This window comes from Stenotrophomonas sp. SMYL89 (genome assembly GCF_036319985.1).
GTDB lineage: Bacteria > Pseudomonadota > Gammaproteobacteria > Xanthomonadales > Xanthomonadaceae > Stenotrophomonas > Stenotrophomonas maltophilia_Q.
This window is the reverse complement of the sequence record NZ_JAWIRW010000002.1, coordinates 1-226,896: the sequence shown is the minus strand read 5'-3', so window position 1 is coordinate 226,896 and position 226,896 is coordinate 1. Positions and strand designations below refer to the sequence as shown.

201 protein-coding genes, 3 tRNA genes and 3 pseudogenes (1 of these 207 only partly in view) are annotated in these 226,896 nt (G+C 67.2%); 84 read left to right on the top strand and 123 right to left on the bottom strand.

All coding sequences use genetic code 11. The features are described from left to right. Both V3B41_RS03755 and V3B41_RS03750 read right to left on the bottom strand, forming a co-directional pair. Positions 1-1,099, bottom strand: the 5' portion of a protein-coding gene (locus V3B41_RS03755; RefSeq protein WP_049426715.1) for a TolC family protein. Its footprint begins 308 nt before the window's first position; the window shows 1,099 of its 1,407 coding nt (coding positions 1-1,099); its start codon is at positions 1,097-1,099; the stop codon falls past the left edge of the window. Positions 1,100-1,177: 78 nt separating this feature from the next. Further along, positions 1,178-2,071 (bottom strand): LysR family transcriptional regulator ArgP, encoded by an 894-nt coding sequence (locus V3B41_RS03750; RefSeq protein ID WP_100443647.1) that lies wholly within the window; start codon positions 2,069-2,071, stop codon positions 1,178-1,180. A 107-nt stretch (positions 2,072-2,178) separates the two neighbouring features. Here V3B41_RS03750 and V3B41_RS03745 point away from each other — a divergent pair, with 107 nt between their 5' ends. Beyond that, positions 2,179-2,793, top strand: a complete 615-nt coding sequence (locus tag V3B41_RS03745) for a LysE/ArgO family amino acid transporter (RefSeq protein ID WP_049429603.1) — start codon at positions 2,179-2,181, stop codon at positions 2,791-2,793. Here the strand turns inward: V3B41_RS03745 and map (V3B41_RS03740) are convergent. The 15 genes from map (V3B41_RS03740) to V3B41_RS03670 all read right to left on the bottom strand — a co-directional run bounded on the left by map (V3B41_RS03740) (position 2,790) and on the right by V3B41_RS03670 (position 15,451). Then, positions 2,790-3,572, bottom strand: coding sequence for a type I methionyl aminopeptidase (gene map, locus V3B41_RS03740; RefSeq protein WP_049429604.1), 783 nt, complete (start codon positions 3,570-3,572; stop codon positions 2,790-2,792). The two genes, V3B41_RS03745 and map (V3B41_RS03740), sit on opposite strands and share 4 nt — an antisense overlap. 7 nt (positions 3,573-3,579) lie before the next feature. Continuing rightward, entirely contained in the window at positions 3,580-3,786 is a 207-nt protein-coding gene (locus tag V3B41_RS03735; RefSeq protein ID WP_049429582.1) for a ParD-like family protein, read from the bottom strand. Positions 3,787-3,854: 68 nt separating this feature from the next. Further along, on the bottom strand, positions 3,855-4,214 hold the full coding sequence (locus V3B41_RS03730) for a VOC family protein (protein WP_049429583.1): 360 nt from the start codon (positions 4,212-4,214) through the stop codon (positions 3,855-3,857). A 171-nt stretch (positions 4,215-4,385) separates the two neighbouring features. Further along, positions 4,386-5,270, bottom strand: coding sequence for a hypothetical protein (locus V3B41_RS03725; RefSeq protein WP_049429584.1), 885 nt, complete (start codon positions 5,268-5,270; stop codon positions 4,386-4,388). Between the two features lie 3 nt (positions 5,271-5,273). Continuing rightward, the gene (locus V3B41_RS03720; RefSeq protein ID WP_049429585.1) at positions 5,274-6,338 is read right to left on the bottom strand and encodes a GNAT family N-acetyltransferase; all 1,065 of its coding nucleotides are present in this window, start codon (positions 6,336-6,338) and stop codon (positions 5,274-5,276) included. 29 nt (positions 6,339-6,367) lie between these two features. Next, positions 6,368-7,768 (bottom strand): aminotransferase class III-fold pyridoxal phosphate-dependent enzyme, encoded by a 1,401-nt coding sequence (locus V3B41_RS03715; RefSeq protein ID WP_005408663.1) that lies wholly within the window; start codon positions 7,766-7,768, stop codon positions 6,368-6,370. 65 nt (positions 7,769-7,833) lie between these two features. Further along, a complete protein-coding gene (locus V3B41_RS03710; protein WP_049429586.1) occupies positions 7,834-8,550 on the bottom strand; it encodes an MtnX-like HAD-IB family phosphatase in 717 nt (238 codons plus the stop codon). 174 nt (positions 8,551-8,724) lie between these two features. Beyond that, on the bottom strand, positions 8,725-9,927 hold the full coding sequence (locus tag V3B41_RS03705) for a DegT/DnrJ/EryC1/StrS family aminotransferase (protein ID WP_049429587.1): 1,203 nt from the start codon (positions 9,925-9,927) through the stop codon (positions 8,725-8,727). A gap of 10 nt (positions 9,928-9,937) precedes the next feature. Continuing rightward, entirely contained in the window at positions 9,938-10,336 is a 399-nt protein-coding gene (locus tag V3B41_RS03700) for a DMT family transporter (RefSeq protein WP_049429588.1), read from the bottom strand. Beyond that, positions 10,333-10,692: an EamA family transporter gene (locus V3B41_RS03695; protein ID WP_006425769.1), complete on the bottom strand. Its 360-nt coding sequence runs from the start codon at positions 10,690-10,692 to the stop codon at positions 10,333-10,335. Before V3B41_RS03695 ends, V3B41_RS03700 begins: the two co-directional genes overlap by 4 nt. A 1-nt stretch (position 10,693) precedes the next feature. Continuing rightward, entirely contained in the window at positions 10,694-11,530 is an 837-nt protein-coding gene (locus V3B41_RS03690) for an alpha/beta fold hydrolase (RefSeq protein ID WP_049429589.1), read from the bottom strand. Positions 11,531-11,609: 79 nt separating this feature from the next. Beyond that, the gene (locus tag V3B41_RS03685; RefSeq protein ID WP_049429590.1) at positions 11,610-12,989 is read right to left on the bottom strand and encodes an ATP-binding protein; all 1,380 of its coding nucleotides are present in this window, start codon (positions 12,987-12,989) and stop codon (positions 11,610-11,612) included. Next, on the bottom strand, positions 12,986-13,669 hold the full coding sequence (locus tag V3B41_RS03680; RefSeq protein WP_088025290.1) for a response regulator: 684 nt from the start codon (positions 13,667-13,669) through the stop codon (positions 12,986-12,988). The genes V3B41_RS03685 and V3B41_RS03680 overlap by 4 nt, the downstream gene beginning before the upstream one ends. A gap of 131 nt (positions 13,670-13,800) precedes the next feature. Further along, complete coding sequence (locus V3B41_RS03675; protein WP_197619963.1) at positions 13,801-14,928, bottom strand: metallophosphoesterase; 1,128 nt, start codon at positions 14,926-14,928, stop codon at positions 13,801-13,803. Positions 14,929-15,001: 73 nt separating this feature from the next. Beyond that, entirely contained in the window at positions 15,002-15,451 is a 450-nt protein-coding gene (locus V3B41_RS03670; RefSeq protein ID WP_049429593.1) for a helix-turn-helix domain-containing protein, read from the bottom strand. A gap of 77 nt (positions 15,452-15,528) precedes the next feature. Between V3B41_RS03670 and V3B41_RS03665 the strand changes: the two genes are divergently transcribed. Beyond that, positions 15,529-16,743, top strand: a complete 1,215-nt coding sequence (locus V3B41_RS03665) for an MFS transporter (protein ID WP_329860128.1) — start codon at positions 15,529-15,531, stop codon at positions 16,741-16,743. Positions 16,744-16,844: 101 nt separating this feature from the next. Here the strand turns inward: V3B41_RS03665 and V3B41_RS03660 are convergent, their stop codons facing one another. Further along, positions 16,845-18,260, bottom strand: a complete 1,416-nt coding sequence (locus V3B41_RS03660) for a GGDEF domain-containing protein (RefSeq protein WP_329860126.1) — start codon at positions 18,258-18,260, stop codon at positions 16,845-16,847. Positions 18,261-18,548: 288 nt separating this feature from the next. Between V3B41_RS03660 and V3B41_RS03655 the strand changes: the two genes are divergently transcribed. Continuing rightward, positions 18,549-20,798: a TonB-dependent siderophore receptor gene (locus V3B41_RS03655; protein ID WP_329860124.1), complete on the top strand. Its 2,250-nt coding sequence runs from the start codon at positions 18,549-18,551 to the stop codon at positions 20,796-20,798. A gap of 45 nt (positions 20,799-20,843) precedes the next feature. Here V3B41_RS03655 and V3B41_RS03650 read toward each other — a convergent pair whose 3' ends face one another. Next, positions 20,844-21,770: a hypothetical protein gene (locus tag V3B41_RS03650; RefSeq protein WP_049429597.1), complete on the bottom strand. Its 927-nt coding sequence runs from the start codon at positions 21,768-21,770 to the stop codon at positions 20,844-20,846. A gap of 221 nt (positions 21,771-21,991) precedes the next feature. Here V3B41_RS03650 and V3B41_RS03645 point away from each other — a divergent pair, with 221 nt between their 5' ends. Continuing rightward, the gene (locus V3B41_RS03645) at positions 21,992-22,972 is read left to right on the top strand and encodes a cation diffusion facilitator family transporter (RefSeq protein ID WP_049429598.1); all 981 of its coding nucleotides are present in this window, start codon (positions 21,992-21,994) and stop codon (positions 22,970-22,972) included. A gap of 38 nt (positions 22,973-23,010) precedes the next feature. On the opposite strand, the gene nfi is transcribed toward V3B41_RS03645, so the two are convergent. Continuing rightward, positions 23,011-23,685 (bottom strand): deoxyribonuclease V, encoded by a 675-nt coding sequence (gene nfi, locus V3B41_RS03640; protein WP_049429599.1) that lies wholly within the window; start codon positions 23,683-23,685, stop codon positions 23,011-23,013. 94 nt (positions 23,686-23,779) lie between these two features. On the opposite strand from nfi, the gene gpmA reads away from it, so the two are divergent. Together gpmA and V3B41_RS03630 are read left to right on the top strand one after the other, a co-directional pair. Continuing rightward, positions 23,780-24,529, top strand: a complete 750-nt coding sequence (gene gpmA, locus V3B41_RS03635; RefSeq protein ID WP_004150217.1) for a 2,3-diphosphoglycerate-dependent phosphoglycerate mutase — start codon at positions 23,780-23,782, stop codon at positions 24,527-24,529. 212 nt (positions 24,530-24,741) lie between these two features. After that, on the top strand, positions 24,742-26,835 hold the full coding sequence (locus V3B41_RS03630; protein WP_329860121.1) for a M13 family metallopeptidase: 2,094 nt from the start codon (positions 24,742-24,744) through the stop codon (positions 26,833-26,835). Positions 26,836-26,930: 95 nt separating this feature from the next. On the opposite strand, the gene V3B41_RS03625 is transcribed toward V3B41_RS03630, so the two are convergent. From V3B41_RS03625 to rlmJ, 4 genes are all read right to left on the bottom strand, one after another. Then, on the bottom strand, positions 26,931-27,548 hold the full coding sequence (locus V3B41_RS03625; RefSeq protein ID WP_049429601.1) for an HD domain-containing phosphohydrolase: 618 nt from the start codon (positions 27,546-27,548) through the stop codon (positions 26,931-26,933). A 44-nt stretch (positions 27,549-27,592) separates the two neighbouring features. Continuing rightward, positions 27,593-31,057 carry a transcription-repair coupling factor gene (mfd, locus tag V3B41_RS03620; RefSeq protein WP_329860119.1) on the bottom strand — a complete coding sequence of 1,155 codons (3,465 nt, stop codon included), beginning with the start codon at positions 31,055-31,057 and terminating at the stop codon, positions 27,593-27,595. Between the two features lie 127 nt (positions 31,058-31,184). Further along, positions 31,185-31,730 carry a GNAT family N-acetyltransferase gene (locus V3B41_RS03615; protein ID WP_004150340.1) on the bottom strand — a complete coding sequence of 182 codons (546 nt, stop codon included), beginning with the start codon at positions 31,728-31,730 and terminating at the stop codon, positions 31,185-31,187. A 95-nt stretch (positions 31,731-31,825) separates the two neighbouring features. Beyond that, entirely contained in the window at positions 31,826-32,683 is an 858-nt protein-coding gene (gene rlmJ, locus V3B41_RS03610) for a 23S rRNA (adenine(2030)-N(6))-methyltransferase RlmJ (RefSeq protein ID WP_197619956.1), read from the bottom strand. 35 nt (positions 32,684-32,718) lie between these two features. Between rlmJ and creB the strand changes: the two genes are divergently transcribed. The 7 genes from creB (at position 32,719) to V3B41_RS03575 (ending at position 40,531) form a co-directional block, all read left to right on the top strand. Continuing rightward, positions 32,719-33,444: a two-component system response regulator CreB gene (gene creB / locus V3B41_RS03605; protein WP_329860116.1), complete on the top strand. Its 726-nt coding sequence runs from the start codon at positions 32,719-32,721 to the stop codon at positions 33,442-33,444. 3 nt (positions 33,445-33,447) lie between these two features. Beyond that, on the top strand, positions 33,448-34,908 hold the full coding sequence (gene creC, locus V3B41_RS03600; RefSeq protein ID WP_197619954.1) for a two-component system sensor histidine kinase CreC: 1,461 nt from the start codon (positions 33,448-33,450) through the stop codon (positions 34,906-34,908). A gap of 81 nt (positions 34,909-34,989) precedes the next feature. Next, a complete protein-coding gene (gene creD, locus V3B41_RS03595; protein WP_295549439.1) occupies positions 34,990-36,309 on the top strand; it encodes a cell envelope integrity protein CreD in 1,320 nt (439 codons plus the stop codon). Positions 36,310-36,319: 10 nt separating this feature from the next. After that, positions 36,320-36,730, top strand: a complete 411-nt coding sequence (locus tag V3B41_RS03590; protein WP_295549435.1) for a hypothetical protein — start codon at positions 36,320-36,322, stop codon at positions 36,728-36,730. A 124-nt stretch (positions 36,731-36,854) separates the two neighbouring features. Next, positions 36,855-38,447, top strand: a complete 1,593-nt coding sequence (locus tag V3B41_RS03585) for a M20/M25/M40 family metallo-hydrolase (protein WP_329860113.1) — start codon at positions 36,855-36,857, stop codon at positions 38,445-38,447. Positions 38,448-38,601: 154 nt separating this feature from the next. Continuing rightward, positions 38,602-40,005: a glutamate--tRNA ligase gene (gltX, locus tag V3B41_RS03580; RefSeq protein WP_049433881.1), complete on the top strand. Its 1,404-nt coding sequence runs from the start codon at positions 38,602-38,604 to the stop codon at positions 40,003-40,005. 34 nt (positions 40,006-40,039) lie between these two features. Next, a complete protein-coding gene (locus V3B41_RS03575; RefSeq protein ID WP_004150412.1) occupies positions 40,040-40,531 on the top strand; it encodes a Fur family transcriptional regulator in 492 nt (163 codons plus the stop codon). Between the two features lie 153 nt (positions 40,532-40,684). On the opposite strand, the gene V3B41_RS03570 is transcribed toward V3B41_RS03575, so the two are convergent. The 5 genes from V3B41_RS03570 to V3B41_RS03550 form a co-directional block, all read right to left on the bottom strand. Further along, positions 40,685-41,836: an HlyD family secretion protein gene (locus V3B41_RS03570; RefSeq protein ID WP_197619949.1), complete on the bottom strand. Its 1,152-nt coding sequence runs from the start codon at positions 41,834-41,836 to the stop codon at positions 40,685-40,687. Positions 41,837-41,846: 10 nt separating this feature from the next. Continuing rightward, complete coding sequence (locus V3B41_RS03565) at positions 41,847-43,520, bottom strand: MFS transporter (protein ID WP_197619948.1); 1,674 nt, start codon at positions 43,518-43,520, stop codon at positions 41,847-41,849. After that, the gene (locus tag V3B41_RS03560; protein ID WP_197619947.1) at positions 43,520-44,086 is read right to left on the bottom strand and encodes a TetR/AcrR family transcriptional regulator; all 567 of its coding nucleotides are present in this window, start codon (positions 44,084-44,086) and stop codon (positions 43,520-43,522) included. Before V3B41_RS03560 ends, V3B41_RS03565 begins: the two co-directional genes overlap by 1 nt. A gap of 201 nt (positions 44,087-44,287) precedes the next feature. Next, on the bottom strand, positions 44,288-44,737 hold the full coding sequence (locus tag V3B41_RS03555) for a hypothetical protein (protein WP_049411306.1): 450 nt from the start codon (positions 44,735-44,737) through the stop codon (positions 44,288-44,290). Between the two features lie 168 nt (positions 44,738-44,905). After that, positions 44,906-47,107, bottom strand: a complete 2,202-nt coding sequence (locus V3B41_RS03550) for a TonB-dependent receptor (RefSeq protein ID WP_329860109.1) — start codon at positions 47,105-47,107, stop codon at positions 44,906-44,908. A gap of 135 nt (positions 47,108-47,242) precedes the next feature. Here V3B41_RS03550 and V3B41_RS03545 point away from each other — a divergent pair, with 135 nt between their 5' ends. After that, complete coding sequence (locus tag V3B41_RS03545; RefSeq protein WP_008264835.1) at positions 47,243-47,656, top strand: MerC domain-containing protein; 414 nt, start codon at positions 47,243-47,245, stop codon at positions 47,654-47,656. Between the two features lie 110 nt (positions 47,657-47,766). Continuing rightward, positions 47,767-47,946: a 30S ribosomal protein THX gene (locus V3B41_RS03540; RefSeq protein WP_004150462.1), complete on the top strand. Its 180-nt coding sequence runs from the start codon at positions 47,767-47,769 to the stop codon at positions 47,944-47,946. Positions 47,947-48,095: 149 nt separating this feature from the next. Here V3B41_RS03540 and V3B41_RS03535 read toward each other — a convergent pair whose 3' ends face one another. The 3 genes from V3B41_RS03535 to V3B41_RS03525 form a co-directional block, all read right to left on the bottom strand. Beyond that, a complete protein-coding gene (locus V3B41_RS03535) occupies positions 48,096-49,346 on the bottom strand; it encodes an ectonucleotide pyrophosphatase/phosphodiesterase (protein WP_329860107.1) in 1,251 nt (416 codons plus the stop codon). Between the two features lie 427 nt (positions 49,347-49,773). Further along, positions 49,774-50,265, bottom strand: a complete 492-nt coding sequence (locus V3B41_RS03530; protein ID WP_049432187.1) for a methylated-DNA--[protein]-cysteine S-methyltransferase — start codon at positions 50,263-50,265, stop codon at positions 49,774-49,776. Further along, on the bottom strand, positions 50,262-51,740 hold the full coding sequence (locus tag V3B41_RS03525) for a DNA-3-methyladenine glycosylase 2 (protein WP_100443643.1): 1,479 nt from the start codon (positions 51,738-51,740) through the stop codon (positions 50,262-50,264). The genes V3B41_RS03530 and V3B41_RS03525 overlap by 4 nt, the downstream gene beginning before the upstream one ends. A gap of 398 nt (positions 51,741-52,138) precedes the next feature. Between V3B41_RS03525 and V3B41_RS03520 the strand changes: the two genes are divergently transcribed. The 4 genes from V3B41_RS03520 (at position 52,139) to ubiM (ending at position 55,566) form a co-directional block, all read left to right on the top strand. Next, positions 52,139-53,302, top strand: a complete 1,164-nt coding sequence (locus V3B41_RS03520) for a hypothetical protein (RefSeq protein WP_049432186.1) — start codon at positions 52,139-52,141, stop codon at positions 53,300-53,302. Positions 53,303-53,360: 58 nt separating this feature from the next. Next, positions 53,361-53,906 (top strand): DUF4019 domain-containing protein, encoded by a 546-nt coding sequence (locus V3B41_RS03515; protein ID WP_329860104.1) that lies wholly within the window; start codon positions 53,361-53,363, stop codon positions 53,904-53,906. A gap of 11 nt (positions 53,907-53,917) precedes the next feature. Then, positions 53,918-54,307, top strand: coding sequence for an MAPEG family protein (locus V3B41_RS03510; protein WP_049432181.1), 390 nt, complete (start codon positions 53,918-53,920; stop codon positions 54,305-54,307). Between the two features lie 80 nt (positions 54,308-54,387). Beyond that, positions 54,388-55,566, top strand: coding sequence for a 5-demethoxyubiquinol-8 5-hydroxylase UbiM (ubiM, locus tag V3B41_RS03505; RefSeq protein WP_049432178.1), 1,179 nt, complete (start codon positions 54,388-54,390; stop codon positions 55,564-55,566). 11 nt (positions 55,567-55,577) lie between these two features. Here ubiM and V3B41_RS03500 read toward each other — a convergent pair whose 3' ends face one another. Continuing rightward, a complete protein-coding gene (locus V3B41_RS03500) occupies positions 55,578-55,799 on the bottom strand; it encodes an RNA-binding S4 domain-containing protein (protein WP_010486399.1) in 222 nt (73 codons plus the stop codon). A 266-nt stretch (positions 55,800-56,065) separates the two neighbouring features. Between V3B41_RS03500 and V3B41_RS03495 the strand changes: the two genes are divergently transcribed. The 6 genes from V3B41_RS03495 to V3B41_RS03470 all read left to right on the top strand — a co-directional run bounded on the left by V3B41_RS03495 (position 56,066) and on the right by V3B41_RS03470 (position 65,646). Then, positions 56,066-58,003 (top strand): DEAD/DEAH box helicase, encoded by a 1,938-nt coding sequence (locus V3B41_RS03495; protein WP_329860100.1) that lies wholly within the window; start codon positions 56,066-56,068, stop codon positions 58,001-58,003. Positions 58,004-58,229: 226 nt separating this feature from the next. Next, entirely contained in the window at positions 58,230-60,653 is a 2,424-nt protein-coding gene (locus V3B41_RS03490) for an EAL domain-containing protein (protein ID WP_197620377.1), read from the top strand. 109 nt (positions 60,654-60,762) lie between these two features. Continuing rightward, positions 60,763-62,427 carry a diguanylate cyclase gene (locus V3B41_RS03485; protein ID WP_329860098.1) on the top strand — a complete coding sequence of 555 codons (1,665 nt, stop codon included), beginning with the start codon at positions 60,763-60,765 and terminating at the stop codon, positions 62,425-62,427. 34 nt (positions 62,428-62,461) lie between these two features. Next, positions 62,462-63,184: a pseudouridine synthase gene (locus V3B41_RS03480; RefSeq protein ID WP_012510490.1), complete on the top strand. Its 723-nt coding sequence runs from the start codon at positions 62,462-62,464 to the stop codon at positions 63,182-63,184. Between the two features lie 114 nt (positions 63,185-63,298). Then, positions 63,299-64,363, top strand: a complete 1,065-nt coding sequence (locus V3B41_RS03475; RefSeq protein WP_049426649.1) for a sensor domain-containing diguanylate cyclase — start codon at positions 63,299-63,301, stop codon at positions 64,361-64,363. Between the two features lie 122 nt (positions 64,364-64,485). Beyond that, positions 64,486-65,646 (top strand): AAA family ATPase, encoded by a 1,161-nt coding sequence (locus V3B41_RS03470; protein WP_197633223.1) that lies wholly within the window; start codon positions 64,486-64,488, stop codon positions 65,644-65,646. A gap of 70 nt (positions 65,647-65,716) precedes the next feature. Here V3B41_RS03470 and V3B41_RS03465 read toward each other — a convergent pair whose 3' ends face one another. Continuing rightward, the gene (locus V3B41_RS03465; protein WP_049426647.1) at positions 65,717-66,664 is read right to left on the bottom strand and encodes a DMT family transporter; all 948 of its coding nucleotides are present in this window, start codon (positions 66,662-66,664) and stop codon (positions 65,717-65,719) included. Between the two features lie 79 nt (positions 66,665-66,743). Between V3B41_RS03465 and V3B41_RS03460 the strand changes: the two genes are divergently transcribed. Then, positions 66,744-67,358: a Pr6Pr family membrane protein gene (locus V3B41_RS03460; protein WP_049426646.1), complete on the top strand. Its 615-nt coding sequence runs from the start codon at positions 66,744-66,746 to the stop codon at positions 67,356-67,358. Here the strand turns inward: V3B41_RS03460 and V3B41_RS03455 are convergent. Together V3B41_RS03455 and V3B41_RS03450 are read right to left on the bottom strand one after the other, a co-directional pair. Next, positions 67,279-68,142, bottom strand: coding sequence for a DUF72 domain-containing protein (locus V3B41_RS03455; protein ID WP_100443641.1), 864 nt, complete (start codon positions 68,140-68,142; stop codon positions 67,279-67,281). The genes V3B41_RS03460 and V3B41_RS03455 overlap by 80 nt on opposite strands. Then, positions 68,139-68,582 (bottom strand): VOC family protein, encoded by a 444-nt coding sequence (locus V3B41_RS03450; RefSeq protein ID WP_049427701.1) that lies wholly within the window; start codon positions 68,580-68,582, stop codon positions 68,139-68,141. Before V3B41_RS03450 ends, V3B41_RS03455 begins: the two co-directional genes overlap by 4 nt. Positions 68,583-68,692: 110 nt before the next feature. Here V3B41_RS03450 and V3B41_RS03445 point away from each other — a divergent pair, with 110 nt between their 5' ends. The 3 genes from V3B41_RS03445 (at position 68,693) to agp (ending at position 73,565) form a co-directional block, all read left to right on the top strand. After that, positions 68,693-70,255 carry a serine hydrolase gene (locus V3B41_RS03445; protein ID WP_197620374.1) on the top strand — a complete coding sequence of 521 codons (1,563 nt, stop codon included), beginning with the start codon at positions 68,693-68,695 and terminating at the stop codon, positions 70,253-70,255. A 133-nt stretch (positions 70,256-70,388) separates the two neighbouring features. Further along, on the top strand, positions 70,389-72,221 hold the full coding sequence (smrA, locus tag V3B41_RS03440; RefSeq protein WP_049427698.1) for a multidrug efflux ABC transporter SmrA: 1,833 nt from the start codon (positions 70,389-70,391) through the stop codon (positions 72,219-72,221). A 120-nt stretch (positions 72,222-72,341) separates the two neighbouring features. Further along, the gene (agp, locus tag V3B41_RS03435; protein ID WP_329860092.1) at positions 72,342-73,565 is read left to right on the top strand and encodes a bifunctional glucose-1-phosphatase/inositol phosphatase; all 1,224 of its coding nucleotides are present in this window, start codon (positions 72,342-72,344) and stop codon (positions 73,563-73,565) included. Positions 73,566-73,613: 48 nt separating this feature from the next. Here the strand turns inward: agp and V3B41_RS03430 are convergent. After that, positions 73,614-74,573 (bottom strand): annotated as a pseudogene (locus tag V3B41_RS03430) (polysaccharide lyase); the annotation flags it as partial. A gap of 211 nt (positions 74,574-74,784) precedes the next feature. On the opposite strand from V3B41_RS03430, the gene V3B41_RS03425 reads away from it, so the two are divergent. Next, positions 74,785-75,021, top strand: a complete 237-nt coding sequence (locus V3B41_RS03425; protein ID WP_295547946.1) for a hypothetical protein — start codon at positions 74,785-74,787, stop codon at positions 75,019-75,021. A gap of 89 nt (positions 75,022-75,110) precedes the next feature. Here the strand turns inward: V3B41_RS03425 and V3B41_RS03420 are convergent, their stop codons facing one another. Beyond that, positions 75,111-76,919 carry a DUF885 domain-containing protein gene (locus tag V3B41_RS03420; RefSeq protein WP_014036483.1) on the bottom strand — a complete coding sequence of 603 codons (1,809 nt, stop codon included), beginning with the start codon at positions 76,917-76,919 and terminating at the stop codon, positions 75,111-75,113. Between the two features lie 112 nt (positions 76,920-77,031). Between V3B41_RS03420 and V3B41_RS03415 the strand changes: the two genes are divergently transcribed. Both V3B41_RS03415 and V3B41_RS03410 read left to right on the top strand, forming a co-directional pair. Further along, complete coding sequence (locus tag V3B41_RS03415; RefSeq protein WP_329860088.1) at positions 77,032-77,388, top strand: GFA family protein; 357 nt, start codon at positions 77,032-77,034, stop codon at positions 77,386-77,388. 23 nt (positions 77,389-77,411) lie between these two features. After that, on the top strand, positions 77,412-78,197 hold the full coding sequence (locus tag V3B41_RS03410; RefSeq protein WP_049427692.1) for a DUF4349 domain-containing protein: 786 nt from the start codon (positions 77,412-77,414) through the stop codon (positions 78,195-78,197). 31 nt (positions 78,198-78,228) lie between these two features. Here V3B41_RS03410 and V3B41_RS03405 read toward each other — a convergent pair whose 3' ends face one another. Further along, a complete protein-coding gene (locus V3B41_RS03405; protein WP_005408721.1) occupies positions 78,229-78,522 on the bottom strand; it encodes a hypothetical protein in 294 nt (97 codons plus the stop codon). A gap of 68 nt (positions 78,523-78,590) precedes the next feature. Then, on the bottom strand, positions 78,591-79,535 hold the full coding sequence (locus tag V3B41_RS03400; protein ID WP_049427690.1) for a LysR substrate-binding domain-containing protein: 945 nt from the start codon (positions 79,533-79,535) through the stop codon (positions 78,591-78,593). Positions 79,536-79,650: 115 nt separating this feature from the next. Between V3B41_RS03400 and V3B41_RS03395 the strand changes: the two genes are divergently transcribed. After that, a complete protein-coding gene (locus tag V3B41_RS03395) occupies positions 79,651-80,523 on the top strand; it encodes a DMT family transporter (RefSeq protein WP_099560113.1) in 873 nt (290 codons plus the stop codon). 609 nt (positions 80,524-81,132) lie between these two features. On the opposite strand, the gene V3B41_RS03390 is transcribed toward V3B41_RS03395, so the two are convergent. Both V3B41_RS03390 and V3B41_RS03385 read right to left on the bottom strand, forming a co-directional pair. After that, on the bottom strand, positions 81,133-82,035 hold the full coding sequence (locus tag V3B41_RS03390) for a peptidylprolyl isomerase (RefSeq protein WP_329860085.1): 903 nt from the start codon (positions 82,033-82,035) through the stop codon (positions 81,133-81,135). Positions 82,036-82,165: 130 nt separating this feature from the next. Then, positions 82,166-82,639: a hypothetical protein gene (locus tag V3B41_RS03385; protein ID WP_197601176.1), complete on the bottom strand. Its 474-nt coding sequence runs from the start codon at positions 82,637-82,639 to the stop codon at positions 82,166-82,168. A 220-nt stretch (positions 82,640-82,859) separates the two neighbouring features. On the opposite strand from V3B41_RS03385, the gene V3B41_RS03380 reads away from it, so the two are divergent. Continuing rightward, a complete protein-coding gene (locus tag V3B41_RS03380) occupies positions 82,860-83,225 on the top strand; it encodes a PadR family transcriptional regulator (protein ID WP_004150914.1) in 366 nt (121 codons plus the stop codon). After that, on the top strand, positions 83,222-84,211 hold the full coding sequence (locus tag V3B41_RS03375; RefSeq protein ID WP_329860083.1) for a sensor domain-containing protein: 990 nt from the start codon (positions 83,222-83,224) through the stop codon (positions 84,209-84,211). The genes V3B41_RS03380 and V3B41_RS03375 overlap by 4 nt, the downstream gene beginning before the upstream one ends. 120 nt (positions 84,212-84,331) lie before the next feature. On the opposite strand, the gene phaZ is transcribed toward V3B41_RS03375, so the two are convergent. Then, positions 84,332-85,639, bottom strand: coding sequence for a polyhydroxyalkanoate depolymerase (gene phaZ, locus V3B41_RS03370; RefSeq protein ID WP_049426665.1), 1,308 nt, complete (start codon positions 85,637-85,639; stop codon positions 84,332-84,334). A 93-nt stretch (positions 85,640-85,732) separates the two neighbouring features. After that, the gene (locus tag V3B41_RS03365; RefSeq protein ID WP_329860080.1) at positions 85,733-86,323 is read right to left on the bottom strand and encodes a class I SAM-dependent methyltransferase; all 591 of its coding nucleotides are present in this window, start codon (positions 86,321-86,323) and stop codon (positions 85,733-85,735) included. Positions 86,324-86,472: 149 nt separating this feature from the next. Between V3B41_RS03365 and V3B41_RS03360 the strand changes: the two genes are divergently transcribed. Beyond that, entirely contained in the window at positions 86,473-86,928 is a 456-nt protein-coding gene (locus V3B41_RS03360; RefSeq protein WP_049426663.1) for a CopD family protein, read from the top strand. Between the two features lie 313 nt (positions 86,929-87,241). Here V3B41_RS03360 and V3B41_RS03355 read toward each other — a convergent pair whose 3' ends face one another. From V3B41_RS03355 to V3B41_RS03240, 24 genes and pseudogenes are all read right to left on the bottom strand, one after another. Continuing rightward, positions 87,242-88,201, bottom strand: a complete 960-nt coding sequence (locus V3B41_RS03355; protein WP_049429544.1) for an acetyl-CoA carboxylase carboxyltransferase subunit alpha — start codon at positions 88,199-88,201, stop codon at positions 87,242-87,244. A gap of 113 nt (positions 88,202-88,314) precedes the next feature. Continuing rightward, positions 88,315-89,184 carry a hypothetical protein gene (locus V3B41_RS03350; protein ID WP_100443640.1) on the bottom strand — a complete coding sequence of 290 codons (870 nt, stop codon included), beginning with the start codon at positions 89,182-89,184 and terminating at the stop codon, positions 88,315-88,317. A 64-nt stretch (positions 89,185-89,248) separates the two neighbouring features. Continuing rightward, entirely contained in the window at positions 89,249-92,839 is a 3,591-nt protein-coding gene (gene dnaE / locus V3B41_RS03345) for a DNA polymerase III subunit alpha (RefSeq protein WP_329860076.1), read from the bottom strand. A gap of 277 nt (positions 92,840-93,116) precedes the next feature. Continuing rightward, positions 93,117-93,788: a ribonuclease HII gene (locus V3B41_RS03340; RefSeq protein WP_049426781.1), complete on the bottom strand. Its 672-nt coding sequence runs from the start codon at positions 93,786-93,788 to the stop codon at positions 93,117-93,119. Next, positions 93,785-94,948: pseudogene (gene lpxB, locus V3B41_RS03335) on the bottom strand (lipid-A-disaccharide synthase); the annotation flags it as partial. The gene V3B41_RS03340 and the pseudogene lpxB, both read right to left, overlap by 4 nt. Positions 94,949-95,040: 92 nt before the next feature. Further along, positions 95,041-95,832: an acyl-ACP--UDP-N-acetylglucosamine O-acyltransferase gene (lpxA, locus tag V3B41_RS03330; protein ID WP_049426783.1), complete on the bottom strand. Its 792-nt coding sequence runs from the start codon at positions 95,830-95,832 to the stop codon at positions 95,041-95,043. A gap of 16 nt (positions 95,833-95,848) precedes the next feature. Continuing rightward, the gene (fabZ, locus tag V3B41_RS03325; RefSeq protein ID WP_005408737.1) at positions 95,849-96,307 is read right to left on the bottom strand and encodes a 3-hydroxyacyl-ACP dehydratase FabZ; all 459 of its coding nucleotides are present in this window, start codon (positions 96,305-96,307) and stop codon (positions 95,849-95,851) included. Then, entirely contained in the window at positions 96,304-97,326 is a 1,023-nt protein-coding gene (gene lpxD / locus V3B41_RS03320) for a UDP-3-O-(3-hydroxymyristoyl)glucosamine N-acyltransferase (protein ID WP_197620367.1), read from the bottom strand. The genes fabZ and lpxD overlap by 4 nt, the downstream gene beginning before the upstream one ends. 318 nt (positions 97,327-97,644) lie before the next feature. Next, positions 97,645-100,008 (bottom strand): outer membrane protein assembly factor BamA, encoded by a 2,364-nt coding sequence (gene bamA / locus V3B41_RS03315; RefSeq protein ID WP_329860072.1) that lies wholly within the window; start codon positions 100,006-100,008, stop codon positions 97,645-97,647. A gap of 74 nt (positions 100,009-100,082) precedes the next feature. Continuing rightward, entirely contained in the window at positions 100,083-101,441 is a 1,359-nt protein-coding gene (gene rseP / locus V3B41_RS03310) for an RIP metalloprotease RseP (RefSeq protein ID WP_049432376.1), read from the bottom strand. 55 nt (positions 101,442-101,496) lie between these two features. Then, positions 101,497-102,687, bottom strand: coding sequence for a 1-deoxy-D-xylulose-5-phosphate reductoisomerase (locus tag V3B41_RS03305; protein ID WP_049432378.1), 1,191 nt, complete (start codon positions 102,685-102,687; stop codon positions 101,497-101,499). Positions 102,688-102,689: 2 nt separating this feature from the next. Next, on the bottom strand, positions 102,690-103,526 hold the full coding sequence (locus V3B41_RS03300) for a phosphatidate cytidylyltransferase (protein WP_100443637.1): 837 nt from the start codon (positions 103,524-103,526) through the stop codon (positions 102,690-102,692). Further along, positions 103,523-104,290 carry a polyprenyl diphosphate synthase gene (gene uppS, locus V3B41_RS03295; protein ID WP_049427360.1) on the bottom strand — a complete coding sequence of 256 codons (768 nt, stop codon included), beginning with the start codon at positions 104,288-104,290 and terminating at the stop codon, positions 103,523-103,525. The genes V3B41_RS03300 and uppS overlap by 4 nt, the downstream gene beginning before the upstream one ends. Before the next feature lie 5 nt (positions 104,291-104,295). Continuing rightward, entirely contained in the window at positions 104,296-104,850 is a 555-nt protein-coding gene (frr, locus tag V3B41_RS03290; RefSeq protein ID WP_049427358.1) for a ribosome recycling factor, read from the bottom strand. A gap of 96 nt (positions 104,851-104,946) precedes the next feature. After that, positions 104,947-105,675, bottom strand: a complete 729-nt coding sequence (pyrH, locus tag V3B41_RS03285; protein ID WP_005408745.1) for a UMP kinase — start codon at positions 105,673-105,675, stop codon at positions 104,947-104,949. Positions 105,676-105,796: 121 nt separating this feature from the next. Continuing rightward, the gene (locus V3B41_RS03280) at positions 105,797-107,335 is read right to left on the bottom strand and encodes a GGDEF domain-containing protein (RefSeq protein WP_049427356.1); all 1,539 of its coding nucleotides are present in this window, start codon (positions 107,333-107,335) and stop codon (positions 105,797-105,799) included. A gap of 275 nt (positions 107,336-107,610) precedes the next feature. After that, positions 107,611-108,486 (bottom strand): translation elongation factor Ts, encoded by an 876-nt coding sequence (gene tsf / locus V3B41_RS03275; RefSeq protein ID WP_005408747.1) that lies wholly within the window; start codon positions 108,484-108,486, stop codon positions 107,611-107,613. Positions 108,487-108,613: 127 nt separating this feature from the next. Beyond that, complete coding sequence (gene rpsB / locus V3B41_RS03270) at positions 108,614-109,420, bottom strand: 30S ribosomal protein S2 (RefSeq protein WP_005408748.1); 807 nt, start codon at positions 109,418-109,420, stop codon at positions 108,614-108,616. A 220-nt stretch (positions 109,421-109,640) separates the two neighbouring features. Further along, positions 109,641-110,339, bottom strand: coding sequence for a molecular chaperone (locus V3B41_RS03265; RefSeq protein WP_329860068.1), 699 nt, complete (start codon positions 110,337-110,339; stop codon positions 109,641-109,643). Then, positions 110,339-110,659, bottom strand: coding sequence for a hypothetical protein (locus tag V3B41_RS03260; RefSeq protein ID WP_295547991.1), 321 nt, complete (start codon positions 110,657-110,659; stop codon positions 110,339-110,341). Before V3B41_RS03260 ends, V3B41_RS03265 begins: the two co-directional genes overlap by 1 nt. Positions 110,660-110,718: 59 nt before the next feature. Beyond that, entirely contained in the window at positions 110,719-111,756 is a 1,038-nt protein-coding gene (locus V3B41_RS03255) for a spore coat U domain-containing protein (RefSeq protein ID WP_329860065.1), read from the bottom strand. Further along, a complete protein-coding gene (locus V3B41_RS03250) occupies positions 111,753-114,131 on the bottom strand; it encodes a fimbria/pilus outer membrane usher protein (protein ID WP_329860063.1) in 2,379 nt (792 codons plus the stop codon). The genes V3B41_RS03255 and V3B41_RS03250 overlap by 4 nt, the downstream gene beginning before the upstream one ends. A 7-nt stretch (positions 114,132-114,138) precedes the next feature. Continuing rightward, complete coding sequence (locus V3B41_RS03245; protein ID WP_049427399.1) at positions 114,139-114,888, bottom strand: molecular chaperone; 750 nt, start codon at positions 114,886-114,888, stop codon at positions 114,139-114,141. Further along, positions 114,888-115,418, bottom strand: coding sequence for a spore coat U domain-containing protein (locus V3B41_RS03240; protein ID WP_049427402.1), 531 nt, complete (start codon positions 115,416-115,418; stop codon positions 114,888-114,890). Before V3B41_RS03240 ends, V3B41_RS03245 begins: the two co-directional genes overlap by 1 nt. A gap of 230 nt (positions 115,419-115,648) precedes the next feature. Here V3B41_RS03240 and map (V3B41_RS03235) point away from each other — a divergent pair, with 230 nt between their 5' ends. From map (V3B41_RS03235) to dapE, 6 genes are read left to right on the top strand one after another with little or no spacing between them, the layout of a single operon-like run. Further along, a complete protein-coding gene (map, locus tag V3B41_RS03235) occupies positions 115,649-116,434 on the top strand; it encodes a type I methionyl aminopeptidase (RefSeq protein WP_005412748.1) in 786 nt (261 codons plus the stop codon). Positions 116,435-116,436: 2 nt separating this feature from the next. Continuing rightward, positions 116,437-119,064: a [protein-PII] uridylyltransferase gene (locus V3B41_RS03230; protein WP_295548000.1), complete on the top strand. Its 2,628-nt coding sequence runs from the start codon at positions 116,437-116,439 to the stop codon at positions 119,062-119,064. Continuing rightward, positions 119,064-120,125, top strand: a complete 1,062-nt coding sequence (gene dapD / locus V3B41_RS03225) for a 2,3,4,5-tetrahydropyridine-2,6-dicarboxylate N-succinyltransferase (RefSeq protein ID WP_197619995.1) — start codon at positions 119,064-119,066, stop codon at positions 120,123-120,125. Before V3B41_RS03230 ends, dapD begins: the two co-directional genes overlap by 1 nt. A 2-nt stretch (positions 120,126-120,127) precedes the next feature. Beyond that, entirely contained in the window at positions 120,128-120,994 is an 867-nt protein-coding gene (locus tag V3B41_RS03220) for a hypothetical protein (RefSeq protein ID WP_329860058.1), read from the top strand. Between the two features lie 31 nt (positions 120,995-121,025). Further along, positions 121,026-121,397 (top strand): arsenate reductase, encoded by a 372-nt coding sequence (locus V3B41_RS03215; protein ID WP_180849163.1) that lies wholly within the window; start codon positions 121,026-121,028, stop codon positions 121,395-121,397. After that, entirely contained in the window at positions 121,394-122,521 is a 1,128-nt protein-coding gene (gene dapE, locus V3B41_RS03210; RefSeq protein WP_329860055.1) for a succinyl-diaminopimelate desuccinylase, read from the top strand. Before V3B41_RS03215 ends, dapE begins: the two co-directional genes overlap by 4 nt. 132 nt (positions 122,522-122,653) lie before the next feature. Here the strand turns inward: dapE and V3B41_RS03205 are convergent, their stop codons facing one another. Continuing rightward, positions 122,654-123,538, bottom strand: coding sequence for a tetratricopeptide repeat protein (locus V3B41_RS03205; RefSeq protein ID WP_100443633.1), 885 nt, complete (start codon positions 123,536-123,538; stop codon positions 122,654-122,656). Positions 123,539-123,868: 330 nt separating this feature from the next. Here V3B41_RS03205 and asnB point away from each other — a divergent pair, with 330 nt between their 5' ends. Beyond that, the gene (asnB, locus tag V3B41_RS03200) at positions 123,869-125,560 is read left to right on the top strand and encodes an asparagine synthase B (protein ID WP_049427311.1); all 1,692 of its coding nucleotides are present in this window, start codon (positions 123,869-123,871) and stop codon (positions 125,558-125,560) included. A gap of 131 nt (positions 125,561-125,691) precedes the next feature. Further along, on the top strand, positions 125,692-127,083 hold the full coding sequence (locus V3B41_RS03195; RefSeq protein ID WP_329860052.1) for a cation:proton antiporter: 1,392 nt from the start codon (positions 125,692-125,694) through the stop codon (positions 127,081-127,083). A 75-nt stretch (positions 127,084-127,158) separates the two neighbouring features. Here the strand turns inward: V3B41_RS03195 and V3B41_RS03190 are convergent, their stop codons facing one another. After that, positions 127,159-129,486 (bottom strand): penicillin acylase family protein, encoded by a 2,328-nt coding sequence (locus V3B41_RS03190; RefSeq protein ID WP_329860050.1) that lies wholly within the window; start codon positions 129,484-129,486, stop codon positions 127,159-127,161. Positions 129,487-129,610: 124 nt separating this feature from the next. On the opposite strand from V3B41_RS03190, the gene bfr reads away from it, so the two are divergent. Beyond that, positions 129,611-130,099: a bacterioferritin gene (bfr, locus tag V3B41_RS03185; RefSeq protein WP_049429558.1), complete on the top strand. Its 489-nt coding sequence runs from the start codon at positions 129,611-129,613 to the stop codon at positions 130,097-130,099. 251 nt (positions 130,100-130,350) lie between these two features. Here bfr and parC read toward each other — a convergent pair whose 3' ends face one another. Beyond that, positions 130,351-132,594 (bottom strand): DNA topoisomerase IV subunit A, encoded by a 2,244-nt coding sequence (gene parC / locus V3B41_RS03180; protein ID WP_049429559.1) that lies wholly within the window; start codon positions 132,592-132,594, stop codon positions 130,351-130,353. A 60-nt stretch (positions 132,595-132,654) separates the two neighbouring features. Continuing rightward, the gene (locus V3B41_RS03175; RefSeq protein WP_180849161.1) at positions 132,655-133,536 is read right to left on the bottom strand and encodes a helix-turn-helix transcriptional regulator; all 882 of its coding nucleotides are present in this window, start codon (positions 133,534-133,536) and stop codon (positions 132,655-132,657) included. Between the two features lie 172 nt (positions 133,537-133,708). Here V3B41_RS03175 and emrR point away from each other — a divergent pair, with 172 nt between their 5' ends. The 4 genes and pseudogenes from emrR (at position 133,709) to emrB (ending at position 138,429) form a co-directional block, all read left to right on the top strand. Beyond that, complete coding sequence (emrR, locus tag V3B41_RS03170; RefSeq protein ID WP_049429561.1) at positions 133,709-134,152, top strand: multidrug efflux system transcriptional regulator EmrR; 444 nt, start codon at positions 133,709-133,711, stop codon at positions 134,150-134,152. Continuing rightward, positions 134,149-135,642, top strand: a complete 1,494-nt coding sequence (gene emrC, locus V3B41_RS03165; protein ID WP_197633202.1) for a multidrug efflux transporter outer membrane subunit EmrC — start codon at positions 134,149-134,151, stop codon at positions 135,640-135,642. The genes emrR and emrC overlap by 4 nt, the downstream gene beginning before the upstream one ends. Then, positions 135,624-136,835 (top strand): annotated as a pseudogene (locus tag V3B41_RS03160) (biotin/lipoyl-binding protein); the annotation flags it as partial. The gene emrC and the pseudogene V3B41_RS03160, both read left to right, overlap by 19 nt. Before the next feature lie 7 nt (positions 136,836-136,842). Continuing rightward, positions 136,843-138,429 (top strand): multidrug efflux MFS transporter permease subunit EmrB, encoded by a 1,587-nt coding sequence (gene emrB / locus V3B41_RS03155; RefSeq protein WP_329860044.1) that lies wholly within the window; start codon positions 136,843-136,845, stop codon positions 138,427-138,429. Positions 138,430-138,528: 99 nt separating this feature from the next. Here emrB and V3B41_RS03150 read toward each other — a convergent pair whose 3' ends face one another. The 3 genes from V3B41_RS03150 to V3B41_RS03140 all read right to left on the bottom strand — a co-directional run bounded on the left by V3B41_RS03150 (position 138,529) and on the right by V3B41_RS03140 (position 140,506). After that, positions 138,529-139,314 carry a hypothetical protein gene (locus tag V3B41_RS03150; RefSeq protein ID WP_329860042.1) on the bottom strand — a complete coding sequence of 262 codons (786 nt, stop codon included), beginning with the start codon at positions 139,312-139,314 and terminating at the stop codon, positions 138,529-138,531. Between the two features lie 157 nt (positions 139,315-139,471). Next, positions 139,472-139,556 (bottom strand) — tRNA-Leu (locus tag V3B41_RS03145). A gap of 56 nt (positions 139,557-139,612) precedes the next feature. Beyond that, positions 139,613-140,506: a LysR family transcriptional regulator gene (locus tag V3B41_RS03140; RefSeq protein WP_329860040.1), complete on the bottom strand. Its 894-nt coding sequence runs from the start codon at positions 140,504-140,506 to the stop codon at positions 139,613-139,615. Between the two features lie 98 nt (positions 140,507-140,604). Between V3B41_RS03140 and V3B41_RS03135 the strand changes: the two genes are divergently transcribed. Further along, entirely contained in the window at positions 140,605-141,351 is a 747-nt protein-coding gene (locus V3B41_RS03135; RefSeq protein ID WP_197633199.1) for a TSUP family transporter, read from the top strand. Positions 141,352-141,407: 56 nt separating this feature from the next. On the opposite strand, the gene V3B41_RS03130 is transcribed toward V3B41_RS03135, so the two are convergent. Both V3B41_RS03130 and V3B41_RS03125 read right to left on the bottom strand, forming a co-directional pair. Beyond that, positions 141,408-141,492 (bottom strand) — tRNA-Leu (locus V3B41_RS03130). A 208-nt stretch (positions 141,493-141,700) separates the two neighbouring features. Then, positions 141,701-141,785 (bottom strand) — tRNA-Leu (locus V3B41_RS03125). A gap of 23 nt (positions 141,786-141,808) precedes the next feature. Between V3B41_RS03125 and rnr the strand changes: the two genes are divergently transcribed. The 3 genes from rnr to rlmB all read left to right on the top strand — a co-directional run bounded on the left by rnr (position 141,809) and on the right by rlmB (position 145,841). After that, complete coding sequence (rnr, locus tag V3B41_RS03120; protein ID WP_308306887.1) at positions 141,809-144,379, top strand: ribonuclease R; 2,571 nt, start codon at positions 141,809-141,811, stop codon at positions 144,377-144,379. A 130-nt stretch (positions 144,380-144,509) separates the two neighbouring features. Next, positions 144,510-145,004, top strand: a complete 495-nt coding sequence (locus tag V3B41_RS03115; RefSeq protein WP_197620002.1) for a GFA family protein — start codon at positions 144,510-144,512, stop codon at positions 145,002-145,004. 93 nt (positions 145,005-145,097) lie between these two features. After that, positions 145,098-145,841, top strand: a complete 744-nt coding sequence (gene rlmB, locus V3B41_RS03110; protein ID WP_049430104.1) for a 23S rRNA (guanosine(2251)-2'-O)-methyltransferase RlmB — start codon at positions 145,098-145,100, stop codon at positions 145,839-145,841. A gap of 172 nt (positions 145,842-146,013) precedes the next feature. Here the strand turns inward: rlmB and V3B41_RS03105 are convergent, their stop codons facing one another. Genes V3B41_RS03105 through V3B41_RS03095 form a run of 3 tightly spaced genes read right to left on the bottom strand, consistent with a single transcriptional unit; the run spans position 146,014 to position 150,643 of the window. Beyond that, positions 146,014-147,453 carry a TolC family protein gene (locus V3B41_RS03105; RefSeq protein WP_049430103.1) on the bottom strand — a complete coding sequence of 480 codons (1,440 nt, stop codon included), beginning with the start codon at positions 147,451-147,453 and terminating at the stop codon, positions 146,014-146,016. After that, positions 147,450-149,408, bottom strand: a complete 1,959-nt coding sequence (locus V3B41_RS03100; protein ID WP_049430102.1) for a MacB family efflux pump subunit — start codon at positions 149,406-149,408, stop codon at positions 147,450-147,452. The genes V3B41_RS03105 and V3B41_RS03100 overlap by 4 nt, the downstream gene beginning before the upstream one ends. Further along, positions 149,405-150,643: an efflux RND transporter periplasmic adaptor subunit gene (locus V3B41_RS03095; protein WP_049430101.1), complete on the bottom strand. Its 1,239-nt coding sequence runs from the start codon at positions 150,641-150,643 to the stop codon at positions 149,405-149,407. The genes V3B41_RS03100 and V3B41_RS03095 overlap by 4 nt, the downstream gene beginning before the upstream one ends. 203 nt (positions 150,644-150,846) lie before the next feature. Here V3B41_RS03095 and V3B41_RS03090 point away from each other — a divergent pair, with 203 nt between their 5' ends. The 3 genes from V3B41_RS03090 to V3B41_RS03080 all read left to right on the top strand — a co-directional run bounded on the left by V3B41_RS03090 (position 150,847) and on the right by V3B41_RS03080 (position 156,195). Then, entirely contained in the window at positions 150,847-151,575 is a 729-nt protein-coding gene (locus V3B41_RS03090) for a response regulator (protein WP_005408779.1), read from the top strand. Between the two features lie 6 nt (positions 151,576-151,581). Continuing rightward, positions 151,582-152,991: an ATP-binding protein gene (locus V3B41_RS03085; RefSeq protein WP_049428723.1), complete on the top strand. Its 1,410-nt coding sequence runs from the start codon at positions 151,582-151,584 to the stop codon at positions 152,989-152,991. 177 nt (positions 152,992-153,168) lie between these two features. Beyond that, positions 153,169-156,195 (top strand): two-component regulator propeller domain-containing protein, encoded by a 3,027-nt coding sequence (locus V3B41_RS03080; RefSeq protein ID WP_329860032.1) that lies wholly within the window; start codon positions 153,169-153,171, stop codon positions 156,193-156,195. A 141-nt stretch (positions 156,196-156,336) separates the two neighbouring features. On the opposite strand, the gene rnt is transcribed toward V3B41_RS03080, so the two are convergent. The 11 genes from rnt to pstS (V3B41_RS03025) form a co-directional block, all read right to left on the bottom strand. Next, entirely contained in the window at positions 156,337-156,921 is a 585-nt protein-coding gene (gene rnt, locus V3B41_RS03075) for a ribonuclease T (protein ID WP_005408782.1), read from the bottom strand. 235 nt (positions 156,922-157,156) lie between these two features. Further along, positions 157,157-157,678, bottom strand: coding sequence for a DoxX family protein (locus V3B41_RS03070; RefSeq protein WP_049428729.1), 522 nt, complete (start codon positions 157,676-157,678; stop codon positions 157,157-157,159). Positions 157,679-157,704: 26 nt separating this feature from the next. Beyond that, positions 157,705-158,460: a putative DNA-binding domain-containing protein gene (locus V3B41_RS03065; RefSeq protein WP_049428732.1), complete on the bottom strand. Its 756-nt coding sequence runs from the start codon at positions 158,458-158,460 to the stop codon at positions 157,705-157,707. Continuing rightward, a complete protein-coding gene (locus V3B41_RS03060; protein WP_049428734.1) occupies positions 158,453-159,328 on the bottom strand; it encodes a DUF692 domain-containing protein in 876 nt (291 codons plus the stop codon). The genes V3B41_RS03065 and V3B41_RS03060 overlap by 8 nt, the downstream gene beginning before the upstream one ends. Further along, entirely contained in the window at positions 159,315-159,671 is a 357-nt protein-coding gene (locus V3B41_RS03055) for a hypothetical protein (RefSeq protein WP_049428737.1), read from the bottom strand. Before V3B41_RS03055 ends, V3B41_RS03060 begins: the two co-directional genes overlap by 14 nt. A 257-nt stretch (positions 159,672-159,928) precedes the next feature. Then, positions 159,929-160,636, bottom strand: coding sequence for a phosphate signaling complex protein PhoU (gene phoU, locus V3B41_RS03050; RefSeq protein ID WP_049444209.1), 708 nt, complete (start codon positions 160,634-160,636; stop codon positions 159,929-159,931). Positions 160,637-160,701: 65 nt separating this feature from the next. Then, the gene (gene pstB, locus V3B41_RS03045) at positions 160,702-161,532 is read right to left on the bottom strand and encodes a phosphate ABC transporter ATP-binding protein PstB (protein WP_005408788.1); all 831 of its coding nucleotides are present in this window, start codon (positions 161,530-161,532) and stop codon (positions 160,702-160,704) included. A 19-nt stretch (positions 161,533-161,551) separates the two neighbouring features. Continuing rightward, positions 161,552-162,415: a phosphate ABC transporter permease PstA gene (pstA, locus tag V3B41_RS03040; RefSeq protein ID WP_032127902.1), complete on the bottom strand. Its 864-nt coding sequence runs from the start codon at positions 162,413-162,415 to the stop codon at positions 161,552-161,554. After that, positions 162,415-163,383, bottom strand: coding sequence for a phosphate ABC transporter permease subunit PstC (gene pstC, locus V3B41_RS03035; RefSeq protein ID WP_329860028.1), 969 nt, complete (start codon positions 163,381-163,383; stop codon positions 162,415-162,417). The genes pstA and pstC overlap by 1 nt, the downstream gene beginning before the upstream one ends. Before the next feature lie 82 nt (positions 163,384-163,465). Further along, a complete protein-coding gene (gene pstS / locus V3B41_RS03030) occupies positions 163,466-164,554 on the bottom strand; it encodes a phosphate ABC transporter substrate-binding protein PstS (protein WP_049428038.1) in 1,089 nt (362 codons plus the stop codon). A gap of 651 nt (positions 164,555-165,205) precedes the next feature. Continuing rightward, positions 165,206-166,222: a phosphate ABC transporter substrate-binding protein PstS gene (gene pstS / locus V3B41_RS03025; RefSeq protein WP_049431219.1), complete on the bottom strand. Its 1,017-nt coding sequence runs from the start codon at positions 166,220-166,222 to the stop codon at positions 165,206-165,208. A 509-nt stretch (positions 166,223-166,731) separates the two neighbouring features. Here pstS (V3B41_RS03025) and V3B41_RS03020 point away from each other — a divergent pair. Next, on the top strand, positions 166,732-167,964 hold the full coding sequence (locus V3B41_RS03020) for a porin (RefSeq protein ID WP_049431224.1): 1,233 nt from the start codon (positions 166,732-166,734) through the stop codon (positions 167,962-167,964). Positions 167,965-168,045: 81 nt separating this feature from the next. Here the strand turns inward: V3B41_RS03020 and nth are convergent, their stop codons facing one another. Genes nth through V3B41_RS03005 form a run of 3 tightly spaced genes read right to left on the bottom strand, consistent with a single transcriptional unit; the run spans position 168,046 to position 169,878 of the window. After that, entirely contained in the window at positions 168,046-168,738 is a 693-nt protein-coding gene (gene nth, locus V3B41_RS03015; RefSeq protein ID WP_049431226.1) for an endonuclease III, read from the bottom strand. Further along, positions 168,738-169,091 carry a hypothetical protein gene (locus V3B41_RS03010; RefSeq protein ID WP_049431229.1) on the bottom strand — a complete coding sequence of 118 codons (354 nt, stop codon included), beginning with the start codon at positions 169,089-169,091 and terminating at the stop codon, positions 168,738-168,740. The genes nth and V3B41_RS03010 overlap by 1 nt, the downstream gene beginning before the upstream one ends. Before the next feature lie 4 nt (positions 169,092-169,095). Beyond that, positions 169,096-169,878, bottom strand: a complete 783-nt coding sequence (locus V3B41_RS03005) for an enoyl-CoA hydratase-related protein (protein ID WP_049431232.1) — start codon at positions 169,876-169,878, stop codon at positions 169,096-169,098. A gap of 167 nt (positions 169,879-170,045) precedes the next feature. On the opposite strand from V3B41_RS03005, the gene V3B41_RS03000 reads away from it, so the two are divergent. From V3B41_RS03000 to V3B41_RS02990, 3 genes are all read left to right on the top strand, one after another. After that, on the top strand, positions 170,046-170,747 hold the full coding sequence (locus tag V3B41_RS03000; RefSeq protein WP_005408797.1) for an FKBP-type peptidyl-prolyl cis-trans isomerase N-terminal domain-containing protein: 702 nt from the start codon (positions 170,046-170,048) through the stop codon (positions 170,745-170,747). A 177-nt stretch (positions 170,748-170,924) separates the two neighbouring features. Further along, positions 170,925-171,728, top strand: a complete 804-nt coding sequence (locus tag V3B41_RS02995) for a CoA pyrophosphatase (protein WP_049431235.1) — start codon at positions 170,925-170,927, stop codon at positions 171,726-171,728. Next, a complete protein-coding gene (locus V3B41_RS02990) occupies positions 171,725-172,627 on the top strand; it encodes a sulfurtransferase (RefSeq protein ID WP_049431238.1) in 903 nt (300 codons plus the stop codon). The genes V3B41_RS02995 and V3B41_RS02990 overlap by 4 nt, the downstream gene beginning before the upstream one ends. 326 nt (positions 172,628-172,953) lie before the next feature. Here V3B41_RS02990 and V3B41_RS02985 read toward each other — a convergent pair whose 3' ends face one another. Next, positions 172,954-173,520, bottom strand: coding sequence for an N-acetylmuramoyl-L-alanine amidase (locus V3B41_RS02985; RefSeq protein ID WP_197633767.1), 567 nt, complete (start codon positions 173,518-173,520; stop codon positions 172,954-172,956). Between the two features lie 72 nt (positions 173,521-173,592). Between V3B41_RS02985 and V3B41_RS02980 the strand changes: the two genes are divergently transcribed. After that, on the top strand, positions 173,593-174,120 hold the full coding sequence (locus V3B41_RS02980) for an alpha/beta hydrolase (RefSeq protein WP_049431244.1): 528 nt from the start codon (positions 173,593-173,595) through the stop codon (positions 174,118-174,120). A 145-nt stretch (positions 174,121-174,265) separates the two neighbouring features. Further along, on the top strand, positions 174,266-176,404 hold the full coding sequence (gene rlmKL / locus V3B41_RS02975) for a bifunctional 23S rRNA (guanine(2069)-N(7))-methyltransferase RlmK/23S rRNA (guanine(2445)-N(2))-methyltransferase RlmL (RefSeq protein ID WP_197620297.1): 2,139 nt from the start codon (positions 174,266-174,268) through the stop codon (positions 176,402-176,404). A 119-nt stretch (positions 176,405-176,523) separates the two neighbouring features. Here the strand turns inward: rlmKL and V3B41_RS02970 are convergent, their stop codons facing one another. The 7 genes from V3B41_RS02970 to V3B41_RS02940 form a co-directional block, all read right to left on the bottom strand. Further along, positions 176,524-176,997 (bottom strand): hypothetical protein, encoded by a 474-nt coding sequence (locus tag V3B41_RS02970; RefSeq protein ID WP_049431248.1) that lies wholly within the window; start codon positions 176,995-176,997, stop codon positions 176,524-176,526. Positions 176,998-177,026: 29 nt separating this feature from the next. Continuing rightward, entirely contained in the window at positions 177,027-177,356 is a 330-nt protein-coding gene (locus V3B41_RS02965; protein WP_049431251.1) for a DUF3325 domain-containing protein, read from the bottom strand. Beyond that, positions 177,353-178,981 (bottom strand): PepSY-associated TM helix domain-containing protein, encoded by a 1,629-nt coding sequence (locus tag V3B41_RS02960; protein ID WP_329860020.1) that lies wholly within the window; start codon positions 178,979-178,981, stop codon positions 177,353-177,355. The genes V3B41_RS02965 and V3B41_RS02960 overlap by 4 nt, the downstream gene beginning before the upstream one ends. After that, a complete protein-coding gene (locus V3B41_RS02955) occupies positions 178,978-179,292 on the bottom strand; it encodes a DUF3649 domain-containing protein (protein ID WP_329860018.1) in 315 nt (104 codons plus the stop codon). The genes V3B41_RS02960 and V3B41_RS02955 overlap by 4 nt, the downstream gene beginning before the upstream one ends. 250 nt (positions 179,293-179,542) lie before the next feature. Next, positions 179,543-180,829, bottom strand: coding sequence for a DUF445 family protein (locus V3B41_RS02950; protein ID WP_049431259.1), 1,287 nt, complete (start codon positions 180,827-180,829; stop codon positions 179,543-179,545). Positions 180,830-180,953: 124 nt separating this feature from the next. After that, entirely contained in the window at positions 180,954-181,832 is an 879-nt protein-coding gene (locus tag V3B41_RS02945) for a plasmid replication/partition related protein (RefSeq protein ID WP_197633511.1), read from the bottom strand. 63 nt (positions 181,833-181,895) lie between these two features. Further along, positions 181,896-183,248 (bottom strand): aspartate aminotransferase family protein, encoded by a 1,353-nt coding sequence (locus tag V3B41_RS02940; protein ID WP_049431265.1) that lies wholly within the window; start codon positions 183,246-183,248, stop codon positions 181,896-181,898. A gap of 103 nt (positions 183,249-183,351) precedes the next feature. On the opposite strand from V3B41_RS02940, the gene V3B41_RS02935 reads away from it, so the two are divergent. Next, positions 183,352-184,848: an aldehyde dehydrogenase gene (locus V3B41_RS02935; protein WP_049431269.1), complete on the top strand. Its 1,497-nt coding sequence runs from the start codon at positions 183,352-183,354 to the stop codon at positions 184,846-184,848. Here V3B41_RS02935 and V3B41_RS02930 read toward each other — a convergent pair. Beyond that, on the bottom strand, positions 184,823-185,362 hold the full coding sequence (locus tag V3B41_RS02930) for a hypothetical protein (RefSeq protein ID WP_238378632.1): 540 nt from the start codon (positions 185,360-185,362) through the stop codon (positions 184,823-184,825). The two genes, V3B41_RS02935 and V3B41_RS02930, sit on opposite strands and share 26 nt — an antisense overlap. A 132-nt stretch (positions 185,363-185,494) precedes the next feature. On the opposite strand from V3B41_RS02930, the gene V3B41_RS02925 reads away from it, so the two are divergent. After that, positions 185,495-186,796: an MFS transporter gene (locus V3B41_RS02925; protein WP_049431326.1), complete on the top strand. Its 1,302-nt coding sequence runs from the start codon at positions 185,495-185,497 to the stop codon at positions 186,794-186,796. Here the strand turns inward: V3B41_RS02925 and V3B41_RS02920 are convergent. The 5 genes from V3B41_RS02920 to V3B41_RS02900 form a co-directional block, all read right to left on the bottom strand. Beyond that, positions 186,777-187,238 (bottom strand): bacteriohemerythrin, encoded by a 462-nt coding sequence (locus V3B41_RS02920; protein WP_004151683.1) that lies wholly within the window; start codon positions 187,236-187,238, stop codon positions 186,777-186,779. The two genes, V3B41_RS02925 and V3B41_RS02920, sit on opposite strands and share 20 nt — an antisense overlap. A gap of 85 nt (positions 187,239-187,323) precedes the next feature. Further along, entirely contained in the window at positions 187,324-188,667 is a 1,344-nt protein-coding gene (locus V3B41_RS02915; protein WP_197620292.1) for a diguanylate cyclase, read from the bottom strand. A gap of 96 nt (positions 188,668-188,763) precedes the next feature. Then, positions 188,764-190,317, bottom strand: a complete 1,554-nt coding sequence (locus tag V3B41_RS02910; RefSeq protein ID WP_049431275.1) for an MASE1 domain-containing protein — start codon at positions 190,315-190,317, stop codon at positions 188,764-188,766. Between the two features lie 198 nt (positions 190,318-190,515). Continuing rightward, positions 190,516-192,120, bottom strand: coding sequence for an MASE1 domain-containing protein (locus V3B41_RS02905; RefSeq protein ID WP_049431278.1), 1,605 nt, complete (start codon positions 192,118-192,120; stop codon positions 190,516-190,518). A 50-nt stretch (positions 192,121-192,170) separates the two neighbouring features. Further along, positions 192,171-193,448, bottom strand: a complete 1,278-nt coding sequence (locus V3B41_RS02900; RefSeq protein ID WP_197620291.1) for an FAD-dependent oxidoreductase — start codon at positions 193,446-193,448, stop codon at positions 192,171-192,173. A 160-nt stretch (positions 193,449-193,608) separates the two neighbouring features. On the opposite strand from V3B41_RS02900, the gene V3B41_RS02895 reads away from it, so the two are divergent. From V3B41_RS02895 to V3B41_RS02885, 3 genes are all read left to right on the top strand, one after another. Beyond that, positions 193,609-194,370, top strand: a complete 762-nt coding sequence (locus V3B41_RS02895) for a gamma-glutamyl-gamma-aminobutyrate hydrolase family protein (protein WP_049431284.1) — start codon at positions 193,609-193,611, stop codon at positions 194,368-194,370. Continuing rightward, positions 194,367-195,764 carry a glutamine synthetase family protein gene (locus V3B41_RS02890; protein ID WP_005408818.1) on the top strand — a complete coding sequence of 466 codons (1,398 nt, stop codon included), beginning with the start codon at positions 194,367-194,369 and terminating at the stop codon, positions 195,762-195,764. Before V3B41_RS02895 ends, V3B41_RS02890 begins: the two co-directional genes overlap by 4 nt. 92 nt (positions 195,765-195,856) lie before the next feature. Next, a complete protein-coding gene (locus V3B41_RS02885; RefSeq protein ID WP_106550350.1) occupies positions 195,857-196,966 on the top strand; it encodes a polyamine ABC transporter substrate-binding protein in 1,110 nt (369 codons plus the stop codon). 38 nt (positions 196,967-197,004) lie between these two features. Here V3B41_RS02885 and V3B41_RS02880 read toward each other — a convergent pair whose 3' ends face one another. Beyond that, the gene (locus V3B41_RS02880; RefSeq protein ID WP_197620288.1) at positions 197,005-198,405 is read right to left on the bottom strand and encodes an NAD(P)-binding domain-containing protein; all 1,401 of its coding nucleotides are present in this window, start codon (positions 198,403-198,405) and stop codon (positions 197,005-197,007) included. 272 nt (positions 198,406-198,677) lie between these two features. Between V3B41_RS02880 and potA the strand changes: the two genes are divergently transcribed. The 4 genes from potA to V3B41_RS02860 all read left to right on the top strand — a co-directional run bounded on the left by potA (position 198,678) and on the right by V3B41_RS02860 (position 203,013). Further along, positions 198,678-199,814, top strand: coding sequence for a polyamine ABC transporter ATP-binding protein (gene potA, locus V3B41_RS02875; protein WP_010486163.1), 1,137 nt, complete (start codon positions 198,678-198,680; stop codon positions 199,812-199,814). Further along, positions 199,811-200,743, top strand: a complete 933-nt coding sequence (locus V3B41_RS02870) for an ABC transporter permease subunit (protein ID WP_329860008.1) — start codon at positions 199,811-199,813, stop codon at positions 200,741-200,743. Before potA ends, V3B41_RS02870 begins: the two co-directional genes overlap by 4 nt. Beyond that, positions 200,740-201,582, top strand: a complete 843-nt coding sequence (locus V3B41_RS02865) for an ABC transporter permease subunit (protein ID WP_049431292.1) — start codon at positions 200,740-200,742, stop codon at positions 201,580-201,582. The genes V3B41_RS02870 and V3B41_RS02865 overlap by 4 nt, the downstream gene beginning before the upstream one ends. A 66-nt stretch (positions 201,583-201,648) precedes the next feature. After that, a complete protein-coding gene (locus tag V3B41_RS02860) occupies positions 201,649-203,013 on the top strand; it encodes an aldehyde dehydrogenase family protein (RefSeq protein WP_197620287.1) in 1,365 nt (454 codons plus the stop codon). 84 nt (positions 203,014-203,097) lie between these two features. Here the strand turns inward: V3B41_RS02860 and V3B41_RS02855 are convergent, their stop codons facing one another. The 8 genes from V3B41_RS02855 to V3B41_RS02820 all read right to left on the bottom strand — a co-directional run bounded on the left by V3B41_RS02855 (position 203,098) and on the right by V3B41_RS02820 (position 209,728). Continuing rightward, the gene (locus tag V3B41_RS02855) at positions 203,098-204,120 is read right to left on the bottom strand and encodes a magnesium and cobalt transport protein CorA (RefSeq protein ID WP_049431296.1); all 1,023 of its coding nucleotides are present in this window, start codon (positions 204,118-204,120) and stop codon (positions 203,098-203,100) included. 6 nt (positions 204,121-204,126) lie between these two features. Next, positions 204,127-205,389 carry a DUF4105 domain-containing protein gene (locus V3B41_RS02850; RefSeq protein ID WP_049431299.1) on the bottom strand — a complete coding sequence of 421 codons (1,263 nt, stop codon included), beginning with the start codon at positions 205,387-205,389 and terminating at the stop codon, positions 204,127-204,129. Beyond that, positions 205,386-206,267, bottom strand: coding sequence for a transporter associated domain-containing protein (locus tag V3B41_RS02845; RefSeq protein ID WP_005408827.1), 882 nt, complete (start codon positions 206,265-206,267; stop codon positions 205,386-205,388). Before V3B41_RS02845 ends, V3B41_RS02850 begins: the two co-directional genes overlap by 4 nt. A 64-nt stretch (positions 206,268-206,331) precedes the next feature. Next, positions 206,332-206,919 carry a hypothetical protein gene (locus V3B41_RS02840; RefSeq protein ID WP_329860003.1) on the bottom strand — a complete coding sequence of 196 codons (588 nt, stop codon included), beginning with the start codon at positions 206,917-206,919 and terminating at the stop codon, positions 206,332-206,334. Next, the gene (locus tag V3B41_RS02835) at positions 206,919-207,527 is read right to left on the bottom strand and encodes a hypothetical protein (protein WP_100443628.1); all 609 of its coding nucleotides are present in this window, start codon (positions 207,525-207,527) and stop codon (positions 206,919-206,921) included. Before V3B41_RS02835 ends, V3B41_RS02840 begins: the two co-directional genes overlap by 1 nt. A gap of 75 nt (positions 207,528-207,602) precedes the next feature. Next, positions 207,603-208,211 (bottom strand): hypothetical protein, encoded by a 609-nt coding sequence (locus V3B41_RS02830; RefSeq protein WP_049431310.1) that lies wholly within the window; start codon positions 208,209-208,211, stop codon positions 207,603-207,605. Between the two features lie 48 nt (positions 208,212-208,259). Continuing rightward, entirely contained in the window at positions 208,260-208,745 is a 486-nt protein-coding gene (ybeY, locus tag V3B41_RS02825) for an rRNA maturation RNase YbeY (RefSeq protein WP_005408831.1), read from the bottom strand. Beyond that, the gene (locus tag V3B41_RS02820; RefSeq protein WP_033834734.1) at positions 208,742-209,728 is read right to left on the bottom strand and encodes a PhoH family protein; all 987 of its coding nucleotides are present in this window, start codon (positions 209,726-209,728) and stop codon (positions 208,742-208,744) included. The genes ybeY and V3B41_RS02820 overlap by 4 nt, the downstream gene beginning before the upstream one ends. Positions 209,729-210,169: 441 nt before the next feature. Between V3B41_RS02820 and V3B41_RS02815 the strand changes: the two genes are divergently transcribed. Genes V3B41_RS02815 through V3B41_RS02805 form a run of 3 tightly spaced genes read left to right on the top strand, consistent with a single transcriptional unit; the run spans position 210,170 to position 213,179 of the window. Then, positions 210,170-211,126 carry an HlyD family efflux transporter periplasmic adaptor subunit gene (locus tag V3B41_RS02815; protein ID WP_049431315.1) on the top strand — a complete coding sequence of 319 codons (957 nt, stop codon included), beginning with the start codon at positions 210,170-210,172 and terminating at the stop codon, positions 211,124-211,126. Between the two features lie 20 nt (positions 211,127-211,146). Further along, positions 211,147-212,070 carry an ABC transporter ATP-binding protein gene (locus tag V3B41_RS02810; RefSeq protein WP_049431317.1) on the top strand — a complete coding sequence of 308 codons (924 nt, stop codon included), beginning with the start codon at positions 211,147-211,149 and terminating at the stop codon, positions 212,068-212,070. Further along, positions 212,067-213,179 (top strand): ABC transporter permease, encoded by a 1,113-nt coding sequence (locus V3B41_RS02805; protein ID WP_049431320.1) that lies wholly within the window; start codon positions 212,067-212,069, stop codon positions 213,177-213,179. Before V3B41_RS02810 ends, V3B41_RS02805 begins: the two co-directional genes overlap by 4 nt. Before the next feature lie 87 nt (positions 213,180-213,266). On the opposite strand, the gene miaB is transcribed toward V3B41_RS02805, so the two are convergent. Both miaB and V3B41_RS02795 read right to left on the bottom strand, forming a co-directional pair. Then, positions 213,267-214,685 carry a tRNA (N6-isopentenyl adenosine(37)-C2)-methylthiotransferase MiaB gene (gene miaB / locus V3B41_RS02800; RefSeq protein WP_049431322.1) on the bottom strand — a complete coding sequence of 473 codons (1,419 nt, stop codon included), beginning with the start codon at positions 214,683-214,685 and terminating at the stop codon, positions 213,267-213,269. A 294-nt stretch (positions 214,686-214,979) separates the two neighbouring features. Then, positions 214,980-215,600: a glutathione S-transferase family protein gene (locus tag V3B41_RS02795; RefSeq protein ID WP_012510589.1), complete on the bottom strand. Its 621-nt coding sequence runs from the start codon at positions 215,598-215,600 to the stop codon at positions 214,980-214,982. Between the two features lie 80 nt (positions 215,601-215,680). Between V3B41_RS02795 and V3B41_RS02790 the strand changes: the two genes are divergently transcribed. The 7 genes from V3B41_RS02790 (at position 215,681) to V3B41_RS02760 (ending at position 221,747) form a co-directional block, all read left to right on the top strand. Next, the gene (locus tag V3B41_RS02790) at positions 215,681-216,649 is read left to right on the top strand and encodes a WYL domain-containing protein (RefSeq protein ID WP_100443627.1); all 969 of its coding nucleotides are present in this window, start codon (positions 215,681-215,683) and stop codon (positions 216,647-216,649) included. Positions 216,650-216,695: 46 nt separating this feature from the next. Next, positions 216,696-217,616, top strand: coding sequence for a lytic transglycosylase domain-containing protein (locus tag V3B41_RS02785; RefSeq protein ID WP_049432541.1), 921 nt, complete (start codon positions 216,696-216,698; stop codon positions 217,614-217,616). A 202-nt stretch (positions 217,617-217,818) separates the two neighbouring features. Then, the gene (gene petA / locus V3B41_RS02780; RefSeq protein ID WP_049432544.1) at positions 217,819-218,439 is read left to right on the top strand and encodes a ubiquinol-cytochrome c reductase iron-sulfur subunit; all 621 of its coding nucleotides are present in this window, start codon (positions 217,819-217,821) and stop codon (positions 218,437-218,439) included. After that, positions 218,439-219,698 (top strand): cytochrome bc complex cytochrome b subunit, encoded by a 1,260-nt coding sequence (locus tag V3B41_RS02775; RefSeq protein WP_006429450.1) that lies wholly within the window; start codon positions 218,439-218,441, stop codon positions 219,696-219,698. Before petA ends, V3B41_RS02775 begins: the two co-directional genes overlap by 1 nt. Next, a complete protein-coding gene (locus V3B41_RS02770; protein ID WP_049432549.1) occupies positions 219,691-220,440 on the top strand; it encodes a cytochrome c1 in 750 nt (249 codons plus the stop codon). Before V3B41_RS02775 ends, V3B41_RS02770 begins: the two co-directional genes overlap by 8 nt. A 134-nt stretch (positions 220,441-220,574) precedes the next feature. Beyond that, positions 220,575-221,210 (top strand): glutathione S-transferase N-terminal domain-containing protein, encoded by a 636-nt coding sequence (locus V3B41_RS02765; protein WP_005415948.1) that lies wholly within the window; start codon positions 220,575-220,577, stop codon positions 221,208-221,210. Between the two features lie 84 nt (positions 221,211-221,294). Beyond that, entirely contained in the window at positions 221,295-221,747 is a 453-nt protein-coding gene (locus V3B41_RS02760; RefSeq protein ID WP_049432553.1) for a ClpXP protease specificity-enhancing factor, read from the top strand. An 85-nt stretch (positions 221,748-221,832) separates the two neighbouring features. Here the strand turns inward: V3B41_RS02760 and V3B41_RS02755 are convergent, their stop codons facing one another. From V3B41_RS02755 to V3B41_RS02740, 4 genes are all read right to left on the bottom strand, one after another. After that, entirely contained in the window at positions 221,833-222,183 is a 351-nt protein-coding gene (locus tag V3B41_RS02755) for a DUF3301 domain-containing protein (RefSeq protein ID WP_005415950.1), read from the bottom strand. A gap of 67 nt (positions 222,184-222,250) precedes the next feature. Further along, positions 222,251-223,252, bottom strand: coding sequence for a DUF2272 domain-containing protein (locus V3B41_RS02750; protein WP_049432554.1), 1,002 nt, complete (start codon positions 223,250-223,252; stop codon positions 222,251-222,253). A gap of 172 nt (positions 223,253-223,424) precedes the next feature. Next, a complete protein-coding gene (nadC, locus tag V3B41_RS02745; protein WP_049432557.1) occupies positions 223,425-224,276 on the bottom strand; it encodes a carboxylating nicotinate-nucleotide diphosphorylase in 852 nt (283 codons plus the stop codon). Then, the gene (locus V3B41_RS02740) at positions 224,273-224,542 is read right to left on the bottom strand and encodes a Trm112 family protein (RefSeq protein WP_049432560.1); all 270 of its coding nucleotides are present in this window, start codon (positions 224,540-224,542) and stop codon (positions 224,273-224,275) included. The genes nadC and V3B41_RS02740 overlap by 4 nt, the downstream gene beginning before the upstream one ends. 58 nt (positions 224,543-224,600) lie before the next feature. On the opposite strand from V3B41_RS02740, the gene purE reads away from it, so the two are divergent. The 3 genes from purE (at position 224,601) to V3B41_RS02725 (ending at position 226,713) form a co-directional block, all read left to right on the top strand. Next, on the top strand, positions 224,601-225,104 hold the full coding sequence (gene purE / locus V3B41_RS02735) for a 5-(carboxyamino)imidazole ribonucleotide mutase (protein WP_329859995.1): 504 nt from the start codon (positions 224,601-224,603) through the stop codon (positions 225,102-225,104). Continuing rightward, the gene (locus tag V3B41_RS02730) at positions 225,101-226,249 is read left to right on the top strand and encodes a 5-(carboxyamino)imidazole ribonucleotide synthase (RefSeq protein WP_049432564.1); all 1,149 of its coding nucleotides are present in this window, start codon (positions 225,101-225,103) and stop codon (positions 226,247-226,249) included. The genes purE and V3B41_RS02730 overlap by 4 nt, the downstream gene beginning before the upstream one ends. 122 nt (positions 226,250-226,371) lie before the next feature. Continuing rightward, on the top strand, positions 226,372-226,713 hold the full coding sequence (locus tag V3B41_RS02725; protein WP_224329168.1) for a carboxymuconolactone decarboxylase family protein: 342 nt from the start codon (positions 226,372-226,374) through the stop codon (positions 226,711-226,713). Positions 226,714-226,896 lie beyond the last annotated feature (183 nt).

Sequence of the window (226,896 nt, the reverse complement as noted above, 5' to 3'; positions counted from 1 at the left end):
CCTGGTTCTCGGCTTCGCGCAGGCCGGCTTCGGCCTGCTCCTGCTGCGCGCGCGCGGCGCTGATCTGCGCCGGCCGAGAGTTCGGCGACAGGAAGGTGTACTTCAGGCCGATGCCGAACGCCCAGTCCGGATCGGTCAGCATCTCGTCGCGGCGGCGGAAGTCGTATTGGCCGAAGGCGAAGATCTGCGGCTTCAGCTTGGCCTGCTGTACACGTACGCCTTGTTCGGCCTGCGCCACCATCGCTCGCAGGCGCGCGATCTGCGGCTGGCGCGCCTGCGCCGTGCGCTCGAAGCTGGTCACGGGTTCCAGCGGCACGCGCTGCACGAACAGCGGCGACACCGGCTGCACCTCGCCGCCACTGCGCAGCAGCGTGGCCAGCGCGGCCTTCAGCGTGGCCAGGTCGTTCACCGTCTTCTGGTACTCGCGCTCGGCCTTGTCACGGGCCACGGTGGCCTGCAGGCGCTGGGCACGGGTGGCGAAGCCCTCGCGTTCCAGCTTTTCTGCGTCTGACAGGTGGCGATTCAAGCCATCGCGCACATCACGGCGTACGTCCACCGCCTGCTCGGCAAGGCGCTGGCCGAAATAGGCCTGTGCCAGCTGCACGGTCAGCGATTGGCGCTGTGCCTCGCGCTCGGCACTGGCCTGTTCGTGGGCCGCGCTCGCGGCACGTTGAGCGGCCGGAATCACGCCGCCGGTGTACAGCGGCAGCACCGCGGTGACGACGGGACGGGTACGCCAGTCGCGCTCGGTGAACGACAGTGGTGAATCGATGCCGAAGGCTTCAGCCACGGGGGCCAGCGAGCCCAGTGGCAGGGTGAGGGTCTTCTGGAACTGCAGGCGGCGCACTTCACCGGTGATCTCCGGCAGGCGCAGCAGGCGGGTGGCGTCCTGCAGGTCCTGCTTGTTGCGTACCGCTGCATCAGCGGCTGCCAGTGCATCGGAGACCTGCTCCAGGCGTTGCCGCGCCTGTTCCCAGTCCAATGCAGGTGCGTCGTTGTTGTTCTGCGCGGACGCAGCAATTGGCAGGCAGGTCGCCAGCGCCAGCGCCAGCGCGGCATTCGCCCGGTGCATCCTTGTACGTCGGCCGATCACGCCCATGCCGTCCCAGTGGTAAAGAAGTGCGCAAACGGTAGTGCGCGCGGCGTGAAGCCCGGGTCTGCGATCATCGGATTGTCCTCAACGAAGGATGCCGCTGGCCGCAGTGCGCAGCGCCTGGGTGATGTGCTGCAGCGTACTTGAGCGCACGGCGGCATGCTGCCAGTACAGCGGCACATCGAGCCAGCGGCGGGGTTCCAGTACCACCACCCGGCCGGCGCGCACGGCGGACGCGACCAGGTTTTCCGGGGCCATGCCCCAGCCGAGTCCGCACGCAGCGGCTTCGACGAAACCGGTGGAGGAGGGCAGGTAGTGTAGCGGCGGCTGCAGGCGGGCGCGGGTCAGCCGTCGCACGAAGCGCCATTGCAGTTCATCTTTGCGGTTGAACACCAGCATCGGTGCGTGCGCCAGGGTTGCGGCCTGCATGCCATCGCTGAAGTACCGGCGGGCGAAGCCGGGCGAAGCAATTGCCTGGTAGCGCATGGCGCCCAGCGGGTGCACGTTGCAGCCCTTCACCGGCCGGCCTTCGGCCGTGACCGCACCCAGCACGCTGCCATCGCGCAGCAGTTGCAGGGTATGGTCCTGGTCGTCCATGCGCAGGTCGAACAGGTAGCCATGGCGCTGGTGGAGGTCGGCGACGGCCGGCACGAACCATGTATCGAGCGAGTCATCGTTGACCGCCAGAGGGATTGGCATGCGTCCGGTGTCGCTGCCGCGTTCGGGCAGCAGCTCGGCCAGGGCCTCGGCTTCCAGGGCCTGCATGGGTCGCACGCGGCGCAGCAGCGCCTCACCGGCGGCGGTAGGCCGGCACGGGGCCTGGCGCACCAGCAGCACTTGGCCGAGCCGGTCTTCCAGTGCCCTGATCCGTTGCGACAGTGCCGACGGGCTGATCGACAGGCGGCGTGCCGCAGCCTCGAAGCTTCCTTCTTCCAGCACGGCTGCGAATGCGGACAGTTGCGGATGTACCAGGTCCACGCCGGCGCCTCTTCAGTTTTTCTGTACAGGATAAAGAAAAACAAGATTGCCTGAAGGTGGCCATCGGCCGCACCCTGCGCATCCTCCTGCTGCCTGGCCCGTTCTTGATGTGGATCACCGCTTTCGCTGCCGGCCTGTTCGCAGGCGCCGGTCTCATCATCGCCATCGGTGCGCAGAACGCCTTCGTGCTGCGCCAGGGCCTTCAGCAGCGGCATGTGGGCAGGGTGGTGCTGGCCTGCGCCGGCGCGGATATCGCGTTGATCCTGGCCGGCGTGGGCGGCATGGGCGCACTGGTGCTGCAGTGGCCGCTGCTGCTGCAGGTGCTGCGCTTCGGTGGCGCGGCGTTCCTGCTCTGGTATGGCGTGCAGGCCGGGCTGCGCGCGTGGCGCGGTGGCAGCGTACTGGCCGCCGCCGAGGCGCAGGCCGGCAGTGCGCGCCAGGTGCTGCTGACCTGCCTGGCCTTCACCCTGCTCAATCCGCACGTCTACCTGGATACCGTGGTGCTGCTGGGCAGCCTGTCCACGCGCTATCCGGGTGACCTGCGCTGGGCCTTCGGCGCCGGGGCGTGCCTGGCCAGCGTGGCCTGGTTCTGCGCGCTGGGCTATGGCGCGCGACTGTTGCAGCCGGTGTTCCGCAGGCCAGGTGCCTGGCGGGTGCTGGATGCCGCCGTGGCGGCCTTCATGTTCTGCCTGGCGACACTGTTGCTGGTGCGCCCGCTCTAGGCCGCGTCCACCGCGCACAGAGGCGCTTCGCCAGGGCGCAGGGTCAGCACGCGCACGCCGTTGCGGGTTACCGCCACCGTGTGCTCGAACTGCGCCGACAGCTTGCCGTCGCGGGTGTAGACCGGCCACTCGTCCGGCTGCTGGCGGATCGCCGGCTTGCCCTGGTTGAGCATCGGTTCGATGGTGAACACCATGCCGTCTTCCAGCACCATGCCAGTGTTGGGATGGCCGTAATGCAGGATCTGTGGTTCCTCGTGCATTTCCTGACCAATGCCGTGCCCGCAGTATTCTTTCACCACGCTGTAGCCGTGGCTGCGCGCGTGGCGGGCGATGGCGTGGCCGATGTCGCCCAGCCGCGCGCCGGGGCGCACCGCGGCGATGCCTTCCCACATCGCCTGGTAGGTGGTCTGTACCAGCCGGCGTGCGGCGTAGTCGACCTCGCCGACCAGGTAGGTGGTACTGGAATCAGCGATGTAGCCGTTCTTTTCCAGGGTGATGTCGAGGTTGACGATCTGGCCGTTGCGCAGCACGTCGGTGGTGCTGGGCACGCCGTGGCAGATGACGTTGTCGATCGAGGTGTTGAGCACGTACGGGAAGCCGTACTGGCCCTTGCTGGCCGGCCGCGCCTGCAGCTCGTCGACGATCATGCGCTCGACGAAGTCGTTGATCTGCATCGTGCTGCGGCCCTGCAGCGGCAACCGGTCGAGCGCGGCGAACACCTGCGCCAGCAGGCGCCCGGATTCGGCCATCAGCGCGATCTCGTGCGGCTGCTTGATCATCGCCATGTCAGGCCCGCCCGGGCGCCAGCGCCTGTACCCCGGCCGCGCGCAGTTCGCTGGCGACGATGTCCTGGAAGCTCAGCGTGGGGTTCATCTCGCACAACATGCCGACCCGGATCCAGAAGTTGGCCTGGGCGTTGATCGAGCGGCTGGAGACGGTGCAGGCACGGCGCAGCTGGTCGTGCAGGGTGTCATCGATGTTGACGATGCCCATGGGCGGTCCTCGAGGAGCGGATATACGAAGCGTATATGTTTCGTATATTCATCTCAAGCCGGCGTCGTTCAGTCCACGTGGGTGGCGAAGCGCAGCCGGTTGCCGTCAGGGTCGCGCAGCAGCATCTCGCGGCTGCCCCACTCGGTGTCGTGCGGCGGCTGTTCGATCGGCACGCCGGCCGCGCTGAAGGCGCGGTACAGGGCGTCGAGATCCTCGACGATGAAGTACACCGCGCCGCCCAGCTCGCAGTCGCCGCTGTGTTCGGTGAGGAAGATCGTCTGGCCATCGCGGGTGAGCTGGGCGAACAGCGGGAAGCCGGGCTCGAAGCGGTGTTCCCAGTCGACCACGAAGCCCAGCCCCTGCACGTAGAACGGCAGGGTGGTGTCGGCGTGGCGCATGCGCAGCTGCGGGATGACGGTCTGGGGCATGGCGGCGGCTCCGAGGTGGGAACCCAGTGTAGAGCCGAGCCATGCTCGGCTGCTGCTCGCGGTCCCCTCAGTGGAGCATGGCTCGACTCTACAGAAGGCGCCAGCCGAGCGTGGGCTCGGCTCTACCGGCTCTGGTAGTTGCCAACCTTGGTTGGCATTGCCGGCCAGCGGTCAGCAGGCCATCGGGACCGAAGCCATCGCGGCCAGCAGTTCGCGGTTCACCTGCTGGTGACGCGCCTGCCAGGCGGGAAGATCGTCGGCGCTGATGTCCGGCTGGCCATCCAGCGACGACAGCCAGCGCTTGAAGCGGCTCTGGTAGTTGGCCAGCGAGACTTCGCCGGTAATGTCACTGCCAACCAGGCCGCCGGCGCGCAGTGCCTCGATCACCACCAGCGCGTCCTCCAGCTGGAAACGGCCCTGGTCCCAGTTGCTGCGCGCGACGTCCTCGGCGAACACGTCCTTGTCGATCGACAGGTAGGTGGGTTGTGGCGACTTGGCCTGTTCGGCAGCGAACGCAGCCACCAGCGCTTCGGGGTGCTCGAAGCGGCGGAACGCATGGCCCATGCCGAGGCGATGGCCCCAGCCCACACCCACGTCCATGCACCAGTAGGTCAGGCGACCGCCCATCAGCGGGCGCCAGTGGTTCTCCCAGGCATGGCAGAGGCCGATGTCGCTGGAGGTGATGCCGAGCACATGGATGTGCGAGATCTGCGGCAGCTTGCTGGCGGCGTTCACCCACGAACCGCAGTGCATGCCGAACGGAAACCGCATGTTGTCCGGATGGTTGTCCAGCACCACCAGCTGGAACGGCGTCTGTGCACGCATGCGACGCAGCAGCGGCAGGCTGAGGTGATGGAAGTCACCACTGCCGAGCATCACTGTGCCGAGCTGGGCCGGCAGCGGCGCAAGCACCTCGGTGCTGAAGCGATCCAGGGTGCCGTTGCTGCAGGCAAATCGCAGCGGGTCGTGCCACTGCGGCAGCGCCAGGGTCTGCGCCTGGGCCAGTGGCAGCACGCCACCGTCCAGGTTGAGGATCAGCGGGGAACGCAACGGCATCGCTCAACCGCCTCCATCAGGTTCGCCCTGCAGATGCGGGGCCAGCCTGCGCAATGCGGCGCGCAGCAGCGGTGAGCGGGCGTGGATCGCGTGCCGGGTGGAGGTGAAGCTGGCCCCCAGCTCGGCCTTGATCCGCGAGTCGGTCCAGCCGGCCACGTAGTGGCTCAGGCTGTGCTGCAGGGCGTACTCGAGGTTGTGCATCCAGCTGACCGCGTACAGGTTGTGCTCGCGCGACTGCGGGTACGCCAGGCCGATGTACTTGTCCACCAGCTTGCCGGCATGCACGTAGCACAGGTTCCAGCCGATCAGCTGGCCCTCGTGGCGGTACAGGAACATCCGGCCCTGCCCCTGGCTGTCGGCCAGCAGGTGCTGCAGGTAGGGCAGGTCGAGCTGGTCGAAGTGCACCGCGCTCTGCGCATACACGCCCAGGTACAGCGCATGCAGTTCGGCCTGCAGCCGTGGGTCGGCCAGGGCCGGATCACCGGTGGCGATGCAGTCGATCTGCAGGTCGTCGCGCGAGCGCAGCTTGCGCCGGATGTTCTTGCGGCGCGAGGACGACAGGCGGCCGAGATAGCCGTCGATCGAATCGAAATCGATCGCCACCCAGGCCAGCGGCATGCCTTCCAGTTCAACGAAGCCGCGTGCCAGCAATGCCTGCAGGAAGGCGGCGCTGTGCGCATTGGCCGCGTCGTCCAGCAGCGGTGAATCGATGGCCAGGTCCTTGACCACCAGCAGCCGGGTATCGCCGATCGCGTGACGCGTCACGTCCTCGGCCAGCGCCTCCGGCGCGACGTGTGCCGGCAGCGGGGTGTACTCGGTGCTGGTGGCACCGACGAAGCGGGTCTTCCAGGTGATCCACGGCCGCCACAGGCGCGACAGCGGCAGGCCGAGCAGCTTGCTGCGCAGCGCGTCGTCCATCGTGGTGGTCAGGTCGAGCGGTGCACGGAAGGTCGGCAGGCCGCTGGGAAGGCGGCCTGCCTCGAATCCGAGCGGCGGGTGGGCCAGGAAGCCCTCCAGCAGCGCGGCCGGTTCCAGCGCGGTGCTGGACGCACGTGACGTCATTTCCATCGGCACGGGAACCGGCAGCGCATCCGGCCTCAGCCCTTGGCCTTGGTCAGCGCCTGGTCGAGCAGGGTGATCGCCAGGTCGATCTCTTCGTAGCTGATGTCCAGCGACGGCGCGAAGGTGATCACGTTCTTGTACCAGCCACCCACGTCGAGCACGAGGCCCATGCGCTTGCCGTCATGCAGCAGGTCGCCGGCCAGGCCGATGTCGACCATGCGGTCCAGCAGTTCCTTGTTCGGCGTGTAGCCGTCGGCCTGGCAGATTTCCGCGCGCAGGGCCAGGCCCAGGCCGTCGACGTCGCCGATTTCCGGGTGACGCTTCTGCAGGCCACGCAGGCCGTCGAGGAAGTACGCGCCCTTTTCCGGCACGGTGCGCTCGTAATCCATTTCCTTGCCCAGCTTCAGCACTTCCAGGCCCAGGCGGGTGCCCAGCGGGTTGGAGTTGAAGGTGGAATGGGTGGAGCCCGGCGGGAATACGGTCGGGTTGATCAGCTCTTCGCGTGCCCACAGGCCCGACAGCGGGTTCAGGCCGTTGGTCAGCGCCTTGCCGAACACCAGCACGTCCGGGGTCACGCCGAAGTGCTCGATCGACCACAGCTTGCCGGTGCGCCAGAAGCCCATCTGGATTTCATCGACCACCATCAGGATGCCGTACTTGTCCAGCACGCGCTTGAGGCCGGTGAAGAAGTTGCGCGGCGGGATGACGTAGCCGCCGGTACCCTGGATCGGCTCGACGTAGAACGCGGCGTACTCGGCCTGGCCGACCTTGGGATCCCACACGCCGTTGTACTCGCTTTCGAACAGGCGCTCGAACTGCCACACGCAGTGGTCGGAGTACTCGTCCGGGGTCATGCCCTTCGGGCGGCGGAAGGGATACGGGAACGGGATGAACATCGCGCGCTCGCCGAAGTGACCGTAGCGGCGGCGGTAGCGGTAGCTGGAGGTGATCGACGAGGCACCCAGGGTACGGCCGTGGTAGCCGCCTTCGAAGGCGAACATCAGGCTCTTTCCGCCGCGCGCGTTGCGCACGATCTTCAGCGAATCCTCGATGGCCTGTGCACCGCCGACGTTGAAGTGCACGCGGCCATCGAGGCCGAACTTCTCGTGCATGTCCACGGCAATGGTCTTGGCCAGCTGCACGCGGGTCGGGTGCAGGTACTGGCTGGCGACCTGCGGCAGGGTGTCGATCTGGTCCTTCAGCGCGTCGTTCAGGCGCTTGTTGCTGTAGCCGAAGTTGCAGGCCGAGTACCACATCTGCAGGTCGAGGTAGGGCACGCCCGCACCGTCGAACATATAGCTGCCTTCGCCACGCTGGAAGATCTTCGGCGGGTCGACGTAGTGGACGGTGTCGCCGAAGGAGCTGTAGCGGGCTTCGTCGGCCAGCAGCTGCGCATCGGAGGCAGCGGCGTCGGCGTTCTTGTCAAAAATGTTCATGCAGTTCGGTTCCGTGAAGGACGTTCGAAAGGGGGCAACGGGGGAGCGTGGCTGGAAGGGAGTGCTCAGGCGGTGGCCAGCAGCAGGGGCAGTACGTCGGGCTGCGGGCTGGCGTCGATGCGACGTGGCTGCAGCAGGCTGCCATCGAGCAGGCGCGGCAACAGCGCGATTGCATCGTGGAAGGTGTCGATGGCGGCATGCTCGATGCCGGCATTCGTGCAATGGGTGATCAGGCGGCGCTTGGCGAACACGAAGTCGGCTTCTTCGGACACGCAGAAATCCGAGCTGCCGTCGCCGATCATCAGCACGCGCGGTGCTTCGTTGGCACGTGCCTGCGCGGCGCAGGTGCACTTGCAGGTGCCGCTGCGGCAGCCCTCGGCCTGGTAGGGTGATTCCAGTTCCCAGTGGTCTTCGCACCAGCGCAGGTGGTTGGCCACCACCGGCAGCCGCGACAGGCCATGGTTGGCGAGGATGCGGTGGATCGCATAGTCCAGGCCGTCGCTGACGATGCGCAGCGGCAGGCCCAGCTGCTCGGCGCGGGCGACGAAGGCGACGAAGCCCGGGTCGATCTGCACCTGGTCCAGGTGCGCATCAAGCGTGGCCGGGTCCAGCTTCAGCAGCCGCACCTGGCCCTGCATGCATTCGCGCGAACCGATCTTTCCGGCCTTCCACTGGTCTTCCAGCGCCTGCCAGCCCGGCTGGCCGTACTTCTCCAGCAGCGAGTCGATGACATCTTCGAGGCTGATGGTGCCGTCGAAGTCACACAGGATGCTCCAGTGCATGGGCAGGTCCGTCGATGAAAGAAGCGACCGGCACGATGCCGGGGCAGACTCAATGTAGGCAGGCCGCCTTTCTCGTTCCTTTCCTGTTGAAAGGCTTCATCGACGGACTGGGAAAACGTTCAGGAAGGTGCATGGATGAATGCGCGGAGCGCAGGCCACGCATGCACGTGCGGGTCAGGCGCGGGCCAGGACCTGCAGTATTTCGGACGTCTCTTCACGGGTCTGCCAGGCGCTGTTGCCAAGGGTCAGCATGCGTGCGGCGAAGTCGCGTGCGTTGGGCACTTCGGCGGCCGGCACGATGCCGCGCAGGTACGCGTAGTCGGGCAGGGCATGGATGAACATGCGGCTGGCGCCGAGTCCGCGTGGCCACAGGTCTTCCAGTACGGCATCGCGGGCCCGCTGGCTGGGCAGCAGCAGCATCAGCATCGGCCAGGTTCCGCCGGTACCGGCCAGCCCATCGACCACTTCCACCGCCGGCAGCTGTGCCAGCTGCACGCGCAGTTGCAATGCACGCAGGCGACCTGCCTGCAGGAATGCAGGCAACCGCCGCGCGGCATGGGCTCCGATGTTCTGCCGCCACTGGCTGACCCGGTGCTGCGGAATCTCCAGCGGGAAAATGTCACCGACCGCTTCTTCCAGGTCGCCACGCTGCAGCGCACTGCGCAGTGGATTTCCATACACCATCGATAGGAGCGATGGCCGATAGCAGGCGGCCAGGCCGAGCAGCTGCACGCTGCGCAGCAGTTCCCAGCGCAGGCTGGAATGCACCTGTTCGGCGGCATGTGCGGCCAGCGCGGCACGCAGCTCGTCATCGCGGCTGACCAGCAGGCCGCCTTCGTGCAGGCTCAGGCCCTTGCCGGCGGCCATGCTGAAGAATCCGATATCACCGCGCAAGCCGACACTGGTGTTGCCGACGCGTGCACCGAGCGCCTGCGCGGCATCTTCGATCACCCACGCGCCAGCGCCGCGTGCAACCTCGCAGGCCAGCTCGACATCGGCGATGCGCCCGCCCAGGTGGGTGGGCAGGATCGCCAGCGTGCGTGCATCGGCCAGGCGGCTGAGCTGGCCAGGATCGAAATCGAAGTGGCCGGGGCGGGTGTCGCACAGCTGCACGCGCAGGCCCAGGCTGTGAACCGCGATCGGCACCAGCGGGCAGGTATAGGCCGGCAGGATCACGGTGTCGCGCTTGGGTGCGCGCTTGCGCAGCGTGCGCAGGGCGATCAGCAGCGCGTGCGTGCCGGAACAGGTCAACTGCAGCGGCGGTGTGCCGAGCTGGCTGGCCAGGATCGCGCGAAGGTCGCCACCGCCGGGGAGGAAGTCGCTGGCCTGCATGGGCAGGCCGGCGGTGGGCGGCAGCTCGCGCGCGAACAGGCTCATCGCAACGCGCTCATGCGGTACTTTCGGCAGGGCTATGCGGATCGTCCGCTTCGGCGCGCCCCAGGCAGACGATGCCGGCCACGATCAGGACCGCACCGACCAGGTGATGCAGGGTCAGCGGTTCGTTCAACAGCCAGGCCGACAGCAGCAGCACGCTGATCACTTCCAGGTGCGATGCGGCAAATGCAGGGCCGATCGGCGCATGCCGCAGCAGGCTCATCCAGGTGAAGAACGCACCCACGTAGCCGAGGATGGCGCCGTATACCCACGGCTGCGACAGCACGCGCAGCAGCCATGCCGTGTTGGCCTCGACCGGCAGCGCGGCATCGCCGGCGTACTTGAAGCACAGCTGGGCCAGCGTATCGAAGGCCATCAGCAGCGGGAAGCCGATCACATACAGGCGCCTCATGAGCCCGCTCCCACCACGGCCACGCCGGCGGTGACCAGCAGCATGCCGGTCACCCGCAGCGGGGTGAGCTTCTCGCGGAACAGGAAGCGGCCGGCGATCATCAGCGCGACGATGTTGATCGAGCCCAGCAGCACGCCCTTGGACAGCGGCACCAGCGACAGGAAGGCGATCCAGGCGACGAACTCAAGCACGTAGCAGGCGATGCCGATCCACAGCCACGGGCGGCTGAGCATGTGTTTCCAGCGCTGCAGGCCTTCGCCGTCCTGCGGGTCGCTGGCGGCGGCCTTGAAGGCAAGCTGGCCACCGGTATCGAGCACCACGTTGGCCAGCCACAGCAGCGTGGCAAGTGCCCCCATCTCAGGCCACCGCCTTGAGCACACCCGTACGCTCACCGATCTCGGTGAAGAAGCGGGCGCTGCGGCGGATCACGTCGCGGCGTTCGCGGTCGATGGTGATCATGTGGTAGCTGTCTTCCAGTACCACCAGCTCCTTCGGGCCGCTGACCCGCGACATCACCAGCTCGGCGTTGCCCATGCTGGCCACGTCGTCCTCGCGGGCGTGCATCACCAGGCACGGCGCGGTGACCTGGTGCAGGTGGCGGCGGGTCCAGTGGCTCAGCGCACGCATTTCGGCCAGTGCGTGCCAGGGGTTGCCCGGCAGGCCAGCGGCGGCGCTGTCGCCGGACAGCATGGCGGCGCTGACCTGCGCACGCAGGCGCTCGTCACGCAGGCCGTACGGCGGTTCTTCCATGAACATGCGGTCGCGGCCGATGTTGAAGCGCTTGAACCACGGCAGCAGGAACGAGAAGCGGGCCACGGCGGGAATGTTCCAACCGTCGTAGCGGAACGTGGCGCCGTATACGCCCACGCCGGACACCCATTCCGGGCGACGTGCCGCCAACGCCAGCGAAAGTACCGCGCCCATCGACAGGCCACCGACGAACAGCTGGTCAACCTTGCCGCGCAGGCTGGCCGCCGCATCTTCCACGCCCTGGTACCACTGTTCCCAGGTGGTCGCCAGCAGGTCATCCACGGTGCCGCAATGGCCGGGCAGCTGCACGCCGTGCACGGTGAAACCGGCGTTGTTCAACCCCTTGCCCAGCATGCGCATTTCCGCCGGGGTGCCGGTCAGGCCGTGGACCAGCAGCACGCCCTGCGGGCCACCGGGGAGGAAGAAGTCGTGCGATTCGGTCACCTGGCGGCTCCGGGACGGCAGTGGGGATGGCAGGATCGCAAGCGCGATTTTCACCAGCCTTTCAGCGCCCCTGGCCGGGTCAGGGGGCCTTCAGCAGCGGCAGCGTGATGGCGACCTTGAGCCCGCCACCCGGGCGGTTGAGGAAGCTCAGGCGACCGCCGAAGTGCTCCACCGCCTCGTGCGCGATGGCCAGGCCCAGCCCGGTGCCGCTGGCAGTGGTGCCAGGGGCGCGGAAGAAGCGCTCGCCGAGGCGCGGCATCACGTCTTCCGGGACGCCTGGGCCGTTGTCTTCCACATAGAGTTCGACATCATTGTCGTCCAGTGCGTGCACGCCGACTGTGACGGTGGCTTCACGGCCCGCATAGCGCAGGGCGTTGTCGATCAGGTTGTCCATTGCTTCCTGCAGCATGGCACCGTTGCCCAGCACGCGCAGCGGCTGGGGGCTGCCGCGGTATCCGAGATCGATGCCATCACGGATCGCTTCCGGGACCCGCATGCCGACCCACTGCGGTATCAGTTCGCACAGGTCGAGTGCTTCCACGGTATCCGGCACGGTCTGGGCTCGGCTCAGCGCCAGCAGCTGGGTGCTGACCCGCGCGGTGCGCTGGTTGAGCCGGCGGATGTGCTGCAGTGCCTCGCGCACCGTGTCCGGGTCGCCGTGCGCCAGCGCCTGGTCCACGTGCAGGGCCATTCCGGCCAACGGCGAGCGCAGCTGGTGTGCAGCGTCGGCGATGAAGCGGTTCTGCAGGGTGATCATTTCCGCCTGGCGCGCGAACAGATCGTCGATGGTGCTGATCAGCGGCTGGATCTCTTCCGGCACGTCGGCATCGGAAATCGGCGCCAGCTCGCCGCGGCGCTGCGCCAGCCGGGTCCTCAGCGGGGTCAGGATGCGCAGGCCGTAGGTCACGCCGAACCAGACCAGCGCGGCGGTGCCCAGCGCCAGCATGGTCATCAGCGGAATGATGATCATCAGGATCTCGCGTGCGCGCTGGCGTCGGTCGGCCATGCTCTCGGCCACGGTCACTGCCAGCTGGTCCTGCGGATCATTCATCGCCTGCGTGCAGACAGTGGCCATGCGTACCTGCTGGCCGTTGAGGTGACCGTCGTACAGGGCCGGATGCACGCCGGTGCAGTCCTGCGAAGGGGCGTACGGGCTGAAGTCTGCATTGCCGCTGAGCGTACCCTTGCGGCTGCTGTCGACGTTGAAATAACGATGGCCGTCGGGGTCGTACTCGATCAGGAAGCGCGCCTGTGGTGACAGGTCGCTGGTCACCGGCATGGTGCTCAGCATCTGCGCGAACGAGTGGGTGTCGTCGATCAGGTTGCGGTCGTGGATGCGGTTGGAATAGTCCAGCGCAACGTAATAGGCCAGGATCGTGTTGAAGGTGAGCAGGCCCAGCATCGGCAGCGCCAGGAAGGCGAGCAGGCGCCGGCGCAGGCTGGGCGGTCCACTGATCACGGGGTGCTGTCGTCCTGCGCGTCTTCCAGCATGTAGCCCAGCCCGCGCACGGTGCGTATGCCCATCCCGCCGGGTTGCAGCTTGCGGCGCAGGCGGTGCAGGGCGATGTCCAGGCCGTTGTCGGTCAGGTCCTGGCCCCAGTCGCACAACGCTTCCACCAGCTGCGCGCGCGATACGATGCGCTCGGCGCGTACCGCCAGCGCTGACAGCAGGCCGAATTCGCGCGCGGTCAGTTCCAGCGACTGGTCGTCGATCCACACCCGGTGCCCGGCCAGGTCCAGGCGCAGGCGGCCGATGCGCAGGTCCGGGTTGCCATTGCTGGTGACCCGGCGCAGCTGGGCACGCACGCGTGCTTCGAATTCGTCCAGCGCGAACGGCTTGACCAGGTAGTCGTCGGCACCCAGGTCGAGCACGCGCACGCGTTCGGCCAGGCCGTCGCGGGCGGTCACCACCAGCACAGCCAGGCCATCACCGCGCTGGCGAAGGCGCTGCAGCACGTCGCGGCCATCCAGCTGCGGCAGGCCCAGGTCCAGCACCAGCAGTGCGTACTGGGTCGAGCCCAGGGCAGCGTCGGCGTGCGCGCCATTGTCGACGTGGTCGACCACGTGCCCCTGCCGGCGCAGCGAGGCGCACAGGCCGGAGGCGATGTCCGGGTCGTCTTCAGCAATCAGAACGCGCATGCGCGGGGCTCCTGTAACGGTCAGGCCCACCGGATGGACGGGGTGGGCCTCTCGGCTGCCGAGGGTAGCCGCAAACCGGGTGAAGGTGGAACGCGGCGGCGGCGCCGTACGCCGTCGCGCTGTCCGTCCATTCAGTCCTGAAGGCCGGGCTCGCCCTGCGCCAGCGGCACCCGCGAACCGTCCAGCAGGCCACGGCTGAGTTTGCCATCTTCGATGAACAGCAGTTCGCCGTTCTCGCCGTTCTTGATGCTGCTGTCGATCGCGATCACGCGGTCGCCATGGAAGCTGCTGACGTGCGGCATCGAGGTGTGGCCGACCACGATGCGCGAGAGCTTCAGGCGGTCGAGCACGTTCTGCACCCCTGCGGTGTCGAGGCGGCCATCGAAGTAGCCGCGGTACCAGATCGGGCTGGTCTTGCCGTCATACAGCGGAGCGGTGGCCGGATCGGCTTTCACTTCGGCCTTGGGCAGGCCCAGCGAGGCCTGGTAAGCCGCGTTGGTGCGTGCCGGGTCCAGCGCCAGCTCGACGGCTTCGGGCGAGATGCCGCCATGCAGGAACAGGGTGTCACCGATCTTCAGCAGTACCGGGCGGGTACGCAGCCACTGGCCGATCACCGAGTCGGGACCGTACAGCTGCGGGTAGCTGCGACCAAGCAGCTGGGCGCTGCGCAGGTACTTCGGGTTGACGTAGCGCAGGTCGTCGTACAGCACCATGGTTTCGTGGTTGCCGAGCACGAAGTGCACCGCGCCACCGGCCGCAGCTGCCTGCTGCTGCAGGCCGTACAGCAGCCAGAATGCCTCGGTCACCTGCGGGCCGCGGTCGAAGACGTCGCCGGCGATGACCAGGGTGTCCTTGCCCAGCGCCCAGCGGTCCTGTGCGTCGATGACCCGGTTGGCGCGCAGCAGGCGCACCAGCAGCCCATATTGGCCGTGGATGTCGGACAGCGCGACGATGCGAGGGACCGCCGGCAGTATGGAGACCGAGGCGGCATTGGGTGCGTCTACGTGCACGGTATGCTCATAGCCGCAGCGTGCTGCGATATCGGTCCCCGCCTTGCTGATGGGCAGGGTGCGCGACTCGACCTTGTCCGCACAGATCCACTTCGCCTGCAGTTGCTCGCCCTTGCGGAACACATACGGTCCATCGGCCTGTACATGGTCGGCCGGTGCGGCGACCTCGCGGGCCTGCGTGGTTCCGGCCGCGCAGGCCAGCAGTGGCGCCAGCAGGGCGGTCAGCAGGGAAGGGTGATAGCGCGACATCGGCGGCATCCAGCAGCGGAAAGATCCGATGCTACCCGGCGCTGGCGTTCCCTGGTGTGCGCGAGTGGGCGGGTCAGGCCCCGCCGCCAGCATCCTTGAGCTTGCGCACGTGGGTGTGGGTGGCCTGCAGCGGCTCGCCGTTGCGGCCGTGTGGCTGCATGTAGGGCAAGGGCCGCCGCGTACTCGATTCGATCAGTTGGGAATGGGGCTCACCGGCCTCGAAGCAATGCCGCTCGCCCCACTGGCGCAGCGCGACCAGCAGCGGAAACAGTTCCAGTCCGGCGGCAGTGAGCACGTATTCCTGGTAGGCCGAACCGTCGGAGGCCGGTTGCAGCTGCAGGATGCCGGCATCGACCAGCCTGCGCAGGCGGTCACTGAGGATGTTGCGTGCCGCGCCGAGGCTGCGCTGGAAGTCGCTGAAGCGGGTGACGCCGTCGAACGCGTCGCGGATCACCAGCAAGGCCCAGCGATCACCGAGCAGGTCGGCGCTGCGGGCGACGGGGCAGGGGCTGTTGGCGTGCATGGGTGTATCTCCAAATGTGGTTGCAGTTTAAAACCTTTGGCGCTAGCCTGCATGAGGTTTCAAATTGCAACTACATTATGAGCCCCGCTCCGATGCCCCGCTCCCTGCTGGTGCTGCTGGCAATCGCCGCCGGCGCCAGCGTCGCCAATGTCTATTACGCGCAGCCGTTGCTGGACCAGCTTGCGCGCACCTTTGCACTGGACCGTGCAGTGGCCGGTGCGGTGCTGGCGGCTACCCAGGCGGGCAGTGTGCTCGCATTGCTGGGGCTGTTGCCGCTGGCCGATCGCGGTGATCGGCGACGCCTGCTGCGGTTGCAGCTGATGGTGCTGGTGCTGGCCTTGCTGTGGCTGGCGACGGCCCGCACGGCGACCTGGCTGTTGTCGGGCATGCTGCTGACCGGGCTGCTTGGCACGGCGCTGACGCAGGGGCTTATTGCCTACACGGCAACACTGGCTCCGCCCGAGCAACGCGGACGCATCGTGGGCGTGGTGCAGGGAGGTGTATTCATCGGGCTGCTGATGGCGCGTGTGGTGTCGGGTACGGTGGCGGCAGCATTGGGCTGGCAGGCGGTGTATCTGCTGTCGGCGCTGGTGATGGCAACCCTGGCGGTGCTGTTGTGGCGGCGCCTGCCCGCAGTGCCGGTGCCGGAAGTCCCCCCACGCTGGCGCGAGCTGCTGGGCTCGATGCTGGGCATGCTGCGTACCGACCGAACGCTGCGCGAGCGTGGGCCACTGGCACTGCTGCTGTTTGCTGGGCTCAACGTGTTCTGGGCGGCCGCCCCGTTGCCGTTGTCGGCCCCGCCTTTGCATTGGTCCACCGCAGCCATTGGCTGCCTGGGCCTGGCCGGCGTGGTTGGTGCGTTGATGGCGGCGCGGGTCGGGCACTGGATGGACCGTGGATTCGCACATCGCGTCAGTCTCTGCGCGCTGCTGCTGATGCTGGCCGCGTGGTGGCCGCTGCTGGGTCTGCCGCACTCGCTGGCGTTGCTGCTGCTGGGCGTGGTGGTGCTGGACCTGGGTGGGCAGGCGCTGCATGTAGCGAACCAGGCCCTGCTGCTGCGCGCGCCGGGCGAACAGCATGGTCGCCTGGTGGCGCTGTACATGCTGTTCTATGCGATGGGCAGCGGTGCCGGTGCGACGGCGGGCACCTGGATGCAGGCCCATCATGGGTGGCCGGCGGTCTGCCTGCTGGGCGCCGGCATTGCGCTGTTGGCAGTGCTGTGGTGGGGCGCGTGGCGAGTGGTGGCGCTCAATGCATCGGCCGCGGTGCGAAGCGGTAGAGTCGACTGTTAGTCGACTGCTCTTCCGTCACTTTGCGAAAAACCCCGCGCTGCGCGCGATAGTCGACTGACAGTCGACTCTACACGCCACCGGGATGTTTCATTTCCGCCGGTTCACCGCTGCAGCGCACGCCGTCCCGGTGCTTCCTGTAGGGCCTCGCTGGCCACCACCACCCGGTTGCGGCCACTGCGCTTGGCCTCGTACATCGCAGCGTCGGCGCGTGCCATCAGCCGCTCGTAGTCCGGGTGGCCGTCATGGCCCGCCACGCCGATGCTGGCGGTCAGTTCCAGTACCTGCCCGTTGGCCAGCGCCACCGGCGAGTGCGCGATCTGCCTGCGCAGGCTTTCGGCAATCACCCCGGCCTGTGATTCGCTGGCCGCAACCAGCACCACCACGAACTCCTCACCGCCATAGCGGAACAGGTAGTCACTGCCGCGTGTGAGCTGCCCCAGCAGGCCGGCCACATGCTGCAACGCGCGATCGCCGGCATCGTGGCCGTGGCCGTCGTTGATTGCCTTGAAATGATCCAGGTCGAGCAGCAGCAGCGAGAACGGCGTGCGGTTGCGGGTGGCCAGCTCGATTTCCCGGCGCAGCACGGTGGGCAGGAAGCGGCGGTTGAGCAGGTTGGTCAGGGCATCGCTGCCGGCATCCAGTTCGCCGATGCGTTCGAACAGCAGCGTCATCAGGGTGCGGATCGCGGCCAGGTCCTCGCGGATGGCCGGCAGCACCGCCAGTCGCTGCGCCGGAGCATCGCCGCTCGCGCGCTGCAGGTGGCTGTCAATGCGGGCCATCAACTGGCCCACCTGCTGCGTTTCGCTGCTTTCGCCGAAGCTGGGGATGCCCTTGTGGGTGAACCACAGGCCAAACTCCGAGGTGGCCAGGCTGGCATTGTCGCTGGCCTGCACGTGGCCGGCGAGTGCGTAGAGCAGGGCGTTCTCCCAGTCCAGCAGCAGTGCGCGCTGGCGCTCGCGTTCGGTACCGACGTTCTGTACCAGCGAGAACAGCCGGTAGGCGGCGTCGGCACGGGTGGAGCGCTCGCGCGCATGGGTGTAGGCCAGGGTCATGCCTTCCATGGCGATGTCCATGATCGCGCTGAGGCAGTCGATGGCGGCGAATGCGGTCGCGCTGTCGGGTGCATCGTCGCGCAGGCGCAGGAACAGTTCGTGCTTGAGCACGCGTGCGCCGCGGGTGACCAGATCGACCGGAATGCCGACCCGCGCATGCACGTCGCCGATCACCCGCTGCGAGGCGACGGTGGCGACCACGCCGGCGGTGTCGGTGGTCAGCAGCTGCACCAGCCAGCGCTGCATCGCCGGCTGCAGGCGTTGCTTGACCTGTTCGTGGGACAGGAAGCGGCGCGCGCGGCCATCCTGCAGCAGCACTTCATAGAAGCGCCCGGCGAGCGCCGGTGGCGCGTCCGCGGCGGCGGCGTGCAGCAGCGCAGTGGCGGCGGGGCCGGCCTGCTGCAGGCACAGCTGCCACGCCTCGGCCAGCGGTTGGCTGGCTTCATCCAGTTGGGGTGTTTCCACGTCGATCTCTGACTGCGTACGACAAACCACGGGTATCGGCCGCGGTGGCGTGCGGTTGATGGCGGGTTAGCCGGCCAGTTTACGCGCGGTGCAGGGTTGCACGGTGCGCAAACCACATCGGGGCCGCTGCGGCAATGAGTGAACGCATTTGAGAATCAATCGCATTGATGGGAGAATGCGCGCACGGAGCGGGGTGCAGGTGCCTGCAGCAACGTTCCGCGCCTCCCCCTCGTCGTTGCCTCAAGCCCTTTGCCAGAGGCCCCGTTGCCCTGCCAGAAGGTTCAGACCATGTCCCCTGCCGTTGTCCTTTCGCCGCGCCCGCTGGCGCTCGCCGTTGCCGCCCTGTTGGCGGGCGGTGCCCTGACCGCCCATGCCGAAACCGACGCCACCGATATCGACACGGTGCATGTCACCGCCTCGCAGATCGCGCGCCAGGCGCTGGGCACCTCGACCATCACCGCCGAGGACATCGCCAGGCGCCCGCCGGCCAACGATATCGCCGAACTGCTGCGCACCATGCCGGGCGTCAACCTGACCGGCAACAGCGCCTCGGGCCAGTACGGCAACAACCGCCAGATCGATCTGCGTGGCATGGGCCCGGAAAACACCCTGATCCTGGTCGATGGCAAGCGCATCGGTGCCCGCGATGCAGTACGCATGGGCCGCAGCGGCGAGCGCAATACCCGTGGCGATACCAACTGGGTGCCGGCGGAGATGATCGAGCGCATCGAAGTGCTGCGCGGTCCGGCGGCGGCACGCTACGGCTCCGGTGCTTCCGGTGGCGTGGTCAACATCATCACCAAGCGCCCGACCGGTGATCTGACCGGCGCGGTCGACATGTACGGCCTGGTGCCCGAGCACAGCGCCGAGGGCGGCAGCGAGCGCGTCGGCCTGCAGCTGAGCGGGCCGATGACCGACACGCTGTCGTTCCGCCTGTACGGCAACCTCAACAAGACCGACGCCGATTCGCTGGATCTCAACCGCCAGTACGCCACCAATCCGAACGCGGTGCCACCGGCCGGTCGTGAGGGCGTCAAGAATCGTGATGTCAACGCGCTGCTGCGCTGGGACGTGACCGCCAACCAGGTGGTCGAGATCGAAGCCGGCACCAGCCGCCAGGGCAACATCTACGCCGGCGACCGCGCGGTCAGCACCACGGGTACTTCGACCGGCATCGATCTGGCTGCGCTGGCCGACGGCAAGGCGGAAACCAACCGCATGTACCGCAACACCGGCGCAGTCACCCATCGTGGCCGTTGGGGCGATGTGACCTCGCGGGTGACCGCTGCGGTGGAGGCGGTGAACAACTCACGCATCAATGAAGGCCTGGCCGGTGGCCCGGAAGGCAGCTTCAACGGCACCGACTGGTCGACTTCGCGCCTGCGCAACTACCAGCTGGATGGCGAAGTGAGCTTCCCGACCACGCTGGGCGGCGCCGAGAACATCTGGACGCTGGGCTTTGAATACCTGGACAGCCGCCTGACCGACCCGTACTCGATGAGCCAGTCCAGCACCAGCGGCGGCGGCTTCCCGGGCCTGTCGGCCGATCGCGCGCGCGGCAAGTCCGATGCGCAGACCACCGCCGTGTTCGTCGAAGACAACATCTACCTCGGTGAGCGCTGGATCGTTACCCCGGGCCTGCGTTTCGACCACCACAGCCAGTTCGGCAACAACACCAGCCCCAGCCTCAACGCGCAGTTCCGCATCAACAGCGACTGGGTGGTGAAGGGCGGTGTCGCACGTGCGTTCAAGGCACCGAACCTGTACCAGTCCAATCCGGACTATCTGTACTACACCCGCGGCAACGGCTGCCCCAATGCGCTGCCGAGCCTGGGCGCCGGTTGCTACATGCGCGGCAACGCGGACCTGAAGGCAGAAACCAGCCTGAACAAGGAGCTGGGCATCGAGTGGGCACCGCAGAGCGGCTGGCAGGCGTCGTTGACCTACTTCCACAACGACTACAAGGACAAGATCCAGGCCGGCTACACCCAGATCGGGCTGACCGCCGACACCAAGGGCCGCATCTTCCGCTGGGAGAACGCGCCGAAGGCGATCGTGCAGGGGCTGGAAGGCAACCTGGTGATCCCGCTGCTGGGCGAGCAAGGCAACCGCCTGAAGTGGAGCAACAACTTCACCTACATGGTGGAGAACGAGAACAAGACCACGCGCCAGCCGTTGTCGGTGATCCCGAAGTACACGATCAACACCATGCTCGACTGGCAGGCCACCGACAAGCTGTCGCTGCTGCTGACCGGTACGTTCTACGGCAAGCAGGAACCGGCTACCACCAACATCAACAACGACCCGCGCTGCACCGGCACGTGCGATCCGTCGGTGGCGCTGCAGGACCGTGGCGCCTACAACATCTGGGGCGTGAGCGCGCGCTACAAGGTGACCGACACGGTCAGCTTCGGTTTCGGTGTGAACAACCTGGCCGACAAGCGCCTGTTCCGCGGGGCCAACAGCAGTGATGCTGGTGCGGCGACCTATAACGAGCCGGGCCGCGCGTACTGGGCCAGCCTGCGCTTCGGGTTCTGACCCGATGAGACCTGCGCCGGGGCGTTCCCCGGCGCAGCCTGAAGGCTACTTCACCTGCCGGCAATCGCGCAGGTGGACGCCACCGGTGTCCATCTTGTCGACCACGCCTTCCAGTTTCACCCAGTCGTTCTCGCGCAGGGTAGCGCCCAGTGCCATCTGGTCCGGCGCAAGCGCACAGTGCACGGTGAAGTTGGCGTTGTTGTCTTCGTTCGACTGGCGCCCGCCGATGCCACCGATGCCTTTCATCTTGGTGACCAGATAGCCCACCTCGAAGGTCTTGGCGAAGCGGTTGGGCTGGGCGGTGTAGACCTGGCCGTCAATGATGAAACGACGGCCGAAATACTTGACGAGCAACGGCTGGTACATCGCATCGGTATCCGGCGGGGTACTGGTGCCGGAGAACAGTGCCCTGAGCGGTGCGGTGTTGATTTCCCGCTGCAGCCGCTTGGCGTCCTTGCCCATTTCGGTGGACATGCCGACCGCGGTGGCCTGGATCGGCTTGTCGAAGCCGCTGGAGACACGTACGGCTTCGGCGATCGCCTCGCCTTCGGGGCCGGTCTTGAGCTTGTCCAGCCAGCCGCACAGCGCGCTGCGTGCGTCCTCTTCCTTGGCGGTCTGTCCGCGGGACAGCTTGGTGCCGACCACCACGTTGCCGCCATTGGAGGCGGTGATGATGCTGACCAGCGGCATCTTCGTGTCGGTCTGCAGCACGTACATCTGGCCTTCGGTCTCGGTGATGACATCACCGCTGACGAAGTTGTTGCCCTCATCAAGCGCTGCCTTGCGGAGCTGGCCCAGGGCACTGCGGGGCTTCAGGCCGGGAAGGGTGACTTCTGAGGTGAAGAACTGGCCATTGCGGGGATCGCCTACCGCCTGGAAGTTCTGTTGGCAGGTCTTGGCCGAGGCGCCTGCGGCCATACCCAGCGCGCAGGCCACAGCGACGGCGACCCAGGGGGTCTTGGTAGTCCACATGTTCCAGATTCCTTGTGCTTGGGTGTCCATTGCGGGCAGCAACGCCGAAGCGATCTGGCCGCCCGTTCCCCGTCCAGAGGGGCTACGGCCATCATAGTGTGGCCCGGCGCAGGCGCAACCTTCAGCGACCGGCGCCGTGGATTCTGCAATGTTATAAACACCGTGATAGTTTCCCCACGGTCGCCAGCGTAGCCTGCCTCCATCGCAAAGGAGCTGTTGCCATGGGCCACGACCACGACCACCTGCCGTCCGAGATCCGCCACGAGAAGCCCTTGTGGTGGGCGCTCGGCCTGACCTCCACCTTCCTCGTCGTCGAGGTGGTGGGCGCGTTCTGGACCAACAGCCTGGCGCTGTTGTCCGATGCGGCCCACATGGCCACCGACGCATTGGCGCTGATGATCGCGCTGATCGCGGTGCGGCTGAGCCGGCGCCCGCCGGATGCGCGCCGCACCTATGGCTACGCGCGCCTGGAAGCACTGGGCGCGATGATCAACGGCGCGATGCTGTTCGTGGTTGCCGGCTACATCCTGTGGGAAGCCGTCGGGCGCTTCAGCAAGCCGCAGGAGATCGCCTCCACCGGCATGCTGGTGATCGCGGCTGCGGGCCTGGTCATCAACCTGATCTCGATGCGCCTGCTGCAGGCCGGCAGTGGCGAGAGCCTCAACGTGAAGGGCGCCTACCTGGAAGTGTGGGCGGACATGCTCGGCTCGGTGGCAGTGATCGCCGGTGCGTTGCTGATCCAGTTCACCGGCTGGAAGCCGATCGATCCGATCCTGGCCGTGCTGATCGGCCTGTGGGTGCTGCCGCGCACCTGGGTGCTGATGCGCGAGGCGATCAACGTGCTGCTGGAAGGCGTGCCCAAGGGCATGGACGTGGCCAAGGTGCGCGACAGCCTGTCCGGGCATGCCGCGGTGCTGGACGTGCATGACCTGCACGTGTGGGCGCTGGCCTCCAGCACGCCAGCGCTGACCGCGCATGTCGTGATGCGCGACGGCACCGATGCCGATGCGCTGCGCCGTGAGCTGGGCGCGCGCCTGCACGATGATTTCGGCATCGAGCACGTGACGCTGCAGATCGAGGCCGACCACTGCGGCGAGGCCTGCGGTGAACCGGCGCCGGCCAAGGGCGGCGAGCACGAGGGCCATGAAGGTCATGACCACGGCGAAGACGCACAAGGGCATCGCGGCCACGTGCATCGCTGATCGAAGATGACGCGCGCGCCGGGAGAGGCCCGGCGCAGCTATTCGTCCCGTCGCGAGGCCAGCCGGTCCGCCAGCCGGGTCGGCTCCGGCAGCCGGTAACCGCGCAGGGTGCGCTGCACCCAGTCCAGCGCGGTATCGGCACTGACCCGATGGCCGCCGGCCACGAACAGCGGCTTGCAGCGCACCTTGCTGCGCAGCACCCAGCCCAGTTGTTCATCGCCATCCCGCAGTGGCGCATGCGCGCCGGCCTCGGCGCCCGGCTCGATGAACCGGCCCACCAGTTTCGACTTTGCGACGCCGATGCTGGGCAGGTCGGTGACCACGCCCAGGTGCGCGGCCACGCCCAACCGGCGTGGATGGCTGATGCCGTGGCCGTCGACGAACACCAGGTCCGGCGTGCGCGGCAGCAGCGTCAGCGCGGCCAACAACGCTGGCAGTTCGCGGAAGCTGAGCAGGCCGGGGATGTACGGCATCACCGTTGGAATCCGCGCGATCTCCTGCGCCACGGGCTGCAGCGTATTCGCGTCCAGCAGCACCGCTGCGGCGCGGGTGGTGGCGCCGTTGTCTTCGAAGCCGACATCCAGCCCGGCCAGCCAGCGCACATCGCGGGGCAACCGGTCCTTGCGCTCCACGCGGCTGGCAAGCTGGGTCTGCTGCGCGCGGGCAGTGGCGACGCTGCCTTCCCAGCGTCCGGGGTCGATCACCGTATTCATTGGCCACAGCATGGCATGGGCAACGCCACGGCCCGGTGAGCGGCGCCCGGGGCTACAATGGTGGCCTGCCTTTCCTCGCGTTGGAGACCCTGCAGTGACCCGTAAACTCGTACTGTTGCGCCATGGCCAGAGCCAGTGGAACCTGGACAACCGCTTCACCGGCTGGGTCGATGTCGACCTGACCGAGCAGGGGCGCCGGGAAGCGGCCGCCGCCGGTCGCCTGATGCGCGAGGAAGGCCTGCAGTTCGACGTCGCCCACACCTCCGTGCTGAAGCGCGCCATCCACACCCTGCAGGGTGCGCTGGCCGAGCTGGAGCAGGACTGGCTGCCGGTGAACAAGTCCTGGCGGCTCAACGAGCGCCACTACGGCGGCCTGCAGGGCCTGGACAAGGCCGAGACCGCCGCCAAGCACGGCGAGGACCAGGTCAAGGTGTGGCGCCGGTCGTACGACATCCCGCCGCCGGCCATGGACCTGGAAGATCCGGGCCACCCGATCCATGACCGCCGCTATGCCGGCCTCGATCGCAACGCGTTGCCGGGCACCGAATCGCTGGCCACCACCCTGGACCGCGTGCTGCCGTACTGGCATGACGCCATCGCGCCGCAGCTGAAGGACGGCAAGACCGTGCTGGTCACCGCCCACGGCAACTCGCTGCGCGCGCTGTACAAGTACCTCAACAACGTCTCGCGCGAGGAAATCCTCGAGCTGAACATCCCGACCGGAATTCCGCTGCTGTTCGAACTGAACGACGATCTGACGGTGAAGTCGTTCCGCTACCTGGGCGACCCGGAAGCGGCGCGCAAGGCCGCCGAAGCCGTGGCCAACCAGGGCAAGGCGAAGTAAGGCAGAAGGCCGGCGCAAGCCGGCCTTCTTGTTTTTGTAGAGTCGAGCCATGCTCGACTGCTTTTTGGGCCTCTTGCCACAAGTGGCATGAAACCGGAACGGAGAGCAGTCGAGCATGGTTCGACTCTACAGAGAGGCGTCCTGTGACCTTTGGCCGGTCCCCGCGCTGGGCCTTCCCGGCTACCCTGTGAAATTACCCGCAGGAGAGCCTCATGAACTTCCGCAACCTGGCCCCGCTGGGCCTGACCATCGCCATTGCTGCCTCGCTGGCCGCCTGTGGCAAGAATGAATCCGCGCCGGCTGCCAACGCCGACGCCAAGCCGGCCTTCGACCAGTCGCAGATCAAGACCCCGCTGATCTCGCTCAACAGCGCCGACCTGGATCCGGCCATTTCGGCCTGTACCGACCTCAATGGCTTCGTCAACAGCAAGTGGCTGAAGGCCAACCCGGTGCCGGGCGACCAGACCACCTGGGGCAGCTTCGAGATCCTGCGCGAGCGCTCGCTGGAAGTGCAGCACGCGCTGGTGCAGCAGGCCGCCGCCAGCCAGGCCAAGGCCGGTTCGGTGGAAGCCAAGATCGGTGACATCTGGAAGACCGGTAACGACGAAGCCAAGATCGAAGCCGCCGGCCTGGCGCCGCTGCAGCCGCAGTTGGACAAGATCACTGCACTGAACGACACCGCCGCCATCACCCAGTACCTGCGCGACAGCCAGGCCGAGGGCAAGGGCGTGCTGTTCTCGCTGTTCGCCAATGCCGATTACAAGGATTCGGCCAACGTCATCGCCTACGTCGGCCAGGGCGGCCTCGGCCTGCCGGAGAAGGGCTACTACTTCGACGACGCGCAGGCCAAGATCCGCGACGCCTACGTGGCCTACATCGCACAGGTGCTGACCCTGTCCGGCGTGGACGCTGCACAGGCCACCGAGCAGGCCAAGGCCGTGATGGCCTTTGAAACCCGCCTGGCCAAGGCCTCGATGTCGCGCATCGAAATGCGTGACCCGGCCAAGCGCTACAACCCGCTCAGCGCCGCCGACGCCGACAAGCTGACCCCGAACTTCAGCTGGACCGCGCTGTTCGACACCCTCAAGGTGCCGGCCGCACAGAAGTTCTCGCTGGCCCAGCCGGGCTTCTTCGGTGAAATGGACAAGATGCTGGCCGACGTGCCGGCCAGCACCTGGCAGGCCTACCTGCGCTTCCACACCATCGACGATGCCTCGCCGTACCTGAGCAGCCAGTTCGAGAAGGCGAACTTCGATTTCTACGGCACCACCCTGCGTGGCCAGAAGGAAATGCAGCCGCGCTGGAAGCGCGTGCTGGAGTCGGTCAACGGCGGCATGGGCGAAGCGCTGGGCCAGCTTTACGTCGACGCCGTGTTCCCGGCCGAATCCAAGGTGGCCATGCAGCACCTGGTGGAGAACCTGTCGCAGGCGCTGAAGGCACGCCTGGAGCAGCTGCCGTGGATGGGCGAAGAAACCAAGAAGAAGGCACTGGAAAAGTGGGCCAGCTTCACCCCGAAGATCGGTTACCCGGACAAGTGGCGTGACTGGGCGGGCCTGCAGACCAACGGCGACAGCTACCTGGGCAACATGCAGGCAGCGCGTGCGTTCAACTACCGCTACATGCTGGACAAGATCGGCAAGCCGGTGGACAAGACCGAGTGGGGCATGACCCCGCAGACGGTCAACGCCTACTACAACGCCACCAAGAACGAGATCGTGTTCCCGGCCGCCATCCTGCAGGCGCCGTTCTTCGACGCCAAGGCCGATCCGGCGCTGAACTACGGCGGCATCGGTGCGGTCATCGGCCACGAGATGATGCATGGCTACGATGATTCGGGCAGCCAGTTTGCCGCCAACGGCAACTTCGACAACTGGTGGACCGACGCCGACCGCAAGGCCTTTACCGAGCGTACTGACCAGCTGGTCGCACAGTTCGATGGCTACGAGTCGGTGCCGGGCGTGTTCGTGAAGGGCAAGCTGACCCTGGGCGAGAACATCGGCGACCTCGGCGGCCTGACCGTGGCCTACGACGCGCTGCAGATGGCGCTGAAGGAAGACCCGAAGGCGAACGTCGAAGTTGATGGGCACAGCCAGGACCAGCGCTTCTTCATGAACTGGGCCACCGTGTGGCGTCGCAACTTCACCGATGGTGAGCTGCGCGTCCGCCTGAACACCGACCCGCACGCCCCGGCCAACTTCCGTGCCAACGGTGCGCCGTCGAACATGCCGTCCTATGCCGCTGCATTCCAATGCAAGGCGGGCGATGCGATGGTGCGTGCAGACGACAAGCGCGTGGTGATCTGGTAATCGATCGCACGTGATGCGTGGTGCGAAAGGCCCGGCGAATGCCGGGCCTTTTGTTTTTCACGGCCGGTAGTGCCGGGCCATGCCGGGTTGGCATCTCATGCCAGCTCGGGCTCCCGCGCCAGCATGCGATGGAAGCGCTGCAGCACGTAGGGATCCACCAGCCCGCCGGACTGCGCTTCGATGATCCGCAATGCGGTTTCATGCTCCATCGCATCGCGATACGGGCGCGCGCTGGTCATTGCATCGTAGGCATCCGCAACGGTGACGATGCGTGAGCCCAGCGGAATGCTCTCGCCTCGCAGGCCGTCGGGATAGCCGCTGCCATCGAAGGCCTCGTGATGGGCGCGGATCAGCCGCGCAACCGGCGCCGCGTCGCTGCGGCCGGTGGCCAGGAAGATGTGTTCGCCGCGTACCGGATGCTCGCGCATGATCGCGCGCTCCTCATCGGTATGCCGGCGCGGTGCCAGCAGCACATCGTCGGGAATTCCGATCTTGCCGATGTCATGGAAGCGCGCGGCCAGGCCGATCTGCGCGCAGCCGTCGTCGTCAAGATCGCAGTGCGCGGCCAGGCGATGCGCGAGCAGGCCGACGCGGTCACAGTGGTGGCGGGTGTAGGCATCGCGCATCTGCAGCGACATCGAAAGGGCATCGATCAGGCAGGCCTGCGCGTGCAGCAGGTCGGGGGCGGGTACGGCGTCAGGAAACATGGTCATCCGCCCGCACCGGGTGGGGACCGGTGCGGGGTATTCGGGGGCGATCAACCCGGGGCGAGGGTGGTCAGAAGGGCGCGGGCCGCATTGAAGCGGTCTTCCGGCAACGGCAGCGGGTGCTTGATGCGCAGCTTGTCGGGCCCTTCCATGGCGTACAGGTTCGGTTGTTTCTGGATCAGCTGGATCACCGCCATCGGGTCGATGTTCGGCTTGGATTCGAACACGATGCGGCCACCGTTCTCGCCCAGGTCGAGCTTGCGGATGCCCAGCGTATTGGCCTTGAGCTTCAGCTCGGCGATGGCGAACAGGTGCTTGGCCGCATCCGGCAGCAGGCCGAAGCGGTCGATCATTTCCACCTGCAGCTCGCGCAGCGCGTCGCTGTCGCGCGCGCTGGAAATGCGCTTGTACAGGGTCAGGCGGGTGTGCACGTCCGGCAGGTAATCTTCCGGAATCAGCGCCGGCACATGCAGCTCGACCTCGGCGCCACGCACTTCTTCGCCGGCATCCAGGTCGGGCAGCTTGCCCTGCTTGATGCTGCGCACCGCGCGCTCCAGCAGCTCGGTGTACAGGCTGAAGCCGACCTCGGCCATCTGCCCGCTCTGGTCCTCGCCGAGCAGTTCACCGGCACCGCGGATCTCCAGATCGTGCGTGGCCAGGGTGAAGCCGGCGCCGAGCTCGTCCATCGAGGCGATCGCTTCCAGGCGCTTCTCGGCGTCCGGGGTGATCGATCGACGGTCCGGCGCCACCAGGTAGGCATAGGCGCGATGGTGCGAACGGCCGACGCGGCCGCGCAGCTGGTGCAGCTGGGCCAGGCCGAAGCGGTCGGCGCGGTTGATGATGATGGTGTTGGCGTTGGGGATGTCGATGCCCGACTCGATGATCGTGGTCGACAGCAGCACGTTGAAGCGCTGCTTCTGGAAATCCAGCATCACCTTTTCCAGCTCACGCTCGGGCATCTGCCCGTGGGCGATGCCGATGCGCGCTTCCGGCACCAGCTCGGACAGCTCGCGCTGCATGCGGCCGATGCTTTCCACGTCGTTGTGAAGGAAGTACAGCTGGCCACCGCGCGCCAGCTCGCGCTGGAAGGCTTCGCGCAGCAGTGCGTTGTCCCACTGGGTGATGAAGGTCTGCACGGCCAGCCGGTTCGGCGGCGGCGTGGCGATGATCGACAGTTCACGCAGGCCGGCCATGGCCATGTTCAAGGTGCGCGGGATAGGCGTGGCGGTCAGGGTCAGCAGGTGCACGTTGGCGCGCAGCGCCTTCAGCGCTTCCTTCTGGCGCACGCCGAAGCGCTGTTCCTCATCGACGATGACCATGCCCAGGTCCTTGAACTTCACGTCCGGCTGCAGCAGGCGGTGGGTACCGACGATGACGTCGATGGTGCCGGCGGCAACCTTCTCCAGTTCGGCCTTGATTTCCTTGGTGGTCTTGAAGCGCGACAGCACCTCGACCTTCAGCGGGTAATCGGCGAAGCGGTCGCGGAAGTTGCGGTAATGCTGTTCGGCCAGCAGCGTGGTCGGCACCAGCACCGCCACCTGCTTGCCGGCGCTGGCAGCGGCAAATGCCGCGCGCACCGCCACCTCGGTCTTGCCGAAGCCGACGTCGCCGCAGACCACACGGTCCATCGGCTGGCTGCTGGCGAGGTCGCGCAGGGTGGCGTCGATCGCGGCCAGCTGGTCTGGCGTTTCCTCGAACGGGAAGCCGGCCGCGAACGGCTCATACATCGCGCGGTCCACCTGCAGTGCAAGGCCGGCACGCGCCTGGCGGCGGGCCTGGATCTCCAGCAGTTCGGCAGCCACGTCGCGCACCTTCTCGGCGGCCTTGCGCTTGGCCTTGCTCCACTGCTCGCCACCCAGCGAATGCAGCGGCGCGGTTTCCGCGGAGGCGCCCGAGTAGCGGCTGATCAGGTGCAGCTGGGCGACCGGTACATACAGGCGGTCGCCCTTGGCATATTCGATTTCGAGGAACTCGCCGGGCATGCCGCCGACGTCCATCGCGATCAGGCCCCGGTAGCGGCCGACGCCATGGTCCTCGTGCACGATCGGCGCGCCCTCGGTCAGCTCGCCGAGATCGCGGATGATCGCTTCCGGCTCGCGGCCGGCACGGCGCGTACGGCGGGTGCTGCCGGCGCGCTCGGGGAACAGCTGGCGTTCGGTCAGCACCGCAATGCGCGGATCGTCCAGCGCGAAGCCATCCTCCAGCGGCGCCACGGCGATCGCGAAGCGCGCATCGTCGGCGAGGAACGCGGGCAGGTCGGCCACCACCGGTGGTTTCAGCTCGGCGGCCTGCAGCACTTCCAGCAGGGCTTCACGACGGCCGGGCGAATCGGCGGCGATCAGCACGCGGCCCGGGTAGTGGCCGAGGAAGGATTTCAGTGCGTCGCCGGCCGGTGCGTCGCGCGCGGCCACCGGCAACGGCGGCAACGGCTGGTCGCCCAACGGGTGCGCGTCGGCGATGCGTGCGTGGTCAGCAGCCCACACCTCGATGCGCGGTGCATCGTTCAGGCGCTCGCGCAGCAGCTCCGGCGACAGGTACAGCGCCGACGGCGGCAGCAGCGGCCGTTCGACGTCGTGGCGGCGCTGTTCGTAGCGCTCACCGGTCTGCGCCCAGAACGCTTCGGCGGCTTCGCCAGTGCCGGCGCAGACCACCGGCAGGCTGCCGTCGGGCAGGTAGTCGAACAGGGTTGCGGTGCGTTCGAAGAACAGCGGCAGGTAGTACTCGACGCCGGCCGGGGCCAGCCCGGACTTCAGGTCCTGGTACAGCGCGCTGCGCCGGGTATCGACATCGAAGCGCTCGCGCAGCGTGGCCAGCACGCGGGCGATGCTGGCCTCGTCCATCGGGACTTCGCGGCCGGGCAGCATGTGCACCGCTTCGACCTTGTCCAGCGAGCGCTGGCTTTCCGGGTCGAAGGCGCGGATCGAATCGATGTCCTCGTCCAGCAGTTCCACCCGCAGCGGCTCGTCGGCGCCCATCGGGAACACGTCGAGCAGGCCGCCGCGCACCGCAAAATCACCCGGATCCATCACCTGCGGCACGTTGCGGTAGCCGGCGCTTTCCAGGCGGCGCTTCTCCGTTTCCAGGTCCAGGCGCTGGCCGACCTTCAGGTCGAAGCTGCCACCGATCACGTAGCTGCGCGGGGCCAGCTGCTGCAGCAGGGTCTGCACCGGCACGATCACCAGGCCGCGCTTCAGCGTGGGCAGGCGGTGCAGGGCGGACAAACGCTGCGAGATGATGTCCGGATGCGGGCTGAAGCGGTCGTAGGGCAGGGTTTCCCAGTCCGGGAAGGCGACCACCGGCAGGGCCGGGTCGCCGCCGAGCAGGGTGTGCAGGTCGGCTTCGAGCTGGTTGGCGCCGTGGTTGTCACGGGCGATCACCAGCAGCGGAGCGTCGTGCGCACGCGCGGCCTGGGCCAGGTACCAGGCCAGGGCGGTCGGCGAGGTGGGGGCGCGCCACCAGGCGCGGAGCTGGCCGGCACGCGGCAGCGGCGGGGCGGGATATGAGGTACGCGACATGGACCCCGGATTTTAGCAGAAGCCCCTGCCGGGCCCATGATCGTGACGTGAGCGGGTGTAGCGCCGGGCCAAGCCCGGCGAGCGCAGCGGTTGAATCAACGTCGCCGAGCATGGCCCGGCGCTACCTTCAGTTGTCCAGCTCCAGCACCATCCGCACCAGGCCTTCGGCACCGGTCGGGTGCGGCACCGGCTTGAAGCCCAGCGAGGCGGCCAGCTGCTTCATCGGCTCGTTCTCGGCGGCAACGTCGCCGTACAGGCGGTCCAGGTACTTGCCGCGGCCCCACTTCACCAGCTTGCGCATCAGCTGCCGGCCCAGGCCCTGGCCGATCAGGAAGCGGCTGATCAGGATCGCGTACTCGGCTTCACGGGTACCGGGGATGATCGAGGCCCGGGCGACCGCGCCGACCACCGCTTCGCCAGCGGGCAGGGATTCGGCTGCGACCAGGGTGATCTCGGTCTTGGGATTGGGGTGGGTCAGGCGCTGGGTGGTTTCCGGCGACAGCTCGGTCACCGCCTGCAGGAAACGATCACGGATTTCTTCCGGCCCGAACAGGCTGAACGCCGCTTGCAGCGGTGCGCCATCTTCCGGGCGGATGGGGCGGATCAGCAGCTCGTGGCCGCTGGGAGCCTTGAAGATCTCATGCCAGGGCGGCATGCGGTTGCGAGTGGCCATACCGGGTGATTCCTTGGTGGTCCATCGATTGTGGCATCACCGGGGCTGCATTCCGTGAACGAAAGGCTCACGGCGGTACAGCCTCGTGAAGGCCGTTATTCGGGTGCTTTGAGCCAATCCAGGCGGGTACTGGCACCGGGCTCGCCCAGGTGCTGGCGCAGCGCCGGCAGGGCCGGGCCGACCACCCGGTCGAACTGCCAGGGCGGGTTGAGCAGCAGCATGCCGCTGCCGTTGAGGCGCAGCGGTGAGTCGTCCGGGCGTACCAGGAGCTCGATGGTCATCGCCGATTTCACCGGAAGGGCGGTGGCCTTGCGCAGGAAATGCAGGATGGTGCGGCGCTGCTTGATCGGGAACCAGACCGCGCAGGTGGCCTGCGGCCAGCGTGCCAGGGTCTCGGCCAGCGCGGCCAGGACGGCCTGGTATTCGGCGTCCTGCGCCTCGTAGGGCGGGTCGATCAGCACCAGGCCGCGGCCGATCTTGCTGCCGTTGAACTTCGGCGGCAGCAGCGAACGCAGCAATGCATAGCCATCGCCCGGATGCACGCCGACCCGGCTGTCATGCGCGAACAGCGCCTTCAGCGTGGCCGTTTCGGCTTCCTGCAGCTCGCACACCGCCATGCGGTCCTGGGAGCGCATGGCCTGCGCGCTCAACAGCGGCGAGCCCGGATAATTGGTCAGCGCGCCCACCGGGTTGTCGGCCTGTACCGCCTTCAGATAGCGCTCGACCACCTCCGGCAGCTTGGGCTGGGCCATCAGCCGCATGATCCCCGATTCGGCCTCGAGGGTCTTGCGGCTCTCTTCGCTGGCCAGCAGGTAGCGGCCGGCACCGCCGTGGGTGTCGAGCACGAAGAACGGGCTGTCCTTGCGCTTGAAGCTGTCGATCAGGGCCAGCTGCACGATGTGCTTGAGCACATCGGCGTGGTTGCCGGCATGGAAGGCATGGCGATAGTTCATGGGCGGCAGTGTACGGGGCGGCGGCCGCAGCGGCTATGCTGCGCGCCATGACAGCTCCCGTTGCCCATGTCCTGGTAGTCGAGGACGAAGCCGCCATCGCCGAAACCGTGCTCTATGCGCTGCGCAGCGAGGGCTATGCCGCCAGCCATTGCCTGCTGGGCGGCGAGGCCCTGCAGCGGCTGCAGGCTGGGGATATCGACGTGGTGGTGCTGGACGTGGGCCTGCCCGACCTGGGCGGCTTCGAGGTGTGCCGGCGGCTGCGCGCGCAGCCCGGACCGGCGGCCCAGCTGCCGGTGATCTTCCTGACCGCCCGCAACGATGAAGTGGACCGGGTGCTTGGCCTGGAGCTGGGCGCCGACGATTACATGACCAAGCCGTTCTCGCCGCGCGAACTGGTGGCGCGGGTGCGTGCGCGCCTGCGCCGCGCGGCACCGGTCGTCGCAGCACCCGGCGCCGATGCGGGCTGGCAGGAACATGGCGCCTTTGCCATCGACCGTGAAGGCCGGCGTATCCGCTTCCATGGCCAGGCACTGGACCTGACCCGTTACGAGTACGCGCTGCTGGAGGCGCTGCTGCAGCGCCCCGGCGCCATTCTCAGCCGTGCCCAGCTGATGGACCGTGGCTGGGACAGCAGCGCCGACAGCGCCGACCGGACCGTCGATACGCATGTAAAGACGCTGCGCGCCAAGCTGCGTGCGGCCGGTGCCTGCGATGACCCGATCCGTACCCACCGTGGCCTTGGCTACGCGCTGGAGGTCTAGCCGATGCGCCTGGTACTGAAGCTGTTCCTGGGCTTCTTCCTGATCACCGGCATCGCCGCCTTCTTCGTGATGCGCGTGTTCGTCAACGAGGTGAAGCCCGGTGTGCGCCAGGCGATGGAATCGACCCTGGTCGATGCGGCCAACGTGCTGGCCGAAATGGCCGCCGCCGACGTCAAGGCCGGCACCATCCGCAGCGGCAGCTTCACCCGCAACCTGGCCAAGGCGCGGCAGCGCGACCTGAAGGCGATGGTCTGGCGCTTCCCGAAGCGCTCGCTGGATTACCGGGTGACCATCACCGATGCCAAGGGCATCGTCATCTACGACTCGCTGGGCCGCGACCTGGGGCGCGACAACTCGCGCTGGAATGATGTGTACCGCACGCTGCGCGGCGAGTACGGCGCCCGCTCCAGCCCGGAAACACCGGGTGAGGAAGGTGACACGGTGATGCACGTGGCCGCGCCGGTGTATGACCCGGCCGATGGGCGCACCCTGATCGGCGTGCTCAGCCTGGCCCAGCCCAACCGCAGCATCGATCCGTTCATTGCCGCCAGCCAGCGCGCCATCATTGAACGCGGTGCCTGGCTGATCGGCTTGTCGGCGCTGGTCGGTGTGCTGGTGACGATGTGGCTGACCACGGGCCTGGGCCAGCTCAGCCGCTATGCGCGTGCGGTCAGCGCCGGCGAACCGGTGCCACCGCCGCGCCGCCGCCGCGACGAGATCGGTGACCTGGGCCAGGCGCTGGAAACCATGCGCCGCAAGCTGGAGGGCAAGGCCTACGTCGAGCAGTACGTGCAGTCGCTGACGCATGAAATGAAGAGTCCATTGGCGGCGATCCGCGGTGCCGCCGAGCTGCTGCAGGAGCCGCTGCCGGAAGCTGATCGCATGCATTTCGCACGCAGCATCGTCGATCAGCAGGAGCGGTTGACCGAGACCATCGACAAACTGCTGGCGCTGGCCGAAGTGGAACAGCATGGCTGGCTGCAGACCCGTGATCCGATCGCGCTGCCAATCTTGTTGGCCGATGCCGCCGCGGCCGCGCAGGTGCGCGCGCAGGCGGCGGGCGTGCAGGTCCGCATCGGCAGCGTGCCCGACCTGCAGGTGCAGGGCGACGGCTACCTGTTGCGGCAGGCGCTGCACAACCTGATCGACAACGCGATTGCGTTCTCTCCGGCCGGCGCGGAGATCGCGCTGCAGGCCGAGGTGGATGGGCAGGGCGTACGCCTGCAGGTGGCCGACCGCGGTGCCGGCATTCCCGACTATGCGCGTGAGCGGGTGTTCGAACGCTTCTATTCGCTGGCCCGCCCCGGCAGCGGACGGCGCAGTTCCGGCCTGGGCCTGCCGTTCGTGCAGGAGGTCGCTCGCCTGCATGATGGCCGCGCCAGCGTCGATGCCCGCGACGGCGGTGGCACCGTGGCCAATCTGTGGTTGCCGCTGGGTACGCCGGGCCAGCGTCCGCGGCGCTGACTTCACACTCGCTTCAAATTCGCCACAAACCCTGCTCACTGCAGCGGTCCATCCTGCAGCCCTCTCCAACGAGGATGGACCATGAAATCCCTGAAGATGCTGCTGCGGTTCGCCATTGTCGGCGGGCTGATCCTGCTGCTGCTGGTTCCGCTGACGATGATCCGCGGGGTCATCAACGAACGCAGTGCGTACCGCGACGAGGCCTTCGCGCGGGTGGCCGACAGCCGCGCCGGTGCACAGCAGCTGGTCGGCCCGGTGCGGGTGGTGCCGTGGGTGGAGCGCAAGCAGGTTGAGCTGGTCGACCCGCTGGGCGTCAAGAAGACCGAGGTACAGGTCACCGAAGGGCACTGGCTGCAGATGCCGGCGTCGCTGGAGGTCGGCGGCGAAATGCTGCCGAGCCAGCGTGAGGTCGGCCTGTTCAAGGTGCCGGTGTACAGCTGGAACGGCCAGATGAAGGCAACCTTCGCCGAAGACGATTACCCGGTGAAGGCCGGCCGCAGCTACGGTCAACCGTACGTGGCGGTGGGGGTTTCCGATGTGCGCGGCCTGGTCGGTACGCCCAACCTGCGCGTGGATGGCAAGCAGCTGCGCCTGCTGCCGGGCGTCGGCGCCGCCAGCGAAGTCGGCCGCGGCCTGCATGCACCGGTGGCCGGATTCGCCGAAGACCATGGCGGCACGCTGGCCGCCAGCACCGTGGAGCTGGAGCTGCGCCTGGACGGAAGCCGCATGCTGTCGGTGGTGCCGGTGGGCGATGACACCCACATCGCGCTGCGTTCGAGCTGGCCGCACCCGTCGTTCAGCGGTGCCTTCCTGCCCAACGAGCGCCGCGTCGATGCGCAGGGCTTCGATGCGCGCTGGGCGGTGTCCTCGCTGGCCTCCGACGCACAGCGCCAGCTGCGCAATGACGGTGCGGTCGAATCGCAGGCGGTGACCGTTTCGCTGGTCGATCCGGTCGATGCTTACACCCAGGCCGATCGCGCCTCGAAGTATGGCGTGCTGTTCGTGCTGCTGACGTTCGTGGGCTTCATCCTGTTCGAGTTGATCAAGTCGCTGCGCATCCACCCGCTGCAGTACCTGATGGTGGGCCTGGCGCTGGCGATCTTCTTCCTGCTGCTGATCAGCCTGTCCGAGCACATCGCATTCTGGAAGGCCTACCTGGTGTCGGCGGTGGCCTGTATCGGCCTGCAGGCGGTGTATCTGGCCAACGTGCTGGGGCACTGGAAGCGCGGCCTCGGCTTCGCCGCGCTGCTGACCGTGCTGTATGGCGCGCTGTACGGCCTGCTGGTGTCGGAGAACAACGCGCTGCTGATGGGTTCGCTGCTGCTGTTCGTGATCCTGGCACTGGCGATGTGGGTGACCCGCCGGGTCGACTGGTACGCGCTTGGCGCGGAACTGAAGTAAGGAGTACGCCATGGGCTGGCGCCAGGGATTGCGGCAACGGGCACGGCAGGGCATTCCGGCCCTGCTGGAAGTGGATGCACTGCTGCAGGCGCATGGCGTGCTGGCGGCCCTGCCGGGGGCACGGATTGCGCCCGGCCTGGTCCGCTTCCAGCTGGCGCCGGTCACCTGCGAGGGATTGCAGGGCAAGGGGCTGGCCTGGCTGCAGGGCGCGCGGCAGGGACGCGGCGCGGTGGCCGGCCGGGTGCCGCGCTACCGGCCATGGAAGGCCGGGGCAGAGGCGCTGGCCGAGATCGGCATCGGCGGCCTGCCGGATGACTGGCCGGCGCATGCGGCGGTGTTCGGCTGCAGCAGCATCGACCGGCGGCATTGGTTGCTGTTGCTGCCGGAGCGGGCGCAGTTGTGGTTGGGGTGGAATGGATGATTCGGCTGTTCATCCACGCATGGCGTGGATCTACTGCTGTCCATGACCGATGGGACGGTATCGCCGCGCCCCTGCTGGCTAGACTCGATGGGTTGATGATCGAGCCGAAGGGCAGGGGTGCGATGTGTTGAAGTGGGGCGTGCTGGCCGCAGCGCTGGTGATGGGTGGCAATGCAGGGGCGCAGCAGCGCGAAACGGTGGACCTGGACATGGTCAGCCGCATCCGCCAGGAGGCCTTCCATCGTTCGCAGGTGATGGACACCTTCAGCTATCTCACCGAGCGCATCGGCCCGCGCCTGACCAATTCGCCGGCGATGGGCCGCGCCAATGCCTGGACCCGCGGCAAGTTCAACGAATGGAAGCTGGACAACGTCCACGACGAAGCCTTCGATGATTTCGGCCGTGGCTGGGAGTTCACCTCGGCCAGCGTGGAAATGCTGGGTGACCGCGTGCAGCCGCTGCATGCGCTGCCCAAGGCCTGGACGCCGGGCACCAAGGGCCCGGTCGAAGGCGAGTTGGTCCAGGTCGAGATAAAGAAGCCGGAAGACATCGAGAAGTACCGCGGCAAGCTGCGCGACAAGATCCTGCTGCTGGGCCAGGCGCGCGAGTACAAGCGCGGCACCGAGCCCGATTCGCACCGGCATGACGCCACCTCGCTGGAGGGCCTGCAGGAGTTCACCCTGCCCAAGGACAAGGACGCCACCGCCGAACGTGCCAAGCGGGTCAAGGAGTACCAGGAACGCCAGCAGCTGGCGACCAAGGTCAATGCGTTCTTCGTGGAAGAGGGCGCGCTGGCCTCGATCAGTATCAGCAGCTGGGACAACGGCATCATCCGCGTTGCCGGTGGTGGTTCGCGCAAGGCCGGTGAATCGGTGGGCATCCCCGAGCTGGCGATGATCAGCGAGCACTTCAATCCACTGGTGCGCGCGCTGGAGGCCAAGCAGACCGTGCGCCTGCGCGTGGATGTGGCCGCGCGTTTCACCGACCAGGCCGACCAGCCGGGTTACAACACGCTGGCCGAGATCCGCGGCAGCAGCAGGCCCGACGAAGTGGTGATGATCGGCGCGCACCTGGATTCGTGGCACAGCGGTACCGGTGCGGCCGACAACGCGGCCGGCGTGGCAGTGATGATGGAGGCGATGCGCATCCTCAAGGCCACCGGCGCCAAGCCGAAGCGCACCATCCGCGTGGCGCTGTGGAGCGGCGAGGAACAGGGCCTGATTGGTTCGCAGGCCTATGTGGCCAAGCACTTCGGTCGTTTCCCGGAACCCACCGACGCGGCACAGAAGGCACTGCCGGCCTCGCTGCGCGAGCCGACCGGTGCATTGCAGAAGACCCGCGACTACGACAAGTTCCAGGTCTACTTCAACATGGACAACGGCTCGGGCCGGTTCCGTGGCATCTATGCGCAGGAGAACCTGGCGGCGATGCCGATCTTCGAAGCCTGGCTGGCGCCGTTCCATGACGTGGGCGCCACTACCGTGGCCACTCGCAACACCGGCAGCACCGACCACATCAGCTTCGACCGCATCGGCCTGCCGGGCTTCCAGTTCATCCAGGACCGGCTGGACTACTTCACCAATGTCCACCACAGCCACCTGGATACCTGGGACCACGCCGAACCGGAAGACCTGAAGCAGGCCGCCGCCATCGTCGCCTCGTTCGCCTACAACGCCGCCATGCGCGAGCAGTCCTTCCCGCGCAAGCAGGAACCGTAAAAGGGGACGGAGGGGATTAAGTCGTTTCTCCCCTCCGTTTCCCGGTTGCAGCGCCCAGAGGCTGGGCAATCGCGACTTAATCCCCTCCGTCCCCTTTTTCCGTCGGGGGCGGAGGGCTGGTAAAATCGGGGGATTCCCGTTCCTCGAGCCGTCCATGACCTGCCGCACCCGCTTCGCCCCCAGTCCCACCGGCTACCTGCACATCGGTGGTGCCCGCACTGCGCTGTACTGCTGGCTGGAGGCCCGCCACCGTGGCGGCGAGTTCGTGCTGCGCATCGAGGATACCGATCGTGAACGCAGCACCCAGGGCGCGATCGACGCCATCCTGGAGGCGATGGAGTGGCTGGGCCTGGACTACGACGAGGGCCCGATCTACCAGACCGACCGCGTCGCCCGTTACCTGGAAGTGGCCGAGCAGCTGGTGGCCGACGGCAAGGCGTACTACGCCTACGAGACCCGCGAAGAGCTGGATGCGATGCGCGAGGCCGCGATGGCCAAGCAGGAGAAGCCGCGCTACAACGGCGCTGCGCGCGAGCTGGGCCTGCCGCGCAAGGACGACCCGAACCGCGTCATCCGCTTCAAGAACCCGCTGGAAGGTACGGTGGTGTTCGACGACCTGATCAAGGGCCGCATCGAGATCGCCAACAGCGAGCTGGATGACATGGTCATCTTCCGCCCGGACGGCTACCCCACCTACAACTTCGCGGTGGTGGTGGACGACTGGGACATGGGCATCACCGAGGTGATCCGCGGCGACGACCACATCAACAACACCCCGCGCCAGATCAACCTGTACGAAGGCATCGGCGCGCCGGTGCCGAAGTTCGGCCACATGCCGATGATCCTGGACGAGCAGGGCGCCAAGCTGTCCAAGCGCACCGGCGCGGCCGACGTGATGCAGTACAAGGACGCCGGCTACCTGCCTGATGCGCTGCTGAGCTACCTGGCCCGCCTAGGCTGGTCGCACGGTGACCAGGAGCTGTTCAGCCGCCAGGAGTTGATCGAGCTGTTCGACGTGAAGGACTGCAACTCCAAGGCCTCGCGCCTGGATATGGCCAAGCTGGGCTGGGTCAACCAGCACTTCCTGAAGACCGAGGACGTGGCCGCCATCGTGCCGCACCTGGTCTACCAGCTGCAGAAGCTGGGCCTGGACGTGGCCGCCGGCCCGGCCCCGGAGGATGTGGTGATCGCCCTGCGTGAACGCGTGCAGACCCTGAAGGAAATGGCCGAGAAGGCCGTGGTCTGGTACCAGCCGCTGACCGAGTACGACGAAGCCGCCGTGGCCAAGCACTTCAAGGCCGGCGCCGAGGTGGCGCTGGGCAAGGCCCGCGAGCTGCTGGCAGCCCTGCCGGAATGGACCGCCGAGTCGGTGGGCGTGGCCCTGCATGATGCCGCCGCGGCGCTGGAGATCGGAATGGGCAAGGTTGCCCAGCCGCTGCGCGTGGCCATCACCGGCACCCAGGTCAGCCCTGACATTTCCCATACCGTGTACCTGGCCGGCCGCGAGCAGGCCTTGAAACGCATTGATGTGGCCATCACCAAGGTAGCAACGGCCTGAGGCATCCTTGCCAGGCCCGAACCGGAGAACACGCATGCCCGCCAAGACCGCCACTGCCTGTACCGCCCCGCACCACCACGTCCATGACGCATCGGATTTCGTGGCGGTGGTCGAGCGCGTCTCGCGCGAACGCGGGCTGCGCCTGACCCCGATCCGCGCCAACGTGCTGAAGCTGATCGCCGAGGCCGGCAAGCCGGTCAAAGCCTACGAGCTGCTGGAATGGGTGCGCAACGGCAAGGGCGTGGGCGCTGATGCCCCGCCCACCGTGTACCGCGCGCTGGACTTCCTGATGGCCAATGGCTTCGTGCACAAGCTGGAGTCGGTGAATGCATTCGTGGCCTGCCATCACCCCAGCAGCGCCGCGCATTCGGTGCCGTTCCTGATCTGCAACAGCTGCCACAGCGCAGTGGAACTGGAAGACCGCGAGATCGTCACCCAGCTGGAAAAGCGTGCCAAGGAGCTGGGCTTCCAGCCGCAGGCACAGACCCTGGAAGTGCACGGGCTCTGCGCGCGCTGCGCGGGCTGATCGTGTCGGCGGTAGAGTCGGTCGGCGGTAGAGTCGACTGTTAGTCGACTGCTCTTCCGTGAAGCCCACGAGTACCCCGCGCTGCGCGATAGTCGACTGACAGTCGACTCTACCAAGCCGTCTCTACCAAGCCGAGTCCTGCAGGGTCGCGTCCTAGTCCATCGGCTTGCTTGCGGTATCCACCCGCACGATCACCGACATGCCAGGCCGCAACTCTGCGGCCAGCTTCTGGCCTTCATTGATCGAAATCCGTACCGGCAGCCGCTGCACCACCTTGGTGAAGTTGCCGCTGGCATTGTCCGGGCGCAGCACGCTGAATTCCGACCCGGTGGCCGGGGCGATCTCCTGCACGCGGCCACGCAGCACCTGGCCCTGGAACGCGTCCACAGAGAACGTGGCCGGCTGGCCGATGGCCATTCCCCAGGTCTGGCCTTCCTTGTAGTTGGCCACCACCCACAGCGTGTCAGGCACCAGGAACAGCAGCTGAGAACCGGCCGCGACGTACTGGCCCACGCGCACGCTGGCTTCACTGATCTGGCCGTCGCGCGGCGCGTGGATCACGGTATTGGCCAGATCGATGCGCGCCAGTTCCAGCTGCGCCTGTGCGCTCTCCACCTGCGCCTCCAGGCTCTTGCGCGCGACCTGGGTCGATACCAGGGTTTCCTCGGCAATGCGGATCTGCGCCTGTGACTGCTGGACGCTGGCCTGTGCCGACGCCTGGGTGGTGCGGAACTTGTCGCGGTCATTGATCGACACCAACTGCTGCGCGGCCAGTTCCTCGTAGCGCTTCAGCTCGTTGCGCGCGCGCTGCAGTTCGGCCTGGCCGGCCGACAGCGTTGCATGCGCGGAGGCGATCTGTGCGCGGTTCTGGGCCTGCGACTGGTCGGAGTTGGCGAGCGCCGCGCGCGCGCTGTCCAGCGTTGCCTGTGCCTGCGCGACACGCTGTGCGTAGATGCGGTCATCGATGCGCAGCAGCGGCGCGCCCTCCTTCACGTGCTGGAAGTCCTTCACCAGCACCTCGGTCACATAGCCGTTCACCTGCGGCGCCATCACCGTGATCTGCCCGCGCACATACGCATTGTCGGTCACCATCACCGTGCTGGTGAACGGCCACAGGTGCCACGCGCGCAGGATCAGCGCGATGCCCAGCAGGGCCACGACCACCATCACCACCACGCTGCGCGCGCTGGGCTTGAGGTACTTCGGCGCCACGGCAGGTTCGACTGGCGTGGGCGCGGGAGCGGCGTCCGTCGGTGGCGGTGGGGTGACGTTGTCGTCGTCGGTGCGGGGCGGAACGGGAGGCATGGGGTTGGACTCAGCGGGGCGCGGCCGGCGTGGCCACGGCAGGGGACGTGGGATGGCGCTTGCGCCATTGCTTGAGCACGGCGGTGCGCACCGACAACAGCAGCAACCAGCACAGGAAGCCGATGGCCAGCCAGCCACTCAGCGTGAACACATCATTGAAGCCGCGCACGTTGGCTTCGCGGCGCGTCGTCTGCGCCAGCTGCGCGCTGCCCTGCGCGCTGCGCAGCACCGGATCGGTGATCTGGGCAGCGTACAGCTGCTGCTGGATACGCAGGCGCTGCGCCACCACAGGATCGGCCGGGTCGAGCTGGCTGGTCAGCGCGCTGGAGTACAGCTGTTCGCGATGCAGCTGGAAGGTACCCAGCACCGCCGATCCGGCCAGGCCCCCCAGGGTCTGCGTGATCGACAGCGTTACCAGGAAGGTGATCATGTGATCCACGCCCTGTTTCAGAGCGGCGGAAATGCCGAGCATGATCAACGGGCCCATGAACATGCCGGCGCCGACCGAGGCCAGGAACTGGCTGGCATAGAAGTCGTGCGGCCGATCCATGCTGGTGCGATGCTGGTCGAAGAAGGCGGCGGCGCCCAGCAGCAGGATCGCCATCAGCAGCTGGGGGATCAGCCGCTTCGGGCCGAAGGTAAGTGATGCTCCGGCGATGCCAGTGACCACGCCCGCCAGTATCACCACGAACAGCGGGCGCATCTGGTCAGGCCCCATGCCCAGCGTGCGCATCAGGTTGACGACGCCATAGGACTGCTCGGTGGTGAGGAAGCGGATCAGAAAGGCACCGACGATGAAGTGCAGTACCGGCAGCTTCGACAGCCAGCGGATCTGCAGCAGCGGATTGCGCCGGTAGTGCTCGATGATGAAGGCGGTGGTGGACAGCACGATCGAGGCGACCAGTGCCCAGCCCAGCCATGGCGTGTTGAGCCACCAGCGCGTGTAGCCCTGCGCCAGCACGATCACCAGCAGCGCGACCGCCGGTGCCAGCAGCGCGAAGGTGAGGAAGTCCAGCGGTTCGAAGGCCTTGATCTGGATGCCGGGCGGCAGCTTCAGCACCACCACGGCTGCAAATGCACACAGCGCCAGGCCGGCTTCGAAGGAATACAGCTGGTGCCACTGGCCGGTATCGACCAGGCCTGGCGAAACGATCCAGGCGATCGGCACCGCCAGCTGCGAAAGGCCGACCCCGACCACCAGCAGATTGCCGGTGAACCGCCGCGGCAGCGCCTGCAACATGTACAGCGTGCCCAGGGTCGAACAGGCCGCGCCAGCGAAGCCGCTGGCGGCACGGGTCAGCATCGTGGTCTCGAAGCTGCCGACGAACAGGTGCAGCACCGCCAGCGCCGCATACAGGCCCAGCCCGATCTCTGCGAACAGGCGGATGCCGTACTGCTGGCGGAACTTGAAGGCCAGCAGGTTGGCCGTGACGTTGACCATTGCATAGGCCGCCACCAGCCAGCTGCCCTGGGTCGGGGTCAGCGCCAGCTGGCCCTGCAGGAACGGCAGGTTGGCGGTCACCAGCGCATTGCCGAGGCCGCCGGTGATCGCCACCAGCAGCGACACCAGTGCATAGGCCACGCGCCGATACGGCGGATGCCAGGGCATCGATGCCGAACCGGGCATGGTCGGCTTCTCGTGCTCCTCCCAATCCGGAACCGGCTTCAGATACGGCTGGACCATCAGCGGGCCTCGCTGGCTGCTCCCTGGAGACCCCCGCGCAGCAGCTGCAGGGCACGCCCGGCCAACTGGGCACGCTCGTCGCGGGTTTTGCCGCGCAGGGCCGCCCCCAGCATGCCCGAGATCAGTGAAATATCCGTCTTTTCCAGATCGGCCCGGCACAGGCCGGCTACCTTGGCGCGGGCGATCGGCACCTCCAGCAGGTCGCGCACGGTTTCGCGCGCGGTGCGCATGGCTGGCACATCCGAATCGACGGCGCGCCAGTAATCGGCCAGCGCCGGTGAATCGATGATGCGCTGGGCCATGCCCTCGAACACCTCGAACAGGGCATCGTCGCGGTCGCCGAGCTGTTCGACCTGGCGCCGGATCCGGTCGACCGTGCGTTGCAGCAACGCCTGGATCAGCGCGGTGCGGTCGGGGAAGTTGCGGTACAGGGTGGCGCGGCCTACCTGGGCACGTTCAACCACCAGGTCCAGAGGGGCGGTGACACCGTGTTGGCCGAACACATGATCGGCGGCGTCGAGGATGAGGGCACGGCGGGCAGCAGCATCGGCACGTTGGGCGGTCATGGAATTATTTTCGGACAAAAATGTCCGATTGGCGAGACTTTGAGTGACGGGATTGTCCGCTTGTTGTGGTACGCACATCTTTGTGACGAGTGCGTGATGGCGTCGCAGCGATATGTAGGAACCCCATGGCTCCCGGAGGGTGCAGTAGATCCACGCCGTGCGTGGATGAGTATCTGGAGCGGATGGGAGCTGGCTAGCGGCTCACTGATCCACCTTTCCAGTTTTCTTCCTGCTCTTGATGAAATCAATGAACCCCTTCTTATGGCCCTCAAAAACACGACGGCCGTACTTCCGGTAGTGCGGTTCAAATAGTGTGTAGGCCCCATCCAGGTCTCCGGACTCGAAGTGGATGGTGGCGGCGAGTTCGTCCATGGACACGCTCGCAGCTTCGCCTTCTCCATAGATGTCTCTGGCGACCATCGCCCACTTTCTGGCCTTCTCAAACTGGGCCGTATCGCGATAGAAGACAGCTATTCCATACGATGTAATCTGGCCGTAGTCATAAGCAGATTTCGGCTCCGGAATCATGTCCCAGCTTTCAAGGAAGCGATGCTCTGCCTCCGCAATATCGCCGGCCAGCCAAGCGGTTCTCCCGCGCCTGGCGATTGCAAGGAAGCGTTCTTCCAGTTCGGCATCGAGACTTATGGCCATGCAGGTGTTTCCGCTCAGTTTGTCTATTGAATTGACGCCGGCTGAGTCTAGCCGCGCAGCAGATCGTGACGCGTCGGTAGTGCGCCGCTTTCACCAGTTCATGCCATATGCGACAGAAAAAGGGGGCCTTTCGGCCCCCTCAGGTAAAGCTACGACGCCGGCGCGCGATCAGAAGAACGCGCGGATGCCGAATGCGACACCACGGCCAGGCAGCGGCGAGTAGTCGCGCAGCAGCGAGGTATGCGGACGCACTTCGCGGTTGGTCAGGTTGCTGCCATCCAGGAAGACTTCGTAGCTGTTGCTGGCGTTGCGATCCCAACGGTAGGCCAGGTGCGCATCGACCAGGGTGTAGCCGTTGCTCGGCTCCTCGTTCTGCGCGACGTCCTTCTGGCGGCTGTAACGCACCGCACCGACCGAGGCGCGCCAGCCATCCTTCGACCAGCGCAGGTCGGCACCGACGCGGGCCGGGGCGATCCGCGGCAGGTAGCCGGTGTTGGCCAGTTCCACGCTGTAGTTGTGGTTGTGGTCGCCGTGCGGCACGGCGAAGTCGAGGGTGCGGCTGCCGCTGCCGTCCAGCTTGGCCTTCACGTAGTCACCGAACAGTCGCAGGTCCCAGTCACCGGCACCGCCCTCGAACAGGTGCACCAGCGCTTCGGCCTCGGCACCGCGGAACACCGCGTCCTGCTGGGTCCATGCACGAACCGGCAGGCCTTCGGTTACGCCGGTGTCGGCCAGGTAGATGAAGTCCTTGAACTTCGTTTGATAGACCGACGCCGAGAAGTCCAGGCGTTCGCTGTGGGTGTGGATACCCAGTTCCACGCGCTGGCCGCGCTCGGTCTTCAGGTTGGCATCGCCGATTTCCAGCGAGCGGGTGGCGATGTGCGCGCCGGCGGCATACAGCTCTTCGTTGGTCGGTGCACGCTCGGAGCTGTCCACGCCGATGCGCAGATCAACGGCATCGTTGAGCTTCCAGATGCCAGCGGCAGACAGGTTGGTGGCGCCGAACGTGCGACGGCGGTAGTCACCGGTCGGGTCCAGCTTGACCTGATCGTGGCGGCCGCCCAGTTCCAGCTTGAACGGGCCGAACTGCTTTTCCTGCAGCACGAACAGGCCGATGTTCTTCGTACCGGTATCCGGTACGAACGCCTCTTCACCCTTGGCGCCGAAATCACTGTTGCCGAACTGCAGGCCGAACGCGCCATCCCAGCCGCCGATCTGCTGTTGCACCGCTTCCAGGCGTGCCTCGATGCCACGGTTGGTGAAGCGGGTGGAGGGCGTGCCGGCCTCCAGTTCCACGTGCTCGTAGTCGGTGTAGGCCACGCGTGCGTTGATGTTCTTCAGGAAGGAGACCGGGTTGTAGATGCCAGCCTTGGTCTCGAAGCGGTTCTGCACCATGTCGATGCGCACGTCATGCTCGTCGCCGCCTTCCTCTTCGTCGCCATGGTCGTGGCCGTGGTCATGGCCGTGATCGTCGCCATCGGCGTGCACGTGCGCTCCGTTGGGAATGCCGTAGTTGGTGCGGTAGGTGCTGGCCGACACGCCGAAGTAGCCGCCGTCGCCCAGCCAGGTCGCGCCGACGCCACCGGCGCGGGTACGGATGGAGCTGTTGTCGAGGCGGCCGCGGCGCGGCTCTTCGCCCTCCTCGCCCGCGTGGTCGTGGTCGTCGTGGTGGTCTTCCAGGCTGTCGATCACCGCATAGCCGGGAATGCGGTAGTCGTCGCCATTGCGTACCAGGCCGTCCACATGAAGCACGACATTGCCGGTGACGCCATCGAGGCGGAACATGCCGCTGCGCTCGTTGTTCACCGAATTGCCACGCAGCTCGGCGCGGCCGCTCAGCGGACGCTCGGGCAGTTCGCGCGCGATGCGGCCATCGACCACGTTGACCGCACCACCGATGGCACCGCTGCCGAACAGCAGCGTGGCCGGGCCCTTCAGCACTTCGATCTGGTCGGCCAGGAACGGCTCGATGCTGGTGGCATGGTCCGCACTGACGGTGGACGCATCCATGTTGCCCATGCCGTTGGACAGCACGGCCACGCGCGGGCCTTCCTGGCCGCGGATGATCGGGCGGCCGACACCGGGACCGAAGAAGGTGCTCTGCACACCCGGCAGCTTGGCCACGGTGTCGCCGAGGGTACCGGCCTTCTGCTCGTCCAGGCGCTCGCCAGCCAGCACGTCAACCGGGCGCGCCAGCGATTCGGCATCGCCCTGCAGCGGCGAAGCAGTCACCTGCACCGACGACAGTTCAGTCAGGTGGCGGTCACGATGGGAGGTGTCCTGGCCGGCTGCAAAGGCAATGGACGGCAGCAGGGTGGCCAGAGCCAGGGCCAGGGAATGCGGCTTGAGCCGCGGGGTGTGGGTGGGCATGAAGAAGTCCTTTGTTACTGTATATCAATCGCTGGGCGCACGAATCCCGTCAGCGGGACAGGGGGAGGGAAACCGTGCGGGTCGGGAATGGATGTTATATTATTCCATAACGATTCGCCGACCCTGCTGGAAGTCATGTCCCTGTCCTCACGCCTGCGCCACCTGCTCGACCGTTTCGGTGCCACTGGTTCGATGCTGTGCGCGGTGCACTGCGCGGTGATCCCCGTGTTGCTGGCGGCGGCGCCGTCGCTGGGCCTGTCGTTCTGGCTGAGCGACGGCGTGGAGCAGGCTCTGGTGGTGTTCGTGACCCTGCTGGGTCTGTTCAGCCTGGTCTGGGGCTACCGCCGCCATGGTGCGTTGCGCGCGCTGGGCTTCCTGATTCCCGGCCTGGTCGCGCTGTGGGCGGGCGTGCTGTACGACCCGCTGCACCACAACGCGGTGCCGCACGCGGTGGTGATGACCATCGGCGGCCTGCTGGTGGGCGTGGCCCACCTGGTCAACCTGCGCCTCAACCACGGTCACGTGCACGACGCCAGCTGCGCGCACTAGGCGCTCCGTGATAGGATTTTCGATCGTGCGCGGGGGCGCCCAGCAAGGCGGCCCCGCCGAACCCGTGTCAGTACGGGGTAACCAGATTTCACACTTGAGGAGTTGAAGACATGGGTAAGGGTGACCGCAAGACCGCCAAGGGCAAGCGTTACAACGCCAGCTACGGCAACGCCCGTTCGCATACCGCGAGCAAGGTCGCCGTAGGCGCCGCCGCCCCGGTTGCCAAGAAGACCGTGGCCAAGGCTCCGGCGAAGAAGGCCGTGGCGAAGAAGGCCGTCGCCAAGGCCTGATCCGGCCGGTGATGAGTCCAAAGAAAACGCGGCGCCTGGCGCCGCGTTTTTTTATGCGTGCCGTCCGGGCCGCCGCGTCCGCCGGCTGTGGGCCGGCACTACCCACATTGGCGCGGTAGCGCCGGGCCATGCCCGGCGGAGACATTCGATCAACGCAGGGTCTGCTTCAGCGTTTCCGGATTGCCATCATTCGGTGCAGCCGGCACCTGCAGCAGGTGGGCCAGCAGCGGGTAGACATCCACGTTGTCGAAGCCCTCGATCACCAGGCCCTGGCGGAACGACGGGCCGCCGGCCACGAACACCGCACGCATCGACGGCAGCGCATTGTCGTAGCCATGCGAACCCCGCTCCTGCTTGGCGCGCTTGGCGATCTTTTCGCGGTGCAGCGCATCCCAGCCTTCATCCATGGCGCAGACGATGTCCGGAACCCGCGGGTGCGTACCGTAATGCCAGCGCGGTGGCAGGCTTTCCTTCTTCCAGCATTCGTAATGCGCATGGCGGCCAAGCAGCGCGCGCTCGGCATCCGTTTCACGGCCGGGCAGAGGGGCGAACCCTACGGATTGGCCCTGGCTGACATTGCGCGCGATGGCCGGATCGACCATCGATTCGGTCGCGATCACGTGGCCATCGGCCACGCTGGCCATGCCATGGTCAGACACCACGATCACGTTGGTGGTGGATGCCAGCCCACGCTGCCGCAGGCCGTCCAGCACCTGCCCGATGATCTGGTCGGCACGCACGATGGCGTCGGCGTACTGCTTCGAATCCGGGCCGTAGTGATGGCCGGCCTTGTCCACGTGTTCCATGTACAGCGTGGTCAGTCGCGGCGCATCGGCATCGGTCTGCGCCAGCCAGTCGAGCACGACGCCGGCGCGCTGCTCCAGCGGCTCCTGCCCGTCATAGACGCGCCACTGGCTCGGGCGCACGCCGCCGATTTCCGACTCGCTGCCCGGCCACGAGGTGGTGGCGGTGCGCACGCCGACGTTCTCGGCGCTGACCCAGATCGGCTCACCGCCCCACCAGCCACTGGTGGTGACCGCCTCGCGGTTGCTCAGTTCGAAACGTCCCAGTGCTGCATCGTCCATGCTGTTGTTGACGATGCCGTGGTGGTCCGGGCGCAGGCCGGTGGCGATGGTGTAGTGGTTGGGGAAGGTCAGGGAGGGGTACGACGGCGTCATCCAGCGCGCGCGTACCCCGCCGTCGATCAGTCGCTGCAGGTTCGGTGTCAGGCCGCGATCGAGCGCATCGGCGCGCAGGCCGTCAATCGAGATCAGAAGCAGCTTCGGCGGTGCAGCTGTTGCAGCAGTGGTGGGAACAGAGGCAGAAGGGGCGGGCGCGGTGGTGCAGGCGGCCAATGGCAGCAGCAGCGCCAGCGCGCAGGTCAGGCGTACGGAAGTCATCCACGCATGATAAGCCGGTGCAATGACCGGCCCAAGACACGTTGCGCCGAAGGACGCAGCGTGTCCGCGCATTTTTCCTTATCCCCGCGCCTGTCGGCGCGCCCCGTTCAACAACAAGGGGGCTCTTCTCCAGACAGATTACAGATGCTTCCATCCACGCATGCGTGGATCTACCCTGTCGACCAAGGTCGACACCTACCAGCCACCGCTCAGTAGGCCATCCCGACGGATCGCAGGAACCTGTCGAAGGCGTGGTGGGTCCGGTTGCGGGGGTGTCCGCGGCATGGATGCCGCGGCCAAGCCCCCATGGAAGGGTTCACGGCGTCCCCCGCAACCGGACCCACCACGGCATCCCACGGAATCCTGCTGTTGCTTCGGCCGTTGCCGTTGCTTCTGCGGGTGCCGGGCGCCGCCCGGCCAGCAACTCTCAGGCGAACAGCGGTGCCTGGCGTTGTTCCAGCCGCAACAGCGCGGCCTTGGTTTCCAGCCCGCCGCCGAAACCGGTCAGCGCGCCGTTGCTGCCGATCACACGATGGCAGGGCAGGATGATCGGCAGCGGATTGCGGCCGTTCGCCGCGCCCACCGCGCGGGTCGCGCTGGGTTGGCCCAGGTGCTGCGCCAGCTGAAGGTAACTCCAGGTCTGGCCAAACGGGATCAGCGCCAGCGCCTGCCACACGCGTAGCTGGAACGGGGTGCCACGTGGCGCCAGCTGCAGGTCGAACTGGTTGCGCTCGCCGTGCAGGAACTGCAGCAGTTGGTCGCGCGCTTCCGGCAAAGCATCCGGCGCGTAATGCCAGCCGTCGCGGCCGCGTGCCGGATGGCGGTTCTCCGGGAACAGCACATGTGACAGCCCACGCTCGTCACCGGCGATGGTCAGCACGCCGATAGGGCTGTCGAAACGATCGAACAACAGGGTCATGTCGGTTCTCCAACGAAAGTGCCGGACAGGTGCCACAGGTGCAGCACGGCGTAGGCGCGCCACGGGCGCCACGATTGCGAGCGGGCTTCGGTTGCACGCTCGCTCAGGCGCTGGCCCTGCGCGTGGCCGAGGACCTGCTGCAGCACCAGGTCACCGGCGGGGAAGGCATCGGGCTGGCCAAGTCCGCGCAGGGCAATGTACTGCGCGGTCCACGGGCCGATGCCGGGCAGTGCAACACAGCGCGCAACGAATTCTTCGAGCGCCTGGCCGGGACCGAAGTCGAGCTGGCCACTGGCACAGGCGGCGGCCAGCGCACGCACGGTGGCGGCGCGGGTGCGCGGCAGGCCGATCGATTCCAGTGGCGCTTCGGCCACCATCTCGGGCGCCGGGAACTGGCGATCGAACTCGGACGGCATGCCCGGCAGGTGCGCCCCGTATGCATCGACCAGACGCCGCGCAAAGGTCGTGGCGGCGGCGACACTGACCTGCTGGCCCAGCACCGCACGCACGCCCACTTCGAAACCATCCCAGCCGCCGGGCACGCGCAGCCCGGGGCGTTCGGTGATGCCGCGTGCCAGCAGGGGTTCTTCGTTGAGGGCGGCGTGAACCTGCTGCAGGTCTGCATCGAGGTCGAAAACGCGACGTACTCGGCGCACGATGTCCGGGATCAGGCGCGGATCCACCGCGCCCAGCTGCAGGCGCAGCTCCGGGCGCTTCGGATCGGCGGTGACGCGCAGCAGGGTGGGGCGCTCCGGCGTGCCGAGCACGCGCTGGTAGCTGTCTTCGCCGATCAGTTCGATGCCGGGCAGGCTGCGCTTGCGCAGGAACGCCAGCATGCGTGGGAAGTCCAGCGGCGGGCGATACACCAGGCGCAGCACCAGGCCGCCATCATCGGCAGCCAGCGGTTGATGCTGGCGACGCAGAGCGGTCGGCGCCATCCCGCAGCCCTGCAGGAACGCGGTATTGAAGCGGCGCAGGCTGTTGTAGCCCGCGGCCAGCGCGACGTCGGTCACTGGCAGCGTGGTTTCCGTCAGCAACTGCTTGGCCAGCAGCAGGCGGTGGGTGGCATGGATCTGCCCGGGTGTTGCGCCGAGATGTTCGACGAACAGGCGCTGCAGCTGGCGCGCGCTGAGTCCGATCTTCTGTGCCAGGTCCGCTACCGGCTGCTCCTGCAGGAAGCCGCCATGGATGATGGCCAAGGCGCGCTGTACGGTCTGCCCGGCGAGGGCCTGCTGGGCCTGCGGCGCCAGTTCCGGGCGGCAGCGCAGGCAGGGGCGGTAACCGGCGGCAGCGGCCGCGGCGGCGGTCGGGTAGTAGGTGATGTTGCGTGGTTTCGGCGGCGGCGCCGGGCAGACAGGGCGGCAGTAGATGCCGGTGCTGCGCACGGCGGTGAAGAACACGCCGTCGAAGCGTGCGTCACGGGCCAGGCGGGCGCGGTCGCAGGCGGCGGTGTCGAGGGCGAGTGCGGTGTCCATGGCGCCAGTCTAGGCCTGCGGGGGCGGCGATACTCGCCACATTCGGACATGGATGCTGAAGGGGGTTGGGCAGGGCTGCGCCCTGCACCCGCGGAATCAACGTCAACGTCAAAAGCCGGGCAACCGTGGGATGGCGGGGTGGGTCCGGTTGCGGGGGACGCCGTAAATACGTCCATGTAGGCTCGGTCGCCGCATCCATGCGGCTCACGCCCCCGCAACCGGACCCACCCCGCCTTCGACAGTTTCCCGCGGCCTGCGGAACGGCATCCCGCTCTGGTAGGTGTCGACCTTGGTCGACACGCTTTCCCAAGGGTCAGAAGGGGTTCAGTGCCACGCGCTGAATGCGCGCGCTGGACGGGTAGACTGTGGCCCTTGCTCCCTTGAAATCCGGTTGCCCGATGTCCGCCAAACTCCGCTGGTTGCCCCTGTTGTGCCTGGCCCTGGCGGGCTGCAGCCAGCTGGAGAATCCGGGCAATGTGACTGCTGCCGACAAGGCGGCGCGGGCGCCGGCCAGCGATGGCGAGAACATGGTGTCGATCAATGCCGCCGATGCGCCGCCACCGCCGGCACCGCCGCGCAGCCGGGCGGATCGGCCGTGGCCGCAGGCGCAGCTGGAGAATGGTCGCGCCTGGGTCAGCTGCGGCACCGAATATGCCGGCGATGCGGGCGACGGTGTCGAGCTGGAAGGCCTGCAGCGCGAGCAGATCGGCCAGGCGCTGGCGCCGTGTGCCGAGCGCGGCCTGATGCGCGTGCGCTACGCCGGCAAGATCAATCCGGGCTTCGCCGAGATGATGTGGCGGTTGGCCGTGGTTGCTGACGAACAGAAGATCCACAAGCGCATCCTCGACCTGGACTCCAGTGGCGGCCAGGTGGAATCGGCGATCGTCGCCGGCGACAGCATCGGTGAATCGGGCTGGACCATCTGGGTACGCGAAGGTTCGATCTGCCACAGCGCCTGCGTGTTCGTGCTGGCCGCCGGTGACAACCGCCTGCTGTCGGGCAAGGTCGGCATCCATCGCATGATGCGCATCAGTTCCAAGGCCACCTCGCGCGCGGAACTCAACCGCGAGCTGCACGAGGTCTACGACAACGTGAAGGACTACCTGCAGCGCAACGGCGTGGCGGTGGGCGTAGCCGACCTGATGATGACCGTGCCCAACCGCAGCCTGCGCCTGTTGACCCCGGACGAGCTGCGCCAGTACGGCCTGGATGGCACCAACGCGGTGCAGGACGATCTGGAACGGATCAAGCAGATGCGGGCCTGCGGCGATGATTTCGTGCAGCGCAAGGATGCGTTCCTGATCGCTTTCGACCAGCAGTGCAAGCGCGAAGGCGCCGACATGGAATCGATCAACAGCTGCGGCCAGGCGCTGAAGCAGCGCTTCGGGTTCCCGGATGCGGTGTGCCCGGAAGAAAGCCCGCTGTCGGAGATCGACGTGGCGACGCTGCCACCGGCACCGTCGGAGCCGTCGCCGGTGGCCGAACAGGCGCCGGCAGACACCGGCACGCCTGCCGCGCAGGCCGATGCCGCCGCGGTGGAAGGCAGCGCCAACGCGCGCTGACGGACAGATCACCGCGCTGGCGTAGACTGCGGTTCTTTCCCGAGAACCGGCGGTGTCCATGAAGCGCGTGCTCCTGCTGCTGTCCCTGCTGCCCCTGACCGCGTTGGCGCAGGTTCCTGCGCCGAGCACGCCTGCACCGGCACCGGCGCGGCCTGCACCGGCATCGCCAGCGGCTGCGAAACCGGCCACCGCAGGCGCTCCGGCGTTGACCGCTGCGCAGCAGGCGCAGGTGCAGAAGCAGGACGCTGAAATGGGCGCGGCGGCGGTGAAGGCCGCGCAGCTGGTGGATGCCAACCGCGCCGGCGAGTTGTGGGATGGCGCTTCGGCCGTCGCGCGCCGTGCAGTACCGAAGGCCGCCTTCGTCAGCCAGTTGACCACCGAGCGCACGCGCCTGGGTGCGCTGGCCGGGCGTGGCCAGCCGACCATCACCCGGGTCAAGTACAGCGCCGGCGCTGCGGTGCCGGAAGGGCTGTACATCAACGTCAGCTTCCCGACCCGTTTCGCCAACAGCGCGCAGCCGGTGCGCGAGCTGGTCTCGTTCCGTTTCGACGAGGACCAGGTGTGGCGCCTGGCAGGCTATAGCCTGCGCGCGTCGGCACCCTGAGGAGATGAACCATGGCAACTGAACTGACGATGCTGGCCTGGTCGGTGCTGCTGGGTTTTGTCTACATCTTCGCCACCTCCACCGTGGTCACCCGCGAACGGGGAATGAAGTGGAATGCCTCGGCACGGGATGGCGATGCGAAGCCGCTCAGCGCGCTGGCCGGTCGCCTGCAGCGGGCCCAGGCCAACTTCCTGGAGACGTTCCCGTTCTTCGCCGCCGCGGCGATCGCGGTCGTGCTGGCCGGGCGCGGCAACGACACCACCGCGCTGGCCGCGCAGGCTTACTTCTGGGCGCGCGTGGTCTACCTGCCGTTGTATGCCGCAGGCGTGCCCTACGTGCGCAGCCTGGTGTGGCTGGTGTCGCTGCTGTCGATCCTGGCGCTGGTGTTCGCGCTGTTGTGACCCGGGCCTGATCCAGATCAAGGCCGCTCAGGTGCGCGGCGCTATGCTGGCGCGGACTGAATCAACGGCAGGAGGCGCGCATGCGCAGGATGGACGTGGTGGTGGTCGGTGCCGGGCCGGCAGGCCTGTGCTTCGCGCGCGCGCTGGCCGGCAGCGGCCTGCAGGTCGGGCTGGTCGACGTCCAGCCGCGTCAGGCCTTGGCCGAGGCCGCCTTCGATGGCCGCGAGATCGCGCTGACCCACGCCTCGCGGCAGAGCATGGAGCAACTGGGGCTGTGGCAGCGCCTGCCGCACGCCGAAGTTGCCGAACTGCGCGATGCCAGGGTGATGAATGGTGGCTCGCCGTTCGCGCTGACCTTCGCCAGCAGCCAGGTCGATGGCCAGCCGCTGGGTTGGCTGGTACCCAACCATCTGATCCGCCGCGCCGCGTGGGATGCGGTGCAGGGCCAGGACCGCCTGGAGCTGTTCGACGGGCGCAAGGTGCTGGGCGTGCAGGCCGACGCGCAGGGCCACGTGGTCAAGCTCGATGACGGCAGCCAGTTGCATGCGCGCCTGCTGGTTGCCGCCGACAGCCGCTTCTCCGCCACCCGCCGCATGCTCGGCATCGGCGCGCAGATGCGCGACTTCGGCAAGTCGATGCTGGTCTGCCGCATGCAGGTTGAGCGCGATCATCACCACACCGCGTGGGAGTGGTTCGGTTACGGCCGCACCATGGCGCTGCTGCCGCTCAACGAGGGCCAGGCATCGGCGGTGATCACGCTGCCGCCGCGGCAGATCGAGGAGCTGCTGGCGATGGACGAAGTGGCCTTTGGTGAGGCCGTCAGTGCTTGCTTTGAACACCGCTTGGGCCGGATGCAGCCGGTGGCCACGCCGCAGGCGTATCCGTTGGTGGGGGTGTACGCCCACCGCTTCGTCGGCGAGCGTTCAGCGCTGGTCGGCGATGCCGCGGTGGGCATGCACCCGGTCACTGCACATGGCTTCAACCTGGGCCTGGCCAGCGCGCAGCGGCTGGCGCAGGGCATCGTCGCGCAGCAGCGACGCGGTGCCGATATCGCCGCCGCGGGCATGCTGGCCAGCTACCAGCGCGGTCATCGGCTGGCGTCGCGGCCGCTGTACGAGGCCACCAACGCGATCGCCAGCCTGTACACCGACGACCGCCGCCCGGCGCGCCTGCTGCGGGCGGCCGGTCTGCGTCTGGCGCAGGGCGTGGCTCCGTTCAGGCAGCTGATCGCCTCGCACCTGACCCAGCGCGTGGCCTGAACCCGTTCAGATCAGCCGGCGGCCAGCACCCGGATCTGGCTGTCGGCGAATTCCACCACCTGGCCTGCGCGGATCTTGCAGGCCTTGCGCAGTTCAACTTCGCCATCGACCCGTACCTGGCCGTCACCGATGACCATCTTGGCTTCGCCGCCACTGGTGACCAGGTCGGCCAGCTTCAGCAGCTGCTTGAGTTCGACGTAGTCACCGTCGAGGTCGAATTCGAGAATCTGCATGGAACGGGTTTCCTGGGAAGGGGCGCGAGCCAGCGGCCGGGCCGGGGACGAGGGCGCGTATTGTGCGCCAGCGCGGGGCATGACGGCACGCGCACGGCAAGCTGTACGCCTCGTTCAGCATCAATGCGGTATCATTCCACTCTGAGCGAGTGAAATCTCCTCCGACCGAGCAGCGCCAGGGCACGCGATAAGAAGGGCGCCCAAAGCGCGGACCATCACCTTTTTGTCGCACTGCCAGGAAGACGGCAGTGCCTTCGGAGTTCCCCATGTCCCAAGATTCCCAAGCGCCGCTGCAGTTTGCGCAGCTCGGCCTGTCCGAGCCCGTGATGCAGGCGGTCACCGCCATTGGCTATGAAACCCCGTCGCCGATCCAGGCTGCCACCATCCCGGCGATGCTGGAAGGCCGCGACGTGCTGGGCCAGGCCCAGACCGGCACCGGCAAGACCGCAGCGTTCGCACTGCCGGTACTGTCCAACATCGACCTGCAGCAGATCAAGCCGCAGGCCCTGATCCTGGCGCCGACGCGCGAACTGGCCATCCAGGTTGCCGAGGCGTTCCAGTCCTATTCGTCGAAGATTCCGGGCTTCCGCGTGCTGCCGGTGTACGGCGGCCAGCCGTACGGCCAGCAGCTGTCGGCCCTGCGCCGTGGTGTGCACATCGTGGTCGGTACCCCCGGCCGCGTGATCGACCACCTGGACCGCAGCACCCTGGACCTGTCCGAGCTGAAAACCCTGGTGCTGGACGAAGCCGATGAAATGCTGCGCATGGGCTTCATCGACGACGTCGAAGCCGTGCTGAAGAAGCTGCCGGAGCAGCGCCAGGTGGCCCTGTTCTCGGCCACCATGCCGCCGCAGATCCGCCGCATCGCGCAGACCTACCTGCAGGACCCGGTGGAAGTGACCATCGCGGCCAAGACCACCACCTCGGCCAACATCCGCCAGCGTTACTGGTGGGTGAGCGGCATGCACAAGCTGGATGCGCTGACCCGCATCCTGGAAGTGGAGCCGTTCGACGCGATGATCATCTTCGCGCGTACCAAGGCCGGCACCGAAGAGCTGGCCAGCAAGCTGCAGGCCCGTGGCCTGGCCGCTGCCGCCATCAACGGTGACATGCAGCAGGCCCAGCGTGAGCGCACCATCGCCATGCTGAAGGAAGGCAAGCTGGACATCCTGGTCGCCACCGACGTGGCCGCGCGCGGCCTGGACGTGGAGCGCATCAGCCACGTGCTGAACTACGACATCCCGTACGACACCGAAAGCTACGTGCACCGCATCGGCCGTACCGGCCGTGCCGGCCGCAGCGGTGAGGCGATCCTGTTCGCCACCCCGCGCGAGAAGGGGATGCTGCGCCAGATCGAGCGCGCCACCCGCCAGCCGATCGAAGAGATGCAGTTGCCGAGCGTGGAAGCGGTCAACGACACCCGCATCAACAAGTTCACCTCGCGCATCACCGAAACCCTGGGTGCCGGTGGCCTGGACTTCTACCGCCAGCTGCTGGAGCGCTTCGAGAACGAGCAGAACGTGCCGGCCATCGAAGTGGCCGCCGCGCTGGCGAAGATGCTGCAGGGCGATACCCCGTTCCTGCTGCAGCCGCCGGTGCGTGCCCCGCGTGAAGAGCGCGCGCCGCGCGAGCGCTTCGACCGTGGCGACCGCCCGGAACGCGGCGATCGCTTCGACCGCAACGAGCGTGGTCCGCGCTTCGAGCGTGGCCCGCGTCGTGACGACGCCGAAGGTGGTTTCGAGCAGCGTCCGCGCCGCGAGGTTCCGCCGCGTGGTGCACCGGAGCAGGGCATGGAGACCTACCGCATTTCGGTGGGCCACCAGCATGGCGTGAAGCCGGCCAACATCGTCGGCGCCATTGCCAACGAAGCCGGACTGGAAAGCCGCTTCATCGGCCGCATCGACATCCACGACGACTTCTCGCTGCTGGACCTGCCGGCGCAGATGCCACCGGACGTGCTGTCGCACCTGCAGAAAGTGTGGGTGTCCGGCCAGCAGCTGCAGATGCGTGCGCTGGCCCCGGGTGAAGACACCAACCCGGCCCCGCGTCCGTTCAAGCCGCGCTTCGACAAGCGTGGTCCGGGCGGCCCGGGTGGCCCGCGTCGTGGTGGTCCGGGTGGCCACGGCGGCGACCGCGGCGGTGACCGCGACAGCCGCCCGCCGCGTCGTGACGGCTTCAAGCCGCGCGGTCCGCGCAGCTACTGATCCGTACCGCAGCCATGACAACGCCAGCCTCCGGGCTGGCGTTGTGCGTTATGGGGCTGGAAAAGGGGACGGAGGGGATTAAGTCGTGAATGGCTGGCCGGGGCGCTTATGCCGAAAACGAGTTAATCCCCTCCGTCCCCTTTTCGCATGGCCAACACATTCCCGGTCCTAGGCTGAGCCGGTTCCAAAGGAGGTTGTCACCGCATCACATTCGGGGGGATCCGGGATGGGTAGGAGTGGCACTGACCAACAGAGCCGGCGGGTGCCGATGACCCGTGGCCTGGGACTGCGGTTTGCGTTGTTGACGGGCATGGCGATTGGACTGGTCGCACTGTCCGCCTTGATCCAGGAACTGCAGGCGGCTTCCACCGCCTGGATTGCTGGCCAGGGGTACTGGTCGCGGGGGCAGCAGGATGCGACCGCCGCACTCAGCCGCTACCTGGCGCGTGGTGATGCCCAGGACCTGGACGATGCGCGCCGGGCCCTGCAGGTGCCCATGGGGGATCTGCAGGCGCGGCTGGCACTGGAGCAGGCCGAGCCGGACGAGGCCAAGGCCCGGCAGGGATTCCTGCGGGGCGGCAACGCGCCCGCCGATATTCCACGACTGGTGTTCTCGTTCCGGTATGCACGCGACATCGGTGCATTCCGTGAAGCGACCGCCCTGTGGCGGCAGACCGATGGCGACCTGATGGCCGTGCAGCGGCTGGTGGATGAGCTGCAGCAGCGGCATGGCCAAGGCGTGCTGCCGGTCGCTGCGCGTGACCGCTACCTTCAACAGCTGCGTGATCTCGACCGTCGCCTGCAGGTGCAGGCGCAGGCGTTCTCGCAGGCATTGCTGCGCATGGCCACCCTGGTGCGCATCGCGACGCTGGTGGTGGGAGGACTGTCGGTGCTGGCGATCAGCCTGATGGCGGTGGCCCTCGCGCGCCGGGTAGGCAAGGACCTGACCGAACACGAGAGCCGCTTCCGCGCGGCGTTCTACCAGGCCAACGTCGGCATGCTCAAGCTTGACACCGAGGGCAGGGTGGTCGAAGCCAACCAGGCGATGGCCGATATCCTCGATTACCGGCGTGAGGTGCTGCTGCAGATGTCGCTCGGCGATCTGCTGATGGAAGGCGAGCTGGTCATCGACGGCGTTGGCCGCATCGACTGGGACCGCCAGCTGCGGCCGAGCGAACTGCGCTTCTGCCGCCGTGACGGCAGCCTGGTCTGGGGGCGCTGGAGCGGTACCGGGGTGCGCAGTGCCGGCGGTGGCCTGTCGGTGTTCGCGATCATCGAGGATGTCAGCCAGAACCATGCACTTGCACGCGAGATCGAGCACCACGCCAGCCATGATCCGTTGACCGGCCTGATCAACCGTCGCGAGATCGAACGCCTGCTGGAACGCGCGCTGCTGCAGGTGCGCAGCGATGGTGGAACGCATGCGCTGTGCTACATCAATCTTGACCACTTCAAGCTGGTCAACGACAGTTTCGGCCACGCCGCCGGCGACCAGATGCTGCGCAGCTTTGCCGACTACCTGGTGGCTGCGGTGCGTGATGGCGACTGGGTCGGGCGACTTGGCGCCGATGAGTTCGCGGTGTTCCTTGCCCATGCCAGCCAGGACGAAGCCAAGCGGGTGCTGCAGCGGGTGATCCGCAATCTGGGGCAGGCGACCTTCCCCATCAGTGAAGGCAGTCCGCAGCTGAGCTGCAGCATCGGCGTGGTCGAAGTCAGCGCCGACGCACCCGATGTGAACTGGCTGATGAGCGCTGCCGACAGTGCCTGCTATGCCGCCAAGCAGGCCGGCCGCAACCGCGTGCACTGCTTCAACGAGAACCGCATGGCACTGGAGGAGCGGCGGCAGGAGGCCGAGCGCCTGCAGGGTGTCAGCCTGGCGATGGCCGAGAACCGGATGCTGCTGTATGCGCAGCGCATCGCCCGGGTTGGCGATCCGTCCTACCTGCACTACGAAGTGCTGGTGCGCATGCGGGGCACCGACGGCAGCCTGCACCTGCCCGGACAGTTCATGCCCGCGGTGGAGCGCTATGGCATGGCGGTAGCGCTGGACCGGCATGTGCTCGGACTGCTGTTCCGCCACCTGCAGGTCTGCCCGGTGCATGTCCGCCAGTTGGGGCTGTGCAACGTCAATGTATCTGCCCAGTCGATTGCCGAACCGGGTTTCCTTGCCTTCGTCTGCGACCTGCTTGAACGCAACCGTGCGCTGGCTTCCAAGCTGTGTTTCGAGATCACCGAGACCGCAGCGATCAGCAACCTCAGCCAGGCCCGTGCGTTCATCGATGCGGTCAAGGCGCGGGGCTGCCGGATGGCACTGGACGACTTCGGCTCCGGCCTGTCTTCTTTCGGCTACCTGCGCCAGTTGCCGGCGGACATCCTGAAGATCGACGGCGCCTTCGTGCGGGACATGGATACTGACCCGGTCAGCCACGCCACGGTGCGTGCGATCAGCGAGCTCGGGCGCGAGCTGCAGATGGAAGTGGTGGCGGAGTGGGTGGAGACTGCCGAGGTCGCCGGTGCGCTGACCCGGCTTGGCGTACAGGGCCTGCAGGGCTACGCGATCGAGCGCCCGCAGCCGCTGGAGCGGATGACCCTCGCGGACCTGAGGCCGTTCCGGCTGGTGGCCGTGAAGGGGCCGCCCAGCGCTGGCTGAACCGCGGGCGCCGACTTTGGTCTACACATGCGCGGCGTGCCCGGCTGCGATAATGCGCGCCAGGGGCGACGCGCAGTGGGCGCGGACGTAAGCAGGAACAGGACGTGGCGTGGGCGGCAGGCAGTGGCGGTATGGAACAGGAGCGGTGCTGGCCGTCCTGATGGTGTGGTTGGCGTTGCCGTGGCCGCTTCAGGCTGCAGAGGCCGTGTCGGGCCGTGATTATCTTCTGGTCGGCGGCGCGACCGACGAGCCGACGCCGCACCGTGCGTGCACGCCGCAGATGCTGTCCGGCGCCCGCCAGCAGGCCGAGGTGCCCGCACCGCCCGCTGGCTGGTCGGGGGAACCGCAGGCACTGGATGTGTTCAACGTCTTTGCCGGTGAAGTGCGCGTCCAGCATGGCGAACGCGAAATCTGCGGCGACATGCATGATGCACGTACCCGCGATTCGCGTTTCCGTGCTGGTATCGGCATGGTGGCCGTACCACCGGCCGGCAGCCACGAGCCCTTCCTGGTTTCCTGGCAGACGCCGCTGAAAACACGCTGGGTACCGACCCTGCGGCTGGGCGCGCCCAGCCCGGTGCAGCAGAACGATACCGCGCGCCTGCTGGTACGTGCCGCCTGCATCGCGGTGGCGATCGCGCTGGCGCTGTCGGCGCTGATGGCGTTCCTGACCACGCGCGACCGCAGCTTCCTGGTCTATATCGCCTGCACCACCGTGCTGGTGTTGTGGCAGGCCGTCCTCGGTGGGCTCAGTGGCTACCCGGAACCCTGGTTGCCGGTGGGGGAGCAGGGCGCGAAGTGGCTGCTGTCGTTGACCGCGGCCTCGCAGGCGCTGGTGCTGCCAGCGCTGTGGCGGCTGAACGGAGGCGACCGCGTGCTGCCTCGATCACGCCCGGCGCAGCTGCTGGTGTTGTGGACCCTGATGGCGCTGGCCGCGCTGGTGCCGTGGCTGCGCTGGGAGCATCTGGCCTGGGTCGCACAGGGCCTGCAGGTGTCCTATCTGTCCGGGTGTGGCCTGGCACTGCTGGTCGGCATATGGGCGCGCTGGCGCGGAGACCGTTGGGCGCAGGCGGGCCTGGCTGCACTTGCACCGATGCTGGTGCTGATCATCGCCGATGCCTGTGGTGCGGAGTGGCTGCTGGAATACCGGGTGGAAGCGTTGCAGCTGGCGGTGACCTGGCTGCTGATGATGGCGGCCTATGCCCTGAACCAGCGGCTTGGCCGCTTGCGCCAGCAGCGTGACGAGCTGCGCCAGCTGGCCGAGACCGATGGCCTGACCGGCCTGCCCAACCGTCGTGCCGGCCTGCAGCAGCTGGCGCGGCATCTGGAGCGTGTCAACCGCGAGGGCGGGCCGTTGGTGATCGGCTTCCTCGACATCGACCTGTTCAAGGATATCAACGACCGTCATGGCCACGCGGTTGGCGACCAGGTGCTGGTGGCCGTTGCGCGGGCCCTGCGTACGGCGGTGCGCAGCCAGGACGAAGTGGTGCGGATGGGCGGCGAGGAGTTCCTGCTGCTGATGCCGGGCATGCCGCGTGAGGCGGCATCGGCGCGGCTGGACCGCCTTCGCCAGCGCATCACCGAGGCTGGCCAGGCGCTGCAGGTAGCGGGGCTGGAGGTGACCGCCAGCATCGGCCTGGCACAGTGGCGGCCGGGCGAGGATGACCTGGCGGCACTGCTGCGGCGGGCCGACCATGCCATGTACGTGGCCAAGCGCGCCGGCCGCAACCGTGTATTCGACGGTGAAGAGCTCGATCCGCCCGGCCCGGCATGAGGCGCAGCGGGCGGCGATGCCGGATAATAGGGCGATGACCACCCGACTCAACAAACACATCGCCGACACCGGCTTCTGCTCCCGCCGCGAGGCCGATCGCCTGATCGCCGCCCGCCGCGTCACCGTCAACGGCCACCCGGCCGGCACCGGTGCGGTGGTGGGGGAAGAAGACCAGGTGCTGGTCGACGGCCAGCCGCTGCGCGCCCGCGTCGCCCGCAAGCCCGGCACCCGCCGCCACGTCTACATCGCGCTGAACAAGCCGGTCGGCGTCACCTGCACCACCGAAACATCGGTCAAGGGCAACATCGTCGACTTCGTCGGCCACGAACAACGCATCTTCCCGATCGGCCGCCTGGACAAGGAGTCCGAAGGCCTGATCCTGATGACCAGCAACGGCGACATCGTCAACCAGATCCTGCGCGCCGAGAACGGCCACCAGAAGGAATACCTGGTGGCGGTGAACAAGCCGGTGACCGATGAGTTCCTGCGCGGCATGGCCCGCGGCGTGCGCATCCACGACCAGATGACCCTGCCGTGCAAGACCTCGCGCATCGCCAAGTTCGGTTTCCGCATCACCCTGCAGCAGGGCCTGAACCGGCAGATCCGACTGATGGCCGCTGAGTTCGGCTATCGCGTGACCCAGCTGCGCCGTGTGCGCATCGACAACATCAAGATCGGCGCGCTGAAGCCGGGCCAGTGGCGCAACCTGACCGAGCAGGAGCTGCAGGGCCTGCTGCCGAAGCAGCTGGACTGGTAAACCACGCCTGTAGGGCCGAGCCATGCTCGGCCGCCATTTGCCGGATGCAGCCGGGCATGGGCCCGGCTCTGCATAAGCTAGACTTCGCGGTGACCTGCCGGAACGTGACGCTGCATGATCAAGCCCGACAAGCCTGCCAATGAAGCCCTTCGGCTTGAGGCGCTGTACCGCTACCGCATCCTGGATTCGGAGCGCGAAAAATCCTTCGACGACCTGGTGGTGATCGCCAAGGCGGTCTGCGGCACCTCGATGGCGGCGGTGACCCTGATCGATGTCGAACGGCAATGGTTCAAGTCGATCCAGGGCATCGATGCGGCGGAGAACCTGCGCAGCGAATCGATGTGCGGCCACGCCATCCTGCAGCCGCAGGAAATCATGGTGGTCGAGGACGCGCTGCAGGACATCCGCTTCCACGACAATCCGGTGGTGACCGGCGATCCGCACATCCGCTTCTATGCCGGTGCGCCGCTGATCAGTTCCGATGGCCTGCCGCTGGGCACGCTATGCGTGTTCGACGCGCATCCGCAGCACCTGGCCAGCGACAAGGCCGAAGCGCTGGCCGCACTGTCGCGGCAGGTGATGCTGGTGATGGAACTGCGCCGCTTCGCGCTGGACATCCAGAAGCACATGCTGGAGCGCGACGATTACGAGCGCCTGCTGTCGGAATACCAGGACGTGCTGCTGGCCCAGAACGCCGACCTGACCGAACAGAGCCGCACCGACGCCTTGACCGGCCTGCCCAACCGTCGTGCGATGGCGGCCGCACTGGAAGAGGCGGTGGCCGGCAATCCACCCAGTGTGGCCTGCGTGGCGCTGCTGGACATCGACCACTTCAAGCACATCAACGACTTCCAGGGCCACGCCACCGGCGACCGCGTGCTGGCCGAGCTGGGCGCACTGCTGCGCTCGCACTTCGCCGGCCGCGGCATGGCCGCGCGCTATGGCGGCGAGGAGTTCGTGGCGGTGATGCCGGCAACCGACCTGCGCACTGCCGAACTGCAGTGCGAGTTCCTGCGCCTGGCCGTGGCTGACCTGCCATTGGGGTTCCCGGTGACGATCAGCATCGGCATCGCCCAGCACCAGCCCGGTGAGAGCGTGGATGACACGCTGGCACGTGCCGACAAGGCGCTATACCGGGCCAAGGGCAATGGCCGCAACCGGGTGGAACTGGCAGGCTGAAGCCCTGCATGCCGTAGATCCACGCCATGCGTGGATGCTTTTGCCGATTGGATCACGCCGTGTCGCGGCCTGTGCGATTGCGCCCAACGAAAATGCCGCTCCTGTTCCCACGGACGCCGACCATGCTGCAGACCCTGGCCATCGCCCACTATCGCTCGCTGCATGGGCTGGTGCTGCCGCTGCAGCAGTTGAATGTGGTGACCGGCGACAATGGCAGTGGCAAGTCCAGCCTGTACCGCGCGCTGCGCCTGCTGGCGGAGACCGCACAGGGCGGCGTCGCGGCCGTGCTGGCCCGCGAAGGTGGGCTGGGTTCGGCGCTGTGGGCGGGCCCGGAAAAAATAGACCGTCGGGTTGCTGCCGGCGAAATCCCCTTGCAGGGCGGCCCACGCCAGGAATCGGTGGGATTGAAGCTGGGCTTCACCACCGACGAATTCGGCTATGCCATCGATCTCGGTTATCCGCCGCCCAGTCGCTCGGCGTTTGCGCTGGATCCGCAGATCAAGGCGGAGGCGATCTGGGCCGGGCCGTTCCTGCGCAGCGCCAACCTGCTGGTCGACCGACGTGGGGCGGTGGTGCGGCGGCGCCATGCGCGCGGCTGGGATCTGGTCGATGACCGGTTGTCACTGTTCGACAGCCTGTTCACCCAGGTCGGCGATCCGCAACGCATGCCGGAAACGATCACCTTGCGCGAGTACATCCGTTGCTGGCGCTTCTACGACCATTTCCGCAGCGATGCCGATGCCCCGGCGCGGCAGCCGGCGATGGCCACGCGCACGCCGGTGTTGCATCACGATGGCCGGGATCTGGCGGCGGCCTGGGTGACCATCCTCGAGATCGGTGACCCCCTTGCGTTGGCACGCAGCGTCGACGATGCGTTCCCGGGCGCCACGGTGGGCTTTGAGGAGCTGGATGGACGCTTGGCGCTGCGCTTCCACCAACCCGGGTTGCTGCGGCCATTGTCGATGGCCGAACTCTCCGACGGCACGCTGCGCTTCCTGCTGCTGGCGGCGGCGCTGCACACGCCACGCCCGCCGCCGCTGCTGGTGCTCAATGAGCCGGAGACCAGCCTGCACCCGGACCTCCTGCCGGCGCTGGCGCGGCTGATCATCGCGGCCAGTGCGCGCAGCCAGGTATGGGTGGTGTCGCACGCCAGCCGCCTGATCGCGGCGCTGGAACAGGCGCCGGGGTGCCATTCGCTGCATCTGTACAAGGAGCAGGGCCGCACGCTGCTGAGCGGGCAGGGCCTGCTGGATGCCCCTGCATGGCACTGGCCGCAGCGCTGACCGATTGATCCGCACGCCGCTCGTCGCTGCGTTGCTGCGTTCAGTAGATCCACGCCATGCGTGGATGCACTCAATCGGCGATGTTGCGCGCCTCGGCAGTGCCAAGGATTTCCGGATGCTGCACCGGCTTGCGGCGGTTCAGCAGCGGATGCAGGAACACGGCGCCGACGATGATCGCCACGCCCAGGTAGAACCACGGGGTGACCTCGTGCTGCTCGCGCAGCAGCACCACCGCCAGCAGCACCGCATAGACCGGTTCCAGGTTGGTCACCAGCTGCACCGTATAGGCGCTCAGGTGGCGCAACGCGACCAGTGCCAGGGCAAACGGCAGCAGCGTGCAGAACCCGGCCAGCACCAGCAGCAGGATGCCGTCGTGCAGATTCGGGACCACCCACAGTGGGCTGGCCAGCGCTGGCAGCAGGTAGGGCATCAGCGGCGCCAGCAGCGTCAGGGTGAGGGTGCCGGCACCCAGCTCCAGCGCGGTGACCGTGAGCGGATCCGCATGACTGACCATGCGCTTGTTGAGCGAGCCGAACACCGCCACCAGCAGCGCCGAGATCGCGCCGATCAAGACACCCAGGCGCATGCCATCGGGCACGCCACCGACCACCAGCGCGACACCCGGCAGCACCGCCAGGCCGAACGCCAGCTCACGCAGCTGGAATGGCCGCTTGGCCACCCACGGTTCGATGATCGACGTGAACACCGGCGCCAGCGCGATGCAGGTGGCAGCCACCGAGGCATTGGCCAGCTTCACCGCGCCGTAGAACGTCAGCCAGTGCAGGGCGACCAGCGCGCCGATGCCGGCGTAGCCCGCCACCAGCCGCAGGGGCAGGGTGCGCAACCCGCGCCAGACCCGCGGCAGCAGGGCCAGCATCGCCGTCACCAGCAACATGCGCCACCACACCAGCGGCAGTGCGGGCAGGGTGATCAGCTTGCCGAGGATGGCAGTGACGCCCCACAGCAGGACACAGAAATGGATCTGCCACAGCGCTTTGCGGGTGTCGGATGTGCTCATCCGCTTATTGTGCGGCAATCGCGCGGCCGCCGGCGATGCCTGTGGCATGCTCGCGGAAACTCCCCTGGGGAACCCAGCAATGGCTGCCAACCGTTCCGCCCTGCGTGCATGGGCAGCGCTGACTGCACTGATGGCCGCCACCTCGTTGCTGCTGCAATTCCTGTTGCTGCTGCGCGGCCCCGGGGCGGCTGCCGGGGTCGGCATGGCGACGCTGCGCTTCGTTGGTTACTTCACGATTCTCAGCAACCTGGCGGTGTGCCTGGGATGCGTCAGGCTGATCCGTGCGGGTGTGCTGAACACGACTGTCGCCGCGGTGATCGCGTTGTGCATCGGGGTGACCGCGTGCATCTACGTCCTGGCGTTGCAGGGGCTGTGGCAGCCCTCCGGGCTGCAATGGTGGGTTGATGCCGGCCTGCACTACGCTGTGCCGGCGCTGTACCTGCTGGGGTGGTGGTGGCTGCTGCCGCATGGGGCGCTCCGCTGGCGCGCACTGGGCGGGGGGCTGCTGGTGCCGCTGGTGTACCTGGGCTGGGCGATGCTGGTCGCCGAAGTGACAGGGCAGGCGCCGTATCCGTTCCTCGAACTGCAACGCCTGGGGCTGGCAGCGTTCCTGCTCAACGTGCTGCGCGTTGCGAGCGTGTTCGTGGTGGGGTGGACCCTGCTGTGGGGGTTGGACCGCTGGCGCCGTCGATGAGGCGCTGCAAGGCCATCGCCGCCGCCGGATTGCGGGCCTTGCCCGCGCCGATGCACAGCAGGTAGACCTCACGCGGGGCTTCCGCGGCAGGGCCGGCCAGGCAGGGCAGGTCAGCCACCGGCTCGCCGCGTGACCAGCGCAGCGCACGTTCCGCCCAGCGCTGCTGCACGGACCCCGGCAGGCCCTCGTTCAAGCGCACCTGGCTGCGCTTGATCCGCGCGTAGACAAAGCCGGCACTGGCATCGCCATGCAGCGGCGCCTCGTCGCTGTCCTCGATCACCAGTGCCACGCCGTGGTGGCGCGCGGCGGCGACCAGCGCCGGGCCATGTACCTCAGCGTTGCGCACCTCCAGCGCGTGTTGCAGCGGAACCCCTTCCAGCTGCTTCGGCAGCTGCGCCATCAGTGCGTCCAATGCATCGGCGTCGGCTGGATGGCGCGGATCGAACTGCCACAGCAATGGACCGAGCCGGTCACCGAGCGCGAGTGCCGCCTGCAGGAACGGCGTGGCAGCCTCCACGGTGCTGGACAGGTCGCGGCGCTGCACCAGGTAGCGTGGCGCCTTCATCGAGAAACGGAAGCCTTCCGGTGTCTGCGCGGCCCACTGAGCGCACTGGGCGGCAGTCGGCGTGCGATAGAAGGTGCCATTGATCTCGATGCAGCGCAGGGCGCGGCTGGCATGGGCAAGTTCCTCGCGCTGCGGCAGGCCCGGCGGATAGAACACGCCGCCGCGCCATTCCGGAAACACCCAGCCGCCGATGCCGCAGCGGATCGCTCCGGCGGTCACTGGCCGTGGTCCGCGCGCCACGGATCGTAGCTGCCGAACCACCACAGGTAGCCTTCCGGATCGGCGCAGGCATAGCCACGGCCGCCGTAGTCCTGGTCGGCGATGTCGATGACGATGCGGGCGCCTGCGGCCTTGGCCCGGGCGTAGTGCGCGTCGGCATCGGTGACGATCACGCAGGCACTCTGGGTCTGGCGGCCGCCCACTTCGTCCGGCATCGCGGCATGCTGGCTCCAGGCGCTTTCCTTGTTGGCCGAGCCCAGCATGATCATGCCGTTGCCGAAGGTCAGCTGGGCGTGGAACACGGTATCGCCGTCGGCATACACCGCCTGGGCATGGAAGCCGAAGGCGCGCTGCAGCCAGTCGATCGCCGCCTGCGCATCGCGGTAGCGCAGGCAAGGAATGATGGTGGATCCATTGCTCGGTTGGCCGTTTCCGTCCATGACACCCCTCCTATGGCACAGGGCAGCCTGCGCCGATGACCGTTACCATCGCGCGAACCCCTGATGACGGCCTGCACATGGCCGCCACCCCTGTTCGGAGATCGTGCTGGATGAAACCCTGGATTGGAGGAGCCGTGCTGCTGGCATGCACGACCATGGCAAGCGCGGCCACCCCGGCGCAGCTGCAGGACCTGGATGCGACCGTCGAGCGCGTACGCGCGCAGTTCGACGTGCCCGGCATCGCCGTGGCCGTGGTCAAGGACGGCCAGGTGGTGCTCGAGCGCGGCTGGGGCGTGCGTGAACAGGGCAGGCCGGAGCCGGTCCAGGCCGACACCCTGTTTGCCATCGCTTCCAATACCAAGGCGTTCACCGCAACCTCGCTGAACCTGCTGGCCGAGGACGGCAAGCTGAAGATGGACGACAAGGTGATCGACCACCTGCCGTCGTTCCGCATGTCCGATCCGTTCGTGACCGGCCAGATGACGATCCGCGACCTGCTGTCGCATCGCAGCGGGCTGAGCCTGGGCGCCGGTGACCTGCTGTTCTGGCCGGCCACCTCCTACAGCAACGCCGAAGTGGTGGAGCGACTGGGCAGGGTGCCGCTGAAGGGCGGTTTCCGCGAAAGCTATGCCTACGACAACATCCTGTACGCGGTCGCCCAGCAGGTGATCGAGCATGTTTCGGGCATGAGCTACCAGCAGTTCCTGCAGGCGCGCATCTTCGACAAGGTCGGCATGGCCGGCACCCGCTACAACGCCGATCACCTGAAGCCCGGTGACAAGGCCGCCGTCGGCCACGCCAAGTACGATTTCAAGGACCTGCGCACCGTTGCGCCGCTGACCTGGTCGAACAACGCCGGCGCCGGTGGCATCTATTCCAGCGCGCATGACATGGCGCGCTGGATGCAGGTGCAGCTGGCCGAAGGCAAACTGGCCGATGGCACGCCACTGTTCACCGAAAAGAGCCAGCAGCAGATGTGGCGGATGATCACGCCGCAGTCGATCCCGGCGCCGAGCGTGCCGGAGCTGGCACCGGCGCGGGCCAATTTCGCCGGCTATGGCGAAGGCTGGAGCCTGAGCGACTACCGCGGGCAGAAGCTGGTCTGGCACACCGGTGGCTGGCCGGGCATGGTCTCGCGACTGACCCTGGTGCCGGGCGAGAAGCTGGGCGTGGTGGTACTGACCAACCAGGAAGTGGGTGCAGCGTTCAACGCGATCACCCTGAGCGTGCTCGATGCCTACCTGGGCGGTGAAAAGCACGACTGGGTGGATGCCTATGCCAAGGCCGTGGCCAAGGGCCAGGAAAAGGCCGACGAGGCCTGGGCCAAGCACCAGAGTGCACGCGACAAGGGCAGCCGGCCGTCGCTGGCGCTGGCCGGCTACACCGGCACCTTCCGTGACCGCTGGTACGGTGACATGCAGGTCAGCAGCGAGGGCAAGGGCCTGCGCCTGCGCTTTGCGAAGACCGCGCAGCTGAGCGGGCGACTGGAACACTGGCAGCACGACACCTTCATCGTCCGCTGGGACGACCGCTCGCTCAACGCCGATGCATTCGTGAACTTCAGCCTGGATCCGGATGGCAAGGTGCGCGAGGTGCGCATGCAGCCGATTTCCGACCTGACCGATTTCAGCTTCGATTTCCAGGACCTGCTGTTCACCCCGACTGAACGGTAGATGCCGACCTTGGTCGGCATGCGGTACGGCGCCCACCAAGGTGGGCGACTACCAGGGGCGGAGCGGTGATCATCGGCTGGCGTACACATCCGGCGTGGGATACTCCGCCGCTTGCAAGAGGCGAGGGAATGCAATGTTCCGTTGGTTTGAATCCCTGATTCCGGTGTTCCCGCCCGTGGACGGGCGCATGCCACCACGCAAGGTGCTGCCGTTCTACCTGCACTACCTGCGCCCGGTGTGGCCGGTGCTGCTGGCCACGCTCATCGCCGGCCTGCTGCTGGCGCTGGTGGAAGTGGCGATGTTTGATTACCTGGGCCGCATCGTCGACATGGTCGCCGAGCAGCCGGGCGCCGACTTCTTCAAGCGCCACGCCAATGAACTGGGCTGGATGCTGTTCATCACGGTCATCGCGCGGCCGATCCTGGTCGGCCTGCACAACCTGCTGGTCAACCAGGCCATCGTGCCCGGCCTGAGCAACCGCTCGCGCTGGCTGATGCACAACTACGTGGTGCGGCAGAGCCTGAGCTTCTTCCAGAACGACTTTGCTGGCAGCGTCGCCAACCGGGTGATGCAGACCGGTACCTCGCTGCGCGAGTCGGCGGTGCAGATGGTCGATTCGCTCTGGTACATCGTGGTCTATACCGGCACCGCGCTGTACCTGTTCGCGCAGGCCGACTGGCGGCTGATGGTGCCGCTGATCCTGTGGCTGCTGGCCTATGCGGTGATCCTGTTCTACTTCGTGCCGCGCGCGAAGGAACGGGCGTGGATCGCGTCGGAGGCGCGTTCCAAGGCCATGGGCCGCATCGTCGATGGCTACACCAACATCCCCACGCTGAAGCTGTTTGCCCATGGCGGGCGCGAGCAGGCCTACGTGGCAGAGTCGATCCAGGAGCTGGCGGTCAAGCACCGCGCACAGACCCGCATCACCACCGGCATGGACCTGACCATCGCCATCGTCAACGGCTTTCTGATCGCCGGTACCTGCGGTCTGGCGCTGTGGCTGTGGAACGGTGGCCACATCACCGTCGGCGCGATCACCCTGGCCACCGGCCTGGTGATCCGCATCCACAACATGTCCGGCTGGATCATGTGGACCATCAACGGCATCTTCGAGGACATCGGCACGGTGCAGGATGGCATCACCACCATCGCCCAGCCGCTGACCGTGCAGGACCGCGACGATGCGGTGCCGCTGCAGGTGACCCGGGGCGGCGTGCACTTCCAGGACATCCACTTCCACTACGGCAAGAAGGGTGGCGTGATCGCCGGCCTGGACCTGGTGGTGAAGCCAGGCGAGAAGATCGGCCTGGTCGGTCCGTCCGGTGCCGGCAAGTCGACCCTGGTCAACGTGCTGCTGCGCCTGTACGACCTGGAAAGCGGCCGCATCCTGATCGACGACCAGGACATTGCCTACGTTACGCAGGAAAGCCTGCGCCAGCAGATTGGCGTGGTCACCCAGGACACCTCGCTGCTGCATCGCTCGATCCGCGACAACCTGCTGTACGGCCGTCCGGATGCGACCGACGAGCAACTGCACGCAGCCGTGGCCAAGGCGCGAGCGGCCAGCTTCATCGACACACTTGTGGATGGGCAGGGCCGTCGCGGCTACGACGCGCATGTCGGCGAGCGCGGCGTGAAGCTGTCCGGTGGCCAGCGCCAGCGCATCGCCATTGCCCGCGTACTGCTGAAGGACGCACCGATCCTGGTGCTGGACGAAGCGACCTCGGCGCTGGATTCGGAAGTGGAAGCGGCCATCCAGGACAGCCTGGACGAACTGATGGGTGGCAAGACGGTGATCGCGATCGCGCACCGGCTGTCGACCATCGCGCGCATGGACCGGCTGGTAGTGATGGACGAGGGCCGCATCGTCGAGACCGGCACCCATGCGGAACTGATTGCGGCTGGTGGACTGTACGCGCGGTTGTGGGCGCGGCAGACCGGTGGTTTCGTGGCCGCCGATCAATGACCGCTGCGGGGGTCAGAGCCTTCTCTGCGAGAGGGATCCGACCCCGGTCCTGTATCCCTTGGGGTCGGATCCCTTTCCGAAGGAATGGGCTCTGACCCCAGCGTGCTTCTGGAGACCTGCATGATCCTCCCCCTACGCTCCCTGTTGCTGGCGCTCGCGCTGGGCATGAGCACTGCGACCGCGATGGCCGCACCCGCCGCAGACGAGCAGCTTGAGCAGGTCATCCTGCTCAGCCGCCACAACCTGCGCGCGCCGGTGGTGGCCTCCGGCGCGCTCGCCAACGCGACACCCGAGACCTGGCCGCGCTGGGAGGTGGCACCGGGCGAGCTGACCACCAAGGGCGGCGTGCTGGAGGCATACATGGGCCGTTACATCGGCCAGTGGCTGCGCCAGGCTCAGCTGTTGCGGGCCTCGGGTTGCCCGCAGCCGGCTGACTCCCGCGCCCATGCCAACAGCTTGCAGCGTACCCAGGCCACCGCACAGTTCTTCGTTGCCGGTGCCTTCCCGGGCTGCCACGTTGCGATCGAGCAGCGCATGCCGCTGGGCACGATGGATCCCTTGTTCAATCCGGTGATCCACAACAGAGACACGGTCTTCCGCGAGCGCGCGCTGTCGGCAATGCAGCAAGCGCTGACCGACGTGGACCTGGCGCCGGCACTGGCGGTGGTGGAGGCGGTCACCCGCTACCCGGAGTCGGCGGCGTGTACCGGCCGCGGCGACTGCCATCTGACGCTGGCCGATACCACCTTCAGTGCGGAGCCGGGCAACGAGCCTCGCGCTTCGGGTTCACTGGCGCTGGCCAGCGGAGTGGTGGATGCGCTGCTGATGGAGCACTACCAAGGAAGTGGCATTCCGCGCGAAGGCTGGGGCCGCTTGAACAACGAGGCGCAATGGCAGGCGCTGGCGCAGATACGCAATCGCTACCAGGACATCCTGTTCGGTACTCCTGAAGTTGCTCGTGATGTGGCCGCACCGCTGCTGGCACGGGTAGACGCGCTGTTCAAGGATCCGGCGTCACCGAAGGTGACCCTGCTGGTCGGTCACGATTCCAACATCGGCTCCGTGCTGGCTGCGTTGGGCATCGCTGACTACACGCTGCCGGGCCAGTACGAGAAGACGCCGATCGGAGGCCTGTTGCAGTTCGAGCGCTGGCGTGGGCGTCGCAGTGGCCTGGAGCGTTTCCGCGTGTCCTACGTCTATCCCACCACCGGGCAGCTGCGCGATGCGCTGCCGCTGACCGAGGTGCAGCCGCCGGGCCGCGTCGCACTGTCCTTGCCGGGCTGTAGTGCACAGGGCTGCAGCAGCGCGCAGTTCCAGCTGCTGCTGCAGCGGGCGATGCGCTGAGGCACGCGGCCAGCGCAGGGGCGTGCGCACGATGCCGTGCGCGGCCATCAGCGTAAGGTCGCCACCCAGCCGCGGTGAGTGGAACGGTCCGCGTGCATGTGCGGCATCGAACAGGCCGCCATCCGGTGAGCGCAGCCGATAGAACTCGACCCAGCCGCTGGCCTTCAGTGGCAGCTGTGCGACGCCGGTGCGTTGGTTGAACCACGCGGGGTCGTTGCTTCCACCGATCACCCGGCGCGCCAGGCGGTCGATGGCGTGATCGCGGCTGGCGTACCAGTCCTGGCCGCGCAGCCGCGCCAGTTCGGCCATCATCACCAGTGGCGCCAGCGCGTAGTCGTGGTAGTGCAGGGCACGCTGTCCGCGGGCCATTTCCAGCGGCAGGCTGCCATCGTCCTGGATGTCATCGATGCCCTTCTGGAAGGCCGCGTGGCCGGCCTGCCAGAGGGCCTGGTCATCGGTGGCCAGGCCGGTAGCCAGCACGCCCAGGCCGCCCCAGTAGTAGTGGTTGTTGCGGCGCCGTTTCGGGTTGTCCCAGTAGGCCAGGTTGGCGCGTGCCAGCTGTTGCAGCCACGGATCGATGCGTGCGCGCTGCTGCGGGTCGGCCTGGTCATGCACCTTCAGGTAGGCCATGGCCACTGCATCGAGCATCCACTGCCGCATGTAGAACGACTGGTCGTTGTTGACCCGGATCATCTGCCCGAGCATGGCGCCTCCGTCTGCCCATGCCACCAGCCATGCCAGCGTGCATTGCGCCGCCGCCGGGTCACCGTTGCGCAGGTAGTCGTCGCTCATGCGTGCCACGTCGGCGGCATAGCGGTCCAGTGGCGCGGTGGCGTCATGATTCTGCTGGTGCAGCGCCGGGTCGATCACCGAGCCGGCCTTGTCGGTGTAGTAGCCCAGGGCACGTATGTCGGGCTGACCGGGCGGTGGTGGAGGGCAGGCGCCGAAGACACAGGCGCTGGCCAGCAGCGTGGGCAGCAGTGCAAGACGGAACAGGGGGAGAGACATGGACGCTGGTGGAAGGGGGAACCCGGCGAACGATGCGCCCGGAGTCGTTCGCCAGGTGTGAGGTCACGCACGCCCGATGTGCAACTGTTCAGGACCGTAGCGGCTCCAGCGTGGCGGGAAGGACGCGTTGCCCCGTAGGCGACGCGTGCCCTTCTGGACAGCGGGGGGGCGATGTAGTCTGCGGGTGGTTCACCTACTCCGGAGATCGACCATGAAAATCACAGACTTCCTCGTGATGGATCACTATGGCGACCAGATTGATGCCGATCCCCATGGCAACAACATTGCATTCTGCTGTTTCGACTGCGGGCATCCCATACTGGCCGTCGCGCTGGAGAACCAGCGTGGGTTTGATGAAATGCATCCGGCGGCATGCCGGGGCTGCAAGGCGAAATACTTTCTTGATATCCGCAGCCATGCCGGGAAGATGTACATACACCGGATGTGAGGCATTCGGGCGCTTCAAACGAGAACGGCCCGGGAAGCCCGGGCCGTGAGGTACTGCCAGACCCGCGGGGCATTCAGCCCCGCGCCCGATCATTCGATCGGCTGGTCCAGCATCAGCTGGCGTGCGAAACGCACCGGCGGTGCGCCGTAGGACAGCACCTGGTCGTGGTAGGCCTTCAGGTTGAACTTGTCGCCCAGCTTCTCCTGCACCGCCTTGCGGGTGTCGAAGTGCTCCTGCGCGCCGACGAAGTAGGTCGGCAGCTGCGCCGAGGTCAGCTGTGCACGCACCCACTTGCCGGCCGCCTCGCTTTCCTGCTGGAACGCGTCGTGGGTCATCAGGTGCATCGCCTTTTCGCGATCCCAGTTGTCCACGTGCACGCCCTGGTCGAGGATCGCGTTGGAGATCGTGCGCAGGTAGAACTTCAGCTGCACCAGGTGGAACAGCGGATCGTTGTTGAGGTAACCCTGCTCCTGCATCATGCGCTCGGTGTAGACCGCCCAGCCTTCGGCGAACAGGCCCGAACGCAGCACCGCACGCAGGGTGGAGGGGAACTTGGCCGAGTGCCAGCCTTCCAGGTAGTGGCCCGGGGTGCCTTCGTGGATGCTGAGCAGGTGGATCATGCGCGAGTTGTATTCACGCAGGAACGAGTCGACCTGCTTCTCGTTCCAGTCGTCCGGAATCGGCGACACGGCGTAGAAGGTCTTCAGGTTCTTGTCCAGCGGGCCCGGCGAATCGCAGTAGGCCACGGCCACGCCACGCTGGAATTCCGGCATCAGGATGATGTCCACCGGCGCGTCGGGCAGGGTCACCAGGTCGTGCTCGCGCACGAAGGCGGTGGACTGCTCCAGCGCGGCCTTGGCATCGTCCACCACCTTGTCGCGTGCCGGCTTGTCGGCGTAGGCCAGTTCCAGCGCGGCCTCGATCGCCTTCTGCTGCTGCTCGTCGGTCGGCTGGGCCGGCATCTCCGGCGCACCCGGCTTGTCCTTCAGCACGGTCTGCGCGATGCCGTACATGTCTTCGCGCACGCGCTTGAGTTCGGCACGTGCACGCTCACCGATCTCCTGGCGCGACAGCGACGAGCTCAGCGCGAACTTCAGTTTCTGGTCGTACTTCTCCGCACCGATGCGGAAATCACCCTTGGCGTTCGGCACCAGGGTCTTGTCCAGCCATGTCTGCTGCTCGTCCACGGCCTTCTTCAGCCCGTCGATGGCAGCCTGCAGGCGCTGCTGGTCGGCCTGCGGCAGTTCACCGATGTGCGGGGTGATGAAGGTATCGACGATGCTGAGGATGCCCTTGTTCTGCTTGGCCACGGTCTCGGCATGGATCTTCGGCACGCGCGCCGGATCCAGGTTCTCGCGGGCCTGGGCGAAGATCGCCGGCAGCTTCTCCATGCGTGCGGTGGCCGACTTCAGGCGTTCCGGCAGCGGTGCGAATTCACGCGCCATCAGGCCGTAGATCGCGCTGCCGGCGATGCCGTTGTACAGCTGCGGGTCCCACTTGCCGGACTGCAGCACTTCGGCGTTCCAGATTTCCGACTGCAGCTGGTTGCGCAGGATCGCCGCGTCCACCTGGTTCTCGCGGCCCAGCTTGGCCACCTCGATCTTGTCCAGTTCGCCCAGCAGCGCCTTGTAGGCGGCCACGGTCTTCTGCTGGCCGGCGGCACTCAGGTCGTCCAGTTCGCTGTCGTAGCGGTGGTCGCCGATCTGGGTGGCGCTGACCGGCGAAAGCTGCATCCAGGTGTCCAGGGCGCGCTTGGACAGATCGGCGAAGGCGGCATCGACCGCTGCGTCACCGGCCTGCTGGCTGGCGGCCGGGGTGGAACCGTTGGTCGGGGCGTCGGCCGGCTGGCAACCGGCGAGGGCGGCGACCAGGGCGAGGGCAAGAAGATGCGGGCGCATCGGCGTTCCTGTACAGGGTCAAACCCCGAGCATAGGGCCCCGGGGCTGCTTTGTCCCCGTGCCATAGGATTACCATGGGCGCAGACACGGACCCTCCAGCGGAGCGCAGGACATGGAATACCAGGGAAGCTGCCATTGCGGCAGGATCGCATTCACCGTACAGGCCGAGGCGCCGATCAGCGACGTCATCGACTGCAACTGCTCGATGTGCCGCCGCCGTGGCAGCCTGCTGTGGTTCGCCCCGCGCGGGGCGTTCCAGCTGACCACCGATCCGGCCGACGTGGCCACCTACCACTTCAACAAGGCCCACATCGACCATCATCACTGCCGCGAATGTGGCGTCGCTCCCTACAGCGAAGCGGTCGACCCGCGCACCGGCACACCGATGGTGGCGGTGAACGTGCGCTGCGTGCCTGCAGTGGATCTGGCCACGCTGGCGGTGAGTTCCTACGACGGAGCCGCACTGTGAGGCCGGTGTGCGCGTGGACGCGCATGGCAGCAATGCCGGTGCTGTTGCTGGCGCTGGCAGCGTGCGGAAAGCATGGCGACGTCGCGGCCGATGCCGGAGGCGGTGCCGAAGCCGCCGTCGCTTCACCGGAAGGTGCATTCCTGGCCTACGAACATGACGTGCAGGTGCAGCTGGAGGCGGCGCAGATCGCACCGCGCATCCAGCAGATCGCTCAGGCCTGCCAGAGCGCGAAGTTCGGCGACTGTGCAGTGTTGCAGGTCGAGCAGCACGGCGGCGAGCAGCCCAGCGGTGAAGTGAAGGTGCGCATCGCCCCGAAGGGCACTGAGCCGCTGATCGCGATGGCCGGTGAAGGCGGCAAGCTGCAGTCCCGCAATACGCGTGCCGAGGATCTCGCGCAGGCGGTGGCCGACACGGCATTGACCAAAGCGCGGCTTGAAAAGGAGCACGCCCGCCTGCTGTCCTACCAGGACCGCAAGGACCTGAAGATCGAAGACCTGATGGCGATCACCACGCGCCTGTCAGAGATCGAGGCGGGTGTCGAGCAGGCCAACAAGGATGCTGCGCAGCAGCGCCGGCGTATCGATACCCAGCTGGTGTCGATCCACTTCGACACCACTTCGGGACAGCGCAGCCGCAGCGAAATCGGCGAGGCGCTGAGCGAGTCGGGCAGCATCCTCAGCACCAGCATCGCGTTCCTGATCCGCGCTGCGGCCGCACTGCTGCCGGTGGCGGTGCTGGCCTTGATCGCGGCCTGGGGTGTGCGGGCATGGTGGCGTCGCCGCCGTCGCAAGCTACCGCCCAACCGCTGAGATGAAGGCTGATGCCGGCCGTCAGCCGGCATCAGCCCTCGTCGGTCTCGTACTCGACGAACACATCCAGCTCCAGCGCCAGTTCCTGCACCGCATCGCGCACCTTCTGCGCGGTGCTTTCATTGCCGACTTCCACTTCCAGCTCGTGGATGCCCGGGCCGATGTCATCGGACAGCCCGGCCGAACTGGAATCGTCGTCGTCCATGTGCGGCATCAGGTCGTCGGTTTCCTCGACATGTTCAATGCCCTCCAGGCCGAGCAGCAGGTCGCTGATGGCGCGGGCGTCGTCTTCGGTTCCGGTGATGCGCAGTCGCAGCATGGCCATGGCATAGGTACGTTGTGGGTTCGCCAGCAGCCTAGCCAGCGCGAGGCAAAGAACGGGTGAGGGCGCAGTCAGGCCTGCGTCGCCGGCCGCCCGAGCAGGCTGTCCGGCAATGCCGGAATCGGCGTGCGCTCGTCCTGCGCCTGTTCCAGCAACCAGTCGATGAACAGGCGCGCGGCCGGGCTCGGCGGTTGCCCTTCTGCGTGCACCACGTGATAGGCATAGCGAGCCTTCAATGCCGGACCGGGCAGGCGCACCACCTCGTAGCGCTGTAGATAGGGCTGGGCGATGTGGGTGCGAGCCAGCACCGCGCCCATGCCATACACCGCTGCACGCATCGCGTCGGTGCTGTCGGCGAAGGTGTGCATCGGCGGCAGCGGCGACGGCGGGCGCACGCCGGCGTGGCGGAACCAGTCGCGCCAGCCCTGCGGCGACAGGTCGGTCAGCAGCGGCAGGTCGGCGATGCGCGCCGGATCGACCAGCGTTTCGACCCCGGCCAGTGCCGGTGAGGCTACCGGGAACAGGTAGTCGTCCATCAGGTGCTGCGCACGCAGGCCCGGCCACTGGCCCAGGCCGTAGCGAATGCCGACCTCCGGCCCAGTGTCGTCATAGCGATCCAGTCCGCTGCCGGTGTGCAGCTCGATGCGGATGTGCGGATGGGCCTGGGTGAAGCGGGGCAGCCGCGGCAACAGCCAGCAGTACGATAGCGAACGCAGCGTGGTGATCCGCAACGGCACGCTGTCCGCATCCGGGTGCAGATGATGGGCGACCGCGGCGACATCGGTGAAGGCCGCGCTGGCCGCATCGGCCAGCTGCCGGCCCTCGGAGGTCAGGCGCACGCCGCGGGCGTGGCGCAGGAACAACCGGGTCTCCAGCACCTCTTCCAGGCGCCGCACGTGGTGGCTGACTGCGCTGGCGGTCAGGTGCAGTTCCTGCGCGGCCTGGGCGAAGTTCTGGTGGCGGGCGGCGACCGCGAAGACGGCCAGTGCGGGGAGCAGGGAAGGGCGTAGCTGCATGTCCAGCCTCAAACGATATTTGTGGCTGGCAGCGATACTACGCGCTTGTGCCGCGGGCGTCTGCGCCCGATCCTGTCCGCCTTGGCGAGGAATTGACGATGGACGGAGGCATAGCATGAATGCGGTCCCACAGGCGGTCGAGCGCGACTGGCGCACACCGCTGGAGTTGACCCTGCTGGGCGCCATCTGGGGCTGCTCGTTCCTGTTCATGCGGGTGGCGGTGCCGTCGTTCGGCCCGTTCGCGCTGGTCGAGGTGCGGCTGGTGCTGGGGGCGCTGGTGCTGCTGCCGTTCCTGTGGCGCGCCCGCGCGCAGTTCCCGCCGCGGCGCTGGCTATGGCTGGCACCGATCGGCCTGATCAATTCGGCGCTGCCGTTCGTGCTGTTTGCCTATGCCGCCGAGCAGGCGCCGGCCGCGATCGGTGCGATCTGCAATGCGATGACCGTGCTGTTCGCCGCGCTGATCGCCTTCCTGTTCTTCGGCGAGAAGATCGGCATGCGCCGCGCCGGTGCCTTGCTGGTTGGTTTCGCCGGCGTGGTGGTGCTGGCCACCGCCAAGGTTTCCGGCCTGAGTATTGGTACCGCAGTGATCGCCGGCGCTGCGGCGTCGTTGCTGTACGGGCTGGGCGTCAATCTGGTGAAGCGCCACATGACCGGGCTGCCATCGGCCGCGGCGGCGGCAGCCACGCTGTCGTGTGCCTCGCTGTGGATGCTGCCGATGGCGGTGACGCACTGGCCACAGGCCGCCATTCCGCTGAAGGCCTGGGGTGCAGCGATCGCCTTGGGCGTGGCCTGCACCGGCCTGGCATTCCTGATGTTCTACCGCCTGATTGGCCGCATCGGCCCGTCACGCGCGTCGACGGTGACGTACCTGATTCCGCTGTTCGGCGCGGCGTTTGCGTGGTTGTTCCTGGGCGAGGCGGTGACGGTGCAGATGCTGGTGGCGGGGGCGTTGATTCTGGGGAGCGTGGCGGTGAGTCAGAAGGGCTGAGGCGTTGGCGTTTTGCGCGTGGCGCGTGCTGAAGGTGCTTCATTGTTCATGGGCGTCACTTTTCTTTTCGCGCGAAAAGAAAAGTAACCAAAAGAAATGCGCCGCCAGGTCGCGAGCCGCCGCGCTTCGCACGTCGGTCCCCTGCGCTTCTCGGTGAATCAGGGGACGGTGTGCAGAGGTCAGCCGACTAACAGTCGGCTCTACAAGACATCGGCACCTCTTCGCCCCTGATTCCCCTGCGATGCTCGGCTCACTCAAGGCGGACCCAAGGTCAAGAGCCACAGCTGCACGACGATGCTTGGTAGTGCCGGGCCGGGCCCGGCGAGCGAAGCGAGCGCTTCTGCCTTTGATCTTGGATCCGCCTTGAGCGAGCCGAGCACCGCAGGTCCGGCGAGGGCGAAGAGGCGCCACGCACTTTTGTAGAGCCGAGCCATGCTCGGCTGCTCTCCGCGCCGTCCCTCGACGGGCCGAGGAGCGCAGGGCACCGGTGCGCAGCACCGGCTCGCGGCCGGCGGAACGTTTCTTTTGGTTACTTTTCTTTGCGTACAAAGAAAAGTAACGCCCATGAACAGTGAAGCACCTTCAGCACGCGCCACGCGCAGGAAACCATCAGCGCACCGGCACCGGAATATTGCAAAGATCGATATGCCCCGCCGGGCGCTTGTAGAAATCATCCACGCGATTGCGCCGCGCCTCCACCGTATCGGCGAAGGTCTTCGAATCGGTACGCAGCACCTGGATCGGCGTGCGCTCGGCCACCGGCACATCGCTGGCACGGCGGATCGACACGATCGGCGTGCGCAGCGTCGGGTCGGTGTAGAAGCCCATCGGCGCCGGTCCGCGCGGCGTCGCGCTGAGCAGTTCCATGCCCTTCAGCACGCGACCCACCAGCGTGATGTTGCGGTCCAGCTGACGCGGCGACTGGCCGGTCACCACATACAGTTCGGCACCGATGCTGCTGTCTTCCTCGTTGCTGCGGCCGGCGCCGAGCATGCCGTAGCAGTGCGCCAGCCAGGCCTTGCCGGCCTGCGGGTCCTGGCCGACTGGGAAGCCGTCGACGAAACCGGTTTGCTTGGCCCAGCCATCGCGATCCGGCAGCACGCTGACCTTCAGGCCGGCGCTGGCGCGATCGAACTCGGCCGGCAGCTTGCGCGCAGCACTGCCGAACGGCTTGGCCTTGGCCGCGTCATCGGCGTCGGCATCGCCGAACTGCACCACGAAGTTGTCCTGCGAGCGGTAGATGCTGGTGCCGTCCCAGAAATGCTCGTGGGCGAAGGTCTGGATGTTGGCTACATGCCGCGGGGCGAACTGCGGCGCCAGCTCGATGATCACGCGCCCGGCGGGCAGGTCCATGTACAGCAGGTTGGCCGGGTCCGGCGTGCGCCAGTCGCTGGCCGCCGAGGCGTCGAGGATCTGCTGCGGGCTGCGGTACGGGGCGGCAGCGCTGGCCAGCGAGGGCAGCAGGCTGGCCAGGGCGAGGGCGGTCAGGGCAAGGCGACGACGGTGCGGCATGGGAACCCCGGAACATGAACGAGGCTTCGATTCTGCGCGACTAGAGACCACATCGCCAAGCGGCATGTAAGGCGATCGCGTCAGCCTGCGCACGGCCTCTTGGCCGATCCAATCGGTCTGGCATCAACGTCTATCTTTCTTCTGCAAGTAGACCGGAGTAATGGCCGAAGACAGGAACAGGCTCGTAGTTGCCTATTGGGTCGTGTGTAGTCGAACACTCTTCCAGATGATGGGGCGAAAAATTTTCCTTGGTTATGGTCAGCCGACCATCTTCGTTGAAGATATAGCTGGTTCCTTCAGCAACGTTCTCGCTCTTTCCAGTGAATTCCCGGTGCACCACCATGCTCAGGAACAGCCTGTCCGGTGCTACTCGCTGGAACTGATACGTCAGGCGCTCCCTTAGATGTTCATCCAGAAAGTCGACGCCAATCATGTCTTTGTCCAATAGCACATCGACAATCGCTGATGGCGTGGTGGGGGAGCCAACGAGAACCGTATAGCGAGCCTGGCTCTCATGTCTCGATTTGGCTTCGGATTCACTGATTATGTTTCGGGCGGACTTCTTTGCGCCAAACCAGAAGTCGCAATAATAAAACTCAGTCATAAGTGGATACTCCCGGGACCGTCGTGCTCGCAGGAGCTGGATCAGCCGCTGCGCTGTTGGAAGGTGACGGTATGCCGCGGTTCGCAGAGGGACAAGCAAGCCAATGGGCCTGCCGGCCAGGTGGTCATCCGGCCCTCGCCAACCGGCAGAGTGACTAACGACACATTCACTATACCGAACTTCGCACTACTGTGGACTTCAACGTAGTGGAGGGCCGGTCATGTCCGAAGACGATGTCCACCTGAAGAAGTTCCAGAAGGAGCTCAGCGCCGGAACCGTGTCGCTGGCCCTGCTGGCGGTGCTGGCCCGGGCCGGGGAGCCGCTGTATGGCTACCTGATCGCCAAGGAGCTGGAGCGGGTGGGCGAGGGCGTGCTGAGCGGCAAGCAGAGCGCGCTGTACCCGGTGCTGCGCAACCTGGAAGGGGCCGGGCTGCTGGAAAGCCATGTGGAGCCGTCCAGCAGCGGACCGCCGCGGCGCTACTACCGCATCAATGAACGTGGCCGCGAGGTGTTGGCGCAGTGGCGCCAGGCCTGGCAGGCCACCCGCGATTCCGTCGATTCCGTGTTGGAGGGGGTACCGCAATGAACGACCCGAGCCTGGCAGGCCGAGCCCTGCCGACCACCATCCCGCAGTACCTGGCGCAGCTGCGCGCGGCGCTGGACGGCGCAGACCCGGCGATGGTGCAGGACGCGCTGTACGACGCCGAGGAGTACCTGCGCTCGGAGCTGGCGGCGCAGCCCGGTCGCAGCGAGGCCGAGGTGATCGCCGACGTGGCCGGCAGCTACGGCGCGCCGGACGAAGTGGCCGAGATCTACCGCGAGACCGAGGTGACGGTGAACCGCGCGCTGCGTACGCCGCGTGCGGATACCGCACCGGTGCTGCGCGCGGCGGCGGAAGCCAGTGGCGTCGAGCCGGCTGCACCGCCGCCGGTGCCGGCGCAGCGCTCGCTGCTGGCGCGCTTCTTCGGTGTGGTGACCGATCCGCATACCTACGGCGCGCTGTTCTACATGCTGCTGTCGCTGGCCACCGGCATCTTCTTCTTCACCTGGGTGGTGACCGGTCTGTCGCTGTCGCTGGGCCTGCTGATCCTGATCATCGGTATTCCGCTGACCGTGCTGTTCTTCGGCTCGGTGCGCGGGCTGGCGCTGCTGGAAGGGCGATTGGTGGAAGCGCTGCTGGGCGAACGCATGCCACGCCGTCCGCGTTACACCGACCGCAGCCGCACGTGGTTGCAGCGCATCGGCGACATGTTCACCGATGGGCGTACCTGGCTGACCCTGCTGTACTTCGTGCTGATGCTGCCGCTGGGCGTGATCTACTTCACCATCGCGGTGACGTTGCTGTCGCTGTCGCTGAGCCTGATCTGGGCGCCGGTTGCAGCGATCTTCAGTGGTGACATCCCCGGCGTGTACATCAACGACGTGAACGTGCTGCCGATGGCGGCCTCGCCGCTGGTGGCGATCGCGGTTGCTGCGGCGGGCGCGCTGCTGCTGCTGCTGACGATGCATCTGGCACGTGGCATCGGCAAGCTGCACGGGCTGATCGCCAAGAACCTGCTGGTGCGGTTGTAAGCAGGAGTCGGTGCCTTGGTAGGTGCCAACCTTGGTTGGCACGATCCATCAGACACCGGGATTCATGGTAGAGCGCCAACCAAGGTTGGCATCTACCAGGGCGTACCGACCAAGGTGGAATTACCCCGCCTTTCGCCGCAACGGGGTGACGTTGCTCTTCTTCTTCGTCGCCTTCGCCGCCGGTGCTTCGGCATGCGCGGCGAAAAAGTCGCGCACCTTCGGGTACACCACCTCGCGCCAGCGACGGCCGCTGAAGATGCCGTAGTGGCCGGCACCTTCGACGATGAAATGCTCACGGCGGTCCGCAGTGATGCCGGTGCACAGCGCCTGCGCGGCTTCGGTCTGGCCGAGGCCGGCGATGTCGTCCAGCTCGCCTTCGATGCTCAGCAGCGCGGTATCGCGGATCGCCGACGGATCGACCTTCTCGCCGTTGACCACCCACTCGCCACGCGGCAGCAGGAAGTCCTGGAACACCACGCGGATGGTATCGAGGTAGTACTTGGCGGGCATGTCCAGCACTGCGTTGTACTCGTCGTAGAAACGACGGTGCGCGTCGGCGTCTTCCAGGTCGCCCTTGACCAGGTCGGTGTAGAAATCCCAGTGCGAACTGAAGTGGCGGCTCGGGTTCATCGACAGAAAGCCGGCATGCTGCAGAAAGCCTGGATACACGCGACGGCCGGCGCCGGGATAGCTGGCCGGCACGGTGTGGATGACGTTGTTCTCGAACCACGACAGCGGGTTCTGCGTGGCCAGGTTGTTCACTGCGGTCGGGCTGCAGCGCGCATCGATCGGGCCACCCATCATCACCAGCGTGCGCGGCGTCGCTTCGCCACGGCTGGCCATCAGCGAAACCGCGGCCAGCACCGGTACGGTCGGCTGGCACACGCTCACCACGTGCAGGCGCTCCACGCCGAGGTGGCGGATGAATTCCTGGATGTAGGCGATGTAATCGTCCAGGCCGAATTCGCCTTCGCTGGCCGGCACCATGCGCGCATCCACCCAGTCGGTGACGTACACGCGGTGGTCGCGCAGCAGCGTGCGCACGGTATCGCGCAGCAGGGTGGCGTGGTGGCCGGACAGCGGCGCCACCACCAGCACGAACGGCTGGTTGAGCATGGTGTGCAGCTGGTCGGCTTCATTGCTGTGGCGCTTGAAGCGCAGCAGCTTGCAGAACGGCTTGCTCACTTCTTCGTGCACGACGATCGGCACGCGTTCGCCATCGACATCGATTTCGTTGATGCCCCATTCGGGCTTCTCGTAATCCTTGCCGATGCGATGGAACAACTCGTTGACCGCAGCCAGGCGATCGGCACCCGGCATCTGCGACCACCAGTGGCCCGGGTTGGCGAAGAACCTGGCGTTGGCCTGGGCCTGGTGCACCCAGGGGGCGAGCAGGTTGCGGGTCAGTTCGTGCAGTTGATAGAGCATGACGACCGAATATGTATGGTCATATGTTGCCGCGCAGCATATCCCATCCGGGTGTCCCGCAGGTTAAGTCGGCTGAAAATAATGAATCCGGATTCACGCCTGTTCCAGCGCCGCCGCGTCGTCTGCCAGGGCGGGGCCCAGCCAGCAGTGCGAGCCCACCGCCAGCAGGCCGTGCCGGGCCAGCGTCCGGCGGTACCAGCGCGCCGGGCGGGCCTGGAAGCCCTCGTGGTCGCCGTCGAACTCGTCCTCGGCGGCAAAGGTCTCCAGGAAGGCCACGCCGCCGGTCAGCTCGGCCACGCCGGCCAGTCCGGCGCGCAGCTCGCGGTCGGGCACGTAGTGCATCACGTCCGAGCACACCAGCAGGTCGACCGGGGCGCAGGGCCGCAGCCAGGCGAAGTCGCCGAAGCCGGCGAGGTGCAGGTTGCGGGTGCGGCCGTAGCGGCGCACAGCGTACTCGCTGCTGTCGAAGCCGAGGTATTCGACCTTCGGACGCAGCTTCAGCAGCGGTGCGCGCCAGGCACCTTCGCCGCAGCCGATGTCCAGCACGCTGCGGATCGGTCGCTCCAGGTAGTACTCGGCGCTGGCCACGGCCAGGGCCACCTTGCGCGCCAGGCGGGCGCTGCCGCCGATGTCGGCGCGGCGGTACCAGCGCTGGAAGTAGGCGGCGTCGTAGGTCTTGTCCATGCAGGCGTCGTGCGGTCGGGAAAACGGCGCCTATCGTACGGCGTTGCGGCGCGCCATGCGTCGATCCGTCGCTGCGGCGGCACGCGGAGAGGGCCGGCCACGGCATGCGAGAATGGCTGCCAACCTACGCCAGCCGCCGGAGCGAGCGCATGCAGAGCTACTACTGGGTCAAGACCTTCCACATCGTGTTCGTGGTGGCCTGGATGGCGACGGTGTTCTACCTGCCGCGCATCCTGGTGAACCTGGCCGAGACCGCAGGCCAGCCGGCCGTGACCGAGCGCCTGCAACTGATGGGGCTGCGCCTGTACCGCTTCGGTCACTCGATGTTCGGCCTGGCCTTCCTGCTGGGCCTGGTGTTGTGGCTGGGCTACAGGGTCATTCCGGATTTCCCGACCATGGTCGCGCCGGGCGGCGCCGGTTGGCTGCATGCCAAACTGGGGCTGGTGGTGGTGCTGCTGGCGTACTTCATCTGGATCGGTCGCCTGCTGAAGGGCGTGGCCAAGGGCCGCGCGCTGCCGTCTTCGCGCGCGCTGCGCTGGATCAACGAGATCCCGTTGCTGGCGTTCATTCCGATCGTGTGGCTGGTGCTGGCCAAGCCGTTCTGACAGTCCATTATCCGTAGAGCCATGCTTGGCTCTACGGGTTCGCTTGATTCTTCGCCAAAGCAGAAGCATCCACGCATGGCGTGGATCTACTGGGTGCAGCTGTGGCTTTTGATGTTCAGGTCCGCCATGAGCGAGCCGAGCATCGCAGGTGAAACAGGGGCGAAGAGGCGCCGATGTCTGAGCGCAGCGAGTTCGGCGCCGTCCCCTGATTCACCGAGAAGCGCAGGGAACCGGTGCGTGGCACCGGCTCGCGTTCGGCGGCGTGTTCTTTGGTTACTTTCTTGCACGAGCAAGAAAGTAACAAGCCGATGAATCAGGCGGCTTCGTACGTGCCGTAGCTGCGCAGGCGCGCGTAGCGCTGCTCCAGCAGCTGCTCGGTGGTCAGCTTTTCCAGCGCATCCAGTTCGTTCAGCAGTACGGCCTTCAGGCGCTTGGCCATCTGCGTCGGGTTGCGGTGAGCGCCACCGGTCGGCTCGCGCACGACCTTGTCCACCAGGCCCAGGCTCTTCAGGCGCGGGGCGGTCAGGCCCAGCTGCTCGGCAGCGTCCTTGGCCTTGCCCGCGTCCTTCCACAGGATCGAGGCGCAGCCTTCCGGGGTGATGGTCGAGTACACCGCGTACTCCAGCATCACGGTACGGTCGCCCACGCCCAGCGCCAGCGCGCCGCCGGAGCCGCCTTCACCGATCACGGTGCAGATGATCGGCACCTTCAGTTCGGCCATCTCGATCAGGTTGCGTGCGATCGCCTCGGACTGGCCGCGCGATTCGGCGTCGATACCCGGCCAGGCGCCGGCGGTGTCGATCAGGGTCAGCACCGGCAGGCCGAAACGCTCGGCCATCTTCATCAGGCGCAGGGCCTTGCGATAGCCCTCCGGCTTGGGCATGCCGAAGTTGCGCTTGATCTTTTCCTTGGTGTCGCGGCCCTTCTGGTGGCCGATCACCATCACGGAACGGCCATTGATACGGGCCAGGCCGCCCATGATGGCCTTGTCGTCGGCAAAGGCGCGATCACCGGCCAGCTCCTGGAACTCATCGAACATGACGCGGATGTAGTCGGCGGTGTACGGACGCGACGGGTGGCGGGCCAGCTGCAGCACCTGCCACGAGGTCAGGTTGCGGAAGATCTGCGCGGTGCGCATGCGCAACTTGTCCTGCAGCGCATGCACTTCCGCCTCGACATTGACCGCAGGCCCGGCACTGGCGTTGCGCAGCTCCTGGATCTTGGCTTCCAGGTCGGCGATGGGTTGCTCGAAGTCGAGGTAGTTCGGATTCATCGGAAGCCGTCGTGTAAAGAAGAGGGGAATTCTAGCCGAATGCGTGCAAACCACCCGTACGCCCTCGTCTGGAAGGCGACGGTAGCGCAGCCGGGCAGGGGGCGCCAGTCAGCTCAGGGCACCACCAGGGCGCTGCGGCCCATCAGCTGGCTGCGCTGGGAGACGAAGTCGTTGTAGGCCTCGTTGGCCTCCCGGCCCAGCCCGCTGCCGAGGGTGGCGGTGGCCGAGGTGAAGGCCATCTGCGCGGCGAAGTCCTGCTTGCGCAGGGCCTTCTGTTCATCAGCGGTGGTGGCCTTCAGCCAGCGCGCATAGACCTCGCGCAGCGGCGCGGCGTGGGCTTCGAAGGCCGGCACCAGCGCCGGCAGGCTGGCCGGGGCCGGTTCCAGGCTGTAGCTCGGGGCCACGTAGCCGGCCGGTTGTTCGCGCTTGAACGCGCCGGGCTCGCCCATGCCTTCTTCGACGTAGGCGATGAAGTCGGGGGCGGTGAACACCTTGGCCACGATCTGGCCGCCGCTGGAGTCGACGTGGGCCACGACCTTTTCCTTCGGGAAGGGCTCGCGCACGCCGTAGGTCCAGGACTTGTCGATGAACAGTTCGTGGTGCTTCTCGAACGGGCCTTCGAAGTCGACGCCGCCCAGCTCGATGCCGGCCTTGCCGGTGCCGAAGTTCTTCAGCTTGCTCTCGTCGGTGACGTAGATCTCGCGGGCGACCACGTACTCGCTCAGGGTCGGGTTGATCAGGCCACCGCGACCATCGACGTAGACGATGAAGCGCACGTCGCCCAGTTTGTCGGTGTGCAGGCGGTGCTCACCGACGGCGAGCGAGATCGGGCGCGACCCCTGTGCGGCCACCGGCAGGTCCTTGCCATCGATGCTCAGCGCCAGCGGCGTGTCGGTCGGGTTGTCGATCTGGAACTCGATCTTCGACGGCGAGCAGGCGGCCAGGGCCAGTGCGGCGGCAAACGGGAACAGCAGGGTCTTCATCGGCAATCGTCCTTGATACTTGGAACGGGGAAACAGGGGGTTCAGGAAAACCGGGGAGCCAGCTTCAGCTGGCCCACGGTGGGCTGTAGCGCACCTTCAGCGTGCGTACGGCCGGGTCGGCGCGCAGCGCCTCCATCAGTTTGGAGTCGATGCGCACCCCGCTCTGCCCGGACACGTCGAGCATGCCGGCCACGCCGCCCTGCGGGCCCTTCAGCAGCAGGTCCAGGCGCAGGGGGGTGCGTCCGGGGCGATGGCGGTCGAGCAGGGCATTGACGCGCTCCCAGACCGGGCGCTGCTGGCGCAGGTCCAGGCGCAGCGACAGCCGCGTGGCGTAGTTGGCGCAGACTTCATCGAAGTCCCAGCACTGGCGGATGCGCAGTGCGTAGCCGCCGTTGAACTCGTCCTCGCGCAGGCCGCCCTTGACCACCAGGATGCGGTCCTTGGTCATCAGGTGGCCGAACTCGGCCATCGCGTCGGAGAACGCGCTGCACTCGACGCGCCCGCGCCCATCTTCCAGCTGGATGAAGATCTGGCTCTCGCCCTTGCGACGCACACCGACCACCTGGCCGGCCAGCACGGTTTGTACTTCCGGGCGCCAGCGCTTTTCGCCGCCTCCGCCACCACCACTGTTGGCGCTCCAGATCTTCTCCACCGAACCCAGGTCGTTGCCGACCAGGTCGCGTACATCGTCACGCCAGGGATCGAACGGGTGGCCGCTGAGGTAGAAGCCCAGCGTGTCGCGCTCGCCGTTCAGGCGCTGCAGCAGCGGCCATTCCTCGGCCTCGGGCAGGTCCAGCTGGATCGTGGTCGCGCTCGGGTCAGGGCCGCCGAACAGCGAGTTCTGCCCGGACGCACGCTCGCGCGCCATCTGGTCGGTGGCCTTGATCACTTCCGGCAGCTGCAGCATCAGCGAGGCACGGTTGCGGCCGAGCTCGTCCAGCGCACCACAGTTGATCATCGCTTCCAGCGTGCGCCGGTTGAGCTTGGCCGAGCCGACGCGGGTGCAGAAGTCGAGCAGGTCCTTGAACGGGCCGCCCTTCAGCCGCTCCTCGACCACCGCCTCGCAGGCACCCTGGCCCACGCCCTTGATTGCGCCCAGGCCGTACTGGATGGTGTCCGGGGTGACCGCTTCGAACATGAAGGCCGACTGGTTCACCTTCGGCGGCAGCACGGTCAGGCCGAGGTTGCGCACTTCGTCGAGGAAGCCGACCACCTTGTCGGTGTTGTCCAGGTCGGACGAGAGCGTCGCGGCCATGAATTCGGCCGGGTAATGGCGCTTCAGCCACGCGGTCTGGTAGCTGACCAGCGCATAGGCAGCGGCGTGCGACTTGTTGAAGCCGTAGCCGGCGAATTTCTCCATCAGGTCGAAGATGGCGTCGGCCTTGGCCTCGTCCACGCCGTCCTTGGCCGCGCCCTCGCGGAAGATCTCGCGGTGCTTGGCCATTTCGGCCGGCACCTTTTTGCCCATCGCACGGCGCAGCAGGTCGGCGCCGCCCAGCGAGTAGCCGCCGACGATCTGCGCCATCTGCATCACCTGCTCCTGGTACACCATGATGCCGTAGGTGTCCTTCAGGATCGCTTCGGTGCGCGGATCGGGATAGATGATTTCTTCCTGGCCGTGCTTACGCGCGTTGAAGGAGGGAATCAGGTCCATCGGGCCGGGGCGGTACAGCGACACCAGCGCGATGAGGTCTTCGAAACGGTCGGGGCGCGCGTCCTTCAGCAGGCGGCGCATGCCCGAGGATTCGAACTGGAACACCGCGCCGGTATTGCCGTTGGCGAAGATGTCCTTGTAGGTGGGCGTGTCGTCGAGCGGAATCGCGGCGATGTCCACCGGCGGAATGCCCGCGCGTTCGTGGCGCTTGTTGATCGCCTTCACCGCCCAGTCGATGATGGTCAGCGTGCGCAGACCGAGGAAGTCGAACTTCACCAGGCCCACTTCTTCCACGTCGTTCTTGTCGAACTGGGTGACCGGGTTCTTGCCGAGGCCGTTCTCGTAGTGTTCGGCGTACAGCGGGCAGAACTCGCTCAGCGGTTCGGGCCCGATCACCACGCCACCGGCGTGCTTGCCGGCGTTGCGAGTCAGGTCCTCCAGCTGCAGCGCCAGGTCGATCAGGTCGCGGACATCGTCCTCGGTCTCGTAGCGCTGGATCAGCTCCGGCGAGGCCATTTCCGAGCTGGGGCCTTCTTTGCCCTTGCCCAGTGCATCCTTCAGGTGGATGCCGAGGATGTTCGGGATCAGCTTGGAAACGCCGTCGACCAGGCCGTAGGGGAAACCGAGCACGCGGCCGGAGTCGCGTACCACCGCCTTGGCGGCCATGGTGCCGTAGGTGATGATCTGGCTTACGCGCTCGCGCCCATACTTGCGCGCGACGTAGTCGATCACCTCGTCGCGGCGGTCCATGCAGAAGTCGATGTCGAAGTCGGGCATCGACACGCGTTCCGGGTTCAGGAAGCGCTCGAACAGCAGGTTGTACGGCAGCGGGTCCAGATCGGTGATCTTCAGTGCCCAGGCCACCAGCGAACCGGCACCCGAACCACGGCCCGGGCCGATCGGGATGCCCTGGTTCTTGCCCCACTGGATGAAGTCGGCCACGATCAGGAAGTAGCCCGGGAAGCCCATCTTGATGATGGTGTTGAGCTCGAATTCCAGGCGCTCGAAGTATTCTTCGCGGGTCTTGCCGGGCGCCAGCGGATTCTTCTCCAGGCGCTCTTCCAGGCCATCGCGCGACATCTTCTGGATCCAGGTGTCCAAGGTCTCGTCGTCGGGCACCGGGTAGTTGGGCAGGAAGTAGGTGCCAAGCCGCATCTCGATGTTGCAGCGCTCGGCCAGCGCCAGCGTGTTGTCGATCGCATCGGGGATGTCGGCGAACAGTGCGCACATCTCTTCGGCCGACTTCAGGTACTGCTGGTCGCTGTACTCGCGCGGCCGCTTGGGGTCGTCCAGCACGCGGCCGGTGGAAATGCACACGCGCGCTTCGTGCGCGCTGAAATCGGTGGGCGACAGGAAGCGCACATCGTTGCTGGCCACCACCGGCAGGCCACGCTGGCCGGCCGCCATCAGCGCGAACTGGTTGAAGGTTTCCTCGCCTTCGCGGCCTGTACGGGTCAGTTCCAGGTGCAGGCCATCGCCAAACACGCGCTGCCAGTCGGCCAGCTGCTGCTCGGCCAGTTCATGCTTGCCGTCCAGCGCCAGGCGCCCGGCCAGGCTCTGCCGGCCGGCCAGCGCGAACAGGTTGGCGTTGCCGGCCTTCAGCCAGTCCGGGTGGATGGCCACACCGCCTTCCGGACGATGGCCTTCCATCCAGGCGCGGGTCAGCAGCCGCGACAGGCTCAGGTAGCCCTCACGGTCGCGGCACAGCAGGGTCATCCGCCACGGGTCCTGGCCTTCCTCGGCGATCAGCACGTCGGCACCGGCGATCGGCTTGATGCCCACGCCTTCGGCGGCCTTGTAGAACTTGACCAGGGCGAACAGGTTGTTGAGGTCGGTCACCGCCAGCGCGGGCAGGCCGAGTTCGACCGAGCGCGACAGCAGGTTGGCCTGCTTGGCCTTCTTCGGGTCCGCCTGGTCCGGCTTGGCCGGCACACGGATGGTGGAGTCCGCCAGCGAGAACTCGGTGTGGACGTGGAGATGTACGAAGCGGGAGTTGGACATGCCGGACCAGGTTGGAGCGCGCGGGCCCCGGGTGCCGACGGGGGAATCGTCGCCGGGGTCGGGAAGCGCTGGAGTGCCCGGTCAGGGTAGCGAGGGCAGGGAGGCGCGACAAGCTCTTGACGGTACGCGATATCGCATTCGCGCTATCGCTTCCCACGGTTCGCAGGCGAACCGCGGGCCCCGTCTCACCATGCTTCCAGACCCCCGCGCCGTCGGCGCGTCCCCCTGACTCAGGGGGACTCTTCTCCAGACGTGTTGCAGCGGCCGTTCAGACGATTCAGGCAATCGCGATGTCGGCAGCCACCGGCTGCGGCGCTTCCAGGCACTCCCGTACCGGGGCGAAGCTGCGGCGGTGCTCCTCGCAGGGGCCGTGCTGGCGCAACGCGGCCAGGTGAGCCGGGGTGCCATAGCCCTTGTGCTGCTCGAACCCATACTGGGGGTGGCGGGCGTGCACGTCCTGCATGTAGCGGTCGCGCGAGACCTTGGCCAGGATCGAGGCGGCCATGATCGAACGGTCGATGCCATCACCCCCGACCAGGGCCTGCGCCGGCAGCACCAGACCCTTGGGCACGACGTTGCCGTCGATGCGGGCGAAGCCGGCCACGTGGGCCACCGCTGCGACCACGTCGCGCATGCCCTGCAGGGTGGCCTGGTAGATGTTCAGGCGGTCGATGGTGTCCGCGTCCACCAGCACCACGTGCCAGGCCAGGGCACGTTCGATGATGCGGTCATGCAGCTGCTCGCGGCGGGCCGCGGTCAGTTGCTTGGAATCGTCCAGGCCGTTGATGCGCGGCCGGGATGGATCGAACACCACTGCTGCCACCGCGACCGGTCCGGCCAGCGGACCACGCCCGGCTTCGTCGACGCCGGCGACAAGGCGCTCCGGCTCGACCACGGCGGCGCCGTCGAACAGGGCCAGGCTGGCCGCTGCGGCGTGGCGGCGGCTCATGCCTGGGCCTGGTCGCGCATCAGCAGCTCGCCCACTGCGTCGGCGGCGCGGGCTGAGGCATTGCGGCGCAGGCGCTCGTGCAGGCGGGCATAGGTGTCCTGCAGGTCGGTCACCCGCTGTGGGTGGTCGAACCACTGCTGGATGGCTGCCGCCAGCTTGTCCGGCGTGCAGTCGTGCTGCATCAGTTCCGGTGCCAGGTCCTGGCCCGCCAGGATGTTGGGCAGGGCAAAGCGGTCGACCTTGATCAGGCCCAGCGCCTTGACCAGGCGGTAGGTCAGCTCGTTGACGCGGTAACCGACCACCATCGGCCGCTTGACCAGCATCGCCTCCAGCGTCGCGGTGCCCGATGCCAGCACCACCACATCGGCGGCGATCATCGCGTTGCGTGCCTCACCGTCGAGTACGTGCGAGAAGGCCACCGGCAGCGCTGAGCGCGACAGCTGCTCTTCGATCAGGCGCTTGCAGGCCGGGTTGGCCGCGGGCACCACCACGTGCAGGCCGGGGATGCGTTCGGAGACCTGCCAGGCGGCCTCGAAGAACGGTTCGCCCAGGCGCGAAATCTCGCCCAGGCGGCTGCCTGGCAACACTGCCAGTACCTTGGCCGAGGTCGGCAGGCCAAGCGCGGCACGGGCCTCCTCGCGGTTGCCCTGCAGCGGAATGTCATCGGCCATCGGGTGGCCGACGAAGTGCGCGTCGATGCCGTGTTTGGCATAGATCGGCGGTTCCATCGGGAACAGGCACAGCACCAGGTCGGCGCTGCTGCCGATCTTCTCCGCCCGCTTCTCGCGCCAGGCCCAGACCGAGGGGCTGACGTAGTGCACGGTGCGCACGCCGCGCTGCTTCAGCCAGCGCTCGATGCCCAGGTTGAAGTCGGGCGCGTCGATGCCGATGAACACGTCCGGCTGCCATTCCAGCGCACGCTGGCGGAACGCCGAACGCAGTTTCAACAGGCGTGGCAGGTGGCGCAGTACTTCAGTCAGGCCCATCACCGCCAGTTCGCTGGCGTCGTGCCAGGTCTGGCAGCCGGCGCTGCGCATGGCATCGCCGCCGATGCCGGCGAATTCGGCATTCGGAAAGCGTGCTTTCAGTTCGCGCACCAGGCCCGCACCGAGCAGATCGCCGGAGGCCTCACCGGCCACCAGGGCGATCCGCAACGGGCGCTCGCTGAGCACCCGCTGCGCGGGAACGCTGCCGGCCATCGAGGCCAGCGGAATCACGGCGGCGCCGGCCGGCGCCTGGCCGGTCGCGCTGCTCATCGCAGCAAGGGCCTCTCGGCGTGCTCGATGAAGTCCAGCATCGCCTTCACGTCATCGCTGTCACGCGCCTGTTCGGTCAGCTGCACCTTGGCTTCGGCCAGCGGCAGGCCTGCCACGTACAGGGTGCGGTAGGCACGCTTGATGGCGGAGATGCGCTCGGCATCGAAGCCGCGGCGCTTCAGGCCTTCGCTGTTGATACCGCGCGGGCGGCCAAGCGAATCGGTGCCGACCATGGTGAACGGTGGTACGTCGCCATTGGTCAGCGCGCCCATGCCGAGGAAGGCATGCGCACCGATGCGGCAGAACTGGTGGGCACCGGCGAAGCCGCTGATGATCACGTAGTCGCCCACGGTCACGTGGCCGGCCAGCGTCGTGTTGTTGGAGAACACGCAGAAGTTGCCGACATGGCAGTCGTGCGCCACGTGCGTGTAGGCCAGCATCCAGTTGTCGTTGCCGATGGTGGTGATGCCGCCGCCGCCGCCGGTGCCACGGTTCAGGGTGACGAACTCGCGGAACACGTTGCGATCGCCGATCACCAGTTCGGTGCGTTCGCCAGCGAACTTCTTGTCCTGCGGCTCGCCGCCGACCGCCGCGTGGCCCACGAAGCGGTTGTCACGGCCGATCTTCGTCGGGCCGTGGATGCTGCAGTGGGGGCCCACCACCGTGCCGGCACCGATTTCGACATCGGCACCGATCAGGGTGAACGCGCCGACCTGGACGTCGTCGGCCAGGCGCGCGGCCGGATCGATGACGGCAGTCGGGTGGATCCGTGGTGCGTTGTCAGTCATTGCTGCCTCCCGTGGATCAGCCCTTGGCACCGGCGCACATGACTTCGGCCGAGGCGACGACTTCACCGTTGACCTTGGCTTCGCCGTAGTACCAGCCCATGTTGCGGATCAGGCGCTTCATCTGCACATCCAGCATCAGCACGTCGCCGGGGACGACCTGCTTGTTGAAGCGGGCGTTTTCCACCTTGACCATGTAGAACAGCTTGGACTGCGCATCGCGGCCGAGCGTCAGCTGGGTCATCACGCCACCGGCCTGGGCCAGCGCTTCGATGATCAGCACGCCGGGCATGATCGGGCGGCCCGGGAAGTGGCCCTGGAAGAACGGCTCGTTGATGCTGACGTTCTTCTGCGCCAGGATGCGCTTGGCGTCGATGTCGAGTTCAAGCACCCGGTCCACCAGCAGGAACGGGTAACGGTGCGGGAGCAGTTCCTGGATCTGGCAGACGTCGATAGGAAGCTGCAGCGTGTCGTTCATTCTTTCTCCTTGCCAGCAGCCAGGACGCGGCGAGCCAATGCGTCCAGCTGCTTGAAGCGCGCGGCGTTCTTGCGCCACGTGCGGTTGTCGGTCAACGGGGTGCCGGACGAGTACTCGCCCGGCTCATGGATGGAATTGCGGACCACGGACTTGCCGGTGATCACGACCTTGTCGCAGATCTCGAGGTGGCCGACCACGCCGACATGGCCGCCGAGCAGGCAGTAGCGGCCGATTTTGGCGCTGCCGGCGATGCCGGTGCAGCCGGCGATGGCCGAGTGCGCGCCGATCTGCACGTTGTGCGCGATCTGCACCAGGTTGTCCAGGCGCACGTCCTCGTCCAGCACGGTGTCTTCCAGCGCACCGCGGTCGACGCAGGTATTGGCGCCGATTTCGCAGTCGTCGCCGATGCGCACGCCGCCGAGCTGCGGCACCTTGATCCACTTGCCGGCGTCCATCGCCAGGCCGAAGCCATCGGCGCCGAGCACGGCACCGGGGTGGACGCGCACGCGCTTGCCGAGCCTGACCCGGGTGACCAGGGTGACCCGGGCGATCAGCTCGCAGCCGCTGTCCAGGCTGCAGTCCTCGCCGATCACGCTGCCCGGGCCGATGATGCAGTTCTCACCGACCACGCTGCGTGCGCCGATCGAGACGAACGGGCCGATGTGGGCGCTGGCGGCGACCTGGGCGCTGGGGTCGATGACGGCGCTGGGGTGGACGCCCGGCGGGCGGGTCGGCGCGATGTCGAACAGGGCGGCGATCTTGGCGAAGGTCGTGTACGGGTCCTTGGCCACGAGCGCGGCGCCGGGGGCGGCCTCGGCGTCGTCGGCACGCAGCACGACCAGCGCGGCCTGGCTGTCGGCCAGCTGGGCGCGGTAGCGGGGGTTGGCGAGGAAGGTCAGCTGGCCAGGACCGGCATGGGCGAGGGTGGCCACGCCATGGATGGCGGTGGCGGGGTCGCCATGGACCTGCAGGCCGAACTGCTCGGCGAGTTGCTGGGCGGTGTAGGTGGGAGTATTCACGGCGGGAGTTTAACGTGTGACGCCATTGCGGTCATGCGGGGGGCATATGCAGCCAACGGCAGGGCCCCTCGCGGCCGGCAGAGCCAGTGTCATGGGCTGGGTCGGACGGCGTGGCGCGAGTGCCAGCCACGGAAAAACAGAAAAGATCAAAAGCAGAGCGGGCGTTTCCGGCATCCGGGCCAAACGAAAACGCCGGGCAGTGCCCGGCGCTTCGCGCTCCGTCTGGTGGAGAGCCCCCCTTTGTTAAGGGGGGCGCGCCGACGGCGCGGGGGATAGGAGGGATGCGCGTGCAGTTCTGATGAACCGCAGGGCGGTTCGTCAGAACTGCCCGCCGAAGGTGAACTGCAGGCGCTCGATCTTGTCGCCGTCTTCCTTTTTCAGTGGGAAGGCGTAGCTGATCGAGATCGGTCCGACCGGGGCGCGCCACAGCAGGGCCACACCGGTGGAGACACGCAGTTCGTTGGCCTTGAAGTTATCGGCGCCGTTGTAGACGTTGCCGAAGTCGACGAAGGCCGACACGCGGGCCGACGGGCTGTCGAACAAACGCGGGAAGTAGGCTTCGACCGAACCGACGGTCTTCAGCGAACCGCCCAGCGGCTGGCCTTCCGGATAACCGCGGGTTACTTCGCGCGGGCCGAGGGTGTTGTCCTCGAAGCCGCGCACGGAGTTGGTACCACCGGCGTAGAAGTTCTCGTAGAACGGCAGCCCCTTGGCGGTGACCGAGCGCAGGTTGCCGTTCTCGTCTGGCACCATTGCGGTCTTGTCACTGCCGTAGCTGTCGCCGTAGCCGATCTCGGCGCGGGTGTTGATCACCAGCGACGGCATGATCGGCCAGTACTTGCTGATCTGGTAGTTCAGCTTGTAGTACTCGATGGTCGAGCCCGGCAGCGTGGTTTCCAGGCCAACACGCTGATAGGTGCCGCGGGTCGGCATGAAGTAGTCGTTGCGCGAGTCACGCGCCCAACCCAGCTCCGTGCGCCAGGCATGGAACGTCCTGCTGCCCAGCACGTTGATGTAATCGATGATCGACTGCGGGGTCGAGCCCTGGTAGGTCGTGATCTGGTTGCTGTCGATGCCGAACATCAGCGAGACGGTATCGGTCTCGGTCAGCGGCACGCCGAACACCACCTGCGCCGAGCCATTGGTGCTGTTGTACTGCGCGGTGTTGAAGTCGGAGTAGTCCAGTTCACGCCAGGACAGGTTGTAGCCCAGCGACACGCCGTCATCGGTGAAGTACGGGTTGGTGTAGCTGAAGCCGTAGCGCTGCAGGTAGCTGCTGCGCGAGGCTTCGACCGACACGCGGTTGCCGCCGCCGAGGAAGTTGTTCTGCGACAGCTGCACCGAAGTGGTCATGCCGTAGGACTGGGAGTAGCCCAGGCCGAACACGAAGCTGCCGGAGGTGGTTTCCTTGACGTTGTAGACGACGTCGACCTGGTCGTTGCTGCCGCTGACGGCCGGGGTCTCGACGTCCACCGACTCGAAGTAGCCCAGGCGCTGCAGGCGGATCTTGGAGCGGTCGATCGCGGCCTGCGAGTACCAGCTGTTCTCGAACTGGCGCATTTCGCGACGCATCACTTCGTCGGAAGTGCGGGTGTTGCCACGGAACAGGATGCGGCGCACCGACACGCGCGGGCCCGGAACGACCTGCATGTTGATGGCCACGGTCTGGTCGGCGCGGTTGGTGGTCGGGATCGGGTTCACCTTGGCGAACGCATAGCCGATGTTGGACAGCGAGTTGGTGATGGTGTCAGAGCTGAATTCCAGCAGGGCACGCGAGAACGTGTCGCCGGACTTCTGGATCACCATGCGCTCGACGTCCTCCTGCGGGAGGATGGTGTCGCCGCTGACCTTGATCTCGGAGATCTTGTACTGCGCACCCTCGGTCACGCCCGCGGTGAGGAACATGTCGCGCTTGTCGGGGCTGATCGAGACCTGGGTGGAATCGATGCTGAAGTCGACGTAGCCGCGGTCCAGGTACCAGGAGTTGAGCTTTTCCAGGTCGCCGGACAGCTTTTCCTTGGAGTACTGGTCGTCACGGCGGTACCACGACGCCCAGTTGTGCTCCTTGGACTCCCAGGTCTCCAGGATGTCCTTGCTCTCGAACTTCTCGGTGCCGACCAGGTTGACGTGGCGGATCTTGGCCGCCTTGCCTTCCTTGATGGCGATCGCGATGTCGACGCGGTTGCGGTCCAGCGGGCTCACGGTCGGGGTGATCTCGACGGTGTACTTGCCGCGGTCGTTGTACTGGCGGCGCAGTTCCTGGGTCACGCGGTCCAGGCTCAGGCGGTCGAAGGTGCCACCCTCGGTCAGGCCGATGTCGGACAGGCCCTTGAGCAGCTGCTCGGACTTGATGTCCTTGTTGCCGGTCACGGTCAGCTTGTTGATCGCCGGGCGTTCCTTGACGGTCACCACCAGGATGCTGCCCTGGCGGTCCAGCTGCACGTCTTCGAAGAAGCCGGTCTTGTACAGGGCGCGGATGGTCTCGCCGACCTTGTTGTCGGTGATCGTCTCGCCACGTTCCACCGGCAGGTAGGTGAACACCGTGCCCGAGCTGATGCGCTGCAGGCCATCGACGCGGATGTCGCTGACAGTGAAGGGCTCGGCTGCCTGGGCCAGGGCGGGAGCGCCGGTGACGGCGGCGAGGGCGAGGGCCAGCAGGCGGCGATTGGGGAGTCGCGTCATGTCACGTCCGGTAGGAAGGTCGATTTCATTGGTGCGGGATGCCGACGCTGTAGACGGCAACAACGTGGAAAAGTTCATCGCGGGACCAGGCCGAGGATGTCGTTGTAGAACGCCAACCCCATCAGCCCGGCCAGCAACGCCAGGCCGATGTATTGGCCGGCGGCGATGGCGCGCTCGCTCAGCGGGCTGCCCTTGACCAACTCGATAAGGTAATACAGCAGGTGTCCGCCGTCCAAGATCGGGATCGGCAACAGGTTGATGATGCACAGGCTGAGTGACAGCAGGGCAAGGAACTGCAGGAACCAGTCGAGGCCGCGTTTGGCCGAGACATTGGCCACGCGGGCGATGGTGACGGGCCCGGAAACGTTCTGCAGCGAGGCTTTGCCGGTGACGATGCGGCCCATCATGCCCAGCGAATCGGCGGCAAGCCGGCCGGTTTCACGTACGGCGACGGTCACGGCATCCAGCGGCCCATAGCGCAGCAGGGTGTCGTAGGAGGGGCTGTAGGTGGTGGGGAAGCCGACGCCGATCTGCCAGACCGGGTTGCCCTTGCCATCCTTGCCCTGGCGGGGCGTGACTTCCAGTGCCAGCCGTTCACCGCCGCGCAGGACCTCGATCATGCCGGGGCCTCCGGCACGGCCGAGGGCCTGGATCTGGCCGATCACCTGGTCGACGCTGTCGATGCGCTGGCCGTCGATCGCGACGATCAGGTCGCCCGGCTGCAGCAGCCCGGTGACCACCGAATCGGCGGTGAGCGAGTCGACCAGCGCAGGCTGCAGCCACGACTGCCAATACAGACCGGCAAGGATCGGCACCCGTCGTTCATCGAAACCGGCGGGCAGCTGCGACAGCGGCAGGGTGCGCACGCGCACCTGGTCCGCAGGGTCGAGTACTTCAAGCTTGACGTCGCGGCGATCCATGGCGGCGGCGGTCAGCGCCATGCTGGCCTCGCCCAGGGTGGCGACCTGGCGGTCATCCACCCGCAGAACGCGGTCACCGCTGGCCAGGCCGGCACTGGCGGCGATGCCGTCAACCCGGCCGATCGTCGGCGAGTAGTCCTGCTTGCCGATCACGAACATCGCCCACAGCAGCAGGATGCACAGCAGCAGATTGGCGATCGGCCCTGCAGCAACAATGGCGATGCGCTGCCACACGGTCTTGTGGTTGAAGGCCTGGCCACGCTCGTGGGGATGGACTTCGACCTCACGTTCGTCGAGGAACTTCACGTAGCCACCCAGCGGGATGGCGGCAATGGCGAACTCGGTACCGTGCTTGTCGCGGCGCGACCACAGCGGGCGACCGAAGCCGACCGAGAAGCGCAGGATCTTGACCCCACAGAGGCGGCCGACCCAGTAATGCCCGAACTCGTGGAACGTGACCAGCAGCCCGAGGCTGACAATCATCCACCAGACCGATCCGATGAAGTCAGTCATGCAGGCTCACAGTGGCGGGCAGGGGCGGCGGCGTCATGCTGGGCGAGGCGGTCGTTCAGGCGGCGTCGATGGCGTTCAGGGTGAGCTGGCGTGCCCGCTGGTCGGCGGACAACAGGACCTCCAGTGTATCGGCTGGCTGGGTCGGCAGTGTTGAAAGAGCGTTAGCAACCAGCTCCGGGATGGTCAGGAAACCGATCCGGCCCTGAAGAAATGCTGAAACCGCCTCTTCGTTGGCGGCGTTCAGCACCGCCGGGGCGGTACCGCCGGCCTGCATCGCCTGCCAGGCCAGCGCCAGGCAGGGGAAGGCGTCGGTGTCGGGGGCCTCGAAATCCAGCCGGCCCTGCGCCAGCAGGTCCAGTCCGGACACGCCGGATTCGATGCGCTGCGGCCAGCCCAGGCCGACCGCCAGGGTGGTGCGCATGTCCGGCAGGCCCATCTGGGCCAGGGTCGAGCCGTCGACGAACTCGACCAGCGAATGCACCAGGCTCTGCGGGTGCACCAGTACCTCGATGCGCTCGCCGGGCACCGCGAACAGGTGGTGGGCCTCGATCACTTCAAGGCCCTTGTTCATCAACGTCGCCGAATCGACCGAGATCTTCGGGCCCATCGACCACTTCGGGTGGGCCACGGCCTGGGCGGGGGTGACCTTGGCCAGCTCGGCGCGGCTGCGGCCGCGGAACGGGCCACCCGACGCGGTCAGCAGGATCCGGCGCACGCCGGCGCCGTCGATGCTGGCGTCGCGCGAACGCAGGCACTGGAAGATCGCGCTGTGCTCGCTGTCGATCGGAATGATCTCGGCGCCGGCGCGCTCGGCGGTGCGGGTCAGCAGTTCGCCGGCCAGTACCAGCGATTCCTTGTTGGCCAGAAGGATGCGCTTGCCGGCCGCAGCGGCGGCGAGGGTCGAGGACAGCCCGGCAGCACCGACAATGGCTGCGACGACGGTGTCGCAGGCATCGCTTGCTGCCAGCTGGTCCAGTGCGGCATGCCCGGCGTGGGCCTCGGTGGACAGCCCGGCATCGCGCAGGCCGTCGCGCAGTTCGGTGAACAGCGCTTCATCGGCGATGACCGCGTGCGCGGGCTTGTGCTGGCGGCACAGCGCCAGCAGCGCCTGCACCTGGCGGCCGGCGGCCAGCACCGTGGCCTGGTAGCGCTGCGGGTGGCGGGCGATCACGTCCAGCGTGGAGGCACCGATCGAGCCGGTGGCGCCGTATACGGCGACCCGGCGCAGGTCTGCGACAGCATTCATGGTCAGAACCCGAAGATTTCCTTGCCCAGCGCGAACACCGGCACGGCGGCGAGGACGCCGTCGACGCGGTCGAGCACGCCACCATGGCCCGGGATCAGGTGGCCCGAGTCCTTGGCACCGGCGTGACGCTTGATCAGGCTTTCGAACAGATCACCCAGCACCGACGCGAATACCGCCACCACCGAGGTGATCAGCAGGCCCGGCAGGTGGGCGACGTCGACGCCGGCCAGCCAACCAAGGCCGACGGCGACGGCGACACCGGCCAGCAGGCCGCCGAACAGGCCTTCCCAGGTCTTGTTGGGGCTGATGCGCGGGGCCAGCTTGTGCTTGCCGAAGTGACGACCGGCGAAATAGGCACCCGAATCGGCTGCCCAGACCAGTGCCAGTGCCGCCAGCAGCCACAGGTGACCCTGCTTGCCCGGCGGGTCACCGCCGGCATGGATCAGCACCAGTGCTGCCCAGGCCGGGACGATGGCCAGGGTGCCGGCCAGCATCTTCACGATCCGCGAGGGGGCCGTGGGCTGTGCGCCGAAGTTGAAGAAGCGCAGCCAGACCAGCGCCGCCAGCCACCAGGCGACACCCGCCAATGTGGTGATCTGGAACAGTACCAGCGTGCTGCCATCGGCCCACACCAGCAGCACCATCAGCAGCAGGTTCAGCACCAGCAGCACGGTGCGGGCGAGGGTGTCTTCGATGCCGGCCAGCTTCAGCCATTCCCACAGGCCGATCAGCAGCACGGCGGCGGCGGCGGCGGCCAGCCATTGCGTGGGCAGCAGCAGGATCGCAGCAATGGCGACCGGCGCCATGATCAGCGCGGCGAGGACTCGGGTCTTGGTCATGGGCTGGAGGTCTCGGTGGCCAGTGCGGCGATCTGGGCGCTGGTCAGGCCGAAACGACGCTCGCGGCTGCCATAGGCATCCAACGCCTGCTGCAGCAGGGCGGCATCGAAGTCCGGCCACAGCGCCTCGGTGAACCACAGCTCGGTGTAGGCCAGCTGCCACAGCAGGAAGTTGCTGATGCGGGTGTCGCCACCGGTGCGGATGAACAGATCCGGCGGCGGCAGGTCGGCCAGGGCGACCTGGCTGCCCAGCAGCGATTCGTCGATCTGTTCGGGCAGCAGGCGACCTGCGGCGACTTCAGTGGCCAGCGCGCGCGCGGCACGGGCGATGTCCTGGCGACCGCCGTAACTGGCGGCGATCGACAGGGTCAGGGTGGTGTTGTCGGCGGTGCGCTGCTCGGCCAGCTGCATGCGGCTGACCAGTCCGGCACCGAAGCGCTCGCGTTCGCCGATGAAGCGTACGCGCACGCCACGCCGGTGCAGCTCGTCCACTTCGCGGTCGAGCGCGCCGAGGAACAGCTTCATCAGGGCGTCGACTTCTTCCTGCGGCCGGCCCCAGTTCTCGCTGGAAAACGCGAACAGGGTAAGCGCCGGAATGCCCAGTTCAAGGCAGCGCTCGATGGTGCGGTTGACCGCGCGCGCGCCGGCGCGGTGGCCGATCACGCGCGGGCGGCGGCGCTGCTGTGCCCAACGCCCGTTGCCATCCATGATGATGGCAACGTGGCGGGGCAGGGCGGCCGGCAACGGAGGCGGGACTGAAGGCATCGACTTCAGACCGACAGCAGTTCTTTTTCCTTGTCGGCGACGACCTTGTCGACGTCCTTGATGTTGGCGTCGGTCAGCTTCTGGATGTCGTCTTCGCCGCGCTTCTTTTCGTCTTCGCTGATCGCTTTGTCCTTGACCAGCTTGGCGATTTCCTTGTTCGCGTCCTGACGGATGTTGCGGATCGCGATCTTGGCGCCTTCGCCTTCCTTCTGCACCTGCTTGGCCAGCTCCTTGCGGCGCTCTTCGGTCGGCGGCGGCATGTTGATGCGGATCGCGGTGCCGAGCGTGTTCGGAGTGAACTCGGCGTTGTAGAGACCCTTTTCGATCTCCTTGATCATGCCCTTGTCGAACGGGGTGACCAGCAGCGAGTGCGCGTCGGCATTGGAGATCGAGGCAACCTGGTTCAGCGGGGTGCTGGCGTTGCCGTAGGCATTGACCGTCACGCGGTCCAGCAGGGCCGGCGTGGCACGCCCGGTCCGGATGGAGGTGAGGGTGTGCTTCAGAGCGTCGATGCTCTTGGCCATGCGCGTCTGCGCGTTGTTCTTGATGTCGTTGAGCATCGCCCGGTCCTGGATGTATCTGGAATCGGGCGATTATAGGCGAATACGGGACGCTGCCGGGCCTGAATCGGCCCGGTTGTCGCCGCCCGCTCAGGCTCAGGCCGGATCGCGGCCCTGGACCAGGGTGCCGATGTTCTCGCCGTTGAGGATCTTCAGCAGCTCGCCCGGCTGGCCCATGTCGAACACGCGCATCGGCAGGTCGCTGTCGCGGGCCAGTGCGAAGGCGGCGGTATCCATCACTTCCAGGCCGCGGCGGATCACTTCGTCGTAGCTCAGGCTGTCGAAGCGGACCGCATCGCTGTGCTTGTTCGGGTCCTTGTCGTACACGCCATCGACCTTGGTGGCCTTCAGCAGCAGGTCGGCGCCGATCTCGATCGCGCGCAGGGCGGCACCGGAGTCTGTGGTGAAGAAGGGGCTGCCGACGCCGGCGGCGAAAATCACCAGGCGTCCCTTTTCCAGGTGGCGGATGGCGCGGCGGCGGATGTAGTCCTCGCACACGTCGTTGATCTTGATAGCGCTCATCACGCGCGCCTTGGCGCCGAGCTTCTCCAGCGCGTCCTGCATGGCCAGGGCGTTGATGACGGTGGCCAGCATGCCCATCTGGTCGCCGGTGACCCGGTCCATGCCACCGGCGGCCAGGCCGGCGCCGCGGAAGATGTTGCCGCCGCCGATCACCAGCGCCACTTCGGCACCGGCCTGCTGGGCTTCGATGACCTCACGGGCCAGGCGGTTGATGATCTTCGGGTCGATGCCGTAGTCCTCATCTCCCATCAGCGCCTCCCCGGACAGTTTCAGAAGGATGCGGCGATAGGCGAGCTTGGACATGGGGACCTCGGGTGCGTGGAAATCGCGGGCGATTCTACGCGCATGCGGCGTCAGGCCATAGTGTTTTGTGCACTGCGGCGCAAAATCCTGGCATCCGCCCCGGTCATCCGGGGCTTCCCGTTCAGCCCAGCTCGGCGCCCGCGGTCGCTGACAGCTCGTCGTGGCCGAGGGCGCCGGGGGAGCGCGCGATCACCCGGTTGCGGCCGAGGTTCTTGGAGCGGTACAGCACGTCGTCGGCGGCGCGCAGCAGGTCCTGCACGTCGGCGAAGCGTTCGTAGCCGCCCTGGGTGGCCACGCCGGCGGAGAAGGTGACGAACAGCGGGCCGCCTTCCAGTTCGGCCATCGGCGTGGCGACGATGTTGGCCAGCACCCGGCGGATCACGTCCAGGGCCACCGTTTCGCTGGTGTTGGGCAGCAGCGCGACGAACTCCTCACCGCCGAAGCGGGCCACGGTGTCGCTGTGGCGCAGCTGGCCCTGCAGTTTGCCGGCAAAGGCCCGCAGCACCTCGTCGCCGGTCAGGTGGCCATGGGCGTCGTTGATCTTCTTGAAGTCGTCCAGGTCGATGAAGGCCACCGACAGTGGCCAGCCCTGGCGACCGGCGCGCAGGAATTCCTGCTCCAGCACGGCTTCCAGCTGGCGCCGGTTGAGCACGCCGGTGAGGGCGTCACGATGGGCCTGGTCGGCCAGGCGCTTGGCCCGGGCTTCGAATTCGTCGGCGCGGCGACGGGCCTGGTCGGCATCCTGCAGCTCGCGCAGGTTGCGCAGGGTTGCCAGCTCCTGCGCGTGGTCGATCAGCTCGCGCACCCGCGAGGGGGAATTCAGGCCGGCCTCGAACAGGCTGGCGATGTCCGGCAGCGCCTCGCTCATGCGGGCCAGGACCTGGTCGAAGCGGGCACTGTCCAGTTCAAGGCGGTCATGCACCTGCTGCAGGGCGCGCTCGCGGGCGGCATCGGCGTCATCGTCCAGCCAGATGTCGGCCACCGCGCCGGACAGCTGCACGCAGGCCTGGAATGGCGATTCCGCAGCGTCCAGGTCTTCGCTGTGGCTGATGCTCTCCACCAGATAGCGGGGCAGGCCCCACTGCTCGGCCACCCAGGCGCCGACCTCGGCGTGGCTGCAGCCCAGTTCGTCACGCTCGCGCGCGACCAGATCGATGTTGTCGCGCGCTTTGCGCAGCAGCGGCAGGTAGCGCTCCGATTCGGCCTGGGCCAGGCACAGTACGCCCAGGTCCTGCAGCAGGCCGGCCAGCATCAGTTCTTCCAGCCGGCGCAGGCCGCGGGCCTGGCCCAGCTGGCTGGCGGCCAGCGCGCTGAGGATGCTGCGCTTCCAGGCGCGTTGGCGCAGGTCGTGGTCGGCGCCGGTACCGCCGGTCAGTCCCTCGGTGACGGTGAAGCCGAGGGCCAGGCTGATCGTGGCATTCAGGCCGAGCATGGTCAGCGCCTGGCCGAGGTTCTCGATCCGGCGGCGGCTGGCGTACAGCGGCGAATTGGCGATGCGCAGCATGCGAGCACTCAGCGCCATGTCGATGGCGATGATGTCGGCGGCGGTGGCGATATCCGCTTCCGGGTCCTGTGCCAGTTCGATGATGCGCAGGGCAATACCGGGTGGCGAGGGCAGGTTGCGGCAGAGCGCCAGGGCAGCTGTCAGCTCGGGAGGCATGTCGGGTCGTTCAATTCCATTGGGACAAGAATACCTAGGAATGCATCACAGTCCGCGATTTTCGTTCCTGCTAAATGACTGTTGATTCCCTGTGCCGAGTATCGGCCTGATTCGCGCGCAACGCAAAGGTGCAGGTGTGCGCATCAACGGTGCGCACCCACAGAAGGCGGGGGCGCCTACAGGTGGAGCATGGGCCTCCCGTTGTCCCGGACATAAAAAAAGAGCCGCGGTTTCCCGCGGCTCCTTCTGGTCGTTTCACAGCCCGAGGGCTGGAATCAGACCTGCATCGCCTTGGCAACTTCGGCGGCGTAGTCTTCCACCACCTTCTCGATGCCTTCGCCGACGATCAGCAGCTTGAAGCCAGCAACATCGGCGCCAGCGGCCTTGACCACCTGCTCGACGGTGGTGTCGCCCAGCACGTAGGTCTGGCCGTACAGGGTCACGTCGCTGACGATCTTGTTGATCTTGCCGCTGATGATCTTTTCCAGGATGTCGGCCGGCTTGGCCTTGTCCTTTTCGGACATCTTGGCCAGCTCGATTTCCTTTTCCTTCTCGACGAAGTCGGCCGGAACGTCCGCAGCCTTGTTGTGCGGCGGCTTCAGCGCAGCCACGTGCATGGCCAGGCCACGAGCCAGCTCGACGTCGCCGCCGATCAGATCGACCAGCACGCCGACCTTGCCGTTGGTGTGGACATACGCACCGATGTTGCCGGTGGTGTCGACATTCACCATGCGACGGATCTGGATGTTCTCACCCAGGGTCTGGACGGCGGTGGCGCGGGCTTCTTCAACGGTGCGGCCATCGGCCAGCTTGGCAGCCTTCACGGCTTCCACGTCGGTGGCGCCCGATGCCAGGGCGGCAGCGGCGACGGCGTTGACGAAGGACTTGAAGTTGTCATCGTTGGCGACGAAGTCGGTTTCCGAGTTGACTTCGACCAGCACGGCCTTGCCGCCGTCCTGGGCCAGGCCCAGACGGCCTTCGGCGGCCACGCGGTCAGCCTTCTTGTCGGCCTTGGCAGCGCCGGACTTGCGCATGGCTTCAGCAGCAGCGTCGATGTCGCCGTTGGCTTCGGTGAGCGCCTTCTTGCATTCCATCATGCCGGCGCCGGTGCGCTCGCGCAGTTCCTTGACCAGGGAAGCAGTGATTTCCACGGGATTACCTCACGAAAGAAAGGGGTAGGGCCGGCATGGTGGCCGGCCCGTGTGACACGGTCCTGTCACGCGCCAAGGGGCTGCGCGCAGGGAGGGTGGACGCCGGGCGTCCACCCCGGGGCCTGGATCAGGCCTGGGCGTCGTCGCCCTTCTTGGCAGCCTTCTTGGCCGGAGCGCGGCGGGCCGGCTTCTCTTCGCCTTCGGCAGCGGCTTCAGCGAACTCCTCTTCGCGCACCGAAGCGGCGTGCGGAGCAGCGGCCTTGCCTTCCAGCACGGCGTCGGCAGCGGCGCGGGCGTACAGCTGCACGGCGCGGATGGCGTCGTCGTTGCCCGGGATGGCGTAATCAACCAGTTCCGGGTTGTAGTTGGTGTCGACCACGGCGATGACCGGGATGCCCAGCTTCTTGGCTTCCTTGATCGCGATGTCTTCGTGGCCGATGTCGATCACGAAGATGGCGTCCGGCAGGCGGTTCATGTCCTTGATGCCGCCCAGCGAGGCTTCCAGCTTGTCGCGCTCGCGACGCAGGCCCAGCACTTCGTGCTTGACCAGCTTCTCGAAGGTGCCGTCGGTTTCACCGGCTTCCAGTTCCTTCAGGCGGGCAACCGACTGCTTGACGGTACGGAAGTTGGTCAGGGTGCCGCCCAGCCAACGCTGGTTCATGAACGGCATGCCGCAACGTTCGGCTTCTTCCTTGATGGTTTCGCGGGCGCTGCGCTTGGTGCCCAGGAACAGGACGGTGCCGCGCTTCTGGGCAACCGACGAGATGAAGTTCATCGCGTCGTTGAACAGCGGGACGGTCTTTTCCAGGTTGATGATGTGGATCTTGCCGCGGGCGCCGAAGATGTACGGAGCCATCTTCGGGTTCCAGTAGCGGGTCTGGTGGCCGAAGTGGACGCCGGCTTCCAGCATCTGACGCATGGTGACCTGGGGCATTGCAATACTCCTGATATGGAACCAGCGATTCCGCCCGCGGGGATAGGTATGCGGGACGCGTGGAAGCGCGATCGGTTCCGGGGTTGGGCTTCCCTGTTGCCTCCGTGGCCGAACTCCTTGCGGAGCACCCCGGCACGGATGGGGGCAGCAGGTGTGGATTCACCGGTGACGTCCGGTGTGGACGGGCTCCCGCGCACGCAGGCGGCAGGAATCCGGTCGATTATAGCCCGCTCGGTGCGCTCGCTGCAATTGCCGGGTCTGGAGCGGCCAGATCGACCACGCGGCCATCCTGCAGCCGGGCCTGGAAATGACCGCCGGCGTAGCCATGGGCGTGGGCGGGCAGGGCCCAGCGGCGCTCACGGCCGGCCAGCAGATAGCCGGCCAGGCCCGGCAGCAGCAGGGTGCGCCGGCCGTCGCTGGTGATGTAGGCGAGATCGTTCAGGCGTGCGTGCAGGGTACCGGTGTTTCGCAGTCGCAGAAAGGTCTGTGACTGGCCCGGTTCGATCCCTGCATGCAGCCGCGGCTGGGCCATTGGTGTGGCGTGCCCTCGGAACAGCGGCAGGGAATAGCGCTGCAGGCCTGGCGTGGTGGGAGCCAGGACGACCCGATAGGCCTGTTCGCCGACAGGGGGTGTCGGTTGGCGTGGCAGCAGCCAGATGCGCTGGCGGATACCGGGCGGGATGTCGAGCTGGGTGGGGCTGGCGAGAACCTGGTCGGTGGGGCGTAGCACTTCGGCGTCGGTCTGCTGTTCCCACGCCAGGATCTGCACCCGCCCCTGCCAGCGGCCGGGACCGGGGTTGTAGAGCCACAGTTCGCCCTGGCCACCTTCGGCGGGCAGTTGCAGTGTGGTCGGTAACAGGTCCAGTGCTGCGGCAGGCCACGCCAGCAGCGTCGCCAACAGGGTCGGAAGTGCCCGCATCAGTAGATGACGGTTACGGCGGACGTCGAGTCTTCGTCGTCGACGGGAGGTGCGAGCTCGCGGACCTGGGGAGGCAGTTGCGGTGCGTCGCTGCGCTGGTGGGGGACGGGGCAGTGGGTGCTGCCGGGGTCATCGCGACAGGCTTCGACCACGGTCAGGCGGATCTGCAGCGGCGCGGGACTGGGTTCAGCCCATGCGGGCGTGCTGGCGACCAGCATCGCCCCGATCAGAATTGCGCGAACCACCTGCCAACCACCGTGCTGAAAGATCTCGCTGCGCGGTATCGGCTGGATGTGCCGGAACTGTAGAGCCGAGCCCATGCTCGGCCTGCCGGCTGCCAAAAAATGCAGCCGAGCAAGGGCTCGGCTCTACAGGGGACTCAATAGGTGATCGTCACCTGCACAACGTCGTTGTAGGTGCCGGCCGGCGGTTGGCCAGTGACCGGCGGCACCCGGCCATAGATCGTCAGCTGCTGCGCGCTGCCAGTGCCGGTGCCGCTGGCGGTATCGACGGTCAGCGTGTTGCCCCAGCGCTGGGTGCGTGTGGAATCGCGGTACAGCTCGTAGGTGAGGTAGTAGGTGCTGGCGCCGATGGTGGTGGCCATGCGTCGCGTGCTGGTGGCAGTGGGGTTGTTCTGGCCGTTGTTGAGGCTGACCTGGTAGGCGGTGTTCTTCAGGCAGGTCAGGGTCAAGGTGGCGGTCTGGTCGATGTTGGCGGGGATGCTGCCGGTGACGTTGCCGAAGTTCATGTTGGTGGTGACGTAGCTCCCGCACTGCGGCAACACGTCGGCGGTGGCGGTGAAGCTGAAGGCGGCACTGGCGCTGTTGGTGCCGGTGGCGCCGCCGTTGCAGGTGGCGGGCACGGTGGCCGTGCCGAGCAGCACTTCGTTCCAGGCCCAGGTCAGCACCACGTTCGCGCCACTGAAGGTGCTGCTGTAGGCGCCCGACGCCAGTACCTGGTTGGCCGGGATCTGCGCGAACAGCTGGGTGGCCTGCGCGCCACTGCCGCCGGTCAGCAACGGCACGTTGTAGGTCATGGTCAGTTCCTGCGCCGGCGGTGTGCCGCGCGGGGTCAGCCCGGTTGCCTGGCTGAAGTTGGAGGTGTTGTAGAGCTGGAAATTCATGCTGTCGCTGGCGCTGGTCTTCATCGTGCGCCAAGTGGAGCTGCTGCCGCCGCCGCTGCCGGCGCCGATGCCCACGCAGACCCGCACGCCGGTGGTGGCCAGCAGGCTCAGCGCGGCGGTGGTGCAGGACACCGTGATGCTGAGCGTGCCGGTGGTTGCGCCGGGCGCATTGCTGTTCACGTTGCCGAACGGCAGCGTCGGATCGGCGATGGCGGTGCAGACCGCGGTGGCACGTGCCGGTGCCGCCGCCAGCAGGCCGGCAACCAGCAGCAATCCGAGCAGCAGCACCTTCATGGCGCCACCTCCGGAATGCACTGCAGCGGCGCCGGTTTGGGGCGTGCACCGGTGGCCACCACCTTGGGCAGGTCCGGCACCTTCACCCGGCACTGGCCGCGGCTGGTGGTGATGTACAACACGCTGCCGGCGGCCACGTCTTCCAGGTACAGCAGACCGTCATAGCCCACCAGCGCCTGGCGCCCGTCCGGCAGCTGCACCTCGCTGCCGACCTCCAGCGGTTGCCCGTCCATGCCGTACAGGGTCAGGCTCAGCGAAGGCCGCGAGCGCAGTGCGAAGGTCACCCGCGTGCCCGCGCGCTGGCGTGGGGTCACCCAGTCTTCGATGCGGTCGGCACGCATGTCCTCAGGCAGGTCCAGGGTATCGATGGAGACGCGGTTGCGCTGCCAGGACAGCAGCGGGCTGACCAGCAGCAGGCCGCGATCATCGGTCACGCCGATCAGCCGGTTTTCCAGCCGCACCGGCACGCCGCCGACGCCATTGGTGCTGATCACCGCGAATGCGTCGGAGACCTCGCGGGTGGCGAAGGCATGCCCGCCCATCCACACCAGGCTTCCACTGGCGCTGGCGTAGGCATAGTTCAGGCCGCCCTGGCGCGAGGCGCCGAATGAGTAGCGACCGACGTCATTGAGGATGCCGACTTCGGCCAGGCCACCATTGCCATCCTCGCCATGGCGCACCTGCGCGCGCCAACCGACACCGCCGGCGCTGCCGTCGCCGGGCACCGGCTGGGTGACATCGGCCACCCAGCTCTGGCTGTCGCCATTGCGCTGGCTGGACAGGCTGGCCTGGCGGTTGTTGCCCAGGCTGGCGGTGACCGAGAGGTAGATGCTGCGGTCATCGCTCTTGTCCAGGTTCTGGTTCACCGACAGGTACGCCGACCAGCGCTGGCTCCAGGTGCGCGACCAGAACAGGCTGGCGTAGCGGTTGTCCTCGCCGTCGGGGTAGCGCAGTCGCAGGTAGCTGGCGCTGAGTGTGCCCAGCCGCAGCAGATCGGCGCCGACCGTGGCCTGTTCGCTGATGCTCGGCGGCAGGTTGCCCTGCAGTGCGCCCAGGTCGCGGTAATCACCATGGCTGCGCACGGTGCGCAGATTGACGTTGAGTCGGCGGTTGTTCCAGCTGTAGCCCAGTGCCCATTGCCCACCCTGCAGGCCATGGTAGTCGCTGTGCGCATAGGCGGCGTTGAACACGCCCGCACCGCCGAGCAGCCACCAGCCGCCGATGCCGGCCTGGGCCAGACCCCCACCGCCTTCGGCATGCGCTTCACCGGTAAAGGTATCGCTCACGCCGCCTCGCCAGCTGGCACTGGCCACGGTGCGATCGTCGTAGGTGAAGGAGCGCTGGCCGAAATCCTCACGCAGGCGGCCAACGCCGACCGACCAGTCCGACAGGCCCTTGGCCAGCAGCTGCTGGGTGCCATAGAAACTGAAATCCAGCGTCTGCATGCGCCCGAATGCATCGGTCACCACCACCTGTGCACTGCCGGTGCCGCTGATGCCGGGTTGCGCGGCCAGCTGGAATGGACCGACCGGCACCTGCCCGCTGTACTGGCGCAGGCCGTCGACGTACAGCTCGACCGTGGACGGCACCACGGCCTGGCCGAGGAAGCTGGGGGTGGGCGTGAGCACGCGGTAGGGCTGCAGGCCGTAGTTGCGGCCGATCTGCAGGCCGCCCATGCGCACGGGGCGGGTCCAGTCGACGAAACCGCTGTAGAAGTCGCCGACGTCCAGGGTCATCGCTCTGTCGGGGAAGTCCAGGCTCCAGCGGGTGTCCAGGCGCACGCTCTCACCACGCCAGCGGCGGTCACCGGATTGCTGGTAGCGGCGGCTGATCGCGGTGTTTTCGAAGGTGCCGTTGCCGATCCCGAACAGGCGCAGCTCCGAGCTGAGGCTGAGGTTGCCGAGCGTGTCGACCCGGCTGCCATAGACGTCGTAGTTCAGCAGCAGGCCGGGCGAGGCGCTGCCGGCCGGTGCGCGGGTCTGCGGCTGGCTGAGCACGGTGGTCGGCAGGGTCAGCTGGTCCAGTGGCACGTCCAGGGCCAGGGTCTGCATATGCGCGTCGTAGCGCACCACGGCCCCGCTGATCTGGTCCAGATAGACCGGCGCATCGCCGCGGGCGCTGAAGCCGAGCTGGCGCAGCACGTCCGGACTGGCCTGCAGTCGGCCACGGTTTTCGGTGAACGGCAGCAGGCCGCGCGGCGTGCTGTTGAGCGAGACATCCAGGTAAAGCGTCTGGCCGGCGGTCAGGGGCGTGGGCGCAGGCAGGATCGCATCGGCCGATACCCCGGAGACATCCGCAGCCGCGGCAGCAGCCATGCCGGACACATCGGCGGCCTCGGTCGCCGCAGGAGCCAGGGCAGCCAACAGCGCGCCCATCAACGCCTCAGCGAGCCGGTGGTGGCGACAGCGGCGTCTGTTCCGACTCGCCATTGAGCTTGGCCGTGATCTGGTCGTTGTCGCGGTCGATGGCCGTGCGCTCGATCGGCCAGCGCATCACCTGCCCAGGCAGTACATACCCCAGCAGGCCGGGGTGCACGATGCGCGGACGCTGGACGCTGCCCAGCGCGAGGTCGGCGATCTGTGCATAGCTGTTGCCGGTGTTGGCCACCTCCACGCCGTTGCGTCCGTCTTCCAGCTTCACCAGGTGCGCCCGGAGTTGCGCGGCCAGCTTGCCCCCCGAGGGTTGCACGAACACCGGAATCGAATAGCGCAGCACGAACTGCATGCCGTTGGCGCGGGTCGCCAGGTCAGGCACTTCGTCGACGATCAGCCGGTAGTACTGCTGTGCCGCAGGCGGTTCGTGGTTCGGGCGCATCACCCGTACCAGCTGCTGCTGGCCAGCGCCCAGTTCCTGCATCGGAGGGGTGGCCAGCAGTTCATCGGTGGGCAGCAGTTGTTCCTGGCCATCCTGCTGTACCCAGCGGAAGACCCGCACCTGCAGCCTGACCGGCGAGGTGCCGCTGTTGGTCAGCCACAGTTCGCCTGCGCGCTGGCGGGCTTCGAGCTGCAGGCTGGTGGGGGCGACCTGCAGGCTGGTGGCGCCGACGGCGGTGGCGAGCAGCAGGCTCAGGGCGAGCAGCGCCACGCCGGTGGCGCGCCACGGGCGGGGTCCGGCCATGCGGGCGTGCTCCATCAATAGGTGATCGTGGCGGTGACCGTATCCAGGTAGTTGCCGGTGGCCGGATTGTTGGTGCTCAGGTTCAGGATCTGGCCGTAGACGATGTAGGGCACGGCCAGGCCGGTGCCGATGCCGGCCTGGGTATTGGTGCCGGTGGTGGCACCCCAGACCAGGGTGTGGGCGGCGTCCTGGTAGAGCTGGTAGCCGACGTAGTTGTTGGCGGTCACGGCCGCATTGGTGTTCTTCATGCGGCGGGTGGTGACGTCGTTGGCCGTGCTGGCGTTGGCGCCCGCGTTCAGCGAGATCGTGTACGGGGTCAGCGCCGAGCACTGCGCGGTCACCGTACCCTGGCCCAGGGTGGGGGTCGCCGTGGTCGAAGCCGCCGTGCCGAAATCAACGTTGGTGGCGGCCGCGGCCGTGATCGTGCAGGCCTTGGTGACCACCAGGGTGACGTTGAAGGTCGTGGTATCGGCCGCCAGTGCGGGGCCGGCCAGCAACAGTCCGGTCAGGGCCCAGGCGAGCGGTGAGCGGAGCGTGGATCGCATGGACAACCTCCCTGACCCGAAGGTCTGTTGAACAAGGCGAAGGCGGCACGTTCAGGGCCGCTTTGATGATGGTCAGGGCCAGCTTGTGCGGGTAAGTGTCTGTAATCCGTGATAAATAGGCATGCGAAAGAGTGGAGCGCGTCACGCTTTCACTTTCCTTGCCGGAACCGTGCATGCCCCGGATCGCCAGTTGGGTGGCGTTCGTTCAGATTGCAGCCGGATCGGCGATAATGGGCGCCATGAGCGTGAATCTGAAAACCCCGCAGGAAATCGAGATGATGCGCATCGCCGGCCGCCTGGCCAGTGAAGTGCTCGACATCGTCACCCCCCACGTCAAGCCCGGTGTCACCACCGAGGAGCTGGACCGCATCTGCCACGACCACATCGTGAACGTGCAGGGCGCGATTCCGGCCAACGTCGGCTACCGCGGCTTCCCGAAGACCGTGTGCACCTCGGTCAACAACGTCATCTGCCACGGCATTCCCAGCGAAGGGAAGGTGCTCAAGGATGGCGACATCATCAATATCGACGTGACCGTCATCAAGGACGGCTGGCACGGCGACACCAGCCGCATGTACTTCGTCGGCACGCCGTCGGTGATGGCCCGCCGCCTGGTGGAAACCACGTACGAAGCGATGTGGCGTGGCATCCGTGCGGTGCGTCCGGGCGCAACCCTGGGCGACATCGGCCATGCCATCCAGAGCTACGCCGAAGGCGAGCGTTTCAGCGTGGTGCGCGAGTACTGCGGCCACGGCATTGGCAAGGTCTACCACGACGAGCCGCAGGTGGTGCATTACGGCCGTCCGGGCCAGGGCCTGGTGCTGCAGCCGGGCATGACCTTCACCATCGAGCCGATGATCAACGAGGGCACCCGTTACAACAAGGTGCTGCCGGATGGCTGGACCGTGGTGACCAAGGACCGCAAGCTGTCGGCGCAGTGGGAGCACATGATCGCGGTCACCGAGACCGGCGTCGACGTGCTTACCCTGTCGCCGGGCGAGTCGCAGGTCTCCTGAGGATGTTGCCGGCGAGTTCGCTGCTGGACACGCCGGCCGCGTCGCTCAACGACCCGGACTGGGCTGCTGCTGCGCGCCAGGCGCTGCAGCAGGCGGACGCGCGCCTGTACCGCCGCTTCGACCAGGGCGACAACATCGAGCGCCTGCTGGCGCTGCGTGCGCGTGCGGCCGACCATCTGATCCGCCTGGCCTGGCAGCGCTGCCTGCCGTTCGACAGCGGCCTGTCGCTGTTCGCAGTGGGGGGGTATGGGCGCGGCGAACTGTTCCCGCGCTCGGACATCGACCTGCTGGTGTTTGGCGACCCGCCGGCACAGTTGGCGCACGAATCCGCACTGGCACGCCTGTTCGCGCTGCTGTGGGATTGCGGGCTGGCGGTCAGCCATGCGGTGCGCAGTGCAGCGCAGTGCCGCGAGGCTGCTGCCGACCAGACCGTGTTGACCGCGCTGATCGAGGCGCGTCCGATCCTGGCCGAGGACACTGCCCGCCGTGCGCTGCGCGAGGCCATCGACGACCGTGAGCTGTGGCCTGCACGTGCCTTCTTCCTGGCCAAGCTGGAAGAGCTGCGCAACCGCCACCAGCGTTTCGGCGATACCGCCGACAACCTGGAACCGGATCTCAAGGATGGCCCCGGCGGCCTGCGCGATCTCAACACGCTGGGCTGGATGGCGCTGCGCGCCTTTGGCGTACGCGACCTGGAAGCGCTGGTCGGCCTGGGCCACCTGGGGGCCGACGAAGCGGCCGCGCTGAAGCGCGAGCGTGCGGTGCTGGCGCGTCTGCGCTTCGGGCTGCACCTGGTGGCGCGGCGCCCGGAAGAACGGTTGCGCTTCGATTACCAGAAGACCTTGGCCGCGCGCCTGGGCTTCGAAGACGATGCCGAGAATCTCGGTGTCGAAAAGATGATGCAGGGCTTCTACCGCGCCGCGCTGGTGGTGCGCCGGATCAGTGACCGCCTGCTGCAGCGCTTCGAGGAACAGTTCGATGGCGAGGCGCAGCCGGAACCGCTGACCGTGGGTTTTTCCCTGCGACGCGGCTACCTGTCGGCCAATGATGCTGACTGGCCGCGCGGCGATATCGGCCAGGTGTTCGCGCTGTTCTCCGGCTGGGCCAACAATCCGCAGGTACGCGGCCTGCATTCGCTGACCGCGCGCGCGCTGGCCGAATCGTTGCCGCTGCTGCCGGCCTACGACCAGGCCGACGCCGACGCGCGCGAGCAGTTCCTGGCCCTGCTGCGTGGCCAGCGCCCGGTCGATACGCTTTCGCGCATGGCGAGGCTTGGCGTGCTCGGCCAGTGGATTCCGGCATTCGCCCAGGTCAGCGGGCGCATGCAGTTCGACCTGTTCCATGTCTATACGGTGGACCAGCACACGCTGATGGTCCTGCGCAACATCGGCCAGTTCGCCAGCAGCCGCGCCGACGAGCGCTTCTCGATCGCGCATGAAGTGTGGCCGCGCCTGCGCAAGCCGGAGCTCCTGCTGCTGGCCGGCCTGTTCCATGACATCGCCAAGGGTCGTGGCGGTGATCACTCCGAACTGGGCGCGGTCGATGCGCGCGCGTTCTGCCAGACCCATGCCCTGAGCATCTCCGACACCGAACTGGTGGCCTGGCTGGTCGAACAGCATCTGCGCATGTCGGTGACCGCGCAGAAGCAGGACATCGCCGATCCGGTGGTGATCCATCGCTTTGCGACCCTGGTCGGCAGCCGCGACCGGCTGGACTACCTGTACCTGCTGACCTGTGCCGATATCGCCGGCACCAGCCCGAAGCTCTGGAACGCGTGGAAGGACCGCCTGTTGGCCGACCTGTATTTCGCCACCCGGCGCGCGCTGCGTGAAGGCCTTGAGCACCCGGTGCCTGCCGCCGAGCGCGTGGCCGAGGCGCGTGACAGCGTGCGTGCGCTGGTGCGCGAGCAGGGCTACGACGATGCCACCATCGACCGCCAGTTCGCGGTGATGCCCGACGAAGGCTTCATCCGCCTGCGCCCGGAGCAGCTGGCCTGGCAGGCCGCCGCGCTGGTACCGGTGAAACAGGGCCAGGCGCTGGTGAAGGTGCGCCGCATCAGCGTCGACGACCCGGCACTGGAAGTGTTTGTACATTCACCGGACCGCGACGGCCTGTTCGCCGCCATCGTGATGACCCTGGACCGCAAGGGCTACGGCATCCATCGCGCGCGCGTGCTGGATGGTCCGGCCGACACCATTTTCGATACCTTCGAAGTGAACCCGGCCGACAGCTTCGCCGATGGCAGCAGTGCCAATCTGGAGGCCGCGCTGCGCGAGGCACTCAGTGGTGACCTGTCGCGCCTGCGCCCGTCGCGCCGGGTGGTGCCGCGGCAGCTGCGTCATTTCCGCTTCGCGCCGCGCATCGAGTTCCGCGATGAACCGGGCGCAACCCGATTTGCCCTGGTCGCTCCCGACCGTCCTGGCCTGCTGGCCGACGTGGCGTTCGTGCTGCGCAACCAGGGCCTGCGCGTGCATGATGCGCGCATTGCTACGTTCGGCGAACGCGCCGAAGACACCTTCGTGATCAGTGACGAACACGACCTCCCCCTGACTGAACCTGCCCGGCAGCAGCTGCATGACGCGATGCTGGCCTGCCTGGACCCTGATCGAAACGCCGGAGACCCCGCCTGATGGCCACCAAGCCTGTTAAGAAGACTGCTGCCACCGCCAAGAGCGCAGCGGCCAAAAAAACTGCCGCCGTGCCGGCCGCGAAGAAGGCGGCTGCGCCGAAGAAAGCCGCAGCGGTGAAGGCGCCGGCGAAGAAGGTGGCGGCACCGAAGAAGGCCCCGGCCAAGAGTGCCGAAGCCGCACGCGCCGAAACCATCGCCCGCAAATCGCTGCGCAAGCCGGCCACGCCGGGCGTGGAAGAACTGAAGTTCGGCATCGAAAGTGCCTTCGAACGCCGCGCCACGCTGACCCTGCACGAACTGGAAGGCTCGACCAGGCCGCTGGTCAACCGTGTGATCGATGGCCTGGAAAGCGGGGAATTCCGCGTTGCCGAACCGGACGGCCATGGTGGCTGGAAGGTCAACGAGTGGTTGAAGAAGGCGGTGCTGCTGTACTTCCGCGTCAACGACATGGCCGTGGTCGATGCGCGCCCGGCGCCGTTCTGGGACAAAGTCGAATCGCGTTTTGCCGGCTATGACGAAGCGAAGTTCCGTCGTGGTGGCGTGCGCGTGGTGCCGGGCGCCATTGCCCGCCGCGGTACGTACTTCGGCAAGGACGTGGTGCTGATGCCGAGCTTCACCAACATCGGCGCCTATGTCGGTGAAGGCACCATGGTCGATACCTGGGCCACCGTTGGTTCCTGCGCGCAGATCGGCCAGCACTGCCATCTGTCCGGCGGTGCCGGTATCGGCGGCGTGCTGGAACCGCTGCAGGCCAGCCCGACCATCATTGAAGACCACTGCTTCATCGGCGCGCGTTCGGAAGTGGTGGAAGGCGTGGTGGTCGGCCACCACAGCGTGATCGGCATGGGCGTGTTCCTCAGCCAGAGCACCCGCATCTACAACCGCGCCACCGGCGAGATCAGCTACGGCTACATCCCGCCGTACAGCGTGGTGGTATCCGGCTCGCTGCCGAGCAAGGACGGCACCCACTCGCTGTACTGCGCGGTGATCGTCAAGCAGGTCGATGCCAAGACCCGCAGCAAGACCAGCGTCAACGATCTGCTGCGCGGCCTGGCCGACTGAAGGTGGCTGCGCCGGAAGACCTGGCGCAGTCCGCGATCTACCGGCATCCGTCCGACACCGCGTTCGGACGGATGCTGCCGCGCCTGCTGCATGCATCCCGCTGGAGCCGGCTGCGTCGCGCGCTGTCACGGCGTTGGCCGATGCCAGCGCTGGCCAGCGATGTGCGCGACGTGGTCTACGCGAGCTGGTGGGTCGACGTGCGCCATGCACCGTTGCCGCCACCGGGCCATCACTACGTGGTGCATGCCGGGCGCACGCCGTACACCATCCTCAGCTACCGTCACGGGCACTTCGGGCCCGCGCTGGCCGGGCCGCTGCGCGCGCTGATGCCGTCGCCGCGGCAGAGCAACTGGCGCTGGTACCTGCGCCGCGACGACGATCCGGAAGGCACACCGGTGGTGCTGTTTGATCGCAATGTGATGGACCAGCTGGCCTTCGTCGCTGGCGCGCGCGCGTTCAGCGATGCCATGCAACCCCATCTTTCCATCCTCTTCGAACATGTGCTGGATGCCTCGGGTCGTGGCCACACGCTGATTGAAGGCGGGCAGGGCAGTGCACCCGCGTTGGGACTGCAGTGGCAGGCAGCCGATGGCTGGCGGCACGACGCATGGTCGGCGGCGTTCGGTGGCCGTCAGGCCCTGCTGCGCTTCCTGACCTGCCAGGACGAAGCCATCGCCCGCACCTGCGATCGGTACTGGGCCAGTACCCGCATCGCGCTGCCGGTGGACATCGGCAGCCTGCAGCCGCTGCGCCTGTCGGGCGAGCTGCACTGCCCGCGCCTGCAGGCGATGGGCGTGGCGCTTGAATCGGGCCTGGTCTTCCGCTTGCCGAGAGTGCCGTTCCGGGTCGTGTCCGAGCGCCTGTTGTGAGATTCTGGACCCCTGTTTTCCAGCATCACAGATGGCCATGAGCACCACTGTCTACGGTTTGAAGAACTGCGATACCTGCAAGAAGGCGACCAAGTGGCTCGACCGCTTCGGCGTGCCGTACACCTTCGTCGATTACCGCGAGAACAAACCCAGCCCGGAAATGCTGCTGGAATGGGCCGCGCAGCTGGGGGGGCTGGCGGCGATGGTCAACAAGTCCTCCACCACCTGGCGGCAGCTGCCGGACAACCGCAAGGCCGCCGATTCCGAGGCCGAGTGGAAGCTGCTGCTGCGCGAGTACCCGCAGCTGATCAAGCGCCCGCTGGTGGTCACCGCCGATGGCAAGGCCAGCCAGGGTTTCAGTGACAACGGCTTCAAGGCCCGCTTCGGCCTGGGCGACGCATGAGTACCGTCCTTGACCTGGCCTGCGAGCTGATCGCACGGCCTTCGGTGACGCCGGACGATGCGGGTTGCCAGGCGCTGCTGGCGGCGCGGCTGAAGCAGGCTGGATTCCACTGTGACCACCTGCGCCTGGGCGAAGTCGACAATCTGTGGGCGACCCATGGCCAGGGCGCACCGGTACTGGTCCTGCTGGGCCACACTGACGTGGTGCCAACCGGCCCGCGCGAAGCCTGGACCAGCGACCCGTTCACCCCACAGATCCGCGATGGCGTGCTGTATGGGCGCGGTGCTGCCGACATGAAAGGCAGCGTGGCTGCGTTCGTGGTCGCCGCCGAGCAGTTCGTCGCCGCGCATCCCGATCATCCCGGCACGCTGGCGGTACTGCTGACCAGCGACGAGGAGGGCGATGCCATCGATGGCGTGCGCCACGTTGCACGCCTGTTCGCCGCACGGGGGCAGCGCATCGACTGGTGCATCACCGGTGAGCCGTCATCGACCGCGACGCTGGGCGACCTGCTGCGCGTGGGCCGCCGCGGCAGCCTGTCCGCCAAGCTGCGCGTGCAGGGCGTTCAGGGGCATGTGGCGTACCCGGAGAAAGCGCGCAATCCGATCCACCAGGCGGCGCCGGCACTGGCCGAACTGAGTGCGCGACGCTGGGACGACGGCTACGAGAGCTTCCCGCCGACCAGCCTGCAGATCTCCAACATCCACGCCGGCACCGGTGCCAACAACGTGATTCCCGGCGAGCTCGAAGTGGATTTCAACCTCCGCTACAACCCGCATTGGGACGCGCCGAAGCTGGAAGCAGAGATTGCCGCACTGCTGGACCGGCATGGCCTGCAGTACACGCTGAAGTGGCACCGTAGCGGCGAGCCGTTCTACACCCCGGAAGGCACGCTGCGCGCCGCTGCACGCGCAGTGCTGGCCGAGCACATCGGCCGCGCGCCGGAAGAAAGTACCGGCGGCGGTACCTCCGATGCGCGCTTCATCGCACCCTTGGGTGCGCAGTGCATCGAAGTAGGACCGGTCAACGCCAGCATCCACCAGGTGGACGAGAACGTGCGCGTGGACGAACTGGAAGCACTGCCCGGGCTGTACCAGCGGCTGGTGGAACGGCTGCTGGTGTAAGGACGGTGAGGTGGGAATGGTGGGTGCCGACCGTTGGTCGGCACGCCCCCCGCCGGGGCTGCATCCCTGTAGAGCCGAGCCATGCTCGGCTGGTGTCTACCGGCAGAAGCAGCCGAGCACGGCCCGGCTCTACTATTCCGAAAAAAGGAAGAACGGCGGCTCGACCGCTTTTTTCCAGTAGCTGGGCGCCGCCATGTAGAAGTGCTGCGCTTCGGCCTTCGCGAACCAGCGTGCCGCCGCCTCGGTGTCCTTCTCCACGCCCGGCGCACTCCGGCCCAGCAGCAGCCCGGCAAAGTACTGGCCGAACACATTGCCCTGTTCCCCGGCACGCTGATACAGCTGCAACGCATGTGCCGGATCGCTCGGCACGCCCACGCCGCGTTCCAGCAGCGCGCCCAGATCCACCTGCGCCTCGGCATCGCCACGCGCCGCGCGACGCTGCAGGTGGGCGACCAGCGGGTGCACGGTGCCGGCCTTCGCGGCCACTGCATCCGGCAGTCGCGAGGAACGGCTTGGATAGCGGTGATGGATCATCGCGCGCAGGTCCCAGCGCAGGGCCTGCTGTGCGTCGCCCTGCTGGCGATAGGCTGCAGCCAAGTCGTGGAACGCGTAGGGATTGCCGTGGTTGGCCGCAGCCAGGTAGGCGCGCTCGCCGCGTCGCCACGAAGCGCGCAGCACCGGTGCAGGATCGATGCGGGGGCTGTCGGCATGCCGCAGCGTGCCGAAGGTCCAGATCCGGCCCAGTGCTTCTTCCGCCTTGGTGTTGTGGAAGGTCCAGGGCGTGGCCGCAGCGGCACGCTCGTAGTAGGCGATCGCGCGCGGGTCGTTGAAGCGCTCGAAGGTCTCTGCGGTATCCCAGGCGCCGTCAAAGCTGCCGTCGCTGCCGCGCTGTTCCAGGGCCTGCTGCTGCGCGGGCGGCAGCCTGGAGGGCGGGGACAGGGTATGGCAGGCCGCCAGGCCCAGGCAGAGCAGGGCGGCCAGTACGGCAGTGCATCCAGTGCGGTGTTGCATTTCCATTACACATTGCTGGGCGCGCCATTATGCGCTTCACGCGTGGTTGCCAACGCAACTGTTGCGCCGCGCCGGAAACCGGGGTACGGTCGATCCCATGTCGATCCGCCTGGCCACCGCCGTCAATAACAACAACCGCAATAATCTGCGCGCGAATAATCGTGCGCGGCCGATGCGGGACTGCGCCCTGGGTAGATAGACATCAACACACGCCCGGACACCAGAAAACCCGCATCGGCCGATGCGGGTTTTTTTGTGCCCGGGCGCAGCCTTCCCGGGCCTGGATGGCCGGTCGAACACCTTCCCCTCGTGAAATCCCCCAACAGGAGCTCCGCCATGTGTTCGATCTTCGGAATCTTCGGCCTGCAGGCCGGTGACGATCTTCCCGCCCTGCGCCGGCACGCGCTGGAACTGTCGCAGCGCCAGCGCCACCGTGGCCCGGACTGGAGCGGCGTGTACCTGGACGAAGGCGCATTGCTGGTCCACGAGCGGCTGGCCATCGTCGATCCGGCCGGCGGCTCGCAACCGCTGCTGTCTGCCGACGGCCAGCTGGCGCTGGCGGTGAACGGCGAAATCTACAACCACCAGCAACTGAAGGCCGCGCTGACCACCGCCTACGACTTCCAGACCGGCTCGGACTGCGAAGTGATCAACGCGCTGTACCGCCAGGGCGGATCGCCGGCGCAGTGGCTGGAGCAGCTCAACGGCATCTTCGCCTTTGCGCTGTGGGACCGTGACAGCGGCCGCGTGCTGGTGGCGCGCGACCCGGTCGGCGTGGTGCCGCTGTACTGGGGCCACGATGCGCAGGGGCGCCTGCGCGTGGCTTCGGAGATGAAGGCGCTGGTCGATTCCTGCGCCGATGTCGCGCAGTTCCCGCCGGGCCACTATTTCGACAGCGCCAGTGGTGAACTGGTGCGCTACTACCAGCAGCCGTGGCGTGAGTATGCGGATGTGCAGGGCCGCCAGGCCGACCTCGCCGAACTGCGGCAGGCCTTCGAGCACGCCGTGGAGCGCCAGCTGATGAGCGACGTGCCGTATGGCGTACTGCTGTCCGGTGGTCTGGATTCATCGCTGGTGGCCGCCGTGGCCGCACGCTACGCGCGCCGTCGCATCGAGGACGGCGGGCAGACCGAAGCCTGGTGGCCGCGCCTGCACTCGTTCGCGATCGGGCTGAAGGGATCCCCCGATCTGGCCGCTGCCGCGGTTGCTGCCGAAGCGCTGGGTACTGTGCACCACGGGTTCGAATACACCTTCGAAGAAGGCCTGGACGTGCTGCCGGAAGTGATCCGCCACATCGAAACCTACGACGTCACCACCATCCGCGCGTCGACGCCGATGTTCCTGCTGGCGCGGCGGATCAAGGCGATGGGCGTGAAGATGGTGCTGTCCGGCGAAGGCAGCGACGAGATCTTCGGTGGTTACCTGTACTTCCACAAGGCGCCGGATGCGCGCGAATTCCACGACGAGCTGGTGCGCAAGCTCGACGCCCTGCACAACTACGATTGCCTGCGTGCCAACAAATCGATGATGGCCTGGGGCGTGGAGCCGCGCGTGCCGTTCCTGGATCGTGAATTCCTCGACGTGGCGATGCGCTTCGATGCCGCGCACAAGATGGTCGGTGCCGGGTTCGGTGGCCGTCGCATCGAGAAGGCGGTGCTGCGCGAGGCGTTCGATGGCTACCTGCCGGACAGCATCCTGTGGCGGCAGAAGGAGCAGTTCAGCGATGGCGTCGGCTACGGCTGGATCGATGGGCTGAAGGCGCATGCCGAAGCGCAGGTGAGCGATCGTGTGCTGGCGGCCGCCGACAAGCGCTTCCCGCACAACCCGCCGCAGACCAAGGAGGCGTACTACTACCGCCACCTGTTCGAGCAGTTCTTCCCGAGCCGCGCGGCGGCCGAGACCGTGCCGGGCGGCAAATCGATTGCCTGTTCCTCGCCGGCGGCGATCGCCTGGGATGCCAGCTTCGCGGCGGCGGCCGACCCTTCCGGACGCGCGATCGCCGGCGTGCACGAACAAGCCCTGGCGTAATGCTTCCGCCGGGCATGGCCCGGCGCTACCGAGCGATGGTAGCGCCGGGCCATGACCGGCGAGCACAAGGAGGACTTAGTCCCCTCCGTCCCCTTTTTGCGACGTATCATCGGCGCCCTGCACATTGGGGAATGTTCATGGACGTACCGCGCGGTAGCCAACGGCCGCCGATGAAGTGGGGATGGCGCTATCTGGCATGGGCCGCGCTGCCCTTGCTTGCCGGTGTACTGCTGGCACGCTTCGCTGGCCCTGCTGCACCCGCTGCGGTTGCCCGCGCTACGGCTGTGGCAGAGGGCGGCTGGGCGCAGCATCTGGCCTCGCCGCTGGGCCTGTTCCTGCTGCAGTTGCTGGTGCTGTTGCTGGTGGCCAAGGGGGCGGGCGCACTGCTGAAGCGGCTGGGCCAGCCGGCGGTGATCGGCGAGATGGCGGCCGGCCTGATGATGGGCCCGTTGGTGCTGGGCAGCGTGCTGCCGCAGCTGCATGGGGCGCTGTTCCCGGGCAGTTCGCTGGGGCCGCTGGGCATGCTCAGCCAGCTGGGCGTGCTGATGTTCCTGCTGGTGGCCGGTGCCGAGCTGGATCTGGCTGCGCTGCGCGGGCGACGGCGTTTTGCGTTCACGGTCAGCCATGCCGGCATCGCGGTGCCGTTCGTGCTCGGCATCGCGCTGGCGATCTGGCTGTACCCGCAGCACGGCCCCGAAGGTGTGGGCTTCACTGCGTTCGCGCTGTTCGTCGGCATCTCGATGAGCATCACCGCGTTCCCGGTGCTGCTGCGCATCCTCGCCGACCGTGGCATCACCCAGACATCGCTGGGCCAGACCGCCATCGCCTGCGCCGCCTTGGGCGACGCCACCGCGTGGTGCCTGCTGGCGCTGATCGTTGCCGCGGCCCAGGCGAGTGGCTGGCTGCCGGCCAGCCTCAACCTGCTGTGCGTGGTTGCGTTCGTGGCGTTGATGCTGGGGCTGGTGAAGCCCTGGTTCGCCCGCCAGCAGATCGCGCCGGGACGCGAAGGGCGCTGGCTGCTGGGCATCCTGCTGCTGTCGCTGGCCAGTGCGCTGGTCACCGAGATGCTCGGCATCCATGCGCTGTTCGGTGCCTTTGCTGCGGGCGTGGCGGTGTCGTCCAACGTGCAGCTGCGCGAGCTGCTGATGGCCCGCGTCGAACCGTTCGCGGTGACGCTGCTGCTGCCGCTGTTCTTCGCCATGACCGGTCTGCGGATGCGCGCCGACGCATTGCAGGCCAGCGATATCGTGCTGTGCGCGGTGGTGATCGTGGTGGCCACGGCCGGCAAGCTGCTGGGCACCTTCAGTGCTGCGCGCAGTGCCGGCATGCCCACGCGTGAGGCATGGCGGTTGGGCGCGCTGATGAATACCCGCGGCCTGATGGAGCTGATCGTGCTCAACCTGGGCTACGAGCTGGGCCTGCTCGGTGACCGCCTGTTTGCGGTGCTGGTGATCATGGCGCTGGTGACCACGGCGATGACCGGGCCGCTGTTGAACCTGATCGAGCGGCGCTACCGTCGGTGATGGGGTCAGATCCCTTTTCCCTTGGAAAAGGGATCTGACCCCGGGTCTTCCGGGGTTGCCGACCAGCGGCCGGCACTACCGCGCTGGCACCAGCGTCATGGTGTGCTGCGCCTTGCCGGGCAGGAACGGGGTCGGGCGGCCATGCACCCAGTCTTCGTGGCCGGCGCCCCAGTACGGAGACAGGGGATGCCCGCTCTGGCCGCCGGGCATGTGCACGATGCCGTCGGCCTCGTGGCCGGGCGATACCACCATGCGCTCGGAAGCACCGAAGTTCGGCGTCTGCACCCGCGGCATGTCGCGGTCACCAGGCAGGCGGTCGGCCGGCATGCACAGCCAGCGCTTGGCGAACTCCGGCAGCGCGCGTGCGATCGGATGGCAGATTGCCGCGGTATTGCGTTCCCCCCACGTGCGCTTGGCCAGTGGGCCTTGCCTGGAGAGCTCGGCTTCCGTGCGACGTGCTGCATCGATCAGCAGCGCATCCCAGCTGTCGAACGCTGGCGGCAGCAGGTTGGCCGGGCGCTGCTGCAGCATCGGCCAGGCCACGCCTTCCAGCTGCGCCAGGCGCGGATCGAGGTAGTCCTCACCCAGCTGCGCATTGGCCGGTGCCAGCAGCGCATCGGACAGCGTCTCCATCACCTGCGTGCGGAACTCGCGCACCACCCGGTAGCTGACCGAGTTGGCGGAAGCGCGCCCGCCCCACTGATGGCTGACCGCCTTCAATCGCTTCAGCGCGGGATCGTCACTGCGTTCGATGACGTCGTGCAGCAGTGCCCACCAGCGCTGCAGGAACACCGCGCGGTCGTCGAGCTGGATCGCAAGCAGGTCGTGTTCGTCGAAGCGCTCCTGGATCGCCAGCAGGTCGCGGATCTGCCGCGCACGAGCGCCGAGGTCATAACCACCGTTGCCGACACTGGCCAGTGCCTCGCCGTCGAGGACGCGGCCGTTGGCGGTCCACAGGCGATGGTTGGGTGGGTCGATCAGTGCCGGCGAGGCATCGCTGCGGATCGGCCAGGGGGCGCAGTCCTGGTTGCTGGTGGCCGTGAAGCCGGCCGGTGCACAGCCCGGACCGCGGTCCGGGCGGGCGCCGATCAGGCGCCAGGCGATGCGTCCGCTGCGGTCGCCGACCACCAGGTTCTGCGCGGGAATGCCGGCGTGGTCGGCGAACCGCAGGGCCGCGTCCAGATCGCCAGCGCGGGCCAGGTCACTGAAGTCCAGCCGTACCGCGCCCGGCAGATGGGCGACCCAGCGCAGCGCGTCGCTGCGGCCATCGGCATGGGTGTGCAGGATCGGGCCCCAGGCGGTTTCGCGCACCGGGAACACCACGTCGGCCCGGCCGGCTACGGTGATGCGTTCTTCATGTACGGTCGCGGCGGCGTTGGCCGGTTCAGTCCGGTAGTCCGCCGTGTCGATGTAGCTGTTGGTGAAGCCCCAGGCCACGTGCCCGTTGCTGCCGACGATCACGGCCGGCAGGCCGGGCAGCGAGAAGCCGGTGACGTCGACCTGGCCGCCGGCAGCCTGCGGGTCGGGGTAGCGCAGGCGCACGCGGAACCACAGGCCCGGTGCGCGCAGGCCCAGGTGCATGTCGTCGGCGACGATAGCGCGGCCATCGGCGGTAAGCGCCCCCGCCACCGCGAAGTTGTTGCTGCCGACAGCGTCCGCCTCTTCCTGCGCGGTGCCGGATTTTCCCTTCAATGTGTGCAGGTCGAGCTGGCTGGCATCGGGGAGCGTGGCGTTGCCGGTCGGTTCGCCGAACAGCGGTGCATCCCATTCGGTGCCGTCGTGGGCGATCAGCGCGTACAGCGCGGACGGCACCACTGCGCGGATGCGGCTCAGTGCAAGCTCGGTCTGGTTGCCCGGGTCCTGCAGGTCGGCGTACATGGCCAGCCCGGTCAGCACGCTGTCGCTGGCCTTCCACGGTTGCGGTGACTGCCGCAGCAGCAGGTAGGCCCACGGGCGCACGGAGAGATCGGCCAGGCCTTCATTGACCCCACCGACGTAGGCGCTCACGGCTTCGATGTTGTCGCCCAGTGCAGCCTGCATGTTCGCCTCGGTGCGCGCGCGCAGCCGATGCACGCGCATGCGCTTGTCGGCGTCGATGGCCTTCGGCCCGAACAGCGCCGACAGCTCACCGGCGGCACTGCGGCGCATCAGGTCCATTTCGAAATAACGTTCCTGCGCATGCACGCGACCCAATGCGCGCATCGCGTCGGCCTGGTTGGCGGCGGTGATGGTCACCACGCCCAGCGCATCGCGTTCGAGGGTGACCGGCTTGGCCAGCCCCGGCAGCGCATGCTCGCCGTCCAGGTCGGCCAGGCTGCCGCGCAGCAGCAGCCACAGCACCAGGGCGGTGACCAGGACGATGGCGATCAATACGCCCAGCACCCAACGCCATGTACGTCGCATCGCACGTCCTTTCCGAACTCGTGGGCCGATTGTAGCCGCAGGCGCAACTGCGACTGATTCCGATTAGATCACCGTATTCTGAAATGCGGCACCCTATGCCACATCGATTCACAGGAGCCCCCCCATGAAAGGCAACCCGGACGTCATCGCCTGTCTGAAGGAACTGCTGCGCGGCGAGCTCGCTGCCCGCGACCAGTACTTCATCCATTCCCGCCGCTACGAGGATCAGGGCCTGTTCGCGCTGTACGAACGCCTGAACCACGAGATGGAAGAGGAAACCCAGCACGCCGATGCGCTGCTGCGCCGGATCCTGTTCCTGGGCGGCGACCCGGACATGCGCCCGCATGCCACCGAGCCGGGCAAGACTGTGGAAGAGATGCTGCAGAAGGATCTCGACACTGAATACGCCGTTCGGAACAATCTCGCCGCCGGCATGAAGCTGTGCGAGGAGAACGGCGACTACGTGAGCCGCGACATCCTGCTGGCGCAGCTGAAGGACACCGAAGAAGACCACGCCTGGTGGCTGGAACAGCAGCTCGGCCTGATCAAGCGCATCGGCCTGGAGCTGTACCAGCTGAGCAAGATCGACGGCAGCGGCGCCCCGGCGCACTGAGCCGGCACCGCTCTCTGTAGAGCCGGGCCATGCTCGGCTGCTGTTGGATCCGAGTCGAGCATGGCTCGACTCTACAACGTTCTGTCGCCCGCCAGCACCGGCGCACCGCCAGCCAGCCTTCGCCCGCCAGCTGCTCCACCGCCCGCCAGCCGACAACGAAAAAGCCGGGGATTGCCCCGGCTTTTTCGTGTCTGATCCCCGGCAAGGCGTGTCAACCAAGGTTGACACCCACCAGGGCAGGGCCCCAGCCCTTATTCCACCGACAACCCTTCCACCTTCTGCCAGCCGCGCGGCAGCAGGTGGCCACGGGTGGCGCGGGCGCCGAGGTAGGCGTCGAGCTCGTTGAACTTCAGCCCCATCGTGCGCTGGCCACTGCGCACCTGCAGGGTCTGCCCCGGGCTGATCGCCACGATGGCGACCACGCGTTCGGTGGCGAGCTTGGCCTTCGGGATCTCGATGATCTTGTTGCCCTTGCCCTTGTCCAGTTCCGGCAGGTCGTTGGCGGCGATCGCCAGCAGGTTGCCCGAGCTGGTCACCGCCACGATGCGGTCGGTGGCCACGTTGGCGAGCACCGACGGAGTGAGCACCGACGAGCCGGACGACAGATTCAGCATCGCCTTGCCGGCCTTGTTGCGACCGATCAGGTTCTCGAAGCGGGTGACGAAGCCATAGCCATGACTGGAGGCCAGCACGAAGCGGGCCTCCGGCTCGGCACTGGCCAGGGTCACGAAGCTGGTGCCCGGCGCCGGCGAGAAGCGGCCGGTCAGCGGTTCGCCATTGCCACGCGCGGAGGGCAGGGTGTGCACCGGCGTCGAGTAGGCGCGGCCCTCGCTGTCGAGGAACGCGACCTGCTGGGTGCTGCGCGCGCGCACCGCGCCCTGCAGTCCGTCGCCTTCGCGGTAGGACAGGGCCGATGCATCGACGTCGTGGCCCTTGGCGGCACGGATCCAGCCCTTCTCCGACAGCACCACGGTCATCGGCTCGCTCGGCACCAGCTCGGTCTCATCGATGGCCTGCGCGGCCTGGCGCTGCACCAGCGGCGAACGGCGTGCGTCGCCGAACTTCTTGGCGTCGGCGGTCAGTTCGTCGCGGATCAGCTTCTTCAGCTTGGCCTTGCTGTCGAGGATGCCGAGGATCTTCTCGCGCTCCTTGGCCAGCTCGTCCTGCTCGCCGCGGATCTTCATCTCCTCCAGGCGGGCCAGCTGCTTCAGCTTGGTTTCCAGGATGTACTCGGCCTGTTCCTCGGACAGGCCGAAGCGCGCGATCAGCGCCGCCTTCGGTTCGTCCTCGGTACGGATGATGTGGATCACCTCGTCCAGGTTGAGGAAGGCGATCAGCAGGCCTTCCAGCAGGTGCAGGCGGCGCTCGACCTTCTGCAGGCGGTGCTGCAGGCGGCGGGTGACGGTGTTGCTGCGGAAGGTCAGCCATTCGCTGAGCAGCATCTTCAGGTTCTTCACCTGCGGACGGCCGTCCAGCCCGATCACGTTGAGGTTGACGCGGTAGCTGCGCTCCATGTCCGTGGTGGCGAACAGGTGGCCCATCAGCTGCTCGGCGTCGACGCGGTTGGAACGCGGCACCAGCACCACGCGCACCGGGTTGGCGTGGTCGGATTCATCGCGGATGTCTTCCAGCCACGGCAGCTTCTTGGCGCGCATCTGCGCGGCAATCTGCTCGATCACCTTCGACGGCGACACCTGGAACGGCAGCGCCGTCACCACGATGTTGTTGGCTTCCTTGGTGAAGGTCGCACGCGCACGCACGCTGCCGTTGCCGGTCTCGTACATGTTCCGCAGATCGTTGGCCGCGGTGATGATCTCGGCGCTGGACGGGTAGTCCGGGCCCTGCACGTGCTCGCACAGGTCGCGCACGGTCGCATCGGGGTTGTCCAGCAGGTGCAGCAGCGCGCTGACAATCTCGTTGAGATTGTGCGGCGGTACGTCGGTGGCCATGCCGACGGCGATGCCGGTGGTGCCGTTCAGCAGCAGGTGCGGCAGCCGCGCCGGCATCCAGGTCGGTTCCTGCAGGGTGCCGTCGAAGTTCGGCGCCCAGTCGGTGGTGCCCTGGCCCAGCTCGCCCAGCAGCACTTCGGCGATCGGGGTCAGCTTGGATTCGGTGTAACGCATCGCCGCGAACGACTTCGGGTCGTCGCTGGAGCCGAAGTTGCCCTGGCCCTCGATCAGCGGGTAGCGGTACGAGAACGGCTGCGCCATCAGCACCAGCGCCTCGTAGCACGCGCTGTCGCCGTGCGGGTGGTACTTACCGATGACGTCACCGACGGTGCGCGCGGACTTCTTCGGCTTGGACGCGGCATTCAGGCCCAGCTCGCTCATCGAATAGATGATGCGGCGCTGCACTGGCTTCAGGCCGTCGCCGATGAACGGCAGGGCGCGGTCCAGGACCACGTACATCGAGTAATCGAGGTAGGCGCGTTCGGCGTACTCGCGCAGCGGCAGTTGTTCGAATCCGTGGAACACGGGGCGGGCAAGTTCGGTCATGCGGCGTTGTTACCTGTTGTCGGGAGGCGGCGACGGCGGTCGCCGCTCGCAATCCTGTGATTATCCGGATGCGGCGGGGGATGCCAAGCCGCGCGCAGGGTCCAGCCCGGTTTCCAGGCCATGCCCGGCCCGCGCCAGGTAGCGCCCGGGCGGCAGCCCGAAGTGGCGGCGGAACACGGTGACGAAGGCGCTGGCGCTGCTGAAGCCCAGTGCGTGGGCGATGTCGGCCACGCTGCGGCCATCGGTCAACTGGCGCAGGGCTTCGGAGAGCCGGGCCTGCTGCCGCCACTGGGCGAAGCTGAGCGTGGTCTCGTCGCGGAAGTGGCGGGTGAGGCTGCGCGGCGACAGGCCGGCCCAGTGCGCCCATTCGGCCAGGCTGCGCTCGTCGGACGGGTCGGCCAGCAGCTGCGAGGCGATCTTCAGCAGGCGCCGGTCATGCGGCATCGGCAGGTGCATGCGCTGGCGCGGCGCAGTGCGGATCTCGTCCAGCAGCACGTCGATGATGTGCTGGCGCTCGGGCGTGGTGTCGTAGCCCAGCGGCCATTCGCAGATGCGGTCGGCCAGCGCCTGCGCCAGCTTGGACAGGCCCAGCACGCAGGGATCGGCGGGCAGGGTGGCGCAGGCCGGTGCGGCCAGCGCCATGCCCCAGCCACGCAGCGGACCGTCCAGGGTCACCGTATGCGGCTCCAGCGGCGGCATCCAGCCGGCCGAGCCCGGCGCCAGCGACCACGTCCCGTGCGAGGTGCGGGTGGTCAGCAGGCCGCGTTCGACGCAGATCAGCTGGGCGCGCTGGTGGTGGTGCCAGTCCACTTCCCGGACCAGGCCGAGGGGGCTGTCGAAGCGGAAGGCGACCACCGGCGGGCCGTCGTTGCGCTCGAACCAGTCCAGTGCGTCGTCACGCAGCAGGCGTTTCGGAGGGGGGATTTCTGCCTTGTTCATCATATCCGCTGGCTGAAATGTGTCATCCATTGGCTTAATTGTACTACCGGGCCAGCTGAGCGGGCCATTAAGGTGTGCGCCGTCACTGATCCAGCCCACTGCTGCAACACAGCATTCGATGCCAGATCAAATATTTCCATTGAGAAATATTTTTTTTGGAAGAGAATGCTCCCCCATGATCTGTCCTGCAACCACTCCCCCCAGCTTCGGCCTGCTGCTGCGCCAGGTGCGCGACGGCCTGGTCCGGCAACTCGACGCGTCCATGGCCGAAGAAGATCTGGGTATCGGCTTCACCCACTACATCGGGCTGAAGGTGCTTTCGCACATGGCCCCGTGCACCGCCAACGAGCTGGCCCAGGCCATCGACCAGGTGCCCAGCGCGGTCACCCGCCTGCTGGACAAGCTGGAGGCGCTGGGCTGCGTCCGCCGCGAACCGCATGCGCAGGACCGCCGCGCGCTGCAGATCGTGCTGACCGATGAAGGCCGCGCGTTGTGGGCGCGGCTGAAGCTGCGCGGCGACGCGGTGATGGATTACGCCTTGCGCGATCTTTCCACCGACGAGCGCACGCTGCTGCTGTCCCTCCTTACCCGAATCCGCGATTCACTGACGACCCCATGAACCCGATCCCGCATCCCACTCTCCGCCGGTCCGGGCGCGCGCTGCTGGTGTCAGCGCTGGCCCTGGCCCTGGCCGCCTGCGCCAGCAGCCGTGGCCTCACCCCGCAGGGCCACGTGCTAGACGTGGACAGCCTGCACAGCGAACGCACCCTGGCCGACACCGACCTGAGCGCCACCGGCTTCCCGGCGCAGGACTGGTGGAAGGCGCTGGGCGATGCGCAGCTGGACGCGCTGGTTGCCGAGGGCCTGGCCGGTCATCCGAGCCTGGACGCCGCCGACGCGCGCCTGCGCCAGGCCCAGGCCCAGGTCGGTACCGCGCGCGCTGACCAGCTGCCCAGCCTGTCGGTGTCCGGCGGCTACACCGGCCTGCGCCTGCCTGAGTCGATGGTCGGCAGCGAAATGGGTGGCCGCTACGGCGGCAGCAGCCAGGTCGCCTTCGACTTCAGCTACGGCGTGGACCTGTGGGGCGGCAAGCGCGCTGCCTGGGAAGCCGCCGTGGATGGTGCCCACGCCGCCACCGTCGAAGCCCAGGCCGCCCGCCTGAACCTGTCCACCGGCATCACCCAGGCCTATGCCGACCTGGCCTATGCGTGGCAGCTCAATGACGTGGCCGAGGAAGAGCTGACCCGTTCGCAGAAGTCGCTGGAGCTGACCCGCCAGCGCCGCAGTGCCGGCATCGACAGCGACCTGCAGGTGCGCCAGGCCGAGGCTCGCGTACCGGCCGCGCAGCAGCAGGTGCAGGCCGCGCAGCAGCGCATCGACGCGGCCCGCACCGCACTGGCCGCGCTGGTCGGCAAGGGCCCGGACCGTGGCCTGTCGATCCAGCGCCCGCAGCCGCTGAACCCGCTGGCGCTGCAGCTGCCGGGCGTGCTGCCCAGCGAACTGCTGGGCCGTCGCCCCGACATTGTTGCCGCACGCTGGCGCGTTGAAGCAGCCGACAAGCAGATCAAGGTGGCCAGGACCAAGTTCTACCCGAGTTTCAACCTGACCGCGCTGGCTGGCGTGGTCGCCCCGAACGTGGGTGACCTGCTGAAGAGCAGCTCCACCTTCGCCTACATCGGCCCGGCGCTGAGCCTGCCGATCTTCGAAGGCGGCAAGCTGCGTGCCAACCTGGCCAACACCGATGCGCAGTACGACCTGGCGGTGGCCAACTACAACCAGGCCGTGCTCGACGCGCTGCGCGACGTGGCCGACCAGGTCAATGCGGTGCGCTCGCTGGCGCAGCAGGCGCACTCGCAGCAGCAGGCGGTGGACACCGCGCGCTCGGCCTTCGACCTGGCCCAGCAGCGCTACCGCGCCGGCATCGGCAGCTACCTGGACGTGCTGACCGCGCAGTCCACGCTGTTGCAGTCGCAGCAGCAGCTGGCCGGCCTGCAGTCGCAGCAGGTGCAGTCCTCGGTGCGCCTGAGCAAGGCACTGGGTGGTGGTTTCCAGCCCGCCGACGCCGACCGCGCACCGATCGCCTCCCATTCCGATTCCTCGCATTCCTGAAGACCCCTGCCATGAGCCAGACCCAAGACACCGCGGCCCCGGCCGCCTCCAACCGCCGTGGCAACCTGCTGCGCGGCCTGTTCGTGATCGTCGTGCTGCTGCTTGCCGCGCTGGCGCTGTGGTACTTCATGTTCGGTCGTTGGTTCGAAGAGACCGACGATGCCTACGTGCAGGGCAACCAAGTGCAGATCACCCCGCTGGTGGCCGGTACCGTGGTCGCCATCAACGCCGATGACGGCATGCGCGTGGAGCGCGGCCAGCTGCTGGTGCAGCTGGACCCGTCCGACACCTCGGTGGCGCTGCAGCAGGCCGAAGCCAACCTGGCCAAGACCGTGCGCCAGACCCGTGGCCTGTACCGCAGCGTGGAAGGCGCGCAGGCGGACTTGAACGCGCGCCAGGTGACCCTGAAGCGCGTGCGTGATGACTTCGCCCGCCGCAAGGACCTGGCCGCCACCGGCGCCATCTCCAACGAAGAACTGGCCCACGCCCGCGATGAGCTGGCTGCGGCCGAAGCGGCCGTTGCCGGGTCGCGCGAGACCGTCGAACGCAACCGCGCGTTGGTCGACGACACCGTGATCGCCACCCAGCCGGACGTGCAGGCGGCAGCCGCGCAGCTGCGCCAGGCCTTCCTCAACAACGCCCGCGCCGGCATCGTCGCGCCGGTCACCGGCTACGTCGCCCGTCGTTCGGTGCAGGTCGGCCAGCGCGTGCAGCCGGGCAACGCGCTGATGGCGGTAGTGCCGACCGAGCAGATGTGGGTCGAGGCCAACTTCAAGGAAACCCAGCTGCGCCACATGCGCCTGGGCCAGGAAGTGGAGCTGAAGTCGGACCTGTATGCCGGTGACGTGAAGTACAAGGGCCGCATCCAGAGCCTGGGCCTGGGCACCGGTTCGGCGTTCTCGCTGCTGCCGGCGCAGAACGCCAGCGGCAACTGGATCAAGATCGTGCAGCGCGTGCCGGTGCGCATCGCCATCGATGCCAAGCAGCTGGCCGAACACCCGCTGCGCATCGGCCTGTCGATGAAGGCTGAAGTGAGCCTGCGCGACCAGAAGGGTGAAGTGCTGCCGAGCACCCCGGCCAAGGGCACGGTGTTCGACACCGACGTGTATGCCAAGCAGCTGCATGATGCCGACGAGGTGATCCACACGATCATCCAGGGCAACCTGCCGCAGCAGCAGGCGAAGGCGGGCTGAGGTCGCCATGTCCGCACAAGCTCCAGCCGCGCCCGGCGCTCCGGGCGCACCGGCGGCGCCGGGAGCGGCCTCCGGATTCCTGCCGCCCAGCGTCGCCCTGTGCACCGTGGGCCTGGCGATGGCGTCGTTCATGCAGGTGCTCGACACCACCATCGCCAACGTCTCGCTGCCGACCATCGCCGGTAATCTCGGCGCCAGTTCGCAGCAGGCGACGTGGGTCATCACCTCGTTCGCGGTCAGCACGGCCATCGCGCTGCCGCTGACCGGCTGGCTCAGCCGCCGCTTCGGCGAACGCAAGCTGTTCGTCTGGGCCACGCTGGCCTTCGTCATCACCTCGCTGCTGTGCGGCCTGGCCCAGAGCATGGGCATGCTGGTGCTGTCACGCGCGCTGCAGGGCTTCGTGGCCGGCCCGATGTATCCGATCACGCAGTCGCTGCTGGTCTCGATCTATCCACGCGAGAAGCGCGGGCAGGCGCTGGCGCTGCTGGCGATGATCACGGTGGTGGCGCCGATCTGCGGCCCGATCCTCGGTGGCTGGATCACCGACAACTACAGTTGGGAGTGGATCTTCCTGATCAACGTGCCGCTGGGCATCTTTGCCGCGCTGGTGGTGGGCAGCCAGTTGAAGGGGCGCCCGGAGCAGATCGAGAAGCCGAAGATGGACTATGTCGGCCTGGTCACCCTGGTGATCGGTGTCGGCGCGCTGCAGCTGGTGCTCGATCTGGGCAATGACGAGGACTGGTTCTCGTCGATGAAGATCGTGGTGCTGGCCTGCGTGGCAGTGGTGACGCTGACGGTCTTCCTGATCTGGGAGCTGACCGACAAGGATCCGATCGTCGACCTCAAGCTGTTCCGGCATCGAAACTTCCGCGCAGGCACGCTGGCGATGGTGGTGGCCTATGCGGCGTTCTTCAGCGTGGCGCTGCTGATCCCGCAGTGGCTGCAGCGTGACATGGGCTACACCGCGATCTGGGCGGGCCTGGCGACCGCGCCGATCGGTATCCTGCCAGTGATCATGACCCCGTTCGTGGGCAAGTACGCATCGCGCTTCGACATGCGCATGCTGGCCACGATCGCCTTCATCGTGCTGTCGATGACCAGCTTCCTGCGCTCGAACTTCAACCTGCAGGTGGACTACATGCACGTGGCCGGCGTGCAGCTGATCATGGGCATCGGCGTGGCGCTGTTCTTCATGCCGGTGCTGCAGATCCTGCTGTCGGACCTGGATGGCCGCGAGATCGCGGCGGGTTCCGGCCTGGCCACCTTCCTGCGTACGCTGGGCGGCAGCTTCGCAGCATCGCTGACCACGTGGCTGTGGGCGCGTCGTACCCAGGTGCACCATGCGGATCTGACCGAGCACATCTCGGCCTATCAGCCGGGCATGCAGGACCAGGTGACCGCGATGGGGCAGGGCAACCTGCAGAACGGTGCAGCGGTGCTGAACAACATGATCAACCACCAGGCTTCGCAGATGGGCTTCAACGACATCTTCTTCCTGCTGGGCTGGATCTTCCTGGCGATCATCACGTTCCTGTGGCTGGCCAAACCACCGTTCGGCGCGGGTGCGGGTGCGGCGTCTGCCGGCGGCCATTGATCGATCATTGCCGTTGAAATGCAAGAACCCCGCCGCAAGGCGGGGTTTTTGTTTGAGGGGTGTCGTGGCGGCCGTCACACCTGAAATGCATGCTACGGGCTATCGGCTTTGGCCCGCGCTGGCCGATGAATGCGACTGAAGGCCCAGTACGACCCGTTCCAGCAGTTCCGCCAGTCGTGAGAGTCTGGCGGCGAAGTAGGTTTGGAGGATTGCGCCAAGCATGATTCCGATGGCCAGTGCCACAGTGTAGGAGGGGACCTCGATCGGCACTTTGATCTGCATGAGCTTCTGCGCCGTATCCGACCCGGTGATGATCAAGCCCGCCATTGCGCCCAGTAGACCTCCAGTATTGGCACGTGCCAAGCGGACTCGGCATTCCGACTGCAGGTGGCGGATCAATTGCTGCAAACGCGCGCATGTCCCGGCGGGCTCCATGGGCGAGGAAGCCTTGCCATTCGCTGCTTGCTTCTGCGCACTGTAGATCCGCTCCTGAAGTGCGACAGCGACCCAATCGTCGCGGCGGAGTGCTTGATCGATACCTGTCAGTCGTGTGCGATACATCGTCAATGCCGAGTGAACGGCATCCAGTGCGAACCAGACTGCCCAGAGCAGCGCGAGGACCACAAGGAAAATCATGAATCCCAGACCCATGGGATTCCAGAAGGTTTGGTCGCCTTCATACGCAAATTGCTTGATGATGGCGGCCATTGCGATCACGGTCAGCAGGACGGCGAGCGCGATTCCGAGGGCGACCAGTACCGTATCGCTGAGGATCGGAGGGGAGTGTGCCTTGCGCGCTTTCACATAAGCGCCATCAAATTCCTTCATCTCGTTGAAGAGCGAGGCAACATCCAGTGTGATCGGGTCTTTCTTTGCCTTGTCCATAAGCCCAGATGTTCACGGTCCTGCCTTCCATATCGGTACCGGATGGGCGGACTTGAATCAGTTGCAGGCGCTCAGGATGGGCGCGCTGTCAATCCAGGTCGACGGGGACTGCAGAAACGAAAAAACCCGCTTTCGCGGGTTTGATCATCTTGAGTCATGGTGCCCAGGAGAGGACTCGAACCTCCACGGTTTTACCCGCTAGTACCTGAAACTAGTGCGTCTACCAATTCCGCCACCTGGGCGACTCAGGAGAGAAATTGTGCGGTAAGCACGCCGATGTGTCAACACAATTTCACACTTATTTTTCAGTGCGAACGCCCAGGTGCTGCAGCAGGCTGCGCATCGGTGCTGACAGTGCCTGCGCGTCGGCAATGCACACGCAGAGACGACGCTGTGCCCAGGCATCTTCCAGTGGAACTGCAACGGTGCCGGTGCTGCGCCGGTGTTGCCGGGCCAGCGTGCGCGGCATGATGCCCACGCCGATGCCGTGGCCGACCATCGTGCACAGGCCCTCGAAGGTTTTCATGCGGATGCGCACATCCAGCACGCGACCGGCGGCAGCGGCCAGTTCTTCGATGTAGGTCTGCAGGGCATTGCCGTCGGCCAGCGCGACGAAAGTTTCACCCAGCACATCGGCGAAGGACACGCTGCGGCGCTGGGCGAAACGGTGGTGGCCCGGCAACAGCATCACCAGCGGATCTTCGGCCACCACATGGCGCTGCAGTCCCTCGGCCGGCACGGCGTCGCTGATGATGCCGGCCTCGGCCTGCCCGGCGCGCAGTGCGCGCACGACTTCGTTGCTGGTGCGCTCGTGCAGTTCCACCCGCAGCCGTGGCCGCTGGGCCAGCCACCGTGCCAGGCGCGAGGGCAGGTAGTTGGTCAGCGCAGCGGTATTGGCATACAGGTGCAGGGTGCCGCGCGCGCCCTGTGCGAATGCCTGCAGCTCGCCGCGCAGCTGCGTCTGCTGCTGCATGATCAAGCGCGCATGGTGGGCGAGGGCGGCACCGGCTTCGGTCAGGCTTACCCCGCGTGGATGCCGGTCCAGCAGCGTGCTGCCGGCATCGGCTTCGATGGCGCGCAGGCGTTCACTGGCCGATGCCAGGGCCAGGTTGGCCTGTGCCGCACCGGCGGTGATGCTGCCCGCGTCGGCGACGGCCAGGAACAGGCGCAGATCGGCAATGTCCAGTCGCATGGGAATGACCTCGGCAGGGCGGCTGCCTTCGGCTGGTCCGAAGGGTGGGGCCGCAAAGCCGCATTGTGCGCCGTTGCCGCGGGCGCTCCAATGGCGGCATGAACGAGGCGATGTACTTCTATGGGTTGCTGGTGGTGGTGTTCGTGCTGGCCGGCGTGGTCAAGGGCGTGACCGGCATGGGCTTGCCCACGGTGGCGATGGGCCTGCTCGGTGGCACGCTGTCGCCGGTGGCAGCGGCGTCTATGCTGTTCATTCCCACCTTCGTCACCAACGCGTGGCAATTGGTGTCCGGTCCGTCGCTGGGCGGCATCGTGCGGCGGCTGTGGCCGATGATGCTGGCAGTGGTGGTGGTGACCCTGGCTTCGGCAGCGCTGCTGGTGCGGGTCGACCGCACCGGGTCGCGCGTTGCCCTGGGCCTGGCCCTGGTGGTCTATGCGGCCTATGCGCTGCTGGCGCCGGTGTTCCGCGTGCCGCAGCGGCGCGAGCGTTGGTTGGGGCCGCTGGTCGGTGCGCTGTCGGGCGTGGTCACCGGTGCGACGGGTGTGTTCGTGATGCCGGCGGTGCCGTACCTGCAGTCGCTGGGGCTGCAGCGCGAGGAACTGGTGCAGGCGCTGGGGCTGGCGTTCACCGTGTCGACGATTTCGCTGACCACCGGACTGGTGATGCACGGTGCATTCGGCATCCAGCAGCTGGGCCTGAGCGCACTGGCGGTGGTGCCGGCGCTGCTGGGCATGTGGCTGGGCCAAGTGATCCGGCAGCGCATCAGCGCACGGGTGTTCCGCGCCTGTTTCCTCGGGTTCCTGCTGCTGCTTGGGCTTGAACTGGTGTTGCGGCCGCTGTTCTGATGCCGGATTCCGGGCATGAAAAAACCCGCTTTCGCGGGTTTTTCTCATTCTCGACGTGGTGCCCAGGAGAGGACTCGAACCTCCACGGTTTTACCCGCTAGTACCTGAAACTAGTGCGTCTACCAATTCCGCCACCTGGGCGTCGAGGAGCGAAATTATGGGGTGCTGTGACGGGGGTGTCAATACTTTTTGCAGGGCCGGGGTCGGAACCCGTTTCGCGTGCGAAAGGGGCTCTGACCCCAAGGGCTGGTGTCGGGGTCAGAGCCCTTTGCCTCGCGGAAAGCGATCCGACCCTCGACGCCAAATCGCGGGCAAAAAAAATCCTCGCCGAAGCGAGGAGTTTTTTCGTTGGTGCCCAGGAGAGGACTCGAACCTCCACGGTTTTACCCGCTAGTACCTGAAACTAGTGCGTCTACCAATTCCGCCACCTGGGCGTTCCAGAGGCGCAATTGTGAAGATGAATCCGGGGACTGTCAACGACTTTCTGAAATTTATTAATCCAACGCCTCCAAGGCGGGCGCTGACCCGTTCTGCACGCCATCAACGGCTACCATGTAGGGCGATGACTACCAAAAAACCAAGCAAGGGCGGGAGCAATTCCCGTAGCCAGGCCCCAAAGAAGGGCGCCAAGGCGGGCGCAGCCCGCATCACCAAGCCGGGCAAGCCGTTGCCGGGCTGGTTCCCCGAATTGAATGAAGGCGGCGCACCGCCGCGCGGCCGCAAGGTCCGCAATACCGATGCCACTGCCCCCGGCCCGGCGCCGGGCCGTAAGCTGCCGCCGACCGGCAAGGTGATCGACGATCCCTATGCCGCGCGCGAAGCCGAGAAATACGAACAGCCCATCGCCAGCCGCGAGGCCATCCTGGCCCTGCTGGAGCGTTGCGAAGGGCCGCAGACCGCCGAGGAACTGGGCGCACGCCTGGGACTGACCGCGCCGGACCGTGCCGAGGCGCTGTCGCGCCGGCTCGGCGCCATGGTCCGTGATGGCCAGCTGGTGCAGAACCGCCGTGGCGGCTTCGCCCCGATCCAGACCCTGAACCTGGTGACCGGCGTGGTGATCGCCAACCCGGAAGGGTTCGGCTTCCTGCGCCCGGTCGAGGGTGGCGATGATCTGTTCCTGCCGCCGTATGAAATGCGCAAGGTGATGCACGGCGACAAGGTGCTGGCCCGCGTGACCGGCATCGACCACCGTGGCCGTCGCGAAGGCAGCATTGCACGCGTGCTCGAACGCGGCATGACCCGCCTGATCGGCCGCTTCAGCATCGAGATGGGTATCAATTACGTGGTGCCCGACGACAAGCGCGTGCAGCGCAACGTGCAGGTGCCGCCGGACCAGACCGGTGGCGCGCGTGACGGCCAGCTGGTGGTCTGCGAGCTGACCCAGGCGCCGGACAGCCGCCGTCCGCCGATCGGCCGCATCATCGCCGTGCTCGGCGACAAGCTGACCGCCTCGCTGGTGGTGGAAACCGCGATCCACGGCCACGAACTGCCGTTCGAGTTCCCGCAGGAAGTGCTGGACGAAGCCGCGTCGGTGCCGATGGTGGTCGAGCCGGCGATGATCGGCGACCGCGTCGACCTGCGCAGCACGCCGCTGGTGACCATCGATGGTGAAGATGCCAAGGACTTCGACGACGCGGTGTACTGCGAACCGAATGCCGATGGCTTCCGCCTGGTGGTGGCGATTGCCGATGTCTCCAACTACGTTCGCCCCGGCACGCCGCTGGACGAGGAAGCGCAGAAGCGCGCGACCTCGGTGTATTTCCCGGGCTTCGTGGTGCCGATGCTGCCGGAGACGCTGTCCAACGGCATCTGCTCTTTGATGCCGAAGGTCGACCGCATGTGCTTCGTCTGCGACATGCAGATCGACCGCGACGGCCTGGTCACGCATTCGCGCTTCTACGAAGCGGTGATGAACTCGCACGCGCGCCTGACCTACACCCAGGTGTGGAAGGCGGTGGGCGAGGACGATGCCGATACCAAAGCCTGGATGGGCGACCTGCTGCCGCAGGTACAGCGCCTGCACCAGCTGTACAAGGTGCTGTCCAAGGCGCGCACCAAGCGCGGTGCCATCGAGTTCGAAAGCAGTGAAGTGCGCTTCGTGCTGGACAACCGCGGTGAAGTCACCCAGGCCGGCATGCTGGTGCGCAACGACGCGCACAAGCTGATCGAGGAATGCATGATCGCGGCCAACGTCGAGGCGGCGAAGTACCTGCTGTCGCGCCACGTGCCGGCCCCGTACCGCATCCACGAGAAGCCGCCGGAAACCAAGTACGCCGACCTTCTGGAATTCCTCAAGGAGTTCAAGCTGAGCCTGCCGCCGTGGTCGAAGGTGCGCCCGGGTGACTACACCAAGCTGCTGAAGAAGATCCGCGACCGCCCCGATGCCACGCTGCTGGAATCGGTGCTGCTGCGCAGCCAGAGCCTGGCGATCTACAGCCCGGAGAATCACGGCCACTTCGGCCTGGCGCTGGAGGCGTACGCGCATTTCACCTCGCCGATCCGCCGCTACCCCGATCTGCTGGTGCATCGCGCGATCAAGCACGCACTGTCCGGCAAGCCGCTGGACAAGTTCACCTACAACGCCCGCGAGATGGCCGCGCTGGCACTGCAATGTTCCGAACGCGAGCGACGTGCCGACGAGGCAGAGCGCGAGGTGGACGAGCGCTACCGCGCCGCGTGGATGGAAAAGCATGTGGGCGGCCAGTTCGACGGCGTGATCAGCGGCGTAACCAGCTTCGGCCTGTTCGTGGAACTGGACGAGTCGAAGGTGCAGGGCCTGGTGCACGTGACCCAACTGCCGCAGGACTATTACAAGTTCGACGCCACCCGCAAGACGCTGACCGGCGAACGCCGCGGCAGCAGCTACCGCCTGGGCGACCGCGTGCGCATCCTGGTACTGAAGGCCAGCATGGAAGAGCGCAAGATCGACTTCCGCCTGGTCGAGCACAAGGGCGAGGACGAAGGCGATGGCCTGCCGCCGCTGCCCGAGCGTGGCAAGCCGGCCAAGCGCACCAAGAAGCAGTATTGATCGGTAGGGCCGAGCCATGCTCGGCTGAACATTCGCGGTGTGCCAACCAAGGTTGGCACCCACCGTATCGGCACCGCTCATCAGGTAGGTGTCGACCTTGGTCGACACGATCTTCCGGAGGAAAGCAGCAATGCAGGGCCAACCCGAATACAGCGGCGGCTGCCAGTGCGGCGCGATCCGCTTCCAGGCGCGCGGTGCGCTGACCGACAGCTCGATCTGCCATTGCCGGATGTGCCAGAAGGCGTTCGGTGCCTATTACGCGCCGCTGGTATCCGTGCGCGGCGTGCAGTTCAGCTGGACCCGCGGCCAGCCGCGCTATTTCCAGTCGTCCAACGTGGTGCGGCGTGGCTTCTGCGCCGACTGCGGCACGCCGCTGACCTACGAGGCGCCGGACGGCGTGGCGGTGGCGGCCGGGGCCTTTGACGAACCCGAGCGCCTGCCGCCGACGATCCAGTACGGGGTCGAGCGCAAGCTGCCGTTTGTCGATACGCTGGCCAGCCTGCCGGCCCGTCGTACCGAGGAAGACATCGCGGCGCTGGAGTTCCTGGCTACCATCGTGTCCCATCAGCACCCGGACCACGACACGCCGCACTGGCCGCCGCGCAGCCGTTCAGCCGAAGGGTGAAAGGCGGGTAGCGCCGGGCCATGCCCGGCGAGCGCGAAGCGCGGCCGCCGCCGATGCTCTACCATAGCCACCCCCTTTCCGGTCCCCGCCCGCATGAGCAAGAACAGCCAGTGGATCGTCGGCGTCAACGCCGTCGCCTCCTCCATCGAGAACGACGCCGAGAACGTCCGCGAAGTGCTGGTCGAGGCCGGTGCGAAGAACCCGCGCCTGACCGAGATCGAGGAAAATGCCCGCCGCAAGGGCATCGACGTGCGCAAGGTGAACAGTCAGGCGCTGGATGGCGTGGGCGGTTCGGTGCGCCACCAGGGCGTGGCCGCGCGCTATGCTGCTGCCCGCACCTACAGCGAGAACGAGCTGGAAGGCCTGGTCACCGCAGCCGAAGGCAAGGCCCTGCTGCTGGTGCTGGACGAAGTGCAGGACCCGCACAACCTCGGCGCCTGCCTGCGCTCGGCCGCTGCGGCCGGTGCGACCGCCGTGATCATCCCCAAGGACAAGTCGGCTACGGTCAATGCCACCGTGCGCAAGACCTCGGCCGGTGCCGCCGATCTGATCCCGGTGGTGGCGGTGACCAACCTGTCGCGCTGCCTGAAGGACCTGCAGAAGCTGGGCGTGTGGATCTATGGCCTGGCCGGTGAAGCCACCGCTTCGCTGTACCAGCTGGACCTGAAGGGCAACATCGCCCTGGTGCTCGGTGGCGAGGCCGATGGCCTGCGTCGCCTGACCCGCGAGAACTGCGATGGCCTGGTCAAGATCCCGATGCCGGGCGAGATCGAGAGCCTGAATGTCTCGGTCGCTGCCGGCGTCAGCCTGTTCGAGGCCGTGCGCCAGCGCGGTTGATCCGCCAGCGGTCTTGTAGAGCCGAGCCCACGCTCGGCTGTCGCGCGCAGCGCGGGCGCGTCTTCCCGATCAGAAAGCAGCCGAGCATGGGCTCGGCTCTACAGAAGTAGCGTGTCGACCCAGGTCGACACCTGCCCGGTAGTCGCCAACCTTGGTTGGCGCTCTCGCTGCTTCACCCCGCGCTGCCGCCCAACGCCTTGAACAGGGTGACGTCGTTATTCAGCTGCCCCTGGCGCACGCGCGCCAGCGACAGCTCGGCATCGCGCCGGGTCTGCTGCGCTTCCAGCCAGGTGCGCAGGTCGGTGGCGCCCACGCGGTAACGCACTTCCTGCGCGCGCTCCACTTCCACCGCTTCGTCGTACGAGGCCTGCGAGGCCGCCACCTGGCGTGCCAGCTGTTCGCGCGCGGACAACGCGTTGTCCACTTCCGAGAGCGCGGTGTACAGCGTCTTGCGGAAGTTTGTGGCGGCGATCTGATAGGCGGTGCCGGCGATATCCGTATCCAGCTGCGCGCGCTGCAGGTTGAGGAACGGCAGCGACAGGCCCGCGCCGAGCGTGGCCACCGGGTTGCGCAGCACATCACCCAGCGAGGTTGCACTGGAGCCGAGGCTGCCGGTCAGGCTCAACGCGGGGTAGTACTGGGTGGCGGTCACCTTGATGGTCTTCAGGCTGTTGCGCAGGCGAAGTTCGGCCGCGCGCAGGTCGGGACGGCGGCCGAGCAGGTCGGCCGGCAGGCCTTCGCTGATGCCCGGGCTGTGTGCGCCCAGCAGGTCCTGCGGCTCGTCCTGCTGCGGCCACGGCGTGCCGTCCAGCAGCACGGTCAGCGCATTGCGCACCTCCACCCGCTGCTGTTCCAGCGCGCTCTGCGAGGACCGCTGCGACTGCAGGTTCTGCAGTGCCTGGCGCACTTCCAGGCGCGACACAGCACCGGCATCGAAGCGCGCCTGCACCAGTTCGCGGGTGCGTTCGAGCCGCTCCAGGTTGGCCTGCCCGGTGGCGATCGACTGGTTGAGATAGGCCAGGTTCCAGTACTGGGTGATGGTGTCGCTGATCACCAGCAGCGCGGTGTTCTGCCGGTCTTCCTCGCTGGCCTGGGCTTCCCAGCGGGCGATGTCGCGCTGGGTGCGCAGGCGGCCCCACAGATCGACCTCCCAGCCCAGCGAGACGCCAGTGGAATAACTGCGGCGCCAGTCGTCGGCTTGGTCGGTGGCGCGGCTGGCATTACCGCTTACGCCGGACGAAGAAGGCTGCGGCCACAGCGCGTTGCTGGCCAGCCCGGCCTGCAGGCGTGAGCGTTGCACGGCCAGGCCGGCGGCGGCAAGGTCGCTGTTGGCGACCAGCGCGCGGGCCACCAGACGGTCCAGCCGCTCATCGCCGAAGCCGGTCCACCAGGTGTCCTGGCGGATGTCGCGGCCGGGGGTATCCAGGCTGCTGCGCGGGTCGTCGGCCGGTGCATTGAGCGTGGCATCGCCACGCCCGTAGCTGGCCGCCACGTCGGGGTCCTGCACCGGATAGCGACCCACCGAGGCACACGCGGACAGGGCGAGCAGGACAGCGCCGGCCAGCAGCAGGCGCGAGGGAGCGGGGAAGGGCAGTCGGGTCATCATCGTCATTCGCGGGCCAGGGCCTCGACCGGGTCGAGCTGCGCGGCATTGCGCGCGGGCAGGAAGCCGAACGCCACGCCGATCAGGGTCGAGCAGGCGAACGCGGCAACAATCGAAGCGGTGGAGAACAGCACCTGGAAGTCACTGGCGAAGCGGCCGATCATCGAGCCCAGCAGCAAGGCCAGGCCGATGCCGAGTACGCCACCGAGCAGGCACACCAGTACCGCTTCGATCAGGAACTGCTGGCGGATGTCACTCTGCCGTGCGCCCACGGCCATGCGCACGCCGATCTCGCGCGTTCGCTCGGTCACCGACACCAGCATGATGTTCATCACGCCGATGCCGCCGACCAGCAGCGCGATGGCGGCAATGGCGCCGATCAGCAGGGTCATCGTGCGCGTGGTCTGTTCGATGGTCTCGCGGATCTCGGCGCTGTTGCTGAGGAAGAAATCCTCGGTGCCGTGGCGCAGGGTCAGCAGGCGGGTGATCGCTTCCTGTGCGGCATCCATCGGCGTGCTGTCGTCCACGCGTACGGTGATGCTGGAGACGTGGCTCTGGCCGAGCATGCGCGACATCACCGTGGTGTAGGGCACCCATACGCTGAGGCTGGTGCTGCCACCGAAGCCGAAGCTCTGCCGCTTGGCCACGCCGACCACGCGTGCCGGCACGTTGCCGAGCAGGATCACCTGGCCGATCGGATCGACATCGGGGAAGAACTGGGTCTGGGTGTTCTCATCGATCACCGCCACCTGGCCCAGGCCCTTCACCGCATCGGCATCGAAGAAGCTGCCGCTGAGCAGGTTCACGCCCTTGACCCGGAAGAACTGCTCGCCGACACCGCTGACCTGCGCGGTGGACGACTGGTTGCGGTAGCGCGCGGTGACCGAACTGGACACGCTGGGCGTGGCGCTGTCCACATAACTCTGCCGGGACAGGGCATCGGCATCGCTGGCCTTGAGGGTCTGCACGCGGGCCGAGCGCATGTCGCCGAAGCCGCGGCCGGGATAGACGTCGATGGTGTTGGTGCCCAGCGCACTGATGTTCTGCAGGATCTGCTGCTGCGAGCCGTTGCCCAGCGCCACCACCGAGACCACCGAGGCAATGCCGATGATGATGCCGAGCATGGTCAGGAAGGTGCGCAGCCGATGCGCGTTCATCGCCAGCAGGGCCATGCGGAACGCTTCGGTGAAACGATCCCGGGCCGCCCGCCAGCTGTTGCCGTGGGCAACGCCGGTGCTGGCTTCGCGCTGCGCACGGTAGGTCGGTGCCTCCGGGTTGGCGCGGTCGGCGATGATCTCGCCATCACGGATCTCGATGATGCGCTGCGCGTGCTGGGCCACGCTCATGTCGTGGGTGACGATGATGATGGTGTGGCCTTCGGCATGCAGCTCCCCGAGGATCGCCATCACTTCTTCGCCGGATTTCGTGTCCAGCGCGCCGGTCGGTTCGTCGGCCAGGATCACCTCGCCGCCGTTCATCAGCGCACGCGCGATCGATACGCGCTGCTGCTGGCCGCCGGACAACTGGCCCGGCTTGTGGTGCATGCGATCACCCAGGCCCAGCCGCTGCAGCAGCTGTTCGGCGCGCGCGTTGCGCACCGGGCCGGGGCTGCCGGCATACACCGCGGGGACTTCCACGTTGCCACGCGCGTCCAGGTCACCCAGCAGGTGGTAGCGCTGGAAGATGAAGCCGAAATGCTCGCGGCGCAGTTCGGCCAGTTCGTCCGGCTCCATCCTGCCGGTTTCGCGCCCGGCCACCTGGTAGCTGCCGCGGGTAGGGCGGTCGAGGCAGCCGAGAATGTTCATCAGCGTCGACTTGCCCGAGCCGGACTGGCCGACGATCGCCACCATCTCGCCGGCGTGGATATCCAGGTTGACGTCACGCAGTACGGCGATGACGTCATCGCCAGCCGGGAATTCGCGTCGCAGGTCGCGCAGGCGCAGCAGCGGCGCCGTCGTGCTCATCGGCGCGGACCCATGCCCGGGCCGCCGACCCGCATCTGCATGCCGCCACGGCTGCCGCCACCGGCCGCAGCCGCATTGGCCTCGCCGACCACCACGCGCTCGCCTTCCTTCAGCCCGGACAGGATTTCTGCCGAGGCGCCGTTGTTGATGCCGACCGTCACCTTGCGCGGCTGCGGCTGGCCCTTGTCATCCAGCACCCGCACCATGCGCTCATCGCCACGGCGCTTCGGCCCCAGCGCTACCGCCGGCACCATCAGCACGTTCTTGGCCTGCTTGAGCAGTACCGAGACCTGCGCGGTCATGTCGATGCGCAGCGTGCCGTCCGGGTTTTCCACGTCGAACAGCGCGTTGTAGTAGACCGCGCTGCTGGAACTGGAGCTGGACGAACTGCTGGAACTGGAGGAGTTCTCGTTGGCGATCGAGGCCGGCGCCGGATTGATCTGGCGCAGGGTGGCGTGGTATTTGCGGTCCGGGTCACCCAGGGTGGTGAAGTACACCGGCATGCCGGCCTTGATCTTGACCACGTCGGCCTCGGAGATCTCGGCATTGACGGTGACGACGTCCAGCCGCGCCAGCATCACGATGGTGGGCGCGGTCTGGTTGGCGTTCACGGTGCGGCCTTCCTCGGCCACCACCGCCACCACCGTGCCATCCATCGGCGCGGTGATGCGGGTGTAGGCCAGGTTGGCGCGGGCGGTGCCCAGTTCGGTCTGGCGACCCTTGATCTGCGCCTCGTAGGACTGCAACTGGGCGCGGGCGGTCTTCAGCTGGGCCTCGGCGGCATCATATTCCTGGCGCGAGGTGGCTTCGGCGGCCAGCATCTGCTGCTGGCGCGCGAACTCCAGTTCGGCCTGGCGCAGGGTGGCCTGCTGCACGGCGCGCTGGGCGGTGACCTGGTCCAGCGAGGCCTGCGCGTTGAGCACTTGGTTCTGCTGGGTGGTGGCGTCGATCTCGGCGATCAGGTCGCCTTCCTTCACCGTGTCGCCCAGCTGCACCTTCAGCGACTTGATCTGGCCCGAGGCCTGCGCACCCACGCTGACCAGCTTGTAGGCGTCGATCACGCCGGTGGCATCCACGGTCTGTTCGATGTCGCCGCGGCTGACCGGGGTGGTCGCCACGGCCGGGGCGGCGGGCTTGCGAAGCAGCCACCAGGCGGCCACGGCAACGATCAGGGCAAGCAGGGCGATCAGTATCAGGCGACCCCGGCGGGTCGCGGGCAACAGGCGGAACGTCACGTCGTGGCTTCACTCTCGGGCCGCGGTGGCGGCGTTGGTGGGCATTGTGAAGACCGGGCGATGGGCGGCTCAATCCTCGGGGTATGTCTCTATGTAACACTGTCGGTGAATACGCGTAACCACAGGTATCCCGCCCCCGGCTGGATACACTGGTACGCATTGCCCCGGATGCGGTTCAGCTGCCGACACGGGATGATCGCGCCATGGAGACTGAAAACACGATGCATCGACTGCTGATCGTCGACGACGACAACGACATCCGCACCCTGTTGGCCGAGCAGCTCGGCCGTGCCGGTTACCAGGTGAGCACCGCCGCCGATGGCACTGCCATGCGCCAGCTGCTGGACCGCGAGCACGTGGATCTGATCGTGCTCGACCTCAACCTGCCGCGCGAGGATGGCCTGACCCTGTGCCGCGACCTGCGCGCACGATCGAACACGCCGGTGATCATGCTGACCGCGCGCGCCGAGCCGATCGACCGCGTGCTGGGCCTGGAAATGGGCGCCGACGACTATCTGGCCAAGCCGTTCGAACCGCGCGAGCTGCTGGCGCGCATCCGCAACGTGCTGCGCCGGACCGAGGCGCTGCCGGCCAATCTCGAGCCCCTGGCGGTGCGCCGCGCGCGCTTCTCGCGCTGGGTGTTCGATCTGGAGCATCGCCACCTGGTGGACCCGGACGATCGCGTGGTGGTGCTGTCCGGCGCCGAGTTCCGCCTGCTGCGGGTGTTCATCGCGCATGCCAACAAGGTGCTGTCGCGCGAGCAGCTGGTCGCGCTCAGCAGTGGCCGCAACTATGAGGCGCAGGACCGCGCGATCGATCTGCAGGTCAGCCGCCTGCGCAACAAGCTGGGCGATGATGGTGGCCCGGATGGCCTGATCAAGACCGTGCGCAACGAAGGCTACGTACTGGCCTCCTCGGTGAACCTGGAATAAGCCGCCATGAAGCGCCTGCGCCATTTCCTGTCCTCGATGGTCGGGCGGTTGTTCGTCATCCTGCTACTGGGCATGAGCGTGGCTGCGATCGGCGCGACCATGCTGGCTACGTCCAAACGCCAGCAGGAGTTCGAGCGGCAGAACCTGAACCGCATTGCCGACCGCCTGCAGGGCTACGTCAACCTGCTCGATGGCAATCCCGAACTGCGTGAGCGCCTGCTTGAGGTCGGTGGGCCCAGCGTGCGTGCGCTGCAGCCCGGCGCGCGCCTGGGGCGGGCGGATACCGCACTGATGGAAGTCCTGGATGACCGGCCCGGCCCGGTGTCGCGCGCGCACGTGCACTTCACTTCGTTCCGTTCCTGCATTCCCAAGCTGCAGGATCTGCTGCCGCCGCCTCCGCCCGGGCACCGGCGGCATCCGCGTGAGCGCGATCCGGCCTTCATTCCGCCCAAGTGCCGCGCGGTCGACGTGACGCTCAACGACGGTACGCTGCTGAAGCTGGCGCTGGATTCGCCGGCGGTGGCCCACAACGGCATTCTGGCCGTGGACCCGTGGTTCCTGACCCTGCTGGTGCTGGCCATCGCCGTGCTGGCCTACATCGTCGCGCGCATGGCCAGCGCGCCGCTGCAGGAGCTGGCGGCCGCCGCCGAGGATCTCGGCGACGATCTGCAGCGCGATCCACTGCCATTGCGCGGACCGCGCGAGGTGCAGCGCGCCGCCGAGGCCTTCAATGCCATGCAGCACCGCCTGCAGCGGCACCTGGCCGAACGCACGCAGATGCTGGCGGCGATTACCCACGACCTGCAGACCCCGTTGACCCGCCTGCGCCTGCGCCTGGAGAACGTCAGCGACGAGGTGCTGCGCGAACGCCTGATCGGCGATCTGGCGGCGATGCAGGCACTGGTGCGCGAAGGCCTGGAGCTGGCCCGCAGCGCAGAGAGCGCCGAGCAGCGCGCCGCGCTGGATCTGGATTCGTTACTGGAAAGCATCGTGGAAGACGCCGCCGAGGGCGGTGCCGACGTGGTCTTCGAAGGTGGCACCGGTGCGGTGCTGATGCTGCGCCCGCTGGCCATGCACCGGCTGTTCTCCAACCTGGTGGACAACGCCGTGATGTATGCCCACCGCGTGCGCGTGCGGGTGGAGCGCAGCGGCGGCGCGATCACGGCGATGGTGTCCGACGATGGCCCGGGCCTGGCCGAGGATCAGCTGGAAGCCGTGTTCGATCCGTTCGTGCGGGTGGAGACCTCGCGTTCGCGCGAAACCGGCGGCGCCGGTCTGGGCTTGACCATCGCCCGCGCCCTGGCCGAAAAGGATGGCGCGCGGCTGTGGCTGCGCAACCGCGCCGAAGGCGGGCTGGAGGCGGTAGTGCAGTGGCCGGCCAGTGCACAGGTGGTGCCGCCAGGCCGGGCCGGCTGAGCCTGCCGGCCGCACGGTGATGACGCCGGGGCCAGGGTTTGGCCTATCATCTGCGCATCTCCCCAGTTTCTCCCCGATGAGTCAGCCTGTTCCTGCCGGCACGCTGTTCCGCGTTGCCCGGTCGTTCCCGCTTGCTGCCATGCCCTGCAGCCGCCACCGGCCACTGCCGCCGAGCTGATGGGCAGGCCAGGGGACAACGGGTGCTGGGTGGAGCGCCGCGTTTCGAAAGCCAGGCAGGCGCTGCAGCGCGGCCTGCTGTGGCTGTTGCTTGTCCTGGCGCTGCCGCTGGCCGCGCAGGAGGGAGCACCGACCCTGCGCGACTACGCCATCGATGTGTGGACCTCGCGCAATGGCCTGCCGCACAACTCGCTGCGCGATATCGCGCAGACCCCCGAGGGGCATCTGTGGTTTGCCACCTGGGAAGGCCTGGTGCGCTACAACGGCCTGGATTTCACCGTGTTCGACCGCAGCACCCGCCCGGGGCTGCGCGACAACGGCATCGGCGCACTGCTGGTGGATCGGCAGGGTGGGCTGTGGATCAGTGATTCGCGCGGTAATGTCAGCCATCGCGGCAACGACGGCCAGTGGCGGGTCTGGGAGCATCAGGCCGACACCCCGCAGGTGCTGATCCAGTCCATGCAGATGGACAGCCAGGGGCGCCTGTGGTTGCTGTACGAAGGCAAGGGCATCGGCTATCTGACGCCGGACAAGGGCATCGTCTACCAGGCACCGGCGGCCGACCTGCCGATGGCGATGAGCTTCACCAAGCTGGTGGTCGATGCGCAGGACCGGGTCTGGGTTGGCACGCTGGACGGGCTGGTGCTGCGCGACAACGACGGCGTGCTCAAGCGCGCACCCGCGGCGTGGGGCCTGGGTGCCGGCACGGGCCTGTCATGGCCGTACCGGGCGCCGGATGGCGCGCTGTGGATCGTCGCCGGCGAGCGCCTGTACCGCGTGGAGGACGATCAGCTGGTGCTGGTGCACCGGCTGCCGGGACAGCTGCACATGACCTCGATGCTGCAGGACCGGCACGGCGACCTGTGGCTGGGAACCGAGAACCAGGGCCTGCTGCGGATCTCGGCGCATGGGCTGGAGCGGTTGCCGGCCGGCCTGAACCTGCCGGGCGGGCGCGTTGTCAGCCTGCGCGAGGATGCCGAAGGCAGCATCTGGGTGGGGGCCAACGGTGGCCTGTACCGCCTGCGAGAAACCCTGTTCAGCAGCTACACCGAGCGCGATGGTCTCAGTGGCGACTATGTGCGCACGGTGCTGGAGGACCGCGACCGCCAGTTGTGGGTCGGCAGCGCCAGTGGCCTGGATCTGCAGACCGCCGATGGCCGCTTCCGCGCAATGCCGCTGCACAACCGCGGCGGCAAGGCACCTTCGGTGCTCAGCCTGGCGCAGGGCCCGGACGGTGACCTGTGGGTCGGAACGTTTGGCGATGGTGTCTACCGTCTTGGCCGCGATGGCCGGCTGCGGCACAACTATGCCGCCGCCGATGGCATGCCGGGCGGCAACATCCGCGCGATCAGCGTGGACCCGCAGGGCGTGGTCTGGGCAGGCACGCAGAAGGGCGTAGTCCGCATCGACGGCGACCGCGTGCAGGTATCAAACGTTGTGGGCATGCCCAGTGGCCTGATCACCGCACTCGAGCATGACCACCAAGGCAATCTGTGGATCGGCACCATCGAGGGCATCCGCGTGCTGCGTGGCGACCACGTGCAGTCGATCGACCTGGCACCGATGGGCGGGGGCCGCAGTGTGTTCGGCTTCCATCAGCTGGGCGATGCGATGTGGGTCAGCAGCGACCGCGGCCTGTACCGCTGGCGCGACGGAAAACTGGCACGCGTCGGCCTGGAGCAGGGCATGCCGGTGGATGCAGTGTTCCAGCTGGTGCCGGACCGCCTGGGCAATGTGTGGATCAGCAGCAACCGTGGCGTGCTGCGTACCGACATGGCCACCCTCAACGCCGTGGCCGATGGCCGCGCACCGCGGGTAGTGGTGGAGCGCTACAACGAGATCGACGGCATGGCCAACGCACAGGCCAACGGCAGCTCCGGACCCTCGGCGATCCTGCGCCAGGACGGCACGTTCTGGGTGGTCACCGCCGGTGGACTGAGCACCGTCGACCCGCAGCGCCTGCAGCGTTTCCGTGAGCGTCCTTCACCGCCGGCAGCGATCGAGAGCGTGCAGGTGGATGGCGCCCCCGTGCATTGGGAGGGCCCGGATCGCAACTACATTCCCGGTGGCCGACGTCTGGCGGTGAGCTATGTGGGCCTGAGTTACCTGATGTCGGACCGGATCCGCTATCGCACGCGGCTCGATGGCCTGGACACCGGCTGGGTCGAGCGCGGCCCACAGCGCAGCGTCGAGTTCGTCGGCCTGCCTCCAGGTGACTACACCCTGCACGTGTCGGCGGCGCATCCGGGCGGGGCCTGGGGCCAGCAGGAAGCCGTGTGGAGCTTCACGGTGGAGCCGTTCTGGTGGCAGCGCCGCAGCGTGCAGGTGCTGGGCGGGCTGCTGCTGCTGGTCGGGCTGGTTGTGCTGTACCGCCTGCTGCTGCAGCAGCTGAAGGCCAGCAACCTGCGCCTGGCACGGCGCGTGGACGAGGCAACCTTCGACCTGCAGGCCAAGACCGTGCACCTGCAGGCACTGAACCAGGAAAAGACCGAGCTGGCCGAGCGCCTTGCACGGCAGGCCGAGGCTTTCGAGCGTCAGGCGCGCGAGGATGCGCTGACCGGGCTGGCCAATCGCCGTGCCTTCGACGAAACGCTGGCGCGCGATTTCGCCCGTTCACAGCGCAGCGGCCACCCGCTGTGCCTGGTGGTGCTGGACATCGACCACTTCAAGGACGTCAACGACCGGCACAGCCACAGCATTGGCGATGCTGTGCTGGTGCAGGTGGCAAGGCTGATCGCCGCGGCCTGCCGCGACTCGGACCTGCCCGCGCGTACCGGTGGCGAGGAGTTCGCGCTGCTGCTCAACGACACCCGCCTGGAAGAAGCCGCGCAGCTGTGCGCGCGCCTGCGTGGCCTGTTCCATGACCACCCCGACTGGGCCGGTGTAGCGGGCCTGCGCGTGACCTTCAGTGCAGGCCTGGTGGAACTGGATGCCGATGACCGCACCCCGGCGCTGCTGTACCAGCGCGCAGACCGCGCGCTGTACCGCGCCAAGAGCGACGGCCGCGATCGCACGAGCATCGGCTGAATTCATCCGCGCATGGCGTGGATCTGCCGCGCGACCCGCTGCTTCTGACTTCGTTTTTTCTGATCTTTCCGTGGCGCCCACCCTGCCCGGCCTCAACCGGGATGCCTCACCCCACCACGAGGGGCGCCGCCGTTGGCTGTCTTACCGCGGCCAGGCGTTGGCGATGGTGCAGAACAATCGCGCGGTCTGTTCGGTGTCATACACCGCGCTGTGCGCTTCGTTGGCATCCCAGCCCAGCCCGGCAGCCGTGGCGGCACGCGCCAGCACGGTCTGCCCGTAGGCGATGCCGGCCAGGGTGACGGTGTCGAACACGCTGAACGGATGGAACGGATTCCGCTTGTGGCCGGTCCGGGCCACCGCGGCGTTGACGAAGCCCAGGTCGAAATGCGCGTTGTGGCCGACCAGGATCGCGCGCTGGCAGCCGTACTTCTTCATCGCCGCGCGTACCGGGGTGAAGATGTGGTCCAGTGCGGCCTTCTCTTCCTTGGCCAGCCGGAACGGGTGGTCGAGGATGATGCCGGTCACTTCCAGCGACTTCGGGTCGATTTCCAGGCCCTCGGCTGGCACCACGTGAGCACTGGCGGTCTGGCCGGGGTAGAGCAGGCCGTTCTCGTCCATCTCGATCGGCACCGCGGCGATTTCCAGCAAGGCGTTGCGCTGGCTGTCGAAGCCGCCGGTTTCCACGTCCACCACTACCGGCAGGAAGCCGCGGAAGCGTTGTGACATCGCGCGCTGCGCCTGGGGGACTGCGGAATCGGAGGCGGCGGCAGGTGCGGGGGTGGGGTCATTCATCCGTGAATTCTAGCAGAGCGACCCTGAGCGCCCGGCCAGCCTTCGGTGCATGCGTTCCCTGCGCGGGCGTGTGTCGACCAAGGTCGACACCTACCGGGCCACCGCGCGCTCAGGATTCCGTTGGGTGCCAACCTTGGTTGGCACGGTGCGCGCCGACCAAGGTCGGCATCTACCGGACTGTCGGCCGCGCAGGCCTGGCCGAGGGAGACCAACGCGCCAACCACGCATCCACGCTCAGCTTGCCGGGGCCGGTGAACAGCAGTGGCAGCAGCATCGCCATGAACAGCACCGGCAGCTTGAAGCTGCCGTAGCCCTGGTCGCTGATCGCATACCCCATGGCCAGGTCGGCCAGCGAGTTCCACTCCATCGGCCAATGCACCGCATAGGTGGCCACCACTGTCAGCACCAGCAGGCTGGCGGCGGCAAATCGGGTGCCGAAGCCGAACAGCAGGCAAGCAGCGCCGACCAGCTCGAACCAGGTCGCCAGCTGCCAGTTCAGCGTTGCCGGCAACTGGTCGAACGGGAACGGGAAGGCATCCTGCAGGTCGGCAAACCAGTTCTGGCCGTGCAGCTTCTCACGGCCGGATTCGAAGTATTCCCAGGCCAGCAGCAGGCGCAGGCCGAGCGGGGCCAACCAGGGGGCGAGACGGTCCAGCTGGCCACGCGCGGTGGCCAGGGTCGGAAGCTTCATCGGTGGATCTCCGGGGGAAGGGGGTGTCAGCCGGGGGCCGGCAGTGGGCCGATCACGCCGGCCTGCAGGAACTGCTGCAGCAACGCGGCACCGGGTCCGGCCAAGGCGTCCTCGGCCAACCCATGCGCCGCGGCCAGCTGCTGCAGGTAGCTGCGCCCATCGAGGCCAGGGTGTTCGCCGATGCTGGACAGCAGGTACACCGCCAGCGGGCTGAGCGTGGCGAACCGCACCTCGCCGTCGGCATCGCGGCGCACAAGAAGGCCCGTCGGCTCGGCTGGTGGCTCGGTGGGTGCATCCTCGGCGCCGAGGCGGTGCACCGGCCACTGGTACAGCAACGGCCAGGCCAGTGGTGAGCGTTGCAGCGGCACCCGCAGCGGGTCGATGTCCGCCGCGACCGGCAGCGGCCCGGCGTCCAGCTGGTACAGCGCGGTTTCCACCCACTCGTAGTGGGCCAGCTCGGCCAGCGCCGGGTGTGGCAGCTGCGGCTGCGCATGCAGCCATTGCACGAATTCAACAGCCAGTTCGGTGAACAATGGCGTCTGGCAGCGATGCGTGGCGAAGTAGTGGCGGACCAGCGTGCTCCAGGCCGGTTCGCCGAGCAGGCGCACGCAGACCGGGAAGCCGTTGCTCAACAGGCCGAGCAGGTTGTTGAACAGCAGCCGCTGGTACACCGCGACGCGGCGCGGTTCCAGCCCGGCCGGTGCAGCCACCGCCTGTGGATCGCGCAGGTGTGCGGTGAACGCGTACTGCTGCGCTCGCAGCGTGTCGGGGGTATCAGCCATATGCAGCCTCCGCGTGCACGGCCTGCAGGCGGCGGATGGTCTGCAGTTCGCCGCGCAGCTCGGCGTAGGGCGGGAAATTGAAATCGCGCTCGAGCAGGGTGGGGCGAGCGCCGATGCGCGCATAGGTGCGCGCCAGCAGCGCCCAGACCGGGTCGATCACCGCACTGCCGTGGGTATCGATCTTCAGGTCCGGCGCTTCATCCAGGTGCCCGGCCACGTGCAGGCAGACGATGCGGTCTGCGGGCAGGCCAGCGATGAACGCGTCGGCGTCGTAACCATGGTTGCAGGCGTTGACGTAGACGTTGTTGACGTCCAGCAGCAGGTCGCAGTCGGCTTCGGCAAGCACGGCATTGGTGAAGGCCAGCTCGTCCATCGCCGGCTCCGGCGCCAGGTAGTAGGAGACGTTCTCCACCGCGATGCGGCGGGCCAGCAGGTCCTGCACCTGGGCGATGCGCGCGGCGGTATGGTGCACTGCTTCATCGGTGAACGGAATCGGCAGCAGGTCGTACAGGTGGCCGTCGTCGCTGCAGTAGCTCAGGTGTTCGCTGTACAGCGGCACGCGGTGTTTTTCCAGGAACTGACCGACCTGCTCCAACAGCTGCGTATCCAGTGGCGCACTGCCGCCCAGCGACAACGACAGGCCGTGGCAGCTCAGCGGATGGCGCTGCGCCAGCTCGGCCAGCGCGTCACCGGCGGGGCCGCCGACATGGATCCAGTTCTCCGGCGCGCATTCGAGGAAATCGAAATCGCCGGCCGGTGCATCGCGCAGCTCCTGCAGCAGCGCCCGGCGCAGCCCCAACCCTGCGGCCGCCGCACGAAGCGGCAACCGCGGGTTGACGACGCTGGCGCGGACGTCAGTGCTTGCCACCGCACTTGCCTTCGCCACACTTGCCTTCGGCCGCCTTCTTGTCGCCGGTCTTGGCCTTGGCGCCTGCTGCCGCACCGGCAGCCTTGCCCTTGTCGGCACCGCACTTGCCTTCGGCGGTCTTGCCGTCGGCACCACACTTGCCTTCGGCATGCTTGGTCGCGTCAGCGGCCATCTTGGTGTCGGCGGCCTTGGCGTCGGTACTGGCCTTGGCTGCCTGTCCGGCCACCAGGTAGCCCTGGGCGAGGTCGCTCATGCTCAGGGCCGAGGCACTGGCGGTCATGCCCAGGCCGGCGGCCAGGGCGGTAGCAGTCAGCAGGGACAGGGTCTTGTTGGAACTGCTCATCGGTCGTGCTCCTGGGTGGTGTGGGCGGGTGCCCGGGTGGCCGGCAGGGATGCCGGTGGAAACGATGGTGCAGCGATCCTACTCAACGAATCCTCGCCAAGAACTCAAATTTTCGTGAGGTTTGTTACAGAAGCATCCGGAAGGTCCGCACCGGGCCAGCCCGGCGCCCACAATGCGGGGGAATACCCCAAAAAAGAAGGCCGCTGTCACCAGGACAGCGGCCACCTTGGACCCAGCTCCGTTGTTGCAGTGCAGCGTCAGATCTGGCCGGTGCTGGAGGTCTCGTCGCGCTTTTCACGCGGCGGCAGCGGCTGCTCGCCGTGCACCAGGAACCACACGTTCTCTGCGATGTTGGTGGCGTGGTCGCCCACGCGCTCCAGGTTCTTGGCCATGAACAGCAGGTGGGTGCACGGGGTGATATTGCGCGGGTCTTCCATCATGTAGGTCAGCAGCTCGCGGAACAGCGCGGTGTACTGCGCGTCCAGGCGCGCGTCGTCTTCGCGCAGTTCCAGTGCAGCGTCGGCGTCGTTGTCGCGGTAGGCGGCGATGGCACGGCGCACCTGCTGCGCGGCCAGGCGGCCGAGCGCACGCAGGCCCTGGATCTGCGGCAGCGGCGGCACCTTGCCCAGCGCGATCGAGCGCTTGGCCACGTTGGCCGCGTAGTCGCCGATGCGCTCGATGTCCGCCGGGATGCGCAGGCCTGCGAGGATCTCGCGCAGGTCACGCGCCATCGGCCCACGCAGCGCCAGACGCATCACGTCGTGGCTGATCTGCTGTTCCAGCGCGTCGATCGCTTCATCATTGGCAATGATGCGATGGGCAGCGTTCTCGTCGCGCTTTTCGATCACGTCCATCGCCGCTTCGAGCTGGGCGACGGCCATTTCGCCCATGCGCACGATTTCGGCCACCAGGCGCTGCTGCTCTTCGTCGTAGCTCTTGACGATGTGGTCGTTGGGAAGATTCATGGTCTGCAATCCGGGTAGAGCCAGGCCATGCCTGGCTGGGACATATGTCGAAGGAACAGCGTCGATCAGCCGAAGCGACCGGTGATGTAGTCCTCGGTCTGCCGCTGCGACGGCTGCGAGAAGATCACTTCGGTGCGGTCGTGCTCGATCAGGTCACCCAGGTACATGAAGGCGGTGTAGTCGGACACGCGCGCTGCCTGCTGCATGTTGTGGGTGACGATGACGATGGTGTACTCGTGCTTGAGCTCTTCCACCAGCTGCTCGATGCGGCTGGTCGAGATCGGGTCCAGCGCCGAGGTCGGCTCGTCCAGCAGCAGCACCGACGGGCGCAGGGCCACGGCACGGGCGATGCACAGGCGCTGCTGCTGGCCACCGGACAGGCCCAGCGCGCTCTGCCCCAGCTTGTCCTTCACTTCGTCCCACAGCGCGCCCTGGCGCAGCGCCTGCTCGACGCGGTCGGCCATGTCGGCCTTGCTCAGCTTCTCGTGGTGGCGGATGCCGTAGGCCACGTTCTCGAAGATGGTCATCGGGAACGGCACCGGCTTCTGGAACACCATGCCGACCTTGCTGCGCAGGCGGTTCATCGGGTACTTCGGCGACAGGATGTTCTCGCCGTCCAGCAGCACTTCACCGCGCGCTTCCAGCTTCGGGTACAGCGCGTAGATGCGGTTGAAGATGCGCAGCAGCGTGGACTTGCCGCAACCGGAGGGACCGATCAGCGCGGTCACGCGCTTTTCCGGAATCTCCAGGTTGATGCCCTTCAGGGCGTGGAACTTGTCGTAGTAGAAGTCCAGTCCACGCGCAGCCAGCTTCACCGGCGACGGCGTGTGCAGGCTCTCGTGCGAGGACGGCACGGCGATGCGCTGCATCGGCACGGCGTTGGAAAGGTCGTTCATGGCGTTATCCACGGAAAGGTCAGTCATGGGAGATACGGTTGCGCAGCAGGATGCCGCGGGCGGCAAGGCTGACCAGCAACACGAAGACAGTCAGCACCAGGGCACCGGCCCAGGCCAGAACCTGCCAGGATTCATACGGGCTGCCGGCGAACTGGTTCATCACCACCGGCACCGAGGCCATCGGCTGGAAGATGTTGTTGTTCCAGTACTGGTTGCCGAAGGCGGTGAACAGCAGCGGGGCGGTTTCGCCGGAGATGCGCGCCAGCGCCAGCAGAATGCCGGTGATGATGCCGGCTGATGCACTGCGGTACAGAACCTGCACGATCACCTTCCACTGCGGAATGCCGAGCGACAACGCCGCTTCGCGCATCTGCGAGGGCACCAGGCGCAGCATTTCGTCGGTGGTGCGCACCACCACCGGCAGCACGATGAAGGCCAGCGACAGGGCACCGGCGAACGCCGAGAAGTTGCCGCCGGTCTGCATCACGTACAGGGTGTAGACGAACAGGCCGAGCACGATCGACGGTGCCGACAGCAGGATGTCGTTGACGAAGCGGACCACGGTGCCGGCCTTGCGGGCGTTGCCGTACTCGGCCAGCCAGGTGCCGGCCAGCACGCCCAGCGGGGTGCCGATGCCGATCGCCAGCGCACACATCACCGCGCTGCCGAAGAAGGCGTTGGCGAGGCCGCCTTCCTGCATCGGCGGCGGCGTCATCTTGGTGAAAAGATCCCAGTTGATGCCGGCCAGGCCCTTCGAGGCCAGGGTGAACAGGATCCAGCCCAGGAAGAACAGGCCGAACAGCGCTGTGGCGCAGGAGGCGGTGATCGCAACGACATTGCCGATGCGGCGGCGCAGGTACAACGAATCAGCGGTGGTGGACATCAGTTGCCCTCCTTGCGGGACAGGCGCATCAGCATCAGGCGGGCGATGGCCAGCACCACGAAGGTGACGATGAACAGGACAAAGCCGAGCAGCAGCAGGGCCGAGCGGTAGGTTTCAGTGGCTTCGCCGAAATCGTTGGCGATCAGCGCGGCGATGGTGGTGCCCGGTTCCAGCAGCGACGGCGACAGGCGCACGCTGTTGCCGATCACGAAGGCGACCGCCATCGTCTCGCCCAGGGCGCGGCCGAGGCCGAGGAAGATGCCGCCGATCACCGCCGAGCGGGTGTAGGGCAGCACGATGTCCCAGCTCACTTCCCACTTGGTGGAACCCAGCGCATAGGCCGATTCCTTCAGGCGGGTCGGAACGGTCAGGAACACTTCGCGCATCACCGAGGAGATGAACGGAATGACCATGATGGCCAGCACGAAACCGGCGGTGAGCATGCCGATGCCCAGCGGCGGGCCCTGGAACATCGGGCCGATGATCGGCCATTCGCCCGAGGTCTCGTTGAGGAACGGGGTGACGTACTCGGTCATCACCGGCACCAGCACGAACAGGCCCCACATGCCGTAGATGATCGAGGGAATGCCGGCCAGCAGTTCGATGGCGGTACCGACCGGGCCACGCAGCCAGCGCGGCGCGACTTCGGTGAGGAAGAAAGCGATACCGAAGCTGACCGGCACGGCGATGACCATCGCGATGACGGCGGTGACCAGGGTGCCGTAGATCGGGGCGAGCGCACCGAACTTGTTTTCGACCGGATTCCAGTCGGCGGAGAAGAAGAAGCTCAGGCCCTGCATCTGCAGGGCATGGCGGCCGCCCCACAGCATCGAAAGCGCGGCGCAGGCCAGGGCGATCAGGACGAAGATGACGGTGCCGACCAGCACCCATCGGAACAGTTTGTCGTTGCGGGCATCACGCGCATCACGCGTGGACGGGGCGGCTACAGGCTGGGCGATGGCATTCATGGGGACGGCAGGGCCAGGAAGGGGCGGGGCGGCACGGCGTGGAAGAAGCGGTGCCCGCGTGGGGCGGGCACCGTCGTGTCCATCACTTCAGGTCGGTCGCCCAGTAGGCCTCGATCTGCTTGACCAGTTCGGCCGGCAGCGGCACGTAGTGCAGCTCGTTGGCCTGGGCCTGGCCGTTTTCGAAGGCCCACTTGAAGAAGGCCAGGGTGTCCTGGTTGCGCTTGGCATCCTTCGGCTGCTTCTGCATCAGCATGAAGTTGGTGGCGGTGATCGGCCACGCCTGCTCGCCCGGGGCGTTGGTGATGACCAGGTTGAAGTCCTTGGCGCTGGCCCAGTCGGCGCTGGCGGCCGCAGCGGCGAAGGTCTCCGCGCTCGGCTCGACCCAGTTGCCGGCCGCGTTCTGCATGGCGGTGTACGGCATGCCGTTCTGCAGCGCGTAGGCCAGTTCGACGTAACCGATCGAACCCTTGATCTGCTTCACGTACGAAGCGACGCCTTCATTGCCCTTGCCACCAACGCCGTCCGGCCACTGCACCGAGGTGCCTTCGCCGACCTTGCTCTTCCACTCCGGGCTGACCTTGGACAGGTAGTTGGAGAAGTTGAAGGTGGTGCCCGAACCGTCCGAACGGTGGACCAGGGTGATCTTGCCGTCCGGCAGCTTCACGCCCGGGTTGGCGGCGACGATGGCCGGGTCGTTCCAGGTCTTGACCTTGCCCAGGAAGATGTCGGCCAGCAGGGCGCCGCTCAGGCGCAGCTTGCCGCCTTCCAGGCCTTCGATGTTGACCACCGGTACCACGCCGCCGATGGCGGACGGGAACTGGGCCAGGCCGGCCTGGGCCAGCTCTTCGCTGCTCAACGGCTTGTCGGAGGAACCGAAGTCGACGGTGCCGGCCTTGATCTGGGCGATGCCGCCGCCGGAACCGATCGACTGGTAGTTGATCTTGGCGCCGGTGGTGGCGTTGTAGTCAGCCGACCACTTGGAGACCAGCGGGAAGATGAAGGACGCGCCCGCGCCGGACACTTCGGCGGTTACCTTGGCACCGGCGGCGGCCGGAGCGGCGGCACCGTCGGCAGCCGGCTGCTGCGCGGCCTGCTTGTCGCCACCGCAGGCCGACAGGCCCAGGGCGATGGCCAGGGAAAGGGCGGCAAGGCCGGCCGAGTGCAGTTTCATGGTCACTCCATAGCGGGGAAGAGCCGACGTCGTCGGCGGATGCGGCTATGAAATGATGTTTTTGTTACAGCCGTATTACGACCATGACAGAGGTGTCCTGGATCACGTTCTGACAAGGGTTTCACGGGGTTGCTACCAATCCGGCAGGTGCCCGGAAACCCCCGATCTGCGCACCGATATGACGGCCGGGGAAGGTAAAGCCGAACACACGCTCGGCTCCGCCCGAGGCCGGGCCAGAATCAGCCCAGCATAGGCTCGGCTCTACACGCGCTCCTGCCTTTGCTCCTGCCTTCCATGACCCCACCGCGCCCCCGATGAACTGACCAGAGGCGACGCAGGGCCCAGCCCGGGACCGTTCGCGCCATGGATGGCGCGATCGAGCCCCCATGGGTGAGGGCGCTTTGCCTGCGAGGCATCGCCTCGCAAGCGCTCGAACGCACAGCCGCCAGCGGCTGGGCCGGACCGCGGAGCGGGGTTTACGGCGTGTCCCGGGCTGGGCCCTGCGTCGCCTACTCTCGGTAGATCGGAGGCGCAGCGCATTTCACGACCAACCACCAAAACAAGAAGAGCGCGAGATCTCGAGGATCTCGCGCCCGGGTGGGATCGGCGGGGGAGAGAGGACCCGCCGACCCCCTTCCTGCGGGGGAGCGCTTACTTCAGGTTCTGCGACCAGTAGGTCTCGATCTGGCGGACCAGGCTGTCCGGCAGCGGCACGTAGTCCAGCTGGCGGGCCTGGGCGTCGCCGCTCTTGTAGACCCAGCGGAAGAACTCCTGGGTGGCCTTGCCGTTGGCAGCATTCTTCGGCTTCTTGTGCACCAGGATGAAGTTGGTGGCGGTGATCGGCCACGACTCGGCGCCCGGGGCGTTGGTCATCACCAGGTAGAAGTCCTTGGCGCTGGCCCAGTCGGCGCTGGCGGCGGCTGCGGCGAACGACGCATCGCTCGGCTGCACGAACTTGCCGGCGGCATTCTTCATCGCGGTGTAAGACAGCTTGTTCTGCAGCGCGTAGGACAGTTCGACGTAGCCGATGCCCCCCTTGATCTGCTTCACGTATGCGGCAACGCCTTCGTTGCCCTTGCCGCCGATGCCGGCCGGCCACTGGACCGAGGTGCCTTCACCGACCGAGCTCTTCCACTCCGGGCTGACCTTGGACAGGTAGTTGACGAAGTTGAAGGTGGTGCCCGAACCATCCGAACGGTGCACGACGGTGATCTTGGCGCTCGGCAGAGCCACGCCCGGGTTCAGCGCGGCGATGGCCGGGTCGTTCCAGGTCTTGATCTTGCCCAGGAAGATGTTGGCCAGCACGGTGCCGTCCAGCTTCAGTGCGCCCGGGGCGATGCCGGCCACGTTGACCACCGGCACCACGCCGCCGATCACCGACGGGAACTGCGCCAGGCCCGAAGCAGCCAGCTCTTCCGGCTTCAGCGGGGCGTCGGAGGAGCCGAAATCAACGGTCTTGGCCTTGATCTGCGCAATGCCGCCGCCGGAACCGATCGACTGGTAGTTGACTTTGTTGCTGGTGGCGGCGTTGTAGTCGGCCGACCACTTCGACATCACCGGGTAGATGAACGAGGCGCCCGCGCCGGTGATTTCAGCGGCGTTGGCGGCGAACACGGACGACGCTGCGAAGACGGCAACGGCAACGCGCGACTTGAAGGCGTGGATCACGGGGTGGCTCCTGGGTTGATTGGGATGCGGGGTTACCCGCCCGGCGCACATTCCATAACGGTTCGATGACAGCGCAGGGACCGTTGTATGACGCAACCGTTACAGCGCTCGCCGCTGCCGCTGCAGCGGTGTCCGTGAAGGTTTCGCGCGCGGTCGGAGTGCGGCGGGGCGGTGAGTCGCCAACCTCCATATGTCGTTGACGGCGCCTCCGCGCTGACGCACGTGCATTCCGGGTAATGGGCATCCGGCAGCGATGTCATGTACTGCACAGGGATGCGTGGGGGCCGCGTTGCGCCTTGAAGCGGATACATCACGCCATGTGTCGCAAGGCCTAGGCACAGGTGCCGGCGCAAATGCGTCGTCCGCATGACCACACGAAGAAACCTGTGTTTGGTGCGCAGTTTGTCATTCGACTGTCATGGTTTTAACGGAACGTTCGCAAAACGCTTGACCGGCCTGCCGGCGTGGCGTTCTGCCCAAGCCATTCCAACCCTCTGGAGAGATCCAAAATGCGTTCCCATTTGCTCGCCGCCGCGGTCGTTGCAAGCCTCGGTCTGGTTTCCGCCGACGCCTTCGCAGCCCCCGCCAGCTCGGGCGTATCCCAGGCACAGCTGCAGCAGCTGCAGGCACAGATCGCCGCGCTGCAGGCCCAGGTCCAGCAGTTGCAGAACGATTCGCAGGCGCTGCAGGCGCAGTCCGACGCGCAGTCCGAAGTGAACATCACCCAGGCGCAGGCGCTGGAAGGTGCACAGAAGACCCAGACCAGCGTCGACAAGCTGGCCAAGCTGGTCAATGACAACAAGATCGGCGGTCGCATGTTCTTCGACCTGACCAACATCGACAAGACCAGCAACGGCAAAGACACCGCCGCCAGCGGCACCGGTCTGGACGTCAAGCGCTTCTACCTGACCGTCGACCACAAGTTCAACGACATCTGGTCGGCCAACCTGACCACCGACTTCCAGTACAGCTCGGCCATTGGCAACACCGAACTGTTCGTCAAGAAGGCCTACGTGCAGGGCAGCTTCGACCCGGCCTTCAACCTGCGCGTCGGTGCCGCCGACATGCCGTGGATCCCTTACGTCGAGAAGTTCTACGGCATGCGCTATGTCGAGAACACCCTGACCGACCGCCTGAAGTACGGCAACTCGTCCGACTGGGGCCTGCATGGCTTCGGCAACCTGGGCAACAACTTCAACTACGCCGTCTCGGTGGTGTCCGGCGCCGGCTACAAGAACCCGACCCGCAGCAAGGGCATGGACGTGGAAGGCCGCGTGGCCTACACCCCGAACGAGAACTTCGTGGTTGCCGTCGGTGGCTACAGCGGCAAGCTGGGCAAGGAAACCGACATCCAGAGTTCCGAGAACACCTACACCCGCGCCAACGCGATGGTGGCCTACGCCGACAGCAATTTCCGCGTCGGTGGTGAGTACTTCCAGGCCAAGAACCTCAACAACGTGATGACCGTTGCCACCGACAAGTCCAGCGGCTGGTCGGTGTGGGGCAGCGTGCGCGTGACCGACGGCGGCATCAACGTGTTCGGTCGTTACGATGACACCGACGTCAGCAAGACCCTGGATCCGACCCTGAGCGACAAGTACTGGAACGTCGGCGTCGAGTTCCCGGTCATGAAGAACCTCAAGCTGTCGACCGTGTACAAGTACACCCACCTGGCCAACGCTGGCGACAAGAAGAACGACAAGACCAAGGAATTCGGCGTCTGGGGCGACCTGTCGTTCTGATCTCCTGAAGCACGCTTGTCCTGAAACACAGACGGCGGGCCTTGTGCCCGCCGTCTTCTTCTGGTCACAACAGAGACTGCGTCACGCCTCGGCCGTGGTCTTTTCCTTGAACCGGCACAGATCGGCGATCACGCAGCCCGGGCAATCCGGCTTGCGCGCCTTGCACACATAACGCCCGTGCAGGATCAGCCAATGATGCGCGTCGAGCAGGAACTCGGCGGGGATCACCTTCACCAGCTTGTCTTCCACTTCGCGCACGTTCTTTCCCGGGGCCAGTCCGGTACGGTTGGAGACGCGGAAGATATGCGTGTCGACCGCCATCGCCGGCTCGCCGAACGCGGTGTTGAGCACCACATTGGCGGTCTTGCGGCCGACGCCCGGCAGCGCTTCCAGTGCATCGCGATCGCGCGGCACTTCACCGCCATGCTTTTCCAGCAGGATCGCGCAGGTGGCGATCACGTTCTTGGCCTTGGCGTTGAACAGGCCGATGGTGGCGATGTATTGCTTCAGCCCATCCTCGCCAAGCGCGAGGATCTTTGCCGGCGTATTGGCCACCGGGAACAGGCGGCGCGTGGCCTTGTTGACGCCGACATCGGTGGCCTGCGCCGACAACGCCACCGCCACCAGCAGCTCGAACGGCGAGCTGTACTCCAGTTCGGTCTTCGGGTGCGGGTTGAGTTCGCGCAGGCGGGTGAACATCTCCACCACGTCGGCGCGCGGCATCGTGCCGCCACGCCGCGCCGGAGCGCGTGCAGTCTTCTTCGTGGTGGCCATTACTGCTCCTTGCCGCTGGCGCGGGCCTTGGCCCGGGCGAGGATGGCGGCCGCTGCGGCGGGCAGGGCGGGCTTCACGTCCGGCGCCGGGGCCGGGGTGCGCCGTGCGTCGCGTTCGGCTTCGCGGCGGGCCAGCCGTACCGCGCGGGCGCGATAGCGTTCGCGTGCCGCCCAGGCCGCCTGAAGCTGCTGCTGGGCCTGCTGCAACCGCTGCGGGAGTTCCGGGTGGCCGGGCAGCAACTGTGCGTCGTCGGCGCGGGCGACATAGTCCATCAGCCCGGCCTGAAGGGCGCCATCGAGATCGTCTGCCTGGACCCGGGCGAACAGCCGCGCGGGGTTGGGTCGGGATGCCATGGCGTCAGCGGTTCTGGAAGGCCGGCGGGCGGCGCTGCAGGAAGGCGCTGGTTCCCTCGCGCATGTCCTCGGTGGCGAACAGCAGGCCAAACTGCGCGCTTTCGTATTCCAGCCCGGCTTCCAGGCTGCATTCGCCACCCACGTGCACCGCGTCCAGCAGGCCGCGCAGGGCCAGCGGCGCCGAGCGCGCCAGCTGCCGGGCGACGTCATTCACGCGATTGTCCAGCGCGTCGGCCGGCACCACCTCGTTGACGATCCCCAGTTCCAGCGCACGTGCGGCGTTGATCGGTGCACCCAGCAGGCAGAGCTCCAGGGTGGCGGCACGGCCGCACAGGCGCAGCAGGCGCTGGCTGCCGCCGAAGCCGGGAATCAGGCCCAGATTGATTTCCGGTTGGCCGACTTTGGCGGTATCGGCGGCGATGCGCAGGTGGCAGGCCATCGCCAGCTCCAGGCCGCCGCCCAGCGCAAAACCGTTCACGCGGGCGATGACCGGCTTGGGCATGCGCTCGATCTGGCGCATCAGGGCCTGGCCCAGCAGCGAGAAATCACGTCCCTGAACCGCGCTGAGTGTGTTCATCTCGGTAATGTCGGCGCCGGCCACGAACGCCTTCGGGCCAGCACCGGTCAGCACCACCACGCGCACTTCCGGGTCTGCGGCGGCAGCACTGAAGGCCTCGGCCAGGGCCTGCAGGGTCGCGGCATTGAGGGCGTTGAGCTTGTCCGGGCGCTGGACGGTCACGGTGCGGATGGCGCCGTCGTCGGTGACAGCGATCAGGGCATCGGCCACGGGTAAACTCCTGGAACGTTAAAAAAAAGTGATATTGAACTCCGCGAACGCAGACGGGTCATAGCCTGCATCGTGAGTAGCGGTTACACGTTGCGCCCGTTATCCTAACCCGTCGCCTCAGGGCGGCGCAGAACGTCCCTGAGTTACCACCCCTGGAGAACTGTTTGATGAAGTTGCGTTCTATCGCGGTCGCCGTCGCGGCCCTGGCCCTGACGGGCAATGCCTTCGCCCAGGACGTTTCGTCCGAAAAGGGCAAGCTGAGCTACTACTTCGGTTACGACTACGGCAACAACCTGGCGGAGCTGACCGGTCGCGGTGAGCAGCTGGACATCAACTCGGTGGTGAAGGGCCTGCAGGATGCCTACGCCAAGAAGCAGCCGGCGATCACCGCCGAGCAGCTGAAGCCGGCCGTTGAAGCGTTCCAGAAGCGCGAGCAGGGCCGTGCCCAGGCTGCCAAGGCCGAGTACGAAAAGGCTGCTGCCGAAAACAAGACCAAGAGCGACCAGTTCATCGCGGCGAACAAGGCCAAGGCCGGCGTGCAGTCGCTGCCGAGCGGCGTCCAGTACCGCGTGATCGAAGCCGGCAAGGGTGCCAAGCCGACCCAGGCCAGCACCGTGCAGCTGGAAGTGGCCGGTCCGTTCCCGTACGGCCAGCGCCCGACCGAAGCCCGCCCGGCCCAGCAGATCCCGTCGATCAAGGTCAGCGAAGTCGAAATGAAGGCCATGCGCGAGACCCTGCTGCAGATGCCGGCAGGCTCGAAGTGGGAAGTCACCCTGCCGCCGGACCAGGCCTACGGTGCCGACCCGCGCACCCCGTTCCCGCCGAACGTGGCTGTGCAGTTCGAGATCAAGCTGGTCAGCGTCAAGTAAATCGAAGCGGTAAACCAAACGCGCCGGTGATTCCACCGGCGCGTTTTTGTTTGCGCAGCGCGCGACCTGTAGCGCCGAGCCATGCTCGGCGAACGCGCGCAGTGCGATGCCGTCACGCGCCGCATCGTTACCCGCGCAAATCCCGCCCATTCGCGCTACTGTTGCCGGGTGCAAACAATGGAAGAAACGGCGCGTGTTGTCGCAAGTCCCTGCATCGGAGTGTGCACGCTGGATCCGCACCGGCAGTGCAGCGGGTGCGGGCGGCATATCGACGAAATCGCGCGGTGGTCGTCGATGAGCAATGACGAACGCAACCGCATCCTGCACCGCGTGCAACCGCTGCGCGCGCAGCTTCAGCAGTCACTGCGCGGCTCGCTGGCCGACCACGAACGGCTGATGCGCGCGCTGCACCCGCTGGCCGAACCGCCGGTTGGTGATGGCTGGAACCGCAGCGAACTGATTGACCTGCTGCCGCCCGGCCCTCCGGTGGAAGCGGCGGTGCTGGCCGGCATCGTGCCGCGAGCCAATGGCGCGCAGGTGATCCTCACCCGTCGCACCGAAACCCTGCGCACGCACGGTGGCCAGGTCGGGTTCCCCGGCGGACGCACCGAGCCCGACGACCGCGACGCACTGGCGGCGGCATTGCGCGAGAGCCAGGAAGAAATCGCACTGGCCCCCGGCCAGGTGCAGGCGCTGGGCTACCTGGATCCCTTCGTGACGATCACCGGCTACCGGGTCACCCCGGTGGTGGCGGTGGTCGATCCGGACTTCGTGCCGGTGCCGCAGCCCAGCGAAGTCGCCGAGGTGTTCGAGGTGCCGCTGGACTACCTGATGGCGGCGGACAACCTGCGCCAGGTCGAAATCAACCATCGCGGCCGCATCCGCCACGTCCTTGAGTACGGCTGGCCCGGCCAGCGCATCTGGGGCGCCACCGCGGCCATTCTCTACAACCTGCGTCGCCGCCTGGAGCAAGTGCAATGAACCCGATCGATCCGCCGTGGACCACCCTGGTCGATGTCGCCACCTTGGCTGCCGCGTTGGGCGAGGGCATCCGCGTGGTCGACGCACGCGCCACCGCCAGCACCGCAGTGCGCGTGGTCGATGCGCGGGCCTCGCTGGCCGACCCGCAGGCGGGAAGCAGCCAGTATCTGGCCGGTCATATCCCGGGTGCGGTGTATGCCGATCTCAATCGTGATCTGTCCGATCTGTCGCGCGTCGGCCACGGTCGCCATCCACTGCCGGACAGCGATGCCTTTGCCGTAAAGCTGGGGCAGTGGGGCATCAGCCCCGATACCCAGGTGGTGGTCTACGACGGCAGCGACGGCAGCATGGCCGCCTCGCGCCTGTGGTGGCTGCTGCGACTGATTGGCCACCAGAAGGTGGCCGTGCTCGACGGCGGTGTCGCAGCCTGGCAGGCCGCCAGTCACGCGCTGGAAAGCGGTCAGAGTGACGTGGCGGTGCTGCCGGCCTACCCGGGCCGTTTCGATACCACCCAGGTCGCCAACGCCGATGAAATCACCGCGCGCCTGAAACATGCACCGGGCTGGCTGGTCGACGCACGCGCGGGTGAACGTTTCCGCGGCGAAGTGGAGCCCCTCGACCCGGTTGCCGGCCACGTGCCGGGCGCAGTCAACCGGCCGTTCGCCCTGAACGTGCTCGAGGGCCGCCTGCGCGACGCACAGGAACTTCGCGCCGAACTGCAGGGCGTGATCGGCAACCGCGATCCAGAACAGGTGGTGCTGATGTGTGGCTCTGGCGTGACCGCCTGCCACCTGCTGCTGGCGATGGAAAGCGCAGGACTGAGCGGTGCGCGCATCTATGCCGATTCCTGGAGCGGCTGGGTGAGCGACAGCAGCCGCCCGGTCGCCACCGGCGCGTGAGTAGCGCAGGGTCGGATCCGTTTCCCGACGGGAAACGGCTCTGACCCCATCGAGCGCAAATCGGGGTCAGAGCCCGTTGCGTAGCAACGGGATCCGACCCCGTGTCGACCAAGGTCGACACCCACCAACAGCAGCGGGAAACTGTCGAAGGCGGGGTGGGTCCGGTTGCGGGGGTGTCCGCGGCATGGATGCCGCGGCCAAGCCCCCATGGACGGGTTTACGGCGTCCCCCGCAACCGGACACACCCCGCCATCCAACGGAATGCCAGCGTTTGACGTTGCCGTTGCCGTTGCTTCTGCAGGTGCAGGGCGCAGCCCTGCAAACCCTCACCCAACCGGCTGCAGTGGCACCCTCGCCAGCACCCGCGCCCACGGGAACAACGGCCCCGGGTCACGCTTGCGCGCCACCGTCAGCGCCGGATCATCACTGGCCGGCACCTGCTCCAGATCCAGCTGGTCATGCCCGGCAATCCGCCGCAGCGACGGGTAGCGCGCCACCAGCGCCAGCAGCAGCGCCTCCAGCGCCATCAGCTGCGCCTCGGTGTACGCCTCGTCCATCACCTGGTGACGGCTGTCGAACCAGTGCGGGTAGCGCCCGGTGTTGACCAGCTCGATGCCCAGCGTATGCGCGTTCATGCCGCGTACGTGGTGGGCCACGCGTTCCGGCGCCACGTACTGCACCACGCGGCCATCGCGGTCGATGTAGAAATGGCCGCTGTTGCCGGCACCGCTGTCGTACAGCACGCGCTCGCCGTACTCGCGGGCCATCGCCAGGTCGGGCAGCTCGGTGCAGTGGATCACCACCATTTCCAGCGTGGCCGGGTCGCGCAGGGGCAGACGGTCTTCGTAGGGCAGGGGCTGCAGCTGCAGGCCGGGCAGGAGCGGGTTGGGCATCCGGCGATGCTAGCATTGCGGCATGAACCTGCCTTCCCTTTCCTCGTTGGCCCGCTCGCACGGAGCACGCGCATGAGCCGCGGCCACTGCATCCTGTCGCATGGCTTCGAGAGCGGCCCGGAGGCGACCAAGGTCACCGCGCTGGCCGACGTGGCGCAGCGGCTGGGCTGGACCCACGAGCGCCCCGACTACACCGACCTGGACGCGATGAGCGAGGTCAGCCGCGTAGGTGACGTGCCGACTCGGCTGCGCCGCCTGGTCGAGCGCACCGCCATCGCGGCCCAGCAGGGCCCGGTGGTGCTGGCCGGCTCCAGCCTGGGTGCCTACATCTCTGCCATCGCCTCGCTGCAGGTGCCGGTGGCCGGCCTGTTCCTGATGGTGCCGCCGACCACCATGGGCCCGATGCCGGCGCTGGACGCCGCCGCCGTGCCGACCACCGTGGTCCAGGCCTGGCATGACGACGTGGTCCCGGCCGCCGGGGTCATCGCCTGGGCCCAGGCGCGCTCGGCGCAGCTGCTGCTGGTCGATGATGGGCACCGCCTGGAACGCCACGTGGAGGCCTCCGCGCAGGCCTTCGAGCGCCTGCTGCGGCAACTGTGAAGCCCGGGCGCACGGCGCGCCCGCCCGCTTTGACTACAATGGCAGCCCCGCCGCCCCCGGCGCGGGCCTGCCGGCCGTGCTTGCGGCCCTCCTTTCCGACCGGCCCGGCCCCTGTGCCGCGCCCGACCACCTGCGAACCGATCCCGTGAAATTCTTCGTCTCCTGCGCCAAGGGCCTGGAATACCTGCTTGCCGATGAGCTGTCGGCCCTGGGCCTTGGCAAGGCCACTGCCACCATTGCCGGCGTCAACGCCGAGGGCGAACTGGAGCAGGCGCTGCGGATCGTGATGTGGTCGCGTCTGGCCAGCCGCGTGCTGTGGCCGATCGACGAGTTCGACTGTCCGGACGAACAGGCCCTGTACGACGGCGTGCGTGCGCTGCCGTGGCACGAGCACATCAAGCCGGAGATGACCCTGGCGGTGGACGCGCACGTGTCCGGTGACAAGATCACCCATGCGCGCTTCGCCGCACAGCGGATCAAGGACGCCATCGTCGACCGCATGCGCGACGAGGGCCTGGAACGCCCCTCGGTCAACACCGATCTGCCCGATGTGCGCGTCAACCTGTCGCTGCGCAAGGGCCGTGCTTCGCTGTCGATCGACCTCGGCGGTGGCCCGCTGCATCGCCGTGGCTGGCGTGGCGCCGCCCACGAAGCGCCGCTGAAGGAAAACCTGGCCGCCGCGCTCCTGCTGCGCGCGCAGTGGCCGCGCCTGCACGCCGCTGGTGGCGGGCTGCTGGACCCGATGTGCGGCAGCGGCACGCTGCTGATCGAAGGCGCGCTGATGGCCGCCGACGTTGCTCCCGGCCTGATGCGCCATGGCAGCCTGCCGCCGAGCCGCTGGCTGGGCTTCGACAAGGCGGCCTGGAAGAGCATCCAGAGCGAGGCGCGTGACCGCGAAGCGGCTGGCCTGGCCGCGTTGAAGCCGGTCATCCACGGCAGCGACATCGACCCGATCGCGATCCAGGCGGCGCGCGAGAATGCCGAGGTGGCGGGCGTCGCCCACGCGATCCGCTTCATCCGCGCCGATGTGGCCGACCTGGCCGCGCCGGAGCAGGAGATCGGTGCGGTGGTCTGCAACCCGCCGTATGACGAGCGCCTGGCCGCTGATCCGGCGCTGTACCGCGCGCTCGGCAACGCCTTGCAGAAGGCGGTGCCGCAATGGCGCGCCAGCCTGCTGTGCGGCAACGACGAACTGGCCTTCGCCACCGGCCTGCGCGCCGGCAAGAAGTACCAGATGTTCAACGGCGCACTGGAATGCGCGCTGATCGTCTGCGACCCGATCGCCGTGCCGGGCCGCGATCCGGCGCAGCCGCGCGAGTTGAGCGAAGGTGCGCAGATGGTGGCCAACCGCCTGCGCAAGAACCTGAAGAAGTTCAAGAGCTGGCGCGCCCGCGAAGACATCACCTGCTTCCGCGCCTATGACGCCGACCTGCCGGAATACGCGGCTGCCATTGACGTCTACGAGGAAGATGGTGGCAAGCGCCGCACCTTCCTGCATGTGCAGGAGTACGCCGCACCGGCGGCGATCCCGGAGAACGACGTGCGCCGCCGCCGCAACGAACTGCTGGCCGCTGCGCGCGAAGTGTTCGGCGTGCCGCCGGAGCAGGTCTCGATGAAGTCGCGAGAGCGCGGCAAGGGTGGCAGCAAGTACGGCCGTTTCGAGCAGCGTGATGAGTTCATCGTGGTGCGCGAGAACAATGCGCTGCTGCAGGTAAACCTGTTTGACTACCTGGATACCGGGCTGTTCCTCGACCACCGCCCGCTGCGCCGGATGATGGCCGAGCAGGTGCGTGGCAAGCGCTTCCTCAACCTGTTCTGCTATACGGGCGTGGCCAGCGTGCAGGCCGCCGTGGCCGGTGCCGCCAGCACCACCAGCGTCGATCTGTCGGCGACCTACCTTCAGTGGTGCTACGACAACCTGGCCTTGAACGGGCAGGGCGGCAACCAGCACCTGCTGGTGCAGGCCGATGCGATGGCATGGCTGGAAGCGGACCGTGGCCAGTACGATGTGATCTTCTGCGATCCGCCGACCTTCTCCAACTCCGCGCGCGCCGACGATTTCGACGTGCAGCGTGAGCAGCTGAAGCTGCTGCGTGCGGCGGTGGCACGATTGGCGCCCGGCGGTGTGCTGTACTTCTCCAACAACTTCCGCCGCTTCAAGCTGGAAGAGAACGCCATCGCCGAGTTCGCCCAGTGCCGCGAGATCACCGCGCGCACCCTCGGCCCGGATTTCGAACGCAACGCGCGCATCCACCGCGCGTGGGAACTGAAGCGGTTGGGGTGATTCCAGCCGAAAGGGAATGCCGGCCAGCGGCCGGCACTACCCACGTGCGCGCAGAACGGTAGCGCCGGGCCATGCCCGGCGAGCGTGGGCCCGGTAGATCCATGCCTGCGTGGACGGCTCTACAGCACCAGCAAGCGCCCCGGCGCGTGGGCCAGCGGCCAATGCCCCCGTTCGTACAGCGCAAGCACGGGTTCCCAGTGCGCCGGCAGGCCGAGGTGCGTTTCCAGCAGGCGTTGACGGAAGGCGAACATCGCTCCATCGCGCGCCACCAGGTGCAGGTCATGTGCACCGCAGCGCAGTGCCGGCAGATCCAGTGCCGAAAGCGCGCGCATCAAGCTCCGGTTGAGTTCGCGCCGGGCGTCGGCCAGTTCGGCGGGATGGGGCAGGGCGCCGTGAAACGGATCCGAATCGCCCAGTGTTGTGGGCATCCACTCGAAACCATCGGTATCGATGGTCCGCAGTGCTTCGGCCAGCGACCGAACGGCGACGACGCCGGCCGTTGCGGGCAGTGTTTCACCCAACCGGGAAAAGAAGCCGATTCCAGACGTCCGCTGCAGCACGCTATCCATGCCGCCATTGTAGATCCACGCCATGCGTGGATGCCGTTGTCCCCGTCCTGCGGTTACACCAACCCCACCACCAGCCCGATCACCGGCAGCGCGATCGCCAGCGGCGCGATCCACGTTGGCCGATACGGGTACAACCCGAACGACAGCGCCACGCCACCCACGGTCATCGCACCCAGCCACAGCACCGGGCCCACCGCCCAGCCGTGGTCGGCCACGCACAGTGCGAAGGCCACTGTCAGCAGCACCCAGCCCAGTACCCGCCACTGCATCCGCCGTGCCGGTGCGGCCGCAGCCTTGCCATGCAGGTCGTGCTGGTGCTTTTCCATCCCCAGCGACAGGGCGGTGAACGCAGAGAACGACAGCGTCAGAGCCAGCAGCATCATGCGCTGGCCTCCACTTCGGCCGCTTCGACTGATGCCTTCGGCGCTGCTGCGGCAGCCGCGCGCTTCTTCATCTCGGCCGCACTCAGCGGTGGCGTCCAGCGCTGCATGCGCCAGCCGCACACCGCCAGCATCGCGCCGAAGGCAATCATCGACAGATCAACGCCGGCCAGCACCCAGTCACCGTTGCGCAGGGTGACGCCGAGGTGCGCGTGTGTAGTCAGCGCGTTGACCACCGGCACCAGCGCGAACGCCGTTGCACCGAGGTACAGCTGCCACGCCCACATCATCCGCTTGGGCCAGATGAAGGCCGCCAGCAACGCCGCGCCCCAGGCGTAGAAGAACACGTTGGCCTCGGCGCTGGAGCGCTCGGCGATGTCCAGCGGCAGCAGGCGGTTGCCCCAGAAGTAGGCCGCGAAGGCAATCGGCAGGCCGGCTACGGTGCCGATGTTCAGCGCATCGACCAGGCGCAGGCCGAAGCCGGTGCGTCCACTCCTGGCATGCTTCGGCCGTTCCTTCACCGCCCACAGCACCACGCCGCTGGCCACCATCAGGCAGCCGACCAGGCCGGACAGGAAGAACAACGCGCGCAGGCCCCAGTCGGCGAAGCGTGCCAGGTGCAGGCCGTACAGCACGCCGCGGGTGGCGGTGGCGCCACCGGACGGCGGTGTTTCTTCCAGCAGCGCACCGCTGACCATGCTGTAGCGCACGGCCGGGGTGTCGGTGGACAGTCGCTTGCCGTCGCGCTGGCGGATGTCGATCACCGCATTGGCTGCGCCCGGGTTGGATACGGTGAAGCCGGCCACTTCCACGCCGTGCCAATGCGCGCGTGCGCTGTCCAGCAGCTGTGCGATCGGCAGCGCGGTGGCGCGTCCTTCGGCGGGCGCGGTCACCTCCGGCATGCCGCCGAAGGCCTCGAAGAAGAATTTGTCCTCGTCCTGCGGATAAGCCACCTTCACGCCCCAAGGCAGGTACATGATCATCAGGGTGACGATGCCGGTGTAGGTGATCATCGCGTGGTACGGCAGCGCCATCACTGCGCTGACGTTGTGGAAATCGAGCCAGGAACGCAGGCCCTTGTCCTTGCGGAAGGTGAAGAAGTCCTTGAAGATTTTCTTGTGGGTGATGACGCCGGTGATGATCGCCACCAGCATGAACATCGCGCAGAAGCCGACCAGATAGCGCGCCCACAGCACCGGGATGTAGTGCAGGTCGAAGTGCAGCCGGTAGAAGAAGTCGCCGCCGCGGGTCTCGCGCGCCTTCAATGCCTGGCCGGTGTTCGGATCCAGCGTGGCGTCGCCAAAGCCACCGCGGCGGCCACGGCTGGGGTCGGCCAGCTCCGGTGGCAACCGCCAGAACATCTGCATGGCCGGGTTGCGCGGCTGCGGCAGCGTGACGAACCAGTTCCCGGCCTGGCTGGCATTGGCCTGCAGGTAGTCCACCGCGCGCTGCGCGGCCACATCGATGCTGACCTTGTTGGCCGGCAGCTCCGGGCGCATCCAGCGGCTGATTTCCTCGCGGTAATAGCTGGCTGTGCCGGCCATGAAGATCAGCAGCAGCAACCAGCCGACCAGCAGCCCGGTCCAGGTGTGCAGCCAGGCCATCGATTGGCGGAATCCGTTCTTCATGCCCAGGCCCCCATCAGGCGCGCAATGCCTGCCATCAGCAGGGCCGGGGCGAGGATGCCCACCCAGGCGCGCAGTGCGCTGCGGGTGGCGAATGCCCACAGAGGGGCACAGGCGGCGACCAGGATCGCCAGCAGCATGCCGGTCAGCACGGTCTGGCCGCGCGCGCCGGGCAACGCCACCGCGCAGAACACGCTGGTCACCGAGGCCAGCGCATAGCCGCCGAAGATCGCGGCCAACGAACGTGACAGCACGCCCCAGCGCGGGTTGGAGAAGACAGTGCGGGGGCTGGCGGTTGCGGGCGAGCGGTCCACGGCGTTCCTGCAGGTAGGGGAGGGGATGGAACGCGTCCGCGGCCCCCTTGCGCCCTGCGCATGTCGCCCAGCGTGTCCCATCGACGAAGCACCGCCCGCGCAGACGGGCAGCTCAGAGGTCGGGGATGTACACGGGCGATGGGCGCGCCTTCCGCGCCTGTTTGGCTAAGCGTACAACCGATTAGAAAATGATAGGCATTCGCATTTCGTTAATCAAGCGTGACGGCGCCCGCTCCCGTGCAGGGAGGCTTCAGAAGCGGAAAAGGACCGTCGCAGCGTGCAGCAGCAGGCCGATCAGACCGCCGACCAGGGTGCCGTTGAAGCGGATGAACTGCAGGTCACGGCCCACGCTCAGTTCCAGCTGTTCGACCAGGTGCCGCTCGTCCCAGCCTTTCACGGTCTGCGCGATATGCGTGGTCACGCCCTCGCGCAGGCGGCCGGTCAGGCGCTGCGCACCTTCCAGCAGGTGCTGGTTGAGGGCCTCGCGCAGGGCCGGGTCAGCCTGCAGGCTGGCGCCCAGCGACGCGAGGCTGCGCTGCAGGTGGCCGACCAGCGCCGAGTCTTCGCGTTGCAGATCGGCGCGCAGGCTGGCGTGGATGCGCGTCCACAGCCCTTGCACGTAGTCCTGCAGGGCGGGGTGGTCGATCATTTCCTGCTTGAGCTGCTCGATGCGCTCCGCCAGGGCCGGGTCCTCGCGCAGGCGCTGCACGTAATTCTGCAGCCAGGTCTCGTAGTCCTGGCGCAGCGGATGCTGCGGCTCGGCCAGCACCTGCTGCAGTTCTTCCAGCACCGCCCGCGCCAGGCGCTCGGCCAGGCTGTCGCCGATCTCGTCGATCGGCTTGACCCAGTTCACCGTGCTCGACAACGTCGGCCATTCGCGCTGGATATAGCGCACGATCAACTGCGAGGCGCGTTCCTTCACCTCCGGTTGTTCCAGCCAGCGCCCCAGCCGCTGCAGGCCCTCGTCCAGCACGCGCTGGTGGCGCCCATCGGCGGTCAGCAGGGCCAGCAGTTCACCCGCGGTGGCGGCGGCATTCCACTGCCGCAGCTGCTGCACCACGAAGGCATGCAGCTGCCGGCGTACTGCGGTTTCGTCGAAGAAGTCCAGCGCCTGCAGGGCCCAGCCGCGGGCCATGTCGGCCAGCATGCGCGAGCGTGCCGGGTCGGCCAGCCAGCTGCCGAGGCGGCTGGCCGGGTCGAATACCTGCAGCTTGGCCAGCAGCACACCTGGCTCCAGGAACTGGTCGCGCACGAACAGCGCCAGGCTGTCGCCGATGCGCTCCTTGCTGCGCGGGATGATGGCAGTGTGCGGAATCGGCAGGCCCATCGGCCGCCGGAACAGGGCGACGACCGCGAACCAGTCGGCCAGTGCACCGACTGCGGCCGCCTCGCAGAACGCCGAGACCCAGGCCCAGATACCGCGCTCGCCCTGCCAGTGGCTGACTGCGAATCCGGCCAGCATCAACAGCAGCAGGCCGAGCGCGAGGGCTTTCAGGCGCCGCAGTTGTGCGCGGCGCGGATCGTGGGCAGGCATCATGCCGGAAGTCTAACCGCAGCCCGGTGACGCCTGTCTGTAGAGCCGAGCCCATGCTCGGCTGCTCATTGCCACGCGCAAAGCAGCCGAGCATGGGCTCGGCTCTACAGAAGCGCGTCGAGAGCGCCTACAGCGCTTCCAGCTGCTTGCGCAGCGCGGCCAGCTGCGCGCGCAGGGTGTCGTTCTCGCGGGTCAGCGCGACCACGCGTCGACGCAATGCCGGTGCGTCCTCGCCCAGCTGTTCCAGTGCGGACAGCACTTCGGCATCGCGGCTGGCGATCTCGTCCTCATCCGCCTCCTCGAAATCCATCTCGGCCGGTTCAGGCTTCGGCGCGCGCGGCTTGCGCTTGGACTCGCGCACGCGCTTGGCGGCCTGCTTCAGCTCGTCCTTGCCACCGGCGGCGGCGGCGCGCTGTTCTTCTTCGGGCAGGTCGGCCACGGCCGCGGCGGCGCTGATCGAGATCACGCCAGCCTTCACCGCCTCCACCACCTCGGCCGCGGCCTGGGCGTGGATGCGTTCGATCATGCCGACCTGGCTGGTGCTCAGCTTGGCTTCGCGGGCCAGCTCGGCGCGGCTGATCTTCGGTGCCGGTTCCCACGGCGGGTTGTCTTCGCCGCCCCCGTCGGTGACGTCGGCGGTGCCATCGCTTTCGCGCTGCAGCTGGGCCTGCTCGACCTGCTTGCGGGCAGCCAGGATGTCGCGTTTGCGCAGCGCCAGCACGCCGCGCTGGAAATCGGACACGCTGCGCCGGCCCAGGTGCTGCTCGATCATCCACAGGTGCACGTCTTCCATGCTCTGGAAGCGGGTGTTCTGCACCGTGTTGAACGGCAGGCCGTGCTTCTGGCAGATGCCGAAACGGTTATGGCCATCGACCAGCACGTCACCCCACAGTACCAGTGCGTCGCGGCAGCCTTCGGCCAGGATGCTGCGCTCCAGCGCGTCATGTTCGTCCGCGGTCAGCGGGTCGATATAGGCCTTGAGTTCTTCTTTGACGACGATATCCATGGGCACGGCAACGAGCAGGAGCGGAACCGCCCATTGTACCCGCTCGCCGCCGCGGGCCCGGGCTCAGGCCGTGGCCCGGATCATCTCGCCCAGCGTGCCGGTGATCTGGTCGATCTGCGCCTTGTCCACGATCAGCGGCGGTGACAGCGCGATGATGTCACCGGTGCAGCGCACCAGCAGCCGGCCGTCGTGGAAGCAGCGCCGGAACACCTCGTAGCCGCGGCTGCCGGGCATGTCCCGGCGTGGCGCCAACTCGACCGCCCCGACCAACCCGAAGTTGCGGATGTCGATCACGTTGGGCAGGCCCTGCAGCGCGTGCAGCCGTTCCTGCCAGTATTCGCCCAGTTCGATGGCGCGCTCGAACAGGCGTTCCTCGGCGTACACCTCCAGCGTAGCCAGTGCGGCCGCACAGGCCAGCGGGTGACCAGAATAGGTATAGCCGTGGAACAGCTCGATGGCCTGCGGTGGTGCCTGCATCAGCGTGGCATGCACGGCGTCGCTGGCCAGGACGCCGCCCAGCGGCACCGCGCCGTTGCTGACGGCCTTGGCAAAGGTCAGCAGGTCCGGGGTGACCCCGAAGCGCTGTGCGGCGAAGGGCATGCCGACCCTGCCGAAGCCGGTGATGACCTCATCGAACACCAGCAGGATGCCGTGGTGATCGCACAGCTCGCGCAGGCGCTGCAGGTAGCCCGGCGCCGGCAGGATCACCCCGGCGGACCCAGCGATGGGCTCGACGAAGACCGCCGCGATGGTCGAGGCGTCATGCAGCGCGATCAGCCGCTCCAGGTCGTCGGCCAGTTCAGCGCCCTGGCGCGGCAGGCCTTTGCTGAACGCATTGCGCTGCAGGTCCAGGGTATGGCGCAGGTAGTCCACGCCGCCCAGCTGCAGGCCGAACGCCCTGCGATTGTTGGGCAGGCCGCCCAGTGCCATGCCACCGAAGCCGACGCCGTGGTAGGCCTTCTCGCGGCTGATGAAGCGCGTGCGCTGGCCCTCGCCGCGCTGGCGGTGGTAGGCCAGCACGATCTTCATCGCGGTATCCACCGCCTCCGAGCCGGAGCTGGTGAAGAACACATGGTTCAGGGGCGTTGGTGCCAATGCGGCCAGCCGCTGCGCCAGCGCGAATGCCGGCGGCGAGCCCATCTGGAAGGCGGGCGAGTAGTCGAGTGTGCGCGCCTGCTCGACGATGGCCTCGACGATGCGCGGCCGTGCATGGCCCGCGTTGCAGCACCAGAGGCCGGCCGTGCCATCGAGGATCTGGCGGCCGTCGACATCCTCGTAGTGCATGCCCTCGGCACGCACCAGCACACGTGGCGCTGCCTTGTACTGGCGGTTGGCGGTGAACGGCATCCAGTACGCCTCCAATGACTCCGGGCGTTGGGTCGCCAGATCGTGCAGGTCGCTCGCGGAACGCTTCATGCCAGCTCCATCGGGTCCGATGGGGAGAATGTAGCGCAGCCACGTCACGGCGGAGTCGCGGCCACGCCGGTATAACCGGGGAAACTGTTCCGAGGAGCCCGGCATGGCCGACTTTCCCGACCGCAGCCACTGGCAGGCACTGGCCCAGCAGCTTTCGATGCCGACCCAGGCATTCATCGATGGCCGCTACGTCGATGCTGCCCACGGTGCGCGCTTCGACTGCATCAGCCCGATTGATGGCCGCGTGCTGGCGGCGGTTGCCGACTGCGACGCAGAGGACGTGGAGCGCGCAGTGCGGGCGGCGCGGCGTGTCTTCGATGCGGGCCACTGGTCGCAGGCCAGCCCGGTCCATCGCAAGCGCGTGCTGTTGGCCCTGGCGGAGCTGGTGGAAAAACACGCCGACGAGCTTGCCTTGCTGGAAACCCTGGACATGGGCAAGCCGGTGCGTGATGCACGCCGTATCGACCTGCCCGGCGTGGTGCGCTGCCTGACCTGGACCGCCGAGGCGGTGGACAAGCTGTATGGCGAAATCGCACCCACCGGACCGCATGAACTGGGCCTGGTCACGCGCGAGCCTGCCGGCGTGGCGGCGGCGGTCGTGCCATGGAATTTCCCGTTGCTGATGGCCTGCTGGAAGATCGCGCCGGCACTGGCGATGGGCAATTCGGTGGTGCTCAAGCCGTCCGAGCGTTCGCCACTATCGGCGTTGCGGCTGGCGGCGCTGGCGGCCGAGGCGGGCCTGCCGGAGGGGGTGCTGAACGTGCTGCCCGGCCATGGTGCGCGTGTGGGCGAGCCCTTGGCACTGCATATGGACGTGGACGTGCTGGCCTTCACCGGTTCCACCGCCACCGGCGCGAAGCTGCTGGAGTATGCGGGACGGTCCAACCTCAAGCGGGTCTGGCTGGAATGCGGTGGCAAGAGCCCACACCTGGTGTTCGCCGACGCCCCGGACCTGGACGCAGCGGCCAAGGCCGTGGCGCAGGCCATCTTCTTCAACCAGGGCGAAGTCTGCACCGCCGGCTCGCGCCTGCTGGTGCAGCGCTCGATCCGTGAGGACTTCGTGCACCAGGTGATTGCCTATGGCCAGCACATGCAGCCCCGCCATCCACTGGAGGCTGATGCACCGATGGGCGCGCTGGTCGACGCCGCGCACGTGGAGAAGGTGCTGGCCGATATCGCCCGTGCCGAAGGCGAGGGCGCTCGTCTGCTGCTGGGCGGCCATCGGGCCGAGGTGGAAGCCGGCGGCTGCTATGTGCAGCCCACAGTATTCGACCAGGTGCGTCCGGACCACGCGTTGGCACGCGAGGAAGTGTTCGGGCCAGTGCTGGCCGTGCTTGGTTTCGACGACGAGGCCGAAGCGGTGCGCGTGGCCAATGACAGCCGCTATGGATTGGCGGCGGGCCTGTGGACGCGTGACCTGGGCCGCGCCCATCGTGTCGCACGCCAGCTGCGCGCCGGCAGCGTCTGGGTGAACGGCTGGGATGGTGGTGACATGACCGCCCCGTTTGGTGGCTACAAGCAGTCCGGCAATGGCCGTGACAAATCGCTGCACGCGTTCGACAAGTACAGCGAGATCAAGGCCACCTGGATCCAGTTGTAACGACGCGCCCGCCGAGCGCTTTTCGTCGAGCCGAGCCCACGCTCGGCTGCTGTTTGCTCTTTGTAGAGTCGAGCCATGCTCGACTGCTCTTCGCGAGATGCAGCCGAGCACGGCTCGGCTCCACTGCGGCGCTGATGCCGTCACCACCGTCGATGCTGCCCGTAGGAAGACTCAGGATCAGTGGTGCTACCGCAGCCGCGTCCTCCGCGGCAGGCTGGGCGCTGTCTGCCTGCGCAACCTGGGCAGGGCGGGGCATCACCGATGCGGCCGGACGCGTCATCTGTGCGGAGGGCAAGGTGGGCTGCTTGGCTACCGGCGTCGGCAGTTCCGGTGGCAGCCAACGCAGCAAGATCCGTGGGCCGTCGTCGCTGCGCAGTTCGATCCGGCCGCTGTCCAGCAGCCACAGAGAGAGCCCGCCATGCACCAGCAGTACCACCAGCCACGCCGCCATCCGCGGCAGCTTCGGCGAACCGGACCACGACAACGCAACTGCAGCCATCGGCAAGGCATCCATGCAGGGACCGGTGGTGCAGCCTAGCGGGTGGCAGGAAAAAATTCGTTGGCATCGGTGTCGGCTGAAACCATCGCCCCGTGCGACCACCGCCCCGTGGCAGAATCGGCCGATCTACCGTTATCCGTACTGCCGATGTCGACGATCGCTGCTGCCGCGCCGCCCGTGAATTCCCCCCGTCGTGTCCTGCTGGCCAGCCTGATCGGCACCACCATCGAATTCTTCGATTTCTACATCTACGCCACGGCCGCCGTGCTGGTGTTCCCGCACCTGTTCTTCCCGGACAGCAGCGAGCAGGCGGCCCTGCTGCAGTCACTGGCGACCTTCGCGGTGGCGTTCATCGCCCGGCCGGTCGGCTCGGCGGTGTTTGGTCATTTCGGCGACCGCATCGGCCGCAAGGCCACCCTGGTCGCCGCGTTGCTGACCATGGGCCTGTCCACGGTGCTGATCGGCCTGCTGCCGACCCATGCGCAGATCGGGCTGTTGGCACCGGCGCTGCTGGCGCTGTGCCGCTTCGGCCAAGGGCTGGGGCTGGGCGGCGAATGGGGTGGGGCGGTGCTGCTGGCCACCGAGAATGCGCCACCGGGCAAGCGCGCCTGGTACGGCATGTTCCCGCAGCTGGGCGCGCCCATCGGTTTCCTGCTGTCGGCCGGCATCTTCCTGGTGCTGGGCCGCTGCCTGAGCCAGGACGACTTCCTGCAGTGGGGCTGGCGTATCCCGTTCGTGGCCAGCGCGTTTCTGGTCGGCCTCGGCCTGTGGGTGCGCCTGAACATCCACGAGACGCCCGATTTCAAGAAGGCGCTGGAGCGCAAGGCGCCGGTGCGGCTGCCGATGTGGACGGTGCTGCGTGACCACCCGGTGCCGATGCTGCTGGGCACCCTGGGCGCCTTCGCCACCTTCGTGCTGTTCTACCTGATGACCGTGTTCAGCCTGGGCCACGGCACTGCGGTGCTGGGCTATAGCCGCGAGCAGTTCCTGCTGATGCAGATGGTCGGCATGCTGTTCTTCGCACTGGGCATCCCGCTGTCGGCGCGCTATGGCGACCGCTGGGGCACGCGTCGCACCATGATCGTCGCCAGCGTGCTGATCATCGGCTTCGGCGTACTGTTCGCGCCGTTGTTCCAGCCGCACAGCCCATGGCTGGTCACCGCCTTCCTGTGCCTGGGCCTGTTCCTGATGGGCCTGACCTATGGCCCCTGCGGCACCTTCCTGGCCGAGATCTACCCGGTGGAGGTCCGCTACACCGGCGCTTCGCTGTCATTCAACCTGGCCGGCATCCTCGGTGCGGCACCGGCCCCGTATCTGGCGACCTGGCTGGCCGAGCGCTTCGGCCTGGTCGCGGTGGGTTACTACCTGTGCCTGACCGCGGTTGCCACCCTGTGCGCGCTCGTGGCACTGCACCGGCGCGCGCTGCGGCTCAACCAAAGAAGCGCTTGAGCGTGCGACCCAGCCAGCCACCGCCCTGGTGTTCGCGGGCGAACTGGTTCAGGTGCGCCTTGACCTGTTCGGCATAGGCCTGGTCATCACCACGGATGTGGTTGAACAGCCAGCGCGAGAGCATGGTGCGCAGTTCGTCGCTGATGTCCTCGCCGGCCTGGAAGCGCATGCGGTACTCCGATACCCGCTTGATGAAGACCTCATGCACGCGCTTGTGCGCGGCACAGAACGGGTAGCCCGCTTCTTCCATCAGCTCTTCCTCGAACGCGAAGTGCGACATGGTGTAGTCCACCACTTCGTCGATCACTTCACCCACCGCGGCACGCTGCATGCTGGCCTGGGCCACGTGCAGGTGGTTGAGCATTTCGATGATGCGGCGGTGTTGTTGGTCGATCACATCGATGCCGATGTTCAGATCGTCCTGCCAGACCAGTAGTGCCATCCCCGGCTCCCCTTCATGCGTATGTCGGGGCCGACTGTAGAGCCGCCCTGCGCGGGCGGCGTTGATCTGGATCAAAGCGTGCCGGTCAGGGCAGCGCCGGCTCGCGTGGGCGCAGCGGGCTGGCCACCGTGGTGCAGCTGACCCGGTTGCGGCCACCGGCCTTGGCCAGGTACAGCTGGCGGTCGGCTTCGGATATCAGCCGGTGCAGTGCATCGCGCTGCGGGCGCAGGCAGCACAGGCCGATGCTGACGGTCATGCGCAGGGTGGCAGTGCCGATGTCGACCTCCAGCGCGGCGATGCGCTGGCGCAGTTCCTCGAAGTACAGCAGTGCCTCGTCCTGCTCCATGTCAGGTACCAGAAGGCAGAACTCCTCGCCACCGAAGCGTGCGATCAGGTCATGGCTGCGCGCGTGCGCGGCCACCGCGCTGGCCACAGCGCGCAACGCATCGTCGCCGGCTTCGTGGCCATGGGTGTCGTTGATGTGCTTGAAGTGGTCGATGTCGATCATCGCCACCGCCACGCACTGCCCGTGCAGCTGCAGTTGCGGCAGCTGGCGTTGGCTCTGCTCGAGGAAGCAGCGCCGGTTGGGCAGCCCGGTGAGGAAGTCGCGGGTGGCCAGGTCCTGCAGGGTGCCGATCAGCTCCAGTTGGTCCACATTCTGCGAGACCCGGCAGAAGAATTCCTCGCGCGAGAACGGCTTGCGCAGGAAATCGTTGGCGCCGTTCTTCAGGAAGCGCGGGATCAACGACGCATCGGTATTGCCGGAGATGCCGATCACCGCCACCTTGTCGCGGGAGCGCAGGGTGCGCAGGCGGCGGGTGAACTCCACGCCCTGCATGCCCGGCATTTCCTGGTCGACCACGGCGAGGCGGATCGCCGGATGCGCCTCGATTGCAGCCAGGCCCTCATTGCCATCGGCCGCCTCATGCACCTCATGCCCATACATGCGCAGCAGGGCTGCGGCATAACCGCGCGCGGACGGTGAGTCGTCCACCACCAGCGCGGCGATGCGGCGGTTGCGTTCCAGCCGCTGTACCAGCCACACCAGGTAATCGAGGCTGCCGGGCGTGTTCTTCAGCACATAGTCGATGATCTGCTGCTGCAGCACGCGCTTGCGCAGGTCCTCGTCGTAGACGCCGCTGACCACCACGGTGGGCAGGTTGCGCTTGAGGAAGAACTCGACCACCGCGTCGCGGTCGCCATCGGCCAGCACCAGCCCGGTCAGTACCAGGAACCAGCCGCCACCTTCGTTCAGCAGGCGGTCGGCCTCGGCCAGGGTGGAGGCGATCACCACCGGCAGCTCCAGGCGCTGCTCGATGGCCTCGCGCAGCATGCCGGTGAAAGCACGGGAGTTTTCGACCAGCAGGATCCGCTGCGGCAGCGGATCGGCCAGGTCGCCATCGACGGCGGCCTGCGGCAGGACGGGCATGATGCGGTGGCTCACGAGGGAGGGGCTCGGCACGGATAACGGCGGTTTCGGCTGCAACTTTAGCTGCGAACGCTGCGCGCCGGGCGGGATTGCGTGTCAGGCCGCCGCGGGCGACGCGTGGGTGATTGGTTCATGCAGGACCAGTCGCAGCCGATTGCCCCGACAGTGGACTGCTCCGCCGTAGGCAAGCATCCGCCCGGCCAGGCGCTCGATGGCCTGGTGGGTGGTTCGCGTGGACAGCGTGCAGCCACGGTCGAGCAGGCTCACCACAGCAACAATGCCGCGACGTTTGCCTGCCCGACCACTTCGGGCACGCACGCATACCTGGCCGGTCTCCAGCTCCAGCAGAAGTGAAACCGCCTCGATCAGCGAGCGATAGATGGCCAGTTGCAGATCCACGGTCAGCAGGCAGGGATTGCCCGCCAGCCTGGGCGGAATGACGCGATGCGTGTTGTTCCAGATTTCGCATGCACCGCCGGCTTGCAGCGCGATGTAGAGCCCGACCTGTTCCAGTCCAGTGGGATAGACCAGGCTGGCCTGTTCACGGAACAGGCGTGAATGCACCGACGACGCGTGCTGCAGGCTGTTTGCGACCGCATGGTGGCCTTGGGACTTCAGCCAGCTGACCATCTCGCTGAGCGAACTGTCCATGCCCTCGCCCAGGTGTTTCAGGTGGACGGCCCGTTCACGCAGCTCACGCTCGCTGGTCTGATGCGAGCCGCGTGCCAGGCGCAGTGTGGTTGCCTCGGCCAGGCCGCGGGACCGGGCGCGCTGATGGTGGTAGCTGATGCTGGAACCGAGTGCCAGCAGTGCGACACTCATCACCGCCATGTTCTGTTGGGTGGCGAACGTGCCCAGGTCGAATGAGGAGGGCAGGCCGGTGCTGGGCGTTGCACCGTGCAGGGGGAGGTTCAACAACGGAATCGCGATGGCCGCGCCGCGCCACCCATGCATGAAGGTCAGGGCGATGGCGGGCAGGGCGGCCAGCAGCACCATGTGTGTCCGCGTCGTGTGGGCGCCGGCGCTTGTCAATTGCATGCTCAGGCCCAACACCAGCATCACCAGGATCGCCGAGGCGGTAGGGGCGACGAAACGGTCGCTCCAACCGGGGTCGGCCTGCCGTCGCGACCAGAGGAATGCCAACGGCACCAGGGTGATGATGGCGGCGAAGTGGCCAAAGATCGTCCGGTCGACCGCGTCCAGCAGATTGCTGGGTGGTGGGTTCGACCATAGGACATATGAAATGCCCAGGTTGAGACCCGGAACGAACAGTGCCGTGCAGAAGGACAGTGACAGCAGCCAGAGACCGGTAGCTGCTTCGGACGGCATTCTCATCCGATGCAGGTAGACCACCAGCATCGCCATCGGCATCAGCAGTGTCGAAGCCAGGATGACCCAGTCCAGGCCATAGGTGTCGATCATGGGGATGCGCAGCGTTGCGAAGTACGCGTACTCGCCCAGCAGCAGGTAGGGCCACAGGCGGGTCGGTACGATCAGCAGTGCCGCTGCACGGATGCCCGCCGGCAGGAAGAACTGATCCAGCGAGAACTGACGCGAACCGAGGCAGCTCAGCGCATAGACGGCCGCGAGGGCGATCCCGGCTGGCCGGATACGGAAGCTCAGTTCAACGGCCTTTTTGAATCGGTCCAAACCCGAGCCTCCCTTGCTCGTGACATGGCAGCGGCGGTGCGGGTTGCTTGAACGCCTCAGGACGCGCCATTGGATGACAGTATCGACAGGAGCATGGGCGCGCAATTGCACGCCGGCGCCAGGTCCTGACGGGGTAGGTTCGGCGCCGACCAACGATCACTTTCGAGTAATGATCTGCATCTCCTTTCATTGGGAAAGTCAGATCGCGGTCCGGGGGGGGCCACGGTCGATGGAGCGTGTGCTTTCCCACACGGCTTCAGCAGCGCCTGCCTGGCGGGGAGCTTCCCGTGCTTCGGTCAATACCATCCTGAGCCTGTTGCCACTCAAGTCCATGTGGCCCGCATGTGCTAGGACCCGGCCCAGCAGCTGCTCGTTTGCCAGTTCCTTTGCACGGCTTCCCAGTGATTCGCGGCGGTCCAGAAGAGCCACGCAGATGAAGGCACCACGCTTCCGGATGGAACGTCCGCAGCGGATACTGACCGAGATCTGCCCAGGCTCGCATTTCAATAGAAGCGATACCGCGTCAACCACGAGCCGGTAGGCAGCAAGCTGCAGGCCGACCCCGAGCGCGCAGGGGTCCCCCGTCAACCTGGGTTGTCCGATTCGATGCGTGGCATTCCAAGCCTCACGCACCCCACCGGCTTGCAACGCCACATACAAGCCCAGTCGCTCCAGAGCGGCGGGATAGATCATGCTGGCCTGGGCCCGGAACAGGCGTGAATGCACCTCCGAGGTATGCCGCAGGCTGTCAGCCACCGCGTGATGACCCTGAGCATGGAGCCAGTTCACCATCTCGTTCAGAGACAGGTCCATGCCATCGCCCAGCTGGCGCAGGTGCGCCGCCCGTTCGCGCAGGTCCATCTCGCTGGCCAGATGTGAATTCCGCGCAAGCTGCAGGGCCGCTCTGCCATCTTCCTCGCGCAACCGGTGCTGGTTCTGGAAGTGGGTGATGCGAGCGCCCAGCAGGAGCAGGGCGATGCTGGCGATGGCCATGGCCTGCTGGGTCGCGAAGGTCGCCTGATCGAATGCCGTCGGATGGTCGGAGGGAGTGCTCAGGCCAAGGATCATGTTCACGGCGGCGACACCGATGGCCGCACCGCGCCATCCCAGCAGGCAGGTCAGGGCGATTGCGGGAATAGGCAGGATCAACAACAACTGCAGCGAACCGGGGGCCGTGATCGAGGCAGGTACCGGCGTCGCCTGCAGGCCGATGACCAGCATGGCGGCGAGTGCTGCGACCGTGGCCGCAACAGACCGGGTTGTCCATTTTTCCTCGGCGCGGCGTATCCACAGCAATGCCAGAGGCGCGAGGATCAGGATGCCGGTGAAGTCGCCCAGCGCATAGCGCAACACATTGGTGAGAAATGTCTCTTCATGCAACGGGGCCCAGAGCAGGTACGAGATTCCCAGGTTGAGCAGGCTGATGACCGTCGCGGCGCATGCCGCGATGGAGATCACGCCGACGATCGTGGTACGTGCCAGCAGTCTCCGGTGCAGGCGCACGATCAGCATCACGGCAGGCATCAGGAATACCGAGGCCAGGATCACCCAGGTCAGGTTGTATTTGCTGATCAGCGGGATGCGCAGATGCGCGAAGTAGGCGTATTCACCCATCAGCAGGTAGGGCCAAAGACGGGGTGGGCACAGCAACAGCGCGGCCACCCGCACGCCGGCAGGCAGGAAGAACTGGTCCAAAGACAGCTTGCGCGCGCCCCAGCAGGCCAAGGCATAGAGCAGCGCCAGCACCAGCCCCTCGGGGCTGACGCGTATCTTCACCTGCAGGCCGTCCTTCCACCACTGCATCCACGTGCTCCCCAGCGCCTGCGCCGATTATGTGGCTGGGAAGGGTCCCGCTACCACAACGCATCCCGCAGCTTGTACCACGACATCGCCGCCACCAGCAGCGGCGTGCGCAGCAGCCGGCCGCCGGGGAAGGGCGCATGGCGCAGGCGCTGGAATACGTCCAGGCGCTCGCTCTGGCCGGCGATGGCGGCGGCGATCACCTCGCCGGCCAACCCGGCGGCGGCGACGCCATGCCCCGAAAACCCCTGCGCGAAATACAGATTGCCGTCCAGCCGGCCCCAGTGGGGTGCGCGGTTGCGGGTGATGTCCACGTAGCCACCCCAGACCTGGTCCAGTACCACGTCGGCCAGCTGCGGGAAGACATCGTGCATGCGTCGCTGCATCACCCCGCGCAGGCCGGGCGGGGGCAGTGCCGAGTAGCTGGCGCGGCCGCCGAAGAGCAGGCGGTGGTCGTGGCTGAGGCGGAAGTAATCCAGTGCCCAGGCGGTGTCGGCCACGGCCATGTTGTTGCCGATCAGGGCGCGTGCACGTTCGGCACCCAGTGGCTCACTGGCACCGATGTAGGTGCCCACCGGCATGATCCGCCGCTCCAGCTCGGGCAGCAGGCCCTGCAGCCAGGCGTTGCCGGCCACCACCAGGTGTGCGGCGCGCACGCGGCCCTGTGCAGTGTGCAGGGTCGGCTGCGCTCCGCGCTGGATGCGCACCACGGGCGAATCCTCGTGGATGACCACCCCCGCCGCACGCGCTGCAGCGGCCAGGCCGCGCGCGTACGCCAGCGGGTGCAGGTGCGCGCTGAGCGGGTCGAACATCGCGGCTCGATAGCGCGGGCTGTCCAGCTGCGCGCGCAGGGCGTCACGGCTCCACCACTGCATGGGGTAGTCGTAATGCCGTTGCAGGTGCTCGCAGTTGGCCTGCAGGTCGCGCTCGTGGCGTTCACGGATGGCGACGCTGGCGTGGCCTTCAACCCAATGGCAGTCGATGCGGTGGCGATCGATGCGGGTGCGCATCGCCTGCACCGCGTCGCGCGACCAGTCGAACAGGTGGCGTGCATCGTCGCGACCCAGCTGCCGCTCCAGCTCGTCCACCTCGCAGCCGTAGCCGACCAGTGCCTGGCCGCCATTGCGGCCGGAGGCGCCCCAGCCGATCCGCTGCGCCTCCAGCAGCACCACGCGCTGGCCGCGCGCGGCCAGTTCCAGCGCAGCAGTGAGGCCGGTATAGCCGGCGCCTAGCACCGCGACATCGGCATGTACGTCACCCTGCAACGGAGGCAGTGCGGGCGGCTCGGGCAGGCTGGCTGCGTACCAGCTGGGCGGGAAGGCGGCGCTCACTGCTGGCCTCGCGGGCGCAGGGCGGCAGGACGGAGCGGGGCAGGTCGATCAGCGTTCACCAGCGTAGTTTCACCGATGCGCGACGGCCGTGGCGTGACGGCGATGACTTGCCGCCATTGCGGACAGGCGGGTAACGTGTCGGCACGCCAAGGAGTTTTCCATGCGTCGCCTGCCCTGGGTGGGGCTGCCCACCGACAGCACCGTGCTCGGCCATCATCGTTTCGCGGTGGCCGGCGAGAAGTACGTGCGTGCGTTGGTTGAGGCGGCCGACGTTACCCCGGTGATACTGCCCAGCCTGCAGCCACCGCTGCCGCCCGCCGACTGGCTGCACGGCCTCGATGGCCTGCTGCTGACCGGTGCGGTCAGCAACATCGAACCACAACACTACGAAGGCGGCCGCAGTTGGCCGGGGAACCCGCATGATCCGGCCCGCGATGCCAGCGCCTTCGCACTGCTGCACGAGGCGCTGGCGTTGGACCTGCCGGTGCTGGCGATCTGCCGCGGCTTCCAGGAGTTGAACGTTGCGCTGGGTGGCACGCTGCATCCGCAGGTGCACGCGGTACCGGGTCTGTCGGATCATCGTGAAGACCCGCAGGCGCCGGTTGAGGTGCAGTATGGGCCGGTCCATGCGGTCGCCCTGGCGGTTGATGGTTGGCTGGCGCAGTGGCAGGGTGGCGACCGCGCACAGGTCAATTCCGTTCACGGGCAGGGTATCGATCGACTGGCGCACGGGCTGCAGGTCGAGGCCGTGGCCGATGATGGACTGGTCGAGGCGGCGCGCAGCACACGCCATCGTTTCGTGCTCGGCGTACAGTGGCACCCGGAGTGGCGTGTCATGGATTCGCCGTTCTATCACGTTATTTTCCGTGCGTTCGGCCAAGCTTGCCGGCAGCACCAACAGAACCGACTGGATTCCCGATGAGTTCCCGAACGCGCCCGCGCAAGACGGCTACGCCCCCCGCACCGCAGGAAAGCAGCCTGCTGCGCTGGTTGAAGGAGCGGCGCATCACCGAGGTCGAATGCCTGGTGCCGGACATCACCGGCAACGCGCGCGGCAAGATCATTCCCGCCGACAAGTTCTCGCACGACTACGGTACGCGGCTGCCCGAAGGCATCTTCGCAACCACCGTCACCGGCGAGTTCCCTGATGACTACTACGAGCTGACCTCGCCGTCGGACTCGGACATGATGCTGCGCCCCGATCCTGACACGGTGCGCATGGTGCCGTGGGCGGCCGATGCCACCGCGCAGGTCATCCACGATTGCTACACCAAGAACGGTGAGCCGCACGAACTGGCACCGCGCAATGTGCTGCGCCGCGTGCTGGCAGCCTACGCCGAGCTGGGCCTACGCCCGGTGGTGGCGCCGGAGCTGGAGTTCTTCCTGGTGCAGAAGAACACCGACCCGGACTTCCCGCTGCTGCCACCGGCCGGCCGCTCCGGGCGCCCGGAGACGGCGCGGCAGTCGTACTCGATTGACGCGGTCAACGAATTCGACCCGATCCTCGACCTGATGTACGACTACGCCGATGCGATGAAGCTGGACGTGGACACGTTGATCCATGAGTCCGGCGCGGCGCAGCTGGAGGTCAATTTCACCCACGCCGATGCGATGGACCTGGCCGACCAGGTGTTCCTGTTCAAGCGCACCATGCGCGAGGCGGCGATGCGCCACGGCGTGTATGCCACGTTCCTGGCCAAGCCGATGGAGAACGAGCCGGGCAGTGCCATGCACATCCACCAGAGCCTGGTGCGGGTGAGCGACGGCAGCAATGTGTTCGCCGGTGATACCGATGCTGAAGGCGAGTTCAGCCCGGTGTTCGGCCACTATCTGGGCGGCCTGCAGAAGTACGCGCCGCAGGCGATGGCGTTCTTCGCGCCGAACGTCAATTCCTACCGCCGGCTGGTGTTCGGCGAAGTCTCGCCGAGCAACGTGCACTGGGGCTTCGACAACCGCACCTGCGGCCTGCGCGTGCCGCTGGACACGCCGGAAAACATGCGCGTGGAGAGCCGTTTCGCCGGCTCCGACGCCAACCCCTACCTGGCGATGGCCGCGACCCTGGCCTGCGGCCTGCTTGGCATCCGCGAGCGGCTGGCACCGGACGCGCCGGTGACCGGCAGTGCCAAGGAACTGGGCTACAACCTGCCGCGCTCGCTGGGCGAAGCGCTGGATGGGCTGGAGCAGTGCAGCGAGCTGCAGGCCCTGCTGGGCGAGCGCTTCTGCCGGGCCTACATCTCGGTGAAGCGCAAGGAATACGAGACCTTTTTCCGTGTCATCAGCTCGTGGGAGCGCGAGTTCCTGCTGCTGAACGTCTGAGCATCTGGAATAGAAAAATCCGCCGCCGGGGGGTAGGCTGGCACCCGTCGCCGGCCCCGCCGGCCCCCCCTTCCCGCATTCTGGAGCACCCGATGAAGCTGCGTATCCTCACGCTCGGCCTGGCCTCCGCCATGCTTGCCGCCTGTGGCGGTGGCAACGGCGGCGCGCAGGACAGCCAGGTCCTGAACGTCTACAACTACAGCGATTACATCGCCGAGGACACCATCCCGACCTTCGAGAAGGAGAGCGGCATCAAGGTGACCTACGATGTGTTCGACAGCGACGAGATGGTCGAGACCAAGCTGCTGGCCGGCAACAGCGGCTACGACGTGGTGGTGCCGACCCTGAACTTCTTCGGGCGCCAGATCCAGGCCGGCGTGTTCCTGCCGCTGGACAAGAGCAGGATCCCGAACCTGGCCAACCTCGATCCGGCGGTGATGAAGCGCATCGCCACCCAGGACCCGGGCAACCAGTACGGCGTGCCGTACATGATCGGTACCACCGGCATCGGCTACAACGTGGAGATGCTGAAGCAGCGTTTCGGTGGCAGTACCGACATCGCCAACAGCTGGGACCTGGTGTTCAAGCCGGAGAACATCAGCAAGATGAAGGACTGCGGCGTGACCATCCTGGACACGCCGGCGGACATGATCCCGATAGCGCTGCACTACCTGGGCCTGGACCCGCACAGCGGCGACCCGGCCGAGCTGCAGAAGGCGGCCGACCTGCTGAAGTCGATCCGCCCGTACGTGCAGAACTTCCACTCCTCGCAGTACGTGGGTTCGCTGGCCAACGGTGGCACCTGTCTGGTGGTCGGCTGGTCGGGTGACATCATCCAGGCCCGCGACCGCGCCGAGGAAGCCAGCAATGGCGTGCATGTGGCCTATTCGATCCCGAAGGAAGGCGCCCCGCAGTGGTTCGACATGCTGGCGATCCCGAAGGACGCCAAGCATCCGGAAGCCGCGTACGCGTTCATCAACTACCTGCTGCAGCCGAAGGTTGCCGCGGCCAACACCAACTTCATCCATTACGCCAACCCGGTGCCGACCGCGACCCCGCTGGTGGACGAGGCGATCCGTACCGACCCGACCATCTACCCGCCGGCCGATGTGGCCGAGAAGATGTTCACGTACTCGATCAACACGCCGGAGACCGACAAGCTCTATACCCGGCTGTGGACCGAGGTGAAGACCGGCCGGTAAGCGGCGCGGGTAGCGCCGGGCCATGCCCGGCGGCTGCCTTACCCTGCGTCGGAGTCGACCCTGTCGCTCCGGCCAAGGTGCTGCAGGATGGCAGGCAGCAGGTCGCGTGCATCGCGACCGCCGTTGCACAGGAACGACGAACTCATCCGCTGCAGGTTGTGCATGCCGATGAAGAACAGCCCCGGTTGCGGTGAAACACCGAACTCGCCGAGGGGGTAGCCATGTGCATCCAGCGCGCCCGGCACGTCGAGCCAGGGCCATTCGGCGACGAAGCCGGTGGCCAGCACCACCGAGCGGATACCCGCGGCCTGCAGGTCCAGTTCGCGCGGGGATGTGTCCGGTTCCCAGTGCAGATAGACCTCCTCCGGAATGTAGCGGGCATCGTCGGTGCGTGGCTCGGGATGCGTGGCGTAGTACGCGCTGGCCAGCGAATCGAGATAGGCGTATTCGGCCCGCGTCGCCTCGATCGCGGTACGCAGCTGCGGGCGGACATCGGCGAAGCGGGCGATGCTTCCATCGAAGCCCTGCAACCGGCCCAGCAGCCTGATGCCCGCGCGGTGCATCGCCAGCAGGCTGATCGAGCTGCCCAGGCCGCCGCTTCCCTTGCCGGAAATGAGCGGGAACTCCGCGGTACGCGCCTTGCGCAGCGCATCCGGTTCCCCGGCCAGCACGCCCGCCGCTTCACTCACATGCTGGTGGATGCGCCCGGCCATGTCCCACCAGGTCATCGAGTCCTTGCCGCGCAGCCGGCGGGTATGCGAATGACGCTGGGCCAGTGACCAGTACACGCTGCGACCGCTGTCGTGCAGGTCCTGGGCGATCTGCGCGCCGGACTGCCCACCTCCGATGACCAGCACGGTGCCATCGGGCAGCTGGCGGGCACCACGGTAGTCGCCCGAGTGCAGCACGGCAAGGCCGGGCGCGGGCGCGAAGGGGACCCGGGGCATCCGCGCACGGCGGTACTCACCGGTCGCGACCACCACCGCGCGGGCATGGATCAGCCCCTGGCTGCTGTCGATGGCATAGCCGCCGCACTCGGGCGCGACCCGATGTACCGCGCACCCTTCGCTGATCGGCAACACGCGCTCGTCGGCATAGTCGCGGAGCCGGCGGATCACCTCCGGGGCGCCCATGAAGCCTTCCGGGTCATCGCCCGCATAGGCATGACCGTGCAGGGCCATGGTCGCGTTGGCGGTGTTGGTCTGGAACGAATCCCAGCGCCGCTGCCAGCTGGCGCCCACGGTTTCGGCCTCCAGCACGCGATGCTCGACGCCGGCCTCCTGCAGGAGTGCGCTGAGGGACAACCCGGCCTGGCCGGCGCCGATGATGGCCAGCGGCAGCCCTGCGGGCACGGATGACGACGGACGGGAAGGGAGAGCGGAGGGGCTGACGGGGGGAATCAACGGGATGGGTCCATGCAAGGCCTTGATCCGGGCCATTGCGCGGGGGATGCCCCGGGCCTTCAACAGATCCCGCTCCGAAAAACGTTGCAGATCGGGTCGTTGCCCGTGGTGTCTGGCCGGGACGCCGCAGGCGCGATCGGGCAGCCCCGGCCTTTTGCGCGGACGGGCCCTGATGGCGGGGTAAAACCGACACCCCCTGCGGCCCGGGAGCGGGCCGCTGGCGGCTTCCGCCCGTCGCCGTCATATCCCCTTCGGCCCCCGGCCGTTAGAATGGCCGCCGCTGTCCACCGCCCGCTCCCGGAGCCCCCATGCCCGTTGAAGCCCAGCCGGTAGCCGCCGTCGTCGACACGACCGGTGCGCCCGGCTATCTCTCCATTCGTGATTTGCGCAAGGAATTCGACGGTTTCGTCGCCGTCGACGACGTCAATCTGGACGTGCGCAAGGGCGAGATCTTTGCCCTGCTCGGTGGCTCCGGCAGCGGCAAATCGACCCTGCTGCGCTGCCTCGGCGGCTTCGAGACGCCCACCAAGGGCAGCATCACCCTCGATGGCCAGCGCCTGGACGCGCTGCCGCCGTACCAGCGGCCGGTCAACATGATGTTCCAGTCCTATGCCCTGTTCCCGCACATGACGGTCGAGCAGAACATCGCCTTCGGCCTGAAGCAGGACGGCCTGGGCAAGGATGCGATCAGCAAGCGCGTCGGCGAGATGCTCGACCTGGTGCAGATGGGCCACCTGGGCAAGCGCAAGCCGCACCAGCTGTCCGGTGGCCAGCAGCAGCGCGTGGCGCTGGCGCGGTCGCTGGCCAAGGGGCCGAAGCTGCTGTTGCTGGACGAGCCGATGGGCGCACTGGACAAGAAGCTGCGCTCGCAGATGCAGCTGGAACTGGTCAGCATCATCGAATCGTCGGGCGTGACCTGCGTGATGGTCACCCACGACCAGGAAGAAGCGATGACCATGGCCACCCGCATCGCGGTGATGGATGCCGGCTGGATCCAGCAGGTCGGCAAGCCCGACGAGGTCTACGAGCAGCCGGCCAACCGCTTCGTCGCCGAGTTCATCGGTTCGGTCAACCTGTTCGACGGGGTGATCGACGAGGACCTGCCCGAGTACGTCACCGTGCGCTCGCCGCTGTTCCCGGCGCCGATCTACATCGCCCATGGCATCACGGGCTATGAAGGGCAGCCGGTCGCGTTCGCGCTGCGCCCGGAGAAGGTGATGATCGGCAAGGACGAGCCGGAAGGGCACACCAACAAGGCCCAGGGGGTGATCGAGGACATCGCCTATTTCGGCAGCCACTCGGTCTACCACGTGCGCCTGCCCAGCGGTGCCAAGGTGCTGGCCAACTTCGCCAACTCGCAGCGCTGGGCCAGCGATGGCCTGACCTGGGGCGACAGCGTGTGGGTGCACTGGCGCGACAATGACGGCGTGGTGCTGACCTCATGAGCACGGCCGGCCTGAAGCGCTGGCGGCCGGGGCTGCGTGCCACGGTGATCGGCATTCCGTACCTGTGGCTGCTGCTGTTCTTTGCAGTGCCGTTCCTGATCGTGCTGATGATCAGCTTCTCGCTCAGCCGGGTCGGCTCGCCGCCGTATACCTGGCTGCTGCAGTACGTGGACGGCGGCTTCTCGCTGAAGCTGAACCTTGAAAACTACCTGGCGCTGTTCCGTGATTCGATCTATGCGCAGGCGTTCCTCAGCTCGATCAAGATCGCGGCGATCTCCACCTTCCTGACCCTGCTTATCGGCTACCCGATGGCCTATGCCATCGCCCGCCTTTCACCGGCAGCACGCAACGTGGCGATGATGCTGGTGGTGCTGCCGTCGTGGACCTCGTTCCTGATCCGCGTGTATGCGTGGAAGGCGATCCTGGACCGCAACGGCCTGCTCGACCAGTTCCTGCAGTTCACTGGCCTGCAGTCGCTGATGACCAGCCTGGGCCTGCCCAAGCTGCAGCTGATCGATACGCCGACCGCCGCCTACATCGGCATCGTCTATTGCTACCTGCCGTTCATGGTGCTGCCGCTGTACGCCAACCTGGTCAAGCATGACCACCGCCTGCTGGAAGCGGCCTACGACCTTGGCGCCAAGCCGTGGCAGGCCTTCCTGCGCATCACCCTGCCGTTGTCGAAGGCGGGCATCATCGCCGGTTGCATGCTGGTGATGATTCCGGCGATCGGTGAATTCGTGATCCCGGAAATGCTGGGTGGCTCGGAGACGCTGATGGTGGGCCGCCAACTGTGGAACGAGTTCTTCAACAACCGCAACTGGCCGGGCGCCTCGGCGATGGCGGTGGCGATGATCCTGTTGCTGCTGGTGCCGATCCTGTTGTTCAACCGTTCCCAGCAGCGCCTGCTGGAAGGGAAGCAGGCATGAGCCCGCGCACTGCCAAGGGCCTGGGGCTGGGCGTGCTGCTGCTCGGCTTCGCCTTCCTGTACCTTCCGATCCTGCTGTTGATGTTCTATTCGTTCAACAGCTCGCGGCTGGCGATGGTCTGGGCCGGCTTCTCCACCCGTGCCTACAGCGACCTGTTCGCCGACCGCGCGTTGATGGATGCGATGTGGACCAGCCTGGTGGTGGCGTTCTGGACCGCCTGCACTGCCACCGTGCTGGGCACGCTGGCGGCGATGGTGATGACCCGCTTCAAGCGCTTCCGCGGCAAACCGCTGTTCGGTGCGCTGGTCACTGCACCGCTGGTGATGCCGGACGTGATCCTGGGCTTCTCGCTGATGGCGCTGCTGGCCTCGATGGGCGCGATTCCCGGCTTCCCGGCACGCGGCCTGACCACCATCTGGATCGCCCACGTCACCTTCACGCTGTGCTTCGTCACGGTGGTGGTGTCCTCGCGCCTGCAGGAAATGGACCTGTCGCTGGAAGAAGCGGCGATGGACCTGGGCGCGAGCCGGCTGACCGTGTTCGGCCGCATCACCCTGCCGATCATCGCGCCGGCGCTGGTGGCGGGCTGGCTGCTGGCCTTCACCCTGTCGCTGGATGACGTGGTGGTGGCGAGCTTCGTCGCCACGCCGGGCTCGACCACGCTGCCGATGAAGGTGTTCGCGTCGGTGCGCATGGGCATCAGCCCGAAGATCAATGCGTTGGCCACGCTGCTGGTGTCGGCGGTGTCGGTCGCCGCGGTGATCGGCTGGTACATCAATGCGCGTGCGGAGAAGCGGCGCCAGCGCGACCTGCAGCTGGCGCGGCAGGACAACGGCTGACGCCGCAGCCACATCCGGCTCACGGCCGGCGGCGCACAATGGGGGTCTTCCAGAAGGAGATCCCCCATGACCGTCGAGATCGTCGACCCGGCCACCGGACAGGTGACCTACCGCCATGAACTGATGGGCGCTGCCGACATCGAGCAGCGCCTGCAGGCCGCTGCCGATGCATTTCCGGGCTGGGCCGAGCGCTCGTTGCAGGACCGCGGCGCCATCCTGCGCCGGATCGCGGCGCAGCTGCGCGCGCGTCGCGACGACCTGCAGCAGGCGATGACCCACGAGATGGGCAAGCTCAAGGCCGAGGCGCTGGCCGAGGTCGACAAGTGCGCCGCCGCCTGCGAGTACTACGCCGACCATGCTGCCGACTACCTCAAGCCGCAGCTGATCGACACCGAAGCCCAGCGCAGCTATGTGCGCTACGAGCCGATCGGCTGCGTGTTCGCGGTGATGCCGTGGAATTTTCCGATCTGGCAGGTGTTTCGTTTCCTGGCCCCGGCGTTCATGGCCGGCAACGTGGCCCTGCTCAAGCACGCCAGCAACGTACCGCAGTGCGCCGACCTGATCCTGGCGGTGTGTCGTGATGGTGGCCTGCCGGACGGCGTTTTCGATGTGCTGCACATCGACAACGACCAGGCCGCCGACGTGCTGCGCGACGCACGGGTGAAGGCGGTGACGCTGACCGGCAGCGAACGGGCAGGGCGCTCGATCGCCTCCAACGCCGGCAGCCAGTTGAAGAAGTCGGTGATGGAGCTGGGTGGCAGTGACGCCTTCGTGGTGCTCGACGATGCCGACCTCGACAAAACCGTGGCGGCGGCAGTGAAGTCACGCTTCGATAACAGCGGGCAGACCTGCATTGCGGCCAAGCGCTTCATCGTGGTCGATGCGGTGGCCGATGAATTCACCCGTCGCTTTGTGGAAGCGGCGGGTGAGCGCCAGTACGGCGATCCCGATGAGCGGGGCACCACGCTGGCGCCAATGGCGCGCGCCGACCTACGTGACGAACTGCACAAGCAGGTGCAGGCCAGCGTCGCCAAGGGCGCACGTGTGCTGGTCGGTGGCGAGCCGATTGCCGGTACGCATGCCGGCTATCCGGCCACCGTGCTCGACCAAGTGGGGCCGGGCATGCCGGCCTACGATGAAGAACTGTTCGGTCCGGTTGCCGCGGTGATCCGGGTGAAGGATGAGGCCGAGGCACTGCGCGTGGCCAACGACACCCGTTTCGGCCTGGGCGGCAGCGTGTGGACGCGCGACCCGGTGCGCGGTGAACGTTTCGCTCAGCGCATGGAATGCGGCGCCGCATTCGTCAACGCCATCGTCAAGAGCGACGCGCGGTTGCCGTTCGGCGGCAGCAAGCAGTCCGGTTTCGGTCGCGAACTGGCCGACCACGGCATCCATGAGTTCATGAACATCAAGACGGTCTACGTCGCTTGATGCGGTCGCCTGTGTAGAGCCGAGCCCATGCTCGGCTGCATTGCGCACAGCAGTCGAGCATGGCTCGACTCTAAAGAATGCGGGTCACAACCACTTCGCGCGCTTGAACAACCGGTACAGGCCCACGCACACACCGCCCACGCCAACGATCATCAACGGGTACGACCACGGCTCACTCAGCTCCGGCATGTGGCTGAAGTTCATGCCGTACCAGCTGGTGATCAGTGTCGGCGCGGCCAGCAGCGCGGCCCAGGCACCCAGCCGCTTCACCGTCTCGCCCTGTGCCAGTGTCACCAGCGACAGGTTCACGCTCAGCGCAGTGCCCAGCATCTCGCGCAGGGTGTCGATCACGTCGCTGATGCGCACCGCATGGTCATGCACGTCGCGCACGTACAGCTTCACTTCGTCGGGAATCAGGTCACCCTGGTAGCGCCGGATCTGGGCCAGCACATCCTGCAGCGGTGCCACCGCCATGCGCATCTTGTTCAGTTCGCGCTTGAGCTCATACAGCCGCACCACGGTGCTGCGCTTGTAGGTGTCGGCGAAGATGTCCTTTTCCAGCAGGTCCAGAGTGTCGCGGAAGCGGTGCACGATGGGCAGGTAGTTGTCGACCACGAAGTCGGTCACCGCGTACAGGCAGTACGACGGGCCCATCTTCAGCAGCTGCGGCTCGCGTTCCACCCGCGCGCGTACCGGGGCGTAGGACAGCGAGGCACCGTGGCGCACCGTCACCAGGAAGCGCGGGCCGAGGAAGGCGTGGGTTTCGCCATACTGGATGCGCTCGTCGACCATCTGCGCGGTGGTCACCACCACGAACAGCGAATTGCCGTAGGTCTCGACCTTGGGCCGCTGGTGCGCATTGCGCGCATCCTCGATGGCCAGGTCGTGCAGGCAGAATTCTTCCTGCAGTTTCAGCAGCACGTCTTCGTTGGGGTCGTACAGGCCGACCCAGACGAAGCCGTTGCCGCTGGCAATGACATCGCTGATGGCGTCCAGGCTGATGTCGTGGCGCTTGCCCTCGTCATCGTAGTGGACGCAGTTGATGACGCAGGTAGGGTTGGCCGAAGCCGGGGCGGAAGCGGAGGCGGGCAATGACATGCCCGCCATCGTGCGTCAGGGCCGTGTTTCGGACAAGTGAGGACGACGCGCCAGCACCCACGCCAGGGCGACGTGCACCGGCAGCAGCAGCACGATCCACTGCACGTTGTACTGCGCCTGCAGGCTCAGCCAGTGCAGCACCAGAGCGGCCACGGCCTGCACTGCCAGCAGCCACAGCACCAGCCTGAACATGCGCCCCGGCACGCGCCGGCTCAGCAGGGCGATCGCACCCGGCAGCAGCAGCACGGCCAGCGGCGAAAGCAGCAGCAGGTTGCGGTTGGCCCACGCGGCGTAGTGGATGCTGAAGCCCCACAGGAACACCAGCACGCCACCGAACAGGGCACACAGCAGCCAGAACGGCAGCGCCAGTCCGGCCAGCAGGCGCGGACGGCGACGCAGCGCCAGCACGCCGGCGGCGATCACCAGGCCGCACAGGAGCCACGGCCACCAACGGCGCGCGAACTCCTTCGGCTCCGGGGCGATGCGGTGCGGCAGCAGTTCCTGTTCGGACTGCACCAGCGGCCGGCCATCGCTGTTGCGCGCCTGGCGCAGGGCATCGGCCAGGCGCATCGGCACGAATGCTTCCTGCCAGCGCGACAGTGGCTGGTCGGCGAACGGCCCCAGGCCGACGTCGAAGCCCAGCCACATCCACGGCGCCGGCGAGGCCAGGCGCACCGATTCGCTGCGGTAGGTGTTGCCGCGCGAGCGACCGGCCAGCTGTGACTGCAGGCCGCCACCCAGTGCCTTGTCCACGGTGTCGCGCACCATCGTGGCGCAGTTGGCGGTGTAGTAATCGTAGTGGTAACGCGCGTTTTCCGGCTTGGCCCGTTCGGCCAGGTCGGCGGCCAGTGCGCGCGCCTGGTCCGGGCGCAGGTCCAGCCACTGCACGCTGGCGCCACGGCCGGTCTCGTCGTAGTACGACAGGTCCTGCTGCAGCGGCAGCGCCACCAGGTAATACATCATGTCGCCGCGCGCGAAGCGGCTGATGAAATCGTCCTCGGACGGATCGAAGTACCCGAAGTTGTACGAGGTCGCTTCGCCGCTGAGCGGATCGACCACGACGATGGCGTCGTGGCCGAATCGCTCGAAGAACACTGTGCCCGGTTGCATGGTGACCACGCCGATGCGAGGCGCAGGGGACTCGGCGCCGGTGCCGGGCGCAGCAGGCGTGGCCGCCGCCGGCTGCGCGAAGGCGGCCAGCGGCAGGGCCATGGCCAGCACGCACAGTGCCAGCCACAGCGTCAGGCGCAGTGCCAGGATGGGGCCGCGGCGCTTCAAGCGTCGTCCTGCGCGTCCGGCGGCAGCACGGTCACATGGAAGGCCTGCACCCGGCGCGCATCGGCGCGGGCTACGCGGAACATGAAGCGGTCCAGCGCCAGTTCGTCCCCGACTTCCGGCAGGTGGCCCACGGCCTCGGTGACCAGGCCACCGATGGTGTCGTAGTCCTCGTCGGAGAAGGTGGCACCGAAGCGTTCGTTGAAGTCGCCGATCGGGGTCAGCGCGTCGACCACGTACTGGCCGTCGGACTGGATCGCGATCTGCGCGGAAGGATCCTCGGCCTCGTCATGCTCGTCATCGATCTCGCCGACGATCTGTTCCAGCACGTCCTCGATGGTGACCAGGCCGGCGACACCGCCGTACTCGTCCACAACGATGGCCATGTGGTTGCGCGACAGGCGGAACTCCTTCAGCAGCACGTTGAGCTTCTTTGCCTCCGGGATCAGTACCGCCGGGCGCAGCAGCTCGCGCACGTTGGCCGGGCCGTTGTCGGCCACCACGCCGCGCAGCAGGTCCTTGGCCAGCAGGATGCCAAGGATGTCGTCCTTGTTCTCGCCGTGCACCGGGAAGCGCGAATGGCCGGATTCGACCACCTGCTTCATCAGCTCCAGGAAGGGCGCCTCGACCGGCAGCGAGACCATCTGCGAGCGCGAGATCATCACGTCGCCCACGGTCAGCTCGGCCACCGAAATGGCGCCTTCCATCATCTTCAGGGTATCGGCGGCGATCAGACCCTCTTCCTGCGCGGTGTGCAGGACAGCGACCAGCTCGTCGCGGGTATGGGGTTCGCCGGAGAAGGCGGAGGTCAGGCGTTCAAGCCAGCCGCGCTTCTTTTCACTGTGCTCCGCAGGGGAGCTACTACTGTCGTCTTCTGACATCTCTGGAAAAAAGGCACCCGGCAGGCCGGGCGTTGGCCCAAGTCTAGCAGGATGTGGCGGCCTGTCAGTGACTGCCGGTGGCCGGGGCAGGGGCGGCCGGGGCCGGCTCCTCCTCGGGCAGGTCCAGGCTGTAGGTGCAGCCGGCCAGGGTCTTGCCGGGGTGGGAGGCCACGGTGGAGACGCTGAGGATGATCGACTCGATCTGGGCCTCGCCGGTCTTCGGGTCGGTCACGTCGCGGCTGACCACCTCGCGGCCGGCCATGAACTTGCCGTCCTGGTCGTAGCCGGTTTCCAACGCCAGGCGCTTGGCCAGCGGGCGTGGGTCGGCCTGATCGAGGACCGCCATGACGCTGGCCCCGGCCACCGCCACCCGCTCGGTGCTCACCCCGAACACGCTGATCGGCTGGGCCAGGCGGTACTCGCTCATGAACTGGTTGCCCTGCGGCAGCGGCTGCAGGCCCTGGGCCACGGCCTTCAGCGGGTCGGCCAGCAACGGCGCCAGCGCAGCCTGGTCGGCCACACCCTGGCGGCATTCGATCAGCGCCGGCAGGTCCAGGCTGGAAGCGAAGGCGGATGGGACCGCAAGGGCACACAGCAAAGGCAGGCAGCAGCGCAGTGGCACGGGCGGTTTCCGCAGGCGAAGGGCCGCCATCATAGCTCCGGTGAGTGTCTGAACAGCCCGGTGAGAAGGCGCAGGAATCCGGTCATCGCCCGCCGCGCGACCATCAGTGAGAGGGTCAGCACGACCGCAAGCATGGCGATCTGCATCGATTGCCCCGCGATGCGCGCCACTGCCGGCCACAGGCCCGGGCTGGTCAGCCAGGGCATCAGTTCCGATGCGGCTGTCCTGGCCACTTTCATGTAGATCACGGCCAGCACGAACAGCACCAGCAACGAGGTGCGGCTGGCATGGAAGAACGGGAGTGCGTTGACCGGCCTGCCAAGCCGCTGCTGCAGCAGCGTTCGCCACAGCACCGGCAGGGTCAGGGCACCGACCAGTATCAGCACCATCGACGTTTCCCACAGCCCGGGCACGTGGGCGGGTTCCGCTCTACCCGTGAGGTGGGGGCCGATCATGCCGGTCGCCAGCCCAGCCAGCAGGCACAAAGGCGAGAGCAGGGCGAGGCTGCGCAGCAGCCAGTGCCTGCCGGCGGGTTCATGAGCGCTGAGGCGGCGCACGGTGTGCGCGCCCAGCATCAGCAGGCCGGCGAACAGGCCCGCGCTCATCGCAAACGTCGTGAAGCTGTTCCCTGGGTTCATCCTTTTTCCTTCCCCGTCCTGGCCGGTGTTGAACAGTAGCCCAGCGCATGGGCTGGCACTCCAGCCGTGGCACAGTCAGGGCGGATTCCAGCGCGTGGCCGCTGGGTACCAGCGCAGCCTGACCGGGTAGCCCAGTCGCGCCTGCAGGTGGTCACGTACGGCCGCCGCCGTCGCGCGGTTGGCTGGGGTATCCCGCAGCTCCACCTCCAGCTCCCCGGTCTTGACATCCAGGCCATAGCCGAACAGGTCAGGCAGCTGGGCCCGCAGCCAGTCCTGCTGTGCGTGCAGCCGGCGCGTCATCTCCGCTTCCGTCATCGCGGCGCCGGTGATGTAGCGCACACGTTGCGGGCCATCTGCCCCTGGATGTGTCTCATCGGCCTCGGGTGCGGCGCCTGTCAGTCGCACGACAATGTTCCAGCCCCTCGCATTGTCCACCCAGATGCCGGCCAGACGTGCCGCGTGCCGCGCTTCCAGGCGCTCGATCAGTGCCCGTTGCTGGGCAGTGGCGACGATGTTGCGGGTGTCGCGCTCGCTGCTGCCGAAGAACGCCCGTAGTTCGGCGATCTTTGCGGCGATGTCGGCCTCGCTGTCGCTGGTGGGGAACGGTGAGGGACGGTCAGGATCGCGCATCAGGCCTGCGCCGGACTGCAGTAGCGCGGCAAGCACAAGTGCGGGTAGGGTCATGCTGCGTTCCTCTTCCTTGAGTGCGTGGGCTCGGAACAGGGCCCGGTGTCAGCGCTCGCCCGCGTAGGGGTCGTCGATGCCCAGCTCGGCCAGGATCTCCCGTTCCAGCTGCTCCATCGCCTCGGCTTCCTTGTCGTCCTCGTGGTCCCAGCCAAGCAGGTGCAGCACGCCGTGCACGGTCAGGTGCGCGTAGTGGGCGTTGAGCGCCTTGCCCTGCTCGTCGGCCTCGCGTGCCACGACCGGTGCACAGATCACCAGGTCACCGAGCAGCGGGAACTTGACGCCCTTGGGCAGGCCTTCGGGTACTTCGGCCGGGAAGCTGAGCACGTTGGTGGCGTAGTCCTTGCCGCGGTAGTGGCGGTTCAATGACTGTCCTTCCTTGGCATCGACCACGCGGATGGCCAGATCGGCCTCGCGGATGCGGCCCTTCAACGCGGCGGCCACCCACTTGCGGAAGCTCACTGCCGCCGGCAGGCCGGCACGCGGCAGGGCATAACTGACGGCGACGTCCAGTCGCACGGGACCACGGGTCATGGAGTTGCTCCAGGTTGGATCTGATGCAGGTCGCGGCGGTCGTAGGCGCTGACGATGCGCGCCACCAGCGGGTGGCGGACCACGTCGCGGGATTCGAAGAAGGTGAAGCTGACACCCTCCACGTCGCGCAGCACATCGATGGCATCGCGCAGGCCCGACTTCACGTGCTTGGGCAGGTCGGTCTGGGTCAGGTCACCGGTGACCACCGCAGTGGAGCCGTAGCCCAGGCGGGTCAGGAACATCTTCATCTGCTCGATGGTGGTGTTCTGTGCTTCGTCCAGGATCACGAACGCATCGTTGAGCGTGCGGCCGCGCATATAGGCCAGCGGTGCGATCTCGATGACGTTCCTTTCCAGCAGCTTGACCACCTTCTCCACGCCCATCATCTCGTAAAGGGCGTCGTACAGCGGTCGCAGGTAGGGATCGACCTTCTGGCTCAGGTCGCCGGGCAGGAAGCCCAGCTTCTCGCCGGCTTCCACTGCGGGGCGGACCAGGATCAGCCGCTGCACCCGCGATTCGTTCAGTGCTTCGACCGCGCTGGCCACGGCCAGGAAGGTCTTGCCGGTACCGGCCGGCCCGATGCCGAAGTTGATGTCGTGGGTAGCGATCTGGTGCAGGTAGCGGGCCTGGTTGGCACCGCGACCGCGCACCGTACCACGCTTGACCTTGATCGCTACCTCCTGCGCTTCGTAGGAGCGTTCGGCGATCTGCTCGACGTTGGCCTGCGCCAGGCGCAGGTGGATGGCGTGGTTGTCGAAGGTGGTTTCGCCGGCTTCGGCGTACAGCGCTTCAACCAGCTTCTGTGCCTCGACGATGGCCTCGTTCGGTCCGCTGATGCGGAACACGAAGCCACGGTTGGCGATTTCCACGCCGAGTTTCAGTTCGATCTGCCGCAGATGACCGTCGAACGGGCCACACAGGTTGGCCAGCCGTTCGTTGTCTTCCGGCGACAGGGTGAAGTCTCGATGCTCGATGCTTTTCATTGCTTCCGGTGGGGCGGACGCCTTCCACCGCAGTGTATTCAGGGGGGACAAGGGTAGCGTGCGCACGGGGCGCGCGGCCAGCAGCGGGCCGATACGCGGTTTTCCACACCCGGTGTGGACGGGGTGCGCGAAAACCTGTGGATAGGCCTTCGCAGTGCTTGTGCCACAAGGTCCATGAGGTGGTGGTGAAAAAACCGTCACGGCCGCTCGGCCTGTGTGACGGCAGCGCATGTTCCGCTGCCAGGCACCCAACACGGCCACCTCCCGCCGGTTTTCCACACCGGCTGTGGAATGATGCTGAACCAAGTTGTGGATAGGTGGCGCGGAGCCTTGCGGTAAAAGGCTCGGCAGTCGGCGGTGAAAAAAACACCATGGCTGATTGCAATCATTGTGGGTGCACGGGGCGCGTGGCACCGTGGCGCCGTCGCAGGAGGGGGTGGCATGGATACCGGTAGCTGGACACGTGGGATCGGACTGGCAGGCCTCGCCCTGCTGGCAGGCTGTGGCCAGACGCCTCCGGTTGCATTGGGGACGCTGGAGTGGGACCGGATCACGGTGCCGGCACCGGCGGCCGAGGTGATTGCTACGGTGGATGTGCGCGAGGGACAGCAGGTCAAGGCCGGCACGCTGCTGATGCAGCTCGACCCAGCTCGTGGCGATGCGCAGTTTGCCGCAGCGCAGGCCGACACCGTGCGCGCGCAGGCACAGCTGGATGAATTGAAGATCGGCCCGAGGCAGGAGCAGATCGCCCAGGCCCAGGCGCAGCTGGCCGCCTTGCGTGCGCAGTCTGCCGAAGCCAGTGCGTACTACCGCCGGGTGCAACCGCTGGCACGCCAGAGCCTGATCGCCGCCGCCGAGCTGGACCGCGCACGCGCGGCCGCAGGCAATGCCGAGGCCAGCGTGCGTGCCGCCGAGCAGGCCTGGCTGGAGCTGGTGCATGGCAGCCGAGCGCAGGACATCGCGCAGGGACAGGCCGCAGCGGACGCTGCGCAGGCGCAGCAGGTGGTGCAGGGCGTCAACCTGCAGAAGCTGCAGCTGCGCGCACCGCGCGATGGCATGGTCGATGCCTTGCCCTACCGGCAGGGTGACCAGGCGCCGATCGGCGCACCGCTGGCGGTGATGCTGGTCGGCGAGCGTCCCTATGCGCGCGTCTATCTGCCGCAGCCCTTGCGCTTGCAGGTCAAGGTCGGGCAGGCCGCGCAGGTGCATCTGGAAGGGCAAGGCGCTGCGCTGAAGGGGCATGTGCGCTCGATCCGCAGCGAGCCGTCGTTCACCCCTTACTACGCATTGACCGGCGACGACGTTGCGCGGCTGAGCTATCTGGCCGAGATCGAAGTGGATACGACCGCCGACATGCAGAAACTCCCGGCGGGGATGCCGGTGCAGGTGAGCTTCTGAACACTGGCGACGACATTGCCGTGCATGCGCAGGGCCTGACTCGGCGCTTCGGCGATCTGCTGGCCGTGGACAATGTCGACCTGACCGTGCCTCGTGGCCAGGTCTACGGCTTCCTCGGCCCGAACGGCTCGGGCAAGTCGACCACCATCCGCATGCTGTGCGGCCTGCTGGAGCCGAGCGCGGGGCAGATCGAGGTGCTGGGCCTCGCTGTGCCAGAACAGGCTGAAGCGCTGCGCCGCCGCATCGGCTACATGACCCAGCGCTTTTCGCTGTACGAAGACCTGTCTGTGCGCGAGAACCTGGAGTTCCTCGCCGCCATCCAGGACCTGCCGCGCGGCCAGGCACGGCAGCGGGTCGATGAGCTGCTGCAGCAGTACCGGTTGCAGGACCGGCAGGCGCAGCTGGCCGGCACGCTCAGCGGTGGCCAGAAGCAACGCCTGGCGTTGGCCGGTGCCGTCGTGCACGCCCCGGAGCTGCTGTTCCTGGACGAACCGACCAGTGCGGTCGACCCGGAATCGCGCCGCGATTTCTGGGAGGCCCTGTTCGAACTGGCCGATGCGGGCACCACCGTGCTGGTCTCGACCCACTACATGGACGAGGCCGAGCGCTGCCACCGCCTGGCGATCCTTGATCGCGGCGCGCTGGTGGCCGACGGCACGCCGGCCGAACTGTGTGCACGGCTGCAAGGGCGCACGCTGCAGGTGACATCCTCGCAGCCGCGCCAGGCCAGCCGCGCGCTGGCCGAACTGCCTGGCGTGCTGAGCGTGGCGCAGATCGGCACGCAGCTGCGCGTACTGTGCAGTGAAGACGCGGCCGACATGGCGACGTTGCAGCGCGCCTTGGCCGGTGCCGATCCACAGGCGCATATCGAGGCGGTGGCGCCGAACCTGGAAGACGTGTTCGTCGCCGCCACCCGCGGCCGTGGCCGGGAGCCGGCGGCATGAACCTGCGCCGGCTGTGGGCGATCATGCTCAAGGAGCTGCGCCAGCTGCGCCGTGACCGCATCACGCTGGCGATGATCGTCGGCATTCCGGTGATGCAGCTGCTGCTGTTCGGCTATGCGATCAATCTCAACCTGCGCCACCTTGATGCGGGTGTGGCAGACCAGGCCAACAGCGCGGCCTCGCGCGCGCTGGTGCAGGACATGGTCGCCACCGGTGTGATCACCCCGCGCAGCGAGGCCTACACGCCGGACCAGCTGATGCAGGCGCTGCGCCGCGGCGAGATCAGTGTCGGCATCGTGGTGCCGGCAGATTTCGAGCGTCGCCGTTTCGACGGTCGCGAAGCGGTACAGGTGCTGGTCGATGGCAGCGACACCGTGGTGCAGAGTGCGGCGATCCAGCTGGCGCAGGTGCCGCTGGATACGCGCCCGACCAGCAACACGCGGCCGCTGCGCGAAGGCAGCATCGCCAGCGGCCAGGTCAGCGTGACCAGTTTCTACAACCCGCAGCGGCGCTCGGCGGTGAACATCGTGCCGGGGTTGATCGGGGTGATCCTGACCATGACCCTGGTGATGTTCACGGCGGTGGCGGTGGTGCGCGAACGCGAGCGCGGCAACATGGAGCTGCTGATCGCCACGCCGGTATCGCGCAGCGAACTGATGGTGGGCAAGGTGCTGCCCTATGCGGCCATTGGCCTGCTGCAGACCACGCTGGTGCTGGTGCTGGGCACCTGGCTGTTCCAGGTGCCGATCCGCGGCAGCCTGCTGGACATCTACCTGGCCGCGGTGCTGCTGGTGCTGGCCAACCTCGCGCTGGGCCTGCTGATCTCCACGCGCGCGCGCTCGCAGTTCCAGGCGATGCAGATGACGTTGTTCCTGTTCCTGCCGTCGATCCTGCTGTCCGGCTTCATGTTCCCGTTCGCCGGCATGCCACGGCCGGTCCAGTGGCTGGCCGAAGTGCTGCCGCTGACCCACTTCCTGCGGCTGGTGCGCGGCATCATGCTGCGCGGCGCCTCGCTGTGGGAGCTGTGGCACGACGCACTGGCACTGCTGGCCTTCATCGTGGTGATGATGACGCTGGCGATCCTGCGTTTCCGCAAGCGCCTGGATTGAGGCCAGGGGTCGGATCCCTGCAGGGGATCCGACCCCATTGATCGGGCCGGCGCGTCGGAGCCCCATTCGAGGATCCGACCCCTGGATTTACTCCGCCACCACCCGCGCGCGCAGCGAATTGGTCAGTGCTTCGGTGATCACCACATCCACGAACTGGCCGATCAGCCGCGGCGGCGCCGGGAAGTTGACCGAGCGCATGTTCTCGGTCTTGCCGGTCAGCTCGTTCGGGTTCTTGCGCGAGGGGCCTTCCACCAGCACGGTCTGCACGGTGCCGACCATCTTCTCGGAGATGCTCGCGGCGTGTGCATTGATGCGTTCCTGCAGCCGCGACAGGCGCGCGTGCTTTTCGGCATCGCTGATCGTGTCCTCCAGGTCGGCCGCCGGGGTGCCCGGGCGGCGCGAATAGATGAAGGAGAAGCTGTGGTCGAAGCCGATGTCCTCGATCAGCTTCATGGTCTTCTCGAAATCGGCATCGGTCTCGCCGGGGAAGCCGACGATGAAGTCCGAGCTGATCGAGATGTCCGGACGCACCGCGCGCAGCTTGCGGATCTTCGACTTGAATTCCAGCGCGGTGTAGCCACGCTTCATCGCCGACAGCACGCGGTCGCTGCCGGCCTGTACCGGCAGGTGCAGGAAGTTGGCCAGCTGCGGCACGTCGCGGAACGCATCGATCAGCGAATCGCTGAACTCCAGCGGGTGCGAGGTGGTGAAGCGGATGCGGCCGACGCCGTCGATCTCGGCGATGGTACGGATCAGCAGGCCGAGGTCGGCGAACTCGCCATCACCATAGGGGCCGCGATAGGCATTGACGTTCTGGCCGAGCAGGTTGATCTCGCGCACGCCCTGCGCGGCCAGCTGGGCCACTTCCACCACCACGTCCTCGAACGGGCGGCTGACTTCGGTGCCGCGGGTGTAGGGCACCACGCAGAACGAGCAGTACTTCGAGCAGCCTTCCATGATCGACACGAACGCCGAAGCACCTTCAGCGCGCGGCTCCGGCAGTCGGTCGAACTTCTCGATCTCGGGGAAGCTGATGTCCACCTGCGGGCGCTTCTGCTCGCGACGGGCGCGGATCAGTTCCGGCAGGCGATGCAGGGTCTGCGGGCCGAACACCAGGTCGACGAACGGCGCGCGCTTGATGATCGCTTCGCCTTCCTGCGAGGCGACGCAGCCGCCCACGCCGATGATGACCTCGCGGCCCTTGTTCTTCAGGCCCTTCCACACGCCCAGCTGGCTGAACACCTTCTCCTGCGCTTTTTCGCGGATGGAGCAGGTGTTGACCAGGATGACGTCGGCGTCGTCCGGGCTGTCGGTCAGTTCCAGGCCATCGCTGGCGGCAAGCACGTCGGCCATCTTGGCCGAGTCGTACTCGTTCATCTGGCAACCGTGGGTCTTGATGTACAGCTTGCCTTTCACCTGGTCGGGCTTGCGCGGACCGGCGGGCAGGGCAACGAGCGGGGTACCGCCCGGCGTGGCGGGCGGAAAGACGTCTGGCGTCCCGGTCATGGCGCTTAATCCATTCGGGTGGCGGGAAAGCGGGCAATTCTACCCGCATCCCGGGGCGTGCGCCGCGTTCAAGCAGCCGAGCCCATGCCCGGCGTGGCCATCACTGTAGAGCCGAGCCCACGCTCGGCTGGCGGTTTCAACGCGGGGGGGGCGCGCCGGCGGGGGGGGGGGGGGGGAAGGGGCGGCGCCCAGGCCCGGGGGGCCCATCACTGTAGAGCCGCGCCCACGCTCGGCTGCCTTTGGCAAGGCGGAGGAGCAGCCGAGCGTGGGCTCGGCTCTACAAGGGGGCGCTGCTTACGCCGCCGCCAGCTCCGCATCGATCTGCCGCGACCGGTCGAAGGCGGTCATCGCGCTCATCCGGGCGATGTAGTCGGCCGTTGCCGGCGCCGGCTGCACCAGGCCGAAGGCGGTGGTCCAGGCCAGCGCATTGCCCCACAGCACGTCGGCGGCGCTCATGGTCTCGCCGAGCAGGTACGGGCCTTGCGCCAGCTGGGCCTCGATCACCTGCAGCACCGTCTCGGCGTCGTTGTAGGGCGACATCAGGCGCGGAGGCGGCTCGCGATGCATCGCCTTGTCGATCATCGCCGGCTCGAAACAGGCGCCATAGAACGCCATCCAGCGCAGGTAGGGGCCGCGCAGGGCATCACCGATCGGCGGCGCCAGCCCCGCTTCCGGGTACAGGTCGGCCAGATACAGGTAGATCGCCACCTGTTCGGTCACCAGCGCACCGTTGTGGACGATGGCCGGCACCTTGCCCATCGGGTTGATCGCCAGGTAGGCCGGGGCCAGGTTGGCGCCGGCCTTCAGGTCCAGCACCTGCATGCGGTAGTCGGCACCGAGTGCTTCGAGCAGGGCCACCGCGCCGCTCGAGCGCGAACGGGCGGCGTGGTACAGGGTGATCTGGCGTGAGGTCATGGCAGTGCTCCTTGCAGTGGGTGGTGAACTGGCGCTCATCCTGGGGCACTATTGCGGACGACTTCTGTCCTCGATCCTTCATGCGCCATACCGCCCATCGCCTGCTGCGCCTGATCGCCCTGTTGCAGGCCCGCCGCCAGTGGTCGGGGGCCGAACTGGCCGAACGCATGGGCGTGGACCGGCGCAGCATCCGCCGCGACATTGAGCGCCTGCGCGAACTCGGCTACCCGGTGCAGGCCTCGGCCGGGGTCGGCGGCGGCTATCAGCTCGGGGCCGGTGCGCCGGTGCTGCCGATGCTGCTGGACGAGGAGGAAGCCACCACGCTGGCCATTGCCCTGCGTGCGGCCTCGGCCACTGTCGCCGGCATCGATGACACCGCGCGCGGCCTGCTGTCCAAGCTCGACCCGCTGGTGCCGACCCGCCGTCGACAGCAGGCAGGCGAAGTGCATGCGGCCACCGCCACCCTGTCCGATCTGCCCGCCACAGATGCACGCCTGCTCGGCCGGCTGGCCCAGCACTGCCGGCAGGCCTCGCGGCTGGCCTTCGAGTACCGCAGCGCGCAGGACGCGGTTACCCAGCGCGAGGTCGAGGCGCAGCACCTGGTCAACTATGGACGGCGCTGGTACCTGCTGGCCTGGGACCTGGGGCGCCAGGACTGGCGCACCCTGCGCGTGGACCGGATGGGCGCGGTGCGCGAGTGCACCGAGCCAGGCCTGCATCGGCGCACGCCGGCGCCTCCAGACGTGATGGTGCGGCAGGCGGTCAGCCAGGCGCCGTTCGCGCTGCAGGCCATCCTCCGCCTGGCCGGCAGCCATTCCGAGCTGGAAGGCCGCATCCCGCCGTGGTGTGGCGTACTGGAAGCGGATGGCTCCGACCACTGCCTGCTGCGGATGGGGGCCGAGAGCCGCGGCATGATGCTGGCGCAGATCCTCAGCCTGGACCGCATACCGGTGGCGCTTTGGACCACCCCGCCAGGTCTGCGCGACGAACTGGCACAGCGCCTGGCGGGCCTCGGCCAGCTGCTGGCTGTGCCGCCGGTCACAGGCTGAGCCACATCGCTTGGCAAGCCCCGGCGAAGCTGGGACACTCGCCGCCATGAAGGGGATACTGGGGACAACGGCGATTATCATCGCTGCGCTGACCGCTGCGCCGGCCAGCGCTGGAACCCTGTACAAGTGCCAGGGCGCTGACGGCGTCACCAGTTATGTGAGCAAGCGGGTGGCCGGCGCGCGCTGCAGCACCATCAGCTATAGCCGCGATACCCGCCCGGCGCCGCGCGCGGTGGTGGCTGCACCGAAGCCTGCGCCGACCACCGTGGCCAGCATCGAACGCAATCCGGTTGCCGTGGCGGCCAGCGCCGCTGCGCCCCCCCAGGTCGCACCGACGCCGGCTGCGCCAGCCCCCGTCGCCGCACCGACGCCCTCGCGTGCCGGGCGCATGGTCAGTGGCCAGGTCTATTCCTTCATGAAGGACGGCGTGCGGCACTACACCAGTGCGCGCCCGAGGCAAGTGGCCAATCTTGGCCCGGTGCGGACCATCCGCTACAGCTTCATCGAGCGCTGCTACGCCTGCGGGGTCAACCCGCGCGTGGACTTCGGCACGGTGCGGCTGAACACCTCGGCCTTCCAGGCCGAGATCACGTCGGCTGCGCGCGAGTTCGGCGTGGAAGAGGCGGTGGTGCGCGCCATCATCCATGCCGAGTCGGCCTACAATCCGACCGCGCTCAGCCGTGCCGGTGCACAGGGCCTGATGCAGCTGATGCCGCCGACCGCCGCGCGCTTCGGGGTCAGTGATTCCTACGACGCCGGGCAGAACATCCGCGGCGGCGTGCAGTATCTTGCGTGGTTGCTGAAGCGCTTCAATGGCGACCTGACCCTGGCCGCGGCCGGCTACAACGCAGGCGAGGGCGCGGTCGACCGCCACGGCGGCGTGCCGCCCTACAGCGAGACGCAGTACTACGTGCGCCGGGTCGGGCAGCTGGCCGAACGTTACCGCACCGCATTGAGCAAGCAATAGCGCCAGGCCATGCCTGGCGAGCGAAGCGGCAAGCAGCCGGTAGTGCCGGCCGCTGGCCGGCAACCCCGTAATTCAATGTTGTTGCAGTGCGTTGTGTGGCGCGCGACGGTTCCGCTACACTCGCCCAAGATTCAATGCGGCTCTGGCCCCCACCGGATCCGCTGGCAGCCTTAAAGCTACCTAATCAATATCGGAGTGCCGGATGGCCAACGATGGGGTACACGATCCAGTCAACACCGGACGTCGGCGTTTTCTTTCTGCCACCACAGCCGTGGTGGGCGCCGTCGGCGTCGGATTCACCGCAGTTCCTTTCATAAAATCCTGGAACCCCAGTGCCCGCGCCAAGCTTGCCGGCGCACCGGTGGTGGCCGACATCAGCGCCCTGCAGGAAGGCCAACGCCTGATAGTGGAATGGCGTGGCCAGCCGATCTGGATCGTCAAACGGTCCAAGGCGATCCTCGAAGCGTTGCACGGGCTGGATGGCCGTCTCAAGGACCCCGAGTCCGGCGAGAAGGACCAACAGCCGGACTACGTGCTCAAGCAGAATCCCGAGCTGCGCTCGATCAAGCCGGACATCTCCGTGCTGGTCGGCCTGTGCACGCACCTGGGCTGCTCGCCGGAAATGGTCGCCGAGATCCGGCCTGAACCCTACGACCCGCAGTGGAAGGGCGGCTACTTCTGCCCCTGCCACAAGTCGCGCTTCGACATGTCCGGGCGCGTCTTCAAGGACGTGCCGGCGCCGATCAACCTGAAGGTGCCCGCGCACCACTACCAGGACGACAACACCATCATCATCGGTGTCGATCCGCAGGGGGCAGCCTGATGGCCAATATCCTCAGCCGTACCGCCAGCGGCGTGGCCGACTGGGTCAACGCCCGCGCGCCCGGCCTGATGCCGGTCTACCGCAAGCACGTCAGCGAGTACTATGCGCCGAAGAACTTCAACATCTGGTACTACTTCGGTTCGCTGGCGCTGCTGGTGCTGGTCAACCAGATCGTCACCGGCATCTTCCTGACGATGCACTACAAGACCAACGCCGCCGAGGCGTTCGGTTCCATCGAATACATCATGCGGGACGTGGAGTGGGGCTGGCTGATCCGCTACATGCACTCCACCGGGGCCTCGCTGTTCTTCATCGTGGTCTACCTGCACATGTTCCGCGGCCTGCTGTACGGCAGTTACCAGAAGCCGCGCGAACTGGTGTGGATCCTGGGCATGCTGATCTACCTGGTGCTGATGGCCGAAGCCTTCATGGGCTACGTGCTGCCGTGGGGCCAGATGTCGTTCTGGGGCGCCAAGGTGATCATCTCGCTGTTCGGCGCGATACCGGTGATCGGCAACGGACTGACCGAATGGATCATGGGCGATTACCTGCCCAGTGACGCCACGCTCAACCGCTTCTTCGCGCTGCATGTCATCGCATTGCCGCTGGTGCTGTTGCTGCTGGTGGTACTGCACCTGGGCGCGCTGCACGAAGTGGGTTCGAACAATCCCGATGGCGTGGAGATCAAGAAGGGGCCGAAGGGCAACCGCTGGTCGCCGAACGCGCCGGCCGACGGCATTCCGTTCCACCCGTACTACACGCTCAAGGATGGCGTCGGCGCCGGCTTCCTGCTGATCATCGCCGCCTTCATCATCTTCTTCGCGCCCGGTTTCGGTGGCCTGTTCCTGGAGCACGACAACTTCACCGAGGCCAACCGCTTGGTGACCCCGGAACACATCAAGCCAGTCTGGTACTACACGCCGTACTACGCGATGTTGCGGGTGGTGCCGAACAAGCTGGGCGGCGTGCTGGTGATGTTCTCGGCCATCGCGATCCTGTTCCTGGTGCCGTGGCTGGACAAGGCGCGGGTGAAGTCGGTGCGCTACCGCGGCTGGATCTCGAAGGTGATGCTGGGCGTGCTGGCGGTGTGCTTCGTGTGGCTGGGCGTGATCGGCTCCGGTCCGGGCACCGACGTGCACGAGACCTACATCGGGCGGGTGCTGACCTTCCTGTACTTCGCGTTCTTCATCACCATGCCGCTATGGACACGGTTGGACAAGACCAAGCCGGTACCGGAGAGGGTGACCACCCATGACTGATCGCTGGATGGTCCGGCTGGCCCTGATGGCCGCCCTGATGCTGGGCAGTTTCCTGGCCTCCGCCGCCGAAGGTGGCACCAAGCTGCTGCAGGCCGGCAACGACCTGGGTGACCGGGCCTCGCTGCAGCGCGGCGCGCAGCTCTACATGAACTATTGCTCCGGCTGCCACGCGCTGAAGTACCTGCGCTATTCGCGGATGGCGCAGGACCTGGGCCTGACCGAAGAGGAGGTGATGAACAACCTCAACTTCACCGGCTCGGCGATCGGTGACCCGATCCCGGTGGCGATGCCCAAGGAGAACGCCGAGAAGTGGTTCGGCAAGATGCCCCCGGACCTCAGCCTGATTTCGCGCGTACGCGGCAGCGACTGGGTCTACACCTACCTCAAGTCGTTCTACCTGGACAGCAGCCGGCCGCTGGGCTGGAACAACGCGCTGTTCGCCAACGCGTCCATGCCCAACCCGCTGTGGGAGATGCAGGGCCTGCAGCATGCGGTGCACGGCAAGGCGGAAGCGCCCGGCATGGACCCGCCGGTGACCGGCCTGAAAATCGAAACGCCCGGGTCGGTCGATGCCGGGCAGTACGATCAGGCCGTGCGGGACATCACCAACTTCCTCGAATACGCCGGTGAACCGGCCGCGCTCAAGCGCCAGCAGCTGGGCGTGTGGGTGATCCTGTTCCTGGCCCTGCTGACCTTCCTGCTGTACCTGCTGAAGAAGGAATACTGGAAGGACGTTCACTGATTCTGCCGCCGGCCATCGCACGGGCCTATTGGCTTTTGTGATGGTCGGTTGCACACTCGGGGAGGAGTCGATCGCTGGCACGGTGCCGGCGGCGCCGATGCGGCAGGCGGTCTCCTGTCGTGGGAGAGCCTTTGATGGCGGCGAGCGTACGCATGCGCAATACACTGACGCTGTTTTCCTCGAACGACGATGTACTGTGCCACCGTGTACGCCTGGTGCTGGCGGCCAAGGGGGTCACGTTCGACTTCGTTCCGGTCGATCCGCAGAACCCGCCTGAAGACCTGATCGACCTCAATCCGTACCATTCGGTGCCGACCCTGGTCGAGCGCGAGCTGGTGCTGTACGCCGCATCGGTGGTCAGCGAGTACCTGGATGAGCGTTATCCGCATCCGCCACTGATGCCGGTCGATCCGCTCTCGCGCGCGCGCATCCGCCTGGCGATGCTGCGCATCGAGCACGACTGGGTGCCGCAGGTGCAGGCCATCCAGCTGGGCAACAAGACCCAGGCCGAGGCCGGGCGCAAGCGCCTGAAGGAACTGCTGACCGCCTCGCTGCCGCTGTTCAAGGCCAGCAAATTCTTCCTCAACCCGGAAATGAGCCTGGCCGACTGCGCGATGGCGCCGATCATCTGGCGCCTGCAGTCGCTGGATGTACCGCTGCCGAAGGACGGCAAGGCGATCGAGGATTATGGCAACCGCATCTTCCGCCACCCCGGCTTCGTCCGCAGCCTGACCGAGCAGGAAAAGAAACTGCGCGATCTGCCGGTCTGATCCTGGCATGCGTTACCCGTCTGCACGCCGACCGGCGTGCAGGCGATCCGCCCCGGCGGGGCGCCGGGCGCGTACACTTCACGCATGACCGAAGACTTCTTCCACATGACCAGCCACCGCCCGTACCTGCTGCGGGCGCTGGTGGAATGGATCAACGACAACCAGCTGACCCCGCACATCCTGGTCGACGCCGGCGTTCCCGGCGTGCAGGTCCCGCCTTCGGCGGTCAAGGATGGCCGGGTCGTGCTCAACATCGCCGAACGTGCCGTCGTACGGCTGATGATCGACAACGAGATGGTGAGCTTCTCGGCGCGCTTCTCCGGCACCAGCTATCCGGTGCAGGTACCGATCAGCGCCGTGCTGGCCGTCTACGCGCGCGAGACCGGGCAGGGAATGGCGCTGCCGGACGATATTCCGGGCAACGATACCGCTCCGACCAGCGATGAACTGCTGCACGATGAAGGTACGCCGCCGGACGATACGCCGCCGGCCAGTCCGCCGCCCAAGGGACGCCCGAACCTGCGCGTCGTCAAATGATGTTTCCGACGCCGCCCCGATGGGCGGCGTTTTTCTTTGCTGGATTCACCGGTGCGTGCCGACCGTTGGTCGGCACCCCAAGCCCCTACACATCCTCGGCATCCTCCACATCCGGCCGGATCTGGCTGATCCGCGCCGCCCCCGGGCCGGTGAACGAGATCAGCTGGTCGCCACGCAGCACCATGCGACCGACATGGCGGTCGATGCCATCGTAGGAATACTCGAACTTGAAGGTGCGCTCGAAGCCGAGCCGGCCATCTTCGCCGCGCGACAGGCGCAGGCCGGTGGCGTGCACCGCCTGGTCCAGCCATTGCACATCGGCGGCGCGGCAGGCGTTGCGACCCAGCTCGACGGCGCGCTCGGCGGCCGAACGCGCAGCGTTCCAGAAGAAGTAGATGATTCCGCCGGCAATCAGCAACAGCAGCAGGGTGGGCATGGCGTCAGCCGTCAGAGGTCGATCCCGCAAAGATGGCGGCGAACGCGCGCTGGATCAAGCGCCGGCATCAGCGTGTCGGTCGGGGTTCGTCCGTCACCGGCTGTGCGGGCGCGCTGGTCGGTTGCGACACCGGCGTGGGTTGTATCGGCGCGGCAGTGGGCGAGGGCATCACCAGCGGTGAGGTTGCAGTCAGCTGCAGCAGGGCGGCCCAGTCCTGGCGGTTGAAACTGCATTCTTCCTCACGCCCCGGGGTGCAGCTGGGGTCAATGCCCGTGCTGTTGCGTTCGCGCGCCGGTGGCAGTTTGATCAACCCGGTACGATCAAGCTGCAGCAACCGCATCGCCACCGTGTTCATCACGTTGCCACCCACCAGGTACAGCGTCTGGTCGCCGCCGAGGTTGGCCGCCACCACCACTTCGCAATGCGATTTCCAGTGGCCCACCGAGCCATTGCCCAGCGCCTGTACCAGCCCGCTGTAGCTGAGCGTGGTACTGCGGTCACGCAGGAAGCACAGCAGGTCGCCGGGCGCGGGCTTGGCGGTGGCGGGGTCGACCAGCCGGTAAGGTACGCCCGATGGGCCGCCCTGGTAGGCCGCGCGGATGTAGTCGATATGGCGTGGCGAGGTGTTGAAGCCCGGAACACCGGCGCGCACCATCACCCAGGAAATGAAGGCAGCCGACCAAGGGTTGTCGATCAGGAACGCCCGGCAGTCACTGTCGGTGTAGCGCGTGCCCAACGGGGCCAGGCAGCTGCTGGCCCCCGCGATGCTGCCCATCGCATTGAGCGTGCCGCTGTTGCGCCAGTAGCCGGCCACGCGCTGCCAGGCGATCAGTCCATTGTCGGCCAGGTGATCGCTTTCGGCCTCGGTGACGCTGAGGCTGGCGGCGCGGCCATCACGATCGATGAAGGGCCGGAACCACAACCGGTGCTCGTTGCAGGCGGTGTTGCGGATGGCCACGGCCAAGGGGCTGAGGCCGAAGCGCGGTGGCACATCGCAGGCTTCGGCGGCCGCCGCGGACAGCGGCGCCGCGGCCAGCAGCAGGCAGGCAGGCAAGAGCATCCGGCGCATGCGCGGCTCCTGTGGGGGATGGCCGCAGCGTCGCAGAGGCTGGCGTAGCCGAGCCGTGAAGGTGCCCCGGATCCTGTAGAGCCGAGCCTGTGCTCGGCTCATCGCGTGCGGGGCTCGCTGCAGATCGAGAGGCAGCCGAGCGTGGGCTCGGCTCTACAAGGTCACGTAGGCCTCAACCCGGCGGCGGGCCCAGCTTCAGCGACAGATCGATGGCCTGCACGTGCTTGGTCAGGCCACCGATGGAGATGCAGTCCACGCCGTCTTCGGCGATCGAGCGCAGGCCCCCCAGTCCCACGCTGCCGGAGACCTCCAGCGGGATGCGGCCCGCCGTGATGCGCACCGCCTCGCGGCGCAGGTCGGGGCTGAAGTCATCCAGCAGGATGCGTTCGCAACCGGTTTCCAGTGCCTGGCGCAGCTGCGCCAGATCCTCGACCTCGACCACCAGCGGCAGCCCAGGCCATTGCCGGCGTGCGGCGGCCACGGCCGCGGCCAGCGAACCGGCGGCACGGATGTGGTTTTCCTTCAGCATCACCGTGTCGTACAGACCGAAGCGGTGGTTCTCGCCGCCGCCACAGCGCACGGCGTACTTCTGTGCCAGGCGCAGGCCGGGCAGGGTCTTGCGGGTGTCGAGGATGCGCGTACCGGTACCGGCCACGGCGGCCACGTAGCGGGCCGTGGTGGTGGCGGTGCCAGACAGCGTCTGCAGGAAGTTCAGTGAGGTGCGCTCGGCACTGACCAGGCTGCGGCTGCGGCCGTGCAGCAGGGCCAGCACGGTGCCGGCGGTGACCGCGTCACCTTCGGAGACGCGCCATTCGATGCGCACGTCCGGGTCGAGCGCGCGGTGAGTGGCGTCGAACCAGGGGCGGCCGGCGATCACTCCGTCCTGCTTGCACAGCAGGTAAGCGCTGTCGGCCTGGTCGGGCAGCAGCGCAGCGGTGACGTCGCCGCTGCCCAGGTCCTCGGCCAGCGCACGCGCGACATCGGCGGCGACAACGGCCGCATCCGGCGTCGGCAGCGCGCTCATGCGGCCGGGAAGTCGGTGATCTGGGCGGTGGGAATGGCTTCCTCGGCCAGCAGCACCGGAATGCCGTCGTCGACGCGGAACACCTGCTTGCGGTCACGGGTGACCAGCGCTTCGCGCAGCGGCTGCGCCAGCGGGTTGCCATCGGCCTTGTTCACCGCACCGGCGGAAATGGCCTTGTTGAGGGCTTCCAGGCCCTTGCCATCCAGCAGGGACAGGGGCTGGCGGGTGTCCGGCGACACCAGCAGGTCGAGCAGCTTGCGATCCATGGTTCTTCGTCTTGCGTGGAAGATGGCTAGAATACGTCTTTAAGGCAGGTGACGGCCAATGACCCCCAACCCGATCGCGCCGCTTGTCGGCATCGTCATGGGTTCCCGTTCCGACTGGGAAACCATGCAGCACGCCGCCCAGAAGCTTGAAGCCCTGGGTGTTCCGTTCGAAGTGAAGGTGGTGTCCGCGCATCGGACGCCGGATGTGTTGTTCAGTTACGCCGAGCAGGCGGGCCCGCGTGGCCTGCGCGCGATCATCGCCGGTGCCGGCGGGGCCGCCCACCTGCCGGGCATGATCGCCGCCAAGACCGCGGTGCCGGTGCTGGGCGTGCCGGCGCAGTCCAAGGCCCTCAACGGCATGGACTCGCTGCTGTCGATCGTGCAGATGCCGGCCGGCATCCCGGTCGCCACCTTCGCCATCGGCAATGCCGGCGCGTCCAACGCCGCGCTGTTCGCCGCCGCGATGCTGGCCATCGACCAGCCGGCGATCGGCCAGGCGCTTGACGCCTTCCGTGCACGCCAGACCGAAGACGTGATGGCCCACGACGATCCGCGCCAATGAGCCTGACCGTCGGCATCCTGGGCGGCGGCCAGCTCGCCCGCATGATGGTCCTGGCCGGTGCGCCGCTGGGGCTGCGCTTCCAGTTGTACGACCCGGCGGCCGACGCCTGCAGCGGCCCGCTGGCGCCGCTCACCGTGGGTGCCTTCGACGACCGCCAGGCGCTGGCGGAGTTCGCTGCCAAGGTCGACGTGGTCACCTTCGATTTCGAGAACGTGCCCGCTGACAGCGCGCAGTTCCTGGCCGACCGCGTGCCGGTCTATCCGCCGCCGGCCGCGCTGGCGGTGGCCCAGGACCGGTTGAGCGAGAAGACCCTGTTCCAGCAGTTGGGCATCCCGCTGCCGGCCTTTGCCGATATCCGCAGCCGTGACGAGCTGGCTGCGAAGGCGGCCGAGTTCGGCCTGCCGTGCATCCTCAAGACCCGCCGCCTGGGTTACGACGGCAAGGGCCAGTTCCGCCTGCGCAGCGAGGCCGACATCGACGCCGCGTGGGATGCACTGGGTGCGCAGGTCGAGCGTACCGGCCTGATCCTGGAAGGCTTCGTGGCGTTCCAGCGCGAGGTCAGCGTGGTCGCCGTGCGTGGCCGCGATGGCAGCTTCGAGGCCTGGCCGGTCACCGGCAACTGGCATGTCGACGGCGTGCTGTCGGCCAGCGTGGCCCCGGCCGTGCTGTCCGATGCCGAGCGGCAGGCCGCGATCGGCTATGCCCGCCGCGTTGCCGAGCACCTGCAGTACGTCGGCGTGTTCGCCCTGGAGCTGTTCTGCCGCGATGGCGAACTGCTGGCCAACGAGATGGCGCCGCGCGTGCACAACTCCGGCCACTGGACCATCGAAGGCAGCGAGACCTCGCAGTTCGAGAACCACCTGCGTGCCGTGCTGGGCCTGCCGCTGGGCAGCACCCGCATGCTCGGCCATGCCTGCATGCTGAACTGGCTGGGCGCGATGCCCGACCCGGCGCCGGTGCTGGGCCAGGCCAGCGGCCATTGGCACGACTACGGCAAGGAGTCGCGCGAAGGTCGCAAGGTCGGTCACGCCACGTTGCGCGATGATGATGCCGCCGCGCTGGCCGATGCACTGGACCAGGTCGGCCTGGAGCTGGGCCGTCAGGCCCAGGTGGCACCGGCGGTGCACGCGCTGCGCAACCGCTGAACAAGGGGGCCGGCCAGCGGCCGGCACGACCCTGTGTGGCTGCAACGGTGTGGCGCGCCAGTGCAGGCATCGGCGCAACATTCCCGGTGGTAGCGTGGGGCTCCTTTCACAGGAGTCACCCCATGCTCGACTGGAATGCCTATCGCAAGGAACTGAAGGGCCGCATCGGCGAGATCGGCAAGCTCTCGCCGGATACGGTGAAGGGCTACGCCATGCTGGCCAATGCCGGTGCCCAGACCAACCACCTCGATGCGAAGACCCGCGAGCTGATCGCGCTGGCGGTGGCGGTCACCACCCGCTGCGACGGTTGCATCACCGTGCACGTGGATGCCGCGCTGAAGCACGGCGCCAGCCGCGAGGAAATCGCCGAGGCGCTCGGTGTGGCGGTGTCGCTCAATGCCGGTGCTGCGCTGGTGTATTCGGCGCGGGTGATGGACGCGGTGGCCGCGCACGAGAGCGCTTGAAGCTTCATCTGTAGAGCCGAGCCCATGCTCGGCTGCTGTCCGGCCAGCCGAGCATGGGCTTGTATGTTCCTCCCGGCTCCTACGAGGTATGTAGGAGCCAGGGTGGAGGGACCGTCAACATGATATCTGCGGGTACCAGCCGACAGACGAGCCGAGCGATCCCCATCCCGCACCTTAACGTCG

Excerpts from the sequence above, each read along its gene's own strand:
- V3B41_RS03655 (WP_329860124.1), top strand. The coding sequence starts at position 18,549 with ATGTCCCCTGCCGTTGTCCTTTCGCCGCGCCCGCTGGCGCTCGCCGTT.
- V3B41_RS03490 (WP_197620377.1), top strand. The coding sequence starts at position 58,230 with ATGGGTAGGAGTGGCACTGACCAACAGAGCCGGCGGGTGCCGATGACC.
- V3B41_RS03355 (WP_049429544.1), bottom strand. The coding sequence starts at position 88,201 with ATGAATCCGAACTACCTCGACTTCGAGCAACCCATCGCCGACCTGGAA.
- V3B41_RS02930 (WP_238378632.1), bottom strand. The coding sequence starts at position 185,362 with ATGGATGCCTTGCCGATGGCTGCAGTTGCGTTGTCGTGGTCCGGTTCG.
- V3B41_RS02860 (WP_197620287.1), top strand. The coding sequence starts at position 201,649 with ATGACCGTCGAGATCGTCGACCCGGCCACCGGACAGGTGACCTACCGC.
- V3B41_RS02980 (WP_049431244.1), top strand. The coding sequence starts at position 173,593 with ATGAGCCGCGGCCACTGCATCCTGTCGCATGGCTTCGAGAGCGGCCCG.
- V3B41_RS03680 (WP_088025290.1), bottom strand. The coding sequence starts at position 13,669 with ATGCGCGTTCTGATTGCTGAAGACGACCCGGACATCGCCTCCGGCCTG.
- V3B41_RS03195 (WP_329860052.1), top strand. The coding sequence starts at position 125,692 with ATGTTCATGGACGTACCGCGCGGTAGCCAACGGCCGCCGATGAAGTGG.
- V3B41_RS03470 (WP_197633223.1), top strand. The coding sequence starts at position 64,486 with ATGCTGCAGACCCTGGCCATCGCCCACTATCGCTCGCTGCATGGGCTG.
- mfd (WP_329860119.1), bottom strand. The coding sequence starts at position 31,057 with ATGTCGCGTACCTCATATCCCGCCCCGCCGCTGCCGCGTGCCGGCCAG.
- V3B41_RS03670 (WP_049429593.1), bottom strand. The coding sequence starts at position 15,451 with ATGCACGCCAACAGCCCCTGCCCCGTCGCCCGCAGCGCCGACCTGCTC.
- nadC (WP_049432557.1), bottom strand. The coding sequence starts at position 224,276 with ATGAGCGCGCTGCCGACGCCGGATGCGGCCGTTGTCGCCGCCGATGTC.
- V3B41_RS03230 (WP_295548000.1), top strand. The coding sequence starts at position 116,437 with ATGTTGCCGGCGAGTTCGCTGCTGGACACGCCGGCCGCGTCGCTCAAC.
- phoU (WP_049444209.1), bottom strand. The coding sequence starts at position 160,636 with ATGAATCTTCCCAACGACCACATCGTCAAGAGCTACGACGAAGAGCAG.
- V3B41_RS03500 (WP_010486399.1), bottom strand. The coding sequence starts at position 55,799 with ATGCAGATTCTCGAATTCGACCTCGACGGTGACTACGTCGAACTCAAG.
- potA (WP_010486163.1), top strand. The coding sequence starts at position 198,678 with ATGCCCGTTGAAGCCCAGCCGGTAGCCGCCGTCGTCGACACGACCGGT.
- emrB (WP_329860044.1), top strand. The coding sequence starts at position 136,843 with ATGTCCGCACAAGCTCCAGCCGCGCCCGGCGCTCCGGGCGCACCGGCG.
- V3B41_RS03190 (WP_329860050.1), bottom strand. The coding sequence starts at position 129,486 with ATGCGACGTACATGGCGTTGGGTGCTGGGCGTATTGATCGCCATCGTC.
- V3B41_RS03395 (WP_099560113.1), top strand. The coding sequence starts at position 79,651 with ATGAATGCGGTCCCACAGGCGGTCGAGCGCGACTGGCGCACACCGCTG.
- nfi (WP_049429599.1), bottom strand. The coding sequence starts at position 23,685 with ATGAATACGGTGATCGACCCCGGACGCTGGGAAGGCAGCGTCGCCACT.
- V3B41_RS02960 (WP_329860020.1), bottom strand. The coding sequence starts at position 178,981 with ATGAAGAACGGATTCCGCCAATCGATGGCCTGGCTGCACACCTGGACC.
- V3B41_RS03450 (WP_049427701.1), bottom strand. The coding sequence starts at position 68,582 with ATGGACGGAAACGGCCAACCGAGCAATGGATCCACCATCATTCCTTGC.
- bfr (WP_049429558.1), top strand. The coding sequence starts at position 129,611 with ATGAAAGGCAACCCGGACGTCATCGCCTGTCTGAAGGAACTGCTGCGC.
- V3B41_RS03205 (WP_100443633.1), bottom strand. The coding sequence starts at position 123,538 with ATGGAAATGCAACACCGCACTGGATGCACTGCCGTACTGGCCGCCCTG.
- V3B41_RS02750 (WP_049432554.1), bottom strand. The coding sequence starts at position 223,252 with ATGCGCCGGATGCTCTTGCCTGCCTGCCTGCTGCTGGCCGCGGCGCCG.
- miaB (WP_049431322.1), bottom strand. The coding sequence starts at position 214,685 with ATGACCGGGACGCCAGACGTCTTTCCGCCCGCCACGCCGGGCGGTACC.
- V3B41_RS03720 (WP_049429585.1), bottom strand. The coding sequence starts at position 6,338 with ATGGAAATGACGTCACGTGCGTCCAGCACCGCGCTGGAACCGGCCGCG.
- V3B41_RS02915 (WP_197620292.1), bottom strand. The coding sequence starts at position 188,667 with ATGCCCGTCCTGCCGCAGGCCGCCGTCGATGGCGACCTGGCCGATCCG.
- V3B41_RS03565 (WP_197619948.1), bottom strand. The coding sequence starts at position 43,520 with ATGGTCCAGCCGTATCTGAAGCCGGTTCCGGATTGGGAGGAGCACGAG.
- V3B41_RS03665 (WP_329860128.1), top strand. The coding sequence starts at position 15,529 with ATGAGCCCCGCTCCGATGCCCCGCTCCCTGCTGGTGCTGCTGGCAATC.
- V3B41_RS03300 (WP_100443637.1), bottom strand. The coding sequence starts at position 103,526 with ATGACCAAGACCCGAGTCCTCGCCGCGCTGATCATGGCGCCGGTCGCC.
- asnB (WP_049427311.1), top strand. The coding sequence starts at position 123,869 with ATGTGTTCGATCTTCGGAATCTTCGGCCTGCAGGCCGGTGACGATCTT.
- rpsB (WP_005408748.1), bottom strand. The coding sequence starts at position 109,420 with ATGCCCCAGGTCACCATGCGTCAGATGCTGGAAGCCGGCGTCCACTTC.
- map (WP_049429604.1), bottom strand. The coding sequence starts at position 3,572 with ATGATCAAGCAGCCGCACGAGATCGCGCTGATGGCCGAATCCGGGCGC.
- V3B41_RS02840 (WP_329860003.1), bottom strand. The coding sequence starts at position 206,919 with ATGGCGGCCCTTCGCCTGCGGAAACCGCCCGTGCCACTGCGCTGCTGC.
- creC (WP_197619954.1), top strand. The coding sequence starts at position 33,448 with ATGCGCCTGGTACTGAAGCTGTTCCTGGGCTTCTTCCTGATCACCGGC.
- dapE (WP_329860055.1), top strand. The coding sequence starts at position 121,394 with ATGAGTACCGTCCTTGACCTGGCCTGCGAGCTGATCGCACGGCCTTCG.
- map (WP_005412748.1), top strand. The coding sequence starts at position 115,649 with ATGGGCGCCATGAGCGTGAATCTGAAAACCCCGCAGGAAATCGAGATG.
- V3B41_RS03705 (WP_049429587.1), bottom strand. The coding sequence starts at position 9,927 with ATGAGCCTGTTCGCGCGCGAGCTGCCGCCCACCGCCGGCCTGCCCATG.
- rseP (WP_049432376.1), bottom strand. The coding sequence starts at position 101,441 with ATGACTGACTTCATCGGATCGGTCTGGTGGATGATTGTCAGCCTCGGG.
- V3B41_RS02755 (WP_005415950.1), bottom strand. The coding sequence starts at position 222,183 with ATGCCCACCCTGCTGCTGTTGCTGATTGCCGGCGGAATCATCTACTTC.
- V3B41_RS02770 (WP_049432549.1), top strand. The coding sequence starts at position 219,691 with ATGACTGATCGCTGGATGGTCCGGCTGGCCCTGATGGCCGCCCTGATG.
- V3B41_RS03070 (WP_049428729.1), bottom strand. The coding sequence starts at position 157,678 with ATGAAGCTTCCGACCCTGGCCACCGCGCGTGGCCAGCTGGACCGTCTC.
- V3B41_RS02940 (WP_049431265.1), bottom strand. The coding sequence starts at position 183,248 with ATGAAGCGTTCCGCGAGCGACCTGCACGATCTGGCGACCCAACGCCCG.
- frr (WP_049427358.1), bottom strand. The coding sequence starts at position 104,850 with ATGCTCAACGACATCAAGAACAACGCGCAGACGCGCATGGCCAAGAGC.
- parC (WP_049429559.1), bottom strand. The coding sequence starts at position 132,594 with ATGACCGAACTTGCCCGCCCCGTGTTCCACGGATTCGAACAACTGCCG.
- V3B41_RS03150 (WP_329860042.1), bottom strand. The coding sequence starts at position 139,314 with ATGGACAAGGCAAAGAAAGACCCGATCACACTGGATGTTGCCTCGCTC.
- V3B41_RS03055 (WP_049428737.1), bottom strand. The coding sequence starts at position 159,671 with ATGAGCAGTTCCAACAAGACCCTGTCCCTGCTGACTGCTACCGCCCTG.
- V3B41_RS03630 (WP_329860121.1), top strand. The coding sequence starts at position 24,742 with ATGAACTTCCGCAACCTGGCCCCGCTGGGCCTGACCATCGCCATTGCT.
- V3B41_RS02880 (WP_197620288.1), bottom strand. The coding sequence starts at position 198,405 with ATGGCCCGGATCAAGGCCTTGCATGGACCCATCCCGTTGATTCCCCCC.
- creD (WP_295549439.1), top strand. The coding sequence starts at position 34,990 with ATGAAATCCCTGAAGATGCTGCTGCGGTTCGCCATTGTCGGCGGGCTG.
- V3B41_RS03460 (WP_049426646.1), top strand. The coding sequence starts at position 66,744 with ATGGCTGCCAACCGTTCCGCCCTGCGTGCATGGGCAGCGCTGACTGCA.
- V3B41_RS02765 (WP_005415948.1), top strand. The coding sequence starts at position 220,575 with ATGGCGGCGAGCGTACGCATGCGCAATACACTGACGCTGTTTTCCTCG.
- V3B41_RS03445 (WP_197620374.1), top strand. The coding sequence starts at position 68,693 with ATGAAACCCTGGATTGGAGGAGCCGTGCTGCTGGCATGCACGACCATG.
- V3B41_RS03745 (WP_049429603.1), top strand. The coding sequence starts at position 2,179 with ATGTGGATCACCGCTTTCGCTGCCGGCCTGTTCGCAGGCGCCGGTCTC.
- V3B41_RS03265 (WP_329860068.1), bottom strand. The coding sequence starts at position 110,339 with ATGCGGGCACTTCCGACCCTGTTGGCGACGCTGCTGGCGTGGCCTGCC.
- V3B41_RS03280 (WP_049427356.1), bottom strand. The coding sequence starts at position 107,335 with ATGCCTCCCGAGCTGACAGCTGCCCTGGCGCTCTGCCGCAACCTGCCC.
- V3B41_RS03385 (WP_197601176.1), bottom strand. The coding sequence starts at position 82,639 with ATGACTGAGTTTTATTATTGCGACTTCTGGTTTGGCGCAAAGAAGTCC.
- V3B41_RS03695 (WP_006425769.1), bottom strand. The coding sequence starts at position 10,692 with ATGGGGGCACTTGCCACGCTGCTGTGGCTGGCCAACGTGGTGCTCGAT.
- V3B41_RS02830 (WP_049431310.1), bottom strand. The coding sequence starts at position 208,211 with ATGACCCTACCCGCACTTGTGCTTGCCGCGCTACTGCAGTCCGGCGCA.
- rlmB (WP_049430104.1), top strand. The coding sequence starts at position 145,098 with ATGAGCAAGAACAGCCAGTGGATCGTCGGCGTCAACGCCGTCGCCTCC.
- purE (WP_329859995.1), top strand. The coding sequence starts at position 224,601 with ATGACCCCCAACCCGATCGCGCCGCTTGTCGGCATCGTCATGGGTTCC.
- V3B41_RS03530 (WP_049432187.1), bottom strand. The coding sequence starts at position 50,265 with ATGACCCTGTTGTTCGATCGTTTCGACAGCCCTATCGGCGTGCTGACC.
- emrC (WP_197633202.1), top strand. The coding sequence starts at position 134,149 with ATGAACCCGATCCCGCATCCCACTCTCCGCCGGTCCGGGCGCGCGCTG.
- V3B41_RS03520 (WP_049432186.1), top strand. The coding sequence starts at position 52,139 with ATGTCCGCCAAACTCCGCTGGTTGCCCCTGTTGTGCCTGGCCCTGGCG.
- V3B41_RS02775 (WP_006429450.1), top strand. The coding sequence starts at position 218,439 with ATGGCCAATATCCTCAGCCGTACCGCCAGCGGCGTGGCCGACTGGGTC.
- V3B41_RS03510 (WP_049432181.1), top strand. The coding sequence starts at position 53,918 with ATGGCAACTGAACTGACGATGCTGGCCTGGTCGGTGCTGCTGGGTTTT.
- V3B41_RS03000 (WP_005408797.1), top strand. The coding sequence starts at position 170,046 with ATGAAGTTGCGTTCTATCGCGGTCGCCGTCGCGGCCCTGGCCCTGACG.
- creB (WP_329860116.1), top strand. The coding sequence starts at position 32,719 with ATGCTGCGCGCCATGACAGCTCCCGTTGCCCATGTCCTGGTAGTCGAG.
- V3B41_RS02795 (WP_012510589.1), bottom strand. The coding sequence starts at position 215,600 with ATGACCTCACGCCAGATCACCCTGTACCACGCCGCCCGTTCGCGCTCG.
- fabZ (WP_005408737.1), bottom strand. The coding sequence starts at position 96,307 with ATGAACGACACGCTGCAGCTTCCTATCGACGTCTGCCAGATCCAGGAA.
- V3B41_RS02925 (WP_049431326.1), top strand. The coding sequence starts at position 185,495 with ATGTCGACGATCGCTGCTGCCGCGCCGCCCGTGAATTCCCCCCGTCGT.
- V3B41_RS02740 (WP_049432560.1), bottom strand. The coding sequence starts at position 224,542 with ATGGATCGCAAGCTGCTCGACCTGCTGGTGTCGCCGGACACCCGCCAG.
- smrA (WP_049427698.1), top strand. The coding sequence starts at position 70,389 with ATGTTCCGTTGGTTTGAATCCCTGATTCCGGTGTTCCCGCCCGTGGAC.
- V3B41_RS02845 (WP_005408827.1), bottom strand. The coding sequence starts at position 206,267 with ATGTCAGAAGACGACAGTAGTAGCTCCCCTGCGGAGCACAGTGAAAAG.
- V3B41_RS03540 (WP_004150462.1), top strand. The coding sequence starts at position 47,767 with ATGGGTAAGGGTGACCGCAAGACCGCCAAGGGCAAGCGTTACAACGCC.
- phaZ (WP_049426665.1), bottom strand. The coding sequence starts at position 85,639 with ATGCTCTATCAACTGCACGAACTGACCCGCAACCTGCTCGCCCCCTGG.
- V3B41_RS02990 (WP_049431238.1), top strand. The coding sequence starts at position 171,725 with ATGAACCCGATCGATCCGCCGTGGACCACCCTGGTCGATGTCGCCACC.
- V3B41_RS03615 (WP_004150340.1), bottom strand. The coding sequence starts at position 31,730 with ATGGCCACTCGCAACCGCATGCCGCCCTGGCATGAGATCTTCAAGGCT.
- V3B41_RS03495 (WP_329860100.1), top strand. The coding sequence starts at position 56,066 with ATGTCCCAAGATTCCCAAGCGCCGCTGCAGTTTGCGCAGCTCGGCCTG.
- nth (WP_049431226.1), bottom strand. The coding sequence starts at position 168,738 with ATGGCCACCACGAAGAAGACTGCACGCGCTCCGGCGCGGCGTGGCGGC.
- V3B41_RS03525 (WP_100443643.1), bottom strand. The coding sequence starts at position 51,740 with ATGGACACCGCACTCGCCCTCGACACCGCCGCCTGCGACCGCGCCCGC.
- agp (WP_329860092.1), top strand. The coding sequence starts at position 72,342 with ATGATCCTCCCCCTACGCTCCCTGTTGCTGGCGCTCGCGCTGGGCATG.
- ybeY (WP_005408831.1), bottom strand. The coding sequence starts at position 208,745 with ATGACCCGTGGTCCCGTGCGACTGGACGTCGCCGTCAGTTATGCCCTG.
- V3B41_RS03215 (WP_180849163.1), top strand. The coding sequence starts at position 121,026 with ATGGCCATGAGCACCACTGTCTACGGTTTGAAGAACTGCGATACCTGC.
- V3B41_RS03340 (WP_049426781.1), bottom strand. The coding sequence starts at position 93,788 with ATGAGCCGCCGCCACGCCGCAGCGGCCAGCCTGGCCCTGTTCGACGGC.
- V3B41_RS03375 (WP_329860083.1), top strand. The coding sequence starts at position 83,222 with ATGAACGACCCGAGCCTGGCAGGCCGAGCCCTGCCGACCACCATCCCG.
- V3B41_RS03420 (WP_014036483.1), bottom strand. The coding sequence starts at position 76,919 with ATGCGCCCGCATCTTCTTGCCCTCGCCCTGGTCGCCGCCCTCGCCGGT.
- V3B41_RS03560 (WP_197619947.1), bottom strand. The coding sequence starts at position 44,086 with ATGACCGCCCAACGTGCCGATGCTGCTGCCCGCCGTGCCCTCATCCTC.
- rnt (WP_005408782.1), bottom strand. The coding sequence starts at position 156,921 with ATGTCACAACGCTTCCGCGGCTTCCTGCCGGTAGTGGTGGACGTGGAA.
- pstA (WP_032127902.1), bottom strand. The coding sequence starts at position 162,415 with ATGTCCACCACCGCTGATTCGTTGTACCTGCGCCGCCGCATCGGCAAT.
- dapD (WP_197619995.1), top strand. The coding sequence starts at position 119,064 with ATGGCCACCAAGCCTGTTAAGAAGACTGCTGCCACCGCCAAGAGCGCA.
- V3B41_RS02785 (WP_049432541.1), top strand. The coding sequence starts at position 216,696 with ATGAAGGGGATACTGGGGACAACGGCGATTATCATCGCTGCGCTGACC.
- V3B41_RS03255 (WP_329860065.1), bottom strand. The coding sequence starts at position 111,756 with ATGAAGGTGCTGCTGCTCGGATTGCTGCTGGTTGCCGGCCTGCTGGCG.
- V3B41_RS03365 (WP_329860080.1), bottom strand. The coding sequence starts at position 86,323 with ATGGACAAGACCTACGACGCCGCCTACTTCCAGCGCTGGTACCGCCGC.
- V3B41_RS02920 (WP_004151683.1), bottom strand. The coding sequence starts at position 187,238 with ATGGCACTACTGGTCTGGCAGGACGATCTGAACATCGGCATCGATGTG.
- V3B41_RS03065 (WP_049428732.1), bottom strand. The coding sequence starts at position 158,460 with ATGGCTGATACCCCCGACACGCTGCGAGCGCAGCAGTACGCGTTCACC.
- dnaE (WP_329860076.1), bottom strand. The coding sequence starts at position 92,839 with ATGTCCAACTCCCGCTTCGTACATCTCCACGTCCACACCGAGTTCTCG.
- V3B41_RS03010 (WP_049431229.1), bottom strand. The coding sequence starts at position 169,091 with ATGGCATCCCGACCCAACCCCGCGCGGCTGTTCGCCCGGGTCCAGGCA.
- V3B41_RS02970 (WP_049431248.1), bottom strand. The coding sequence starts at position 176,997 with ATGGCGTGGATCTACAATGGCGGCATGGATAGCGTGCTGCAGCGGACG.
- V3B41_RS03515 (WP_329860104.1), top strand. The coding sequence starts at position 53,361 with ATGAAGCGCGTGCTCCTGCTGCTGTCCCTGCTGCCCCTGACCGCGTTG.
- V3B41_RS03115 (WP_197620002.1), top strand. The coding sequence starts at position 144,510 with ATGCAGGGCCAACCCGAATACAGCGGCGGCTGCCAGTGCGGCGCGATC.
- V3B41_RS03590 (WP_295549435.1), top strand. The coding sequence starts at position 36,320 with ATGGGCTGGCGCCAGGGATTGCGGCAACGGGCACGGCAGGGCATTCCG.
- petA (WP_049432544.1), top strand. The coding sequence starts at position 217,819 with ATGGCCAACGATGGGGTACACGATCCAGTCAACACCGGACGTCGGCGT.
- lpxA (WP_049426783.1), bottom strand. The coding sequence starts at position 95,832 with ATGACTGACAACGCACCACGGATCCACCCGACTGCCGTCATCGATCCG.
- V3B41_RS03085 (WP_049428723.1), top strand. The coding sequence starts at position 151,582 with ATGAAGCGCCTGCGCCATTTCCTGTCCTCGATGGTCGGGCGGTTGTTC.
- V3B41_RS03710 (WP_049429586.1), bottom strand. The coding sequence starts at position 8,550 with ATGCACTGGAGCATCCTGTGTGACTTCGACGGCACCATCAGCCTCGAA.
- V3B41_RS03725 (WP_049429584.1), bottom strand. The coding sequence starts at position 5,270 with ATGCCGTTGCGTTCCCCGCTGATCCTCAACCTGGACGGTGGCGTGCTG.
- V3B41_RS03645 (WP_049429598.1), top strand. The coding sequence starts at position 21,992 with ATGGGCCACGACCACGACCACCTGCCGTCCGAGATCCGCCACGAGAAG.
- V3B41_RS03700 (WP_049429588.1), bottom strand. The coding sequence starts at position 10,336 with ATGAGGCGCCTGTATGTGATCGGCTTCCCGCTGCTGATGGCCTTCGAT.
- V3B41_RS02815 (WP_049431315.1), top strand. The coding sequence starts at position 210,170 with ATGGATACCGGTAGCTGGACACGTGGGATCGGACTGGCAGGCCTCGCC.
- V3B41_RS02730 (WP_049432564.1), top strand. The coding sequence starts at position 225,101 with ATGAGCCTGACCGTCGGCATCCTGGGCGGCGGCCAGCTCGCCCGCATG.
- rnr (WP_308306887.1), top strand. The coding sequence starts at position 141,809 with ATGAATCCGGGGACTGTCAACGACTTTCTGAAATTTATTAATCCAACG.
- V3B41_RS03245 (WP_049427399.1), bottom strand. The coding sequence starts at position 114,888 with ATGGAGCACGCCCGCATGGCCGGACCCCGCCCGTGGCGCGCCACCGGC.
- V3B41_RS03650 (WP_049429597.1), bottom strand. The coding sequence starts at position 21,770 with ATGTGGACTACCAAGACCCCCTGGGTCGCCGTCGCTGTGGCCTGCGCG.
- V3B41_RS02820 (WP_033834734.1), bottom strand. The coding sequence starts at position 209,728 with ATGAAAAGCATCGAGCATCGAGACTTCACCCTGTCGCCGGAAGACAAC.
- V3B41_RS02865 (WP_049431292.1), top strand. The coding sequence starts at position 200,740 with ATGAGCCCGCGCACTGCCAAGGGCCTGGGGCTGGGCGTGCTGCTGCTC.
- V3B41_RS03625 (WP_049429601.1), bottom strand. The coding sequence starts at position 27,548 with ATGACCATGTTTCCTGACGCCGTACCCGCCCCCGACCTGCTGCACGCG.
- V3B41_RS03545 (WP_008264835.1), top strand. The coding sequence starts at position 47,243 with ATGTCCCTGTCCTCACGCCTGCGCCACCTGCTCGACCGTTTCGGTGCC.
- V3B41_RS02805 (WP_049431320.1), top strand. The coding sequence starts at position 212,067 with ATGAACCTGCGCCGGCTGTGGGCGATCATGCTCAAGGAGCTGCGCCAG.
- V3B41_RS02895 (WP_049431284.1), top strand. The coding sequence starts at position 193,609 with ATGCGTCGCCTGCCCTGGGTGGGGCTGCCCACCGACAGCACCGTGCTC.
- pstC (WP_329860028.1), bottom strand. The coding sequence starts at position 163,383 with ATGAATGCCATCGCCCAGCCTGTAGCCGCCCCGTCCACGCGTGATGCG.
- V3B41_RS03480 (WP_012510490.1), top strand. The coding sequence starts at position 62,462 with ATGACCACCCGACTCAACAAACACATCGCCGACACCGGCTTCTGCTCC.
- V3B41_RS02855 (WP_049431296.1), bottom strand. The coding sequence starts at position 204,120 with ATGGCGGGCATGTCATTGCCCGCCTCCGCTTCCGCCCCGGCTTCGGCC.
- V3B41_RS02995 (WP_049431235.1), top strand. The coding sequence starts at position 170,925 with ATGGAAGAAACGGCGCGTGTTGTCGCAAGTCCCTGCATCGGAGTGTGC.
- V3B41_RS02890 (WP_005408818.1), top strand. The coding sequence starts at position 194,367 with ATGAGTTCCCGAACGCGCCCGCGCAAGACGGCTACGCCCCCCGCACCG.
- V3B41_RS03350 (WP_100443640.1), bottom strand. The coding sequence starts at position 89,184 with ATGAAGACCCTGCTGTTCCCGTTTGCCGCCGCACTGGCCCTGGCCGCC.
- V3B41_RS03390 (WP_329860085.1), bottom strand. The coding sequence starts at position 82,035 with ATGCCGCACCGTCGTCGCCTTGCCCTGACCGCCCTCGCCCTGGCCAGC.
- emrR (WP_049429561.1), top strand. The coding sequence starts at position 133,709 with ATGATCTGTCCTGCAACCACTCCCCCCAGCTTCGGCCTGCTGCTGCGC.
- V3B41_RS03575 (WP_004150412.1), top strand. The coding sequence starts at position 40,040 with ATGCCCGCCAAGACCGCCACTGCCTGTACCGCCCCGCACCACCACGTC.
- V3B41_RS03380 (WP_004150914.1), top strand. The coding sequence starts at position 82,860 with ATGTCCGAAGACGATGTCCACCTGAAGAAGTTCCAGAAGGAGCTCAGC.
- V3B41_RS02870 (WP_329860008.1), top strand. The coding sequence starts at position 199,811 with ATGAGCACGGCCGGCCTGAAGCGCTGGCGGCCGGGGCTGCGTGCCACG.
- V3B41_RS03535 (WP_329860107.1), bottom strand. The coding sequence starts at position 49,346 with ATGACTTCCGTACGCCTGACCTGCGCGCTGGCGCTGCTGCTGCCATTG.
- V3B41_RS02965 (WP_049431251.1), bottom strand. The coding sequence starts at position 177,356 with ATGATGCTGCTGGCTCTGACGCTGTCGTTCTCTGCGTTCACCGCCCTG.
- V3B41_RS03415 (WP_329860088.1), top strand. The coding sequence starts at position 77,032 with ATGGAATACCAGGGAAGCTGCCATTGCGGCAGGATCGCATTCACCGTA.
- V3B41_RS02790 (WP_100443627.1), top strand. The coding sequence starts at position 215,681 with ATGCGCCATACCGCCCATCGCCTGCTGCGCCTGATCGCCCTGTTGCAG.
- V3B41_RS03405 (WP_005408721.1), bottom strand. The coding sequence starts at position 78,522 with ATGGCCATGCTGCGACTGCGCATCACCGGAACCGAAGACGACGCCCGC.
- V3B41_RS02835 (WP_100443628.1), bottom strand. The coding sequence starts at position 207,527 with ATGAACCCAGGGAACAGCTTCACGACGTTTGCGATGAGCGCGGGCCTG.
- V3B41_RS03250 (WP_329860063.1), bottom strand. The coding sequence starts at position 114,131 with ATGGGCGCGCTGTTGGCTGCCCTGGCTCCTGCGGCGACCGAGGCCGCC.
- V3B41_RS02885 (WP_106550350.1), top strand. The coding sequence starts at position 195,857 with ATGAAGCTGCGTATCCTCACGCTCGGCCTGGCCTCCGCCATGCTTGCC.
- gltX (WP_049433881.1), top strand. The coding sequence starts at position 38,602 with ATGACCTGCCGCACCCGCTTCGCCCCCAGTCCCACCGGCTACCTGCAC.
- V3B41_RS03135 (WP_197633199.1), top strand. The coding sequence starts at position 140,605 with ATGAACGAGGCGATGTACTTCTATGGGTTGCTGGTGGTGGTGTTCGTG.
- V3B41_RS03550 (WP_329860109.1), bottom strand. The coding sequence starts at position 47,107 with ATGCCCACCCACACCCCGCGGCTCAAGCCGCATTCCCTGGCCCTGGCT.
- V3B41_RS03105 (WP_049430103.1), bottom strand. The coding sequence starts at position 147,453 with ATGACGATGATGACCCGACTGCCCTTCCCCGCTCCCTCGCGCCTGCTG.
- pstB (WP_005408788.1), bottom strand. The coding sequence starts at position 161,532 with ATGAACGACCTTTCCAACGCCGTGCCGATGCAGCGCATCGCCGTGCCG.
- V3B41_RS03090 (WP_005408779.1), top strand. The coding sequence starts at position 150,847 with ATGGAGACTGAAAACACGATGCATCGACTGCTGATCGTCGACGACGAC.
- V3B41_RS03570 (WP_197619949.1), bottom strand. The coding sequence starts at position 41,836 with ATGCCTCCCGTTCCGCCCCGCACCGACGACGACAACGTCACCCCACCG.
- V3B41_RS03240 (WP_049427402.1), bottom strand. The coding sequence starts at position 115,418 with ATGCGATCCACGCTCCGCTCACCGCTCGCCTGGGCCCTGACCGGACTG.
- V3B41_RS03400 (WP_049427690.1), bottom strand. The coding sequence starts at position 79,535 with ATGCAGCTACGCCCTTCCCTGCTCCCCGCACTGGCCGTCTTCGCGGTC.
- V3B41_RS02945 (WP_197633511.1), bottom strand. The coding sequence starts at position 181,832 with ATGGATATCGTCGTCAAAGAAGAACTCAAGGCCTATATCGACCCGCTG.
- rlmJ (WP_197619956.1), bottom strand. The coding sequence starts at position 32,683 with ATGAACTATCGCCATGCCTTCCATGCCGGCAACCACGCCGATGTGCTC.
- V3B41_RS03735 (WP_049429582.1), bottom strand. The coding sequence starts at position 3,786 with ATGGGCATCGTCAACATCGATGACACCCTGCACGACCAGCTGCGCCGT.
- pstS (WP_049428038.1), bottom strand. The coding sequence starts at position 164,554 with ATGAAACTGCACTCGGCCGGCCTTGCCGCCCTTTCCCTGGCCATCGCC.
- V3B41_RS03715 (WP_005408663.1), bottom strand. The coding sequence starts at position 7,768 with ATGAACATTTTTGACAAGAACGCCGACGCCGCTGCCTCCGATGCGCAG.
- V3B41_RS03260 (WP_295547991.1), bottom strand. The coding sequence starts at position 110,659 with ATGGGCTCGGCTCTACAGTTCCGGCACATCCAGCCGATACCGCGCAGC.
- V3B41_RS03675 (WP_197619963.1), bottom strand. The coding sequence starts at position 14,928 with ATGTCGCGCTATCACCCTTCCCTGCTGACCGCCCTGCTGGCGCCACTG.
- V3B41_RS03100 (WP_049430102.1), bottom strand. The coding sequence starts at position 149,408 with ATGAGCACGACGGCGCCGCTGCTGCGCCTGCGCGACCTGCGACGCGAA.
- V3B41_RS03360 (WP_049426663.1), top strand. The coding sequence starts at position 86,473 with ATGCAGAGCTACTACTGGGTCAAGACCTTCCACATCGTGTTCGTGGTG.
- V3B41_RS03080 (WP_329860032.1), top strand. The coding sequence starts at position 153,169 with ATGGGCAGGCCAGGGGACAACGGGTGCTGGGTGGAGCGCCGCGTTTCG.
- V3B41_RS03410 (WP_049427692.1), top strand. The coding sequence starts at position 77,412 with ATGGCAGCAATGCCGGTGCTGTTGCTGGCGCTGGCAGCGTGCGGAAAG.
- V3B41_RS03305 (WP_049432378.1), bottom strand. The coding sequence starts at position 102,687 with ATGAATGCTGTCGCAGACCTGCGCCGGGTCGCCGTATACGGCGCCACC.
- V3B41_RS02905 (WP_049431278.1), bottom strand. The coding sequence starts at position 192,120 with ATGCAGTGGTGGAAGGACGGCCTGCAGGTGAAGATACGCGTCAGCCCC.
- V3B41_RS03475 (WP_049426649.1), top strand. The coding sequence starts at position 63,299 with ATGATCAAGCCCGACAAGCCTGCCAATGAAGCCCTTCGGCTTGAGGCG.
- ubiM (WP_049432178.1), top strand. The coding sequence starts at position 54,388 with ATGCGCAGGATGGACGTGGTGGTGGTCGGTGCCGGGCCGGCAGGCCTG.
- pyrH (WP_005408745.1), bottom strand. The coding sequence starts at position 105,675 with ATGTCCAAGCTCGCCTATCGCCGCATCCTTCTGAAACTGTCCGGGGAG.
- bamA (WP_329860072.1), bottom strand. The coding sequence starts at position 100,008 with ATGACGCGACTCCCCAATCGCCGCCTGCTGGCCCTCGCCCTCGCCGCC.
- V3B41_RS02725 (WP_224329168.1), top strand. The coding sequence starts at position 226,372 with ATGCTCGACTGGAATGCCTATCGCAAGGAACTGAAGGGCCGCATCGGC.
- V3B41_RS03730 (WP_049429583.1), bottom strand. The coding sequence starts at position 4,214 with ATGCCCCAGACCGTCATCCCGCAGCTGCGCATGCGCCACGCCGACACC.
- V3B41_RS03140 (WP_329860040.1), bottom strand. The coding sequence starts at position 140,506 with ATGCGACTGGACATTGCCGATCTGCGCCTGTTCCTGGCCGTCGCCGAC.
- V3B41_RS03020 (WP_049431224.1), top strand. The coding sequence starts at position 166,732 with ATGCGTTCCCATTTGCTCGCCGCCGCGGTCGTTGCAAGCCTCGGTCTG.
- V3B41_RS03555 (WP_049411306.1), bottom strand. The coding sequence starts at position 44,737 with ATGGCCATAAGTCTCGATGCCGAACTGGAAGAACGCTTCCTTGCAATC.
- V3B41_RS02950 (WP_049431259.1), bottom strand. The coding sequence starts at position 180,829 with ATGATGCCTGCCCACGATCCGCGCCGCGCACAACTGCGGCGCCTGAAA.
- V3B41_RS02935 (WP_049431269.1), top strand. The coding sequence starts at position 183,352 with ATGGCCGACTTTCCCGACCGCAGCCACTGGCAGGCACTGGCCCAGCAG.
- V3B41_RS02985 (WP_197633767.1), bottom strand. The coding sequence starts at position 173,520 with ATGCCCAACCCGCTCCTGCCCGGCCTGCAGCTGCAGCCCCTGCCCTAC.
- V3B41_RS03465 (WP_049426647.1), bottom strand. The coding sequence starts at position 66,664 with ATGAGCACATCCGACACCCGCAAAGCGCTGTGGCAGATCCATTTCTGT.
- V3B41_RS03425 (WP_295547946.1), top strand. The coding sequence starts at position 74,785 with ATGAAAATCACAGACTTCCTCGTGATGGATCACTATGGCGACCAGATT.
- V3B41_RS02760 (WP_049432553.1), top strand. The coding sequence starts at position 221,295 with ATGACCGAAGACTTCTTCCACATGACCAGCCACCGCCCGTACCTGCTG.
- uppS (WP_049427360.1), bottom strand. The coding sequence starts at position 104,290 with ATGCCTTCAGTCCCGCCTCCGTTGCCGGCCGCCCTGCCCCGCCACGTT.
- V3B41_RS03175 (WP_180849161.1), bottom strand. The coding sequence starts at position 133,536 with ATGATGAACAAGGCAGAAATCCCCCCTCCGAAACGCCTGCTGCGTGAC.